The organism is Lentzea waywayandensis (assembly GCF_900115955.1).
Classification (GTDB): Bacteria; Actinomycetota; Actinomycetes; order Mycobacteriales; family Pseudonocardiaceae; genus Lentzea; species Lentzea waywayandensis.
This window is the reverse complement of the sequence record NZ_FOYL01000007.1, coordinates 115344-340495: the sequence shown is the minus strand read 5'-3', so window position 1 is coordinate 340495 and position 225152 is coordinate 115344. Positions and strand designations below refer to the sequence as shown.

Here is a 225152-nt window from a genome sequence, read left to right as displayed (position 1 = left end):
TCGAAGGCGTATCCGACCGCGTCGTCTCCCACCACCTCGCCCGCGTCCACAGCGGACAGTCCGCCGAGCACGGCGGCCAGCGTCGACTTGCCCGCGCCGGAACTGCCGACGATCGCGGCGAACGTGCCGGCCGGGATCATCAGGTTCACGTCGTGCAGCGCGTCGCCGACGCTGACGTGCCGGAGTTCGATGACTCCGTTGGACGGCTTCGGGGCTGGGCGTTTCGGTGCCGGGGTGTCGAGGACCTCGGCGATCCTGCCGGCGCTGGCGCGGGTCCGTTCCAGCACGGTCAGCTGGGTCATCTGGCCGACGATGCCCATGCCGAGCGCCGCGTACCCGAGGGCGGCGAGCACGTCACCGGTGCTCAGCCTGCCTTCCATCACACCGAAACCGGCGGCGGTGAGCACCGCGACCTCGACGGCGGGCAGCAACAACCCGGCCCGCCACATCATCTTCGCCTGGGTGCGCCACATGCCGGCGCCCGCCGCGGCGAGCCGGGGGAGCGGCTCCAGCACGCGGTTCGTCTCGCGATCGGCGATGCCGGCGGCGGCGATCGTGCGCAGGCCGGACACCGAGTCGAGCAGCCGCGCGGACACCTCGCCGGACACCTCCTGGTACGCCAGGACGTCGTCGGCGGTGAGGCGCATGTGCGTGCGGACGAGATAGCCCGCGAGAGGGGCGCTCACCAGGAACACGGCCGCGAGCCGCCAGTCCAGAAGGGCCAGTGCGATCACCGAGCCGACCGACGACACGGCGGTGACGGCGAGACTGATCACGGTCACCGCGACGCTGCCCGCGTTGCCGCAGTCGCCGGTGACGCGGCTGACGGCGTCCCCTGCGGCGAACGGTGACGGGTGACCGAGAGTGAGCAAACGCCGGGTCAGGCGGCGCCGGAGCCAGGCCGTGGCGCGGGCGGTGATGCTCGCGGCGAGGATGATGCCGATCGCGTCGCCGAGGATCTCGACACCCGCCAGCACCAGCAGGAACACGATCGTGGCCAGCACGAACGTGCCGCTCAGGGCCATGTCGACGGCCCCGGCGAGGGCGGCGGGAAGCAGAAGGCCGCCGGTCGTGGCGACGGCGGCGTTGAGAAGCAGCAACCACGGGCGGTAGTCGCGTTTGACGGTGGAGAACAACAGCTGGTCACCGGGTTTGGTCATCGGCTGTTCCTCCGAGGCTCATCTGGGCCCATCATGAAGCGAGGGGCCCGACAGCTGGCCGGCTGCCGAGCCCCTCTTCAGGCGGGTGAGCGGCATACTTCGCCTATGCCGCTCACCGGCCGATCACGTGCTGGTGAAGCCAGATCAGCACAGCAGCAGGGACGCGCTGCTGTGGCTGCACGGGAGCAGCAGGGAGGCGCTCGACGCGGTGGTCGAACCGCCGCCGCCACCACCGGAACCGCCGGCCATCATGTTGGCGGGGGCCTCGGGCGTCTCGAGGTCCTGCATGTCAAGGATGAAGCCCATGACGCTATCTCCTAGTTTCGAGGGATCGATCTCTTTACTGCTACCGGTCCGCGAGGACCGGCGTTCGTGAGCCCAGGAAGGGCAGTGGTGCACGGCCGTCCACTGTGGACGCCAGGGCGAGCAGAACGCCCGCGCCGCCGGTGTTGAGGTCCATGGAGAGCCGGCGCAGCTGCACACCGGGGAACGCGAGCCCGCCGCCGTAGCGCGTGGCGTGCCAGCCCAGGGCTTTGAGGTGCTGCCCGATGGCGCGCTCGAAGCGCTCGTTCGGCCGGTGACGCGTGGCGTGCGCCAGGGTGGCGAGCAGTCCGGCCCTGCCCAGCGTGAACGCGGGCTGGATGACGAACTCGCCGGTGCAGCCGGTGAGCAGTTCGGGCAGCTTCTCGACGCACGGCCGTTCCGGCGCCTGCTGGGCGAACTCGGTCAGCACGAGAGCGATGCCGGCGCCGCCGATGCCCACGTACGGAAGGCTTCGCAGCGTGCCGTCGCGCACCTGCAACGAACCGTCGAGCGCGATCATCGTCTCGGCCAGGTCGCGTTCCAGTGCCTGCTCGGACAGCTTGAGCCAGCGGCGTTCACCGGTGTGCTCGAACATCCGCAGGAAGAACAGCGCCGGTCCGGACCAGCCGTGCAGCAGGCCCGCCTTCGCCTTGTCCGCCGGGCCCGGCGCGTCCGCGAGCTGCTTCGCGAGCCGTTGCGCGAGGTGCTCGGCCTGGGCCGCGAAGCTGTCGTCCTCGCGGGAGTTCGCGAAGTGCAACAGGTTCAGGCCTATGCCGGACAGGCCCGCGCTCAGTCCGTGGTCCTGAGTGGACGGAACGAGCTCGGCGTAGCTCTCGACGATCTCGGTCGCGGCGTCGTGGTGGCCGAAGTTCTCCAGCACGTGCGCGATGCCGTGGGCACCGACGTAGAAACCGGGCTGCTTCGGCGGGTCTTTCCTGAGCGCGTCGAGCAACCACTCCTCGTGCTCGGGGAAGCGGCCCTCGCCGGACTCCGCGAGTGCGTGCAGCACTCCCGCCGCGCCGTACCCGAAGCCCGCGCCACCGGTCTCGAACTGCTCGATGTCGCCGGGGAACAGCCGGTCCTGGCGGTGGGGCGTGGCGCTGTGCAGGATCGCCGTGGCGATCTCCTTGCGCACCAACGCCCAGTCCGGCGTCTCCTCGTCGAACTCGGTGAACGCCGGGTCCGTCGGAGGGTCGACCCGCGGGGTCAGCACGTCGACGATCGGCGCGCAGTACTCGTCGGTGAGCCCGAAACGCTGCTGGATGACCCTGACGTGCTGCCTGATCTTGGCCGGCGCGAGTTCCAGCACCGTGTTGAGCGGCAGGAAGATCCAGAGCCGGAGAGCGGCGAGCGGGTGCGCGTCGATGTCGAACCCGTCGCGGTCCCGCGGCGCCTGGAACCCCGGCGCGCCGAGCGTGGGCTTGCGGACGGCGTCGATCGTCGAGCTCAGCTCGAAGTCGATGAGCGAGATCTCGTCCTCGTCGTCCACGAGGATGTTGAGCGTGTGCAGGTCACCGAACACGACGCCGCGCTCGTGGACCTCGGCCATCAGGCTCTCGACCCGGTCGACCATGGCGAGTGCGCGTGCCTTGTACTCGGTGATCGTCTCGTCGCTGACGTCCTTGTGCGTCAACGGGTAGTGCCTGCCGAGCCACTGCCCGAGCGAGCGGCCGGGCATGAACTCCATGGCGACGAAGAGGTGCTCCCACTCGGTGAAGCGGTCGTACACCTCCGGCACGCCCTTGATGCCCTGGAGCTTCGTCAGGATCTCGTACTCGCGGTCCAGCCGTGCCACCGCGTCCTCGCCCTCGCGGTCGAGCCCGGCGTGCGGCCGCGCTTCCTTGAGCACGACCTCCTTGCCGTCGGACTTCCGAGTCGCGAGGTAGACGCCGCCGCCGTTGGAGAAGTGCAGCGAGCTCTTGATCTGGTACTGGAACCGGGCCGGGTCACCGGCGTTGCGCTCGGCGAGGTGCGGCTTGAGGAACGCCGGCAGCTCGATCCACTCGGGCAGGCTGAAGACGGGCTTGCGCCTGTCCGGGATGAGCGTGCCGTCGGCCCCTTCGATCGCGAGCACCTGCTGCCCGTCGACCTCCAGCCACTGCTCGGCGAACCCGCCGTAGCGCACGTACAGCGGCCCCTTGCCGAACCGCAGGTCGCTCAGGATGTACGCGCCGTGCTCGCCTTCGAGCACGTGGGCGAGCCCGGTGAGGATCGCTTCGAGGTGCGCGGAGTCGAGCGGGTAGATCGTGACCAGCTTGCCGCTGCCCTCACGGGGCGCGTACTTCGAGTTTCGCGCCAGCACGATCGACATCGTCTGCAGGTACTTGAAACTGATGCGCCGCTCGACGCAATAGTCGTAAGTGGCCTTCAGTACCCGGCCGGCGTTGTCGAGTCCAGCGGAAACGTGGATTTTCCACCCTTGGTTGGGAAGCTGTACCCCCATCGGGTGGTGGTGTCGCCACACGTTGCGCTCAACCGTCGCCCAGTCGGGTGGGAGCGCGGGGAGTTCGGTGGAAAAGTCGTCCTTGGGAGTGCTTTCGGTGCTGCTCTGCAGATCGTAGAACTGCCGATCGGCGAAGCAGTACGCCTCGTATCTGAGGTCCACCGAATTCCCCTCCCTGACTCGTTTTCGTTTCTTTGATGCCGCATATTTCCGCACAATCTCGAGGCTATGGGGAATCCGCCGTTAGGGTCATATGGGTACCCCGTTCGTGTCCGAAAGAACATCGGTTACCGGTGCGTATGTGACGTCGAGTCATGAGGTTTGGGTCCGTCTCACCCGGTTGAGATGTTTGCTGCCGGACGGTTTGTCCGGCGTATCCCGCGTTTTCGCTAAACGGCACCGAGGCGTTCCTGATCATGGGTGCCTCTGAGCTGCGGTATTCCAGTTCGATCCCGACGTATAGTTAGGTGTGTGCAAACGTCGTGTACGCGCTGTGTCGGTTGCTCTTTACGAGTGAAGCAAAAATTGGCTGCCATTGCGTGTTTGATACGGCCGAACGGCGGTATGGCGTAGCCCGTAGGAACCCATTCGTAGGATGAGATTGGGCACCGACTTTTTATGTATCAAACATTGTCTTGCTACATGCAACTGGGCAAATCCCTATGTGATGTAATCGTTCGAGTGAAATCCGTGTTTTGTTGTAACGAGACACGTTTTGTGAGCGGCCCTCTGCTCCCCGGCGTGCCGTGCGGCTAGGCTGCGCGTGTGGGGAGCGTGGCAAGCCGCTGGCTGGTGCCGGCCGTGGTGGTGATCACCGGTGCCGCGGTGGCGGCAGGAATGGTGGGCCGGACCGTGTACTCGCGTCCGGCCGAGGCCAAGGGGGCGCCCGTGGTCGCGTCCTCGTCCGTCGCGGGGCCGGTGCCCGGGTCCGCGGAGGTCCGGCTCAGCCCGGACTCGTTCACGCATCCGGATCGGACGGCTGTGCAGCGGGTGTTGCAGGCCTACTTCGACGCGATCAACTCGCGGGACTTCGATGCCTGGCGCGGGGTGGTGTCGGCTCGGCGGGTTTCGTCCACGCCTGAGGCTTCCTGGGTCGCGGCTTACGAGACCACTGAGGACGGCGGGATGGTGGTGCAGCGGATCGAGTCCGATGTGGTTGCTCGGCGGCTGCGGGCGTTGATCTCGTTCGTGTCCACTCAGGATGTTGCCAAGGCTCCGCCTGCGTTGCCTGAAGGGTGTATTCGGTGGCGGGTGGTTTATGTGTTGGTCTGGGAGGGTGGGGTTTTGAAGGTGGATGAGGCCGCGGAGAACCGGAACCCTCAGATGGAGAAGTGCTGAGGCGCCTCGCCTTCGGCGTTGGCGCGTCGGTTGCGTAGGTCGTCCCCCTGTTTCGTTGGCGGGCGGCGGTTTGTCGTTCGTAGGTGGGTGCGTTGAGTGCGGGTGTGGCTGCTGCTTCCTGGGGACTCCGCCCCCAGACCCCCACAATCTGATCAAAGACCGGCCCACGCCACGCGCAGGTTGATGGCACGCCTGTTGCGTTGGGCGGAGGCGCGTTGCGTAGCTGGGGTGCGTTGGTGGGGTGGTCCCGTCACGAGTCGCACCCGAGCGGGCCACATCTGAGGAGGAGGGGCAAGTCGACGAAAAGCGTGTCGACTTGCCCCTCCTCCTCAGATGCAGCAAGTGCTGAGGTGCGACTCGTGACGGGACCACCCCACCCTGACCGCGCGGTAAGGACGGCTCGCCTTCGGCATCGCGTGCGATCTGCGATCGGGTGGGCGTGCGGGCTGCCAGCTCGGTCCCACCCTCGCCTCGCCCGCTCCGCGCCTCGCATCACTCCCCGCTCTGCTCCCCCTGCTCCCGCGTTGCCCCACGCTCGCTCCGGCTCTCGCTCTCGTCCTCGCGGGACTGTCAGACCCGCTCGCTACGTTGGGTCGCGGGGACGCTGAATCCAAGGGGACCCCTGCGCGAGCGTGCCGAATCCCTGGCCGGGAAAGCGCAACGCCCCGGGCCGCTGGGCGGACCGGGGCGTGCGGTGGAACGGTGGTGCTTAGGCCGGGGTGAAGGCCAGGGCCACGTTGTGGCCGCCGAACCCGAACGAGTCGTTCACCGCGGCGTCCAGCTTGATCTTGCGGGGTTCGCCCGCCACCACGTCCAGCGTGACGGCCGGGTCGAGGTTCTCCAGGTTGAGCGTCTGGGGAACGATGCCGTCGCGGATCGAGAGGACGGTGATGATGGCCTCGACCGCGCCTGCTGCTCCCAGCAGGTGGCCCAGGGAGCCCTTCGGGGCGGTCAGGACCGGGTGGTCGCCGATCGCCTTGCGGATCGCCACGGTCTCCGCGACGTCGCCCACCGGGGTGGACGTGGCGTGGCAGTTCACGTGGCCGACGTCGGACGGGTCGATGCCGCCGGAGCGCAGGGCTGCGGCGATGGCGCGCGACTGGCCGACGCCCTCGGGGTCCGGGGCGGTGATGTGGTAGCCGTCGGCCGACGTGCCGATACCGGCGAGACGGCCGTAGATCTTGGCTCCGCGGGCCTCTGCGAACTCGCGGCGTTCCAGGACCATGACGCCCGCGCCCTCGCCGAGGACGAAGCCGTCGCGGGCCGTGTCGAACGGTCGCGAGGCCTTCTCCGGCTCGTCGTTGCGGGTGCTCATGGTGCGGGCCTGCGAGAAGCCCGCGACCGGGATCGCCGTGATGCACGCTTCCGCGCCGCCTGCCACGACCACGTCGGCTTCGCCGGACATGATCATGCGGTAGGCCCACGCGATGGCCTCCGCGCCTGACGCGCAGGCGGAGACCGGGGCGTGCACGCCCGCCTGTGCCTTCAGTTCCAGGCCCACGTGCGCGGCCGGTCCGTTCGGCATGAGCATGGGGACGGTCAGCGGCGACACCTTGCGCAGGCCGTGCTGCTCCAGGAGGTCGTCCTGGGTCAGCAGGGTGATCGCGCCGCCGATGCCCGTGCCGATGATCACGGCGAGGCGCTGTTTGTCGACGGTGTCGTCGTTGTGTCCCGCGTCGGACCACGCCTGGCGGGACGCCACGATGGCGACCTGCTCGGAGCGGTCCAGGCGTCGAGCTTCCACTCGGGGGAGCACCTCGGTCGGGTCCACCACGAGCTCGGACGCGATCTTGACAGGCAGGTCGTACTTCGCGACCCACTCGTGGGTCATGGGGCCGACCCCGCTCTTGCCTGCCAGAAGCGCGTCCCAGGTGGACGTGACATCACCACCGAGCGGGGTGGTGGCACCCAGCCCGGTGATGACGACCTCGATGCCCGAACTCACTTGTTGCTGGTGATGTAGTTCACCGCGTCACCAACGGTCTTGAGGTTGGCCAGCTCGTCGTCCGGGATCTTCACGCCGAACTTGTCCTCAGCCTGGACGGCGATCTCGACCATCGACAGCGAGTCGATGTCGAGGTCGTCCACGAAGGACTTCTCAGCGGTGACGTCGTCGGCGGCAACGCCGGCGACCTCTTCGACGATCTCGGCAAGACCGGACAGGACGTTGTCGCTCACTGAAGTTCCCTTTCGATTGAAACGATGGAAAAACTCGGGGTGGTGCTCACGGGCACCGGATCACCTGGCCCGCGTAGGACAGGCCAGCGCCGAACCCGACCATCAGCACCACGTCTCCGGAGGAGATCTCGCCCGCCGACCTCATGTGGTCCAGCGCCATGGGGATCGAGGCCGAGGAGGTGTTGCCGGATTCGACGATGTCTCGAGCGACCTTCAGGTCCTCGCGCGCACCATTGTTGCGCAGGCGCTTGGCGATGGCCTCGATGATCCTGAGGTTGGCCTGGTGCGGGGCGAACACGTCCACTTCGGACAGTTCGACACCCGCGAGTTCGGCGGCACGGAGCGCTACCGGTGCGATCTGGGTCGTCGCCCACCGGAAGACCGTCTGGCCTTCCTGGTGGATGAACGAGTCGCGGTCGTCGATCCTGATGACCTCGGACATCGAGCCGTCCGAGCCCCAGGCGACGGGGCCGATGTGGTTCTCGTCGCTGGCACCGACGACGACGGCACCCGCGCCGTCCGCGAAGATGATCGCGGTCGAGCGGTCGTCGGGGTGGGTCCAGTCGGTGAGCTTCTCCGCGCCGATGACGAGGAAGTTCTTCACCGCGCCGCCGCGAACGATGTCCGCGGCGGTCGCGACGGCGTAGCAGAAGCCCGCGCACGCGGCGTTCAGGTCGAACGCGGCCGCGGCCTTGATGCCCAGCCGGGTGGCGACCTGCGCGGCGGCGTTCGGGATGGTCGACGGCATGGTGCACGTCGCCACGATCACGCCACCGATGTCGGCCGCGGTGAGGCCCGCGTCCGCGATCGCCTTGGTGCCCGCCGCGACGGACATGTCCACGACGCCCTCGTCCTTGGCCGCCACGTGCCGGTTGACGATGCCGACGCGCTCGCGGACCCACTCGTCCGAGGTGTCCATGCGCTGGGCGAGGTCGTGGTTGCTCACCACCGTCTCGGGCTGGTAGCTGCCGAGACCGATGATGCGGCTACCCGCAGCCGCGTGCGGGGCCTGGAAGGTCGTCACTTATCGGCTCCAACGGTGTCGAAGAGCTCCGCGACCTTCTCGAACTGGTCTGGGGTCTTCAGGGCGAGGGTGGCGGTGCCCTTCATCGCACGCTTGGCGAGACCCGTGAGCGCGCCGGCGGGCGGCAGCTCGATCGAGCCGGCGATGCCCTTCTCGACGAGGGTGGCCTGGCAGACGTCCCAGCGGACCGGGCTCGTGACCTGGGAGACCAGGCGGCGCAGGACCTCGGTGCCCTCGGTGACGACCTGACCGTCCTTGTTGGACAGCAGCGGCAGCAACGGGTCGTGCGTGGTGACTTCGGCGGCACGCGCGCGCACGGCGTCTTCGGCCGGCGCCATGTACTTGGTGTGGAACGCGCCCGCGACGGCCAGCTTGCGGACCTTCGCCGTGCCCGGAGGGTTCTCCGCGAGCTCGTCGAGTGCGGCACGCGGACCGGCGGCGACGATCTGGCCGGCGCCGTTGCGGTTGGCGGGCACGAGACCGAGCTCCTCGAGGCGCGCGAGCACCTCCGGCTCGTCGCCACCGAGCACCGCGGCCATGCCGGTCGGCTCCTGGGCGCAGGCCTCGGCCATCGCGGCACCGCGCACGGCGGCCAGCGCGACGGCGTCGTCGGCGCTGATGACGCCCGCGACCGACGCGGCGGCGAGCTCGCCGACCGAGTGGCCGCCGACGATCACGGCGGAGGGCAGTTCGACGCGGCGGCGCAGCTCACCGAACGCGAGCAGCGCGAGAGCCACGACGAGCGGCTGGGTGATCGCGGTGTCGACGATCTCGTCAGCCTCCGCGGTGGTGCCGAGACGCACGAGGTCGAGGCCCGTGATCTCCGACCACGCCCGGACCTGCTTCTCGGCCCCCTCCAGTTCGAGCCAGGGGGTGAGCATGCCGGGCGTCTGGGACCCTTGTCCGGGCGCGAGGAGTGCGATCACGTCGATTACTAAAGCTGGTGAACCCACCGGTACCCCATGCTGTAAAGAACGAAGTACTGCGATCGTATTTGTAGAGACCCTACAAAAGTGTCTGCCAGGTGAACGCTCCGCGACGTAAGCCCAGCTCAGCGCGGTGGGGGGTCGTTTGGCCCTCACCCTAACGGATGTGTGCGAAGTCCGTCACAGCCCGTTCGGCTACCACAGGCCCCGGGCGCGAGCAAGGCGTCCTACAGACAAAGCGACGCGAAGCACAAGCGCGTCTCGAGCGTCATGTGCATTTCTTCCCGTCATTTCCTGAACGCGCCGAAGGCGATATCTGACCGTGTTCGGGTGCACGAACAGTCTTTTCGCGCACGTCTCCAGCACGCCCCCGACCTCCAGGAAGGCGTCCACGGTCTCCAGCAGCGCCCCGCCGGCGTCCTCCAGCGGCCGCGCGACCCTGTCGACGAGCTGCCACTCGGCCTCCGGATCACCGGCCAGCGCCCGTTCCGGCAGCAGGTCCAGCGACCGAACGGGCCGGGGCGCGGCGGGCCAGCCGACGACCGCGCGCAGGCCGCTCAGCGCGTCGCTGGCGCTGCGATGAGCCTCAGAAAGGTTGGTCACGGTGGGTCCGGCGACCACGGGGCCCTCGCCGAAGCCCTCGGAGATGCGGCCCAGCACGTCGTCGCCTGTCTCGGTCGGGCCACCGAGCACGACGACGAGCCGGGAGCCCTGCACGGACAGCAGCACCGGCCTGCCCGCGCGGGCGGCCTTGCTGCGCACCGAGTAGATGATCGTCGGAGGGTCCTCGCCGCCGGGGTTGCCGACCAGCACCGTCGCCTCGATCGCCGGGTCCCAGCCGAGCGCGGCGGCGCGGGACAGCAGCGACTCCTCGGGGTCGCCACGCACGATGCCGTCCACGACCAGCGCTTCCAGCCGTGCGTCCCAGGCGCCGCGCGCCTCGGCGGCGGTCGCGTACGAGGTGGCGGCCGAGAAGGCGATCTCCCGCCCGTACCGCAGCACGCCTTCCATCAGCAGCGCGCGCTCCGCCTCGTCCGCCGCCATCTGCGGCATCTGCTCCTCGAACAGTTCCAGCGCTATCCGGACCAGTTCCACGGTCTGGCGCAGGCTGACCCAGCGGGAGATGTCCTTGGGGGCGCTGCGGAACGCGTCCGCGGTGAGCCGGATCGCCTGCTGCCGGTCGTGCAGCCACTCGACGAACCCGGCCACGCCGTTCTGGATCAGCAGCAGCACGCTCGCGCGCTGGTCCGCGGGCATTCGCGCGAACCACGACAGCCGCCGTTCCATCTCGGCCACGCTGGCGGTGGCGAGCGAACCCGACGCGCGTTCGATCTTGCGCATCGTGCGGGCGGAGAGCGTGGGCGGGTGCTCCTCCTTCGCCTTGCTGCTGGTCATACCCGCAGCTTAGGGCTCAGGAGGGGACATCACCGGGATGGGTGACACAACCCATGTGGCTGTTTGCGCGGCCATACCGTCGGGCGGCAGAGATCTTTCAGTGCGGCGCGGAGGTTCGTCTTGCGTAGGTTCCCGGCCCTTGCCCTGAGCGTGGTGGCGTTGCTGACGACGGGCGTGACCGCCGCGGCCGATCCTCCCGACCCTCTCGCCGAGTTCCACGCCCAACCGGTGAAGTGGGCGCCGTGCAGCGGAAAGCTCGCTGAACTGGAATGCGCCACGCTCGTCGCGCCGCTCGACTACGCCAAACCCGGCGGCGACAGGATCAACCTGACGATCAGCCGCAAGAAGGCGGTGGCGGCCGACCGCAGGCGCGGCGTGCTGTTCACCAATCCGGGTGGACCTGGCGGTTCCGGCCTCGGCCTGCCGTTGTTCCTGGCGAAGTCCGAACTCTCGCAGGTCTACGACGTGATCGGCATCGACCCGCGCGGCGTCGGTGGTTCGACGGCGCTGAACTGCCGCACCGCGCCCGCGATCGCCGAGCCGGAGTCCCGGCCCGCGGACGGCGAGTTCGGCAAGTGGGCCGCCGAGGCGCGCGAGGCCGAGGAGGCCTGCCAGAAGTCGGGCGGCGGGATCCGGCAGTTCATCAGCACCGCGAACACCGCGCGGGACATGGACGTCGTGCGCGCCGTGCTGGGCGAGCAGAAGATCAACTACTTGGGTTACTCCTACGGCACGTACCTGGGCGCGGTGTACGGGACGTTGTTCCCGAACCGGCTCGACCGCAGCGTGCTCGACTCGGCCGTGCACCCGGAGTGGATCTGGCACGAGCAGTTCCGCCAGCAGGCCGTGGCGTACCGGATGGACGTCGAGGCGTGGGCGGCGTGGGTGGGGGAGCGCAACGAGAAGTTCGGGCTGGGCAAGTCACGCGACGAGGTGCTGGCCGAGGTCGAGAAGGTCGCCGCGAAGCTGCACGCGACGCCGATCGGTGAGCACAACCGCTCTTCCTTCGACGGCGCAACGGGTGTCGGTGCCCGCTACCGTCCACTGTGGTCGGACCTGGCGGCGATCGTGACCAAGCTCCGGTCGGGGGAGAAGCCGGACAACGCCGAGGGCGCCAAGGCCGGTCAGGTGCTCGCCAAGACCGGGCTGGAGGAGCTGCGGTCGGGCGTGTTCGACACGGTCACCTGCGAGTCGGACTGGCCGACCGACCTGCACGTCTACTACGAGGACATGCGCATGTTCCGCGAGCGCTACCCGTACGGCTTCGGCATCGTCAGGGCCGCGCCGATGACCTGCACGTTCCGCTCGTTCACGCCGCCGGAGCCGGCGGTCAGGATCGGCCGCAACGGCTACCCGATCGGCGTCGTCGTGCAGTCCGAGGGCGACACGCAGACCCAGTACGCGAGCGGCCCGGCGATGGCCCAGCGGCTCGGGCACAACCTGATCACCGTCACCGACGAGGGCAAGCACGGCCTCTACAACGGGGGCAACAAGTGCGTCGACGACAAGGTCAACCGGTACCTGATCGACGGGGCGCTGCCGGGCAGCAGTTCCGAGTGCACCGGTGACCCGCGGCCGGACGTGCCGAAGGACGGTCAGGGCGGCGCGGCGCCGGCGTTGTCACCCGAGGGGATCCAGGCCTACCTCGACGGCCGAGGGCTCTCCGCACGACCGTAGAAATGTGGAAGCGCCCGCCACGGAGCGTGGCGGGCGCTTCCCTCTCCCCGGTCCCCACCGGTGGTTCCACTCTGGACTGTATTGCGACAAAAATCCACGTCAGCCACCCTTTCGTGTAGCGGTGTCGAAGTTGTGGAGCGGTGTGATCCACGAAACGATCACCTCGTCTGATCTTCACTCACCGCAACTTTGTTCTAGGAGGGCCCGTGGGCTCGCAAATCACCGAGGGCCTGGGCCAGGCGTGGGCGATGATCGCCACGTTCGTGCCGAAGCTGCTCGGCTTCCTGCTCGTTCTGGTCATCGGCTGGTTCATCGCGAAGGCGCTCGCCAAGGGCGTCCAGTTCCTGCTCAAGCGCGTCGGCTTCGAGAAGCTCGTCGAGAAGTCGGGCCTCACCGGCGCCATGCGGCAGTCGTCGATGGACGCGTCCGGCCTGATCGCCAAGATCGTGTACTACTTCGTGCTGCTCATCGCGCTCCAGCTGGCGTTCGGCGTCTTCGGCGCCTCGAACCCGGTCAGCACGCTGCTCAACGAGGTCATCGCGTACCTGCCGCGCATCGTCGTGGCGCTGGTGCTCGTGATCGTCGCATCGGCCATCGGCACGGCGCTCAAGGGTCTCGTCTCCGGTGCGCTGGGCCAGCGCACGTACACGAAGCTCATGGGCAACATCACCTACGGCTTCGTGATGGCGCTCGGCATCATCGCGGCGCTCAACCAGCTGGGCATCGCGATCTCGGTGACCATGCCGGTCCTGATCGCCGTGCTCGCCACCGTCGCCGGCGTGATCGTCATCGGTGTGGGTGGCGGCCTGGTCCGCCCGATGCAGCAGCGCTGGGAGGGCTGGCTGACCCGCGTGCAGGACGAGGCGCAGGCCCAGTCGCCGATGCCGCGTGCGTCGCAGGAGATGCCGGCGAACGTCGGCGGCCGCATGGGTGACATGCAGACGCCTCCGTCGGGCACTCCGATGTCTGAGAGGTAGTTCTCACCTCCTGGAAGGGGCCCTGCGCAAACATCTTGCGTAGGGCCCCTTTCTGGTGTTCTGACAGTTCTCCAGTTTCGGTCCAGTGCCCGGCCGCAGCCTCGTATCCACCCGAACTGTTCCGTCGCGGTGGAGGACCTATGAAAGCCCTTGTGCTGTCCGCGGGCGTACGCCCGGCCGGATACTCGCTGCCACGGCAGATCGTCCCCATCGCGAACAAGCCGGTGCTCGAGTACGTCGTGGAGAACCTGCGGGACGTCGGGATCACCGACATCGGCATCGTCGTGGGTGACGGCGCGCAGGAGATCTCCGAGCTGTTCGGTGATGGCGCGTACCTGGGTGTCTCGATCACCTACATCCAGCAGGACGTGGCGCTGGGTCTCGCACACTGCGTGCGGATCGCCCGGCCGTTCCTCGGTGACGACGACTTCGTGATGTACGTGGGCGACAACGTGCTCGTCGAGGGCATCGGCCAGATCGCCGACGAGTTCGCCCGCCTGCGGCCGTCCGCGCAGGTGCTCGTGGACAAGGTGGAGGACCCGCGCCTGTACGGCGTCGCGGAGGTGGACGAGAACTCGCGCGTGACGCGGCTGATCGAGCACCCCCAGGAGCCGCGCAGCGACCTCGCGATGATCGGCGTCTACTTCTTCACCCCCGCGATCCACGCCGCCGTCGACGCGATCGAGCCGTCGTGGCGCGGCCAGTTCGAGATCACCGACGCGCTGCAGTGGCTGGTGACGCACGAACGTGACGTGCGGGCGCGGATGTACTCGGGGTTCTGGAAGGACACCGGCAAGGTCGAGGACGTGCTGGAGTGCAACCGCGAGCTGCTGATGGGCCTGCGGACCGACATCCAAGGCATCGTCGACGACGAGTCCCGGCTGATCGGTGACGTCGTGGTCGAGGAGGGTGCGCGCGTGGTGCGGTCGTGCATCGTCGGGCCCGTGATCATCGGCGCCGGGACGCTGGTCGAGGAGTCGATCATCGGGCCGTACACGTCGATCGGCGCGGACTGCCGGATCGTCGAGTCCGGGGTGGCCGACTCGATCGTGCTGAACGAGGCGTCCGTGCACAACGTCTCGGGCATCGAGACGTCACTGATCGGCCGCCGGGCCCGCGTCGGTTCGGCGCGCCAGCACCGGCTGGTCGTCGGTGACGGCGCGCACGTCGAGGTCGCCGCCTAGTTGTTCTTGATCCAGTCCTGAAGGCGGTCGCACTCCTCGGCGACCGCCTTCTGCCTGTTGCGGTCCAGCTCGTCGATGTAGTCGACGGTGATGGTCCTGTCCTTGGAGACGGCCCAGGTGGCGGCGACGTAGCCGTCGACGAGGACGGTGGGCTTGCCGCCGATGACGACGCCGAGCCGGTCGTCGGCGATGACCCTCCTGCGGTCGGCGTGCGCGAGCAGGATGTTGTCGAACTCGGGCAGAAGCCGGACGGGGACCGGGGTCTCCGGGTCGGGGCGTGGGGCGTCGGGGAGGTCGAAGAGCTCCTTGCCCGACTCGCTCCGGAACGTCACGAGCCGCGGGCGCAGTGCCGCGAACGTCTCGGCGAGCCTGGTGAGACCGGACCACTGCTGGGCGTCCATGACGGTGGCCGGGCCGAAGGCCCTGAGGTAGCGCAGGACGAGCTCTTCCTTGTCCATGGCGCTCTGAGGCCGGCCCAGCCAGTTCTCGACGGTCGTGCAGACGGCCCTGCCGCTGCTGTGCCACAGGCCGCGCGGCGGGAGTTGGACGAGGGCGAGCTTGTTGCGCAGCGCGTTGCCGAGAACGGTGTGTTCGCGGTCGGGCCAGCGTTGCTTGAGCTGCTTGCCGGCGTCGGCGGTGCCCTGCGGAGTCTCGTCGAGGATCTTGCGGCCCGCTTCGGCGATCTCGTCGAAGTCGAGGCCCTTCAGACGGCCGGCGAACGGGCCGCTCTGCAGTTCGCGGTCGAGCCGGAGCTGGGTGTGGGGCCGCAGACCGAGCGCGTCCCGTGCGCTGACGAGGTGGATCGTGCCGCGCATCAGGAGCATGCGGACGGCTTCGCGGTGGGTCAGGAGGTCTTCGAGCTCGCTCGGCTGGAAGTCGTTCAGTCGCGTCCAGAGGCCGACGTAGGGCGACTTCGGTTCCTGCGCCTGGATGCCGAAGAGGTGCTCGATGGTGGCGAGCGCGCTCTGGTCGGCGCGCTCGCGCAGCATCTGGCGTTCGATCAGTGCCCGGTTGAGCTGGTGCTGGCTGAGCGTCGTCCCCATCGGGACAGACTAGAACCTGATGAACGCGAAACCGGTGCCGTTCGGACGTTCGCCGTCGTGGACGACGAGCAGGTTGAGCTTGCCCAGGACGATGTCGGCGCCGTCGGAGTGCTCGACGTCCTGGATCTTGAAGTCCTTGAGCGGCTTCATGTCCGCCTTGCGGTAGGCCACGAACCGCGAGTCGCCCTGGCTGGACGCGAGCAGCACGTCGTTCGCGATCGTGAGGCCCTCGGCGTCGGCCTCGAGCCACTTGCCGCCGAAGCCGGGGTTCGGGCCGTCGGCCTCGCACTCCTCGGTCTCCGGGTTGTACCTCTGCGGCGCGCCCCACGTGCGGACCTTGTCGACGAGCTGCGGCTTGCCGAACCCGTTGGAACGCAACGGGATGCGCCAGATGCCGACGTCCTCCTGCGCGGCGTACAGGGTGTTCGTGCGTTCGTCGATCACCATGCCCTCGATCTGCGGGCCCTCGCCGGGCTCGCCGCACACGGTCCACTTCTTGCCGTCGGGCAGGGTGAAGGTGCTCGGAAGGTCCAGAGTGGACACCTTCCTGGTGTCGTACCTGGATCCCTTCACGACCTGGAGGAGCGCGATGCTGGTCTCGCTGCGCCGGCTGGTGACGACGACGTCCTTGCCGTTGACGTGACCGGCGGCCAGACCGTAGACGGTGTGCTGCTCGTCGACCTCCTGCTCGGTCTTGCTGAACACCGGCCTGGTGGCGGGGTTCGTGACGTCCTTCGCGCCGCGTTCGTCCACTTGGAACACCCGGATGCGGTCGCGGCCGCGGTCGCTGACGAACGCCAGGTCGCCCAGGACGTCGACGTTGTTGAAGCGGCCGGGCTTCGCGTCCGGCGTGGGCGGCAGCGGCGCCGGGTAGACGCCGATCGTGCGGCCGTTCAGGTCGAACGCCGCCAAGCCGCCTTCCTTGAGTGTGCCCAGGACCACACTGCGTTCGGTGTTGCGCGGGTTCACCCAGATGGCGGGGTCGTCCGCGTCGGCAGGCTCCTCGAACGTCTGCGTGATGACCGTCGGTGTGATGACGGGCGTCGCAGGGGCGGTGAGGAACAAAGGGACGAGCGCCAGTGCTAAGGAAGATGACATGGTGGGACCGTAGGAAACACCGGTGTACTGCGACTGAACCGCGGGGGAACAAGCCGTGTGGTACGACGTGGGATTGACGCTCTTCGGCCAGAAGATCGCTTACACGGAGCTGGTCGGGCAGGTGCTGGCGCTCGCGGTGGTGTTCCTCGCGCAGCGCCGTTCACTGTTGACCTGGCCCGTGCAGCTGGTCTCGGTCGCATTGCTGTTCACCGTCTACATGTCGGCGCACCTGGGCGGCCTGGCGACCCGGCAGGTCGCCGTCGGCGCGATCGCCGTCTACGGCTGGTACGCGTGGGTGCGTCGCCGTGACCCGGTCTTCGGTGTGGTGGTGCGCAAGGGTTCCTGGCGTGAACGGGCCGCCGTGGCCGCCGCGTTCGTCATCGGCACGGTCGCGTTCGCGCTGGTGCTGGACGCCTTGGACGCCTCGTGGGCACCCTGGCCGGACGCCGCGATCTTCATCGGCACGATCCTGGCCTTCGCGTTGCAGGGCCTGGGGCTGGTGGAGTTCTGGCTGGTGTGGCTGGTGGTCGACGCCGTCGGCGTGCCGTTGCAGATCCAGTCGGGCCTGTACTTCAGCGCGTTCGTCTACGTGATCTTCGCGGGCCTGGTGATCCACGGTTTCATCGACTGGAACCGCACCGCCCGCCGGTTGACACAGGCGGCAAAGTCTCCTCTATGAGGGGACTGTTGATCGCTGTACTGACCGCTGTCTCGTCGCTGGTAGCCGTTCCGGCCGTCGCCGCACCTGAGCCGCGCACCGGATTCGAGCTCACCGGCAAGTGGACCACCGAGGCCGAGGAACAGGCCTACCTGCGCGCCACCGGCCTCCCCGTCTCGGAGATCGGCGTCACCGCCCAGGGCCGCCCCGTCCAGCTCGTGCGCGTCGGCTCCCGCTCCGCGCGCACGGTGGTTCTCTTCATCTGCTCCCAGCACGGCGACGAACCCGCCGGCCGCGAGGCGTGCCTGATCCGCATGCGCTCGCTGCCGCGCTCGTCCGACGTGACCTACCTGTTCGTCCCGAACGCCAACCCGGACGGCCGCGTGGCCAACACTCGCGGCAACTCCTTCGGCGTCGACATCAACCGCGACCACCTGCTGCTGCGCTCCGCCGAGGCCCGCGCCATGGCCGCCGTGATCCGCGACTGGCAGCCCGACGTCATCCACGACCTGCACGAGTTCGGCCCCTCCGAGCCCTACTACGTGAAGGACGTCCTCTGGCTGTGGCCGCGCAATCTCAACGTCGCTCCTGGGGTGCATGACCTGTCCGAGTCGCTGTCCCGCTCGTATGTCCGGCCCTCGGTGGAAGCGGCCGGTCGCACGTCCGGCGTCTACGGCATCTACGTCGACCCGGTGACCGGCGAGCCCGTGCGCCAGGTGGCGGGCGACGGCCAGGAACGCATACTGCGCAACACCGGCGGCCTCAAGCACGGCATGGGCCTGCTGGTCGAGACCAACGTCGACAACACCCCGGCCTACCGCGTCCAGTCCCACCTTCTCGCGGTGGACGGCACCCAGTCGTTCGTCCGCGCGAACCGGTCCGGCATCGAGACGGCCAACGCGGCGTCGCGCGCGGTCCGCACCGGCCCGATCTACTTCGGCGGCGCCGACAACCAGGCCCCGGATCCCTCGGACGTGGTGACCACCCCGCCGTGCGGGTACGTGCTGACCGGTGCCCAGTACCGCGACGTGCAGGACGAACTGGCCCTGCACGGCATCAAGTCCCAGTACCTGCGAGGCGGCGACCGGATCGTGCCGCTGAAGCAGGAGGCCCGCGCCCTGGTCCCGCTGGTGCTGGACGCCCGAGCCGACGGCCCGCTCCTCAGTGCACAGCCCGTCGCCCAGTGCTAGGCCAACTGATATATCGGTTATGCAAAAGACGTTTGCGGACGTCCGCAAACGTCTTTTGCATAACCGATATATCAGCCGGCCCGACATATCGGTCGCGGGCGATCTTGGCGACGTGGTCCGATGGGCGTTGTGCGTGTCGAGCAGTACGCCTACTTCGCCCTCGAGAGCGACACCGTGTCCGCCGCTGAGATCGCCCGGCGCCTAGGGCTGGAGCCGGACGAGGTGCTTGTTCGAGGGAGCAAGCGGCCGGAGTACGACATTCCGCGGGCGCACGCCTGGAAGATCGTCGACCGCGGTGCAAAGCGGCTCGACGAGCAGATCGAGCACGTCGTCGACCGGCTGCGTCCCGTCCACGACGAACTCGTCGCACTCACGGCGATATCCGATATATCAGCCAGCCTGGTCGTCGTGCGCTACTGCCGTGACGGCGACAGCGCCGTCGGGACCGGCCTCGGCTGGTGGATCTCCACCGAGTCCCTCGCCTTCCTCGCGTCGGTGCGTGCCTCTCTCGACGTTGACGAGTACGACTACGTCGAGCCTGCCGACGAGCCGTTGCGTCAGGTCACCACGGCCCTGCTCACGAGCATGGAGCAGAACCTCGCCGAGCACGCGTGCCACCTCCACAGGAGTCTCGCGGGCGCGACCGTGGCCGAGACGGACGATCTGCTGATCGCGGACAGCGGCCTGGACGACGACACGTTCAACATCGTCGCGGCGGCCCGGTTCACCCCGGACGATGTGACCGCCCGTGTCGTCGAGACCGTGAGCGCGGTGCGGGCGACGGGGCGTCCGCACTCGTGGTGGGTCGGCCCGGCGTCGACCCCGTCAGACCTCGGTGCGGTGCTGGTCCAGGTTGGTGTGCGGGCGGCGGAGACCGAGGCCGCGATGTGGATCGACCTCGCTGACGCCGCGCTGCCCGAGCCATCCGCCGAGGGGCTGGAGATCCGCCAGGTGAGCACCGAGGCGGAGCTCGCCGGCTACGCCACGATCCTCGCCGCGAACTGGGACCCTCCCGCCGCGACGGTCCGCCGCTTCTACGCCGAGGCCGCGTCGCACGCATTGGCCGGTCAGGCGCGCTACCTCGTCGGGTACGTGGACGGCAGGGCGGTGTGCACGGCGGAGGTGTTCCCGCACGCGGGCGTCGCCGGGATCTACAACATCGCGACGCTCGCCGGAGAACGCCGACGCGGCTACGGCGGCGCGATCACGTTGGCCGCGTTGCGCACCGCACGCGCCGAGGGGTGCCGCATTGCCGTCCTACAGGCCTCTGAGGACGGTGAGGCCGTCTACCGGCGTCTCGGGTTCACCATCGCCGGTCAGTTCACCGAGTACGCCCTCAGGGCGTGAAAAGGGCCGCTCCGCGCGTGCGGAGCGGCCCTTCGGTTCAGCGAGTGACTACGCGAGGCCCGCGTCGCCCGTGGAAGGCCCAGCGGCCTGCACGTCGTTGATGCGGTACTTGCGGGCCGCCTCGACGACCTTGGCCTGCTCGACCTCGCCGCGCCTGGCCAGTGCGGCCAGCGTGGCGACGACGACGGACTCCGCGTCCACCAGGAAGTGGCGGCGGGCGGCCGGGCGGGTGTCGGAGAAGCCGAAGCCGTCCGTGCCCAGGGTCGTCATGTCGGTCGGGACGTACGGGCGGATCAGGTCCGGGATCGCCGACGCCCAGTCGGACACGGCGATCACCGGGCCCTGCACGTCCTTGAGCACCTGCGTCACGTACGGCACGCGCGGCTCGGCGTCCACGTGCAGCAGGTTGTGGCGGTCCGTCTCGACGGCGTCGCGGCGCAGCTCCGAGTACGACGTGGCGGACCACACGTCCGCGGACACGCCCCACTCCTCGGCGAGCAGCTTCTGCGCCTTGAGAGCCCACGGGAGGCCCACGCCCGACCCGAGGATCTGGGCACGCGGGCCACCGGTCTGCGGGCCGTCCTGGTACTTGTAGAGGCCCCGCAGGAGGCCTTCCACGTCCAGGCCCTCCGGCTCGGCCGGCTGCACGTACGGCTCGTTGTAGACCGTCATGTAGTAGAAGATGTTCTCGGCGTTCTCGCCGTACATCCTCCGCAGACCGTCCTTGACGATGTGCGCCACCTCGAAGGACCACGCCGGGTCGTACGACACCACGGCCGGGTTCGTGTGCGCGAGCAGCAGCGAGTGGCCGTCGGCGTGCTGCAGGCCCTCACCTGTCAGCGTGGTGCGGCCCGCGGTGGCACCCAGCACGAAGCCGCGCGCCATCTGGTCCGCCGCCGCCCACAGGCCGTCGCCCGTGCGCTGGAAACCGAACATCGAGTAGAAGATGTAGATCGGGATCATCGGCTCGCCCTGCGTGGCGTAGGACGTGCCGACCGCCGTGAACGACGCCGTGGAACCCGCCTCGTTGATGCCCTCGTGCAGGATCTGGCCCTGCTCGGACTCCTTGTAGGCGAGCATCAGGCCGGCGTCCACCGAGGTGTACGCCTGGCCGTTCGGGTTGTAGATCTTCTGCGTCGGGAACATGGAGTCCATGCCGAACGTTCGTGCCTCGTCCGGGATGATCGGCACGATGCGCGGGCCGATCTCAGGGTCCTTCGCGAGGTCGCGGACGAGCCGGACGAACGCCATCGTCGTGGCGACCTCCTGCTTGCCCGAGCCGCGCTTGATGCCCTCGTAGACCTTGTCGCCCGGCAGCACCAGCGCCTTGGACTTCGTGCGGCGCTCCGGCAGGAAACCGCCCAGCTGACGGCGGCGCTCCAGCATGTACTGGATCTCGGGGTTGTCCTGCCCGGGGTGGTAGTACGGCGGCAGGTACGGGTCCTTCTCGAGCACCTCGTCGGAGATCGGGATGCGCAGGCTGTCCCGGAAGCCCTTGAGGTCGTCCAGGGTCATCTTCTTCATCTGGTGCGTCGCGTTGCGCGCCGCGAAGTGCTTGCCGAGCGAGTAGCCCTTGATGGTCTTCGCGAGGATGACGGTCGGCTGGCCGACGGTCTCGGTCGCCGCCTTGTATGCCGCGTAGACCTTGCGGTAGTCGTGACCGCCGCGCTTGAGGTTCCACACCTCGTCGTCGGTCATCGGGTCGACGAGCGCCTTCGTCCGCGGGTCGCGGCCGAAGAAGTGCTCCTTGATGTACGCGCCGTCGTTCGCCTTGTACGTCTGGTAATCGCCGTCGGGCGTGTTGTTCATCAGGTTGACGAGAGCACCGTCACGGTCCGCGTGCAGCAGCGCGTCCCACTCGCGGCCCCAGACGACCTTGATGACGTTCCAGCCGGCGCCGCGGAAGAACGACTCCAACTCCTGGATGATCTTGCCGTTGCCGCGCACCGGGCCGTCGAGGCGCTGCAGGTTGCAGTTGACCACGAACGTCAGGTTGTCCAGCTGCTCGTTCGCGGCGAGCTGGAGCAGGCCGCGCGACTCGGGCTCGTCCATCTCGCCGTCGCCGAGGAACGCCCACACGTGCTGGTCGGACGTGTCCTTGAACCCGCGGTCGCGCAGGTAGCGGTTGAACCGCGCCTGGTAGATCGCGTTCATCGGGCCGATGCCCATGGAGACCGTGGGGAACTCCCAGAAGTCCGGCATGAGGCGCGGGTGCGGGTACGACGGCAGACCGCCGCCCGGTCCGGCGTGCGAGTACTCCTGGCGGAAGCCGTCGAGCTGGTGCTCGCTCAGCCGGCCCTCGAGGAAGGCGCGAGCGTACACGCCGGGGGAGGCGTGGCCCTGGATGAAGATCTGGTCGCCGCCGCCGGGGTGGTTCTTGCCGCGGAAGAAGTGGTTGAAGCCGACCTCGTAGAGCGACGCGCTGGAGGCGTAGGTCGAAATGTGTCCACCGACACCCACGCCGGGCCGCTGCGCGCGGTGCACCGTCATCGCGGCGTTCCAGCGGATCCACGCACGGTAACGACGCTCCACCTCCTCGTCACCGGGGAACCACGGCTCCCGCTCGGTGGGGATGGTGTTGACGTAGTCCGTGCTGGTCAGCGAGGGGATGCCGACCTGGTTCTGGCCCGCGCGCTCCAGCAGGCGAAGCATCAGGTAGCGAGCCCGCTGTTGCCCGCCGCCCTTGAGCACCTCGTCGAACGACTCCAGCCACTCGGACGTCTCTTCGGGGTCGATGTCCGGCAGGTGGGCTGCGAGACCGTCGCGAATGACACGTACCCGCTCGGGGCCTGTGTTCTGCGGGCTCAAGGTGTCTCCTCGGCTTCGTTGGCGGTACACGCGATGGCCCGGAAACCGTGCCACGCGCTCCTATCGTTGTCCTTGCGTGGCGACTTCGTCATCGCTACCGGTCGGTAGTTCTGGATCGTGTCGCTCACGCGCGCGCGATAAGAGGTATGTAGAGCGTGCCTCATGCCAGTCTAGGGAACTCCACAGGGGTACCTGTTACGGCGTGTCACGTGGTCAACAGTTGCGCCGGAGGTAGCTGACAGTGTTCGCTAGCCCGAGTAACGGACTCTGGCGGCAGTCTTAGGGCTGTCGCTCTTGCGTAGTTGGAGGAGTGAAAACCGTGGTCGCCGCGGAAGACGCCGGCAAGATCGGCGTCGCCGAGAAGCTCGGGATCGAATCGGGCATGGTCGTCCAGGAACTCGGCTGGGACGAGGACGTCGACGACGCCTTGCGTGCCTCAGTCGAGGAGCGGATCGGGGGAGATCTCCTCGACGAGGAGGCCGACGAGACCGTGAGCGTCGTGCTGCTCTGGTGGCGGGAGGACGACGGCGACCTGGTTGACGCCCTTCTCGAGGCCACCGGCGTGCTCGCCGAGGACGGCGTGATCTGGGTTCTCACCCCGAAGACCGGCCGCCCCGGCCACGTGGAGCCGAGCGACGTCGCCGAAGCGGTCCCCACCGCTGGCCTGTCCCAGACCTCCAACATCAGCGTCGCCGACGACTGGGCGGGCATCCGCCTGGTGTGGCCGAAGTCGGCCAAGGCCAAGCGCTGACCCTCATCGGGCTGACATAGGGTTGAACCACGGGTGCGCTACCGGCCCGTGGTCAGTTCTGGTTGGACCGGAGGGGTCTGTTTTCATGGCGGTCGAGGTCGGTTCGGAAGCCCCGGACTTCACGCTCAACGACTACAACAAGCAGCGTGTGACGTTGTCGTCGTTCCGTGGCGAGAAGAACGTGCTCCTGGTCTTCTACCCGTTCGCGTTCAGCGGCACCTGCCAGGGCGAGCTCTGTCAGCTGCGCGACGAACTGGCGACCTACGAGGACGAGAACGTCCAGGTGCTGGGCGTGTCCGTGGACTCCCCGTTCGCACTGAAGGCGTGGGCGAACCAGGAGGGCTACCAGTTCCCGCTGCTGTCCGACTTCTGGCCGCACGGAGCCGTCGCGCAGTCCTACGGCGTGTTCAACGAGGCAGTCGGCATGGCGCTGCGGGGCACGTTCCTGATCGACACCGCCGGCGTCGTCCGCTTCGCCGAGGTGAACGCGCCGGGTGAGGCCCGCGATCAGGACGCCTGGAAGAAGGCCGTAGCCTCCCTCAAGGCATGATGTAGCTGTACCCCAGCGCTTCGCGGCGCCGGGCCGGGGCGTGTAGCTCAGCGGAAGAGCACTCGGTTTACACCCGAGCGGTCGCAGGTTCGATCCCTGTCGCGCCCACCAGCCAGCACGGCGCCACTGAGGGCGTCAGAGGCGCCGTTGACATCAGTCAGGGTGATGCGGGCTGCCATCCGCCCTTCGGTCTCGTCCAGCACGTGACATGGCAACGTCGGACTCGGTCAACTGTCCAGGACGTGCGCGAGGAGCATGGTGGCTGGGCCGAAGCCGGCTCGTTGGTAGAAGGGCACCGAGCGTTCGCTGGGCGACAGGACGATCCGGGCGCAGCGCCGGTCGCGGGCGTGCGCGATGCCTGCGTTGAGCAGGGTGGTTCCGATGCCGCGGTTGCGGTGAGCGGCGAGCACGAACGCGTTGCCCAGGTATGCCCATCGGCTGGATGGCCGTCCTGGTTTGGGCATTCGTTCGAACAGGGCGAGGTTCATCATGCCGACGGCTTTGCCGGCGAGCTCGGCCACGAACGTCGCCCGGCGCGGCGCTTCCATGGCGTACCACTGAGCGAAGTCTTCCTCGAAGAGATCGTCCTCGAGCGGATGTCCTGCCTGTTCTTCTGACCACGCTCGCCGCAAGGTCGCCAGCGCCGCGGTGTCGCGTTCGTCGGTCTGCCGTATCGCCACCGTGTGCGGAGATGTCATGGTCCGATGCTCCCGGGGTGTTCTTCGCTGTCTTGTTGCTGATCTCTGTCGCGCCACCGCAAGCATCTCTTCTCAGGTGGAATCCCGTAACGCCGGAACGATCTCGGTCGAAGCAGCAAGGGCGTAGAACCCCGCTGCGGTGCAGGAGGTCGTTTCGTGCACAAGAGACGTGAGCAGGAGCCACCTTCCAGAACCACCAACACCGTCGAGGGCGACGCCGGGGAGGTCTTCCAGCTCGGCAGCAGCCACGGCAACATCGGGTTCTTCCGCGGCAACAACTTCATGTTCAACCTCGGGCCGCGGTGGGCGGTCGTGATCATCGTCTGCCTGCTCGTGGTGGCGGCCGCCGTGGCCGTGGTGTTCGTCCGCAGCTCGCCTTCCAAGCCGTCCGAACCGCTGGCTGTCGCCGTCAAGTCCGTCACGGACGCGTGTCAGATGTCCTGGGTGTCACCGAAGTCGCCGACGGAGCTCGCGCCGGTCTCGGATCCGTCGATCCGGCCGAACCAGTACGCCACGTGGGAGCACAGCAGGGATGGCGCGCAGGCGAGCAAGGCGACGTTCACCGTCACCGCGCAGGGGCACGAGGCGACCAGCAACGTCGTGATCACCGGTATCCGGGTCAAGGTGCTGGAGAGGAAGCCGCCGCTGAAGGGAACGTTGCTCAGCGGTCAGTGCGGCGAGCCCGTGAACGCGCATTACGTGGAAGTCGATCTGGACAGCGAGCAGCCGGTCAGCTTTCCGGACGACCTCGCCCCGGACACCGCGGCCGAGCTGACCGCCCAGGGACTGCGGGCCGATCCGATCCGGCTCCCCTACAGCGTTTCCTCGACCCAGCCGGAGGTCTTCACCGTCGTCGCCGGCACGGCTTCGTGCGACTGCACTTGGGTGATCGAGCTCGACTGGTCGGCCGGCGGCAAGAGCGGAGTGCAGACCGTCGGCAACAACGGGAAACCGTTCCGCACGACCAGTAGCACCAACGCGGCTGTGTGCTACATGGCTGAGCCCTTCTATTGCACGTGACCTCTGGAACGAACCTGTGCGGTGACGTACCTTGTTCGAGTTTGTCGGGACGTTTGGGCCTGCCACCTCCGAAGGACGACGACTGCCTGTGAAGCGCAAGGGCAAGGCCGCGAAACCCGTCAGCACCACCGTCTCGCAGGAGCAGGTCAAGCTGCTCGCCCTGGTGGAGCAGGGAGGCGTGCATCGCGGAGCCACGCGCTGGTACCTGGAGCACCGGCCCGCCAAGCAGTGGGACTCGGACGACCTCGAGGTTCTGCGGCTGCGGGACTGGATCACGTGGGTCACGCCTGAACGCGCCATGGACCACGGGATGGCGGCGCCGGTCGACATCACGGCTCAGGGGCGGGCCGCGCTCCGACATCACCTGCCGGAGTGGGTGCTGGGGCGCAAGGCCATCGCCTCGGAGCCGCCGAGGTTGCCCTCTGTGGAGACGATCAGCGCGTTGGACTCGTTCCAATAGACGGCGATCACGGTAGAACGGTCTTAGTCGAATCCAAACGGAGGCGAAGACCGGCCATGTCGAACTTGTTGACCGGCGGCGATTTGCGCGCACGTGACCACCACCGGATCGAGGACGACGCAAGGGAAGAGGGGCCCCTGCATGCCGTGACGTTGCCCAACGGCGTCGAGATGCAGGTGGTCACGGTCGGGTTGGAGCTCGCTCGTCAGCTGCTGACCGACCAGCGGCTCTCCAAGGACAGCGCGGCTCTGCAACGTGAGATCAAGCGTCAGCTCGCCGAACGGGGAAGCACGCAGACGGACCTCGCCGGGCTCTTCGGGCCGAGCATGCTCAACAGCGACAACCCGCAGCACGCCCGGCTCAGGGCGCTCGCGGTGAAGGCGTTCAACGGCAAGGCGGTGCAGCGGCTCGCTCCGCGCATCGAGGAGATCAGCGCGGAACTGATCGCCCGGCTCCCCGAGAACGAAGAGATCGACCTCGTCGCCGAACTGGCCGTGCCGATGCCGATGCACGTCATCGGCGAGGTCCTCGGGCTGCCGGCACAAGATCGCGCGCACGTCCGCAAGTTGATCGAGACGATGATGTCGATGGAACCCGAGGTGTCGCAGCCGGCGAGCGACGAGCTGGGCGGCTACTTCCACGCGCTGCTCACGAGCAACGCCCTGGACCCCCGATCGCTGTTCGGCACGTTGGCCACGGCCGCCGGCGACGATGGCGACCACCTGAGCCACGACGAACTGATGGCGATGGCGTTCCTCCTCGTCGTTGCGGGACACGAGACGTCAGCGAGCCTCATCGCGAACGTCGTGCACGACGCGTTGGACAACGATCTGTGGCACAAGGCCGCCGAAGATCCCGACCTGGTGCCGCGCCTCGTCGAGGAGACGCTGCGCCACAACTCGCCGGTCCGCAGCGCCACGCACCGCATCACCACCGAGCCGGTCGAGATCGGCGGCACGACCGTTCCGGAGAACACGCTGCTGCTGATCAACCTCGGCGCCGCCGGACGATGCCCGCGGGCACACGAGAAAGCCGACGAGTACCGCCTCGACCGCGAGACGACCGGCCATGTGACGTTCGGGCACGGCCCGCACTTCTGCCTGGGATCGGCGCTCGCCCGCCTGGAGACCGAAACCGTGCTGCGGCACCTCACGAGCCGGTTCCCACGCACCACCTACTCGGGCGACGAGCAGCCCGCGGTGACGCACAACGACATCATGGCCAGCCTTAAATCGCTTCCGGTCGTGCTGCGGCGCTGACACGCTGGCCTGCATGGAGATCATCCAAGGGGGACCGGAACACGTCGACACCGCCGCGTTGATCTGGGCGCACGCCGTCGCCAGGAGGGATGGCTACGACGAGGTTCCGTCGCTCGAAGCGGCGCGCCCCGGCGTGGAGAGCGCTCTCGTGAACGAGCCTTCGTTGCTGCTGATCGCGCAGGAAGGCGGTGAGGCCGTGGGTTTCATCGCCGGAGGTCCACAAGAGACGGACACCGCCTACATCAACTACGTGGGCGTGCATCCGGACGCGTGGGGCAAAGGTGTCGGTGAGGCGTTGTTGCGCGCCTTGCCCGACGTGTTGATCAAGAACGGATACGAGAAGGCCGAGTTGCTGGTCTACGTCGACAACGTCCGGGGCGTGCGGCTCTACGAACGCCTCGGATGGATCAAGGTCGGCGCCCCCGCGCCGCATCCGCGCAACGGCCGTGTGGAGCAGCGCTACTCGTTCTCGCCCGCATCGTGGGATGCGGGGGCGTGAGAGCGTTTAGCTGGGGATTAGGGGATCAACCCCAATGCGTCTGACCAGGGCTATCCCCAAGTCCATTTGAGACGTAACTTTTGCTCATGTCAGTGCGCACGTTCGCCGTCGTGGTCGGTCTCGCGTTCTTGCTCGGTGGGGGTGCGATCCTGTTCGTGATGCTGGCCGTCGAGGCACCGAGCGGGTCGCTGATCCCGTGCGGCAACAGCCTGGGGCTCGGCTTCGACGAGCCCGCGGCCTCCGCGGTCAGTCCGGCCTATGTGGACATCTGTGCCGATTTGAGGCATCGCCGCCTGCTCTGGGGACTGCCGGTGATCGCGGTGGGCGTACTTCTGCTGATCGGCTCTTTGGTCGGTTCCCGACGGCCTACTCGCCGGTAAGGTCGCGGCATGACGTGGATGGTCTACGGCGCCAACGGCTACACCGGACGCCTCATCGCCGAGCTCGCGGTCCAGCGCGGGGAACGGCCGATCCTCGCCGGGCGCTCGCTCGAGAAGGTCGAGCCGATCGCCGCCGCGCTCGGGCTGGAGCATCGGGCGTTCGACCTGAGCCAGGCGCGGGCGCATCTCGAGGACGTCGACGCCGTCGTGCACTGCGCGGGACCGTTCGCGCACACGTCCACCGCGATGGTGGACGCCTGCCTGAAGACTCGCACGCACTACCTCGACATCACGGGCGAGATCGACGTCTTCGAGTCCATCGGCCTGAGGGACATCGACGCGCGCAAGGCCGGCATCGTGCTGTTGCCCGGCGCCGGGTTCGACGTCGTCCCCACGGACTGCCTCGCCGCGATCCTGAAGAACGCCCTGCCGTCCGCGACGCACCTCGACCTCGCGTTCGTCGTCGGGGGAGGAGCCAGCGCGGGTACGACCAAGACGTCCGTCGAGGCCGCGGCCGTGGGTGGGCGGATCCGCGTGAACGGTGACCTGAGGAGCGTCCGCATCGGGCATCGGCGGCGCACCGCCTACTTCCGGTCCGGGCCGCGCGAGGTCGGCAGCATCCCGTGGGGCGATGTGAGCACCGCTTACCGCTCGACGGGGATTCCGAACATCACGACGTTCACCACCGTGCCGGGCATGCTCGGGCAACTGCAGCAGGTGTTCGCGCCCGTGTTGCAGACGCCGTTCGTGCAGAGCGTCGCGAAGACCGTCGCCGGCAAGGTGAAGGGCCCCGACGAGCGCAAGCGCGCCAACACGAGGGCCGAGGTGTTCGGCGAGGCGTGGGACGCGCAGACGAAGGTCGAATGCGCGATCACCACCCCGAACGCCTACAGCCTCACCGCGGACTCCGTGCTCCGCGCCATCGGCAAGATCAACGGCGTGGCACCCGGCTCGCACACGCCGTCCAGCGCGTTCGGCGCCGACTTCGTGCGCGAGCTCGACGGCGTCGTCGTGGGCGAGGTCCGTCTCACGTGAGTGAGAGCCTCTAACTACTTCTTGAGGTGCTCTACTTCTTGAGGTGCTTGGCAACGCTGTCGACAACCCCGCCGACAGCGTCCTTCACCTTCTCCACGCCTTCCTTCACGGCCGCCTTCGCCTGATCGGCGCGGCCCTCGTTGGCGAGCTGCTCGTCGCCGGTGACCTCACCCGCGGTCTCCTTGGCCTTGCCGCCGAGCTCTTCCGCCTTGTTGCCGATCTTGTCCGACAGCGACATCGCGTCCTCCTGAGCTGGTTGGTCTGACGCCTGTTCAATGCCCGTCCCCGCAGCTTCGTCACGCCACGGTCGGGTGAAAACCGGGTGAGAGCGATCACGGGTGGGAAATCAGGGAACCGCGTGACGTTCCGCGTTCGAACGTGTCCATCGGGCGACGAAGCAAATTGGGCGGGGGGTGTGCGCATGAGCGTGGCCGAAGCAGCCGCACTCGACGACGCCACGCTGGTGGCAAGGTCCCGCGACGGCGACATGAGGGCTTATGAGCAGCTCGTGCGCCGTTACCAGGGGCCGATGTACCGGCTGGCGTTGCGCATCGTGGGCAGCACCGGCGACGCCGAGGACGCGGTGCAGGACGTGTTCCTCACGGCGTGGCGGCGTCTCGGACAGCTCAACGACGACAGGGCGTTCATCGGCTGGCTCTACCGCACCACCACCAACCAGTGCCTGAACGTGCTGCGCAAGCGCAAACCGCACGCCGACACCGAGCTCGACGAGCACGAGTCGCCGGCGCCGCGCACCCGGCCCGACCGCGCGGTGGAGGTGAACGCGCAGCTCGACGCGCTGCAAGCCGCACTGCGCGGTCTCACCCCCGAACAGCGGGCGTGCTGGGTGCTGCGTGAGGTCCACGGCCGGTCCTACGACGAGATCGCCGAGGCGATCGGCACGACCCAGCAGTCGGTGCGCGGCAGGCTCGCGCGGGCACGGGCACAACTCGCGGAGGTGATGGCGCCGTGGCGGTGACGTCCGACTACGTCCTGCCGTGCGGGCGGGACGTAGAAGAAGTCTGGGAGGCGATCGACCTCTCTGGCGAACACATGCGCTCATGTCCGCACTGCGGGGCAGTGCGGGAGAGCCTTCTGGTTCTGCGCGAGGCGACCGCGGAGATGGTCCGCGAGGAGGTCGAGCCGCCGTTCGACCTGGTCAGCCGCGTGATGTCCGCGGTGCGCGCCGACGTGCGGCGATCCGATGTCGTGCCGTTGCCCGGCGACGGACTGGCCCGGATCAGCACGCGCGCGGTCGCGGCGGTACTGCGCTACGCGGCGGACGGCGTGGACGGCGTGCGGGCGCGTGGATGCCGTGTCGTCGAAGCACCGGAGTCGACCGGCATGGACCCGGTGATCGAGGTCGAACTGAGCATCGCGATCACCGCCGGCCAGGTCACGCACCAGGCGTACGACGAGGTGCGGCGCCGGGTGCTGGCCGCGGCCTCCGCACGGATCGGTGTGCGGCTCGCCCGCCTGGACCTCGTCGTGTCCGACGTTCTCGAAGGATGAGCGAGTGATCGAAACAGTCGTGTCCGCTCCGGCGGTGGCGGCGGTCGCGGTGCACGCGGCCGAGCGGGTCGCCGGCGTGCGCGTGCAGCCGGGTGTGGCCGGCCTGGTGAGTTCGGTGGTGCGCGCGGCGAGGCAGCAGATCAAGGGGTTGCAGCCCGCGCCGGTGGAAGGCGTGCGGGTGCGGTGGTCGGAAACGGCCGCGGTGCTGGAGGTGGACGTGGTGATCTCGGGCCAGGACCAGGCCGCGGCCGTGGCTCAGGCCGTGCAACGGTCGGTGCGCGCGCTCGTGCCGGAACTGACCGGCGTCGAGGTGGAGTCCGTTCTCGTGACGATCGTGGACGTCGCATGGTGATCGTGACGGAGTTGTTGAAGGCACTGGAGAAGGTCGACGGGCTTCGTCCGTCGGTGCCCGATCCTGCTCGCTCGTGGATCTCCTGGGACGTGGACGCGCTGGCCGTCGACGTCGAGGACGGACTGGTGTGCGTCCGGGTCGTCGCCACCCGGCTGCCGCTGCCGCTCGCGGAGGCCGGTGCGGTATTGAAGTCGGTTCTCCTTGGTACGCAATGGGAAGAAGCCGTCCTGCGAATCGTGGTGACCGATGTGGACAAACGTGCCCTCGATCACCTGAACGGGTCGTGACGTTTCGGCGGTTGTCGTTGTCGATCTGATGTGGACGCTTCGAAGGAAGGGATTGCGATGAGCACGCAGACTGTGGAGAAGAACGGTGTCGCGGCCGGGAAGCTGGTGACCGACAAGGGATCCACCACCATCGCGGACGTCGTCGTGCAGAAGGTCGCGGGCCTCGCGGCGCGGGAGATCCGGGGTGTGCACGCGCTGGGCGGCGGCGCGACGCGGGCACTGAGCGCGTTGCGCGACCGCATCCCCGGCGCCACCGCGAGCGCGGGTCAGGGCGTGTCGGTCGAGGTCGGCGAGAAGCAGGCCGCGGTCGACCTGGAGCTCGTCGTCGAGTACGGCGTGCCGATCGCGGACCTCGCGAAGTCGGTGCGCACCAACGTGATCACGGCGATCGAGCAGATCACCGGCCTCGAGGTCGTCGAGGTCAACATCAACGTCAACGACGTGCACATCCCGAGTGAGACCGAGGGCGACGAGCCCGAGACCACGCGCGTGCAGTGAGAGGAACCGACATGAGCACCACCGCACTGGGCCTGCTGACCGGGCTCGCGCTCGGCCTGGCCGCCGCGTTCGGGGGCTTCAGCGCGTTCCTGCTCGTGCTCGTCTTCGGCGCGCTCGGCCTGGTCGCGGGCCGGGTCGCCGAGGGCAAGCTCGACCTCGCGCAGCTGCTGGGCAGGGATCGGGACTGACGATGACCACACCGCTCGTCGCCGTCCAACCTGGTCCGGCCCCACCTGGTCTGACACGGCCTGACGTGACACAGCCGGGTCTGACCACCGTCGCGGACCGCGCGGTGGGCCGCATCGCCGGGCGCGCCGCCATGGAGGTCCCGGACGTGCTCGACTGCGCGGTCACCGCACGGGTGACCGGGGGAGTGACCACGCTCGACGCGCGCCTCGACCTCCGTTACCCCGCACCCGTCGCGTCGACCGCCGCTCGTGTGCGCGCCCACCTGGTCGCCAGGGTCGCCGCGCTCACCGGCCTGCGGGTGTCGGTGGTGAACGTGTCGGTCGGCGTGCTGCGCGCGGACACGGCCCCGGTGAGGAGGGTCCTGTGACCCGCCGTTCTCGCCGGGCCCTGCCCGCGACGCTCACGGCGCTCGTCCTGCTGGCGGCGTCGGTCCTGGTGGCGGTGTGCGCGATCCAGCTGGCCGTGGGCGAGGTGCCGCTGCTGCCGTACGACTCCCTGGCCGGCCTGCTGCACGACACGACGTGGTCGGCTCGGGAGACGGCCGTGGCGGGCGGGGTCGTCACGGCCATCGGACTGGTGCTGTTCCTCGCCGCGGTGGTGCCCGGCCGGGCGCGGACGGCGGCACTGGACCAGCACACCGCGGTGTCGGTGCGCGGCCTGCGCAACGCCCTGCGGTCCGCCGCTGTCGTCGACGGCGTCGAATCCGCCGCCGTGAAGGTGCGCCGCCGCCGGGTCCGCGCCGTGGTGCGGACCCGGCGCGCCGTGGTCGACGGCCTCGGTGACGCTGTCCGCGCGGCCGTGGAACACCGCGTCGGCGAGTTCGCCCTCGCCCGGCCGCCGCAGGTCGTGGTGCGGGTCAAGGCACTCAGGAGCACACCGTGAACCGATTCCTCCTCGGCCTGCTGGGCCTGGTCCTGATGCTCGCCGGCGCCTTCGCGGTCGCCGTCCACTACGGCTTCGTGCCCCAGGCGGACCGCTCCGACGCACTGCTACCCGGCACGGCGCTGCCGCAGACGTGGGTGCTGTGGGTGATCGCGGCCGCTGCGGTGGTGATCGCACTGCTGTGCCTGCGCTGGCTCACCGCCCAGATCCCGCGCCGCAAGGTGGCGTCCTGGCGCTGGGCCGACGAGGCCGGCACCACCCGCATCACCACGGCGACGGCCACCGCGCCGTTCGCCGAGGAGGTCACCGCCTACCCCGGTGTGCGCAAGGTCGAGGCCTCGCTGACCGGTCCGCACACCGCCCCGAGCCTGGCCCTCGTCGTCCGCGCCCACGGCGACGCCGATCTGCGGGGGATCCGCCGCCGCATCGACGACGAGGGCCTGCCACGCCTCCGGGAAGCGCTCGGCACACCCGGCCTCCACGCCACCGTCGAGTTCCGGATGTCGCCCTCGAAAGCCGACGCCCGAGTGCGCTGATATATCGGTTATGCAAAAGACGTTTGCGGACGTCCGCAAACGTCTTTTGCATCCGGATGCAAAACAGCTGGTCACCCTGGGTGGGTGACCAGCTGATATATCGGTTGGCTCGCCGTTCACTCCGCTCAGCGCGGGGCGAGCAGGCTCGTGATCTCCTGGGACGCGGACACCGTCAGCAGGTGCTGGAGGCTCTCCGGGAGGTCCTCGCCGCGCTTCTGCTTCGCCTGCGCGTAGAGACGGCCGGCGCGGTAGGAGGAGCGGACCAGCGGGCCCGCCATCACGCCGAGGAAGCCGATCTCCTCGGCCGTCTCCTTGTGCTGGACGAACTCCTCGGGCTTCACCCAGCGCTCGACCGGGTGGTGCCGCGGCGACGGGCGCAGGTACTGGGTGATGGTGATGATGTCGCAGCCCGCGTCGTAGAGGTCGGCGAGCGCCTCCGTGACCTCCTCGGGGGTCTCGCCCATGCCGAGGATCAGGTTCGACTTGGTGACCAGGCCGAACTCGCGGGCCTTGGTGATCACCTCGAGCGAACGCTCGTAGCGGAACGCCGGGCGGATGCGCTTGAAGATCCGCGGGACGGTCTCCAGGTTGTGCGCGAGCACCTCGGGACGGGACTCGAAGACCTCGGCCAGCTGCTCCGGGACCGCGTTGAAGTCCGGGATCAGCAGCTCGACGCCCGTGCCGGGGTTCATCTCGTGGATCTGGCGGACGGTCTCCGCGTACAGCCACGCGCCGCCGTCCTCCAGGTCGTCACGGGCGACGCCGGTGACGGTGGAGTAGCGCAGGCCCATCGCCTGGACCGACTCGGCGACCCGGCGCGGTTCGTCGCGGTCGAGGTCGGCGGGCTTGCCCGTGTCGATCTGGCAGAAGTCGCAGCGCCTGGTGCACTGCTCGCCGCCGATCAGGAACGTGGCCTCGCGGTCTTCCCAGCACTCGTAGATGTTGGGACAGCCGGCCTCTTCGCAGACCGTGTGCAGGCCTTCGCGTTTGACCAGACTCTTGAGCTCCCGGTATTCGGGACCCATCTTCGCCCTGGTCTTGATCCACGAGGGCTTCTTCTCGATCGGCGTCTCGCTGTTGCGGACCTCGAGCCGCAGCAGCTTCCGACCCTCAGGTACCACAGTCACGTCCTCACCCTACGCTGCGCGCTCAAGTGTCCGGGGTCACGCACTCCCAGGTCAGGCTAAGTGCCAGAACCCGGCTCCCGGTGGAGCGCTCTTTGTTCACGATCTGTTGTTGACGCAGGTCGCGTCGAACATGAACAACACGCCCGGGCTGAAGATGTTCCCGGCCCGGAGGTGACGACCGGGCCTCGTCGGCGCCTTCGCCTGGCGAGGGCGCCGACACCCCTACGGAAGATCTGGAGCGATTCCGGTCAGCTTGATCGTGAGCTCCCAAAGGCGGTTCGCGGCCAGGTCGTCACGCGCGGCGGCGGTCATCCCCGCGGTGGACGGGTGGCCGCGCAGGCCGTTGAAGCCTCCGGGGCCGTAGTACGCACCGCCGTGTGCCTCGGGTGACGTCGCCGCGTAGAGCTGCGGCAATGCGCCCATCTCGACAGACTGCGAGAACAGGCCGAAGAGCTTGCCGCCCGCCCGCAGGACGACGGACCTGTGCGCGTCGGCCATGTTGTTGGCCAGGTCGGTCGCCGTCATGCCGGGGTGGGCCGCGATGGACGTCACGTCCGGTGAACGGCGCTCCAGCTCGCGCGCGAACAGGAGGTTCGCCAGTTTGGACTGGCTGTAGGCGCTGCGAGCGCTGTATGAGCGGCGTTCCCAGTTCGGGTCGTCGAAGTTCATGCGGCCGTACTGGTGCATCAGCGACGACACGGTCACGACGCGCGCATCTGGGCTTCGTCGGAGTACCGGAAGCAGCAGGAACGTCAGGGCGGCGTGGCCCAGGTGGTTGGTGCCGAACTGGCGCTCGAAGCCGTCCGTGGTCTGGCCGAGCGGAACGGCCATGATGCCCGCGTTGTTGATGAGGACGTCGAGCTTCCCGACCTTCTCCGCGGCCGCGCGCACGGAGGCCAGGTCGGCGAGGTCGAGTTCGAGGACCTCGGCCGAACCGTTGACGGTGCGTCGCGCGGTCTCTCCGCGCTGGACCGAGCGACAGCCCATGATCACGTGGGCTCCCCTGGCCGCGAGCACCTGGGCGGTGCGCAGGCCGAGACCGGAGTTCGCGCCGGTCACCAGGACTGTGCGGCCGGTCTGGTCGGGGATGTCGGCTTCGGTCCAACGACTCATGGAGTCATTCCTACCGTCCGGTAACTGTCGAGCGATAGGTGTGTGTCGAGCACCGCTCGCAGGACCGGCTCGTCGGCGGCGAGTTCGGCGGTGACGCGCTCCTCGTCGACGCGGCCGTCCAGCCCGGCGTTCTCCATGCGGGCGGTCAGCTTGTTCTGCCAGCGGTGGTCGAGCGCCAGCAGCAGTTCGTGCAGTGAGCCGAAGACGTCCGGATCCACGATCAGCGGCGCGGACGGGTCGCGGCGGGCGTCGCGCAGGACGGCGTCGAGCGCGTCGCGGCGACGGTAGTGGTCTGCCCAGCCCATGTCTCGTACCCCCGGTTTCTCGCATACCCTCGGTATGACACGAACATACCACCGGTACGTACCGTCGGTATGTGAGATACGTTTCGGTCGTGCGAACTCGACGCTCCGAGTACTCGGAGTCGACCAGGCAGGCGTTGGTGGACAGCGCCGTCGACCTCTTCACCAAACGCGGCTACGCCGGCACCTCGCTCGACGAGGTCGTCAAACGTGCCCGCGTGACGAAAGGCGCGCTCTACCACCACTTCAGCGGCAAGCAGGCGTTGTTCGAGGCAGCCTTCACCCAGGTCGAGACCCGCTCGATCGCCTCGCTGACCGCGGTGATCACGGCGGACGGCGACGCCTGGGAGACCGCGGTGGCCGGTCTGCGCGCGTACGTCCGCAAGTGCCTGGAACCGGAGTATCAGCGGATCATCGTCCACGAGGCGCCGGTGGTGATGGGCTGGGAACGCTGGCGCGAGGCGGAGGAGCAGTTCAGCTTCGGTCTGCTCCGCACGGCGGTGCAGCTGCTCGTGGACGCCGGTGAGATCGAGGAAGCGCCGGTGGAGATCATGGCCCGGCTGTTGTTCGGCGCACTGTCCGCGTGCGCGAGCGCCATCGCGAGCTCGTCCGATCCCAAGCGCACCGGGCGTGAGGTCGAAAGCGCGATCCTTCGTGTTTTGGAAGGTTTGCGCAAGAAGTAGTCGAGTTCGGCCCTAGCGGCCGGGCGGAACGTCGATCACCACGCGGACAACAGAGGTGGTCGGCATCATGATCGAACCTGTCAACACGCGCCTGGGACTCGACGGCAAGATCGCAGTTGTCACGTCGGGAACGCACGGGCTCGGTCTCGCCATCGCGAGCAAGCTCTGCGACAACGGCGCCCACGTCATCCTGACGACATCGGACGAGGACAACGTCGACCTGGAGCGCGCGAAGACCGTGCTCGCGGGCAAGCCCGGCTCGGTGACGGTCACCAAGCTGAACATCCACGACGAGCACTCGGTCCGCTTCCTGCTCGACCAGGTCAAGCAGGAACGTGGGCAGCTCGACTTCTTCGTGCACCACGCCGTGTCGCCGGACCTCACGCCGTTGCTGAACATCGTGGAGCCGCTCGCCAAGGCTCTCGTCGACGGCGGCCGCGTGGTCATCGCCGGTTACACGGTGACGCCGGTGCACGGCGTGATTCGGACGCTGGCGCTGGAGATGGCTTGGTACAAGGTCGCGGTGAATGCCGTCGTCACCACCGTTGTGGACAACGGCCCCATGAACATCGATCCGGACCTGGTGGACCGGCTCGCGATCAAGAGCCCGTCCGGTCGCGTCACCCTGCCGCAGGACATCGCGAACGCCGTTTCGTTGCTCTGCACCGACGAGGCCGCGTGGATTCAGGGTCAGGTGATCACCGTCGACGGCGGCCTGGAACTGCTGGAGCGATGGGGTGAGACGCGCTGAGTCATCCCCGGGATGATCGCTTCAGAGCCTGCTTCAGGGGCCGAATCGCTTGTACCGCTTTGTGCTCGGGCACTGCTCGAGTCGTCCCGGTACCCGATTCGGTCCTTGAGCTATCTGTGAGCGAGCGGTGACCCCAGGTCATCCGCCGATTAACCTCATTAATTGCTTCTAGCGCATTTGGAGTAACGCTCGGCGCACCCGGACTCAATGCTTGTCCTGCATGGTCACCGAGTGTAAGACTCGAAATGGTGACCTGGGGGCAAGCAAGGGGGTCGGATGATCAGAGTGCTACTAGCCGAGGACGTGCAAATGGTCCGCGGTGCTTTGGTCGCCTTGTTGAATCTTGAACCGGATATTGAGGTCGTCGCCTCTGTCGCAACGGGTGACGAAATCATCGCAGCGGTCGAGAAGAACAAACCGGACGTAGCGGTGCTCGACATCGACCTGCCGGGCATGGACGGCCTTTCCGCCGCCACCGTGATCCACGACACCGCACCGGAGACGCGCACACTCATTCTCACGAGCCTGGGCCGGCCGGGCACTCTGCGGCGGGCGCTCAACGCGCGAGTGAATGGCTTCATCCTCAAGGATGCTCCGGTTGGAGAACTCGCGGACGCCATTCGCGGAGTCTCAATCGGCCGGCGCGTGATCGACTCGCAGCTCGCTCTTTCCGCGTGGGACACCGACGAGTGCCCTCTGACACCACGCGAACTGGAAGTGCTGCGGCTCGCCTCCGACGGGGCGGACGCCATGGAAATCGCCACGACTCTGTTCCTGTCGGTCGGCACGGTCCGTAACTACCTGACGGCGGCGACGGCCAAGCTCGACGCCCGCAACCGGGTCGACGCCGTCCGCATCGCCCGCAAGTCCGGCTGGTTCTGAGCCGGTCCTGGACTGGCGCCGGGCCGGTCTCAGGCCGGCCGCTCCTGATCTTCGCCGCGCCTTCGCCGGGGCCATTGCAACGAGTCTTTTGCGGACGAAGTCCAAAGACTCGTTGCTAAGGGCCAGGTCAGGGGTGTGTGTGAAGATCGTTTTTGGGGCGAACGGCGGCGGGGTGCGCCGATATATTGGTTTGTCCGGCTGCTTCGGGCCTGGGCTAGGGCTCCGGGGTGGCCGGGATGGTGGCGTGGACGTGGAACGAGCCGTCGCCGATGTGGCGGGCGCTGAAGGTGCCGCCGACGGCCTTGATGCGTTCGGCCTGGTTGCGGACGCCGTTGCAGTCGGCGGAGGCCGCGCGGTCGGCGGCGCCGTCGTTGATGACGTCGAGCAGGATCGTGGCGCCGCGCTGGTGCACGCCGATGGTGCAGGTGCTGGCGTCGCTGTGGCGCAGGACGTTCGTGACGGCCTCGCACAGGACGGCGGCCAGGACGGTCTCGACCGGCTCGGGGAGCGGGTCGTGGGCCAGTTCGACGCTGACGTCGATGTTCGAGGCCGCCAGCATCGCCTTGGCCGAGTCGGACGTGTCCGCCAGCGAGAGCGGGCGGTAGGCGCGAGCCAGAGAGCGCACGTCGGCCAGGGCGTGGTGGGTGATGTCCAATATGTCGGTGATGTGCTCCTGCATGAACTCCCAGCCGTGGTCCGGGCGGTCGGCGACGATCCGGTGAGCCAGTTCGCTCTTCAGCTTGATGGCGCTGAGGCTGTAGCCGAGCAGGTCGTGCAGGTCGCGGGCCACGCGGACGCGTTCGGCGGTGACCGCCGCGGTGGTGGTGACCACGGGATCTACCGCTGGGTCTACGGCGAGGGCGGGCGCCGGCTGGCGTTCGGGAGTGACGGGAGCGGGCCAGTCGCGGTGGGTCGCGAAGCCTGTGGCCAGGCCCGCGAGCAGCAGTGCGGTGGCGGTGGTGGCCATCATCGCCTCGCCGTGGGCGGCCTGGGCGAGGCCTGTCGCGACCACCGTCGCCACGAAGATCGACCAGCCGAACGCCGGGCGCAGGATCAGGAGGGCGTTGCCGGCGACGAGGCCCGCGACGCCCGTCCAGGAATAGCCGAACAGGACGTACGGCAGGACCAGGAGTGCGGCCTGGGCGGTCAGTGCGAGGCGTCGCTGGACTGCGCTCAGTCGCCGGAAATACGACACTTGCAGCAGGACAAGTACCGCTAAATCAATGACCGACACCGCCAATTCGGTGACTTCGCCGGTGAGAAGTAGCGCGCGCGTCAGGTCGGTCAGGCACACCGCGGCGAACACCGCGACGATGATCGCGCGGTATCTCGGTATCGCAGGCGAAGCATTCACGTGCCCCCCAAGAGCAAACCGCTCCAGAGCAAAGTCTGAGTGTCCACGCCGGTCATCGCCTCACACGGCGCGCGCCCAGGCCGAATACTAGACATGTGGGGGCAGTTCGAGTCGGCAACTGAATCGGTTCAGAATGCGAAGTCGCATTGACTCGCCACTCAATGTCACGCCAATGGACGAGTATTTTTCGCAACTGTCACCGCTCGTGGTCGGACGATTACGAGGCGGGACGGTTTGGGTTCGTTTGAGTATATGAATATCTCACGCCGGGCGCAGTAGTTCGCCATCCGAGAGTCATGGCCGGATACGTGGCGTCCGATAGCCCGCCTCAGGTGAACTTGATGGCACGACCAAGTCGTCCGCCGCTGAGCAGGGGAGGCTCCAATGGAGATCAAGGTTCTTGGACCGCTGGAGGCACGGGAGAACGGCGTCTCGATCGCGCCGAGCGCGGTGAAGCCCAGGCAGGTGCTCTCGCTGCTCGGACTCCAGGCAGGACACGTCGTCACGGTTCCCACGCTGATCGAAGAGCTTTGGGGAATGACACCGCCACGCAGCGCACTCACCACTTTGCAGACGTACGTGCTGCAGGTGCGGCGGCGCATCGAGGCGGCCATGCCGGGGGAGGGTCCCGGTGTCGCGAAGAACGTTCTGGTGACCCGCTACGGCGGCTACATGCTGGACGTTCCGCCGGAGAGCGTCGACGTCCGCAGCTACGAGCGGCTCGCGAGCGCGGGTCAGCGGGCGTTCGAGATCGGCGACCTGGAGTCCGCGAGCAGGCTGCTGCGCAGTGCTGCCGAGGTGTGGCGCGGACCGGTGCTCGTGGACGTGCAGATCGGCGTCCGGCTCGGCATGGAGGTCACCCGGTTGCAGGAGAGCCGCCTCGGCGTGCTGGAGACCCGCATCGAGGCCGACCTCCAGCTGGGCAAGCACCAGTCGCTGCTGTCCGAGCTGTCGGTTCTCACCGCGCAGCACCCGATGCACGAGAACCTGTGCGCGCAGTACATGCTCGCGCTCTACCGGGCCGGACGGCAGTGGAAGTCGCTGGAGGCGTACCAGTCGCTGCGCGACACGTTGATCGAAGAGCTGGGGCTTGAGCCGTCCGAAAGGCTGCGTCAGTTGCAGCGGGCGATCCTGAGCTCCGAGCCGTCGCTCGACAAGCCGTTGTCGCCTCGCCAGCTGGAGCGCCAGCTCGCGGGCTGAGATCCGTTCGGGAGCAACCGTGGATACCACCGGTGCAGGTGCGTTGATCAAGGCGCTCGAGGACGTCGGCTGCGAGGTGATCTTCGGGATGCCGGGCGGGGCGATCCTGCCCGCGTACGACCCGCTGTTCGACTCGAAGATCCGGCACGTGCTGGTGCGCCACGAACAGGGCGCCGGCCACGCCGCTCAGGGATACGCGCAGGCGACCGGACGAGTGGGCGTCTGCATGGCGACCTCGGGGCCGGGGGCCACGAACCTGGTGACGCCGCTCGCGGACGCCTACATGGACTCCGTGCCGATCGTGGCGATCACCGGCCAGGTAGCGAGGTCGGTGATCGGGACGGACGCCTTTCAGGAGGCGGACATCCGCAGCATCACGCTGCCGATCACCAAGCACAGCTTCCAGGTGCACGACCCGGCCGACATTCCGCGGGTGATCGCCGAGGCGTTCCTGCTCGCGTCAACGGGGCGACCGGGCCCGGTGCTGGTGGACCTGCCCAAGGACGTGCTGGCCACCGCCACGACCTACACACCGCCGAAGCTCGCCACGCCGTCACGCCCGGTGCTCTCCCCGGTGCAGATCCGCAACGCCGCCCAGCTGATCGGTTCGTCGAAACGACCCGTGTTCTACATCGGCGGCGGCGTGATCCGCAGCGGTGCGGCGCAGGAGCTCCACAAACTCGCGGAGAAGACCGGGATTCCGGTCGTCACCACGCTCATGGCCCGCGGCGCGTTCCCCGACTCGCACCCGCTGCACCTGGGGATGCCGGGCATGCACGGCACGGTGCCGGCCGTCGCCGCGCTGCAACGGGCCGACCTGCTGATCGCGCTCGGAACCCGGTTCGACGACAGGGTCACCGGACTGCTGCCGGAGTTCGCCCCGCACGCCGCGGTGATCCACGCCGACATCGACCCCGCCGAGATCTCCAAGAACCGCAAGGCGGACGTCGGCATCGTCGGCGACTGCCGCGACGTCATGGCAGCGCTCTCAGCGGTGATCACCAGGAAGACCGATCTCACGGACTGGTGGAACTACCTCGGCGGGCTGCGCGCCACCTACCCGCTCGGCTACGACTGGCCGGCCGACGGCATGCTCGCGCCGCAGTACGTGATCGAACGGCTCAGCAGGCTCGCCGGCCCGGAGGCCATCTACACCGCGGGCGTCGGCCAGCACCAGATGTGGGCGGCGCAGTACGTGAAGTACGAACGCCCCGGCTCGTTCATCAACTCCGGTGGCGCGGGCACGATGGGCTTCGCGGTGCCGGCGGCGATGGGCGCGCAGGCGGGCGCACCGGACCGCACGGTGTGGGCCATCGACGGCGACGGCTGCTTCCAGATGACCAACCAGGAACTCGCGACCTGTGCCGCCGAAGGCATCCCGATCAAGGTCGCGATCATCAACAACGGCAACCTCGGCATGGTCCGCCAGTGGCAGACCCTGTTCTACGAGGGCCGTTACTCCAACACCAGGCTCGGCACGCACCAGCGCCACCCCGACTTCGTCAAGCTGGCCGACGCGCTCGGCTGCGTCGGCCTGCGGTGCGACAGCCAGTCCGAAGTGGACGGAACCATCCTGGAGGCGATGGCGGTCCACGACCGGCCCGTCGTCGTCGACTTCGTGGTGGGACAGGACGCCCAGGTCTGGCCGATGGTCGCCGCGGGCACCGGCAACGACGAGGTCATGGCCGCGCGGGGCATCCGGCCCCTGTTCGACGAGGAAGAGTGATGACCAGACATTCGCTTTCCCTGTTGCTGCGCAACGAACCCGGTGCGCTGGCACGGATCGTGGTGCTGTTCTCCAGCCGTGGCGTGGACGTCGAGTCGCTCAGCCTCGCGCCGGCCGAGCGGGGCGATCTGTCCCGCCTCGACGTCGTCGTCGAGCTGCAGCCGGGTCGCACGATCGTCCAGCTGATCAAGCAGCTCGGCCGGGTCGTCGACGTCAAGAGCGTCGTCGACCGCACGCACGACGAAGCGATCGAGCTCGGCGCGTAGACAGCACGAAGAAACGGCCGCCCCGGAGGCTTGGGGCGGCCGTTTCTCTTTGTGCCTGAGAATTCCGGGTCTCAGGCAGCCTTCGGGACGTGCTTCTCGATGACGCGGGCGTACGTCTCCAGCGTCTCGCCCGGCGACGGGCCGTCGAGCGCCTTGTGGATGCCCTCGGCGATCTCACCGTGGCGGTGCAGGTCGGCGTGGGTCAGCGTGACCTTGGTCGTCGTCGGGCCGACGACCTCGAAGTCGACCTTGATGAACGAGGCCTTCTCGTCGTCGAAGATCGGCTGCCAGTAGGGACCCACGCGCCACGTCATGACGAGACGCTTCGGCGGGTCCCACTCGGTGATGGTGCCCCAGGCGATCTCCTCGCCGTCCGCGCCGCGCTCGAAGTAGCGCCCGCCGACGAACGGTTCGATCGTGATGGCCTGCCGGTCCTTGACGAACACGTGCGACTCCGGCCACCACTCGATCGGCTTCGACGCGAAGATCGCGAACGCCTGCTCGATCGTCGCCTCGACCGTCACCGACTTGGCGACATCGGGAGTTGAGGCCATGTGGCCCTCCTCGCGAGTTCTAGTAAGGGAGATGTCGCCTTCGACCCTGCCCGGTTTGTCTCAACCCCACCTGGAACCGGGGTCGAACCAGGACGGCTCGACCGGATGTCCAGCGGCCGCACCCATATTCGCGGTAGCGAAACCGGCAGACCGAGGAGTTGTCGTGTCCCCTGTCAATGTTGCGGTCCACATCGAGGTTCAGACGTTCTACGCCCAGCAGATGCGGCTGCTCGACGCGTTGGACGTGGAGGGCTACGCCCAGACGTTCACCGAGGACGGGGTCACCGACCACGCCCACCGGAGCGAGAAGGTCGAGGGCCGGGCGGCCCTGATCGCCGGCGCCAGCGCCGCGTTGCCCCGCTACAAGGGCGTCGCCGTGCGGCACTGGAACGACCACTACCTGATCGAAGAGGTCGACGAGAACACGCTGAACGTCAGCTACGCGTCGCTCGTCACCCGCACGACCGCCGAGGGCGTGGTCAGCTTCGAGCCGACGTTCTCCATCGAGGACGTGCTCGTGCGCATCGACGGCAAGCTCTACACCAAGTCCCGCACCATTCACCGCGACCTGCCCGTTCAGGCTGCGTGAAGTTCCCCAGGAGGTGACGAGGTGACTGCTCAGAACACCGGGCTCGTCGCGCTCGCGGAAAAGGTCAAGCTGATCGCCGCGGAGTACGCGGCCGACGCCGACGCCACCCGCAAGCTGGCTCCCGAGGTCGTGGAGGCACTGCGCGAAGCCGGGTTCGCGCGGCACTTCGTCGCAGCCGAACGCGGTGGCTCGCAAGGCACTTTCGAAGAACTGACCCAGGCCGTCCTCACGGTGGGACAGGGCTGCTCGGCCGCGGCGTGGTGCGCGTCGCTGTCCGCGTACTCGTCCCGGTTCGCGGGGCTGTTGCCGCAGCAGGGTCATGACGAGATCTGGGCGTCCGGCCCGGACACGTTCGTGGTGACCGGTCAGCCGCCCATGGGCAAGGGCACCGTCGTCGACGGCGGCCACCGGCTCAGCGGCCGGTGGACCTACGTCAGCGGCGTGGACTTCGCCGACTGGGCGTTGCTGTGCGGCATGGTCGGCGAGGAAGGTCGCTTCTTCGCGCTGCCGCGCAAGGACTTCACCGTTCTCGAGACGTGGGACAGCGTCGGCATGAAGGCCACCAGCAGCCATTCGGTCGTGGTGGACGACGTGTTCGTGCCGGCCCACCTGTCGCTCAACCGGGCTGATCTCCTCACCGGCACCAGCTGGTCGCCGGTGCCGAGCCACAACGTCCCGTTCCAGGCGGTCGGCGGCCTCACGTTCGCCGCTCCGGCCGTCGGTGCGGCGATGGGAGCGCTCGACGCGTGCGTTTCGGTGCTGTCGGGGAAGAAGCAGGCCGTGACGTCCGCGGTCGACCTGGTCCGCGCGTCGGGTCAGGTCGAGTCGGCGAGACTGCTCGTGGAGCAGAACGCCAGGGTGCTCGACGACCGCGAGTTCACCCCGGCCGCGATGGCGCGCAACGAGCGCAACGTCGCCTACGCGGCCGAGGTCCTGGTCGACGCGGTCGGTGGCCTGGTGCGGGCCGCCGGCACCAGCGGACTCGCGGAAGGTGGTGCGCTGCAACGGTTCTGGCGTGACGTGGTGAGCTGCTCCAGCCACGTCGCCCTGCGGTACGAGACCGCGTCCGTGCGCACCTATCCGGCGTCGCTTTACGGCTGACCCCGGGTTCGATCGGCCCTGGTGCCCACCTCCCCGGCACCAGGGCCTTCGGCGTGCGCGCGAAACGCTCTGCCGCGACCTGACCGGGACTCAAGCGGAGGGGATCACCCTGAAGGTCATCGACCGGCAGTCGTTTTTCAGGCAGGAGGTGGGACCTCGATCAACTCGACCGGCCTTCAGCCATCGACGAGTAGTCCTGACCCATCGCCTGTCGTGCGCAGCGAAACAAGTCACTTGAGGAGAAATCGTGACCTCCACCAATACCAATCCCGACCTGGAGTCGCCACCGGCGACTGCCGCTGCGCAGGCGGCTGAGGTCGTTGACGCGCCTTCGGCGGCGGACCCGCGCCGCTGGATCGCGTTCATCATCATGACCGTCGCGACGTTCATGGACATGCTGGACGGCAGCATCGTCAACGTCGCGCTTCCCGCGATCCAGCACGGCATGGGCGCGAGCTTCGTGCAGCTGCAGTGGATCACCGCCGGTTACGTGTTCGCGTTCGCGCTCACACTGATCACCGGTGGCCGTCTCGGCGACATCTACGGCCGTCGCAAGATGTTCCAGCTCGGCGTGCTCGGCTTCGTCGTCACGTCGTTCCTGTGCGGCATCTCGGTCAACCCCGAGATGCTCGTGATCTCCCGTCTGGCCCAGGGTCTCGCGGCCGGCCTGATGGTCCCGCAGGTCATGTCGATCATCCACGTCACCTTCCCCGACAAGGAGAAGGGCGCGGTCTTCGCCATCCAGGGCACCATCGGCGGCCTCGCCGCCACGATCGCGCCGCTCGTCGGTGGCGTGCTCGTCGCCGCGAACATCTTCAACTGGGAATGGCGCTCGATCTTCCTGGTCAACGTTCCGATCGGCATCATCGGCTACGTCCTGGGCTGGAAGTACATCAACGAGTCGAAGGCGCCGAGCCGGATCAGGCTCGACCTGATCGGTGTCGTCATCGCGACCGTCAGCCTCACCGCTCTGCTGTTCCCGCTGACCTTCGGCCGTGAGATGGACTGGCCGGCGTGGGGCTTCGTGCTGATGGCCGCCTCTGTTGTCGGCTTCATCGGCTTCGTCGCCTACGAGCGCGCCAAGCAGCGCAAGGACGGCATGCCGCTGGTTCCGCTGAGCCTGTTCAAGTCCCGCAGCTTCTCCGCGGCCCTCGCGCTGATGCTGGGCATGTTCTCGTTCACCGGTATGTTCATGCTGGCCCTGTACCTGTTCCTGCAGGAGGGTCTGGGCTTCTCGCCGCTGCGGACCGGCGTTACGCTGCTGGCGTTCTGCATCGGTGCCTTCATCACCGCGTCGGCCTCGGTCATCGCGCTGGTGCCGAAGTTCGGCCGCGCCGTCCTGCAGGTCGGTGCCGTCGTGATCGCCGTCGGTGTCGCGGTGCTGCTGTTCTCCATCAGCCCCGACATCACCAGCTGGGGCCTCGTGCCCGGACTGCTGCTGATCGGCCTCGGTTTCGGTATGACCGCGACCCCGATCGCGCTGTTCGCCCTGCAGGAGGTGCCGCACGAGGACGCGGGTGCGGCATCCGGCCTGATCAACACCAAGCAGCAGCTCGGTTTCGCGGTCGGCATCTCGGTCGTGACGCTGGCGTTCTTCGCGCCGCTGGCCTCCCACGGCGCTGCCAACGCGGAGTCGCTGGCCCCGCAGGTCCGCCAGGAGCTCGTGACCGCCGGTGTCGCCGACGCCAAGGCAACGGAACTCGCGGGTGCTTTCCAGACCTGTGCCGCCACCACGTTCTCCGGTACGCCGGATGCTTCGGCGTGTGCCGCGGTTCAGGCCGACCCGCAGGCCAAGGCCGTCGCCGACAAGTTCACGCACCAGGCCGCGGGCCAGTCCTTCACGGACGCGTTCCGCACCACCCTGTACGTGGGCTTCGGCTTCGCCGCCCTGGCGTTGCTGCTCGCCTCGTTCCTGCCTCGCTGGCTGAAGCAGGAGGAGTGGGGCGCGCCGGCCGAGGAAGGTGCCGAAGAGGGCGCTGAGGACACCGCCAAGGCGTAGTTCTCTCCCGATGGAATCCTGAGGCCCCAGGCGATCCGCCTGGGGCCTCAGGCCGTTTCAGGGCCCGAAACCCCAGAAGGCCCCTCACCGGCGGTGAGGGGCCTTCTGGCGCAGGAGCTTCAGATGCGCTTGGCGTCACCCTCGACGTCGACCGGTCCCTGCCACGGGGTGCCGTCGTTGAGGTTGATGTAGGTGTGCGCCTTGGTGGTGAACTTCTTCTTGTTCGCGCTGATCTTGCCCAGGTGGCTCGCGTTGATCGAACCGACCGGGTTGCCGTTCTCGTCGCGGTGGGCGTGGTGCGTGATCCAGAAGCTGAACTGGCCGTCCTTCTGCGCGGTCCAGACCCCGCGGCCCTCCAGCTGGTCCGGGTAGCCCGGCTTGGTCTCGCAGTGCAGCTGGTAGTCGGCGGTGAAGTCGCAGAACAGCGGCGTGAGCAGCGGCGGTTCCTCGATGTGGATGGTCACGGTGAGGTCCCAGCGGCCGACGAGAGCGTTCTCGTAGTTGGGCTTCGCGTTGGCACCAGCGGCGGCGACGACGGGGACTGCCAGCACACAGGCGGCCACGGCGGCCAGAGCCTTCTTGCGGACGTTCATGGGGGATGCGCCTCCGGTGAGGTGGGGCAGCGGACGCGCTGAGTGTTGTTCGGGCAGCTCAAACACCCCTGTAGCGCCAGTTGTGACCCGAGGGGACTTCGAGGCGGGTTGCGGAGGATGGGCGAAATGAGAGGAGCTGGGGCATGTCCACAACGGTGACCGACGCGTTCCGCTGCCGGGCGGCCAGAACGCCTGACGCGGTGGCGCTGTCCGCGGAACAGGGTTCCCTGAGCTATGCCGAGCTGGACCGGTGGTCGGACGCGCTGGCCGGCGAGCTCGCCGAGGCCGGCGTGCTGCCCGGCGACCGGGTGGCGGTGTGCCTGGAACGGTCGCCGCAGCTCGTCGTGGCGCTGCTGGGCGTGCTCAAGGCCGGCGCGGCGTACGTGCCGATCGACCCGGAGGACCCCGGGTCGCGGGTCTCGATGATGCTCGCGGACGCCGACGTGTCCCTGGTCATCGGCCAGTTCTTCGCCGGCTTCACCACTCTGAAGGTGTCGCCGCCCGCCGGACGGTCCACAGTGGAGCTTCCGGCGGTCGCTCCGGAGGACCTCGCCTACCTGATGTACACCTCGGGGTCCACGGGCAAGCCGAAGTCGGTGATGATCGAGCACCGCAACATCACGAACCTCGTCACCGGGCCGAACTACGTCGACGTCACCCCCGGCGACCGGATCCTTCAGCTCGCGCCGGTCGCGTTCGACGCCGCCACGTTCGAGATCTGGGGAGCGCTGCTCAACGGCGCCCGCGTGGTCCTCGCCCCGCCCGGTGTGGTGCAGGCCGAGGAGCTCGGCGACCTGTTGCGCTCCAACGAGATCAGCGTGCTGTGGCTGACCGCGGCGTTGTTCCACCGGCAGATCGACGTCGACGTGGCCGCGTTCAAGGGCCTGCACACCGTCATGACCGGCGGGGACGTCGTGTCGGTGCCGCACGTGCGGCAGTTGCGCGAAGCCGTGCCGGAGCTGCAGATCGTCAACGGCTACGGGCCGACGGAGACGACGACGTTCGCGACCTGCCACCGCATCGGCGCGGACGAGGACCTGGGCGGGGCGGTGCCGATCGGCACGCAGCTGCAGAACGTCGAGGTCGTCGTCGTGGACGCGGAAGGAAAGCCGGTCGAGCCCGGCACGCCAGGTGAGCTGTGGATCGGCGGCGCGCAGGTGGCGCGCGGCTACTGGAAGCGGCCCGACCTCACGGACGAGAAGTTCGTGCGCGGCGGCTGGAACGGTGAGCGCTACTACCGCACCGGCGACCAGGGACGCAAGCGCGCGGACGGCGTGGTCGAGTTCCTCGGCCGGATCGACGACCAGTTCAAGCTGCGCGGGTTCCGCATCGAGCCGGGCGAGGTCGAGAACGCGCTGACCGAGCACCCGCAGGTGCGCACCGCGGCGGTCAGCCTCCGCACGCATCCCAGCGGTGACCGCAGGCTGATCGCGTGGGTCGTGAAGTCCGGCGAGGACCTCGACAAGCGGGTGTTGAAGGCCCACATGCGCGCGAACATGCCCGAACACATGGTGCCGGCCGGGTTCGTCGTCGTGGACGAGCTGCCGATCACGAACAACGGCAAGACCGACCGCAAGGCGCTGCCGGAACCGGACTGGACCTCGAAGTCGCTCTACGTCTGAGACACGCTGAAGGGGCGGGCTCGCAAGGAGAGCCCGCCCCTTTCGCACGCTTCTCTAGACCCAGGAGGGAACTTCGAGGATCTCCAGCACGGCCGCGGTCCAGACGTAGCCCGCGCCGGAGGACTGCAGGACGATCAGGTCACCCGGCTTCGGGTCGCGCTCGGCCAGCACGTGGTCGAGTCCCAGAGCGATGTCCGCGGTGCCGACCATGCTGTACTGCTTGGCCCAGTCGTACGTGGTGGAGCTCCGGTCGACACCCAGCAGTCCGCAGATGCCGTGGGTGACGATGGTCTCCGCGAGCTGCTGGTGCAGGAAGAAACGAGCGTCGGCGAGCTCGATCTCCGCTTCGTACAACGCCATCTTGAGCGAGTGCCGCACTCCGCCGCCGATGCGCGCGATCATGTCGTCGAGGTCGACGTCGGCGTTCTGGAGGAAGTCCTCCACGCCGCTGTTGAGCTGAAGGGTCTGGCCGTCCGCGAACGGCCCCGTGGTCCATTCCGCGTAGCCGCGCGACATCTGCTCCAGCGTCGAGTCGGCGTGCGAGTGGATCGAGCGGATTCGGGCGAAGCCGGAACGGTTCGACAGGACGAGCGCCCCCGCGCCGTCGCCGTTGACGTTCTGCTCCTCCGAGGCCCACCGGTCGAAGTAGGGCAGGTGGAAGGCGTCGCCCGCGGTCACGAGCGCGGCCGGCAGATCCTTGTGCGAGGAGAGGTAGGAGGCCGCCAGGTCCACCGCGGCCATGAGGCCGTTGCAGCCCTGCTTGACCTCGAACGCCGGCCCGGTGCCGCCGACCGTGTTGGCCTGCACGTAGCTCGCGGGCGTCCACAGGTCGAGTCCCTGGTGGGACAGGGAGGCGTGCACGGTCAGGCCGAAGTCCAGCGGACTGAGCCCCGAACGTTCCACGGCCTCGACGCCGGCCCTGGCGGCCATCACCGGACCGGTCTCACCAGGGGCCGCGACGCGCAGCTCCCGGTAGCCGTTCATGGCCTTCTTCTCTTCTGTGTACCGGCCGGCCGCGATGGCGTCGTCCACCGTCTCGACCTGCTCGGGCAGATATGTGCCCACACCGGCGATGTACAGGTCATTCCATCGCATCTCGAACTCCTAGGCTGCCTGGTCCAGCTGCTTGGCGACGGCGCGCGCCGTCGGGTCCTCGTAGAAGCTGCGCAACGGGACGCGGACGCCGTATCGCTCGTGGACCTGCTTGACCAGCTTCGATGCCAGCAGCGAATGTCCTCCCAGGTCGAAGAAGTGGTCCTCCGGTTCGATCCCCGGTACCCCGAGCACCTCCCCGAACAGCTCGCAGAGCTCTGTCTCCCGTTCGGCCACGGCGTCCTCCCTGTCAGCTCATGAGTAACGAAAACTTTGCGTTACCCGAGTCGAGATGAGCTTGTGCCGCAGCGGAAAACCGCGCGTTCGAGCCGTTCTGAAGTGTGCGTCGAGGGCTGTCGCCGACGGTTGCGCGCGTCCGTCGCACGCAACCGGGATTGGGAGCCACACAGATGCAGACGTTCACTCCGAAACGTTCGGCCTTCTTCGCCCGCACAGGAGCGATCACAGCCGTGGTCCTGCTCGCGTTAACGGGTATGGCGACCGCGGCGAACGCGACCTGCACACCGGTGGGCAACTGGACGGGGTACGTGACCCGGACGGACGGTGACCACCCGACCAAGCTCCAGTTCAAGGCCAACGGCAAGGTGTTCGTCACCAACGAGCAGAACACGACCACCCAGGGCACCTGGTGGTCGACCGGTGTCAACAAGTTCCACTACAAGTTCCGCGGTGAGAAGGTCTACGACGAGAACGGCGCCTACTTCGCCTACGTCGACTTCGACCAGGACGCCGTCCAAAGTGGACCGGACAACTTCACCAGCTCCGGCCCGTCCACGTTCTTCCTCGCGGACGGCATGAACCTGGGCACCTCGAACATCACGTTCACGATGACTCGCGTGTAGTACCCGCGCACGGACGGAGCCGGGACGGGTCCGCCGCCCTCATCCCGACTCCGGCCCGTGGGCAGTCACACCAGGAACGAGGCGTGCTCTTCGACCCACTGGCGGAACGTGCGGGCCGGCTTGCCGGTGATCCGCTCGGCCGTGGCGCTGGTGTCCGCGACGACGCCGACCGCGGCCTCCCACTGGTTGAGCAGTGAGGTCAGGACGGGCGGCGGCACGAAGTTGCTCATCTGCGCCTCTCCCTCCTCGCGGGTCAGGCCGTTGATCACGAGCTTGCGGCCGAGCACGGCACCGACGATCTCCAGTTCCTGGCGGAACGTCAGCGACTCCGGGCCGGTGAGGTCGACGATCTCGTCCTGGAGCTTCTTCTCGGTGAGCGCGATGACCGCCACGTCAGCGATGTCGTCCTCGTGCACCGGGGCCACCTGCGCCTCGGGGAAGACCTGGTCGATCGTGTCGCCCGCCTGAAGCGAGTAGCTCCAGCCGAACGCGTTGCTCATGAAAGCGCCGGGCCGCAGGATGGTGTAGCTCAGGCCGGAGGTGATCACGGCCTCCTCGACGAGCAAGTGGTGGTGTGCCAACGGGTCCTGGTCGGCGCCCGGCAGGCCCACGGTGTTCGACGACAGCAGCACGATCTGCTCGACGCCGGCCTTCTCGGCCTCGTCGAGGAACTTCACGATGCCGTCCGGCTCGGCGTAGAGCAGCACCTTGGAGACACCGGCGAGGGCCGCGACGAACGTCTCCGGGTCGTTGAGGTCGAGCGCGACTGTCTCCACGCCCTCGGGCACGTCGAGTTCCGCGGGATTTCGGCCGGACGCGCGGAGGCTGTGACCCGCCGCGTAGAGCCGCTGGAGCACGCGACGGCCGACGTTGCCGCGCGCCCCGGTGACGAGGATGGTCATGTGGATCTCCCGAATTGGGGGTTCGCCTGGATGGCTGATCACGCTCAGCGTCCACGCGGTCACTCGAACGGCACTAGACCGTGCTTCAGGTCAGGGCTCCTAACCTGCGAAAACATTCCCCAGAGCCGCTAGGAGCGCACGGTGGTTTCCTTTCCCGTTCCCGGATCCAGTTACCGCGGTCCGGCGCCGGAGTTCGCCGGGTTCCGCGCGTCGAGTCCTGTCGTGCGCCTGCCCGCGAACGGCGGCGGTCATTGCTGGATCGCGACCACGCAGGACTCGGTCCGCGTGGTGCTCGACGACGTCCGTTTCTCCCGTGCGGCGTCCTACGAACCGACGGCGCCGACCTTTCCCGGACTGTTCCAGGCACCGCCCGGAATGATCATCTCGCTCGACCCGCCCGCCCACACCCGGCTGCGCGACCTCGTGTCGCAGGCGTTCTCGGTCGACCGGATCGAATCCATGCGACCGAGAATCCAGCAGCTCGTGACAGAGTTGCTGGACCAGGCGGACTCCGAAGCCCTGGAGGGACCGGTCGACCTGCTCGGCAGGTTCACGTTCCCCCTGGCCATCATCGCGATCAGCGACCTGTTGGGTGTGCCCGCCGGCGACCGCGACACGTTCGCACGACTGATCCGGGAGTTCGCCGCCGTCGACGCGCCGGAGCTGGCGGCCGCGGCGGGCGAGCAGCTCGGCGAGTTCATGGCCGCGCTGGTGTTCGGGAAGATGGCCGCGCCCGGTGACGACGTGCTGTCGGCGCTGACCGAGGCGCGGATCGGCGACGACAAGCTGGAGGTCGGCGAACTCATCGGCCTCGGATACACGTTGCTCGGCGCCGGTGGCGACTCCACGGCCTGTCACCTGGCCAGTTCGGTCCTGACGTTGCTGGGACATCACCGCGACGTGTGGGTGCGGCTGGGGGAGCGGCCGGAGGAGGTGCCGGCGGCGGTCGAGGAACTGCTGCGCTGGATCACGTTGTCCACCAACGACACGACCGGTCTGCCGCGGATCGCCACCGAGGACGTGCTGTTGTTCGGCGTGACGATCCCCAAGGGTGACGCGGTGTTCGTGTCGACCAACTCGGCGAACCGCGACGAGACGCTGTTCATCGATCCCGACGCGCTCGACTTCGCGCGGACCGACAACGCGCATCTCGCGTTCGGGTACGGGATTCACCGCTGTCTCGGCGCCCCGCTCGCGCGCATCGAGCTGACCACCGCGTTCGAGGAACTGACCCGGCGCTTCCCGGCCGCGCGGCTCGCCGTCGCGGAGGAGGAGCTGGAGTGGCAGAAGGCCGACATGAACCACCGGCTCGTCGCGCTGCCGGTCGACCTGCACGGCAAGGGTTTCTGAACGCGAAAAGGCCCGCTCGGAGCTCCGAGCGGGCCTTTTGCCGTGCGGACTACTTCTTGCGGGGCACGGCGAGCGCGGCCAGCGCGCCACAGAAGGTGAAGACGCCGGCCCCGAACAACGCCAGCCCGAATCCGGAACCGAGCGAGTGCCGCAACGGTTCCCCCTGGGCCAGCAGGGAGTCCGCGCGGGCCGACGACATCGTCGCGAGGACGACCAGGCCGATCGCGCTGCCCATCTGGCGGATCGTGTTGAGCAGACCGGACGCGAGACCCGCCTGTTCGCGCGGCACACCGGACGTCGCGGCGTTGGTGGTGGCGTTGAGAACAGCGCCCATTCCCAGTCCCAGCAACGTGGTCGGGATGAGGATCGTGCCCAGGAACGTCGACGTCTCGTCCGCTGTGGACACCCAGAGCAGGCCGACGGTCGCGGTGAGCAGCCCGGCGATCAGCACCGGTCGCGGACCGATCTTCGGCACGATCCGCGCCACGCCGAAGCCGCCCAGCGCGATGCCGATCGACAGCGGCAGGTAGCCAAGGCCGGTCTGGAGCGCGCTGAAGCCCATCACCTGCTGGAGCACCAGGGTGAGGAAGTAGAAGGTGCTGAACAGGGCGGCGATCGCGAAGAACGCCACGATGTTCGTCGCGGTCACCGCGCGGTTGCGGAAGATGCCGAGCGGCATCAACGGGTGCGCGGACACCGTCTGCTGGCGCAGGAAGAACGCGAACAGGATCACCGCCAGCGAGAGCGATCCGGCGACCTGCCAGGAACCCCAGCCGAGCTCGTGCGACTGCGCGATGCCGTAGACCAGCGCCATCAGGCCGATCGTCACGGTGAACGCGCCGGGGACGTCGAGGGCCTTGCGGCCGCCGTTGCTCGGCGTCTCGGGCACGGCGCCGCGGATCATGGCGACCAACGCGATGCCGAGCGGCACGTTGATCAGCAGCACCCAGCGCCAGCCGAGCGACTCGGTGACGATGCCGCCGAGCAGCACGCCGACCGCCCCGCCCGTGCCGGACACCGCGCTCCACCAGCCGAAAGCCTTGGCGCGGGCGGTGGGATCGCGGAACGTGGTGCCGAGGACGGTGAGCGACGCCGGTGCCATCACGGCCGCGCCCAGGCCCTGGAAGCCGCGGGCCGCGATCAGGGTGCCGGGCGAGGTCGCCATGCCACCGACCGCGCTCGCGACCGTGAACAGGGCCGCGCCGAAGAGGAACACCCGGCGCTGCCCGAACAGGTCGGCGAGCCGGCCGCCCAGCAGCAGGAAGCCGCACACCGCGATCGTGTACGCGCTGTTGACCCACTGGAGGTCGTGCCGCTCGAACCTCAGGTCCTCGAAGATCGACGGCAGGGCGACGTTCATGACCGACGCGTCCAGCACGTTCATGAACTGCGCCAGGCAGCACACGGCCAGCACCAGGCCGAGTTTGGTGCCCGGCTTGTCGAGAGTGGCCGTCATGAGCGCACCAGGCGGAAGAACGTCCGCAGCTCCTCGACGAGCACGACCGGGTTCTCCAGCGCGGGGAAGTGGCCACCGGACGGCATTTCCCGCCAGTAGCGCAGGTCGGTGAACCGGTGCTCGGCCCACGCCTTGGGCATCCGCGCGTCGGCCGGGAACACCGAGAACCCGGTCGGCACACCGACCTGAGTGAGCGGGGACTTGTTGTAGCTCTCCCAGTACAACCGGCCCGACGACGCGGCCGTGGCGGTGAACCAGCACACCGAGACCATGTCGAGGATCCGGTCGCGCGAGATGATCTTCTCCGCGTCACCGTCGTGGTCACTCCACGACCAGTACTTCTCGCCCGCCCAGCCCAGCTGGCCGATGGGGGAGTCGGTGAGGCCGTAGGCGAGCGACTGCGGCTTGGTGTTCATGACCGCCGCGTACGCGGACTCCTTGGCGGCGAACTCCTTGAGCGCGCCGAGACCCTTGTAGTCCTCTTGGGTCAGCTGGACTTCGGCCTCGGGTGCGGAGGCGAACGGCATGACGAGGTGGATGGCCTCGACGTGGTCCGGCGCGATGTGGCCGAGGATGCCCGTGATGAACGAGCCCCAGTCGTTGCCGTGCGCGTAGAACCTGTCGTAGCCGATGCGGCCCATCAGCGTGACGAACGACGCGGCGATGCGTTCCAGCGTCCAGCCGGTTCCGGTCGGCTTGTCGCTGAAACCGTAGCCGGGCAACGAGGGCGCGACGACGTGGAAGGCGTCGGCCGGGTCCGGCGGGTTGGTCAGCGGCTCGATGACGTCGAGGAACTCCGCGACCGAACCCGGCCAGCCGTGCGTGAGCAGCAACGGCTTCGCCTGCGGGTGCGGGGAGCGCGCGTGCAGGAAGTGGATCCCGACGCCGTCGATCTCCGTCTTGAACTGGGGGATGGCGTTCAGCTTCGCCTCGGTGGCACGCCAGTCGTAGACGTTGGCCCAGTACTCGGCCAGGTCCTTGGCATAGGCCAGCGGCATGCCCTGCGACCAGTCGTCCACGGTCTCCGCGTCCGGCCACCTGGTCGCTGCCAGCCGCCGTGTGAGGTCCGCCAGTTCGGAGTCGGGAACCTCGACCCGGAACGGCACGAGTGCAGTGTCCATGGCGCGAAGGTAGGTACGGGGGCTCAAATCCCGGTCGACATTCAGGTTTCGAGCCGACTTCGAGGTGGGAGTAGCACTCTTCGGCGCGAGGCCAGGCCGAAGTAACCCCCCCGGAGGTGTTCCCGTGCTGCCCCTTGAACTGGACGAGGAGTTCCCGTTCAGCGGTTCCTCCTACCGCGGCCCGGACCCCAAGTACGACAAGCTGCGCGCCGAGTGCCCGGTGGCCAAGGTGCCGACCAACTCCGGCACGCCGACCTGGGTGATCACCAAGTACGAGGACGTCCGCGCCGGGCTCGCCGACTCCAGGCTGAGCCGCGCGTTGACGTGCGTCGAAGGTGCTCCCCAGGTCGGCGGCGCCATGACCACCACGCCCGAGATGATCATCTCGCTGGACGGCTCGGAGCACTCCCGGCTGCGCAAGCTGGTGATGGGCGCGTTCACCGTCCGCAAGGTCGAGGCGATGCGCGCGGGCGTGCAGAAGGTGGCCGACGAGCTGCTGGACGCGATCGAGCTCAAGGGCGCGCCGGTCAACCTCGTTGAGGCGCTGTGCGTTCCGCTGCCGCTGACGATCATCGGCGACCTGCTCGGCGTGCCGACCGAGGACCTGAAGATCTTCGAGACCGACGCGCGGGCGTTCGCGACGTTCGACGAGAACGACCCCGAGGCGCCGATGCGGGCGTTCGGCAGGCTCGCCGGGTACGTCATGGGCCTGATCGCGCAGAAGCGCGAGAAGCCCGGCCAGGACATGCTGTCCGACCTGATCTCCGCGCGGGACAACGGCGACAAGCTGAGCGAGCAGGAGCTGGTGACGTTCGCGTTCACCCTCATCGGCGCCGGCTTCGACACCGCCGCGAACCAGATCTCCAACTCCGTGCTGGCGTTGCTGCACGACCACCCGGACACGTGGCAGCGGCTCGTCGCCGACCCGTCGCTGATTCCGGCCGCGGTCGAGGAGTTGCTCAGGCACGTCAACCTCTTCGCCACCGACACCACGGGTTTCCACCGCATCGCGGCGGAGGACCTGGAGCTCGGCGGGCAGAAGATCGCCAAGGGCGACGCGGTGTTCTTCGTGCTGTCGTCGGCCAACCGCGACGAGGACGTCTTCGAGAACCCGCGGCAGCTGGACATCGACCGGGCCTCGAACCCGCACATCGCGTTCGGGCACGGCGTGCACTACTGCCTCGGCAAGCAGCTGGGGCGCATGGAGATGGCGATCGCCATCGAAGGTCTGACCCGCCGGTTCCCGGACCTTCGGCTCGCGGTGCCCTACGAGGACCTGTTGTGGCACCAGGGCGAAATCAATCACTCACTGGTCAGTCTCCCCGTCACCTGGGGATAGATAGAAGGAGAGCCATGAGCATCCCCGAGAAGCAGTGGGAGGTCAGGCTCGCCAAGCACGTCGAGGACGACCTGACCCTCGAGCACTTCGACGTCGTCGAGGTGGCCGTCCCCGAGCCCGGTGACGGTGAGGTGTTGGTGCGCGTCGACTACGTGTCGGTGGCCGCCGCCTTCAAGGAGTTCATGAGGTCCGACTGCCAGATTCCCGGCGTGCCGCCGTGGAAGGTCGGCGACCCCGCGGGTGGCGGTGGTGTCGGCACCGTCGTGAAGTCGAACAGCCCCGACCTGGAGGTCGGCGATCTCGTGCAGTCGTTCGGCCCGTGGCAGGAGTACTGGGTCGGTCCGGCGCAGCAGTTCATCAAGCAGAACCCGCACTACGTGCCGTCACCGGTCTACTTCCTGTCGCAGGGACCGACGGCCTACTACGGCATGGCGACCATCGCGCAGGCCGGTGAGGGCGACGTCGTGTTCGTCACCGGTGCCGCCGGTGGTGTCGGGTCGCTGGCCGGGCAGATCGCGAAGGCCCGTGGCGCCAAGGTGATCGGTTCGGCCGGCAGCCAGGAGAAGGTCGACTGGCTGGTGAACGAGCTCGGCTTCGACGCCGCGTTCAACTACAAGGACGGCCCGGTGAGCGACCGGCTGCGCGAGCTGGCTCCGGACGGCATCAGCGTGTTCTTCGACAACGTCGGTGGCGAACAGTTCGAGGCCGCGCTCCAGGCGGCCCGTCCGCACGCCCGGTTCGCGTTGTGCGGCGCGCTGGCCAACCAGGTCGACGGCAAGGCCGAGCACCCGCGCATCGACCTGATGACGGCGATCACCAAGCACCTGGAGATCCGCCCGTTCGCCTGCTACCACCTGCCGGAGCAGATCCAGGACTGGGTCGTCCACTTCGGACAGTGGTTGCAGGAGGGGAAGTTCGTCTTCCCGCACACCATCGTGGAGGGCGGGGTCAAGACCGCGCCGCAGGCGTTGCTGTCGTTGTTGGCCGGCAAGTACACCGGCAACGTGACGGTCAAGATCTCCTGACGCGCGCTTGTGGAGAAGGGGGCGCCTTGACTGGCGCCCCCTTCGAGGTGCTAACCCAGTCTTTGCGCCGTGATCTGGATCGCGGCTTCCCTTGCTGTGGTGCCGTTCGCGAGGCGCACCACCGCGTTGCCGTTGCTGACGAACTCGTCGCCGCGCAGCACGGCGTCCTGGGCGATCTCGATCGTGCCTGGTGCCTCGGTCAGTTCCTCGTTGATCCGGTAGCTGAACGTGTCGGGCCCCGTCTGGGTCCACGTTCCGGATCCCGTGCCGCCCACGACCAGCATCGCTGTGCCGTCGCGCGCGAACTCGAACTCGCTCTCCGTGTGGCCACCGGGTCTGCCGACTCGGGCGCGCCACCTGCCCACCGCAAGAGTTCCCATGCTCCCCAGGGTTTCCGTCCCAGCTAGACCTGGACTCAAGGTTCACCGAGCAGGGTTGTCGCTGACTGCCCTACCGAGTGGAAAGAAGCTGGAGGCGTCATGTCGGACGCACCATTTGCCGGACAGCAGGTCGTCGTGACGGGTGGGGGAACCGGCATCGGCCGCGCGGCGGCGCTGGCGTTCGCCGACCTCGGCGCCGCGAACGTGATCATCACCGGCCGCCGGGAGAACCGGCTCACCGAGGTCGTCGCCCTGCACCCCGCGATCACCGCGGTCGTCGCGGACGTGACGACGGACGAAGGCGCGCAGAAGGTCGCCGACGCCGTGAAACTGGGCGGCGGCAAGGTGGACGTGCTCGTGCACAACGCCGGCATCTTCCGCTTCACGCCGGTCGCCGGGTTCGACCTCGCCACCGCGCGCGACGTGCTGGAGACCAACCTGGTCGGCCCGCTGGTGCTGACCGCCAAGCTGCTGCCGCAGCTGACTTCGCCCGGCGGCAGCATCGTGTTCGTCTCCAGCAACGCCGGGCACATCGCGGTGCCGGGCGGTGGCGTGTACGGCGCCAGCAAGGCGGCCGTGGACAGCCTGGTTCGCAGCTGGGCCCTCGAACTGGCCCCGCAGGGCATCCGCGTCAACGCGGTCGCGCCCGCCGCGGTGCGCACGGAGGTCTACTCGGCCAACGGTTTGAGCCCCGAGGAGGTCGAGGGCTACTTCGGCTTCCAGGCCTCGCAGACGCCCCTGGGGCGCACCGGCGAGGTCGACGACGTCGTTCCGTGGATCACCCGCTTCGCCGAGCCCGCGAGCTCGTGGGTCACCGGTCAAGTCATCACGCTCGATGGCGGCGCTGATCTGGCGTGAGCCAACTTTTCGACTAGGAGGAAGACGCAGATGACCAGCAGCGCCACCGAGCCAGGTGTGGACACGTTCCCGTACAAGCGCACATGCCCGTTCACCCCGCCCGCGCAGTACACCGAGATGGCCGAGGAAGACGTCGTCGAGGTGACGCTGACCGGTTCCGGGCTGCGGATCTGGACGATCAGCGGCTACCACACCATCAAGCAGCTCCTGACGGACCCGCGGATCAGCGCGTCGCGCAAGCACGACAACTTCCCGTTCTACTTCATCGCGCCGCCGGAGTTCCGCACCGAGACGTCGTTCATCGGCTACGACAACCCGGAGCACACCAAGACCCGGCGCAAGGCGGCCGTGACGTTCACCAACCGCCAGGTGAAGCGGCTGCGCCCGCGCATCCAGGAGATCGTCGACGAGTACATCGACAAGATCCTGACGATGACGCCGCCGATCGACTTCCACCGCGAGTTCTCCCTCGCCGTGCCGATGACGGTCATCTGCGAGCTGCTCGGCATCCCGCAGGACGAGCACGACTTCTTCATCGAGCACGGCACCTGTCTGCTGGGTGGCCACTCGACGCCCGAGCAGCGTCAGGCCGCGATCGTCGAGGTCAACGCCTACGTCGACAAGCTGATCACGTTGAAGGAGAAGGAGCCCGGCGAGGACCTCCTCAGCCGCGCGATGGCGGAGTACGCCGCGTCCGGCGAGGAGTACACGCGCCGCGACCTGTTCAACATGATCCGCCTGCTGATGAACGGCGGCCACGAGACCACCGCCTCGATGCTGTCGCTCGGCACCGCCGCGCTGCTGGAGAACCCGGACCAGCTCAAGCTGCTGCTCGACGACCCGGAGGGCATGATCGAGCCGGCCGTCGAGGAGCTCGTGCGCCTCGCGACCATCGGTGACACCGCCATCCCGCGAGTCGCGCTGGAGGACATCGAGATCGGCGGCAAGACCATCAAGGCCGGCGACGGCATCCTGTGCCTGGGCCTCAACGGCAACCGCGACCCGGAGATCTTCCCGGAGCCGGAGAAGCTGATCCTGGAGCGCGGCACCCGCAAGCACCTCGGGTTCGGGCACGGCCTGCACCACTGCATCGGTGCCGACCTGGCGCGCCTGGAGATGCAGCTGGTGTGGTCGACGCTGTTCCAGCGGATCCCGTCGCTGCGGCTCGCCAAGCCGTTCCTGGAGATCCCGCGCAAGGAAGGCGCCGTGATCTACGGCCTCTGGGAGTTGCCGGTCACCTGGGACATCCCCGCGGAGGACTGAGACGCGACAGGGGCCCCGCACTTCGGTGCGGGGCCCCTTTGTGTTGGTGCGTCAGTCTTTCGGGATGTCCGGGCGCTTGACGTGACCGGGGACGGTGACGAGGGCTCCTGCCGGCAGCACGCCGTCGACGAGGTAGTCGTCGACCAGGGCGTCGAGAACCTCGTTGCCCGCCAACGCGTACACCTCGTGGTCGCCGGAGTCCTCGATGAGGACCAGCGGGTGGTCCAGCAGCTCGGCCAGCACGACGCCGCCCTCGACGCGGTCCATCGGGTCGCCGTCCGCCTGCACCACGAGACCCTTGGGGTACCCCGGCTGCGCCAGCTTCGTCGGCGGCTCCAGGCTTTCGAACGTCCGGAACGCGCCGACCCACGGCTGGGCGCGCAGAACGCCGTAGCCGTACGGGTGCTGGGCGCGGTGCTTGCGGACGTCGTCGTAGTAGACCTCCAGGTCCTGCGGCCAGTAGGTCTCCAGCGTGATGGCCTCCAGCACGCCGACCCGCAGGTCGCCCTCGGAGTCCTGCGGCCGCCACGTGGCCTGTCCGACGATCAGCGCCCGCGCCTTCTCGTAGTTGGCGTCCTGCAACGTGGTGCGCAGGTCGCCGATGAGGTAGCCCAGCGAGTCCCACTGCGCCCGGTCCGTGGACCGCGTGCCCACCGCGCCGTCGAACAGCGTGCGGAGCTGGATCTGGTCGCCCTCCTCGAGCTTCTCGACGACGGCCTCGATCTCCGCGATGACCTGCTCGGAGCTCGTGCCGAGGTGGAAGTGCCCGTCGCGCTCCGCGGTCCAGTCCGCCCACAGCGCGACGTTGCGGTAGACCGCCTCCGCCTGCGTGACGAACTGCTCGCGCCAGGTCCACTGTGGATTGATGCACGAGTCGAGGACCGTGCGGTCGAGGTTCTCCGGGAACATCGTGCCGTAGACGGCGCCGACGTACGTGCCGTACGCGTACCCGACGAACGAGATCTTCTCCTCGCCCAGCACGACCCGGATCAGGTCCATGTCACGGGCGGTGTTGCGGGTCGTGATGTGCGGGCGCAGGTCGCCGCCGCCCTTCTCACATCCCAGCTCGCGCAGCCGCATGTCCTCGGCCAGCTGCTCGAACAACGAGTCCGGCGGCCGGGAGTCGAAGGGCGCCTTGGGAATCGTCACCTCGCTGTAGAGCTTGGTGGACTCGCCGTACCCGCGCGGGTCGAACCCGATGAGGTCGTAGGCGGTCCGCACCCGCTTGCCGAGCCGCTTGATCAGCCCGAGGCCGTCGCCGCCGTCGCCACCGGGCCCGCCGTTGACGGCCAGCAGGACACCGCGGCGCTGCGCCGGGTTCGTGGCCTTGAGACGGGCGAGGGCGATGGTGAGCTTGGGACCGTCCGGGTCGGAATAGTCGCGTGGCACGACGACCGTCGCGCGTTCAAGGCCGTCCTCGAACGGCGGTGACCAGTTCACCTGCTGGTCGTAGAACTCCTTGAGGGGCACGGTGGAACCTCCGCGTGTGGGTGTACGCCGACACCGCAGAGTCGCAACACCTGCTCGAACGGCTCTGGAACACGGGCCTCAGCGCCCGGTCGTTCCGTCGATCAGTTCGCGGAGGACGTCCGCGTGACCCGCGTGCCGGCCGGTCTCCTCGATCATGTGGACGAGCTTCCAGCGCACACTCGCGACGACGCTGTCGTCGAGCACCTCGTTCACTCTCTCGACCGTCTCCCGGTAGCGGGCCACGACGTCCGCGACGCTGTCCCGCGGCGAGGCCTGGAACGTGGCCTTCCAGTCCCGGACGCGTTCGCCGAGGAACGTCGCCCGTTCCACGAACGTGAGGTGGGTGAGCAGCCCCAGCAGGTTCGTGCCCGACGGCACCGCGGCCGTGCGGACCTGCGGCTCCGGTGCGCCCTCCACCTTCGCGGACACGCAGGAGCGCAGGTAGTCGAGGAACCCGCGCAGCACCTCGGCCTCGCTGCCACCCGTCCTGGGCGGTGGCTGGTCACGGCGGCGCGTTCTCGACGGCATGGCCACATCTTCGGCCGCTCCAGTGCGCGAGAGCACGCGAACTTGCCGTTCCGGCAAGCCCATGAACGCTCAAGGTGGCCTCCACCACGTGCAAAGCGCTGCTGGGCAAGGTGAACCACGTCCGGCGAGCCGCAGATCCGTGGGAGAACTGCCATGCCAAAGATCACTTACGTTTCGCACGACGGCATCGAGACCGTTGTCGACGTTGCCCAGAACGACTCCGTGATGCGCGGCGCGGTTCTCAACGGCATCAAGGGAATCGTCGCCCAGTGCGGTGGTGGGGCCTCGTGCGGTACGTGCCACGTGTACGTCGACCCGGAGAACACCAAGCCGCTGTCGCAGATGCACCAGGTGGAGGACGAGCTTCTCTACTTCACCGCCTGCGAGCGCAAGGAGAACAGCCGGCTGAGCTGCCAGATCCCCGTGACCGAGGAGCAGGACGGGCTCGTCGTGCACATGCCCGAGAAGCAACTCTGAGGGAGAGAAGCATGAGCAAGCGACGGGTCGCCCTGGTCACGGGCGCCACCAGCGGAATCGGTCTCGAGGTCGCCCGCAGTCTCGGCAGGGAGGGGCACGCGGTCTTCGTCGTGGCCCGCAACGCCGAGAACGTCCAGACCACGGTGAAGCAGCTGCGTGAAGAAGGCATCGAGGCCGACGGCGCCGCCTCCGACGTGACGTCCACAGAGGACATCCGCACCGCGGTGCAGAAGGCCGTCGAGGTCTTCGGTCCCATCGAGATCCTCGTGAACAACGCGGGTCGTGGTGGTGGCGGCATCACCGCCGAGCTGGACGAGGACCTCTGGCTGGACGTCATCGACACCAACCTCAACGGTGTCTTCCGGTTCACCAAAGAGGTTTTGAGCACCGGCAAGATGGTCGAGCAGTCCTGGGGCCGGATCATCAACATCGCCTCCACCGGCGGCAAGCAGGGCGTCGTGTTCGCCGCGCCCTACTCGGCGTCCAAGCACGGCGTCGTCGGGTTCAGCAAGGCCGTCGGCATCGAGCTCGCGAAGTCCGGCATCACCGTCAACGCGGTGTGCCCCGGCTACGTCGAGACGCCCATGGCCGGCCGCGTCCGCCAGGGCTACGCGAACCACTGGGGTGTCTCCGAGGAAGAGGTCCTCGAGAAGTTCAACGCCAAGATCCCGCTGGGTCGGTACAGCACGCCGGAAGAGGTCGCCGGTCTCGTGACGTACCTGACCACGGACACCGCGTCCTCGATCACCGCGCAGGCGCTCAACGTCTGCGGCGGGCTGGGCAACTACTGACATGCGCGGAGAGTCGGTAGTCGTCGTCGGGGCCGGGCAGGCGGGCTGCCAGGTCGCGGTGTCCCTGCGCGAGCAGGGACACCGCGGCCCCATCACGCTCATCGGTGACGAGCAGGCCGCGCCGTACCAGCGGCCTCCGCTCACGAAGGCCTACCTGGCGGGGGAGACCGACCTCGCCGGGCTGGTCCTGAGGCAGGACTCGTACTACGACGACCACGGCATCAAGCTCGTCCGCAACGAGCGGGTGATCGGGGTCGACCGTCAGGCACGGGTCGCGGTGCTGGGCTGTGCCCGCACCATCAGCTACGACCACCTGGTGTTCGCGACGGGCGCGCGGCCCCGGCCGTTGCCCATCCCCGGCGCCGAGCACGTGCTGAACCTGCGCACGGTCGCCGACGCGGACGCGATCAGGCAGCGGCTCGAAGGCCAGATCGGGCTCGACGTCGTCGTCATCGGCGGAGGGTTCATCGGCCTCGAGTTCGCCGCCGTGGTCAGGAAACTGCGCCACGAGGTGACCGTCGTCGAGGCGCAGGGGCAGGTGATGCAACGGGCGGTGTCCGCGGAGACGGCCCAGCACCTCGTCAACCGCCACCGCAGCGAAGGCGTCCAGATCCTCACCGGCACGGGCGTCGGCGCCGTCAGGGAAGGCCTGGTGGAGCTCACGGACGGCACGGTGCTCGTCGCCGACCTCGTGGTCGCGGGCATCGGCGTCATCCCGAACACCGAGGTCGCCCAGCGCGCCGGGCTCGCGGTCGACAACGGCATCCTCGTCGACTCCCACCTGCGCACCGTCGACCCGCGCATCCACGCGCTCGGCGACTGCGCGCGGTTCGCGAGCACGCACGCCGGCGGCCTGATCCGCCTGGAATCGGTGCAGAACGCCACCGACCAGGGCACCACGGTCGCGGCGGCCATCATGGGCAGCGCGGAGCCCTACACCGCCCTGCCGTGGTTCTGGAGCGACCAGTACGACGTGAAGCTGCAGACCGCGGGCCTCACCAACGGCCACGACCGCACGGTCACCGTCGGCGACCCGGCCGAGGGCAGGTTCTCGGTGTTCTGCTTCAAGAATGACAGGTTGATTGGAATCGAGGCCTACAACCGGCCGATCGACTTCCTGATGGGACGCCGGATCCTGGAGGGCGGCAACTCGCTCACCCCGGAGATCGTCGCCCGGCCGGGCTTCGACCTGCGCGCCAGCCAGCAGAAGGCGGCCTAGTTGGGAACGCCGTCCGCGCTACAACCAGCCGGCTTCCTCGGCGATGCGGATGGCGTCCACCCGGTTGCGGCCGTTCAGCTTGGTCATGATCGTCGTCATGTAGTTGCGGACCGTGCCGACCGAAAGAGACAGCGCGACAGCGATGTCAGGCGCGTCGGCACCGTTCGCCGCCAGCCGGAGAACCTCCAGCTCGCGGTCGGTCAGCGGGCACTCGCCGCGGTCCCACGCGGCCAGGGCCAGCTGGCTGTCCACGACGCGTTCCCCGGCGGCGACGCGGCGGATCGCGTCGGCGAGCTCCGTCGGCGGCGCGTCCTTGAGCAGAAAACCGTCCACGCGGGCCGCCAACGCCCTGCGCAACGTCCCCGGACGGCCCAGCGACGTCAGCATCAACGTCCTGATCTGCGGCAACGTCTCGCGGATCTTCGTCGCGGCGCTCAGCCCGTCGAGGATCGGCAGGTCGATGTCGATCACACAGACGTCGGGACCGTGCTGGCGCGCGGCCGGCACGATCTTGTCGCCGGAGCTCACCTCGGCCACGACCTCGATGTCCGGTTCGAGGTTGAGCAGCGCGATGAGAGCACCGCGCACCATGTGCATGTCCTCCGCGAGCAAGACCCTGATCATCGCGCCCCTCCGCGCGACACCATATCTCCCAACGTTCATGTCGCGCTCCACGCCACATCAAGGCGGCCCGGCAAGGGTGAACCGAGCTGCCTCGCGAAGGGATGCGTCATGGAACGCAGCGTCAACGTGACAGTCGTGTACTACTCCTCGACGGGAACGATTCACCGGATCGCCACGGAGATCTCCGAGACGGCCGAGAAGCACGGCGCCGAGGTGCGGCTGGTACGGGCTGCGGAGCTGGCGCCCGAGGCGGCGTGGCGGTCCAGGCCCGCCTGGGCGGCGCATCTGGAGGAGACCGCGGACGTCCCCGTCGCGTCGGTCGACGACGTGCTGTGGGCCGACGCCGTCGTCTTCGGCACGCCGACCCGCTTCGGCAACGTGTCCGCGCAGCTCAAGCAGTTCATCGACACGCTGGGGCCCGCCTGGTTCAGCGGCCTGCTGGCCGACAAGGTGTACAGCGCGTTCACCTCCGGCGGCAGCCTGCACGGAGGCATGGAGACCACGCTCGTGTCGATCTACAACATGGTCTGCCACTTCGGCGGGATCATCGTGCCGCCGGGAGGAGATCTGAATCCCTACGGCACCTCACACGTCCTGGGCGCGGACAACCTGCCGGTCAACGAGATCGCGTTGCAGGCGGCCCAGATTCAGGCGGAACGCGTCGTGCGCGTCGCACGCGCGCTGAAGGAGGTCTGACCGCGGTGCGAGTGAAGGATGTTTTCGTCAATGGCAGCGGCGTGCGCCTGCCCTCGACGCTGAACGTCGCGGACGCGATCGCGTCGGGGGAGTGCGAGCCGAAGCTCGTCTCGCGGACGGACGTCGAGTCCGTGTCCGTGTCCCCGCACGAGTCGGCGGCCGAGATGGCGGTCGAGGCGGCACGGGTCGCGTTGGCACGGGCGGGATCGCAGCCCGACGACGTCGACCTGATCCTGCACGCCACCACCTACCACCAGGGCCAGGACCTGTGGCCGGTCGGTTCCTACATCCAGCGCGAGACGGTCAGGAACTCCTGCCTGGCGCTGGAGATCCGGCAGATGTCCAACGGCGGTCTGGCCGCCATGGACCTCGCGGTGTCCTACCTGATCGCCCGTCCCGGCAGGGATGCCCTTCTGACGTCCTCAGATCGCTTCTGCCTGCCTGGAATCGACCGCTGGAAGACCGACCCCGGAACGCCCTACGGCGACGGTGCGTCGGCTCTCGTGCTGTCCACTCGGGGCGGCTACGCGAAGCTACTTTCGTTGGCCATCAATGCTGATTCCGACCTCGAACCGTTGCACCGCGGCGACGTGCCGTTCGGCCTCGCGCCGTTCTCGCACCGCATCCCGGTGGACTTCGAGGAGGCCAAGCACACGTTCAGCCGCGAGTTCGGGCTCTCCTACGGCATCAACAAGGCCAACGCGGGCCAGGCGCTCGCCGTCGAGCAGGCGCTGTCCGACGCCGACATGAAGATCGGTGACGCGGACTGGATCATCCTGCCGCACTTCGGCCGCCGCCGGCTGGACGTGAACTACCTGCGTCCGTACGACATCGACCCGGCGCGCACCACGTGGGAGTGGAGCCGCACGGTCGGGCACCTCGGCGCCGGCGACCAGTTCGCGAGCTTCGACCACCTGGTGCACACCGGCAAGGCGACCTCGGGCCAGCGGATCGTGATGTTCGGCGTGGGCGCGGGCTACAGCTGGGGTTGCGCGGTCATCGAGATGCTGTGAGCTCACCTAAAGGGCCGCGCGAGAGGGAATCTCTCACGCGGCCCCTTTTCGCTGCTTTCAGTTCAACGGCAACGGGATCTCGGCGCGCAGCCGGTAGGTGTGCTCAGGCGTGAGACCGGCGTGCAGATCGCCGCCGAGCGCGCGGACGCGGGTGGTCAGGTTGCCGATCCCGCTGCCGTCACGCGACCTCCGCTCGACGGTGGGGATCCCGTCGTTCACGATGTCCATCGTGACCAGGTGCCGTGAGCTGGCGAGCACGATCTCGCAGTGCTCGGCCTTGCTGTGCCGCAGGAGGTTCGTGACGCCCTCGCGCAACACGGTCGCGAGCGTCACCGTCACCTCCTTGGGCAGCTGGTCGCACGCGTCGATCCGCACCGTGACCTCGATGTCCGCCGCGGACAGCAACGCCTGCGCGGACTGGGTCTCCTCGTCGAACGACAGCTCGCGGTAGCTCAGGGCAACCGACCGGACGTCCGCCAGGGCCTGCCGGGAGATCTCCAGCACCTCGGTGAGCTCCTGCCGGGCCCGGTCGGGGTCGATCACCGCCAGCCGGTGCGTGAGCTCGCTCTTCAACGTGATCGCGGAGAGGCTGTAACCGAGCAGGTCGTGCAGGTCGCGGGCGAATCGCAGTCTCTCCTGGGCCACCGCCGCCGTCGCGAGCTCCTCCCGTGCCTCGTGCAACTCGGTCACCATCGACCGGAGCCGGGTCAACGCGTACAGCACGAGTCCGTGGTTCGTCACGGCGATGAGGCCGTAGACGACCCAGGAGCCGGTGAAGCCGGTCGCGGTCCAGACGAAGTACTGCCCTGTGCCGATCGCGAGGAACGCCATCCAGCCGAACGGGCGGGGTAGCAGCAGTGCCGCGGACCCGGCCAGGAAGCCGGGCACGGCGATGAGCGGGTTCTCGTAGATCCACACCGGCACGTACACGCAGCCGGCCATCACGGCGAGCACCGCGAGGGTGTTCGCCATGTTCAGGCGGACGTGCGGGCGGCCGACCAGGCCCAGCACCAGTCCCAGCTCGACCACGGTCGCGAGCGCGGCGACCGCCATCCCCGACAGCCCGATGCGGGGGTAGTCGAACGCCACCTGCGACAGCGACATGAGCCCGTAGCCGACCACCAGCACCGTGAACAGCATCTTGGCGAATCGCGTCGCCATCGGCTGGCCGGCGGGCTGCGGTCCGGCCGCCGGTTCTTCGGCCACCGGTTCGACCGGAACCTCGGCGTGCAGGCGGTAGGTGCCCTCCGCCGAGGTCTGGGCGAGCAGCGAGCCGCCGATGGCCGTGGCGCGCGTGGCGAGGTTGGTGAGGCCACTGCCCCGCTCGGCGTCGACCTCGGCGGGGGCGCCGTCGTTGACGATGTCGATCGACGCCGAGCAGCCGGCGCCCGAGATGGTGATGGTGCAGCGGGTGGCCTCGCTGTGCCGCAGGAGGTTCGTGACGCCCTCGCGCAGCACGGTCGCGAGGACGGTCCTCGACCGCGGCGAGAGTTCCTGGTGGTCCGTCTCGATGGTCACCGCGACGCCGGCCGCCGTCAGCACGGATCGCGCCGACTCGATCTCGTCGGTCAGCGACAGTTCGCGGTAGCTCGACGCCACCGCGCGAACGTCGGCCAGGGCCTCGCGCGCGATTCCGAGGATCTCGGCCAGCTCCCGCAACGCGCGCTCGGTGTGCGCACCGAGCAGCTTGCGTGCCAGCTCCACCTTCAGCGTGATGGCCGACAGGCTGAAGCCGAGCAGGTCGTGCAGGTCACGAGCGAACCGCAGTCTCTCCTGCGACACCGCCAGCGAGGCCAGTTCGGAGCGGACGGTCTCCAGCTGCTTCACCTGCGACGGCAGCCGGGACAGGCCGTACACGACCAGTCCCGAGACCAGCGACGCGATCACGTAGTAGACCTGGGTGGAGAGGTCCTGGACGCTCCACGCCTGAATCAGGCCGTTGCTCAGCGCCACCGCGCCGTACACGAGCCAGCGGATCCGGCCCGGCAGCACGAGCAGCACGCTGCCGGCGAGGAAGCCGTGCATCCCGGTCCACTCGACCGGGAAGAACAGCAACGGGCCGTACACCAGCGCCGCCATCGCGCCCAGCGCCAGGTACGCCCTGCCGGAACGCAGGTCCGCGCCAGGCCTGCTGAAGACCCGCAGCTGCAGGTACCCGATCGCGAGCAGGCAGGCGAGGGAGCCCACGATCCTGGCGGGCGTCGCGCTGACCTTCACCACGTCGAGGAAGCTGTCGAGCAGGTAGTTGGCGAACACCACGCTGATGACGAAGTACGCCAGACGACGGGACACCGACGAGCGTTCCTGTCGTTGCGTCACAGCGGCTCCCACGCGAGGTTCGGGACGCGGCCATGATACGGGCGCTTCCTGGGAAATCTCGCGTTTTGCGATCCTCGATCGGAGCAACATGACGACGGCTCAACACCTCTGCACAGCGACTAGATCGGCTCCCGCCAGGTAGGCCACCACGTCGGCGACCAGCGTCTTCTCCACCTGCAACGCCTCGGCGAGCTGGTCGATCGTGCTCTCGTTGTGCAGCAAGGACTTCGCGATCTCAGTGGCGGGCGCGCTGTGCAGGATCACCTGATAGGCGCGACCGGGGCAGGTCAGGGCCTGGTCGCCGTTCAGCCGCTCGATCCCGGTGCCGCGCCGCATGGTGACGACCTCGTCGTCACCGATGTGCGGCAACGCGAACACCGCGTCACGGGCGACCGCCACCAGCGACAGGATCGGGCCGGCGCCGTCGTTGAGCCCCAGCGACGGCACGAGGCACCCGCCCAGCTGGTCGAGCGTGTTCTTGAGCTTGCGCCAGATCAGGCACGGCCCGGACCCCGTCTTCCACCGCACGAAGTTCTCGTGCAGTGCCGAGATGTTCTCCAGCGCCACGGGGCCGAGGCTCATCCGGTGCAAGGCCTCCCGCACGAGCGGGCTGGTGTCGGCGATCTCGATCGCACCCCATCTGCCGTGCACCGTGAGGTGCTCGGAGCCCTCGTCCACGAAGGCGTCCTCCAGCAACGACCACAGCGGCCTGCCTGCCGGAACGTGCGACTGCGTGCGCAACACGGCGCCTCCGCTCTGGGCGATGGTCATCCCGTTCATCACATGAACAACGGGATCGGGTTGAGCTCTTCGTACCGGCGAGGTTCTGCCAGCCGACCCAGTTGTACAGGTACGTCGTAGAGCCGCCCTTGAGCGAATCTCGACCAGAAGTGGCGCAGTCCCGGTACCACCACCCGGACGACCGGGAGACCGACGTCGGGCCGTGTCTGGTCGAGCACCAGCAACTCCATTCCCTTGGCTTCCAGGGTGCCTTGGATCGCGCGGATGTCGTCGGCGAGATCAGGCCGATGTGTGTAACCGTGGTGGAACGGGTCGCGGAGCGGCTCGTCCGGGTCCGGCGCCAGCCAGGTCTGCTCGGCCAGCCGGGCGGTCTCGAACCAGCGCCGCATGTCGATGTCGAACAGGGACATGTCCATCGGCTCGCAGACCATCGGCATGCACTGGTTCAGCTCGGTGAGCGCCCGGCGGGCGGCGACCCGGGGGTCCAGGTGCGCGCCGCAGCCGAACATGATGTCCTCGCGCGGCCCGCCGGTGCGGCGGGACACCGCGACCATCGCGGGCACGCCCAGGTCCGAGGTGACGTCGAGCAGCCACACCTCGCGGCCGAGACTCGCGTGCACCGCGCGGAGCTCGTCGATCCACGGGTCGTGGAAGGCGTCCAGGTCCATGCCCGGCGCTGGAGTGCGGTTGTACCACCAGATGGCGACCGCGTCGCGTTCGACGAGTTCCAGAAGCCCTTGCAACACCGCGTCCTCCACGCTGCTGCCGGCGGCGCAGCCGTTGGAGTTGGAGGTGACACTCGGCGGACAGGGGGCGCCGAAGTAGAGCATGCCGGTGGGCAGGAACCTGTGCCGCCGCTCGGTCAGCGACCAGAGCGGGGTCCAGTCCATCACCTCGTCGTCGTCGAACGGCATGGTGATCTGCTGGAAGGCCGAGTGGTCCGCGTTCCACCCGTCGCGGTTCTCGAACTGACGCGGGTGGTAGAGCTGCACGGAGTCCGGGTGGATCGCGAGGTCGCCGAGCGAGGTGTAGCTGCCGCTCACGCGTGCCTCCTCGCCGACGAACGCGCCGCTGCGTCGTTCCACGGCCTCGCACAACGCGCCGACCTCGGCGTCGAGCGGCGTCACGCCCTTGCCTCCGCTGTCCGCGCGCAACGCGGAGCGCAGACCTTCGAGCCCTTCGCCCGCGGCCGCGATGTTGGCCCCGGACTGGAAGGAGTTGAAGAACGCCGGACCGCGATCGTTGCGGTGGATCTCCCGGACGATCCCGGTGACCGGGCCGATGAGGTGCCGGTAGGTGTCGAGCACCTCCTGCGGCGACGACGACCGGTGGCCGCCGCCGTCGCAGGAGGTCTTCACGCGACTGGTGAGTTCGACCGGCTCGAACGTCCTGCGCGCGACAACTTCGGGGTCTCCGCAGCCCGAGCACTGCGGACGGTGCCGCACCTCGTGCTGCGTGACCTTCATCGTCAGGCTGTCGTAGTTCCAGATCGACCGCTGTGTCTCGTGACGGATGCCCGCGAGCCACTTGGCCGTCTCGACCGACGCGATCTCCAGCGCCGTCGCCCGCAGCGACGGCAGTCCGATGGCGGGACGCGGGGCCGGGCCCCGTTGCCCGCAGCGTGCCCGGACGTGCGCCTCCGCCTTGCGGTTGGCGGACAGGCGGGTGGCGAGGCAACGCCAGCAGGGGCCGTCGCCGGGGGTGAAGAAGGGGCCCACGCTCACCTGCGCGCCGACCGGCTTGACCAGCAGCCAGGGCGTGCCGGCCGCGCGGTGCGCGGCGTCGATGTCGCGGAGCTCGGAAGCCAGGTAGTCCGCACACAGCACGACCGTGAGGTCACCACTCCCCGAGGCGACCGTCAGTCCGTTGTGGCGCAAGGCTTCCACCAGCCCGTCGCGGTCGACGTCGCCGACCGCGACGACGGAGACGAGCGACGTCGTTGTCGCCGCCACCGCGTCCGCGGGGTCGAGACCCGCCGCGTCCCAGAACGCGAGCGAGGCCTCTGTCGTGGCCGAACCGTCCTCCGCGCACCGCCTGCCGATCAGGCCCGCCGCGGCGAGCCTCGTGAGCATGCGTTCCACCAGATCGGCGGACAGACCGGCGGGAAGGTCCCGCAGCACGGCGGTGATGTCCCTGGTGCCGTCGAGCAACGGTGCCAGCGCCTCCACGTGGGTGCCCTGGATCGCGGTGACCCCGGACTCCCCGATGAGGTAGACGGCCTCACCGTGCACGATCTGTGGTCGGAGATGGCGTTTGAACCCAATTCTCTGTTCGCCGGGTTCGGCCAGTTCGGGTCTCATGCCGCGAGAACCTCGTCGTAGCTCGTGTAGCGGCTGCCGATGATGCAGCTGCCGCCGCTGCAGCTCGCCCACGTGAAGACGTAGTAGTCCATCGAGGCCTCACGGTCGAACTGGTAGATCTTCATGTCGTCGGAGTCGTCCTTGGCGGTGGTGACGGAAGACAAGTGCTCCACGGTGACGGTGGGGTACATGTTCATCTCCGATGTTTGCGTGTGATTTGTTGTGGGTAATGATGCGGACCAGCGCTAATGGATCGGTAGTTACCGGCTAATGCGCCGCCGTATGAAGTTTTCATACCCGGCGCGGGCAGAACTCACCTGACATCGATGGCCTGTGCACTAACGCCCCGCCGTTGGGCCGAGCAGACTAATCCCGTGCTTGGAACCGAAGGAGGGGTCGCGATGCAGATCAAGGTCCTGGGGCCCGTTGAGGCCAAGGTGAACGGTCGCTCGGTGACGCCGACCGCGGCCAAGCCACGGCAGATCCTGGCGCTGCTCGCGTTGCACTCCGGGCAGGTCGTGTCCGTTCCCACGCTGATCGAGGAGCTGTGGGGCGACCGTCCGCCGCGCAGCGCCCGCACCACCCTGCAGACCTACATCCTGCAGCTGCGCAAGCTCATCGGCGACGCGCTGTCGGCGTCCGGTGAGGGCGCGGCGAAGGAAGTGCTGGTCACGCGCTACGGCGGCTACCTGCTCGACGTGCCGCCGGAGGCCGTCGACGTGCACGAGTTCGAACGTCTCTCCCGCGCGGGCCAGCAGGCCTACGACGTCGAGGACTACGCCTCGGCCTCCCGGTTGCTGCGCCAGGCGCTTGAGATGTGGCGTGGCGCCGCCGTCGTCGACGTGCGGCCGGGCATGCCGCTCGGCATCGAGATCGTGCGCCTGGAGGAGGCCCGGCTGGGCGTGCTCGAAGCGCGCATCGACGCCGAGCTGCGGATGGGCAAGCACAAGGCGCTGCTGTCCGAGCTGTCCGTGCTGACCGTGCAGAACCCGATGAACGAGAACCTGTGCGCGCAGTACATGATCTCGCTGTTCCGCGCCGGCCGGCAGTGGCAGGCGCTCGACGCGTTCAAGGGCCTGCGCAACACCCTGATCGAGGAGCTCGGCGTCGAGCCGTCGTCGCGCCTGCAGACGCTGCAGCACGCGATCCTGACGTCCGACCCGCGCCTCGACAGCGCCGAAACCCGTCAGTTGCAACGCCTTCTGGCCTAGATCAAAGCTCCAGCGGCCCGCGCCACACTGTGGCGCGGGCCGTTTTTGCTTGTCGTGCAACGGTTTCTTCGAGAATCTCTCCAGTGGCTTACAGGCGTGCGGTGACAACCTCAGTCGTGGGCGCGCGGAAATCGCCCGCTGGAGGAAAGGAAGCTAGCCGTGAGCGCACTGACCATCGAGGGACTCAAAGAGATCCTCAACGAGGCCGCGGGCGACGACGACTCGTTCAAGCCGGGCCAGGACATTCTCGACATCCCGTTCCTCGAGCTGGGCTTCGACTCCCTCGCCCTGCTGGAGACGGTCGCGCTGATCAAGCGCAAGCACGGTGCCGCCATCGCCGACGACGAGCTGGCGTACATCGAGACGCCGCGTCAGCTGCTGGACAAGGTCAACGGACAGATCGCGGCCTGACGCCGGCGACTCGGGATACGGAGACGGACATGACGCACACCACCACGCACACGGTCATGATCGGGGCTCCCGCCAAGGTGGTGTACGACCTGGTCGCGGACGTGACGACCTGGCCGTACATCTTCGGACCCACGGTCCAGGCCGAGGTGTTCGAACGGGATGGCTCGACGGAACGGTTGCGGTTGCACGCGTTCGCCAACGGTGACGTGCGCACGTGGACGTCCCGGCGCGAGCTCGACCCGGCGAACCTGCACATCAAGTTCGAGCAGGAACGCTCGGCGGCACCGGTGAAGACGATGGGTGGGGAGTGGCGGATCGTCCCGATCGCCGACTCGGCGACCCGGGTCGATCTGCTCCACCACTTCACCGCGGCGCAGCCCGAGGCGGTCGACCTCATCCTGAACGCCGTCAACAACAACAGCGACGCCGAGCTCGCCGCCCTCAAGCGGGCGGCCGAGTACGGCGACGACTACGACAAGCTGGTGCTGTCGTTCTCCGACAGCATCACGATCCACGCGAGCCGCAAGGACGTCTACGAGTTCCTGTACCGGTCGGACCTGTGGCCGGAGCGTCTGCCGCACGTGGCGAAACTGGACCTGAAGGAAGCCGTCACCGGCGTGCAGTCCATGGAGATGGACACGCGCAGCCCGGACGGGTCGATCCACACCACGCACTCGGTGCGGGTCTGCACCCCGTACGACGGCATCGTCTACAAGCAGACGCACACACCGCCGATCATGGCGGCGCACGTCGGCCGGTGGACGTTCAGGGACATCGGCGACGGCATCGAGGCCGGCATCGAGGCGACGTCGCACCACACCGTCGTCATCCGGCCCGAGGTCATCCCCGAGGTCCTGGGGGCCGACGGCACGATCGAGCGCGCTCGCGAGCTCATCCGCCACGCGCTGGGCACCAACAGCCTCACGACGCTCCGGCACGCCAAGGAATTCGCCGAGAACGGGTGAGGTGACGCGATGGGGTTGGGTGGCGCGGAACTACTGACCGCCGCGGCACGCGCTGCAAGCCGCAACGGACTTTACGTGGTCTCCATGTACCTGGAGAAGGCCGCGGTCGAGCATCAGCGCAAGGGTTGTCCCTCTTCGGACGTGGCGCCCTGTGCGTATGAGATCGAGGCCTCCCGAGTACTGCTGTCGGGGTTCTGATGAAGCTCTACGACATCTCGCTGCGTCGCACCAGCCTGTCCATTTCGGACAGACTGGTCGCGGCGCGGCGCCTCGACGCGCTTGGAGTCACGTTCGTCGACGGAGGCAGGCCCGCCCGGTCGTTCTACCACCGGGCGGCGATCGAGCTCCGGTTGCGGGCCGCCACCCTCATCGCCTCGGGCGGTGCGGAGGATCTCGCCGCACTCATCGCCGCGGAAACCCCCGCGGTGGCAATAGTTGTCCAAGGGCACGGCTTTTCGGTGGTCCGAGAGGCCGTGCGTCAACTCGTGCGCGCCGAACGACGAGTGATCGTCGAGGCGCGGGACTTCTTCGACGGCTGGCTGATCGACCCCGAACACGCTTTGGAGGTCGTGCTGACCGCCGCGGAGGCTGGGGCGGAAACCGTGTTGCTGCACGACACAGCGGGCAAGCTGTGGCCGGACCAGATCGGCGAGATCGTCGAGGCGGTCGCGGAAACCGGTGTGCCCCTTGGTTTCGGTAGTCCCGAAGACGGCGGCTCGGCGGCGAAACAGCTGTTCGCGGCCGACGCGGGGGCGGGACTCGTACAGGGGTCCTACGCCGTCGTTCGAGGTGGCCTCGATCGGGTCGATTCACCATCGGTTCATTCGGCAGAAACAGGTATCGCTCCCGTGCCCTGTCCGAGATTGGAGCAGACCGTGTCCGCACAGAAGGCGATTGGAGGTGTCCGATGAGTCGTCGCGCCGTCATCACCGGGGTGGGCGTGGTCGCACCTGGTGGCATCGGAACGAAGGCGTATTGGAAACTGCTGTCCGAAGGGCGTACGGCGACTCGCAACATCACGCACTTCGACGCGTCTCCGTACCGCTCCCGCATGGCGGGAGAAGCAGATTTCGATCCAGTGCGCGAAGGCTTGACGCCGCAGGAGATCCGCCGGCTCGACCGTGCCGCGCAGTTCGCGGTCGTCGCGGGCCGTGAGGCGATGTCCGACTCCGGCATCGAGTTCGACCAGCTCGACCCCGGCCGCATCGGTGTCTCGCTCGGCACCGCGGTCGGCTGTACGACCTCGCTGGAGCGCGAGTTCATCGTCGGCTCCGACCGGGGCAAGTACTGGGAGGTCGACCAGTCCTACGCCGTCCCGCACCTCTACGACTACTTCACGCCGTCCTCGATGGCGACGGAGCTGGCGTGGACAGTGGGCGCCGAGGGTCCGGTCTCCGTGGTCTCCACGGGCTGCACCTCGGGTCTCGACTCGGTCGGTTACGCGGCCGAGCTGATCATGGAGGGCTCCGCGGACGTCGTCGTCACCGGCGGCACCGAGGCTCCGCTCTCCCCGATCACCGTGGTCTGCTTCGACGTGATCCGTGCGTCGAGCACCCGCAACGACGACCCCACAACGGCGTGCCGGCCGTTCGACAAGACCCGCGACGGCCTGGTGCTGGGCGAGGGTTGCGCGATCATCGTGCTCGAGGAGCTGGAGCACGCCCGCGCTCGCGGTGCGCACATCTACGGTGAGGTCGCCGGCTTCGCCTCGCGGTGCAACGCCTACCACATGACAGGCCTGCACCCCGAGGGCATCGAGATGTCCGACGCCATCAACATCGCGCTGAAGCAGGCACGTGCGGACGCCACGGACGTCGGTTACATCAACGCGCACGGGTCGGGCACCAAGCAGAACGACCTGCACGAGACGGCGGCTTTCAAGCGTTCGTTGGGTGCGCACGCGTACAAGACCCCGGTCTCCGGCTTCAAGTCGATGATCGGGCACTCGCTGGGCGCGATCGGTTCGCTCGAGATCGTCGGCTCGCTGCTGGCGTTCGAGCAGGACCTGATCCCGCCGACGGCGAACCTCCACGAGCAGGACCCCGAGTGCGACCTCGACTACACGCCACTGGTGGCGCGCGAGAAGAAGGTCGACACCCTCCTGACCGTGGGCAGTGGTTTCGGTGGATTCCAGAGCGCCATGGTGCTCAAGAAGGTGGAAGGGGCAGGCCGGTGACTCGGGCGGTGGTGACGGGAATCGGCATTGCGTCGCCGAACGGTTTGGGGCCGACCGCGTACTGGCGGGCGACCCTGCACGGGGAGGCGGCGATCAAGCCGATCACCCGGTTCGACAGCGCGAACTACTGGGCGAAGATCGCCGGTGAGGTGCCTGGCTTCGAGGCAGGGCGGCACCTGCAGGGTCGCCTGCTGCCGCAGACGGACCACATGACGCGGCTGACACTGGTCGGCACGGACTGGGCGTTGCGTGGTGCGGGTGTGCAGCCGAACGACATCCCCGACACCGACATCGCGGTCATCACCGCGGCGACGGCCGGCGGATACGAGTTCGGTCAGCGCGAACTGCAGAAGCTGTGGCACCAGGGTCCGGAGTACGTCTCGGCGTACCAGTCGTTCGCGTGGTTCTACGCGGTCAACACGGGCCAGATCTCCATCCGCCACGGCACGCGCGGTCCCGGCGCGGTGGTGGTGTCCGAGCAGGCCGGTGGCATCGACTCCATCGGTCACGCCCGGCGCCAGCTGCGCAAGGGCGTCCAGCTCGCCCTCACCGGCGGCATGGACTCGTCCTTGTGCCCGTGGGCGTGGGTTGCCCACCAGGCGTCGGGTTGCCTGTCCCGCAACAACAACCCGAAGCGCGCCTACCTGCCGTTCGACCGCGACGCCTCCGGGTACGTCGCGGGCGAGGGTGGCGCGATCATGGTGGTCGAGACGCCGGAGTCGGCGGCCGGTCGTCCGGGTACGCGCATCTACGGCGAGATCGTCGGGTACGCCTCGACGTTCGACTCGAAGATGCCGTCGCGGGAGCCGGGTCTGAAGCGGGCGGCCGAGCTGGCGCTGCGCGACGCCGGCATGGACGCCTCGGAGATCGACGTGGTGTTCGCCGACGCGGCGGGCATTCCCGAGCTCGACAAGGCCGAGGCCGAGGCGATCAAGGGCATCTTCGGGCCGTTCGGCGTGCCGGTGACGGCGCCGAAGACCATGACCGGCCGGCTGTTCGCCGGTGGTGGCTCCCTCGACGTGGCGTCGGCGATCCTCTCCATCTACTGGAGCGCGATCCCGCCGACCATCAACGTCGAGAACCTGGTGCCGGAGTACGAGATCGACCTCGTCATGAACGAGGCGCGGCACGGCAAGATCAAGGCCGCTCTGGTGCTCGGTCGTGGCAAGGGCGGCTTCAACTCCGCCATGGTGGTTCGCGAGTACAGGTAGATGTCAGGTGCCTCAAGGCCGTGAAGGTGTCCCCTTCACGGCCTTGAGCCGTTTCTGGAGGCGTGTTGTGGACGTAGCACTGATGTTTCCGGGCCAGGGATCGCAGTACCCGCGGATGGCGGCGTCCCTGTACGGCACGGATGCCGTGTTCACCTCGGTGATCGACGAGGTGTTCGAGCTGTTCGGCGAGGTCGGCTCCCTTGCCTGCGAGGACTGGCTTTCCGGGGCGGACGTCGATCACGTGTCGCGGGCGCAGCCGTTGCTGTTCGCCGTCGACTACGCGCTGGGGCGCACCGTTCTGTCGTGGAGCGTCAAGCCCGTCGCGTTGATCGGGCACTCCGCGGGCGAGGTCGTCGCGGCGACGCTGGCCGGCGTGTTCACGTTGGAAGAAGCCGTGTCCCTGGTGCGGGACCGGGTGCTGTCCGCCGTGCCGATCCCTTCCGGCGGCATGCTGGCCGTCGCCGCGTCGGAAGCCGACCTGCTGCCGTACCTGGAGGGCGACGTGGCGATCGCGGCGGTGAACTCGGCCCGGCAGACGATGCTGGCCGGGTCAGACGAGCCGCTGGCCCGTGTGCGGGCGCGACTGGAGGCGGACGAGTACATCGTCGTGACCGTGCCGGCGTCGACGCCGTTCCACAGCCCGGCGATGCAGCCCGCCGTGGACGAGGCCCTGGCTTCGTGGAGTGCTTCGCCTCGTGCGCCGCAGATGCCGCTGTACTCCGGGTACACGGGCAAGCTGATGACTCCTGAAGACGCGTTGTCCGCGCGGTTCTGGACCCGTCAGCTGACCGACGCCGTCTACTTCGGACCGGCGCTGAACGAGCTGGTGGCGATGTACGACGTGCTGCTGGTGGAAGCCGGTCCCGGCCAGACCCTGACGTCGTTCGCACGCCGGACGAAGGCCGTGCGTTCCGGTGCCTCGCAGGTGTTGCCGTTGCTGGACGCGGCGGACACCGTGGACACGGCCCGCGCTCGTCTGGTGTGACCGCGATATAAAAGGGCCGCCCTCTCCTGGAGGGCGGCCCTTTGACGGCTGCTGCTAGTCGATGCCGCGGACGATGTGGTCTTCGTTCTCCGGTGGCCATTCACTGTTATCCATACCTACGAAGGTAGGTACCGTGATTCAGCTCTCACTTGAGAGCCGGTCGTTTGGTTCAGTCGTCGAGCAGTGCGACGGCCCTCGTCCAGCCCGCGCCGGCACCCTTGATCTTGACGGGGAACGCGACGACGGTGAACCCGAAGTCCGGCAACGCTTCCAGGTTCGCGAGACGCTCGATCTGGCAGTACTCGCGGTCACGGCCGGCGAAGTGCGCGGGCCACAGCACGCTCTCGTCCTTGGTCGTCAGGTAGCGCTTGACGATGTCCGGGAACGGCGCGTCGAGGCTGAACGCGTCGGTGGCGATCACCTTGACTCCCAGGTCCAGCAGGAAGTTCGTGGCGGGGCCGTCGAGTCCGGTGTAGTCGGTGAAGTAGGTCTGGGTGCCCGCGTGCTCGGCGGCGCCGGTGTCGAGGATGACGATGTCCATCGGCTTCGGCGTGTAGCCGATGCGGGCGAACTCCTTCTCCAGCACCTCGACGCCGATGACGCCGGTGCCGTGGCCGCGGACGTCGAGCTTCACGCCGGGGTTGTGGAACCACTCCAGCGGCATCTCGTCGATGTGGCGCGGGATTCCGTTGCCGTACGTGGTCTTCGAGCCGTAGTGGCTCGGCGCGTCCACGTGCGTGCCGGTGTGGGAGGTCAGGCTGATCCGGTCCAGTGTGAGGAACTCGGAGTCCCGCAGCACGGAGACGTCGAACTCGATGCCGAGCCGCGCCTTGAGCTGCTCGGCCATGTGTTCGGCACCCTGGGCGGCCGTGAGCACCTCGTGCGTCACCGGGTCCGCTTCGTACGCGGATGCGTCAATGTGGGAAGACAGATCGATGATGCGCATGCGGTCGAGCTTGGCGGGCGTTCCTTGAGCACGTCTCAAGACGCGGTGGGCATGGTTTTGCCTAGCCTGACACCGTTTCTGGAGGAGCCACCTCATGATCACCTTCCTCAACCGCTTCACGCTCACCGGTGACCCGGAGGAGTTCGAGAAGGCCTTCGACGAGACGGCCGCCTTCCTGCGCGAGCAGCCGGGCCTCATCCGGTACACGCTGTCGCGCCAGCTGGACGACCCGGCGTCCTACATCAACATCGCGTTGTGGGAGAGCGCCGACGCCCTGCGCGCGGCCCTGGCCCACCCGGACTTCGGCAACCACGCCAAGGCGATGCGCGGCCTGGCCGAGTCCTCGGGCGCGATCTTCAACCCGCGCCTGTCCTTTGAAGCCCCTGTAGAAGCCTGATGGGTCCGCTCGACGGGCTGAAGGTCGTCGAGTTCGGCGGCATCGGTCCCGGCCCGCACGGCGCGATGCTGCTGGCGGACCTCGGCGCGGACGTCGTGCGCGTCGAGCGTCCGTCCGGCGGCCTGTCCGTGGTGCCGGACGCCTCCCGCGACTTCCTGTTGCGCGGCAGGCGTTCGGTGTCCGCGGACCTCAAGTCCGCTGAAGGCCGCGCCTCCGTGCTGTCGCTGATCTCGGCGGCCGACGTGGTGATCGAGGGCTTCCGTCCCGGCGTGCTGGAGCGGCTCGGTCTCGGGCCTTCCGACTGCCTGGCGGTCAACCCCGGCCTGATCTACGCGCGGATGACCGGGTGGGGTCAGGACGGTCCGCTGGCCCAGCGCGCCGGCCACGACATCAACTACCTGTCGGTCACCGGGCTGCTGCACGCGATCGGCAAGCCACCGCTGAACCTGGTCGGTGACTTCGGCGGCGGCTCGCTGTACCTGGTGCTCGGCGTGCTGGCGGCGTTGTGGGAACGGCAGCGCACCGGCCTCGGCCAGGTCGTCGACGCGGCGATCGTCGACGGGGTGGCGTCGCTGGCGCAGATGATCTGGTCGATGAAGGCGCAGTCGGTGTGGGAGGACTCGCCGGACTCGAACCTGCTCGACGGCGGGTGCCCGTTCTACTCGATCTACGACTGCGCGGACGGCCGTTCCGTCGCGGTGGGGTCGTTGGAGCCGCAGTTCTACGCGCTGCTGCTGGCCGGTCTGGGACTTGATGCCGCCGACCTGCCCGAGCAGATGGACCGGGACTCCTGGCCGTTGCTGCGCAAGACGTTCGCCGAGACGTTCCTGACCAGGACCCGCGACGAGTGGTCGGAGGTGTTCGCGTCTTCCGACGCCTGCGTGACGCCGGTGCTCACCCTGGAGGAGGCGGCCTCGTATCCGCACCTGAAGGCACGCGGAGTGTTCACCGCCGACGGGGCGGCCGTACCCGCACCACGTTTTTCCTCGGACTAGATTCGCGTTCGTGGAACTCCGAATCTTCACCGAACCCCAGCAGGGCGCGAGCTACGACGACCTGCTCCGGGTGGCCAGGACGGCTGAGGACGCCGGCTACGGCGCCTTCTTCCGCTCCGACCACTACCTCAAGATGGGCTCGGCCGACGGCCTTCCCGGCCCGACCGACCCGTGGATCACCTTCGCCGGCTTGGCCCGCGACACGTCGACGATCCGCCTGGGCACGCTGATGACCGCCGCGACGTTCCGCCACCCGGGACCGCTCGCCATCAGCGTCGCCCAGGTCGACCAGATGTCCGGCGGCCGCGTGGAGTTCGGCATCGGCGCGGGCTGGTACGAGGCCGAGCACACCGCGTACGGGCTTCCGTTCCCGTCGCTCGGGGAGCGCTTCGAGCGCTACGAGGAGCAGGTCGCGATCATCACCGGCCTGTGGGAGACCCCGCTCGGCGGCACCTTCTCGTTCGAGGGCAAGCACTACACGCTGACCGACTCACCCGCGCTGCCGAAGCCCGCGCAGGAACGTATCCCGTTGCTGATCGGCGGCATGGGTGCCAAGCGCACGCCTGCCTTGGCCGCGTCCTACGCCACCGAGTTCAACCTGCCGTTCGTCGGCATCGACGCCGCAGTCGAGCAGTTCGCCCGCGTCGACACCGCCTGCGAGGAGACCGGCCGCGACCCGAAGGAGATCATCCGCTCGGTCGCCCTCGTCGCGTGCGTCGGCCGGACCGACGCCGACGTCGCCCGCCGGGCCGCCGCGATCGGCCGTGAGGTCGGCGAGCTCAAGGAGAACGGCCTGGCCGGCACCCCGGCCGAGGTCGTCGACCGCATCGGCGCGTGGCGGGACGCGACCGGTGTGCAGCGCGTCTACCTGCAGACGCTGGACCTCGCCGACCTCGACCACATCACCGAGATCGCGTCGGACGTCGCGCCCCAGCTCTGATATGTCACAGCTCTGATATGTCACAGCTCTGATATATCGGGTACTGGATATCGGATATCAGGCGAGCGCTTTGCGCACTGCCGACGGCATGGGCATGACGTGGTTCGCGAACCGCCGCCGATATCCGATATATCGCAGCTGCAACGCGGGTTCGTCGAGGTAGCGCTTCTCCAGCCCGTCCTGCCCGAGCACCAGCTTGAGCCCACGTCCGAGCATCGAAGGCGAGTCGAGGGCGAATCGGTCGCGCAACACATCGGCGGCTGCGTGGTCACCGAACTCCAGCGCCGCCCGCCGGACGGACTCGACCGGAACCATCAGGTACTGCTCGTCGGCGCGCACGCCGTCGCGACAGGAGATGTTCAACGCGCTGAGCGCCTTCTGGTGCGCCCCACCATCAAGCCCGAGGTAGTACTGCTCCCAGTCGCCGAGCTGGATCTCACCACTCCACGTCCGAACGGGCCCAGCGATCTCCACTGCCGCCGCCACCGGCCCGTTCGAACTGATTCCACCTGCCAGCGCCGTCAATCCGGCAGCCGTGAACAACTGGCGTCGGGACAACCTCACGACGCACCCTCCTCCGAAAGCCCGCGACTCCCCGCCGCGGGGCTACGGAATGCTAGCGAAGGTGATACCCGGAGCGACGGGGCCAGTGCGGGTCAAAGTGCGGTCCGTCAGGGGGAGCGTTCCGTCGAGCGCCGCCAGCACAGCGTCACGGGCGAGCGGCAGCACCTCGGCGACGGTGACGTCGCGGCCCAGTTCGTGCGAGAGAGAAGCGACGCCCGCGTCCTTGATGCCGCACGGGATGATGTCGCCGAACGCGTCGAGGCTCGCGTTGCAGTTGATCTCGAAGCCGTGCATGGTCACCCCGCGCTGCACGCGGATGCCGATGGCGGCGACCTTGCGCTCCGGACCCCGGTCGTCGGCGGGCAGCCACACGCCGCTGCGGCCCTCGATCCGGCCGGTGTGCACGCCGAGCTGATCGCACACGTCGATCAGGCCCTGCTCGATGCGCCGCACGTACTCCACGACGTCCATCGGCTCGATCAGCTTGAGGATCGGGTAGCCGACCAGCTGGCCGGGCCCGTGCCAGGTGATCTTGCCGCCGCGGTCGACGTCGATGACCGGGGTGCTGCCGCCGCGCGGGCGTTCCTCGTCGAGGGTGCGCCGGCCGCAGGTGTAGACGGGCGGGTGTTCGAGCAGCAGAAGGGTGTCCGGGCCGGTGCCGCCCGCGCGTGCCTCCGCGATCTCCTTCTGAAGGTCCCACGCCGCCATGTAGTCGATGAGCCCCAGCTCACGGATGACGACGGGGTCTGACGAGGTGCGGCACGAGTTCACGACCCGACGTTACCAACCCCAGAGCGAGTGCTGCCACGAGTCCAACGCCCGTCACACCCAGCACGGCGCCGATGACGTCGGTGACCCAGTGCATCTCCAGCACGACCCTGGCGAAGCCGCCCACCAGCACCGCGAGCACCGCCCACAGCGTCACCTTCCACGTGGTCCCGCGCAGCAGCACGACCAGCGTGAACGCCGTGGACGCGATCGCCACCGTGTGCCCGCTCGGATAGCTGGGCAGGTGGTACTCGATGGGCCGGACGCGGTCGAACAGGAACCTCGTCAGCAGGGTCGCGCAGCACAGCGCGTGCAGTGCCAACGCCTTCCACAGCCGCGGATCGCGCCGCCGCCAGGCGAGCACGAACAACACAGCCGCGAACGCCCATCCGATCGTCGGCCCGAGCACCAGACCCACCAGGAACGCCGTGTCCTGCAACCACTCCGGTCGCGGAAGCCCGTTGTGCACCCACACGTCGAGCCCGGTCATCTCGGGGAGTCCCAGGAGGATCCACGAGATCAGCAGAAGGGCCGCGACGACTCGGGTCACGCGACCGCCGCGTTCAGCGCTGCCGGCAGTGCCGGGTGAAGGAAGTGGAAGCCGCGGCTCTCCAGCACCTTCGGCGTCAGGCCCGGACCGCTGAGCAGCAGTTCCTCGGCCATCTCGGCGCCGAGCAACGTCTTGAGCGCGAACGCCGGAACGGTCCACGGCGTCGGCCGGTGCAGCGCGGTGCCGACCGCCTTGGTGAACTCGGCGTTCGTGACCGGCGTCGGACCGGCGACGTTGACCGGCCCGCGGATGTCGTCGTGCTCGACGACGAACCGGTAGGCCGACACGACGTCGTCCAGCGACACCCACGGGAAGAACTGCTCCCCGGACCCGAGCCTGCCGCCCAGGAAGAACTGGAAGACCGGCCTCAACCGCCCGAACACGCCGCCGGACGGAGAGATGACGACAGCGGTGCGCATTAGTACGACACGCACACCGCCTTCCTGCGCCACGGACGTCGCCGCTTCCCAGTCCTGGGTCAGCCGCGACATGTAGGTGTGGCCGCCCGGCGCGTCCTCGTCCGCGAGGCGCGACCCGGTGTCGCCGTAGAAGTGGGCGCCCGACGAGCTCACCAGCGTGGGCACGCCGTGCTCGACGACCGCCGCCGACAGCACCTCGGCCGGAACGACCCGGCTGTCGTGCAGGACCTGCTTGCGCGCGTCGTCCCAGCGCTTGTCGCCGATGCCCGCGCCGCACAGGTTGATGACGGCGTCGACGCCGTCGAACGTCCCGTCGTCGATGCGCCCGGCGTACGGGTCCCACCCGCGTTCGTCGGGCGCGGCGGCTTTGCGGCGCACCAGCCGCAGCACCTCGTGGCCGGCGGCGCGCATGGACGCCACCAGGCTCGTGCCGATCAATCCCGACGATCCCGCGATGACAACGCGCATACCTAGATCGTTCCCCACTGACGCGTCACGTGCACAGCCGTACTTCGCATACCGGACCCAGGATGTGCCGAAGGCCACCCCGGCAAACCGGAGTGGCCTTCAGGTCACACTATTCAGTCGATATCCAATACATCGGATATCAGCTCTGGTCAGAGACCGAGGTCGGCCTCGAACGCGCCTTCCTCGAGACGGTTCTTGACCGTCGTGAGGAAGCGGCCCGCGTCGGCACCGTCGACCAGGCGGTGGTCGTAGGTGAGCGCGAGGTACATCATCGAGCGGATCGCGATGGTGTCGCCGCCGTCCTCGTCGGTGATGACGACCGCGCGCTTCTTCACCACGCCGACGCCCAGGATGCCGACCTGCGGCTGCTGGATGATCGGGGTGTCGAAGAGCGCGCCGTTGCTGCCGAGGTTGGTCAGCGAGAACGTGCCGCCGGCGAGCTCGTCGGGCGTGAGCTTGTTCGAGCGGGCGCGCGACGCCAGGTCACCGATCTTGTGGGCGATGCCCGACAGGTTCAGGTCACCGGCGTTGTGGATCACGGCGTTGAGCAGGCCGCGCTCCGTGTCGATCGCCAGACCGAGGTGCTCGGCACCGTGGTAGGTGACCTCCTTGCGCTCCTCGTCGATCGACGCGTTGAGCACCGGGTGGGCCTTGAGGGCCTCGATGGCGGCCTTGGCGAAGAACGGCAGGAACGTGAGCTTCGCACCCTCACGAGCCTCGAACGCCTTCTTGGCCTGGTTGCGCAGCCGGGCGATCTTGGTCACGTCGACCTCGAACACCTGGGTGAGCTGGGCCGACATCTGCAGCGACTCACGCGTGCGCTGCGCGACGATCTGACGCAGCCGCGGGAGCTTCTGCACGGTGCCGCGCTTGCCCGAGTTGTCGACCGCGGCCGGGGCGGCGGTGCGAGTGGCCGGGGCGGCGGCCGGAGCAGCGGCGGCGGGAGCCGGAGCCGGGGCCTTCTTGGCCTCGACGGCGGCGAGCACGTCCTGCTTGCGGATGCGGCCACCGACGCCGGTGCCCTTGAGGGAGCCCAGGTCGATGCCGTTCTCCGACGCGAGCTTGCGCACGAGCGGAGTGACGTAAGGCGTGTCGTTCGCGTCGTCGCCAGAGGGCGCGGCGGCGGGAGCGGCCTGCGGAGCCGGAGCAGCCGGAGCCGGGGCAGGCGCCGGAGCGGCCTGCGGGGCCGGAGCCGGAGCGGCGGCGGGCGCGGGGGCTGGCGCAGCCGGGGCGGGAGCGGCGGCCGGAGCCGGGCTGCCCGAACCGATGACGGCGAGCTTGCCGCCGACCTCGACGGTCTCGTCCTCACCAGCGCTGATCTCGAGCAGCGTGCCCGCGACCGGCGACGGGATCTCGGTGTCGACCTTGTCGGTCGAGACCTCGAGCAGCGGCTCGTCGACCTCGACGCTGTCGCCGACCTGCTTCAGCCAGCGGGTGACGGTGCCCTCGGTGACGGACTCGCCGAGCGCGGGCATCGTGACGTCGGTGCCCTCGGCCGGACCGCCGGACTGTGCCGGTGCGGGGGCGGCCGGGGCCTCTTCCTGTGCCGGGGCGGGAGCGGCAGGAGCCTCTTCCTGCGCGGGGGCCGGAGCCTCCTGCGCAGGCGCGGCGGGGGCGGGCGCGGCGGCGGGGGCGGCGTCGCCGTCACCGATGACCGCGAGCTCGCCACCGACCTCGACGGTGTCGTCCTCCTGCGCGACGATCTTCTGCAGGACGCCGGCCGCCGGGGACGGGATCTCGGTGTCGACCTTGTCGGTGGACACCTCGAGCAACGGCTCGTCCACCTCCACCCGGTCGCCTTCCTGCTTCAACCACCGGGTGACCGTGCCCTCGGTGACGCTCTCACCGAGTGCGGGCATCTGGACGGAGAAGGCCATTGTTCGCTGACTCCTCGTGCTCTCGTGTGGCTGACTTTGTGTGGGGAACGGTCAGCCGTGCACGTGCAGCGGCTTGCCGGCCAGGGCGAGGAACGCCTCGCCGAGGGCTTCAGTCTGGGTCGGGTGGGCGTGGATCAGGGGAGCCACGTCCTCCGGGTAAGCCTCCCAGCTGTAGATCAGCTGTGCTTCACCGATGAGCTCGCCGACGCGTTCGCCGACCATGGTGACGCCGACGACCGGGCCGTCGGGAGCCTTGACGAGCTTCACGCCACCAGCGGTCTTGAGGATCTGGCTCTTGCCGTTGCCCGCGAGGTCGTAGATGAAGACCTCGGCCGAGCCGTACTTCTCCTTGGCCGCGGCCTCGGTGAGGCCGACGGAGGCGACCTCGGGCTTGCAGTAGGTGACGCGCGGGATGCCCGCCTCGTCGATCACCTTCGGGTTCTGGCCGGCGATCTCCTCGGCCACGAAGATGCCCTGCTGGAAACCGCGGTGCGCGAGCTGAAGGCCGGGAACGATGTCGCCGACGGCGTAGACGTTCGGCAGGTTCGTGCGCAGGCGCTCGTCGGTGATGACGAAGCCGCGGTCGATCGTGATCCCGGCCTCCTCGTAGCCGTGACCCGCGCTGTTCGGGCCGCGGCCGACCGCGACGAGCAGCAGGTCGGCGTCGAGGACGTCGCCGTTCTCCAGCGTGATCGACACACCCGAGTCGGACTGGGTGGCGCCGGTGAACTTCACACCGGTCTTGAACTTGATGCCGCGCTTGCGGAACGCGCGTTCCAGCTGCTTGGACGCGTACTCGTCCTCGGCCGGGACCAGGCGGGGCAGGGCCTCGACGATGGTCACGTCGGCGCCGAACGAACGCCACACGCTCGCGAACTCCACGCCGATGACGCCGCCACCCAGGACGACGACCTTCTCCGGGATGAAGTCCAGGTTGAGCGCCTGGTCGCTGGTGATGACCCGGCCGCCGATCTCCAGACCGGGCAGGCTGCGGGCGTACGAACCGGTCGCGAGGACCACGTTCTTGCCGACGTAGCGCCGGCCGTTCACCTCGACGGTGTTCGGGCCGACGAACGTGCCCGCGCCCTCGACGAGGGTGACCTTGTTGGCCTTCGCGAGACCCTGCAGGCCCTTGTAGAGCCGCGAGATCACGCCGTCCTTGTACGAGTTGACGCCGTTGATGTCGATGCCCTCGAGCGAGCTCTTCACACCGAACTGGTCGCCTTCGCGGGCGTTGTCCGCGACCTCGGCCGCGTGCAGCAGCGCCTTGGTCGGGATGCAACCGCGATGCAGGCAGGTGCCACCCAGCTTGTCCTTCTCGACCAGGACGACGGACAGGCCGAGCTCGGCCGCGCGGAACGCGCAGGCGTAGCCACCTGAACCACCGCCGAGGATGACGAGATCGGCGTTGGTGGCCGACTCCAGTTCCGGCGAAGTCACTTCGGATCTCCTCGGGATTACTTACTACGCGCGGGTGCGCGCGAGGTACGCGGCCATCTTGTCACTAGTTGCCGGAGCGCGGTGATCCGGCATAGGACACCACGCCCGGCTCTGATCATTCACCTACTCATAACACCCTTACCTGGCACCATGGTGGAGGGAAGCGCAGGAGGTGCTCGAATGGGGCTGTTCGATCGTTTTCGCAGGAAGCCGCGCGCAGGTGTGCTGCGGACCGCTTCCAACCAGGACACGAGCCACCTCGAGCAGTGGACGAAGAGCCGCCACGGCGTCGAGGCCTATGTGGAGCCGAGGACCACGGTGACCGAGACCACTGTGGTCCTGGTCGCTCACGACGGCGAGTGGACCCGCCGCCGAGTCGCGTCGCCGGACGCCGCGCGGTCGTTCGCACGCAAACTCGGCATGCCGATCTACGACGCGGGCATCGTGGGTTACCCGAAGCGCATGCGCGACTACACCGCGCGAAAAAAGGCTTCCGGCGAACTCTAAATCCTCACGGTCGGCTCGTGCCGAACCGGAAAATTGACGCTCGCCGCGATGAAGCACATCGAATGCGCTTTCTCGTGCAACGCCTGAGCCGTCTCCTTGGTGGCGGGATCGGCGACGGTCACGACGGGGTTGAGCACCACCTCGGTGAACCGCCCCGACCCGTCCGAGTGTTCGGCCATGACGCCCGTGGCGTGGTCGCGGTAGCCGGTCACCACGACACCGTTGGTCGACGCGAGGTGCAGGTACCAGAGCATGTGGCACTGCGAGAGCGACGCGACGAGCAACTCCTCGGGGTTGTAGCGACCGCGATCACCCCGGAACGACGGATCGGACGACCCGAGGATCGTCTCCTTGCCCTCGACCCGGACCTCGTGCGCGCGCTCGTAGGACTTGTACCCGGAGGTCCCGCTCCCGGTGTTCCCGGTCCAGACGACGTCGGCCTCGTACTGATGCGTCCCCATGTGGAAATACTCCTCTCGCCGGGGCCTGGAGCACAGCCCTGAGCGACCGGCATCTCTCTCGGACTGCCTGCTCCACGGCGAGCACGAGCCTCGCCGACGGCCGGCACCGTGATCACCTCCGCGAACACGAGAAAATGCCCGCAAGTCCTCTGCGGGGCATCTTTCCGTGAAATGGCAAGCCGTGACCGCGAAAGTCCGCGCCGCACATTTCAGCCCGCCCGCCGAAGCCCTTGCCCGACCCCCCTTGCAACGGGACGTTTGCGGACGAAGTCAAAAGACCTGTTGCAAAGGTGCTGGTCAGCAACGCTGAAGCAGCCGATATATCAGTTGCAACGCAACGGGCGGAGCCCCCGAAGGAGCTCCGCCCGTTGTGCGGAAAGAATGGCTCAGCCGTTAGCGGCGATGTCCGCCAGAACAGCCGCGATGGTCCGCACCGGAACGCCGGTGCCGCCCTTCGAGGTGTATCCGTAAGGGCCACCCGTGTGGAATGCCGGACCGGCGATGTCGATGTGCGCCCACTGCACGCCCTCGGCCACGAACTCGCGCAGGAACAGCCCGGCGGCGAGCATGCCGCCCCAGCGGTGCCCGGTGACGTTCGCGAGGTCCGCCAGGCGCGAGTCGAGGTCCGCGCGCAGCTCCTCGGGCAGCGGCATCGCCCACGCCGACTCGCCGACGGCGGTGCCGATGGCGGCGACGCGGTCGCGGAACTCGTCGGAGCCCATGACGCCCGAGGTGCGCTTGCCGAGGGCGACGACCTGCGCGCCGGTCAGCGTCGCGGTCTCGATCAGGTAGTCGGGGTTGTCCTCGCACGCGCGCACGATGGCGTCGGACAGGATCAGGCGGCCCTCGGCGTCGGTGTTGAGCACCTCGACGGTCTTGCCGCCGTACATGGTCAGCACGTCGCCGGGGCGGTAGGCGTCACCGGACGGCATGTTCTCCGCCATCGGGATCGACGCGATGATCTCCAGCGGGTACTTGAGCTTCGCGGCGAGCACCATCGTGGCGACGATCGCGGCGGCACCCGACATGTCCGAGGTCATCTCGTCCATGCCCGCGGCCGGCTTGATGGAGATGCCGCCGGTGTCGAACGTGATGCCCTTGCCGACGAGCGCGACCTTCTTGACGGCCTTCGTGCCCTTGTACGAGATGCGCACGAGGCGCGGCTGGCGCGTCGAACCGACACCGACACCCAGGATGCCGCCGAAGCCCTGCTTCTTCAGCGCCTTCTCGTCGAGGATCTCGACGTCGAGACCGGCCGCGGTGGCGAGCTTCTCCGCGCGGGCGGCGAACGAAGCGGGGTAGAGGTCGTTCGGCGGCGTGTTGATGAAGTCACGCGCGATGGCGACGGACTCGGCGATCGCGACGGCGGCCTTCAGCGCGGCCTTGTTCTCCTTGGAACCGGCGGCGTGCAGGTCGACCTTCGCGACCGGGCCCTCGCCCTTGTCGGACTTGTACTCGGTGAACGAGTAGGCGCCGAGCAGCGTGCCCTCGGCCGCCGCACCGACGTGCAGCGCGGCGAGCGTGTTGATCGCGCGCTTCTTGCCGCCCAGCGCACGGGCGGCGACACCGGACGCACGGCGCACCTGCTCTTCACCGGCGGTCTTGCCGAGGCCTACGGCCAGCACGAGCGGAGCGGCGATCTTGCCGAACGTCGGCACCTTCACCAGCTCGTCGGCCTTGCCGGACGCGCGCAGGGTGCCGAGCACGTCGAGCAGCGCGCCGTCGAACGCGGCGGCGACAGCTTCGGCACCGGGGGCGAGCTCCAGACCGTCCGCACCCTGCAGGGTGCCCACGACGACTGCGTCCGCGGCGGTGGTGCTCAGATCACCCTCGGTGAGGGCCAGCTTCGGGGCTGTCACGTGCTGCTCCAGGGTTGTTGCGTGCGGGGCTCGGAATCGTGACTCATGCTAAAGGTCGGACTGTCCCACTAATGCCCAGCCCCGCCCCGATCGCCGCAATCCGTGACGTTGACAGTTGCGCACAGTGGCGATTCGCCCGTTTCACGCATCAGTCGACCGGGTGGTTACGGCCGGATGCCGCATCTGAGAATGTGTACCGGTGACCCACACGCCTCGCGAGATCGTCACGGCGGTCGCGCTCGGTCTTCCCGCGGTGCTCGGAGCGGGGGTCTTCGCCGGATTCGCCCCAGCCGCAGGCCTTGCGGGCTGGTGGGTGCTCCCGGCGCTGGCCATCTCCGCGCTAGCCGCTCTCTGCTCGGCCTTCTCGACCGCGGACCAGTCGCGCGCCTACCCGGACGTCGGCGGCGGTTACGGATACGTGCGCGCGCAGCTCGGCGTGTGGCCCGCACGGATGACGGCGAGCGCACACCTTCTGGGCCGGTGCGCCATGGCGGCCGCGGTGGCGTCGATGTTCGGCGCGTACGTGGTGCCGGACCAGCCGATGATCGGCGCACTCGCACTGGTCGTCGCGACGGCGCTGCTCGGCGCGGCCGGCTTCCGCTTCACCGCGGGCGTCAGCGTGCTGGTGTCCGTGGTCGTCCTCGGCGTGCTCGCGTTGGTCGTCGCGGCGAGCTTCTCGATCGCGCCCGTGCCGTCGGCGGGGGAGGCGGGCACCGTCAACGAACTCGTCGGCGTCGCCGGCCTGATGTTCATGGCGTTCGCCGGTTTCGAACGCATCACCGCTCCGAATCGAGGGGAGAAGCACCACGCGCCGTCCGTGCTGAAGATCGCGATTCCGGTCCTCATCGGACTGTCGTTCGTGGTCTGTCTCGCGGTGGGCGCCGGTGTGCTTCGGCAGCTCGGTAGCGCGCGTCTCGCATTGTCACCGGCCCCGTTGCGCGACGCCCTCGTCGCAGCGGACTCGGCCGCGCTGGTGCCGCTCGTGCAGATCGCCGCGGCGGTGGCCGGGGTGGCCGCGCTGCACTTCGTTCTCGCGTCCGCCCACCGCACCCTGACCGGACTGACCGAGGACGGCGACCTGCCGACCCGCCTCAAGCCCGGCGCGCTGACGCTCGTCGTGGTCGTCGCTTCCGCACTCGCCGTCGTGCTGATGCCGTTGAGGACGGCGCTGGGCGTGGCGGCCTGCGGGACGTTGTTCTACTACGCCTTCACGAACGCGTCGGCTCGAGTCCTGCTGCAGAACGACCGCACGTGGCCCATGCGCACGGCTTGTCTCGGACTCGGGCTCTCGGTGCTGCTCGCCATGAGCATGCCGGTGCCCGCGATGCTCATCTCGATCGCGGGACTCGGCATCGGTACCGGGCTCATCGGCCTCACAGCGTTGCTGAGAGGAAAACGAGCAGCGTCACGCCAACACACACCGCAAGCCCGATGATGCGGCCGTTGGTGGACTCCTTCTCCTTGATGAGCGCCCAGTAGACGGCCAGGAAGACGGCGGCGGCGATCACGGCACCCACCACACCACCGACGCCGCCGAGCACCCATCCGTCGAGGAACGTCATGCCGGTGCCCAGAACGAGCAGCGCGGCCTGCAGCACGGTGCGGACGTCCGCACCCTTCGAAGATCTTTCCGCCTCGGTCATGGCCGGGGACTCTATCGAGGTTGACTTAGTAGGACGTCCGAGTTTTGGGAAGACGATTTTCCGTATCCCCACCTGCGGGTTACCGTGCTCTCATGACGAGCGAGTTGCCTTTCACCCGGACTCCCCACCCGCACCCGGCGACCCCGGAGCGCGTAGCGGAGGTACTTGCCAAGCCGGGCTTCGGGCAGCACTTCACCGATCACATGGTGACGATCCGCTGGAACCGCGAGCAGGGCTGGCACGACGCTGAAGTCGGCCCGTACTCCACTCTCGCACTGGACCCCGCGGCAATGGTGCTGCACTACGGCCAGGCGATCTTCGAAGGGCTCAAGGCCTACCGGCAGCCCGACGGTTCGATCGCGTCCTTCCGCCCTGAGGCCAACGCCGAGCGCTTCCGCGCCTCGGCCCGCCGCATGGCGATGCCCGAACTTCCCGACGAGCTCTTCCTGGAGTCCGTGCGGCAGATCCTCGCGGTCGACGACCGCTGGGTGCCCTCGGCCGAGGAGGAGTCCCTCTACCTGCGGCCGTTCATGATCTCCACGGAGAAGGGCCTCGGCGTGCGACCCGCGTCCGAGTACCTCTACGTGCTGATCGCCTCCCCCGCCGGCTCCTACTTCGCGAGCGGCGTCCGCCCGGTGAGCGTGTGGCTCTCGACCGAGTACGTCCGCGCGGCCCCCGGTGGCACCGGCGCGGCCAAGTTCGCCGGCAACTACGCCGCGTCCCTCGTGGCGCAGGCGCAGGCCGCCGAGAAGGGCTGCGACCAGGTCGTCTGGCTCGACGCGGTGGAACGCCGCTGGGTCGAGGAGATGGGCGGCATGAACCTGTTCTTCGTCTTCGGGGACAAGGTGATCACGCCCGAGCTGACCGGCACGCTGCTGCCCGGCATCACCCGGAGCTCGCTGCTGGAACTGGCCTCCGAGCTCGGCTTGACCGTCGAGGAGCGCCGCATCTCGACCGAGGAGTGGGAGAAGGCCAACGCCTCCGGTGAGCTCACCGAGGTCTTCGCCTGTGGCACGGCCGCGGTCATCACGCCGGTCGGCCACGTCAAGCACGCCGGTGGCGAGTTCGACATCGCCGACGGCGGCACCGGCTCGGTGACGAAGCAACTGCGCGAGCGCCTGACCGGCCTCCAGCACGGCCACGTCGCCGACACCCACGGCTGGATGACGGTGCTGCACTCCTAGGGCTCTGGGGTCAGGCGATCACCAGCACGGCCAGAAGCGCGATTTCGGCGGCAGCACCGAGCACATCACCGGTGATGCCGCCGAAACGCTTTCTGGTGTGCTGCACCAGTACCCACACGAGCGCGAACGCGACGACGACGGCGACGACCGCGCGCCACCCGAGCGGAATCGCCGCAGCAGCGAGCACCACCCACGTGCCGATGACCATCAACGGATGCTGAGTGCCCGCAACGAGCGCACCGAGCCCCTCAGGCCGTGCGGCAGGCACACCGCGCATGCAACAGATGCCGAACGCCGCCCGGCTCGTCGCGAACGCCAGCAGGACGACGCCCCACTGAGCGTGGGGGAGTGCGGCGGCCTGCGCGCCCAGCACCACGATCAGCGACACCACGCCGAACGGTCCGGCGCCGCCGTCCTTCATGACCTTGAGCGCACGCTCCGGCGGCCCGTAGCAACCGAGCCCGTCGGCGACGTCGGCAAGCCCGTCGAGGTGCATACCGCGTGTCGACAGTGCGACGACGCCGACGACCAGGAACCCGGCCACGAGCGCCGATATATTGGATATCGCAAGCAGCTTGAGGACGCCGACGACGAAGGCGCCGAGCACGACGCCGACGAGCGGTGTCCACGCGATGGCCCGCCCCGCCGCTTTGCGGTCGACGTCGTCGACACGCAGCGGCAGGACGGTCAGCCAGGACAGTGCCAGTTTCAAGGGCGAAGCTTCATTCCTTGTTGGTGACGCCGGCGCTCTCGAACGTCGCCATCTCCGCGAGCACCTTCACCGCCGAGATCAGCAACGGCAGCGCCGCCACGGCACCGGAGCCTTCACCGAGCCGCATTCCGAACTCCAGCAGCGGCTTCAGGTTGAGGTGCCCGAGCGCGATCGCGTGCGCGGGCTCGGCCGACTCGTGCCCGGCCACCCACCACTCACGCGCCCCAGGCGCCAGCTCCTCGGCCACGACAGCCGCCGCACCCACGACGACGCCGTCGAGCACGACCGGCGTCTTCCGCACAGCGGCCTGCGCCAGGAACCCCGCCATCGCGGCGATGTCGGCGCCACCGGCCGTCGCGAGCAACGCGATCGGGTCGCTGATCACGAGGCGGGCCCGGCGCAGCGCGTCCCGGATCGCCGCCGTCTTGCGCATCCACGCCTGGTCGTCGATGCCGGTGCCGCGTCCGACGACCGCGACGGGTTCCGACCCGGTCAGCGACGCGATCAGCACGGCGGCGGGCGTCGTGTTGCCGATGCCCATGTCACCGGCGACGAGCACGTCGGCGCCCGCGTCGACCTCCTCGTCGGCCAGCGCACGGCCGGCCGCGATCGCGAGCTCGCACTGCTCACGGGTGAGCGCGTCCTCGCGGTCGATCGACCCGGACGAGCGCCGCACCTTGTGCTGGCTGACCGCGGCCGGGGTGTCCGCGTCGACGGCCATGTCGACCACGCGCACCGTGGCACCCGCGACCTGCGCGAGCACGTTCACGGCGGCGCCGCCGGTCAGGAAGTTCGCGACCATCTGGCCGGTCACCTCGCTCGGGAACGCCGACACGCCCTGAGCGGTGATGCCGTGGTCGCCCGCGAACACGACGACACGCGGCCGCACGAACGGCTTGGGCGGTACGACGCCCTGACAGGCGGCGATCCAGTTGCCCAGCTCCTCGAGCCTTCCGAGCGAGCCGACCGGCTTGGTCAGCACCGCGTGCCGGGCCTCGGCCTCGCGCAGAACGGTCTCGTCCGGCGGTTCGACCGGCGGGAACTCGGTGCTCACCTGGTCACTCCTCATCGCAGTTTCAACGGGATGCCGGCGACGAGCAAGGTGACCTCGTCGCACACCTCGGCGACGCGCGCGTTGAGCGCACCGAGGTGATCTCGGAAGAGCCTGCCAGAGCGCGTCGACGGAATGACGCCGAGGCCGACCTCCGCCGTCACGAGCACCAGTCGCGCCCGGCAGGTCGCGACCGAGCGCACGATCGCGTCGATGTCGCCCGCGATCGCCTCGGCGCCGTCGCCCTCCCACGCGTCGGCGTCGTCGAGCACGCCGACCAGCCACGTCGACAGGTCGTCCACCAGGATCGGCGGGTCCTCGTACTGCGTCGCGGTGAGCAACGCCGGCAGGTCGGCCGGAGCCGACGCCTCGACCGTGTGCCAAGTGGACGGACGCCGCGCGACGTGCAGCGCGATGCGTGCGTCCCAGTCGGGGTCGTCCGGGTATCTGCGCGCGGTTGCGACGTAGGTCACGGCCGCCTCGGTGAGCAGACCTTCCGCGTGCGCCGACTTGCCTGACCGCGCTCCGCCGAGCACGAGCGTCCGAGATGACAAGAGTTAGCCTTCGTCCGTGGATTACCGCTGGCGCTACCAGGATGCACAGGGACGCGACGTCGCGGGCCCGGATGTGACGTTCGCCGAGCAGGCCGAGGCCGAGGACTGGTTCAGCGCGCAGTGGCGTGACCTGCTCGACGCCGGGGTCGAACAGGTCACGCTGCTGCGCTCGGAATCCGAGGTGTACGGCCCGATGAGCCTGCACTCGGCCGGCTAGATCAGCCCTGGGCGGTGAGGCGCGGGTCGTCGGTGACGACGCCCTCGAGGACCTTGTCGATCTGCGTGAGCACGTCGTCGTCGAGCTCGATGTCGATGGCCTTGACGTTCTCGAAGACCTGCTCCGGACGCGACGCGCCGATGATCGCGGACGCGACGTTCGGGTTCTTCAGCACCCACGCGACGGCGAGCTGCGCCAGCGTGATGCCCGCTTCCTCGGCGATCGGCTTGAGCTGCTGAACGGCGTTGAGCACGTCGTCCCGCATCCAGCGCGCGATCATCTGCGAGCCGCGCGCGTCGGCCAGGCGGGACCCCTCCGGCACCTCGGCGCCCGGCAGGTACTTGCCGGTCAGGATGCCCTGCGCGACGGGGGAGAAGACGATCTGGCTCAGGCCCTCGCGCTCGCACGCCGGGATGACCTGCGGCTCGATCACGCGCCACAACATCGAGTACTGCGGCTGGTGCGACACGAACGGGACGTTGAGCTCACGGGCCAGCGCGGCACCGCGGGTGATCTGCTCGGCGGTCCACTCGGAGACACCGACGTAGAGGACCTTGCCCTGACGGACGAGGTCGGCGAACGCCAGCATCGTCTCCTCGAGCGGGACGCTGTAGTCGAACCGGTGGGCCTGGTACAGGTCGACGTAGTCGGTCTGCAGGCGCTTGAGCGACGCGTTGGCCGACTCCATGATGTGCTTGCGGCCGAGCCCGCGGTCGTTGGGGCCGCCGGGGCCGGTCGGCCAGTAGACCTTGGTGAGGATCTCGAGCGACTCGCGCCGCTGACCCTGCAGCGCCCGGCCGAGCACCGACTCCGCGGCGGTGTTGGCGTAGACGTCGGCGGTGTCGAAGGTCGTGATCCCCGACTCCAGCGCCGCCTTCACACAGGCGTGGGCCTGGTCCTCTTCGACCTGGGAACCGTGCGTGAGCCAGTTGCCGTACGAGATCTCACTGATGGACAGGCCGCTGCGGCCGAGTCGACGGAACTTCATACATCGGAGCTTAAACCGAAATCGTTCGTGCTGCTAATGAACTTCGGGCGCGTGCCACACCATGGAATACCGCCAGAACAAGTGCCGGCGGACCCGCGCGCCGGGCACGATCTCCGCCGCGGCCGCGCGGATCTCCGGCAACGTCGGCGCCGTCATCACCATCGGCATCTCGGTGTCGTGGGGCTTGCCGCCGGTACCGTTGATCGCTTTGACCAGACCGACAACGGCGTTCGCCGGCAACGTCACGAACTCCATCGCGTGGTCTGATCGCGTCGAGGTCAGGTAGAGCCCGATGACGACGAGCGTTCCGCCGGGCTTGGTCAGCGCGGCGAGCCGGGAGAGACCTTCGCGCAACGGCAGGTGGTGCAGGCTCGCCTCGGCGGTGACGACGTCGTAGCGGCCCAGATCGTGGGTGAGGACGTCGCCGTGGATCCAGTTGACCCGATCGCTGCCGGCCCTCGCACGTTCGATCATGCGCGCGCTCGCGTCGATCGCGGTGACGTCGTCTGCTCGCAGCGACCGCGCCAGGTCGCCCAGACCGCAGCCGACGTCCAGCGCTGATCCGGCCCGAGACGGCAACTGCCGGAGCAGCCAGCGGCGGTACCACTCGTTGTGGTTCCACCGCAGCTTCTCCGGCAGCTGAAGCTTGCGCGGTTCTCGGCGCACTACTTGATGGCGTCGCCCGGCTTCACCCGCGGCTTGGGCACGCGGAGCTTGCGGATCTGGCTCGCGCGGATGAACGAGTACCAGCCGATCGACAGGCCCTTGATCGGCTCGGCCGGGAACTTCACCCGCACCTTGCGCGTGACGAGGCGGCCGAGCACGAGGCCCTCGATGACCATCGCGATCAGCATGAACGTCGTCGCCAGCGTCGCGTACCGCTGCACGGCCAGCGACGGCGTCAGCAGCGCCACGAACACCAGCACCGCGAGCGGCATGAACAGGCCCATGAGGTTGCGCCGCGAGTCGACGAGGTCGCGGATGTACGCCTTCACCGGACCGCGGTCACGCGGCAGCAGGTACTTGTCCTCGCCCGCCATCATGCGCTGACGACGCTCGGTGGCCGCGGCACGGCGCTCTTCCTTGCTCACCTTGTTGCCACGCATGCGCTTGAACGCCTCGCGCTGCGTGCGCGGCGGCGGCGGAACCGGCCCGGAACGCCTGCCCTGCGCCTCACGCCGCTTGGGCGTGGGCCTGCCCTTGCCCGCGGAGCGGGTGGCGTCGGCGGCCTCGTCGGCCGACTCGGCGGCCGGGGCATCGGTGTCAGCGGCGTTGCGGCGCAGGAACCTCACAACGACAGGGTAGGACAGTGGTTCTTCTGTACCTTTCGCGAGGTGCGCGTACTCATCGCTCCGGACTGCTTCGGCGGCACCCTGACCGCTCGCGAGGCCGCTGACGCCATCGCCACCGGCTGGCACGACGCCAAGCCCGACGACGTCGTCACCCAACGTCCCCTGGCCGACGGAGGACCCGGCTTCGTGGACGTCCTGCAGGTCGCCACGAACGGCGAAATCCGATATATCAGCGTCACCGGCCCGCTCGGAGTTCCTGTCGAGGCACGCTGGCTCAGCGTGCACGCAGACGGTCGACGCGTTGCCTACATCGAGTCCGCCGAGGCGTGCGGCCTCCACCTCATCCCCGCGGACCTCCGCCCGCAGTCCTGCGAGACGGCAACGACGCGAGGCGTCGGCGAACTCATCGCGGCAGCGGCGAATGACAACGATGTCATCACGGTCGGCCTCGGCGGCTCCGGCACGACCGACGGCGGCGCCGGCATGCTCGCCGCTGTGTCGGACGCGGGCGTCGACCTCACTGATATATCGCTGGTGGCCGCCTCCGACGTCGAGAACCCGCTCCTCGGCCCGCACGGCGCCGCGCGCACGTTCGGCCCGCAGAAGGGTGCGTCCCCGGAAGCCGTGGAACGTCTCGAAGCGAAGCTCGCCGCCATGGACGTCCTCAAACCAGTAGCCGACATGTCGGGCGCCGGAGCGGCGGGCGGCCTGGGCGCCGCGCTCCTCTCGCTGGGCGCGACGGTGACGTCCGGCGCGGGCCTCGTCCGCGAACTCGCCGGCCTCGACGCCGCCCTCGACGACGCCGACGTCGTCATCACCGGCGAAGGCAGCTTCGACTGGCAGTCACTGCGCGGCAAGCTCATCACCGCCGTCGCCTCGGGCGCCGCCGAACGCGGCATCCCGTGCCTCGCCGTCGCGGGCCAGGTCAGCGTCGGCCGCCGCGAGATGGGCGCAGCCGGCGTCCAGGCCGCCTACTCGGTGTCCGACCACGTCGGCTCTGTGCAAAAGTCGATTGCGGACGCCCGCAAAAGTCTCATTGCAACGGCCCGGCACGTGGCCACGCAGTGGTCGCGATAAGAGTCGAGGTAGAACCGTGCGTGCGGCCGGCTGATATATCGGCTGCCTTGAGCGTGGTCTACGTGACAGTCGACACTTGAGGCGATGCGGCCCGCCGTTGTGGGACCATGGGAAGCGGAACAAGGCGGGGAACGCCCGTGTTGTTGATGGGTGAACCGCCCGCAAAGGACCTCTTAGGAGAGCCATGACGACCGCTCAGGATGCCGCTTCGACCACTGAGGCGCCCAGCCACGGCGTGACGCTGACCGATGCGGCCGCCGTCAAGGCCAAGGCGCTGCTCGACCAGGAGGGCCGCGATGACATGCACCTGCGCATCGCCGTCCAGCCCGGTGGTTGCGCCGGCCTTCGTTACCAGCTGTTCTTCGACGAGCGTGCGCTCGACGGTGACGCGATGGTCGACTTCAACGGCATGAAGGTCGCCGTCGACCGCATGAGCGCCCCGTACGTCGAAGGCGCTGTCATCGACTTCGTGGACACGATCGAGAAGCAGGGCTTCACGATCGACAACCCGAACGCCGGCGGGTCCTGCGCCTGCGGCGACTCGTTCCACTAAGGCGAACACGCGGAGAGGCCGCGTTCCCGCATCGACGGGAACGCGGCCTCTCCGCGTGTGGACCAGGAAATCTGCCAGGTATCACCCGGACAGACTGGGAAGCCGGCAGGTAGACCCGGAAGTCAGACCCTGAAAGTCAGACCCGGAAAGCTAGACGCCGTATTCGGCGAGGCCTTCGACCTGGTGGGCGCACCGCTCGTCGACCTGCCAGGGCGCGGCGTCGCGCGGGGCGGGAAGGGGGTGCTCGGGGTGGGTCAGAGCGAAGGGGAGCTGCGCGCAGTCCTCGATCAGTTCACTCATCGTGGTCGCCTCTGGGATCGTCACCTTCCGACCGTATGACGGCGGTCTGACCTGCGGTAGACCTACCAAACAGTAGTCTTCACAGCGGTACTCGTCCGGGTGAGTTGTCACGTAGCGCAACAAGAAAAGAGGAGCCGACGTGCCCCTAGCCGTGTGCGGCAGCATCGCGACCGACCATCTGATGCACTTTCCGGGTCGTTTCGCGGACCAGCTGGTCGCGGAGCGTCTCGACCGAGTGTCGCTGAGCTTCCTGGTCGACGACCTCGTAGTCCGGCGCGGTGGCATCGGCGCGAACATCGCGTTCGGTCTCGGTGTGCTCGGGGTGCGGCCGGTGCTCGTGGGCGCTGTCGGCAAGGACTTCGACGACTACCGCTCGTGGCTCGAGCGGCACGGCGTCGACACGTCCGGCGTGTACGTGTCCGAGGTCGCGCACACCGCACGGTTCGTCTGCACGACGGACGACGACATGTGCCAGATCGCCTCCTTCTACGCCGGTGCGATGGCCGAGTCGCGCAACATCGAGCTCGCGCCGATCGCGAACCGCGTCGATAACCTCGAGCTCGTCATCATCAGCCCGGACGACCCCGCGGCCATGCTCCGGCACGCCGACGAGTGCCGTCAGCGCGGCTACCGGTTCGCCGTCGACCCGTCGCAGCAGCTCGCCCGCATGGACGGCGACCAGGCGCGTGCGTTCATCGAGGGCGCCGAGTACCTGTTCAGCAACGACTACGAGTGGGAACTGCTGCTCCAGAAGACCGGCTGGACCGAGGCGGACGTCCTCGCCCGCGTAGGCAAGCGCGTCACCACGCTCGGCGCCAAGGGCGTCGAGATCGTCGACCGCGACGGATTCTCGCTGCACGTCCCCGCCGTCCCCGAGGTCGCGAAGACCGACCCGACCGGCGTCGGCGACGGCTTCCGCGCGGGCTTCCTCGCCGGCATCACCGCGGGCCTGAGCATTGAACGCGCTGCTCAGCTCGGCTCGTTCATCGCCGTCGAGGTGCTCGAGACCGTGGGCACGCAGGAGTGGGTGATCGAGCGCGAGTCGGCGCTCGCTCGCATTCGTGGCGCGTTTGGTGCGGAAGCCGCTGAGGAGATCGCTCCCGTCCTGCCATGATCGGACAATGGGGACGTACCTGTTCGGCGGCACCGGTGAGTCGCTCGATCCGAAGTTCGACGCGCTGAGCTCTCTGCTCGACGCGGGCACGTTCGCCCGCGTCGAGCAGTTGGGTGTCGCGGACGGCTGGCGCTGCCTCGAAGTCGGAGGTGGTGGCGGGTCGGTGGCGAACTGGCTCGCCGACGTCGTCGCTCCGGCCGGGCACGTGACGGTCACCGACATCGACGTCACCCGGCTCGAGGAACGCGACAACGTCACCGTTCTGGAGCACGACGTAGTATCCAATATATTGCCCGGCAACGCGTTCGACCTGGTCCACGCCCGCCTGGTGCTCTTCTACCTCCCCGCCCGCGAGGTCGTGTTGCGCAAGCTGCGCGACTCGTTGCGTCCCGGCGGATGGCTCGTGCTCGAGGAGTTCGACTGCCTCCCGCTCGAAGTCCTCTCCACCGGACCGTCCTCCGGCCCCGAGGACGCGAAGCTGATCATGCGGGTGAAGAACGCCCTGCTGACGTCGCTCGACCACGCGGGCGCCGAACTGGCGTGGGGCGCGCGCATCGAGAGGGCGCTGCTCGACGCCGGGCTGAACGACGTCAGCGGCTCCCGTGAGGTGCGGGAGTGGCAGGGCGGTTCGGCGGGCTGCCGTCTGCTCGCCGCGACCGCGCGGCTGATACGCGCGAAGCTCCCGCTCACCGACGAGGAGTTCGCCCGCTACCTGGAACTGATGGCGTCCCCGGACACCGTCGTCAGCTCGTACGCGATCTGCAGCGCTCAGGGACGCCGTTAGAACGAGAAGGGCCCCTCCGCAGAGGGGCCCGAACCGCTAGAGCTTGACCGGGTAGTGCGGCTCCGGCACCACCGGCTGGATGCGGCCCTCGACGAAGATGCCGTGCCAGATCATGAACACCAGCAGCGCCCAGATGCGGCGGCTGTGGTCGAGCACGCCGGAGCGGTGCTCCTCGATCAGCCGCAGCACCGCGGACTTGTCGATGTACTGGTCGGTCTGCGACGCGCGCACGATGTCGACGGCCCAGTCGTGCATCTCGTCCTTGAGCCAGTGCCGGATCGGCACCGGGAAGCCGAGCTTGCGGCGGTTCAGCACGTGCGCCGGCACGATGTCGCGGATCGCCTTGCGCAGCGCGAACTTCGTCGTGTCCTTCGTGATCTTCAACTCACTCGGGATCTGCGACGCGATCTTGAAGACCTCGGGGTCGAGGAACGGGACGCGCAGCTCCAGCGAGTTCGCCATGGTCATCTTGTCGGCCTTGACCAGGATGTCCCCGCGCAGCCACGTGAACAGGTCGACGTGCTGCATGCGCGTGACCGGGTCCCAGTTGCGCGACTCGCGGTACGGCTGGGCCGTCGCGTCCATGTGGGACACCGCCGGGTCGTACGTGCGCAACACCTGACGCAGGTGGTCGTCGAGGAAGATGCGCGCGTTGCCGTAGTAGCGCTCCTCCAGCGTCAAAGCCCCACGACGCAGCAGGTCCTTGCCGCGCACGCCGTGCGGGATCTTCGTGGAGACCTTGCCCATGGCCTTGCGCAGCGCGCCCGGCACCTTCTCGAACCCCGCCAGCGACAACGGTTCGCGGTAGATCGTGTACCCGCCGAAGAGTTCGTCCGCGCCCTCACCGGACAGGACGACCTTCACGTGCTGACGCGCCTCACGCGCGATGAACCACAACGGCACCAGCGCCGGGTCGGCCACCGGGTCGTCGAGGTACCAGGTGATCAGCGGCAGGGAGTCCATCATCTCCTGCGCGCTGACCGTGCGGACGACGTGCTTCACGCCGATCAGCGCCGCGGACTCCGCCGCCACGTCGACCTCGGAGAACCCCTGGCGCTCGAACCCCGTGGTGAACGTGATCAGGTCCGGGTTGTGCTCCTTGGCCAGCGCCGCGACCACCGTCGAGTCGATGCCGCCGGACAGGAACGAACCGACCGTCACGTCCGCGCGCATGTGCTTGGCGACCGAGTCACGCAGCGCCGCCGTGATCTCGTCGTAGAGCGCCTCCGCCTCGCCCTCGCTGCGGACGGTGCGGACCTTGAAGTTCGCCGGGAAGTACCGCTCGAACTTCGGCGACTCGCCCGGGACCAGCGTGAACGAGTGACCGGACTCGACGCGGAAGATCTGGTCGTGCAGCGAGGCGGGCTCCGGCACGTACTGAAGCGTGAGGTAGTGCTGCAGCCCCTTGACGTTCATCTTCGGGGCGATGCCGATCGTGGAGGCGAGCTCCAGCAGGAGCTTCTTCTCGCTGGAGAACGCGACCCCGCTCTGACCCTGCGCCCAGTACAGCGGCTTGATGCCGAACGGGTCGCGGCCGCCGAACACGATGTCGCGCTCGGAGTCCCAGATCATGAACGCGAACATGCCGCGCAGCCTCGTGATCGCCGCGGGACCGAAGTAGTGGTAGGCGGCGACGATGGTCTCCGTGTCGCCGTCGGTGTGGAAGACCGCGCCGTGCTTCTCGGTGAGCTCGGCGCGCAGCTCCAGGTAGTTGTAGATCTCGCCGTTGAAGTTGATCGTGTACCGGCTCGGCGACTCCGCCGGACCCCAGGTCAACGGCTGGTGGGAGTGCTCGATGTCGATGATGGCGAGCCGGTTGAAGCCGAACACGACCTCGTCGACCCGCCTGGTGCCGCTCTCGTCCGGCCCGCGGTGCCGCATGCACCGCAGCGCCGCCTCCATGGCCGGGCGCGCGTTCTCGGCCTCGTTCTCGCTAGGGCATACAAGTCCTGCCAGGCCGCACAAGGCTCTCGCACCTCTCAAGAAACACGAAGGGGAAGACCACGGGGAAGTCCTCAGTATGCCGAAGGGCCTCTGTGTGACCGAAACTGCACCGCAGCGGCGGTGCCCCCAAGGGGTGAGCGCCGTTGCGCTGGGCTACGCTCCCGCTTGATCCGTTGGCATGGAACGAGGAGGCGGGCGAGCAGTGGGCCTGAAGGAGGGCACCAGGGCATCCCGGCTGGTGAAGACCGCTGGGCTGGTAGGCCTGGTCGGCATCGGGGCCACCGGTTGCTCCACGGACGAGGTGCTGCGCTTCGGATGGCCGCAGGCCGTCACGCCGCAGGCCGAGAAGATGCGCGAGCTCTGGACCTGGTCCGTGGTCGCCGCGCTCGTCGTCGGCGTCATCGTGTGGGGCCTGATCCTGTGGTCGGTGGTGTTCCACCGCAAGAAGTCGGAGGAGCTGCCGCGTCAGACGGCGTACAACCTCCCGCTGGAGATCGTGCTCATCGTCGTGCCGACGGTGATCGTGGCGGTGTTGTTCTACTTCACCGCCGTCACGCAGAACTACGTCACGGACAAGTCGGGCAAGCCCGACGTCAACGTCGACGTGATCGCGTTCCAGTGGAACTGGGAGTTCCAGTACCCGGACCACAAGACCGAGGAGGGCAAGGCCGTCAGCACGGTCGGCACCTCGGGCGAGGTCCCGATCATGGTGCTGCCGGCCGGCAAGCGCATCCAGTTCACGCTGCGCTCGACGGACGTCATCCACTCGTTCTTCGTGCCGGAGTTCCACTTCAAGCGGGACGTCTTCCCGATGCCGGAGAAGAACAACCAGGACAACGTCTTCCAGATCGACCAGATCGATCGTCCTGGAGCGTTCGTCGGCCGTTGTGCCGAGCTCTGCGGCTCGTACCACGCGGTGATGAACTTCGAGGTCCGCGCCCTTGAGGAAGCCGACTTCGAGAAGTACATCGAGCTGCGCAAGCAGGTCAACGAGAAGACGGGCAAGCCGTACACCACGGCCGAGGCCCTCTCTCAGGTGAACTGTGACAAGTGGTGTTCACCGCTGGCCACGACGACCACCCCGTTCAACACCGACCGGACGGCGCGCGAAGCCTCCGGTGCGGGCCAGAAGTAGGGAACGCCTCGCGATGAAGATCGAAGCTCGCGTATTCGACCTGGTGATGGCCTTCTCGTTCCTGATGGCCGTCGTCTACGGCTACTGGACGCACCTGGCGACCGGCCACGTCGAACCCACCGGCACGGTGGCGCTCGCGCTGACCGGTGGCCTGGCCCTCATCACCGGCACCTACTTCCGGTTCGTCGCCCGCCGCATCGAGGTGCGGCCGGAGGACAATCCCGATGCCGAGGTGTCCGACGGCGCCGGCGAGCTGGGCTTCTTCAGCCCTGGCTCGTACTGGCCGGTCGGTCTCGCCGCCGCGGCGGCGACCACCGGTGTCGCGGTGGCGTTCTGGCACGTGTGGCTGCTCGTGATCGCCATCGTCCTGGTGCTGATCATGGTCGGCGGTCTGGTGTTCGAGTACCACACCGGACCCAACCACGACTGATATCCGGTACATCGGATATCGCTTCGACTGAGGCCCCCTCCACAGTGGAGGGGGCCTCAGTCGCGTGTGGACTGATATCCCGTATGTGATACATCGCATATCGCAGCGAAAGGGCCCTCCCCGGCAACAGCGGGGAGGGCCCTTTCGCAGGCCTGGAACGGGTTGCGGCGGCTACGCGGCGGCCGTCACCTTCTCGGGGGTCTTCTGGTACGCGTCGACGTACTCCTGGCCGCTCAGGTCCAGGATGCGGTAGATGATCTCGTCGGTGACGCTGCGCAGCACCGGCAGCGACTCCTCCATGCCCTCGTAGCGGCTGAAGTCGAGCGGCTCGCCGAAGCGGACCGTCACCGGGACGATCTTCGGGAACCTGCTGCCGACCGGCTGCACCCTGTCCGTGCCGATGATCCCGACCGGGATGACCGGGGCCCCGGACTCCAGCGCCATGCGGGCGACACCGGTGCGGCCGCGGTGGAGCATGCCGTCGAGCGAGCGCGTGCCCTCCGGGTAGATGGCGAAGGCGTCACCCCGCGCGAGGATGTCGGCGGCCGTGTCGAGAGCGGCGCGGGCATCACGGCCCTTGCCGCGGTGCACCGGCACGTGGCCGAGCGAGGAGAAGAACCAGCGCGACAGCGAGCCCTTCAGGCCGGTGCCCGTGAAGTACTCCGCCTTCGCGAGGAACGACACCCGGCGCGGAACGACCATCGGGATCACGACGCTGTCGATGAAGCTGAGGTGGTTGGCCGCCAGGATGACGGGGCCGTCGGTGGGGATGTTCTCCAGACCGTCCACCACCGGGCGGTAGACCAGACGGGCGGTGCGCGCGACGACGTGCTTCATCACCGGGTAGAGGAAGGCCATGACTCCAGCATTCCAGGTGGCGATTGCGACGGCGTTACCACGTGGCGCGCATCTCTGGCCCATCACTCGCTCGGACTACGCCCATGCGGCGGCCGTGCGAGCAGGGTCACGCGTCGACGACGACGCGTGACCGAAACCCGCTCAGTCAGTCGTTCAGTTACTTCTTCGGGGACGCCTTCAGAGCCTGCGAGAGCTCCACCCAGCGGCCCAGCAGCGTCGCCGCCCTGCCTGAGTCGATCGCGTCGGCCGCGCGGCCCAGCGAGGCCGACAGGTCGGCGTGCAGGTCGTCGGAGAACCCGCCGTGCGCCGCGATGGCCCCCGCCGCGTTCACGAGCACCGCGTCCCGCACCGAACCCGTCTTGCCGGCCACGAGGTCGCGGACCACCTGGGCGTTGACCGACGAGTCGCCGCCCTTCAGGTCCTCCTCGCGCGCGGGCTTCACACCGAGCACGGACGGGTCGATGGTCTCCGTGCGCACCACGCCGTCCTGCGCGAGCCACGCGGACGTCGTCGTGGTCGTGGTGATCTCGTCGAGGCCGTCGTCGCCCCGCACCACCAGGGCGGTGTTGCGGCGCCGCGCGAACACACCGGCGATCAGCGGCGCCGCCGAGGCCCGCGCACAGCCGATCAGGCCGACCGTGGGCTGCGCCGGGTTCGTCAGGGGGCCGAGCAGGTTGAACGACGTGGGAATGCCGATCTCCCGCCGCACCGGGCCGGCGTGCCGGAACCCGGGGTGGAACACCGGCGCGAAGCAGAAGCCGATGCCGAGCTCGCGCACGGTCTCCCGCACGCCGTCGGCGGGCAGGTCGATCGCGACGCCCAGCGCCTCCAGGACGTCCGCCGTGCCGCACTGCGACGACGCCGCGCGGTTGCCGTGCTTGACCACGGGCACGCCCGCGGCGGCCGTGATGATCGCGGCCATCGTCGAAATGTTCACCGAACCGGAATGATCGCCGCCGGTGCCCACGATGTCGGTCGCCCGCACGTCCACCGTGAACCGGTTCGCGTGGTTGAGCATCATCGTCGCGAGGCCGTCGACCTCCTCCGGCGTCTCGCCCTTGGCGCGCAACGCGACGACGAACGCCGCGATCTGCGCCGCGGTCGCCTCGCCGGACATCACCTGGTCCATTCCCCAGGCGGTGTCGTCCGCGGTCAGGTCGACGCCGTCGAGCAGGCGGTTGAGCAGTGAGGGCCAGGTGCGCTGGCTCATGACGGGATCAGCCCTTGACGACGGGCAAAGCCAAGCCCCGCAGCACCTCGGCCACGGTCTCGGCGGCGGCCAGCGGGTCGAGCGGGTGCACCAGCACCGCGTCCGCCTGCGACCAGGTGGCGAGCCACCTGTCGTCCTTGCGGCGCACCGCGACGACGATCGGCGGGCAGTTCGTGATCTCGTCCTTGAGCTGGCGGGACAGGCCCATGCCACCGGTCGGCTGCGCCTCGCCGTCGAGGATCAGCAGGTCGACGGTGCCGTTGTCCACCTCGTAGAGGACGTCCGCGATGGTGCCGACCTCGACGTACTCGACGCGCGCGAGGTCCGGCGCGGGACGGCGGCCGACCGCAGTGATGATCGTCTCACGCACCTCGGGCCGGTGGCTGAACACCAGGATCTTCGTGGTCTGCGTGCTCATCTCTGGATCCTCCGCTGCGACTGCCGACTGCGGTCCTGAAGAAAGTGACCAAGGTCGCCGTGATGCTATCGGGCCGGTTCGTGTGGTTTCTGCAGGGCGTCCCACCCCAGGGCGTCGCCACCGAGCCGTTGCGCCAGCGAGGCCATCCGCGACCGCTCCTGAGCGCAGTGCAGGGCGTCCAGCTTCTGCACGCGACTGATATGCGATATATCACCGGCGACTAGCACCCAGCCGTCGGGCGTGAGCAGCTCTCGCGCGCGTTCGACCTGGTCAGCGGGGATGCGCAGGTGGTGCCGGAACACGGCCAGGTCGTCGGCTCGCCACTTCGGTGAACGGGCCAGAGCGGCCGAATCGGCCTCCGCGATGTCGAACGCCTCGACCACGACGACGAGCGCCGGATCGTCGATCGACAGCGTCGGCACCTCGTCTTGGCGCAGCATGTCCCGCAATCGGCCCAGCAAACCCATTCGTTGATCTCCTCGCGATCACCCGCTGTGTGACCCAGCCGACCCATGATCCGCGCAGGACCCGATGGGCGGACGGAAATTCCGCAGGCAATAATGCTGCGCGTGACCACGGCAGCGCCTTCAATCGGCCAGCGCGTGCACTCGCTGAACCGCCCGAACATGGTCAGCGTCGGCACGATCGTCTGGCTGTCCAGCGAGCTCATGTTCTTCGCTGGCCTCTTCGCCATGTTCTTCACGGTGAAGGCCCAGAACGACACTGGGCATTGGCCCCCAGCGCCCACCCACCTGAACGTTCCCTACGCGGCGGTCTTCACGATCATCCTGGTCGCGTCGTCCTTCACGTGTCAGTGGGGCGTGTTCGCCGCTGAGCGGGGCGACGTGTTCGGTCTGCGTCGTTGGTACATCGTGACGTTGATCATGGGAGCGATCTTCGTCGGAGGCCAGGCGGGTGAGTACTTCACCCTCGTCGAGGAGGGCACGACGATCCCGTCGTCGGCCTACGGCACGGTCTTCTACCTCACGACCGGCTTCCACGGCTTGCACGTCATCGGCGGTCTGATCGCGTTCGTCTACCTGTTGATCCGGACGAAGCTCAGCAAGTTCACGCCGGCGCAGGCCACCTCCGCCATCGTCGTGTCGTACTACTGGCACTTCGTCGACGTCGTGTGGATCGGGCTCTTCGCCATCATCTACATCGTGCCCTGACCTGCTCCCCAGCCACGAGCTCCCGAACTGACAGCAAGGGTTGCCGCACACCATGACCACCACTACGAAACGCCCGCGCGGCGCCCGCACGAAGCTGCGCCGCCGGGTCGCCGGTCTGCTCGCGCTGGGCTTCGCCCTGCTCAGCGCAGGCATGCTGTTCGCCGCGTTCGCGCCCCAGGCGCAGACCGCCCAGGCGCAGCAGGAGGACGCTCTGGTCCGCCAGGGCGAGCAGATCTACCTGAACACCTGCGCGGGCTGCCACGGCAAGTCCCTCGAAGGCGTCAAGGACCGCGGGCCGAGCCTGATCGGCGTCGGTGACGCCGCGGTGTACTTCCAGACTTCCTCCGGCCGCATGCCCATGGCGCGGCAGGAGGCGCAGGCCATCCGCAAGCCCGCGAAGCTCACGCCCGAGCAGATCAACGCGCTGATGGCCTACATCACCGCCAACGGTGGCGAGGGCCCGAAGAAGCCCTCCGAGTCCGGCGAGGCCCTGCGCGGCGACAACCCGGCGCGTGGTGGCGAGCTCTTCCGCCTCAACTGCGCCAGCTGCCACAACTTCACGGGTCGCGGCGGCGCGCTGTCGTCCGGCAAGTTCGCGCCGGAACTCGACGGCGTGACCGAGGAGCAGATCTACACGGCGATGCTGACCGGCCCGCAGAACATGCCGAAGTTCGGCGAGCGCCAGCTGACGCCGGAAGAGAAGAAAGACATCATCGCGTACGTCAAGTCGGTCACCGACGGAAACAACAACTCCGGCGGTAACCCCCTGGGCGGGTTCGGACCCGTCTCCGAGGGATTGATCGCGTTCATCGTGGGCATCGCCGCGCTCATCGGCGTGACCCTCTGGATCGGAGCCAAGGCATGAGCGGCGACAAGCCGACCGAGCTGCCCAGCGAGGCAGAGCTCGCGGAGATGAGCCGGGACGACCTCGTCAGGCTCGGCACGAAGATGGACGGTGTCGAGCTCGTCCACTACGAGGAGAGGTTCCCGGTACCCGGGACGCGTGCCGAGCGTCGCGCCGAGCGCGTCGTCGCGCTCTGGTTCGTGATCTCCGCGCTGTCCGGACTGGCCTTCCTCGGCGTGTTCCTGTTCTGGCCGTGGCAGTACGAGGCCCCGCACACCGACGGCCACCTGCTGCACATGCTCTACAACCCGCTGATCGGCCTGTTCCTGGGCCTGTCGGTGGTCGCGCTGGGCGTTGCCGCGCTGCTCTACACCAAGAAGTTCATCCCGGAAGAGCTCGCGGTGCAGCAGCGCCACGACGGCCCGTCGGCCGAGGTCGACCGCGCCACCCTGGTCGCGGAGCTCGCCGACGCGGGTGAGCGCAGCGGCATCGCGCGCCGCAGCCTGATCAAGCGCACCGCGGGCCTCGGCGCCGGCGTGCTGGGTCTGGGCGTCGCGGCCGTCCCGCTGGGCGCGCTCATCAAGAACCCGCACGCGGACAGCGAGACCAAGAACTCGCTGTGGCACACCGGCTGGAAGGCCGAAAAGGGCGAGAAGGTCTACCTGCGCCGCCACACCGGCAACTTCCACGAGGTCTCCCTGGTGCGTCCCGAGGACGTCGAGCCGGGCGGCTTCGAGACGGTGTTCCCGTTCCGGGAGTCCGAGCGCGAGGACGAGCACGCCCTGGTCGCGGCCCTCAAGCGGGCCGACGCGCCGGTCATGCTCATCCGCATGCGCCCGAACCAGGCGGTCACCAAGCGCTCTGGTCAGGAAGACTTCAACTACGGCGACCTCTACGCGTACTCCAAGATCTGCACGCACCTTGGATGCCCGACGTCGCTGTTCGAGCAGCAGACCGGTCTGCTGCTCTGCCCGTGCCACCAGTCGCAGTTCGACGTGTTCGAGTACGCCAAGCCGCGGTTCGGTCCGGCAACCCGTCCTCTTCCCCAGCTTCCGATCACGGTGGACGAAGACGGATACTTGGTTGCCCGCAGCGACTTCATCGAGGCTGTGGGTCCGGCGTTCTGGGAGCGGAAGTCATGAGTGCCATCACCACGCCGACGAAGCCGGCCAACGCGGCCGCGCGCGTCGCAGGGGCGGCGGCCAACGCTGCCGACGAGCGGTACCACGCGGCCTCTGGCCTGCGCAAACAGCTGAACAAGGTCTTCCCGACGCACTGGTCGTTCCTGCTCGGTGAGATCGCCCTCTACAGCTTCATCGTGCTGCTGCTGTCGGGCACGTACCTCGCGCTGTTCTTCGACCCGTCGATGACCGAGGTCACCTACAACGGCTCGTTCGAGAACCTGCGCGGCATCGAGATGTCGCGGGCGTTCGCGTCCACGCTCGACATCTCGTTCGAGACGCGCGGTGGCCTGTTCGTCCGCCAGGTGCACCACTGGGCGGCGCTGCTGTTCATGGCCGCGATCGTCGTGCACATGTTCCGGATCTTCTTCACCGGCGCGTTCCGCAAGCCGCGTGAGATCAACTGGGTCATCGGCATCGTGCTGTTCATGCTCGGCGCGATCGAGGGCTTCCTCGGCTACTCGCTGCCGGACGACCTGCTCTCGGGCACCGGCCTCCGCGTCATGGCGGCCCTGCTGATCTCGTTCCCGGTGGTCGGTACCTGGATCAACTGGCTGATGTTCGGCGGGGAGTTCCCCGGCACGGACATCATCCCGATGCTCTACACCGCGCACATCCTGATCATCCCGGCGATCATCCTGGGTCTGATCGCGGCGCACCTCGCGCTGGTCTGGTATCAGAAGCACACGCAGTTCCCGGGCGTGGGCCGCAAGGAGACCAACGTCGTCGGTGTCCGCATCATGCCGGTGTTCGCCGCGAAGGGCGGTGGCTTCTTCGCCATCGTCGTCGGTGTCATCGCGATCATGGGTGGCGTCTTCCAGATCAACCCGATCTGGAACTTCGGCCCGTACAACCCCGCGCAGATCTCCGCCGGCTCGCAGCCGGACTGGTACATGGGCTGGACCGACGGCCTGGTCCGCATCTGGCCCGCGTGGGAGTTCTACCTGGGCAACTACACGATCCCCGGTGCGTTCCTGCCGTTCATCCTCGGCCTGCCGCTGCTGACCGGCATCGCGGCGGTCTACCCGTGGATCGAAAAGAAGATGACCAAGGACTACGCGCACCACAACCTGCTGCAGCGCCCGCGTGACGTTCCGGTCCGCACCGCGCTGGGCTGGATGGCGATCACGTACTTCATGGTCCTGCTGCTCATGGGCGGCAACGACATCTTCGCGTACAAGTTCGACATCTCGTTGAACCTGACGACGTGGATGGGCCGCATCGGCATGCTGATCCTGCCTCCGATCGCGTACTTCGTCGCGTACCGGATCTGCATCGGCCTGCAGCGCGGCGACCGCGAGGTGCTCGAGCACGGCGTCGAGACCGGCATCATCAAGCGCCTGCCGCACGGCGAGTTCATCGAGATCCACCAGCCGCTGGGCCCGGTGGACGACCACGGCCACCCGATCCCGCTCGCCTACCAGGGCGCGTCGGTGCCGAAGAAGATGAACAAGCTCGGCTCGGCCGGTCACCCGGTCGCCGGCAGCACGTGGTCGCCGGACCCGGTCGAGGAGACCGTGGCCCTGGAGAACGCGAAGCACACGAACCTGCTGGACTCCGGTTCCGCAGAGAAGTCCGAGGAGAAGTCCGGCGAGCTCGCGGGCAAGCCCGCGGACCCGAAGGCCTGATCTCCAGGTTTGAAGCACCGAAAAGCCCCCGTGATTCCTCACGGGGGCTTTTCGCTGTCCTGGTGATCCGGGCTACTGGGCGTCGTCCAAGCCGATGGCGAACGCGGCCTCGTCGTCGCGCTTCGAGTAGCTGCGGAACGCGATGTGCGTGTCGGTGTTCAGCACACCGGCGACCTTGCTGATCTTGCCGGGGACCAGCGCGGCGAGGTCCTCGTGCTTGCTGACCCGTACCAGCGCGATCAGGTCCACGTCACCGGCACAGGAGTACACCTCGGTGACTCCGTCGATGTCGGCGATCTCCTGCGCGGCCTCGGGAATGCGTTCGGCGGCGGCCTGGATCAGCACGATGGCGGTGACCACGGCGTCCTCCTCGGGTCTGGGCTCCGGTGTCTCAAGCACCCGTAGTCTGCCCTACCGCCTGATCACCGGCGTGAGGACGTCGCCGGTCGTGGCACGCGAGCCGGACACACCCCGCGCGTGTCGCTTTGTCGACATCCCAACTGATATATCGGTTGCCGCCACCGCCGTTGACCTGCCCTTATCCATCCTTATGCAAAAGACGTTTGCGGACGTCCGCAAACGTCTTTTGCATAAGCCCTTGCAACGAGGGTGCTCGGGATCAGTTCCAGTGGTCGTGGATGGGGCGGGCGCTCGCGGCTTGTTCGGCCCACGGCACCCACGCCGCGGCGGCGCCGGCCGGGGAGGACCACGGTTCGTCGGCGTAGACGAGGCGGGTGCCTGGCTGGTCGAGCCAGCGCAGGACGACGCCGGCTTCTTCCGGTGGCGCGCCGCGCAGTGGGCCGGGTGTCGGGACGACCGTTTCGGCGGAGGCGACGAGTGCGTCGACCACCGGCATCGGGCGGGTGCCGCGGCGGGCGACCCCGGCGGAGGCCAGGCGGCCGTAGCGCACCACCGAGAACTCCCAGCCGCCTTCGCGGTCTGGACGAGCGGCCACCAGTTGGGGCAGGGAGGCGAGGGCCGCCAGGCGCTGGGCGCGGTCGAGGGAGCGGACCAGGCCCGCCAGGCGGTCGCGGCGGCGGGCGGCCTCCTCGAAGCGTTCGGCTGAGGCCAGGCCGCCCAGCTGGTCGATGAGCGTGCGCAACGGGTCCGTGCTGCGGCCGACGACCAGATCCTGCACGGCCACGACGGCGGGGGAGTACTCGTCGACGGACTGTCGGCCCGCGCAGGGCGCCTTGCAGCGGTCGAGCTCGGCCAGCGCGCAGGGCGAGGCGCGCTGGTTCGCCGCGGGGATCTTGATGGTGCAGGAGCGCAGTGGAACGGCGTCGAGCAGCGCGTCCGCGACCGATTCGGCCGCCTTTCGCGTGCGGAACGGGCCCAGGGCTCCGTCTCGTGGAATCTTGACGAGCGAGATCCGCGGGAACGGCTCGTCGGTCAGGGTCAGCCACCAGGCGTGGTGGGGGTTCTTCGAGCGTCGGTTGTACGCGGGACGGTGAGCGCGTAAGAGGCGGAGCTCGCGGACCTCGGCCTCCAGCGGGTGGGCGCATTCCACGGCGTCGACACGCACCGCGAGAGCGACCATCTCGCGCAGCCTGCGCCGGCCTTCGCTGGCCGTGAAGTACTGGCGGACCCTGCGGCGCAGGTCTGACGCCGTGCCGACGTAGAGCACCTCCTCCTTCGGGCCGCGGAAGAGGTACACACCCGGCGTGGACGGCAGGTGGGCGGCCAGGGAACGTTTGCGGCGTTGTTCCGGCGTCACCTCCGGCAGGTACGCCAGCAGTTCCTCCAGGGAGTGCACGCCGACGTTGCCGACGCGCTCCAGCAGCGCGTGCAGCACCTCGACGGTCGTGCGGGCGTCGGCCAGCGCCCGGTGCGTCGGCTTGGTCTCCGTGTGGAACAGGTCCGAGAGCGCCGACAGCCGGCACGACGGCGCCTCGTCGCGGCTGAGCACCCTGCGTGCGAGCTTGACCGTGCACACGACCGACGGCTTCGGCCAGCGGTAGCCGTGCCGTTCGCAGGCGGCCTTCATGAACCCGACGTCGAAGCCCGAGTTGTGCGCGACCAGCACCGCTCCGGCCGCGAACTCGAGGAACGCGGGCAGCACCGTCTTCATGGTCGGCGCGCCCGTCACCATCAGCTGCGTGATCCCGGTCAGCTGCGCGACCATCGGCGGGATGCCGCGTTCGGGGTCGACGAGGGTGGCGAACTCGCCGAGGATCTGGCCGCCGCGCACCTTCACCGCGCCGATCTCGGTGACGGCGTCCTCCTCGGCGCTGCCGCCCGTCGTCTCCAGGTCGAAGACGACGAACGTGGTGTCGCGCAGAGGCGTCCCGAGCTCGTCGAAGGACAGTTGTCCGGTCACGTGGCCGACGTTAGCGACGGGGTCTGACAATTTTCTGCGGGGAGCTGTCGCGACGCCTTGACCTGCGGTTGCTCCGTTGGAGTGATCTTCGGGTGATCTTTTCCAGATCGTTGTTCCGAAGGGCGGACACGTCCGTGCGCTGCTCAAGCGCGAGGGCTCTAGCCTGTTGGGGTGCCCGACCCGATGCCCGCGCCTGAGTTCGACCAGCCTGCCGATGAGGCAGGTGAGTCCGCAGAGGAATCCGCAGAGGAATCTACTGTGGACTGGTCGGCCCTGCCGGAGCCGTTGCGGGTGAGGCTCGCGGAGCTGGGCGCCGACGCGTTGGGCGAGATGGCGAAGGTCGACGTGCCCCAGCACCTGCGACCGGTGGCGAAGTTCGCCCCGACCAAACGCGCTCGTCTGGGCGGCGCACAGGTCGTGGCCGGCTTGCGGGACTCGGCGAACTTCCGCACCGCCGTGGTCGAGTGGCTGCGCAAGAACAGGCCGTCGACGCTGGAGGTGACCTCACCGGATCCGGTGACGGCGGCCGCGGCGGCGGTGCTGACCGGTGACGACGTCGCACTGCATTACGTGGAGCTCGTCACGCGGCGGGTCGGCGACGCGACGCTGCGGGCCGAACGGGACGCGGCCGTCGTGCGCGCGGAACGGATGGAAAGCGAGCTGGAACGGCTGCGGGCCGAGCGCACCCAGTTCGACGGCGCCACCGAACGCGTTCGCGCGGACGCCGAGATCGAGCTGGAACGCCTGCGCAAGCGGTTGCGCGAGCAGGGCGTGAAGCTCCGTGAGGCCAAGGACGCGGCCGCGGCGGCGTCCGCCGAGGTCGGCAAGATCCAGGAACGCACCGCGGACGAGGTCAAGCGCTTGTCCGCCGAACGCGACCGGGAACGGGAACGCGCCGAGACCGAGCGCGGCAAGGCACAGCGGGCGATCGCCGACGCCGAGGTGGCGCGGCAGTCCGCGCGGGAGGCCCGGCAGGCGGACGAGGTACGCCTCGCGTTGCTCGTGGACACCCTCGACGGCGCCGTCACGGGCCTGCGTCGTGAGCTGGCTCTGGGGGAGGGCACCGGGCCGCGTCCCGCCGACCTCGTGCGTGGCGCCAGTGCGTCACAGGGGGCTGTCGGACGGGTGGAGGACCCCGCGGCTCTGGACCGGCTGCTGGCATTGCCCGCCGTGCACCTGGTGGTGGACGGCTACAACGTCACGAAGACCGGGTATCCGGAGCTGTCGTTGTCGGATCAACGCGATCGGCTCGTGCACCAGCTCGCGGTGCTGGCCGCGCGCACGGGTGCTGAGGTGACGTTGGTGTTCGACGGCGCGGGGGTGGTAGCGGTGCCCGCCGCGGCTCCTCGTGGCGTGCGCGTGCTCTTCAGCGATCCCGGTGTTCTGGCCGACGACGTGATCCGTGCGCTGGTCACCGCGGAGCCCGAGGGACGGCCTGTGGTGGTGGTGACGTCGGATCGCGCGGTCGCGGATTCGGTGCGTCGCCGCGGTGCGCACCCGGTGCCGTCCGCTGTGTTGCTGGCCCGTCTCGGGCGCGTTTGATCACCCGGTAGCCTGACGCCGTCGATCTTGACGGGCTTGTTCTGGCGAGGGGGATCGGCGACCTCATGTCGCGCAACTTCACCCGTGGTTTTGTAGTTCTCCTGCTGTTGCTCTCGGCGACTCCGGCCGCGTCTTTAGCCGCGCAGCCGGCTGATCCCGCGCGCGCGTACGCGGATCTGACGGCGCAGGCGACGAAGCTCAACGAGGAAGTCCTGCGCGCGCAGGAGGATCTCGTCCAGCGCAGGGGCGAACTCGATCGCGCGACCGCGACAGTGGCGGCGGCGCAGCAGATCGAGCGGCAGGCCAAGCGCGACGAGGACGACTTCCAGGGGCAGGTCGACCTCATCGCCCAGGCGTCGTTCGAGGGTGCGCGCTTCAACCAGCTGTCGGCACTGCTCGTGGCGGACTCGCAGCAGGACTTCCTGAACCGCCTCGAGATGATGCGGGTGCTGGCCTCCGACAAGGCGGAGTCGCTCGCGCGGCTGTCCGGCGCGGTGGAGAAGGCCCGGCAGGCGCACCAGGTGGCCGAGAACGCGCGCGCTCGGGCCGCGGAGACCACCGCGGCGGCCGAGAAGCTGAAGAGCGACCTCGACGGGCGCAACCAGGCGTTGCAGACGCAGATCAACGAGGTGCGGACGGCGCTGACACGGCTGCCCGCCCCCGTCGTGAACCAGCTGCGTGATCCGGGCGACCGCTCGCAGGTCAGCGTGCCCTCCGGAGTGGCGGGCCTCGCGCTGAACTTCGCGCTCGGGCAGCGCGGGGACGACTACCAGTACGGTGGGACCGGGCCGGACCGGTGGGACTGCGCCGGGCTGACGATGAAGGCCTACGCGGCGGCCGGGTTCACGATCCCGCGCACGTCCGGCGGCCAGGCCGGGGTCGGACGCGCCGTGTCACGTGGCGAGGTCCGTGCGGGCGATCTGATCATCTACTACTCGAGCCGGTCGCACGTCGCCATGGCCGTCGACAACGGGCGGGCCGTGCACGCCTCGACGGAAGGGCAGCCGGTGAAGATCGCGCCGATCGACGCCATCGGGCCCATCGCGGTGATTCGGCGCATCGAGGGCTAGCGTTGCGCCGGTGAAGCACCTCCGGACGTTGCTGGCGGTCACCGTCGCCATGACGTTCCTGCTGGGCGTCAGCGTTGCACTACGCCCCGTTGAGTTGCAGCCGACCGCAACAACCCATTGCAATGAGACGGTGCTGACGGCTGCGTCAGGCACCGTGACCAGCAGTTCTTGTGACGGTGCGCTGGCGTCGCGGGTGTCGGGGTCGTTGGACTCCTCGGTGCGCGAGGTCGCCGATATATTGGATATCAGCTGGGGTCGGCGGGTCGACGTCGTCGTTCCGGCCACGGACAGCGAGCTGGTGTCGCTCGTCGGGCCGGCCTTCGCGGACATGGCCGGGATCGCCATTCGGGACAGCGACGGTTCCGGGCAACGCGTCGTCATCAACCGGGTGCGGGCATCGGCGTTGTCGGACGTGGAGTTGCGCGTGCTGCTGCGGCACGAGATCACGCATGTCGCGACGCGTGACCTGACCTCGGACTCCGCCCCGCTGTGGCTGGTGGAGGGGTTCGCGGACTGGGTGGCGTTCCACGGCACGGGGCTGTCGCTCCGTCAGGCCGCGCCGCTGCTCACGCCGGACGTCTCGGCGTTGCCGGTCGACTTCGGCGGCTCCGGGCGTGATCTGGCGTACCAGCAGGCGTACTCGATCATGGTTTATCTGGAGTCGCGGCTGGGGGAGCGAGGCGTCGTGGACTTCTTCCTGCGGCACGCGTCGTTGTCTTCTGTGGACTCGGGCGTCGTCGACGTGGCGGGTTGGCGTGAGTTCCTGAAAACGAGCATCGGATAGCGTTGAGTTCGTGCGCCGAACCTTGCTGGTGACCAACGACTTCCCGCCCCGCCCCGGCGGCATCCAGTCCTACCTGCACGCTTTGGCGACACGGCTGCCCGCGGACTCGCTCGTCGTCTACGCGCCGAAGTGGAAGGGCGCGGAGGAGTTCGACGCCGAGCAGCCCTTCCCGGTGGTGCGGCATCCGACGTCGTTGATGCTGCCGACGCCGGACGTCCTCGCCCGTGCCCGCGACATCGCCCGCGCCGAGTCGTGCGAGGCGGCGTGGTTCGGGGCGGCGGCACCGCTGGCGTTGCTGGCGCCGTCGCTCGGGCTCAGCCGCGCGGTGGCGTGCACGCACGGGCACGAGGTCGGCTGGTCGATGCTGCCGGTGGCGCGGCAGGCGTTGCGGGCCATCGGGTCCGGAGTGGACGTCGTGACCTACGTCAGCCGCTACACCCGCTCGCGGTTCGCGGCGGCGTTCGGGCCGATGGCGGCGCTCGAACACCTTCCATCCGGCGTGGACACCGAGCTCTATCGCCCGGATCCCGCCGCGCGCGCCGAGATCCGCCGCCGGTACGGGCTGGGCGACCGGCCGGTGATCGTGTGCGTGTCGCGCCTCGTGCCGCGCAAGGGGCAGGACGTCCTGATCCGCGCGTTGCCGCTGATCCAGCGGTCGGTGCCGGACGCCGCTCTGCTGATCGTCGGCGGCGGGCCGTACCGGGGGACGCTCGAGAAGCTGGCCGCCGGTTCGCGGGACATCGTGCTGACCGGCTCGGTGCCGTGGGAGGAACTGCCCGCGCACTACAACGCCGGCGACGTCTTCGCGATGCCGTGCCGCACGCGCGGCCGCGGCCTCGACGTCGAAGGGCTCGGCATCGTGTATCTGGAGGCCTCGGCGACCGGGCTACCAGTGGTGGCCGGACGGTCCGGCGGTGCGCCGGAGACCGTGCGCGACGGCATCACCGGCAACGTCGTCGACGGCCGCGACGTCGAGAACGTCGCCGAGCGGGTCGCCTCGCTGCTCGCCGATCCCGAGACGGCGGCCAAGATGGGGCGCACGGGCCGGGAGTGGGTCAGCGACCACTGGCGCTGGGACCAGCTCGCACACCGCCTCGAAACCCTCATCGGCTGACCGATATCCAATACCCGATATATCGGGTATTGGATGGCCCGAAATATCGCACTGGGGAGCCGGGTCGGCGGGTCGGGCTGCCGGGGTGGCCAGTATTCGATATATCAGTGCGGCTGCGGTGGTGTGCTGGTGGCGTGGCCGCAGTATGGCTGGGGTATGGCTGCGGTGTGGTCGTGGTCGACGCATCGCATGCGGGGCGTCGACAGCCTGTATGCAGGGTGTATCGCGTTTGGGTCAGCCTGGCAGGCCAGCCTGACGGGCCATCTCGGCGGACCAGCTGGATGCGCGATGTATTGGATATCGCGGAACTCTGGGCCAGAGAAGACAACGTTGTCATCCGTGGCCGCGATTTGCGGTATATGGCATATCGCGTGGTGCGATGTATTGGATATCGGTGAGGGTCAGGCGAGTTCGCGAGCCCGGTTCTCCAGGGCGCGCAGTCCGAGTTCGGCGCCGCGTCGCGCGGCCTGCTCGGCGGCGGACCGGGAGTCGGCGTCGCGGTCGAGGTCCCGCAACACCACGGCGAGGTCGATCAGCGCGCGGACCTCGCCGGACGCGTAGCCGATCCGCCGGGCCGTCGCTAGGGCCTGTTCGTACAGGTCGGCGGCGGTGTCGAGGTCGGACAGGGCGCGGCGGATCTCGCCGAGCGTGATCCGGGTCGTGGTCGCCACCTGCTGGTCCCCGCCGTCGGCGACCAGGGACAGGGCGCGCGAGGCCAGGGACAGGGCCGCCTCGGTGTTGCCGGAGGAGAGTTCCAGGGCGGCGAGGTTCTCCAGGGTCTCGGCCTCGCCGGCGGGGACGTTGCCGATCTCCAGAGCGCGGTCGAGGTGGGTGCGGGCCTCGTCCAGGCGGCCCTGCAGGCGCAGGGCCATGCCGAGGTAGGTGTGGCTGTCGGCGTTCGGGGCGAGGGCCAGGGCCTGCGAGAAGTGCTCGACGGCGCCGTCGATCTCGCCGAGTTCCACGGCGAGCTGGCCGAGGTTGTACAGGCCGGTGCTGACGCTGTCCGCCGGGGCCGAGCGCAGCATCTCCAGGCAGCGGAGCAGGGCGTCCTTCGCGGCGGCCAGGTCTCCAGAGCGGCGGTGTACGAGGCTGAGGTTGTTCAGCACGCTCGCCTCGGCGTCCTTGTCGCCCAGCGCCCGGTACAGCTCGATGGCGTGGTCGTGGTGCTCGACGGAGCGTGCGTACTCGCCCAGCCGCAGGTAGAGGGTGCCGAGGTTCGCGTGCATCGCCGCCTCGGCCGGGCGGTGCCCGGACTTCTGCGCGGCCAGCAGGCCGTGGTGCGCCGTCGCGAGCCATTCGCCGACGTGCTGGCCGATCCAGAGGTAGCCGCGCAGCGCGTCGGCCAGCTGCCAGGCCATCTCCGCGGGGCCGTGGTCGGCCGCGTGCCGGATGGCGGCGATCAGGTTCGGGCGTTCCGCGTCGAGCCACGCCAGCGCCTCGGCGGACGTCGAGATCCGCGGCGCCGGTCCCGAGGCCGACGACGGCAGCCGCACGATTCCGGGGTAGAGCAGTTCGGCGCAGCGTTCGACGCCGCGCAGGTAGTGGTTGAGCAACGCCGCCCACGACGCCTGCTGCTCGGACGGGCTGTCCGACTCCTCGCGCAACGTGGCGGCGTAGCGGACCAGTTCGTCGTGGAACCGATAGCGACCCGGTACGGCCTGCACGACCAGACGCGCGATCGCCAGCACCGTCAGCAGGCCCTCGGCGTCCACGTCGGCCAGCGCGGAGGCGGCCTCCGCCGTGAAGTCCGGTCCCGGCACCAGTGACAGCAGCCGGAACAACCGCTGCGGCGCGGGAGGCAGCGCGGCGTAGGCGAGCTCGATCGGCGAACCGGAGATCGACACGTCGTCCCGCCCGGCCAGGTACGCCGCCGCCACCCGCAACGCCAGCGGCAGGTGCCCGCACCGCGACGCCAGCTCCGCGTGGTCACCGGGCCCGAGCAGCTTCGTCAGCAACGACGCGGACTCCTGAGCCTCGAACACCTCCACCGGCACGGTCCGCGCGCCGTGCATCGCGATCAGCCCGCGCAGGTCGTCCCGCGACGTCACGATCACCCGGCACGACGCCGTCCCCGGCAGCAGCGGCCGCACCTGGTCGGGCGCGGAGGCGTTGTCCAGCAGCAGCAACATCCGGCGCCCCGACAGCAACGACCGCAGCATCGTGCTCTGCTCGTCCGCGTCCGGCGGGATCTCGTCCGGCGGCACGCCCAGCGCCCGCAGGAACCGCGACAGCACGTCCAGCCCGTCCGCGGGCGCCCCCAGTGCGTACCCGCGCAGGTCGACGTAGAGCTGCCCGTCCGGGAACCGGTCCCGCAGCAGGTGCGCCACGCGCACCGCCAGCGTCGTCTTGCCCACTCCCGGCGGCCCCGCCAGCGTCACGATCGGCACCGACCCGCCCGCGATCAGCCCGGAGATCCGCTCCACGTGCCAGGATCGCCCGGTGAAGTCCGCGATGTCGTCCGGCAGCCGCAGGGGCGACGCCGGCGCGCGTTCCGGCTCCCGCGTCACCACCGGCGCCGCCAGTTCCCTGGCCCCCACCAGGATCGCCTGGTGCAACGCCCTGAGCTCGGCGGACGGATCGATGCCCAGCTGGTCGTCCAAAGTCCGGTCGAGCTGCCGGAACGCTTCCAGCGCCTCCGCCTGCCTGCTGCAGCGGTACAGCGCGAGCATCAGCTGTGCCCAGAACCGCTCCCGCAACGGGTGGTCCCGCGTCAGCGCGAACAGCTCCGGCACCACGTCCGCGTGGTTGCCCAGCGCGAGCTCCACGTCGATCCGCTGCTCGTGCACCGTCATCAGCAGCTCGGTCAGCCGCGGCGCGTGCTCCGAGTACAACGTCTCCGAAGGCACGTCCGACAGCACCGGCCCGCGCCACAGCTCCAATGCCTCAGCAAACGCTTTCCGCGCCGTGACCAGGTCCTCTGACGACGACGCCGCACGTCCGCGAGCCGCCGCGTCGGCGAACCGATGCGCGTCCACGGCCAGCGGGTCCACTCGCATCCGATAGCCGTCGGCGGCCGTCTGGATCAACGACGGATCACCCAACGCCGCCCGCAGCCGCATCACGTACGTCTGCAACGTCCCACGCGTGCGTGCGGGCGGTGTGTCCCCCCACACGTGCTCGACGAGTTCCGTCACGGGAACCACGCGGTTCGGCCGCAGCAGCAACGCCGCCAGCAACGCCCTGTGCTTGCCCGCGCGCAACACGACGGCGGAACCGGCCAGGCGCACCTCCATCGGGCCGAGCAGCCGGAACTGCGGACCCGAAGCCATCGCCTACCCCTCGTGCGTGCCAGATGATCCCCGTCTGACTCACAGCCTATTAGCGCACTGTCGCCAAGTGACATCGGCGCGTCAGCGATACGTCAGCGCCATACGGCAATCTTCTTCATGTCCCGGTCGGGGGGCCGGGGCAACACACTTCTCGGGTTCCGCGGAAAGTTCGCGGATCACGATCGCTGGGGGTCGAAAGGCCCAGGAGCACTCTCTCAGCTCCTGGGCCTTTCGCGCATTTGACCTGCGGTTACTTCGCGTAGATGGCGTCGATGTCGGACGCGTAGGTCGTCGCCACGACAGAGCGCTTCAGCTTCAGCGACGGCGTCATCTCGCCGCCAGCCTCGGTGAAGTCCACCGGCAGCACCCGGAACTTGCGGATCGCCTCGGCCTTGGACACCGACTTGTTCGCGTCGTCCACCACGGCCTGGATCTCGGCCAGCAGGTCCGCGTCCTCGATCAGGTCGGGAACCTCGGCCGACGCGGGCTTGCCGTGCGACTCCTTCCACGACGGGAAGAACTCCGGGTCGATCGTGATCAGCGCGCCGATGAACGGCTGCTTGTCGCCGACGACCATGCACTGCGAGATCAGCGGGTGCGCCCGGATCCGGTCCTCGAGCTGCGCGGGGGAGACGTTCTTGCCACCGGCGGTGACGATGATCTCCTTCTTGCGGCCCGTGATCTTCAGGAACCCGTCGTTGTCGAGCTCGCCGATGTCACCGGTGTGGAACCAGCCGTCCTCCAAGGCCTCCTTGGTGGCGGCCTCGTTGTTCCAGTAGCCGGTGAACACGATGTCGCCCTTGATGAGGATCTCGCCGTCCTCGGCGATCTTCACCGACGTGCCGGGCACCGGCAGGCCGACGGTGCCGACCTTCTCCTGGCCGCGGAACGTCACGCACGCCGCCGCCGACGTCTCGGTCAGGCCGTAGCCCTCGTAGACCGGGATGCCCGCGCCGCGGAAGAAGTGCGACAGCCGGTCACCCAGCGGCGCGCCACCGGAGACCGCCGCGATCGCGCGACCACCGAGGGCGGCACGCAGCTTCGTGAACACCAGCTTGTCGAACACCGCGTGCTTGATCCGCAGGCCCAGGCCGGGACCGCCGTTGTCGAGCGCCGAGCTGTACGCGACCGACGTCGCCTCGGCGGCGTCGAAGATCTTGCCCTTGCCGCCGGCGTGCGCCTTCTGCTTCGCGCCGTTGTAGACCTTCTCGAACACGCGCGGCACCGCGACGACGAACGTCGGGCGGAACTGGCCGAGGTCCTCGACGAGGTTCTTCACGTCCGCCGTGTGGCCCACGGTCGCCCGCGAGTACACGCACGCCAGCGCCAGAGCACGGGCCAGGATGTGCGCGAGCGGCAGGAACAGCAGCAGTGAGTTGCCGGCCGTGAGGATCTCCGGGAACCGCGACAGCGCCGACCGCACCTCGGACAGCAGGTTGCGGTGCGTCAGCGTGCAGCCCTTGGGGCGGCCGGTGGTGCCGGACGTGTAGACGAGCGTCGCCGTCTGGTCCGCCTGCACCTGCCCGCGACGCTCGTGCACCTGCTCGTCGGTGATCTCGGCACCCAGCGCGGTCAGTTCGTCGACCGCGGCCGCCGCACCGTCGATCTGCCACACGTGGCGCAGCTCGGGCAGCGTGCCGACGACGTCGTCGACCATCGCGCGGTGTGAGGACGCCTCGACGAACACCGCCGTCGCGCCGGAGTCGGACAGGATCCACTCGATCTGGTCCGCCGACGACGTCTCGTAGATCGGCACCACGACGCCGCCCGCCGCCCAGATGGCGAAGTCGAGCAACGACCACTCGTAGCGCGTCTTGGAGACCAAGCCGACCCGGTCGCCCAGTTCGAGGCCGGCCGCGATCATGCCCTTGGCGACTGCCATCACCTGCGCGGCGAAGTCACGCGCGGTGATGTCGATCCAGGTGCCGTCGACCTGCCTGCGGAAGCTGACGGCGTTGCCGAAGCGCTCCGCGTTGGCCCACACCATGTCGGTGAGGTTTTCCTCCGGAGCCACAGCGGCGGTGGCGGGGACGCTGAACTCGCGCACGTCAACCTCCGTACGGTGAAATGTTACTGGTGGGGAAACTTAGCGTGTGATTCCGGCGATACAAAGGTTGGTACGCCCTTCCGTTACCTTTTGTCCTCATGGCCAGCGTGGACGTCGTCGACGAGACTTTCCTCGCGGTACCACCCAGCGTGGTCGCCGCCGCCTTCTCCCCGCCCTCGTCGTGGCGGGCTTTCTGGCCTGATCTCGAACTGGACGTCTACGCCGACAGGGGCGAAGAGGGGTTGCGCTGGACCGTCGGCGGAGCGCTCGTCGGCACGATGGAGATCTGGCTCGAACCTATGCTCGACGGCACTGTTCTGCACTACTTCCTCCGCGCTGATTCTCCGGCCGGGTCGCTCACGCCGCGCAACGCCCGCCGCGAAGTGCAACGCCGTCAGCTCGACGCGAAGTCCGTCGCGCTGGGGCTCAAGCTGACTCTGGAGGACGGTCGCCCGGCCGGCTGCCCGCCGGCAGGGTGATCTTGCTTGACATGCGTCTCACAGAACACCCCCATGCGGCGTCAACTAAGTTGGAACCGTGCGGGTTCACGTGGTCTCGGATGTGCACGGCAACGCTGAGGCGCTGGCGCGCGCCGGCGACGGGGCGGACGCTCTCGTCGTGCTCGGCGACCTGATCGACTTCGTCGACTACTACGACCATTCCAAGGGGATCCTCGGCCGCGTCTTCGGCGCGGAGAAGGTCGGGATCTTCGCCGAACTGAGACGCGGCACCCGGCGCGCGGACACGGCGAGCTACATCCGATCGCTGTGGGACGGCCTCGCCGACGCCCGTTCCGTCGTGGAAGAAGCGGTGCTGGAGCAGTACCACGCGTTGTTCAGCGCCATGTCCGCGCCGACGTACGCGACACCGGGCAATGTGGACAGTCCGCACCTGTGGCCGCAGTTCGCCCGTGACGGCGTGCACGTGCTCGACGGCGAGGCCGCGGAGATCGGAGGGCTGAGGTTCGGCTTCGCGGGCGGCGGGCTGATGGTGCCCGGCCTGGTCCGCAACCCCAACGCGCCGTGGTTCCCGTACCTGCGCACGGAGGAGGACATGGCGTCCGCGCTGGAGCGGATGGGCCAGGTCGACGTGCTGTGCACGCACATACCGCCGCTCGTGCCGGAACTGACCTACGACGTCGTCGCGCGCCGTCCCGAATGGGGATCACGGGGCGCGCTGGACAAGATCGTGCGTGAGCGTCCGCGCTGGTCGGTGTTCGGGCACGTGCACCAGCCGTTGGCCAGGCGCGTGCGCGTCGGCTACACCGAGTGCGTCAACGTCGGGCACTTCCAGCGCAGCGGCAAGCCTCACGTCCTCAACTGGTAAAGACGCGAGTAACCTCCTCACACATGGCCGACGAGTCCACTCAGTCCATCGTCATCGACGCTCCGCCTGAGAAGATCATGGCGATCATCGCGGACTTCCCGTCGTACCCGGACTGGGCGAACGGGATGAAGGAAGTCGAGGTCCTCGACTCCCGCGACGACGGCCGTGCCGAGCAGGTGCGGTTCGCGATCGACCAGGGTCCTGTGAAGGACGAGTACACCCTGAAGTACGACTGGGCCGCCGATGGTCTGTCGGTGAAGTGGCAGCTCGTCAAGGGCACCATGCAGAAGGCGCAGCAGGGCAGCTACGTGCTGGCGCCGTCCGGTACCGGGACCAAGGTCACCTACACGCTGTCGGTGCAGCTGGTGATCCCGATGATCGGGCTGTTCCGCCGCAAGGCCGAGAAGCTGATCCTCGACACCGCGCTCAAGGAACTCAAGAAGCGCGCGGAGAAGGCGGCTTGAGCCGGGTCCTGCTCTTCACCGGCAAGGGCGGGGTCGGCAAGACGACGCTGTCGGCCGCGACGGCCGCCTCGCTGGCCGCGCACGGCCGCAAGGCGCTCGTGGTCTCCACCGATCCCGCGCACTCGCTGGGGGACGCACTCGACGTGCGTCTCGGTGCCGAACCGTCCGAAGTAGACGGTTCGGGCGGCTTGTTCGCGTGTCAGATCGATCCTCGTGGTCTCGTCGACGAGGCCTGGGGCGATCTGCGCGGTCACCTGCGAACCGTTCTGGCGGGCGCCGGTGTCGACGAGCTCGACGCCGAGGAACTGACCGTGCTTCCCGGTGTCGAGGAACTCCTCGCGCTGGCGGAGGTGCGGCGGCTCGCGTCGTCCGGGCCGTGGGAGGTCGTGGTCGTCGACTGCGGGCCGACCGCGGAGACGTTGCGACTGCTGTCGCTGCCCGAGGCGTTCGCCGGCTATCTCGAACGGCTCTTCCCCACGCACCGGCGCGTGGTGCGCGGGCTTCTCGCGGGCGTCGCCGGAACCGGCACCGTCGAGAAGTGGGACGCGACGGCCGACGCGCTGAGCCGGCTCGCCGAGCGGCTGGACGCGTTGCGCTCGATGCTCACGGACTCGTCGTCGTGCTCGGTGCGGCTGGTGCTGACGCCGGAACGCGTCGTCGCCGCCGAGACCCGGCGCACGCTGACCGCGTTGGCGTTGCAGGGAATCCGGGTCGACAGCGTGATCGCGAACCGGCTGGTGCCCTCGCCGGGTGCCGCGCGCGGTGCCGCCGCTTCCTGGCTGCGCACGCGTCGCCACGAGCAGGACGCGGTGCTGGCCGAGCTGACCGGGATCGGTGAGATCCGCACGGTCGACCACCGCGCGTCGGAGCCCGTGGGCGTGCCGGCGTTGCTGGAGGTCGCCGAGCAGCTCTACGGCGACTCGGACCCGTTGCCGGGGGCCGCTGTGTCGGAGACGTTGCTGGAGGTGTCGGGCAGCGGCCGTGGACTCGACGCCCGATACTCCCTGCGGATCGCGTTGCCGCTGGCCGACGACACGGAGCTGGACCTCGCGCGCGTGAGCGACGACCTGGCGCTGACCGTCGATGGCCGGCGTCGGCTCGTGGCACTGCCGTCGTTGCTGAGGCGCTGCATCGTCACCGGTGCGGAGATGGACTCGGGTGGCGTGACGGTGGGGTTCCGCCCGGACCCTTCCCTCTGGCGCTGATCAGGAGCTTGTAGATGACCCAGGACAACACCGGCAAGCTCGCCGAGGAGCTGCGGCTGCTCATCGACACGGCCGCTGAACGCATGCAGCCGTGGCTTCAGCGCGTCTCCGAGGCCGGCGACGGCGCGCACACGCCCGAGACGTGCGGCTGGTGCCCGTTGTGCAACGGCGTCGCACTGTTGCGCGGCGACCGTTCCGAACTGGCCGCGAAGGCCGCCGAACACGCGGCGGGCCTGGTGGCGGTGCTGCGTGCCGCCCTGCGCGAGCCCGGTGCCCCGCCTTCGCCGCCTGCGGGTGACTCCGACGAGCCCGTGCCGGACGCGGGACAGCGCGTGCAGCACATCAAGGTCGTCAGGAAGACCGACTAGTGCTCACGGTCGGAGTGGACATCGGTGGCACCAGCGTGCGCGCTGGCGTCGTGGACCCGCGCGGTTCGGTGCTGGACACCTCGCGCGCCCCCACCCCGGCAGGCGAGCGCGCTCTAGAAGACGCGATCGTCGCCGCCGTGGAGGAGGTGGCGGACCGTCACGCCGTGAGCGCCGTCGGACTGGCCGTGGCGGGCTTCATCGCCTCAGACCGTCGCACGGTCCGTTTCGCGCCCCACCTGGCGTGGCGGCAGGCCGACGTGGCCGACCGCATGAGCGACCGCCTGGGCATGCCGGTGGTCCTGGAACACGACGCGAACGCCGCCGCCCTAGCCGAACACCGCTTCGGCGCCGCCCGAGGCGCCAAGACCGCCGTCCTCGTCGCCATCGGCACGGGCATCGGCGCCGCGCTGCTGCTCGACGGCGAGGTCTTCCGCGGCGCGTACGGCGTCGCCCCCGAACTGGGCCACCTGCGCGTCGTCCCGGACGGCCGCCCCTGCCCGTGTGGCAAGAACGGCTGCTGGGAGCGCTACTGCAGCGGCACGGCCCTGAGCGCCACGGCGGTCGAACTGCTCGCCAAACACCCCGGCGTCTCCACCGTCCTGGCCCGCGAGGCCGCCGGCGACTCCCGCGCGGTGACCGGCCGCCGAGTGGCAGGCGCGGCTCGCGACGGCGACCCGCTGGCCAAGCGCGCGATGGCCGACCTGGCCCGCTGGCTCGGCGAGGGCCTGGCGCTCGTCGCCGACGTCTACGACCCCGAGGTGATCGTCATCGGGGGAGGGGTGTCGACGTCGGCGCCGCTGTTCCTCGACGACGCCCGCGAGCGCTACTCCGCCGTGGTGACGGGAGCGGGCCACCGGCCGCTGGCCCGGATCCGCACCGCCCAGCTCGGTGACGACGCCGGCATCGTGGGCGCGGCGACCCTGGCCCGCGAGATGGCCGCCCAGATGCCCCCCCAGACGGCCTCACGGGCGTCGAAGAACCACTCGCGCCGCTCCTGACCCGCTGCGCATTCCGCACCGATATATCAGTTCCCGCGACGCTGCTGACTTGCTGCTTAGCAATGACTCTTTAGACTTCGTCCGCAAAAGACTCATTGCTAAGGCTCGGGTCATGCGCTCAGGAGCCGGCCGAGCCGCTTCGCAGCGAAGTCGATGAAGGGAACGGCGTCCACGAGTTCACAGCCGGCAGCTCCGATGACCTGACGACGGGTCTGTCCTTGAGTGGCCCAGTCGGCACCCACCCGCGGGAAGTGGGTGTTGTCGTCGTTGCCGACGTCGGGCGCTTCGACCCAGACCCGCTCCCCCTCGACGAGGTAGGGAAACCTGCGCAGCTTCGTCCGATGGACGGGCAACAGCGATTCCGCGTGGTGCAGGAACGAGTTGCGGTTGTGCCCGACACCGAGCAGCAGGATCTGCGCCCGTAGTTCGTAGAGCCTGCTGAACGGCGAGTCCGCCCCCAGCGCGTAGGCGAACGGCTGGTGCTCGGTGACGTACTCGGCGGCCGCGCCGAGCGCTGCGACCGAAACCTGCGGATGCCGGCTGCGCCGTCGGCCCGGTTCTGCCAGCACAGCGCTGCGAACGGCGCCCATGTCGGTGGGGAACGCGTCGTGGAACAGCGGCACACGCGCCCTCGCCGCCTCGATCTCGGGGACGCCGGCGGTGCGGCAGTCCGGATGCGGGTCGGTGATCACGTCACCGGTGAACGCGGGGACGACGACCGTGCCCGTCTTGCCCACGCACTTCCGCAGAGCGCGCAGCACCGTCTCGGCGCCTCCGTCCACCTCGCCGAACGCCGAGAGGGACGAGTGCGCGACGATCGTCGCGCCCCTGGCCACGCCCAGTGCCTGGAAACCTCGGTGCAGAAGATCGAAATCAACCCGTGTCACGGGATCGGCGTCCCGTCTGTTCAGCCCCACGAGGTCAACCGCACCAGACGTTCGCGCGGCTGTGCAACAGGTCTTTTGCGGACGAAGTCAAAAGACCTGTTGCAAAGGTGCTGTTCAGGGAGGCTGATATATCGATTGGGGAGTGTCGCGGCAGGCGTGTCGGGGTTGTTCACCCGCCGCGAACATCCAGCTCGAACGACCGGCCGGAGGGCCGGACCCAGATCTAGCGGCCGAGCAGGCGCAGGATGCGCGGGCGGCGGCGCTTGGCGCGCTCCGCGTCCTTCTTGCTCAGGGTCGCCATGGCGCGGGCCATCATCAGGTGCTGCATCTGGTCCATGTCCGACACGGTAAGCACGACCGAATCGTTATCTGAAGGTTTGAGTGGCTGTTATCACGCCGTTACCAAGCAAGACGTGACGTGTCACACCTGGGCGCCGTCGTCCCAGCCCGAGTCGGGCGGTGGGGTGTTGCGCATGCGCAGGATCAGCCAGCCGACACCCGCGCACAACGCGACCAGGGACAGCGGGGTGCCGATGCGCGCCTGGAGGCCGAAGATGCCGGGCGCGACCAGCAGGAGGATGCCCAGCACGAACAGGCCGAGAGCCGCGAGCGTGGAGGCGCGCAGCACCGGGAACGGCGGCGGCTCCGGCGGAACGTAGTGGTCCTCGTCGGCCGGATCCCGGCCTTCGGGCTCGTCAGCGGGCTCCGGTGCCGGTTCGTCGGCCACGATGGTGCGTGGTTCTTGTGGGCCCGCCTCGTCGAGGTCGAGCCAGTCCTTGCCGACCCCGTCCCGTTCGAGACCCGCGACGATCTCGGCAAAGAGCTCGTCGACGTTCTCCGGTCCGTCGGTCGAGTCGCGCCGGGCGTTCATCCAGAGCCTCTCCCACGTGCCGCCACCCTCTGACCCCACATCGTTGCACGGGCGGGATGTGTTGCGGGTTACGGCAGTCGGCCCAGTCCCACTCTCCGTCGCACTCCCGGGCACGCTTCCAGACGGGCACTTCGGCACGGCCGTGACGCACTACCTTGGGACTCGTTGTGTGAGGTGCGGTCGGCTCCGTAGGCTGATTGTCGGGATCAAGGTTTCGCGGGGTCTTAAGGGAGGCGCTTCCCAAGGTGCTGTACTGGTTGATGAAGCACGTCCTCCTGGGACCGATTCTGCGGCTGTTCTTCCAGCCGAAGATCATCGAGGGCGCCGAGAACATCCCGAAGGACGGCGGCGCCATTCTGGCGAGCAACCACCTCGCCGTCTCCGACTCGTTCTTCCTGCCGCTGATGCTGTCGCGGCGCATGACCTTCCCGGCGAAGATCGAGTACTTCACCGGCACCGGGATCAAGGGCAAGCTGCAGAAGTGGTTCTTCTCCGGCGTCGGCCAGGTGCCGATCGACCGGTCCAGCGCGTCCGCCGCGCAGGGAGCGCTCGACACCGGCGTGCGGATCGTGCGCGAGGGCAAGCTGCTCGGCATCTACCCCGAGGGCACGCGTTCGCCGGACGCCCGCCTCTACAAGGGCAAGGTCGGCGTCGCGTGGATCGCGCTGGAGTCCGGCGCGCCGGTCATTCCCGTCGCGATGTTCGGCACCGACAAGGCGAACCCCATCGGCTCCAGGATGTGGAAGCCGTACCCGATTCGCATCAAGATCGGTAAGCCGCTCGACTTCTCCCGCTACGAGGGGCTGTCCGGCGACAGGTTCGTGCTGCGGTCGATCACCGACGAGATCATGTACGCGTTGATGGAGCTCTCCGGTCAGGAGTACGTCGACGTCTACGCGGCGAAGGCCAAGGAGCAGACCGCCGACGTGCCGGAACAGGGCAAGAAGGGCGACCGGGTGCCCGAGAAGAAGGCGAGCTGAGCGCACCCCTAGGGTGTCGCGGTGCGGTTTTTCTACGACTGTGAGTTCATCGAGGACGGGCTGACGATCGACCTCGTGTCGATCGGTGTGGTCGACGAGGAAGGCCGCGAGTTCTACGCCGTGTCCACCGAGTTCGATCCCGATCGCGCGGGGCCGTGGGTGCGGCAGAACGTTCTCAACCAGCTGCCCTCGCCCGCGGACAAGGCGTGGCGCGGCCGCGAGCGCATCCGCGAGGACCTGCTCGACTTCCTCAACGCCCGCAACGCGGCGCGCGACGAGGTCGAGTTGTGGGCGTGGTTCGCCGCCTACGACCACGTGGCGCTGGCGCAGCTGTGGGGTGCGATGCCGGCGTTGCCGCGAGCGTTGCCCCGCTTCACGCGTGACCTGCGGCAACGCTGGGACGACGTCGGCCGCCCCAAGCTGCCGGCTCCTCCGGCGGACGCGCACGACGCCCTCGCCGACGCGCGGCACAACCTCGCGCGGTGGAAGGTGATCGAGGAGCAGCGGCGGAAAATCGGGTTTCCCGTCCGGTAAGTGAGACCCGCGTTGCTGCACCGATACAGCTCGTGACAGTCTGCGTGACACAGAACACGAGAGATGGGGAAGCAGATGCGCATCGGTGTGCTCACTGGCGGTGGTGACTGCCCCGGTCTGAACGCCGTGATCCGGGCCGTGGTCCGCAAGGGCATCAAGGCACACGGCTGGGAGATCGTCGGGTTCCGCAACGGGTGGCAGGGCCCGATCGAGAACCTCACCAAGTCGATCGACCTCACGGACGTCGAGGAGATCCTCACCCGCGGTGGCACGATCCTGGGCTCGTCGCGCACGAACCCCTACAAGGTCGAGGGCGGTGTCGACCGCATCCGCGAGACCATCGCGGCGAACCAGATCGACGCCATCATCGCGATCGGCGGCGAGGACACCCTCGGTGTCGCCAAGCGCCTGACCGACGACGGCATCGGCGTCGTCGGTGTGCCGAAGACGATCGACAACGACCTCGGCGCCACGGACTACACGTTCGGCTTCGACACGGCCGTGCACATCGCGACCGAGGCCATCGACCGCCTGCGCACCACGGCCGAGTCGCACCACCGCGCGCTCGTCGTCGAGGTCATGGGCCGCCACGCCGGCTGGATCGCGCTGCACTCCGGTCTCGCCGGTGGCGCCAACGTCATCCTCGTCCCGGAGCGCCCGTTCAACGTCGACAAGGTCGTAGAGCACGTCGAGCGCCGCTTCGAGAGCGAGTTCGCGCCGATCATCGTCGTCGCCGAGGGCGCGATCCCCGAGGGTGGCGCCGAGGTGCTGCACTCCGGTGAGCGCGACGCCTTCGGTCACGTCCGCCTCGGCGGCGTCGGCCAGTGGCTCGCGGAGGAGATCGCGGACCGCACCGGCAAGGAGTCCCGCGCGGCCGTCCTCGGCCACATCCAGCGCGGTGGCACGCCGACCGCCTACGACCGCGTCCTCGCGACCCGCTTCGGCCTGCACGCCGTCGACGCCGTCGCCGCTGGTGACTTCGGCACGATGGTCGCACTGCGCGGCACCGAGATCGTCCGCGTGAAGCTGTCGGAGGCGACGGCCGAGCTCAAGACGGTTCCGACCGAGCGTTACGAAGAGGCCGAGGTCTTCTTCGGGGCCTGATATATCGCATATTGGCTGACCGGATGCCGGGTGTCGACGAACAGTCGACGCCCGGCATCCGGCTTGTATACCGGGAGTGTCCCGCTCGCTGGGACTTCTGCTGTGATCGCGCGCTCGCTCGCTGCGATGGTGAATTCATCATCCGTTGAGCAGTCAAGGGAGACCTGATGAGCGACGCGCGAGTCGTCCTGCCCGAGCCGGACGCCGACGAGACAGGGCCCTACACCCACCTGGGATTCGCCACGGCCAAGCCGGGCCACGAGGACCAGGTGGAGGCACTGATCCTCGGCCTCGTGGAACCGTTGCGCGCCGAGGCGGGCGCTATCGAGTTCCACGTTCACCGGGACCGCGCGGACCGGTCGCAGTTCGTGATCTACGAGATGTTCCGGTCGAAGCAGGACCTGGAGAAGCACCTCGCCGAGCCCTACGTCCACGAGTTCCGGCGCGCGATCCAGCCGCTCGTGGAAGGACCCCTGGTCCAGCAGTTCCTGCGCATGTCCAGCGCCCTGCCGGAGGTGGGGTAGCCGTGGGCCTGCTGATCATCGCCATCGTCACGCTGCTCTTCCTCCTCACCCGCCGTCTGTGGGGCAGGTTCACCGGCAATCCGCTGCCGCAGATCACCGCACGTCCTGGCAGCGGCTTCCTGACCCGTCTGGGCAAGTCCCGGACCCGCCCGGTCAACCCGCCGCCGAAACCCAGGAGCACCACACCCCGGTCGTCCCACCACGACTGCGACGTGCTCGTCGTCGGCGCCGGTCCGAGCGGCCTGATGACGGCGGCACTACTAGTTCGCCAGGGCGTCAGGGTGTGCGTGGTCGACGCCAACGCCGGTCCCGCCACCGAGTCGAGGGCGTTCGCCGTCCAGGCCCGCACCATCGAGTTGTTCCGAAGCATCGGACTCGCCGAAGAACTGCTCGAACGCGGCGTCGTCACCACCGGCATCCGCTTCCACATCAGGGGCAGGCACGCCGGCGGCCTGGACTTCGACCGCGCGAAGGCGGCGACCACGCCGTACCAGTTCATCCTGATGGCGCCGCAGTCCGAAGTGGAGGAAGTGCTGCTCAAGGATCTCACGCGGCACGGCGTCACGATTCGGCGCGGTATGAGGCTCACCGAGCTGGAGCAGACCGAAGACGCCGTCACGGCGACGCTCGGAGAACGGACCATCACCGCCCAGTACGTCGTCGGCGCGGACGGCGCCCACAGCACCGTCCGGCAGCAGCTCGGACTCAGGTTCGACGGCGACAAGTACGGCCAGCGCTACCTTCTGGCCGACTGCAAGGTCGAGTGGCCGCTCGACCACGCGCACTTCCGGGTGTTCATGAACCGCGACCGCATCGGCCTGTTCCTGCCCCTGAAAGGCGCCGAGACGTCCCGCGTGATGGTCACCGACTTCGGCGATCCCGGAGCGGACTTCGACCTGGGGATCCTGCAGGACGAGCTGCGCAGGGCGATGAACCTGCCGGTCACCCTCAGCGCCCCGATCTGGACCAGCCGCTACCAGGTCCACCTGCGCGGCGTCGACGACTACCGCCGCGGCAGGGGGTTCCTGGTCGGCGACGCCGCCCACATCCACTCCCCGGCGGGCGGCCAGGGCATGAACACCGGGCTGCACGACGCCGCCAACCTCGCCTGGAAGCTCGCGGCGGCGACCAACGACGACGTGGACCTGCTCGACACCTACTCCGCCGAACGTCATCCGGCCGGCGTGAGGCTGCTGAAGTTCACCGACCGCCTCTACCGGGTCGCGGCGGGCCTGCGCGGCTGGCAGGCGTGGCTGCGCGACACGGCGGGGCCGTTCCTGATCGGACGGATGTCGGCGGCGCCCATCCCGCACCGCAAGTCGTTCCACCGCCTCTCGCAACTGAGTCTCGGCTACCGGCCCAGCGAGATCAACGTCAACGAGCTGCTCTACTCGCTCAAGGGTCCACTGGCGGGCCAGCGCGTTCCCGACGCCCGGATCAACGACCGCGAGCAGATGTTCGACCTCCTGCAGGGCTATCAGCTGCACGTGATCGCGTTGTCCCGCAAGCACCTCACCGCCACCGAGATCACCGAGCACACGACCGCGTTGAACGAGCTCGGCGCCACGAGCCACCTCGTCGCGCGCGTCGAAGCCAGGCCGGACGACAGGGTGCACCGCGCCGACTCGGCGCAGGTGTTCGAGCATTACGGCCTCACCGAGCCGACCTCGCAGGCCCTCTACGTGATCCGCCCGGACGGCCACGTCGCGTGGCGCTGCGACGAGCTCGACTTCGAGGCCTGCCAACGGTTCCTCGCGACGGTGCACCGCCCGGCCACACAGCAGATCCAAGCCGCGTAACGAGAAGAGGGGCCCGGCGAACCGGGCCCCTTCTTCACGCCATCGCCGGCGATATGTCCATGTGCACGCGATAGTCGACGATCTCCTCGCCGGACATCCAGATCACCGTCACACAAGGCAACGCGAGCGGTTTCCCATCCGGCGCCTCGGTCTCGATGGTGAACCGGCAGAACAGCTGGTCGCCGACCTCGGCGACCTGGTCGACCACGTGCCGCACCCACGGCAACGCTCCGGCGGCACCCGCGGTCGCCGCCACGACGGCCTCACGACCGATCAACGGCTCGTTGTTGCCGAACGTGTAAGTGGCATCGGCAGCGAACCAAGCGCCGAACGCTTCGGCATCACCGGAATCGACGGCGGCGCACATCTGCCGCACCATTTCGGCGCGACCAGTGCTCATGGCTTCTTCTGCAGCGAAAGCCCGTGCCGCACCATGATCTCCGCGACCAGCTTCATGTCACGCGGTCCCGGTGGCAGCTCCGACAGCGCCTGGTAGTAGTTCTCCAGCCCCGGCGGCGACACGACGGCCACCACACGCGTCTCCTCGTCGAACGGGTTGTGGAACATGTGCGGCACCCCGCGCGGCATCAGCAGCGAATCCCCTGGCCCCAGCACGTGTTCCTCGCCGTCCAGCTCGACGACGACCCGTCCCTGCACGCACGTGAACAGCTCGTCCTCGCGGCTGTGGATGTGCGTGGGCGGCCCGCCGAGGTTCGGCGGCACGACGTACTCGAACAGCGAGTAGGCGCCCTTGGTGTCCGCGCCGGTCAGCCGCGTGTAGATGCCCAGGCCGATCGCGCCGACGTTCGTGCCCTCACCGCTGCGGTAGACGTGATGCTTCACGGGGGTTTCCATGTTCTCCAACCTCATTTCGACTGATCCGGGCGAGCAACTGGGGCGTGACCTTGCGGTACGCGGAGGGCGCGACCGGGTTGAGCCAGTGCGACGCGCGGGTCATCCGGCCGATCTGCAGACCGAGGTCCGCGAGCACCTCGTCGGCGTTCTTCAGCGAGAACGGGATGATCTTCGTGCCGCGGCAGTGGTGCGTGTTCGTCGCCTCGTCCATGAACGCGAGCTGTGCCGTCACCTCCGCCCGGCGCGCGGCGGCGTCCGGCAGCGGAAGCGCTCCCGCGAGATCGGCCGCGATCCACAACGCCGCCATCTCCGCGTTGAGCGGGCTGAAGAACGACGAGTTGTAGCCGTTGAAGTAGAGCCCGGGCACGCCGATCGGCTGGATCTGCCGGTACAGCGCGAAGTTGCCGCGCTCGTCGAACAACCGCTCCTGCACGGCGTCCGGCAGGAACGGCACGCCCTGCGTGAACCCGGTGGCGCAGACGATCAGATCGGCCGGCAGCACCGCGCCGTCGGAGAGTTCCGCGCCACCCGCCTTGAGCCGCGCGATCGTCCTGTCGCGGTGCACGCGGATCGCGCCCGACTCGACGCCCTCGAAGAACCCTTCGGTGGCCAGGCCGATCGCGCCCTTGACGATGTCCTCCATCTGCCCGGACGGCACGAGGTCGTGCTTCGCGAGCCCGAACTGCCTGACCGACACCGATCCGAGCGAGTTGAGCATCGAGCGCCGCATCCTGTTCGCGGGGCCGTGCAGGAACTTCTCGAACCCGCGCAGCCAGCGGTAGCGGAACAGGGCCTCGCCCATGCGGGTCAGCAGCAGCATCTTGAAGTTGACGACGCCGCCGATCTTGCGCGGGACCTTCCACAGCAGCTGCCGCGCGATGATGTCGGTGCTCGCGGCGACACCGCTGATCGGCACCGTTACGTCGCACGCGGACTTGCCGTACCCGACGACGAGCGCGTGCCTGTCCCGCGCCTCCTCGACGTCGAGGAACTCGGTGCCCGCGAGCACTCGCCCGCCGGCCGCCTCGAACTCCTCACGGCCGGGAAACGCCGGCACGGACGGTTCGCAGAACACGCCGTTGGCCACGATCACGCTGTCGTACCGATACGTCGTGCCGGTGTGCGTGGTCAGGTCCCACGCGTTGCCGACGGGCACGACGGACGTCACCGTCGTCTCCAGGCGCAGGCACGCGTCGACACCGAAGTGCCAGGTGTAGGCCTCCAGGTACGCCTGCACCTGCTCGCCGGTCGGCCACTCCGGCAGGTCCTTCGGCATCGGGAAGTCCGAGAACGAGTACTGGGCCTTCGGGCTCTGCGTGGTGAGGCCGGGGTAGCGCCTGGTGCGGCTCCACACGCCGCCGACGTCCGGCGTCCGGTCGAACACCTCGACCTCGTGCCCTGCCTGCAGCAGCACCTTGGCGGTGGTGAGGCCGGCGACTCCGGCACCGATGATCGCGACTCGCATCCTGGTCCTCCTGAGTGAGGATGTGACGGACCACACTGTGGAGCGCTTCGCTGTCCACGGCCAACCAGAAGTCCCGGCTAGTGGGACTCCCAGCGACGGGTCGAGTAGGCGCGGGTCGCCGCCGCGGCCGCCATCCGCACGGCCGCCCCGATCCGGTCCGGCCGCACCGCCGCGCTGGGGCCGGTCACCGACAACGCCGCGGCGACCTCGCCGCCCGCGTTGAAGATCGGGGCCGCGATGCAGCTGATGCCGACGTTGCCCTCCTCCCGGTCGTAGGCCCAACCCTGGTCCGGGATCGCGGCGAGCTCGCGGCGCAACGCCGTCGGGCTCGTGATCGTGCGCGGGGTGCGGCGTTCCAGTCCGGCGGCGATCACCGCGTCCACAGTGGACGCGGCGGAGAAGGCGAGCATCGCGCGGCCCAGACCCGAGCAGTGCGCCGGGATCATGCCGCCGACCTGGTCGAGCATCGGCATCGGCCGGTGCCCGGTGATCTTCTCCACGACCAGCACCCGCGTGCCGTCGAGCACGCCGAGCTGGACCGTGACGCGGGCGGCCGCGTAGAGGTCCTGGAGGAACGGCAGCACGGCCTCGCGCAGCTCGTGCCGCACGGGCACCAGGCTGGAGAGCTTGAACAGGCCGGTGCTGATCCGGTAGCGGTCGCCCGGCTTGTCGAGCCAGCCCAGCTCGATCATGCGACCCGCCGTGCGGTGCACCGTCGAGCGCGGAAGCCCGGATCTGCGCACGAGTTCGGCGAGGCCCAGCTCGCGATGGGTGACGTCGAAGGCGTCCAGGATCGCCGCCGCGCGTTCGAGTGAACCGCTCGGCTCGCCTGACTGCGAGTCCCGGTCACTGGGACTCATCCTTGGTCGACCATTCGCACACGGCGACTGTAGGAGCTCATGGACGCAAACACCACGCGGGTCGCACTCGTCGGGGGCGGCGCCGGCGGAATCGGTGCGGCGACGGCCGCGGCGCTCGTCGAGAGCGGGCACCGCGTCGTGCTGGCCGGACGCACCGAAGCCACCCTCAAGGAGACGGCCGCGCCCCTCGGCGCCGACTACCTCGTCTGCGACCTCGCCGATCCCGGTGAGGCCACCGCTGTCGCCGGCGACGTCGCCGACCGGTTCGGCTCGCTCGACGTGCTGGTCGTGAACGCGGGCGGACCGTCGCCGGGCGGGGTCTTCGAGGTGCCGGACGCGCAGTGGCACCGCGACCTCGACCTGTTGCTGCTCGGGCCGCTGGCGTTGCTGCGCGAGGCGTTGCCGCTGATGGCACGGCGCGGGTTCGGCCGGGCAGTGGTGATCACGTCGACCGCCGTGCGGCAGCCGCAACCCGGCCTCGCGTCGTCGACGGTGCTGCGCGCGGCCGTGACGTCGGCGATGAAGCTCGCGTCGCGGCAGTTCGCGGCGAACGGCGTCACGGTCAACTGCGTCGCTCCCGGCGCGACCCTGACGCCTCGACGGCTGGAGGTGTTGCGGCGCAGGGCCGAGGCCGCGGGCGTGGACCTCGACACCGCGGCCGCGCACGACCTCGCGGACATCCCGGCCCTGCGTGCGGCGGATCCGAGCGAGATCGCCGCCGCTGTGGCGTTTCTGGCTTCACCGCAGGCCTCGTACGTCAACGGCACCGTGCTGACCGTCGACGGCGGCCGCACCGAAACCTCAGTCTGAAAGGGACGATCGCGTTGGCCACCTCAGGACCCGACTTCGCCATGACCGACTTCCTCGGGGCGCTCACGCACGCGGTGCGGCCCGACGGCGGGCGACCGCTGGTCGTGCACGACGACGAGCTGGAGACGATCCCGCCGGGCGCGGTGCCGAACCCGACGACGCTGCGGATCGCGGGCAAACTGCCGACGTCGACGTTCGAGCTGTTCCGCCAGGTGATCCCAGGCGGCGAGAGCTCGGACATGCAGCGGCACTACCACGAGACCGTGCACTTCGTGATCTCCGGCGACGGCCACAGCGAGATCCAGGACGCCGAACCGGACAAGTTCGGGACGGTGTCGTGGACTTCCGGCTCGTTCGTCTACACGCCGCCGTGGACCTGGCACCGTCACTACAACGACTCCACCGAGCACCCCGTCGAGTTCCTCACCATCGAGAACTCCCGGCTGCTCGCGCTGTTCGGGCTCGCCCGCAGGCAGAGCGCCGGCCTCGCGACGTTCGACGAGGCTCGTGCCCGTTTCGATACTTCTGGGGAGGACCAGTGATTCCCGAGCACGTCAGCATCTGGGGCGAACTGTCGCATGTGGACCACGCCGTGCGGCACGTCGACGTCCCGGTGCGCGGCCACACCGTGCGGACCAGGATCCTGCAGGCAGGCTCCGGACCGGAACTCGTGCTGCTGCACGGCACCGGCGGCCACCTGGAGGCCTACTCCCGTGACATCGCGGGACTGGCGGAGGACTTCCACGTCACCGCCTACGACATGGTCGGCCACGGCTGGTCCGACCTGCCGGACCTGCCGTACACGATCGACGTGCTGTCCGAGCACCTCGTGGGGCTGCTGGACGCGCTGGGCGTCGAGAAGACGCACCTGTCCGGTGAGTCCCTGGGCGGCTGGGTGGTCGCGTGGGTCGCCGCGCACTTCCCGGACCGCGTCGACCGGCTCGTGCTGAACACGCCCGGCAACATCGCGAACAAACCCGAGGTCATGCAACGCATGCGGGACAGCACGATGGCCGCCGTGCTCGATCCCAGCGAGGAGACCGTGCGCAGGCGGGTGGAGTTCCTGTTCCACCACAAGGAGATGGTCACCGACGAGCTGGTGAACCTGCGTCGTCAGGTGTACTCGCGGCCGGGGTTCGTGCAGGCGATCACGAACACGCTGGTGTTGCAGGATCCATTGGTGCGCAAGGACTTCGCGTGGGACCCGGCGTGGGTGGGCAAGGTCGCGGCACCGACGCTGCTGCTGTGGACGAGCCACGACCCGACGGGCGGGCTGGACGAGGCCGACATGTTGCTGGAGTGGTTGCCCGACGCGCGGTTGCACGTCATCGACGACGCCGGGCACTGGCCGCAGTGGGAGAAGGTCTCCGAGTTCCTCGACACGCACCGCACCTGGTTGCTGCACGGAAAGGACCCGTCCTGATGGCAGAGATCATCGGATTCGCGGGGATGTCGCACAGCCCGTTCGCGACGCTGCTGCCACCGGACGGCTCCGACGGGCCGGGGTCGGTGTTCCTGCGCGACGCGGACCGCGTGCGGCTGGCGGTGGAGAAGCTGGCGCCGGACGCGATCGTCGTGATCGGGCCGGACCACTTCCACGCCAACTTCTACGACGTGATGCCGCCGTTCGTGCTCGGGGTCGAGGAAGCCGTGGGGTTCGGTGACTTCGGCAGCAGCTCGGGGCCGTTACCGGTGGCCCAGACGCTGGCCTGGTCGGCGCACAGCGGTCTGGCGGACGCGGGCTTCGACGTGTCGCTGTCGTACTCGCTGACCGTCGACCACGGCATCGTGCAGAGCTACGAGATGATCACCGGCGGTACGACGCTTCCGTTGGTGCCGTTGGTGGTCAACACGGCCGCGCCGCCGTTGCCGTCGCTGGACAGGTGCGTGGAGCTGGGGCGTGCTTTGGGAGCCGCGCTGCGGTCGTCGGTGTTTCCCGGACGGGTGCTGGTCGTCGCCAGTGGTGGCTTGTCGCACTGGTTGCCGTCCAACGACCCGCGCGATCCGTCCGTGGTGGGGGAGCGGCGTGAGTCGTTGATCCGGGGACGGGCGTACGCGAAGGAGTTCGCCGCGGCGCGCGAGCCTCGGGTGAAGGCCATGGGCGGCAACCCCGAGGCGAAGGTGAACGCGGTGTGGGACGGGTGGTTCCTCGACCGGCTGTCGGCGGGGTCTGCCGGTGAGATCGCCTCCCTCGGGCACGAGGCGCTGGAGGACCACGCCGGCAGCGGTGGGCACGAGATCCGCTGCTGGCTCATCGGACAGGTCGCTGTCGGCCTGCCGCTGGTGTGGACGAGCTACGAGCCGGTGCCCGAGTGGATCACCGGCATGGGTATCGGAACTACGTTTGCCGTGTGAGGTCCAGGGCGATGTCGGTCAGCATGTCCTCCTGACCGCCCACCAAGCGCCGGCGTCCGGCTTCCAGCAGGAGGGTCCGTACGTCGGCGCCGGTGCGTTGGGCGGCCGTGTCGGCGTGGCGCAGGAACGAGCCGTAGACGCCCGCGTAGCCGAGGGTGAGGCTCTCGCGGTCGACGCGGACCGGGCGGTCCATGAGCGGCCGGACCAGGTCGTCGGCGGCGTCCTGGAGCGCGAACAGGTCGGCGTTGTGCTGCCATTCCTGGAGGTTCGCGACGGCCACGAACGGTTCGATGGGGCAGTTCCCCGCTCCGGCGCCGAGTCCGGCCAGGGAGGCGTCGACTCGGGTAGCGCCTTCTTCGACGGCGGTGATGGAGTTCGCCACCGCTAGTGAGAGGTTCTCGTGCGCGTGGATGCCGATCTCGGTGTCGGCGTCGAGCACGTCCTTGTAGGCACGGATCCTGGTGCGGACGTCGTGGGGGAGCAGACGGCCGCCGGAATCCGTTACGTAGACGCAGTTCGCGCCGTAGGACTCCATCAGCTTCGCCTGCCGAGCGAGCTCCTGCGGTTCGGCGAGGTGGCTCATCATCAGGAACCCGGACACGTCCATGCCGAGATCGCGCGCGCCGGCGATGTGCTGGGCGGAGATGTCGGCCTCGGTGCAGTGCGTGGCGATGCGCACGGACCGCACGCCAAGGCTGTGGGCGCGCTTGAGGTCGTGGAGCGTGCCGATGCCCGGCAGCAGCAGCGTCGTGAGTTTGGCCTGGGTCAACGCTTCCGCGGCCGCCTCGATCCACTCCCAGTCGGTGTGGCTGCCGGGGCCGTAGACGAGCGATCCGCCGCTGAGGCCGTCGCCGTGCGAGACCTCGACGGCATCGACTCCGGCCTGGTCCAGCGCCCTGGCGATCTCGGTGACCTTCTGGGGATCGATGCGATGCCGCAGGGCGTGCATGCCGTCCCGGAGCGTCACGTCCTGGAGGTAGATCTTCATGCGCGCACGACCGCCTTCGCCATGGTCTCCGCGACTCGCAGCGCCGCGCTGGTCATGATGTCCAGGTTGCCCGCGTAGGCAGGCAGGTAGTCGGCCGCGCCCTCGACCTCCAGCAGCACGGTGACCTGGTGCGTCACCGGTTCCTCGGTGAGCGTGTGCGGCTGGTCGACCGGGTCGATCTGAACCGGCTGTTTGAGGCGGTAGCCGGGGACGTAGGCGGCCACCTGGGTGATCATGTACTCGACGGAGGCGCGGATCCGGTGCTGTGTCTGGGGATCCGGTGCGTTGACGAGTGCGAGAACGGTGTCCCGCATGGTGATCGGCGGGTCGGCCGGGTTGAGCACGATGACGGCCTTGCCCCTGTGCGCGCCGCCCACGTCCGCGATGGCCTGCGCGGTCGTCTCGGTGAACTCGTCGATGTTCGCGCGCGTGCCCGGTCCCGCGCTTCGGGACGAGATCGAGGCGACGATCTCCGCGTACGGCACGGGAGTGACCGTGTTGATCGCGGCGACGATCGGGATCGTGGCCTGACCGCCGCAGGTGACCATGTTGACGTTCGGCGCGCTCAGGTGTTCGTCGAGGTTGACCGTCGGCACCACCATCGGCCCGATCGCCGCCGGGGTGAGGTCGATGACCCGTTTGCCGTGCGCGGCGAGGATTTCGGCGTGTTTCGCGTGGGCGCCCGCGGAGGTGGCGTCGAACACGATCTCGATCTCTTCGAACCCCGGCATCGCGACCAGGCCCTGGATGCCGTCCGAAGTGGTCGGAACGCCGAGCTTGCGGGCCTTGGCGAGGCCGTCCGACTCGGGGTCGATGCCGACGAGCGCCGCCACCTGCAGGGTGGTGGACCGCTTGAGCACCTTGATGACGAGGTCGGTGCCGATGTTGCCCGACCCGATGATCGCGACCTTCGTGCGCATCACGCCTCCTGCTTCGCGAAAGTGGCCCGCACGGTGCCGAGCCCGGTGATCGTGGCCTCGACCTGGTCGCCCGCCTGGACTCCGACCATCGGGCCGAGCGCGCCGCTGAGCACGACGTCGCCCGCCTTCAACGGAGCGCCGAGGTCCGCGGCGGTCGTGGCGAGCCAGGCCAGCGCGGTCAGCGGGTCGCCCAGGCACGCGGCACCGGACCCCGCCGAACGTTCCTCGCCGTTGACGCTGAGCACCATCGACACGTTCTTCGGCACGACCTCACCCAGATCCGCCTGCTCGGTGCCGAGGACGAACAGCCCCGACGAGGCGTTGTCCGCGACGGTGTCGGCGAAGGTGATGTCCCAGCCGCTGATCCGGCTGTCCACGATCTCCAGCGATGCCTTGACGTGCCCGACGGCGTTCGCGACGGTCTGCTCGTCGAACGGCCCCTCGGCGAGGTCCGCCTTCAGCACGAACGCCAGTTCCGCCTCGATCTTCGGCTGCAACAGACCGGACACCGGCAGTTCGTCGCCGTCCTTGTACGCCATGTCGTCGAGCAGCACCCCGAAGTCCGGCTGGTCCACCCCGAGCTGCTGCTGGACCGCCGGAGAGGTCAGGCCGATCTTGCGGCCGACGACTGTGGCGCCGTCCGCGATCCGCGCGGCGATGTTGTGCTGCTGCACCGCGTAGGCCTCGGCGTCGCCGATGAGGTCCCGCACGGGCGCACACGGAACCTTCTCGCGCGCCGCCGTGGCCAGGCGCTCCGCTGCAATGAGGACTTCGTTCATGCCGCTCATCGTGGCGGTGTTCTCGGTCCTGTGGGGACTTCGGAGTTCCGCTGACCGGAACTCGGTGGCACGATCAGGTGATGACCGAGGTACCGAACACCCTGCTGGGCAAGGTGATGTCGGTGCTGAACGCCTTCGGTGCCGACGACGACGAGCTCGGCTTCGCGGAACTGGGCAGACGCACCGGCCTGTCGAAGGCGACGCTGCACCGCCTGCTGGGCGACCTGGCCGAGGTCCGCCTGCTCGACCGGGGCACGCGCGGCTACCGCCTGGGCGGTCACCTGTTCCAGCTGGGCATCCGCGCGTCGGTCGAACGCCGCCTGGTCGAGGTGTCCACGCCCTACCTGGAAGACCTCTACGAACGCACCCACGAAACCGTCCACCTCGGACTCCTCGAAGGCCACGAGGTCGTCTACGCCGCCAAGATCGGCGGCCACCGCCAGGCGTCCTCACCGTCGCGTCTGGGCGGTCGCATGCCGCTGCACGCGACGGCGATCGGCAAGGCCCTGCTCGCCCACTCCCAGCCGTCCTTGCGCACCGAAGTCCTGTCCGCCCCCTTGGCTCGCCGGACTCCGCGCACAGTCGTCACGCCCGGCATGCTCCGGCGTCAGCTGGCCACGATCCGGCAGACGGGGGTGGCCTACGAGTTCGAGGAGTCCAGGGTCGGCCTCGCCTGTGTGGCGTCGCCGGTGCTCGGTCACGACGGTGCCGTTGTGGCCGCGGTCAGTGTCGCCGGGCCGACCACGCGGTTCGACCCTCGCGTGCACGCGGCTTCGGTGCACGCGGCGGCGACGGGCATCGCCCTGACGCTGATCCGGCGCGCGACGTTGTCGTCAGGCACCTGAAATCCAATATATCGGTGCCCGTTTTGTCCGCCCTTATGCAAAAGACGTTTGCGGACGTCCGCAAACGTCTTTTGCAATGGGTGGGTAAGTGCAGGTCAGAAGGCCTTTGCGTCGAGGTAGGCGCCGAACGAGCCGAGCCAGTGGTCGGCCATGTAGCCGTGCCCGCCGAACACGTACGTCCACCCGGCCTCACGATGCGCGGCGGAAGCCGTCCGGGCCAGCGAGGTGTAGCGGTGGCCGTCCGGGAGCGCCCCAGCGATCGCCTCCCAGTTCCAGGCGCGCGACAACGCGAGCCCGGCCAGGTGCGAGCCGTAGGGGTCGCTGGGGTCGTCGACCGGATACGGCTCGCGCAGCACCCGCCACCGTTCCGACTCGAGGTCCGGCAGGTAGGCGTCGAACCAGTCGGCGAACTCGGCGGTGCTCAGGGCGCGGCGCATCAGGTCGGCCGTTGTCAGCGCGGGGGAGAGGAAGTCGGCGGCGTCCGGTTCGAAGCCGCCGTATCCGGCCTCGTCCCGGTGCCATCGCAGCGCCGCGTCGACGCACGCGGAGGCCAGTTCGGAGTCGCCGTTCACCTGGGCGGTGTCGTACACGAGTCCGGTCGCGAACGCGGTGTTGCTGTGCGTGCCGGTGCGGATCGGCAGGCGCGCCGCCGAGATCCATTCCAGCCAGCGGTCGCGCAGCACGTCCGCGATCGGCGCGACCGACCACGGCAGGCCCGAGGTGCGCAGCTCGGCGTCGAGCAGCAGCAGCCACGCCCACCCGTACGGCCGCTCCCAGTGCCGTCCGGCCCGGGAGGCGAAGAAGGAGGCCTCGACGGCGCAGTTCTCGGGCGTGATCAGCTTGTCCAGGGCGTTGCGGGCCGTGTCCGCTCCCGCGAGAGAGGGCCGCAGCCGCAGCAAGCGCACGGCCAACCACGTCTGGTGCACGCACGAGTGCCAGTCGAACGACCCGGCGAACACCGGGTGCAGCACCCGCTGGGGCACCAGGCCGTGGTCTCCGTCGATCACGTGCGTCCAGTGCACCGGGTGGTCGCGTTGGATGTTGTCGATCGCGATGCCCAGCAGCCGGGTCGCGGTGCTGTCATCCAATCGGGTGGCGTCCATGGCCCACATCATGCAGTGCGACATCTCAATAGGGCAGAGGCAGATAGTTGACAAGTAACAGACCTCACGCCGCCGGCGGAGGATCGGCACACGGGCGGGTGACCTGGAAAACACGTGCTGAACAGCTGACAGGCCCGGCAGGGTCTCTCAGTGTGGGACAACTAGGATGAGCAGCGTGAACTGGACCGTGGACGTGCCCATCGACACGCTTCCCGAGCTTCCGCCGCTGCCTCCCGAGATGCGCAAGCGCCTGGACGACGCACTGTCGCGCCCGGCCGCCCAGCAGCCCGACTGGCCCGACGCCGAACAGGTGCGTCGCGTGCGGACCGTGCTCGAGAGCGTGCCGCCGATCACCGTGCCCGCCGAGATCGACCGGCTGCACACGCAACTGGCGCAGGTCGCGAACGGTGAGGCATTTCTTCTGCAGGGCGGTGACTGCGCGGAGACGTTCGCTGACAACACCGAGCCGCACATCCGCGCGAACATCCGGACCCTGCTGCAGATGGCCGTGGTGCTGACCTACGGCGCGAGCCTTCCGGTGGTGAAGGTCGGCCGCATCGCCGGCCAGTACGCCAAGCCGCGTTCGTCGGGCATCGACGCTCTCGGCCTGCCGTCCTACCGCGGCGACATCATCAACTCCCTGGTAGCGACGCCCGAAGCCCGCGTCGCCGACCCCGGCCGCATGATCCGCGCCTACGCGAACGCCGGCGCGGCCATGAACCTGCTGCGGGCGCTCACCGGCGCGGGTCTCGCTGACCTGCACCGCGTGCACGACTGGAACCGCGACTTCGTGCGCACCTCGCCCGCGGGCGAGCGCTACGAGGCCCTGGCCGGCGAGATCGACCGCGGCCTCAAGTTCATGTCGGCGTGCGGCGTGAACGACCAGTCGCTGCACGGCACCGAGATCTTCGCCTCGCACGAGGCGCTGCTCCTCGACTACGAGCGCGCGCTGCTGCGCCTCGACACGACGCGCGACGAGCCCCGCCTGTACGACCTGTCGTCGCACTTCGTGTGGATCGGTGAGCGCACCCGTCAGCTCGACGGCGCGCACATCGCGTTCGCGGAGATGCTGTCGAACCCGATCGGTCTCAAGATCGGTCCGACGACGACGCCCGAGATGGCCGTCGAGTACGTCGAGCGCCTCGACCCCCGCAACGAGCCGGGCCGCCTGACGCTCATCTCGCGCATGGGCAACCAGAAGGTGCGCGACGTGCTCCCCGCCATCGTGGAGAAGGTCGAGGCCAGCGGCCACAAGGTCATCTGGCAGTGCGACCCGATGCACGGCAACACGCACGAGTCGTCGACCGGCTACAAGACCCGGCACTTCGACCGCATCGTCGACGAGGTCCAGGGCTTCTTCGAGGTGCACCGCCGCCTCGGCACGCACCCCGGTGGCATCCACATCGAGCTCACGGGTGAGGACGTCACCGAGTGCCTCGGCGGCGCCCAGGAGATCTCCGACGACGACCTCGCCGGCCGCTACGAGACGGCGTGCGACCCGCGCCTGAACACGCAGCAGTCGCTCGAGCTCGCGTTCCTCGTCGCCGAGATGCTCCGGTCGTAACACCTTCCGGACGAGTTTCCTGAAGACGAGCTGAAGAACGAAGGGCCCCGCGTCGAGAACGCGGGGCCCTTCGCCTTTGCCGTGATCAGAGGCCGACGATCGTGATCTCGGTTCCTCGCTTCACCCGCGTGCGCGGCGGGATCGACTGGTTCACCACGGTCGCGTTGTTGCTCTTGTTGAACTCGACCTTCACCCGCAGACCGGCCTGTTCGAGCTGCTCCTTGGCCTCCCGCACCTTCTGCCGGGTGACGTCGGGAACCTCGATCTCCTGGTTGTTCTGGTAGAAGAGCGTGACGCGCTTGTTCTGCGTCGGGTCCAGCACGGTGCCCGCCGGCGGATCCGTCCGCACCACGCGCGACCCGTTGTTCTCCGGCGCGTCCTCGCCACCCGCGTCGACCGCTTCCAGACCGGCGCGCTGGAGTTCGGCGACCGCCTCGTCCTTCGTCTTGCCCGTCACGTTCGGCACGGGCAGGCGCGGCGGCGGTCCCTTGCTCAGGATCAGCGTCACCGGGGCGTCGAGAGCGAGCGCCGTGCCGGGGCGTGGATCGACGCCCACGACCTTGCCGATCGGCACGGTGTCGTGGAACGCGTCCTTCGTGGCGTCCTTGACCGCCTTCAGGCCCGCGGCCTCGATGTCCTTGGTGGCGGCGGCCTCGTCGACGCCGGTGTTGATGAACGGCACCACGGGCCTGCCGCGCGACACGACGAGCTTCACCTGCTGGTTCTTGCGCAGCTCCGCGCCAGGACCAGGGTCGGAGCTGATGACCGTGCCGTTGGGCACGTCGTTGGACGGCACCTTCTCGACCAGCCCGGTGAGGTCGGCCTTCGAGAGCAGCACCATCGCGTTCTGCTCGGACTGCCCGGCCACCGACGGCATCTCCGTGTAGCGGCCCGCGCCGACGTACCAGGAGAACAGGCCGACGATGATCGCCACCACGACGACCACGGAACCCCAGATCGTGAAGAGCTTCTTGCGCCGCTTGCGCTCCTCCTCGACCGGGTCGACCTTCGGCTTCTTCTTCTGCGGGGGACGACGGCGTGGCGGCTCCGGCCGCTGCATCGTGCGCGTGCCGGAGATACCGGGAGGAGGCGGCGGCGGCCCGGTGCTCACCGTCGTCATCGCCGCCGAGTTCAGGGACGGCTTCGGCACCACCGGCCTGGTCAGCTCGGCAGCGGAGGGAGGAGTGGCGCCGACCGCGACCGGAACCGGTCGCATGATGACCGTCCTGTCGTTCTCGGGCGCCGAACCGGGTACGGGCACCGGCTGCGGCGTGAGGCCCAGGTCCGTGCCCACGCGCTCCAGTTCGGCCAGGAACGCGTCGGCGTTCGCGGGCCGCAGCACCGGGTCGCGCCGCGTCGCCTTGCGCACCAGCGTGTCGAGCGCCAGCGGGATCTCCGGAACCGACGGGACGTCCGAGTTCACGTGCTGATAGGCCACCGAGATGGCCGTCTCGCCGCGATAGGGCGCCTGACCCGCCAGCATCTCGTAGAGCACGATCCCGGCCGCGTAGACGTCACTACGCGCGTCCGCAGCGCCCGATTCCACCTGTTCGGGTGAAAGATAGGCGACGGTGCCCAGGATCTCGCTGTCGCTCGTGACGCCGTTCTCGGCGATCGCACGGGCCAGCCCGAAGTCCGCCACCTTCACCTGGCCACCGGGTCCGATCAGCACGTTCTCCGGCTTCACGTCCCGGTGCACGAGCCCCGCGCGGTGAGCCGCGCCCAACGCGGACAGCACCGGGCCGAGGATGCTCAGCGCCACGGCGGGAGCGAGCTTGCCGCGCTGATTGAGCAGGTCACGGAGGTTTCCGCCGTCGATCAGCTCCATCACCAGGTACACCTGGTCACCGTCGACGCCCTGGTCGTGCACGGACACCACTGCCGGGTGGTGCAACTGGGCCGCCGCGCGTGCCTCGCGCTCGAAGCGCGCGACAAACGCCGGGTCCGCCGTCAGGTGCGGATCCATCACCTTGATGGCCACATCGCGATCGAGGCGAGTGTCGCGACCTCGATAGACGGTGGACATGCCACCGCGCGCGAGCACGGAGTCCACCCGGTAGCGCTGCTCCAGCAGTCCACCCATCACGTTCGAAACCGACCTCTCCACAGTGCGAGATGGTAAAGCTCAGGATGACCCGGTTGGCGGAAGGGCGTTCCCAGTTCGGTTATGGCATCGTGACCCCCGTGAGTGCGATTCCTGCCGCTGCGGATGTATTGGCTGCCGACCTGGAGGTTCTTCCTCTCCCCGAGGTGGCCGACCGAATGGGACTTCCGGTCACCCGGGTCCACCAAATGTTGCGCGACGGGCAACTGCTCGCCGAGCGGCGGGCCGGCGTTCTCGTCGTCCCCGAGGCGTTTCTCGCTGCCGGAGGGGTGGTGAAGGGTCTGCCCGGCACCATCACGGTGCTGCGCGACCAGAACTACTCCACGGACGAGATCCTGCGCTGGCTCTTCACGGAGGACGAAAGCCTCCCTGGCACTCCGATCGAAGCATTGCGCGGAGACCGTGGGCGTGAGGTAAAGCGCCGCGCGCAGGCCATGGGCTTCTAAGTCACCGATCACAGCTGTTCCGGACGTCTCCGCAGGTGAGAGACGTCCGGAACCGCTGCGCGAGGCTAAAAGAGCGGGGCTCACCCCGGAATCCCGTGAGTCGTCACACGGGCGAGGAGGGCTCGGCCGACGCCGGGCGCCGCCACGGCGAGCCGCCGTGAGTTCGGCACGGCCACACGTCGCCACAACACCTCGCAGCCAACGAGCCCGAGGATGTCGCGGTACAGGGTGTATGCGGTCTGCATACAGGGCCGGGACGTCGCGGACAGCATCCCGATGCCGGGCTCCGCGGACTGATATATCGCATACGAGTGCGCGACGAGGTCGTCGAGCGCCCGTTGCACCCGGTCGTTTGCGCGACGATGACGACGACACCATTGCAAAAGGTCGCGGTCGACGCCGTGCGCGCCGAGGACGTCCTGCGGCAGGTACACGCGGCCGCGGTCGAGGTCCTCGCCGACGTCGCGCAGGAAGTTCGTGAGCTGGAACGCCGCCCCGAGCCGGGCCGCGTACGGTTCGGCCTCCTCGCGGGGCACGACGGTGCCGAGCACCGGCAGCATCTGCAGCCCGATGACCTCCGCCGAGCCGTGCACGTAGACGCCGAGCGCGTCGAGGTCCGCGTACTCCGTCACGTCGAGGTCCATCCGCATCGACGCGAGGAAGTCCGTGAACAGCGACCTGTCGATGTCGTAGCGATGCATCGTGTCGGCCAGCGCGTGCAGGATCGGGTTCGACGGCGCCTTCTCCAGCAGCCGCTCCACCCGGTCCAGCTCACCCGCGCGGTCGGTCACCCCGGCCGCGTCGACGATCTCGTCGGCCCACCGGGCGAACGCGTACAGGGCATGCACCGCGGGCCGCTGGTCAGGCCGCAGCAACGTCGTGGCCAGGAAGAACGTCTTGCCGTACCGCGCGTTCACGCGACGGCAGGCGGCATAGGCGGAGCCCAGGTCCACGGTCCCGGGGCTCATTCGTAACGAGAGGACAGGCCGAACGGGTCCGGCTTCACCAAAGAACGCGCGGCGAGCGCCGACACCACCAGCGCGAAGGCCAGGTAGCCCCACGAGTACAGCGCCGTGTCGCCGTTCGGGAACGTCACCAGCAGCAGGAACAGCGACGCGGTCGTCACCGTGACCAGCGCGCCCGTGCTCCACGCGAACCCGGCGGCCAGCGCCAGCGCCCAGGTGAAGTACCAGGGCAGCGTCGCGGGGGACAGCAGCGCCACGGCCAGCAACGTCAGCGCGCCACGCCGGACGGCGTCGCGCACCTCACCGTCGCGGGACGCCCACCACTGCGTGTACGCGATCCAGATCAGCACCACGGAGCCCAGCGCCCGCGCCACGCCGATGAAGATGCCGCCGTCGACGTAGACGAACCAGTTCACGACCATGCGCACGAAGTCACCGACCGCGCTCGGCAGCGACAACCAGTTGATGATCATCGACGAGCTGCGCAGGGCCGGGATCCAGCCGAGGCTCACCCCGGCGATCAGCGTGCACACGAGGAACGTCCCGAGGAACGTGGCCAGGCCCGGCAGCAGCGCCTTGCGGAACTGGGCGCGCTTGTCGCCCTCCAGGCGCGCCGCCCAGATCCAGACGAGGAACGGCACGATCACGACCGCCGTCGCCTTCACCGAGAACGCGAGGGAGAGCAGTACGAAGCCGAGCACGTGCCTGCGGTCGAGCACCAGCAGCACACCGGCCGCCATCAGCCCGATCATCAGCAGGTCGTTGTGCGCGCCACCGATCAGGTGGACCAGCACCAGCGGGTTCGCCGCGACCAGCCACAAGGCGATCGCCGACTTGCCGCCCAGGTGCCTGCTCAGGCCCGGCAGCGCCCAGCACAGCAGCACCAGCCCGCCCGCGAGGGAGAGGCGCATGGCGACGACGCCGAGGATGACGCTCGCGTCCGTGATCCACACGATCGCCTTGGCGACCAGGATGAACAACGGCCCGTACGGCGCGGGCGTGTGCTGCCACACCCAGCTGACGTTCTCGCTCAGCGTGCTCTGCAGGACGGCCGGCCCGACCGTGTACGGGTCGTAACCGCTCAGCGCGAGCTGGCCCTGGGCCAGGTAGCTGTAGATGTCCTTGCTGAACAGCGGCGGCGCGAACAGCAGCGGCAACGTCCAGACCGTCACCGCGACCAGCACCGCGAAGTCGCCGATCTCGCCCCACCGCACGAGACGGCCGAGCCGGATCCACGCCCAGATGACGAGGCCGAGCCCGAGGTACAGGACCATGCTCGCGAGGTCGCGGCCGTGGCCGTAGCGCAGCCAGCTCAGCCCGACCTGGGCGAGCAGTGGGTCGCGCTCGAGGATCGCGCCGGCACCCATGCCCCCGAGCGCGATCAGAGCCACGCCCAGCAGGCCGAGCATGGTCGTGCGGATGGGGATGGCGTAGGTGTTCGTGCGCACGACTGGATCAAGCTCCTGTAGAGGTGCCTCGGAGCTCGTGCGGGGGAGGGACGGAGTTGCTGCCATCGCCCGAACATCGTTGCACAAGGCGCTGAAGCGTCGGCAAGCAACGGGCCACACTGGTCACGTGGACTTAATCAAGCCGTCCGCCCGGGAAATGTGATCAACTTCAGAACGCGCGCTTGGTGGAGCTGATCGCGAGGCCGGCGAGCTTGGCGGCGGCCGGTTCGGCCACGGGAGCGGCGTCGAGGGCGGCCAGCGCGCTCTTCGTCAGCTCCTCGATGCGTTCCTCGACGGCGTCGACGGCGCCGACCTTCACGAGCGTGCGCCGGACCTCTTCGACGGTGTCGAGGTCGAGATCGGGCTTGCCCAGGGCGATATCCAATATATCGGCGCCGAACTGCATGCCGAGCGCGACGAGCAGCGTGCGCTTGCCCTCGGCGAGGTCGTCGCCCGCGGGCTTGCCGGTGACCTCGGGGTCGCCGAACACGCCGAGCAGGTCGTCGCGCAGCTGGAACGCGACGCCGATGTCGGCACCGAACGCGCGCAGGCCGTCGATCAGCTCGGGCGAGCCGCCCGCCATCGCCGCACCCATGTGCAGCGGCCGTTCGACGGTGTAGGCGGCGGTCTTGAGCCGGTCGATGCGCAGCGCGGCGTCCGCGGACGAGTCGCCCCGCGCCTGCGTCAGCACGTCGAGGTACTGGCCCGCGAGCATCTCGGTGCGCATGTCCCGCCACGGTTCGCTCATCCGGCGCAGCACCTCCGACGGCAGCCCGGCGGCGAAGAGCATGTCGTCCGCCCACGCCAGCGCGACGTCACCGATCAGCACCGCCGCCGACATGCCGAAGCGCTCCGACGAACCGAGCCAGCCCTGCTCGCGGTGCCGCGCGCCGAACGCGATGTGCACGGTCGGCTTGCCCCGGCGCACCGACGAGGCGTCCATCAGGTCGTCGTGGATCAGCGCGCACGCCTGGATCAGCTCCAGCGAGCTGACCGCCGTGAGCACCTCGTCCGCGAGCTCACCGTCGGGGTCGCCGCCGGCCGCTCGCCAGCCCCACCACGCGTAGGTCGGGCGGATGCGCTTGCCGCCGCCCAGCACGAAATCGGAGAGCGCGTCCACCGCGCTCGCGAAGCTCGGGTCCATCGCCTCCCCGGACGCGCGCCGGGAGGCCAGATAGGTGGTCAGTGCTGCTTCGACGTGCTGGGGCAACGCGACGTCGATGGGGTGGTGGGACACACGTCCATGGTCCGCTGTGTCCGGGACCACCCGCATGCCGGGGCCCGCGTACCACATGGTGAGCTGGAGTCTCACCTAGCGGAAGACCCACTAGGGTTGGTCCTATGACGTCGGTGGTGGAGCGGCTCCGGGGAGAGTCACCCAAGTTCTCGGTGGAGTTCCTGCCGCCTCGGGACGCGGAGGACGAGAAGATCCTCTGGAAGGCCGTCCGCGAGCTGGAAGGCCTCGACCCGGCGTTCGTGTCGATCACCTACGGCGCCGGCGGGTCGCGCCGGGACCGCACGATCCGCGCCACCGGCCGCATCGCGCAGGAGACGACACTGCTTCCCGTCGCGCACCTCACCGCCGTCGAGCACTCGGTGGCCGAGCTGCGCAACGTGATCGGCTGGTACGCGGCCATCGGCGTGCGCAACATCCTCGCGCTGCGCGGCGACCCTCCCGGCGACCCGATGGGCGAGTGGGTCGCGCACCCGGAGGGCCTGAACTACGCCGACGAGCTGGTGCGTCTGGTCCGCGAGCTCGGCGACTTCTGCGTGGGCGTGGCGGCGTTCCCGTACGGGCACCCGCGCTCCGGCGACCTCGACACCGACCTGAAGTTCCTGCTGCGCAAGCTCGACGCGGGCGCGGACTACGCGGTGGCCCAGCTGTTCCACGCGCCGGAGCCGTTCCTGCGGATGCGGGACCGGGTGGCGGACGCGGGCTGTTCCGCGGCGATCCTGCCTGGAATCATGCCGATGCTCTCGCCGCGCGGCCTGGCCAAGATCGTGGAGCTGTCCGGCGCCGACCTGCCGCTCGACGTCTCGCGCCGGTTGGAGCCGTACGCGGACGACGTCGCGGGGTTCCGGGCGACCGGCATCGACATCGCGACCGAGATGTGTCAGCGGCTGCTCGACGAGGGCGTTCCCGCGCTGCACTTCTACACGATGAACAGGTCCAAGGCGACGAAGGAAGTGCTGGGGCGCCTGGGCCTGGTGACGCGCGCTTAGAGCGTGACGTTGCGCTTGTGCGCGATGAGGGCGAGCACGACGACGATCAGCGCGGCACCGCCGGTGAGCCCGGCGACCAGCAGCGCCCAGCCGAAGAACGAGCTGGAGTTCTCGCCCGCGTACTGCACGGTGGCCTGCAGCATCGACGCCTGACCGGGTTTCGGAGACCACGCGATCGTGTTGTTCTCCTCCTCGCGGCCGTTGGTGTTCACGATCTTGCCGGGGAAGCTGACCTTCACCTGGATGTCCGCGCGTTCCACCGGAACCTGGGTCAGGTCGACCGACCCCGACAGCGTGACAAGATCACCCGACCGGCGGAAGCTGAGGCTGTAGCGGCTGTTCGACGAGCTGGTGGACGTCGACAGCGTCCGCATCTCGTCGAACGACAGGCCGTTGAAGAACAGCTGCGTGCCCGCGTACGACTCCACCCGGTACGGCTTGGTGGTGACGCGGCTCGCGAGCTCCGGCGGCACCTTGAGCTGTGGTCCGGGGTCGTTGTCCTGGGTCGGTGGCGTGGCCGCGACGATCTCGCCGGAGATGCGGTCGTCGTCCGACACGGCCATGGCGGCGTACACGCGAACGCAGCCGCTCAACGAAAACAGGGTGAGCAGCAAGAAGACCGGCAGCAGAAGTGCCCGGGAACGACGCACGCGGACATCCTGCCAGCACGGCCCAAACGACGCAGGTCCCCTCCGAAGGTCGTGAGCTTGACTAACTACCTTTTGGTGTGGAGGGGCGCGAGGTAGCGTCTCGAAACATGGCATCCGTGCACGAAATCAGCAACAAATTCGTCAGCGACTACGTGGCGCTGGACCCCATCACCGCCACCAGTCTGGGCTTCGCGGGAGCCGATGACCAGCTGACGGACCTCTCTCCGGAAGGGCACGCGGCGCGCGACGAACTCGCCGTCCGCGCTCTCGCCGCCATCACCGCCGCACAGCCCGCGGATGCCTCGGAGGAGGCGGCACGCGCCGTCTTCCTGGAACGGACGGGCCTGGAGCACGAGCTGTACGAGGCCGGTGAGACCGAGTCCTCGCTGAACGTCATCGCGAGCCCGATCCAGTCGGTGCGCGACATCTTCGACCAGATGCCGACCGACACGCCGGAACAGTGGGCCACGATCGGCCGTCGTCTCTCCGCCGTGCCCGCCGCTCTCGACGGCCTGCGCGCCTCTCTCTCACACGCCGCTTCCCGCGGACACGTCTCCGCGATCCGTCAGGTCACTCAGGTCGCCAAGCAGTGCGACACCTTCGCGACGACCTTCTTCGGTCCGTTCGCCGCGTCCGCAGACGTGGACGGCTCGGTGCGTTCCTCTCTCGACGCCGGCGCCACCGCCGCTGCCGCCGCCTACGCGGACTTCGCTTCGTTCCTGCGCACGACGCTGGCCCCGCAAGCACCGCAGAAGGACGCGGTCGGCGAGGAGCGCTACCGCCTCGGCTCGCGCTACTTCACCGGGTCGCGGCTCGACCTGGCCGAGGCCTACGCGTGGGGCTGGGAGGAGTTCCTCGGCATCGAGGCCGAGATGAAGAAGGTGGCCGCGCGGCTCAAGCCGGGCGCTTCGCTGGCGGAGACCGCGGCGTTCCTCGACGAGCACCCGCGCTACCAGGTGCACGGCCAGGACGGCCTGCAGACGTGGATGCAGGAACTGTCCGACAAGGCCCTGCTCGACCTGCGCGACGTGCACTTCGACCTGCCGGACGCGCTGATGAGCCTCGAGTGCAAGATCGCCCCGCCCGGCGGTGCCGTCGGCGCCTACTACACGCCGCCGACCGCGGACTTCTCCCGGCCCGGCCGCATGTGGTGGTCGATCGCCGAGGGCAAGTCGGTGTTCCCGACGTGGCGCGAGACCTCGACGGTCTACCACGAGGGCGTGCCGGGCCATCACCTCCAGTGCGCGACGGCCGTGTACCAGTCGGAGACGCTGAACGACTTCCAGCGCCTGATGTGCTGGGTCTCGGGCCACGGAGAGGGCTGGGCGCTCTACGCGGAACGCCTCATGCGCGAACTCGGCTACCTCGACGACGACGGCGACCTGCTCGGCATGCTCGACGCGCACCTGTTCCGCGCGGCCCGCGTGATCATCGACATCGGCATGCACCTGGAGCTGGAGATCCCGGCCGGCACCGGCTTCCACCCCGGCGAGCGCTGGACGCCCGAGCTCGGCCTGGAGTTCATGATGACCAGGACGCTCTCGGAACCCGCCCACATCCGCGACGAGATCGACCGCTACCTCGGCTGGCCGGGCCAGGCACCGGCGTACAAGATCGGCGAGCGCCTGTGGCTCGCCGCCCGCGAGGACGCACGCACCCGCAAGGGCGCCGACTTCGACCTCAAGCGCTTCCACAAGGAGGCCCTGGAGATGGGCGCGATGGGCCTCGACACCCTTCGTGAACGGTTGGCCGCCCTCTGATCCACGCCCGCCGCGCAACCTTCTGAACTGCGCCGATCCACCCTTATGCAAAAGACGTTTGCGGACGTCCGCAAACGTCTTTTGCACAAGCCGGTGTGGCGAGGGGGCTGATATATCGGATATCAGTGGGTGCCGGTGCGGCGCGGGCGGAACATCGAGACGTCGAAGCCGGTGTCCGTGAGGCTGTTGTCGAACGGTTCGGCGTCCTTGATCCGCTGAGCGCCTCGCGGGCCTTCTTTCGACCCGTTACGCCGGATCGGCCCACCGGACGCGCACGCGGTTCGTGATCGGCTCCGCGTCATCGGTCCGCACGAACTCGAGCCACGGACCCGGCTCGGGCCGGACCGAGGCGAAGCCGTCCCCGCTGCGCACCACCGGATGCCCGGTCGCCTGGGCCGACGCCAGCGGATCACGCGAGTCGACGACGACGGCGGCGATCACGCCGGGATATTCGTGGCGGGGTTCGAGGACGCAGAACTCGTTGCCCTGCGGATCGCGCAGCACCACCCACGGCACGTCGGTCTGACCGACGTCGGCGAGTTCGGCGCCGAGCTTCAACGCGCGCGCCACGATGTCCGCCTGGTGTTCGGGCGACGACGAGGCCAGGTCGATGTGCACCCGGTTCTTCTCGATCTTCGGCGCGTCACTCCACACGAACGTCAGCTCGAGCTCGTCACCGGCGAACTCGGACCAGAACGCGGCCAGGGCCGGGGGATCCGCTGCCTCGAACGTGATTTCCACGCGTACGAGGGTACTGTCTCGCGCGTGGCGAAGCTGGTGCTCGGACCGCTCCTGAGGCATGTCGACGAATCGTCCGCGACGGTGTGGGTCGAGACCGACGCCTCGTGCGAGGTCGTGATCGCCGGGCACATCGCGCGCACGTTCCAGGCCGGCCGGCAGCACTTCGCGCTCGTCAGACTCGAGAACCTCGGCCCGCGCACGGAATACGACGTCAGGCTCGACGGCGAGACGGTCTGGCCGGAACCCGGCAGCGGGTTCCCGACGCCGGTCATCCGCACCGGTGAGGTCCGCCGGATCGCCTTCGGGTCGTGCCGTGCCGCGCCGACCCAGCCGGTCGGGCCCGACGCCCTCGACGCGTTCGCGCAACGGCTCATGGAGACGTCCGAGGACGAGTGGCCGCAGGCGCTTGTCCTGCTGGGAGACCAGGTCTACGCCGACGAACCCACCGAGGCCACCAAGCAGTGGCTGCGTGATCGCAGGCAGGGCACGGAGGAGCCCGACGGCGAGGTCGTGCACTTCGGCGAGTATGCCCGCCTCTACCACGAGACCTGGGGCGACCCCGAGATCCGCTGGCTGCTGTCGGTCGTGCCGACGGCGATGATCTTCGACGACCACGACGTGCGCGACGACTGGAACACGTCCGCGGTGTGGCGCGCGGAGATGGCGGACAAGCCGTGGTGGCGCGACAGGATCCGCGGCGCCCTCTCCTCGTACTGGGTCTATCAGCACTTGGGCAACCTCGGCCCGAACGAGCTCGCGCGGGATCCCTTGTACGCCAAGGTGAAGGCCCAGGACACGGACGTGCTGCCGTTGCTGGAGGAGTTCGCCGAGGAGGCGGACAGGGAGGTGGAGGGCCGCAAGTCGACGTGGTGGAGCTTCCGCCGCGACTTCGGCCGCGTCCGGCTGCTCATGGTCGACACGCGCTCGGGCCGCATCCTCGACGAGGGCAAGCGGCAGATGGTCAGCGACGCCGAGTTTGAGTGGATCGAGCGGAACACCGACGGCGACGACATCGACCACCTGCTGATCGGCTCGTCGCTGCCGTGGCTGATGCCGCACGCGCTCAGTCACTTCCAGTCCCTCAACGAGATCGGCGCGCGCAAACCGGGCTGGCAGGGCAAGGCCGCCGAAGGGATCAGGCAGGCGGTCGACCTGGAGCACTGGCCGGCGTTCCGGGAGTCGTTCGACCGGCTCTCGCGGATGATCGAGAAGGCCGCGGGCAACGGCGCCGCGACGGTGTGCGTGCTGTCCGGCGACGTCCACCACAGCTACGTCGCCGAGGCCGAGTTCGCCAGGCCCACCAAGGCAGTGGTCGCGCAGCTCGTGTGCTCGCCCATCCACAACGAGGCGCCGAAGTTCCTGCGACCGGGGTTCCGGCTGTCGTGGTCCCGCGCGGCCTCGTGGGTGTTCCGCCGCCTCGCGACACTGGCCGGCGTGCCGGAGGACCTGGTGCACTGGCGCAAGACCAGCGGCCCGCACTTCGGGAACTCCGTGGCGCTGCTGGACTTCGACGGCCGCCGCGCCCGCTACCGGCTGTTGTCGGCAACGGGCGAGGAGACCGCGTCCGTCCTACTTGGTCGCGAGCCGCAGTAGCGCCCACAGCTGCGCGATGGCGTCGTGGTCGCCGATCGCCTCGACCATCCGGTCGGGCAACCGTCCCCACAGCCAGCGGTACATCGTCATCGGACTCGCCGACACCTGCGCGTCGGCGACGTGGGTGTCCTCCGGGTCGACCACGCGCCACGCCGACGCGCCGTGCGGACCGCAGCGCGTGAGCCACAGGTGGTCCTCGACCTGGATGGTCACGAGGCTCTCCCGCGACCCCCGCACCCCGAGCACGTCCAGCTTGTGCCCCAGCCACAACGTGAGCACCTCGTCGACGCCGTCGATCGCGACCTCGTCGGCGACGGCACCGGGTTCCACGCCGGAGGCGCCCTGGACGTCCATGCGGTGCACCGTCGTCTCGTGCGCGAGCCGTCGCCGCCAGAACCCGTAGTTCTGCCGGTCAGGCCACCACGTCGCGCACGGCTCGTCCTCGTCGTGCGCTTCAAGCTCCGCGATCACGGCCTCCGCGCCCGACCGCATGAAGTCGAGCGTGTCCTCGCCCGCCGCCGGGTAGTCCTGCCACTCGCCGGCCCTGGGCTCACGGCCGAGCCTGATCCACGCCAGCACGCCGCGATAACCGCCGCCGACGTGCCGCACGGTCTCCCCGAGGTTCAGTCCGGGACAGGCCGGCACGCCCTTGTGCGGTGGCTGGCCGATCGCGGACATGGCGAGCAGTTCCGCCTCACGACGCAAGATGTCGAGAGAGTTCACCGCGTCGCCTCGCTCATCACGCGGTCGACGAGCAGCACGAACTGATGGGTCTGGCGCACCAGGTCGTCGGCCGTGCGCGCGTCGACGTGCCGGGTGATCCCCGCGAGCACGGCCGCCCGTGTGGACGACCACGACGCGAAGAAAGCTGCCCACTCACTCATCTCCGGCGCGAGCGCGCCGAGCAGCACCCACGCGCTGGTCGGCCTCGATCGCCCGCGATGGGGTCGTCCACGTAAGGCGAGCACCGCGGCGGCTGCGCGCAGTGCGGCGAGGTAAGCGGTCGCGAACCGCTCAGGGGGTTCGGGCGTGCGCTCCGACTCGGCGAGCGAGTCGTGGGCCTGCCGCAGCAGGGCGAGCGCGGACGCGGGTGGCAACGGGATGGGGAAGGCTGCCGGATTCGAAAGATCGGCTGTCATCTCGGCCTCCTAGTGGCGTCGGTGAACGACGTCACCGCCGAGGGGAAGCCGGCGGCTCTCGGAGGTGGGGTGCTTCCCCCACCCCACCTCCGAGGCATGGTTCGACTCGAACACATGTTCGAGTCCTCATCAGCGTAGCTCCCGGCCGATGGATTCCTCAACCCGCCCCACCACGTGGGCGCGAGTCGTGGTCTGATGGAGACGTGAGTGCGCTCGAACACCCCGGAATCCGCAAGGTCGCGGAAGCCCTGCCGCCCGCCACCGCCGAACGCATCGTCGTGCTGCCGGACGCCGTGCGGACCGCGGCGGCCGCCGCGGAAGCGGTGGGCGTGCAGGTCGGCGCGATCGCGAACAGCCTGCTGTTCGCCGCGGTGCGCGACGGGGTCGCGGCCCCGCTGCTGGTCCTGACCTCGGGTGCGCACCGCGCGGACACGTCGATGGTGGCCGAACTGGTGGGCGCGGACGCGGTGAAGCGCGCCGACCCCGAGTTCGTCCGCGAGCACACGGGCCAGGTGATCGGCGGGGTGTCGCCGGTCGGGCACCCGGCGCCGATCGAGACCATCGTGGACAGGGCGTTGTCCGGCCACGAGGAGATCTGGGCGGCCGCGGGTCATCCGCACGCCGTCTACCCCACGACCTTCGCGGATCTGGTGGCGCTGACGGGCGGACGCGTGGCGGTGGTGACGGCATGACGGCCTCGCCGCGCCTGGAGCGCATCGTCGAGATGACCGCCTCGGAGCTGAACGTGCGGCTGGGCGAAGCGCTCGCGCTGTACGTGACGGCGATGAACTACCCGCCGGGCACCGTCGAGCAGCGCGCCCCGATGTGGCTCGCGCACATGATGCGCGAGGACTGGCGCTGCGTCGTCGCGCTGGGAGAGCAGGACGAGCTCGTCGGCATCGGCTACGGCTACCGCGGCGCGGCCGGCCAGTGGTGGCACGAGCAGGTGCGGCGCGGGCTGATGCAGGTCTCGCCGCCCACCGTCGTCGAGGACTGGCTCACCGACTACTTCGAGCTGACCGAACTGCACGTGCTGCCGCGCGCCCAGGGCCGTGGCCTCGGCGAGGACCTGTTGCATCGCCTGATGGAGGGCGTGTCGTCCTCCCGCGTGCTGCTGTCCACGCCCGAAGGCCCGAGCAAGGCGTGGAAGCTCTACCGCCGCGTCGGCTTCGTGGACGTGTTGCGGCACTACCAGTTCACGGGCGACCCACGGCCGTTCGCGGTCCTCGGCCGCGCCCTGCCTGTCAGCTAACTCGCCTGGAACCATCCAAGCCCCCGAGTCGCACTGCGGCTCGGGGGCTTGTTGTTGCGATCACCCGGCCCGCGTCCTACGCTCACTGATATGCAATATATTGGATATGGGTCACTGAAGGAACGGGCGGCGGCCGAGATCCGGTCGGCGATCGTGCGCGGCGACCTGGAGCCGGGCACGCCCATCAAGGACGTCGAACTGGCGGAGAAGCTCGGCCTGTCCCGCACCCCGGTGCGCGAGGCGCTCGCCACGCTGACCGACGAGGGCCTGGTCGAGACCAAGCCGCACGCGTACACCCGTGTCACCGCGCTGGAAGCGGAACCCGTGCGGGACGCTCTCGTCGTCGTCCAGTCCATGCACGCCCTCGCCATCGGCATCGCGGTGCCGAAGATGCCGGCTGAGGACATCGCCGCCATGCGGGCCGCGAACAAGGCCTTCAAGAAGGCGCTCGACGCGAACGACGCCGTCGCCGCGCTGGCCGCCGACGACGACTTCCACGCGGTGGCCGTGCACCGCTGCGACAACTTCGCGATCGCCGCGACCATCGACCGCTTCACCCCGCTGGTGCGCCGGGCCGAGCACAGCCGGTTCTCCTCACCGGACGCCCGCCACTCCGTCACGCAGCACCAGCAGATCATCGAGGCGTGCGAGAAGGGCGACACCGCGCTGGCCGCCACCCTGGTCGACGAGAACTGGAGCACCCTGGAGGACGAACTGTGAACAGATTCCCGCTCCTCTTCGGTCCCTCGCCCGTGCACCGCCTGGACCGTCTCACCGCCCACCTCGGTGGCGCCGCGGTCTGGGCCAAGCGCGAGGACTGCAACTCCGGCCTCGCCTACGGCGGCAACAAGACCCGCAAGCTCGAGTACCTCGTCGCCGACGCCCTGGCCACCGGCTGCGACACCCTCGTGTCGATCGGCGGCATCCAGTCCAACCACACCCGCCAGGTCGCGGCCGCCGCGGCGCGGGCCGGTCTGAAAGCCGTGCTGGTGCAGGAGAGCTGGGTCGACTGGGCCGACGTCGGCAGCGACCGGGTGGGCAACATCCTGCTCAGCCGCATGATGGGAGCCGACGTCCGGCTGGTGAGCGCCGAGTTCGGCATCGGCGTCAAACCCGCCTGGGAACAGGCGATCGAAGAGGTCCGCGCGAACGGCGGCAAGCCCTACCCGATCCCCGCCGGCGCCTCCGACCACCCGCTGGGCGGCATGGGCTTCGCGAACTGGGCCGACGAGGTCCGACAGCAGGAGGCCCAGCTCGGCGTCTTCTTCGACACCGTCGTCGTCTGCTCGGTCACCGGTAGCACCCAGGCGGGCATGGTCGCCGGTTTCGCGAACGACACCGGCCGCCGCGTGCTGGGCATCGACGCCTCCGCCAAGCCGGCCGAGACTCTCGCCCAGATCACCCGCATCGCGCACAACACCGCCAAGCTGTGCGAGGTCACGGTGTCCGAAGAGGACATCCTCCTCGACGACCGCTTCCACGCCGGCATCTACGGCATCGCCGACGAGTCCACCGTGGACGCCATGCGCCTGGGTGCGAGCCTCGAAGGCATGATCACCGACCCGGTCTACGAGGGAAAGTCCCTGGCGGGGCTCATCCACCTCGTGTCGTCGGGCGAGATCGGCCGCGACAGCACGGTCCTCTACGCCCACCTCGGCGGACAGCCGGCTCTCAACGCCTACAGCTCCCTGTTCCCCGCGTAAATCACGCGCGCAGGCGCAGACCCTTCGGTGTGGCGCGGAAACCGGCTTCCTGAAGCACCGTCGCCAGGTGCGAGGTGAGCGCGACCTCGCCGTCGGCTCGCTGGACCGCCAGCTGGCCCAGCCAGCCGTCGCGGACCGCCCGGCTCAGGGCGTTCGCGGCGGTGCGCAGGGTCGGCTCGTCGTCGGTGAACGACAGCAGTGACTTACCTCCTCTCTCCACGTAGAGCGCCGGGGCGCCGTCGACCAGCACCGCCAGCGCGCCGGCTTTGCGAGCAGGCCGGTGTTTGCCCTCGCCCAACGGATCCGGCCACGCCAGCGCGGCACCGTAGGGCTGGGCGGGATCGGCCGCGGCGAGCACCACCGCGGCCTGGTCGGCCTGGGACGGCTGACCAGGAGGACGGGACAACGCTCGCAGGCGATCCACCGCGCCCCGTGCCGCGAACTGGGCAGCACCCAGCCCCTCGACGACGTAACCGCGGATGACCTGCCCCGACTCCTCCATGGCCCGCAACACCTTGTAGACGCCGCTGAACCCGCCCGTCACGCGCTCGGTGTCCAGAGCGCCCCTGGTCAGCACGCCGTGGCGTTCCAGGAAGGCCTCGGCGCGGGCGTGCGCCCGGCGGGTCGGGTCCTCCACCGGCACGACAGCCAGGGACCAGCGACCGGCGGCGGTCGGCGGCCCCGTGCGTGAAGGCATGTCGGGACGTGCGGCGCGCAGCCGTGCGTAACGGCCGCGCGGAGCACTGCGGCGAGGCTTGTGCGCCGCCCCGCCACCGGACACCAGCGCGCGCAGCGGCGCCAGCGTGTCGTTGGTGATCAGCCCCGCCCACACCAGATCCCACAGCGTGCCGACGACTTCCGCGTCCGTGCACGCCGTGGACAGCGAGACCCGGTCGACCACCTGACGGAAGAACAACGCCCCGCCGGACAACGCCTCCAGGACCGCCGTGTGCAGCGGCGACTCCGGAATGGACTCCGGCACCAGGTCGGGCAGCAGCAGATCGGCCACGTCGGTCGGGGCGAGCGCGATCCAGCCGTCGCCTCCGGCCAGCGCGCCGCATCCGGTCCACGTCACCTCGCCGGACGCCGTCAGCTCGTCCAGCAACGCCGGGTAATAGCCGGGCAACCGGGAGGGGAACAGCAGCGACTCCAGGGCACTCGCGGGAAGCGGCGCCCCGGCGAGCTGTTCCACCACCGAGAACACGTCGTCGACCGTCGGCGCGGCACGCAACCGGCGGCCCAGGCCGTGCCACTGCGGCAGGAAACGGCCGAGCGCCGCCGGTTCGACCGGCTCCACCTCGGACCGCAGCCGCGCCAGCGAGGCCCGGCGCAGGCGGCGCAGCACGTCCGCGTCGCAGTACTCGGTGTGCGTGCCGCCGGGACGGAGCTCCCCGCGCACCAACCGGCCCGTGGCCGCCATCCGCTCCAGCACCCCCGTCACCACGGCCACGCCCAGACCGAAGCGGGCAGCGGGTTCGGAGGCGGGGAACGGCCCGTGCGTGCGGGCGTAACGGCTCAGCAGGTCGCCCAGCGGATCCGCCACCGGCTCGGTGAACGCCTCCGGCACGCCGACCGGAAGAGCCACACCGAGCGCGTCCCGGACCCGGCCCGCGTCCTCGATCGCGATCGTGCGTTCCTCACCGGCGATCCGGACGCGGATCGCCCGGCGCGCGGCCACCAGTTCGTCCAGCCACTCGCGGGGCACGCCACGTTCGAGCGCCTCCGCGTCGGAGAGATCTCCCAGGAACCGCAACAGGTCCGCGGTGTCCTCGGCATGACGCGGGCGGCGATCTTCGGACAGGCGCCGCAGGCTGCGTTCGACCTCGGCCACGACCTCCGGGTCGAGCAGCTCGCGGATCGCCTCCGAGCCGAGCAGCTCCGCGAGCAGCGTCGAGTCGAGCGACAGCGCCGCCGCGCGCCGTTCCGCCAGCGGCGCGTCCAGCTCGTAGAGGAACATGCCGACGTAACCGAAGAGCAGGCTGCGGGCGAACGGCGACGGCGACTGCGTCTCCACCTCGACCACGCGCACCTTGCGCGCACGGACGTCCGACATCAGCTCCCGCAGGCCCGGCACGTCGTAGACGTCCTGCAGGCACTCGCGCATCGCCTCCAGGACCACCGGGAAGCTCTCGTACTTCGCGGCGACCGACAGCAGCTGCGCCGACCGTTGCCGCTGCTGCCACAACGGCGTGCGGCGGCGCGGATCACGGCGCGGCAGTAGCAGAGACCGGGCGGCGCACTCGCGGAACCGGGCCGCGAACAACGCCGAGCCGCCCACCTCCGCGACCACGATCTGCTCGACCTCGTCGGGATCGAGCAGCACGTCCTCCGCGCCCGCCGTCACCTCCACGCCGTCGTAGTCCAGGGCGTCGGGCAGCCGCAGCACGATGCCGTCGTCGGAGTGCGCGGCCTGCACCTCGACTCCGCGCTTCTCCCGCAGGCGTGCCGCGATCGCCAGCGCCCACGGCGCGTTGACCTGGGCACCGAACGGGGAGTGCACGACGAGCCGCCAGTCGCCCAGCTCGTCGCGGAACCGTTCCACCAGGACGATCCTGTCGTTCGGGACGTGCCGCGTGGCCTCCCGCTGCTCGCCCAGGTACGCGAGCAGGTTGTCCGTCGCCCACTCGTCCAGACCGGCGGAGGTGGCCCGTTCACGCGCCGCCGAATCCTCCATCGTGGACACTTCGCGCAGGAACTTGCCCATCGCACGGCCGAGTTCCAGCGGACGGCCCGGAGCGTCGCCCTTCCAGAACGGCATGCGCGCGGGCTGACCCGGCGCGGGCACCACGATCACCCGGTCGTGCGTGATGTCCTGGACCCGCCACGACGACGTGCCCAGCAGGAACGTGTCGCCGACCCGCGACTCGTAGACCATCTCCTCGTCGAGCTCACCGACGCGGGAGCCGGGACCGTTCTCCGAGGCCGGGGTCATGACCGCGAACAGCCCCCGGTCGGGGATCGTGCCGCCGGACGTGACCGCCAGCCGTTGCGAACCGGGCCGGCCGCGCAGTTCGGAGTTCACCCGGTCCCAGGTGATCCGGGGCCGCAGCTCGCCGAACTCCTCGGACGGGTACCGGCCCGACAGCATGTCGAGCACCGCGTTCAGCGCCGAGTCCGGCAGCCCGGCGAACGGCGCCGCCCGCCGCACCAGCGCCGTCAGCTCCTCGACCGTCCACGTCTCCATCGCCACCATCGCGACGATGTGCTGCGCCAGCACGTCGAGCGGGTTGCGCGGGAACCTCACGGCCTCGATCGCGCCGTCCCGCATCCGTTCCGCCACCACCGCGCACGACACCAGGTCGCCGCGGAACTTCGGGAACATCACGCCCCGCGACACCGCACCGACCTGGTGCCCGGCCCGGCCGACGCGCTGAAGCCCGGACGCGACCGACGGCGGCGCCTCCACCTGCACCACCAGGTCGACCGCGCCCATGTCGATGCCGAGCTCCAGCGACGACGTCGCCACCACGCACGGCAGCCGGCCCGACTTCAGGTCCTCTTCCACGGCCGTGCGCTGTTCTCGCGACATCGAGCCGTGGTGCGCGCGGGCGACGGACGCGGTCTTCTGCACCGTGAGCCCTGACTGGCCGATCGCCTCGGCGGGGAACGACTCCAGCTCCACCGCCTCTTCGGCGAGCTCGTTCAACCGCGCCGTCAGCCGTTCCGCGAGGCGCCGCGAGTTCGCGAAGACGATCGTCGACCGGTGCGCTCGCACGAGCTCCAGCACCCGTGCCTCGACCGACGGCCAGATGGAGGTGCGTTGCTCGGCTCCGGCGGCCGAACCCGACACCTCACCCGTCGGCTGGCCGAGCAGCGCCATGTCCTCGACCGGCACCTCCACCTCGACCTGGATGACCTTCGGGGTCTTCGGCTGCACCACCGACACCGGCCGGCCGCCGGACAGGAACGTGCTGATCTCCTCGACCGGCCGCACCGTCGCCGACAACCCGATCCGCTGCGCCGGCCTGTCGAGCAGCGCGTCCAGCCGTTCCAGCGACAACGCCAGGTGCGCGCCGCGTTTGCCGCCCGCCACCGCGTGCACCTCGTCGACGATCACCGTCTCCACGCCGCGCAACGACTCGCGCGCCGACGACGTGAGCAGCAGGAACAACGACTCCGGTGTCGTCACCAGCACGTCGGGGGGAGTGCGCCCGAACGCCCGCCGTTCCTCCGGGGACGTGTCGCCCGTCCTCATGCCCACGGTGATCGACGGTTCCGGCACCCCCAGCCGGTGAGCGGCCTGCCGGATACCGGTCAGAGGGGCGCGCAGGTTTCGTTCGACGTCCACCGCCAGCGCTTTCAACGGGGACACGTACAGCACCCGGCAGCGCCGTTTCGGCTCCGCCGGTGTCGGGGAGGCGGCCAGCCGGTCCAGCGCCCACAGGAAGGCGGCCAGCGTCTTGCCCGAGCCGGTCGGGGCGATGACCAGCGCGTGTTCGCCCGCCGCCGCGGCCGCCCACGCACCTGTCTGCGCCTGGGTGGGCGCGGCGAAGGCCCCGGCGAACCACTGCCTGGTCGCCGGTGAGAATGCCTCCATCACGTCCATGGCGACCATCATGACGCCGGGGTCTGACAATTTCCGATCGCGCAGGTCCGAGCACCCGGCGAAGCCCGCTGTGGCACGATCACCGCAGTACGTCTGCGAGGGGAGCACGGTGCGCGTCCTGTCCGTCGACCTGGGCACCGCCAACACGGTTGCGGTGCTGTCCGACCACGGCGTGGTGGATGTGGACGGTGGGCCGACGATGCCCTCGTCCGTCTACCTCGACGAGGACGGCTCCCTGCGCGTCGGCAGGGAAGCGGAGCGGCGTTCGCGCCAGGACCCGTCGCGCTACGAGGCGAACCCCAAGCGCCACATAGACAAGGCGACGCTCAAGCTCGGCGAGCAGAACCTGCCGGTCAACGACGCGCTCGCGGCCATCTACGCCCGGGTGCTGGAGGCCGTCACGGCGCTGCTCAAAGGCGAGCACCTCGACGAGATCCGCCTGACGCACCCGGCGGAGTGGGGTCCGAGCAGGCGCAACAAGCTGTTGTCCGCGGCCAGGCTCGCGGGCATGACCGGCGAGCTCGTGCCGGTTCCCGAGGCCACCGCGGTCGCCTCGCTCAGTGGCGGCCGCCCGCTCGCCGTCTACGACTTCGGCGCCGACACGTTCGACGTCTCCGTGCTCGACGCCCAGCACCGCATCCTCGCCGACGGCAGCCTGAGCGACGTCGGTGGTCTCGACGTCGACCAGGCGCTGCTGGAGCACATCGGCCGCACGGTCTCCCACAAGGACCCGGCCGGGTGGCAGCGGCTGATGCGCCCGGTCACGGTGGACGACCACCGCGCCCGCCTCGGCCTGCGTGAGGAACTGCGCCTCGCGAAGGAGGACCTCTCCGAGCTGCCTCAGGTCGAGGTGCTGATGCCGGAGCCGTTCGAGAAGGTCGTCATCACGCGCGCCGAGCTGGAGGCGCTGGTCCGGTCGAGCCTGATCCGCACCACCGAGCTGCTCATCTCCACCGTGCACCGGGCCGGCGTCACGCCCGAGCACGTCTACCTCGTCGGCGGGTCCTGCCGGATGCCGCTGGTCGCGCAGATCATCGCGGAGAAGGTCGGCATCGTCCCGACCAACCCCGACCACCCGGAGACGATCGTCGCGACCGGCGCGCAGGTCGTGGACCGGGCGGCGATCACGCTCAAGCCCGAGGACGACAAGCCCCGCTACGTCGAACCGCCCACGGTCGTGACCGCACCGGTCAGCCCCGCCGTGACCGGGCCGCACCCGGTGAACCCGAACGTCAGCGGCCCGAACCCGGTGGTCAGCGGCTCCTACCCGAGCGGTTCGTACCCGAGCGGCGCGTACTCGGCGAGCGGCGCCTACCCGGTCACCGGCCCGTACCCGGTGAACCCGAACATCAGCGGCAGCTACCCGGCGAACTTCCCGCAGCAGGCGCCGAAGAAGGACAACAGGAAGGTCCTCATCGGCGCCGGCGCGGCGGTCCTTGTGGTGGCGGGCATCATCGGCGCGGTCTTCGCGCTGTCCGGCCCGAGCCTGCCCAGCGCCGACGAGTGCAAGGACGACACCGCGCAGGACGGGCAGGGCTTCACGAAGTGCCTGCGCCAGCTCGCGGGCACCGTGCCGGACGGCGGCGGCTGCGAGAAGGCCGACTCCGCGCAGATCACCGGCATGGAGGAGATCAAGGGCACGGTCGTGAGCTGCACGATCCGCGACGGCTACGCGGTGCAGTACATCCTCACCGACAGCGTCACCGGCGCCGAGAACAACGCGGCCTCCATCGCGAAGTCGTTCCAGACCGACCGCGTCGAGGCCGACTGGACCGGCAACGGCCTGGAGGGCGACTACCGCGCGGCCACGTCGAGCGGCACCGGCGTGCTGGTGTTCACCGCCAAGGGCCGTCCCATGTTCGGCATCCTCACCAAGACCGCCGAGGAGAACGCGGACGAGCTCAAGGCCGACGAAATGGCCGATTTCTTCGAGAAGTCCGTGCAGCCGGGGGAGTAACCGCCCCTGATGGACCTGTCGGCGAGAGGCCGCGCCGTGCCACGATCGTGATCATGGTGACCGTCGCGCCGCAGGTCGAACGCGTGCAGCGCAAGGTCGTCCGCGTGCTGACCGGCACCCAGATCCTGGGGTCGGCGGCGGTGACGATCGGCCTCGCGTTCAGCACGCTGATCGCCGCGTCGCTGTCCGGGTCCGAGGCCGTCGGAGGGCTCGCGCAGACCGCGGCCGTCGCCGGTGCCGCGCTGCTCGCTCTGCCCGGAGCCCGGCTCGCGCAACGCAGCGGGCGTCGTCCCGCGCTCGTCCTCGGCTACGGCATGGGCGGGCTCGGCGCGTTGATCGCCGCTGTCGCCGTGGGCCTCGGTTTGTGGCAGGTGTTGCTGGTGGGCCTCCTCCTGTTCGGAGGGGCGTCCAGCGCGAACTACGCGGCTCGTTATGCCGCAACGGATCTGGCGCATCCGCAACGCCGTGCGCGCGAACTCTCCCGCGTGGTGTGGGCGGCCATGATCGGCGCGATCATCGGCCCGAACCTCGCCGACCCGGCCGGACGCGCGGCCGCCTCCCTGGGCCTGCCCGCCGGCGTGGGGCCGTTCCTGCTGGCGGCCGTCGTGCTCGGCGCCGCGGTGCTGGTGATCCAGTTCGGGCTGCGACCGGACCCGCTGGTCGTCGTGAAGAGCACCCGGCCGGTCGAATCCCCGGACTGCTGTGCCGGTGGCGCCAGCGGCGAGAGTCCCCGCGGCCTCAAGGTCTGGGCGACGCTCGGCCCGATGGCACGACTTGCACTCGTTGGTGTGACGTTGTGCCACACCGCGATGGTCGGGCTGATGTCGATGACACCGGTGCACATGAACCACGCCGGGTCGTCGTTGCGCGTGGTCGGCGTCGTGATCAGCCTGCACGTCGCCGCGATGTACGCCGCCAGCCCGTTGTTCGGGTGGATGGCGGACCGGCTGGGCCGCGTGCCGGTGCTCGCGATCGGCGCGTCGCTGGTGGTGGCGGCGTCCGGGGTCGCGGGAATGGCGCCCTCGCACGACGCCCCGCAGCTCGCCGCGGGACTGGCGCTGCTCGGGTTCGGCTGGTCGGCCGGGATGGTGGCGGGATCCGCGTTGCTGACCGAGTCCGTGCGGGTCGAGGACAGGCCCGCCGCGCAGGGACTGTCCGATCTGGTGATGAACGTCGGCGCCGCCGTCGGGGGAGCGGTGTCCGGCGTCGTCGTGACGGCGTGGTCGTACGCGGCGCTCGGGCTCATCGTCGGGTTCGTCGCGCTGCCGCTGCTCGTCGTGTGCCTCTTCGCATCACTGCGCAGGCCCGTTCGTTAGGGTCTTCCGGTGCGCATCACCATGTTCCGCAAACTCATGGCGGGGGAGTTCGGCCAGGTCAGGGCCGAGATGATCGCCCGTGACCACGTGCTGTCGTCGCTCGGGGGCCGTACCGCCGACGAGGCGCTGGAGGCCGGAACCGGGGGCAAGGAAGTCTGGATCGCGGTCTGCGAAGCGTTCGATGTTCCGGAAAATCGCCGCTGAGCGAGGAGCCGGGAGTGTCGCGTGTGCTCGAACACGTGTTCGGCTACAGTGGCCCCGACCCCCGGCTTCGCAGAATTGTCAGACCCCGCCAGTAGCGTCAGGTCCAACATGACGAAGCAACGGCAGACGACAAAAGGTGGACCCAAGATGGCACCCGCAGCACCCGACCGGGACAAAGCGCTCGAGCTGGCCCTGGCGCAGATCGACAAGCAGTTCGGCAAGGGCTCCGTGATGCGCCTCGGTGAAGAGGGCCGCGCCCCGATCGCCGTGATCCCGACCGGCGCGATCGCCCTGGACGTGGCGCTCGGCATCGGTGGCCTGCCGCGTGGCCGGGTCGTCGAGATCTACGGTCCGGAGTCGTCGGGTAAGACGACCGTGGCGCTGCACGCCGTGGCGAACGCGCAGAAGGCCGGCGGCATCGCGGCGTTCATCGACGCGGAGCACGCCCTGGACCCCGAGTACGCGAAGAAGCTGGGCGTCGACACCGACGCGCTCCTGGTGTCGCAGCCCGACACCGGTGAGCAGGCGCTCGAGATCGCGGACATGCTGGTCCGCTCCGGCGCACTCGACATCCTGGTCATCGACTCGGTCGCCGCCCTCGTGCCGCGCGCCGAGATCGAGGGCGAGATGGGCGACAACCACGTCGGTCTGCAGGCCCGCCTGATGAGCCAGGCGCTGCGCAAGATCACGGGTGCGCTCAGCAACTCCAACACGACCGCGATCTTCATCAACCAGCTGCGCGAGAAGATCGGCGTGATGTTCGGCTCCCCGGAGACCACGACCGGTGGTAAGGCGCTGAAGTTCTACGCCTCCGTGCGTCTGGACGTGCGCCGCATCGAGACCCTGAAGGACGGCGGCGAGCCCGTCGGCAACCGCACCAGGGTCAAGGTCGTGAAGAACAAGGTCGCGCCGCCGTTCAAGCAGGCCGAGTTCGACATCCTCTACGGCAAGGGCATCAGCCGCGAGGGCTCGCTCATCGACATGGGTGTCGACCAGGGCATCCTGCGCAAGTCCGGCGCCTGGTACACCTACGAGGGCGACCAGCTGGGTCAGGGCAAGGAGAACGCCCGCAAGTTCCTGCTGGACAACCCGGACATCGCCAACGAGGTCGAGAAGCGCATCAAGGACAAGCTCGGCATCGGCGCCACCCTCGACGCCGACGAGACGGTTCCCGTCGCTCCGGTCGAGTTCTGAGGTCGTGAGGGTTGGACGAGGCTGAGGAGCAGCGCAAGGCGCGGGACATCTGCTACGCGCTGCTCACCGCTCGGGCCCGCTCCCGGCAGGAGCTGTACGACGCCCTGCTGCGCAAGGAGATCAGCCCCGGTGTCGCCGAGGTCGTCCTCGGCAAGTTCGACCGCGCCGGCCTGATCGACGACGCGCAGTTCGCCGAGATGTGGGTGCGGTCCCGGCACACGTACAACGGTCTGGGCCGCCGTGCCCTGGCCATGGAACTGCGTCGCAAGGGCGTGGCGGACGAGGTGGTGGCCGAGGCCGTCGCCGCGGTCGACAGCGAGGCCGAGGAAGAGCGTGCCCGCGAACTGGTCCGCAAACGCCTGCGCACCATGTCCGGCGTGGACGAGACAGCGAAGATCCGCCGGCTCGTGGGTGCGTTGGCGCGCAAGGGTTATGCGGAAGGCCTCGCCTATCGCGTGGTGCGCGACGAGTTGCGCTCCGCGGGTGCCGAGGCCTCGGCACTGGACGAGCCCTGGTCTTAGGCCAGGGCGGGTCCGCCCACGTGTTCTGCTGGCGTGCCGTAACCGATCACGCCGCTGCGGTGGTTGGCGCCGAGTAGCCTGAAAAGCGTGAGCACTACTCCCGACGCGCCGTCCGCCGTGACCCCCACGGTCTCCGACCTGCTCTGCTTCGACCTCTACACGACGTCGCGAGCGGTCACCGGCTTCTACCGCCCGATCCTCGACAAGGCGGGCATCACCTACCCGCAGTTCCTGGTGATGCTGCTGCTGTGGGAGCGGGACTCGAGGCCGATCCGGGAGCTCGTGCACGAACTCGACCTGGAGTACAGCACGCTCTCGCCGTTGATCAAGCGGCTGGAGAAGAGCGGCCTGCTGGTGCGCGTCACGCACCCCGACGACGAGCGCTCGGTGCTCGTCCAGCTCACGGACAAGGGCCGTGACCTGCGGTGGATCGGCGCCGAGATGTTCAACCAGCTCGGCAAGGCGCTCGGCATGACCCTCGAGGAGATCACCGTTCTCCGCAAGGCGCTGAACCGGGTCAAGCACGGCGCCGAGCGCTAGTGAGCTGAAACACATCGCGTGCGAGGTAACTCGTCGGGTAACTTACATCGTGCACGACCTAATCGAGCACGATGCACCACCGCCACGGTGCCCGACGAGAGAGTGAGAGACCAATGCGAGTTCGTAAGGTGTTCGCGGTTCTGGGGACGCTGCTGGCGCTGGCTGCCGTTGTTCCGTCCGGTGCCGGTGCCTCGGAGGAGACCGAGAAGCAGGGCACCAAGAAGCCGACCGTCGTGCTGGTGCACGGTGCGTTCGCCGACGCGTCCAGCTGGAACGGTGTCGTGGAACGCCTGCAGCGCAAGGGATTCCCGGTCGTCGCGGTCGCGAACCCGCTCAGGTCCGTCACCGGCGACGCGAACTACCTGCGCAAGGTGCTCGCCTCGATCGAGGGGCCGATCATCCTCGCCGGACACTCCTACGGCGGCATGGTCCAGTCGCAGGCGGCACTCGGCAACCCGAACGTGAAGTCACTCGTCTACGTCGCGGCGTTCGCGCCGGAGAAGGGCGAGAGCGCCCTCGAACTGTCGAACAAGTTCCCGGGCAGCACCCTCGGCGACACGCTGTCGGTCATCGACATCGGTGACGGCAGCAAGGACCTGACGATCCAGCAGGACAAGTACTGGCAGCAGTTCGCGGCCGACGTGTCCCGCAAGGACGCGACACTGGCGGCGGCGACGCAGCGGCCGATCAACGACACCGCGCTGACCGAGAAGGCCGGCGAGCCCGCGTGGCACACCATCCCGTCGTACTTCGTGGTGGCGGGCAAGGACAAGAACATCCCGATCGCCGCGCAGAAGTGGATGGCCGAGCGCGCCCACGCCCGTGCGGTCGTCGAGGTCCGGGGCGCCTCGCACTCGGTGGCGGTGTCGCAGCCGGACACCGTGGCCGACCTGATCGCGCGCGCCGCGCGGTAGTTCGACAGACGAATCGATAGACGGGGAATCCGGGACGCGGGCAGGGGCGTCCCGGATTCTCCGCGTTCTCAGGGCTTCGCGAGCGTGCAGCCGGGCAGCGCGAGGTTCAGCGTCGTGCCGGAGCTGAAGCAGGAGACGAAGCCGAAGGTCTGCTGGCCGTAGTTGGTGCCCTTGCGGACGGTGATCTTGCCGCCGGCGTCGACCTCGCACGGGTTGTTCATCGTGCAGCGGCCGCCGCTCTCGTTGCCGGTGTTGTTGACGCCGACGACCTTGCCGCTCGCGTCGTCGATGATCGGCGAGCCTGACGTGCCGCCGATGGTGTCGCACGAGGGCGTGTAGCGCAGCGAGTCGCGCCAGGTCCAGCTCGCTTCCTTGACCTGGTGGACGAAGCCGTCGATCTGGCAGGAGTAGATCCGCTTCCAGTACCCGGAGACGATCCGGATCTCCGTCTTGGCGACGGGGCGCGAGGCCGACAGTTCGAGCGCGCGGCTGCCGTGCTGCCGCTGGATCTGCTGGTACGTCGCGTCGAGCTGGTAGAGCGCGGCATCGGTGCCGGTCATCGTCGCGTAGACGATCCTGGAGCTCTTCAGCTTCCCGATCTCCGCGCCGGAGCCGCCCAGCAGCGTGAAGGTGCGGTCCACCGGCTTGTCGACGAACACCTGGCCTGGCTTCATCAGTTCGACGCAGTGCCCGTTCGTGAGGACGAGCGCCTTGTCCGCGGGAGCCGAGGAAGGCAGGCGAACGAGCGAGCCGGAGCAGTTGCTCAGTTTCACCGTGCCGGCGAGGTCGACAGTGGCCTGTGCCGGCGCCGTCGTCACGCCGAGGGCCGCGATCACGGCGAGCAGGGTTCCGGCGAGTCGTCGTGCCATGTACGGATCGTAGTCGCTTCGCTACCTTCGGCAGTCGGCTGACTGGCCGATCGTAACTCGATCGAGTGACGCTGCTGGGTGGGGCTAACGGGTAAAGCAGACCAATCGACGTCGTGGTCACACATCGCAACCGCCAGGAGCCGTGATGACCTACCCCACGCCCATCTACACCCCGCCTCCGGCCGCACCGCAGAGACCCACAAGATTCGGTGCGCTCGCCTGGACCGCGGTGATCCTCGGGATCGTCGGTGTCGTCGGCTCGTGGGTCATCTTCCTCAACAACCTCACCGCGATCGCCGCGTTCGTCGGGATCGTGCTCGGCGTCATCGCGTTGTTCGGCACCCGCAAGGTTCTCGCGGCGGTCGGTGTCGTCCTTTGTGTCCTGGCGATCGTGCTGACCGTGGTGGCGCAGCAGGCCGCGGTCAAGGAGCTCGACAAGATCCTCGGCGGCGACGTCAACCAGGGTCAGGTCGGCGCCCCCGGTGAGACCGCCAGGCAGGACGCGATCGCCGAGAATCCCACCTGGGGCAAGCGGTACTCGTGGGCGAACGGCCTTTCCGTCGACGTCGCCGCACCGGTCGCGTGCACGCCCGGCCAGTACGCGGCGCCGCCGAACATCGCCCGCGCGGTGAAGTTCGAGATCACCATCACCAACGGGACGAGCGCCGCGTTCGAGACCGCGCTGATGTCGGTCGGCACCGACGCGCAGTTCAACGGGCAGAAGGCCGACATGGTGTTCGACAGCAGCGGCGGCTGCGACAGCACGTTCGACTCGGCGACCGTGCTGCCGGGCAAGACCTACACCTTCCACGTCGCGTACGCGGTGGGCGCGCAGCCCGGCGAGATGCAGCTCGTGTTCGAGCCGACCTTCAACTCCGACAAGGCGGCGTTCGTCGGCCAGGCGTAAACCGTTCGCTCGCGGGCGCACGAACGGGATACAAATCGGGGCATGTTGCGCAAGTACCCGCGAACGCCCCACCTGGAGGGCTCGCGCCTGCAACCGGGCGACGAGGACCTCGACCAGGTGCCGTTCCGCGCGATCGCGGGACGGCACCTGGTCGTCGAGGAGAAGCTCGACGGTGCCAACGCGGGCATCAGCTTCGACTCCGGCGGTGTGCTGAAACTCCAGTCACGCGGCCATTTCCTGGTGGGCGGGCCGCGGGAACGGCAGTTCGCGCTGCTGAAGGCCTGGGCCGCGACGCACCAGGGCGTGCTGTGGGAGAGGCTCGGCACGCGGTACGTGCTCTACGGGGAATGGTTGTACGCCAAGCACACCGTGTTCTACGACGCGCTGCCGCACCACTTCTGCGAGTTCGACCTGCTCGACCGCGAGACCGGCGAGTTCCTGTCCACGCCGGAACGTCGCCGGGTGCTCGCCGGCACACCGGTGGTGTCCGTGCCGGTGCTGCACGAAGGGCCGTTGCGCAAGCTCAAAGACCTGACCGCGCTGATCGGCCCGTCCCTGTGCCGCACTCCGGGGTGGCGTGACGCGCTGGTCGAGGCGGCACGGGCGGCGGGGCAGGACCCGGAAGTCGTTGTCGCGGAGACGGATTCGGACGACGACATGGAAGGCCTCTACATCAAGGTGGAGGAGGACGGACGCACGGTCGAGCGCTACAAGTGGGTGCGGCCGACGTTCGCCACCGCCGTGCTGGACTCGGGCAGCCACTGGCAGGACCGCCCGATCCTGCCGAACCAGGTGGTGACCCGTGTTTGAGCAACTCTGCCCCGCCGGTCCGCAGTGGACTCTCGACTGGGACGCCGTGCGCTCGGCGTTCCCCTGGGTGCGCGCGATGGAAGGCGTACAGCAGGACCCCGTGCACCACGCGGAAGGCGACGTCGCCACGCACACCCGGATGGCCTGCGAGGCCCTGGTGTCGCTGCCCGAATGGCGCGCGCGTCCCGAAGCGGACCGCGTGCGGTTGTTCGCGACGGTGCTGCTGCACGATGCCGCGAAGCCGTTCCGCACGCAGATCGCGGACGGCCGCGTCACCGCGCACGGACACTCGCGCGCCGGCGATCTGCTGGCGCGCAAGCTGCTGTGGGAGATGGGACGCCCGATCGCCTGGCGCGAGCACGTCGCCGCGCTGGTGCGGCACCACCAGGTGCCGTTCTGGGCATTGGAACGCCCCGACCTCGACCGCATCGCGTTCCGGGTGAGCCTGCTCGCGCGCAACGACGACCTGGCGACGCTCGCCCGCGCCGACATCCTCGGCCGGATCTGCGGCGACGCCGACTCGGTGCTGGAGAACATCGCGCTGTTCGAGGAGTACTGCCGCGAACGCGACTGCCTCGACCGGCCGCGCGCCTTCCCGTCCGACCACGCCCGCTTCCAGTACTTCCGCACGCCCGGCCGCGACCCGGACTACGCCGCCTACGACGACACGCGCGTCGAGGTGACCGTGCTGTCCGGCCTGCCTGGCGTCGGCAAGGACCACTGGATCGCCCAGCACCGGCCGGGCTGGCACGTGGTGAGCCTCGACGCGGTGCGCTCCCGGCTCGGCATCGCGCCCGACGGCGACCAGCGCGCGGTGGCCGCCGCCGCGTTCGAGGAAGCCAGGACGCTGCTGCGAGCGGGGGAGCGGTTCGTCTGGAACGCGACCAACATCTCCCAGCAACTGCGCGAGCGTTGCATCGGACTCGCCGCGGACTACCACGCCCGGATCACCCTGATCGGGCTCGAGGCGCCGAAGAACGTGATCCACGCTCGCAACCGCGCTCGCCCGGAACCGGTACCGGCCGCGGTGATCGACCGGCTCGCCGGCAAGTGGGAGGCGGTCGATCCCACCGAGGCGCACGCCGTCGAACGGGTGGACACGGCACGAACCCCGACGCGTACGTAGGCCCTCCGAACCGCTCTGCAAGATCCATATATCGGTTCGGCGGGGTCCGGCGCCGCTCGGCCTGTTCGCGCCTTCGCCCTGATCCTGTCGACCCGCTACTCCTGCTGACCTGCCGCTTAGCAATGAGTCTTTTGCCGACGTCCGCAAAAGACTCATTGCCAAGGGCGTGGTGAGGTGTGCCCGGCGGGCTGGCGGAAGGCCTGCCGGGCACTGATACATCGGGTGGCGAGGGCGACAGCCGATATATCGGTGGGCGAGCGGTCAGCGGCGGTGTTCGCCGTGGTGGCCCACTGCTCGGACGAGCCAGAGGGTGCCCGCGCCGGCGACGACGAGGACGACGATGCCGGTGAGGAAGCCGACGCTCGTGGACGAGTCGTCGGGCTGGGGCGGCGGGCTGCTGTTGGACTTCGGCTGCGCGATGGCCGGGGCGTTGGTCATCTGCAGCGAGTTCGCCTTCACCAGGCCGGTGCTCTCCAGCAGGAGCATGTGCTTGAGCAGGAGGGTCAGGGCCGTCTGCGCGGCGATGCGCGCGGGGACGTTCTTGGTCGTCGCGCGGGCGTGGGCGACCTGGGTGATGAGCGAGCCGTCGGCGGCGCGGGACAGGTTCGTGTACATCCGGTCGAGCTCGTCGCCGGAACTGGACGAGATGGCGTTCGCCCACGACTTCTGTTCCGTCGTCGGTTCGACCGGGAGGTCCACGCCGACCTGCCGCGCGGCCTCGGTGACCGCCTGGGCCAGCTGGGTGTGCTCGGCGGCGAGCTGGCCGGCGACCTTGCGGACCTTCGCGTCGCGGGCACGGTCCGAGCTCTCGCGGCTGGACGGTTTCTGCCAAAGCGAATGCTGGGTGAGCATCACGAGCAATTCCCGGTCCGACGGTTCTACGTTCTGGCCGATGACGCGGACCGCGTTCACCTGAGCCTTGGCCGTCACCAATTCGAGCGCCGACGGGTCGACCCTGCCGGTGTTCTCCAGAACCGTCATTGTACGAATCAGCATTTGCACGGTCTGGTGGGCGAGCGTGCGAATTGTGGTGTTCTGCGTTGTCGCCCGCGTTTGCACGGCCATGACGAGAAGGCCGCCCTGGGTCTGCCGGACGATCGTCGCGTAGGCGCGGTCGTGGGTGTCCCCGGTGCGTTGCGCCATCTCGTCGATGATGGCCTGGTGCTCACTGCTGACGTCGTTCGGCAGGACCACGCCGAGTCCTTCGGCGGATTTGAGAAGATCGATGTCGAGTCGCGAATGCCCTTCGAAGATGTCCCGTCCGGCGTTGCTTATCCCTGTGTTCGTCGTGCGTGCCGGAGCTTCTTTGCTCACCGGTATCAACCAAGAGTTTGCTTGGCGCAGAGATACCATGAATGAGCGGTCCGACGGCTGTACTTCTGTCGATTGCGCACTTGCGGGGACGGCTCCGATGAAAGCCCCCAGAAATACGACGGACAGGATGGTAAACAGCGCTGCGTGCTCTCCCAGCGTGCCCAACCGGTGACGCATAGTGCCCGTTCCCTCCCGCGATCGAGCTGCCTTCGAAGGTGATACGCGCAGGTGGGGTCCAAGTTCACGAGACATGCACAGACGCTGATGTGACGTGCATCACACGACCAATTGCGAACCATTCGGACTGAATTTACGTACCCGAGAGGATTTCGCGTTCGAGATGTACTATCTGGTGGATTCCGTGCTCGGCCACCGAGTCGCTAGGTCTGCCGCCCGAAGCGAACCCGTCGCCGATATCTGGGGAGGTCGTCAGCTTCATGGGTGATCAGGGCAAGGTCGCACAAGCCCACCAGGACGAAGAATTGCTCACGCTGCTCTACGGGCAGTTTCAGCGGATGCTGTTCTCGCAGGTCCTGTGCCTGACCAACTACGACCGCCAGTGGACGGAAGATGTCGTTCAGGAGACGTTGATCAGGGCTTGGCAGAACTCCGCACATCTCGTTCGTGAACCGGGGATGTTGCGCGGTTGGCTTTGTACTGTGGCTCGTCGCATTGTGATCGACGGATGGCGAAGCCGACAGGCGCGCCCGCAGGAAGTGGAATTGTTGCGTCCGGACATCGCCGAATCTCCGGACGACACGGAACAGACACTTTCAGTGATGGTCATTACCGATGTGGTACGCCAATTGAGTGAAGAACATCGTTCAGCCATCTACGAAACGTATGTCATGGGGCGAACGGTGAAGGAGGCCGCGATCGTTCTCGGAGTCCCGGAAGGAACCGTCAAGTCCCGGCTGTACAAGGCGATGCACACGATCCGCCGGGCACTGCAGGACAGGAGCTAGTGATGGTGACCCGTCAACCACATCACGAGCACGTGGGAGCAGGGGCAGGACAAGGTCAAGAGCAAGATCAAGACGACGAAAACCGCACGGTCGTGGGCCAGGAAGGCCTGGCGGGACCGTGCGGTGATGTCGCGGCGTATGCGCTGGGTGTGCTCGACCCGGCCGAGCACGTGATGTTCTCCCGGCACCTAGCCGGGTGCGAAGACTGCAAGCGCGACGTGGCCGACTTCGGCATGTTCGCGCCGGTGTTGCGGCCGGTGCTGCGGGAGAACCCACCCGGCGTGCGCCAGCCGTGCCCCATCGCTCGCGACATCCTGCTGATGGCGGCGGGCGTCGTGGTGGCCATCGCCGCGGTGCTGTCGGTCGTGGGCTCGCTGTCCTCGCAGGCCGAGAACCCGGTCGAGGTCAGCAGTCTCATCCGCGCGCAGTCCGCTCACGCCGAGCCGTTTGGGCTGCTCGGTCGCGTGTAACTCTCGCTGCGACACGGTGTGGGCACCAGCGAGCAGGCAGGCGAGGCGGAGCCATCCGCGCATCAGCCTGGCCAAGATCATCGCTCGCTCCCACTCACAACTGCGAACAGCTCACAGTTCCGTTCACCGTTACCTGTGGGTAAGTTTGCCCGACGACGAAGCGCAGGTCTCTACGGTCGCCACCGAAGGAACACCGAAACCTTCGACCTGCGGTCCTCTCGGTACCGAAGGCAGGGGTAGACAGAGGTGACATCTCCACTACTCGGCCGGGACGCGGAACTCGCGACTCTCGGACGCTTGCTGGACGACGCTGTCCAGGGGACGGGCTCGTGCGTGGTCGTCACCGGCGGGTTCGGCATCGGCAAGACGGCGGTGCTCGACGCGCTCGCCGCCGAGGCCCGCGAACGCGGGTTCACCGTTCGGCTGGCCAAGAGCGCCCGGCTGGAGAGCCACCTTCCCGGCGCGGTGGTGCGTCAGCTCGCACCGTGCCTCGCCAACGAGCACGACCTGGAAGAGCTGTACGCGCGTGCCGCGAACTCCGCGCGCAAGGCGCCGATCCTCATGGTCATCGACGACGTGCACGTCGCCGACACCTTCTCCAAGCGAGCACTCGCCTACCTGCGCCCGCGGCTACAGCACATGCCGGTCGTCATCGCGCTGGGCGCGTCCCAGGGCTACCTCAACATCGACGAGGTCACGCTGCCCGAGATCGCCGGCGCCCATCCGCACCGGATCGACCTCGACGGCCTCGACGTCGCGGCCATCGAAAGCCTCACCGAAGCCCTCCCCGGCCGCGACCCGCGGCGCTGCCACGAGCTCACCGGCGGCAACCCCTACCTGCTACAAGCGTTGCTACGTGAGGAAGGCGAAGGTTCGGCGGCGGTCGGCGAGATGATCGGCATGCGGCTGCGCGAGTACACCGGAGCCGCCGAGGTCGCCCGATCCGCAGCCGTCCTGGACGGCGACGCGGGCCTCGAACTGCTGTCCGCGCTCACCGGCTTCGACGCGTTGCCCGCCGTCGACATGCTCGTCCGGCTCGGCGTGCTCGCCGACACCGACCCGCTGACGTTCCGGCATCCGTTCGTGCGCAACAGCATCCTCGCCGACATGCCGATCGCGGTCCGCTCCGCCGCGCACGCCCGCGCGGCCTGGCTGCTGTTCGAGTCGGACGCCCCGGACGGGCGCGTCGCCGAGCACGTGCTGAAGGCCAGATCGGTCCGCTTACCGTGGTCCGTCGACCTGCTGCGCGAGGTCGGCGGCGTCGAGCACCTGGAGCGAGCGCTCGAGGAACACTTGTCCGACGAGGACCGCCTGGCGATCGAGGTCGAGCTCGGTCACACGGAACACCTGCAGGACAACGCACTGGGCCGCGACCGTGTCCGCGACGCGATGATGCGGTGCGAGGACCCGAACCTCTCCGCGAACGTCGCGCTGGCGTTGATCCAGCGCATGTGCACTGGCTCGGACGCGCACTTCGCCGTCTCTCTCGCGATCATGGTCGTCGCCCGGCTGCTGCCGGAGGACCGCGACATGGTCTGGAACCTCGTGTGCACCACCTATCTCCTGGCCGCCAACCGTGACGCGCGCATGGCCAACTGCGCGGGCAAGTACTTCGAGGACCTCGTCGGCGACGTCCCGCAGGACCCGAACCTCAAACGCGCCAGGTCGGCACTGCTCGCGGTCGGCAACGCCCGCGGCGGCGACTCGTACACCGAGGCCGTCGAGTACGCGCTCGAAGCCCTCGAAGGTGAGTGGATCGACGTCCTCGGCGCGTCCTACATCTTCACGTTCCTGGTGCCGGTGCTCGGCGACAAACCCGAGCACATCAACAAGTTCTGGCTCTCGCACAGCACCGCGCCGGTCTCGCACGACCCGCACCTGCGCCGCGGGATGCTCAGCATGATCGCCCGCGCCTCCGCCTTCCACAACAGCGGAGACCTGGCGCGCGCGTACACGTTCCTGACGCCACCGGTCTCCACCGGCAACATGGACTGCCCGGCCGTCGTGCTCGCGACCGCGAAACTGGCCGAGGTCTGCATCGAGATGGGGCAGTTCGACGAGGCCGCCCCGCTCGTCGCGGAAGACGGCAACCTGTTGCAGCACATCAACATCGTCTATGCCCGCGGCCGGCTCAAGCTCGCGTCGTGTCACGCGGAGGGCGGGCTGGAGGACCTGCTGGAAGCGGGCCGGCGGCTCGCCGCGCGCGAGATGCCCAATCCCGCGCTGATCGCGTGGCGGCACCACGCCGTGCGCGCGTACCTGGCGCTGGGCAACCGCGACGACGCCGCCCGGCTCGCGCACGAGGAACTCGACCTGGCCAAGCGCTGGGGTTCCCCGAGGGTGATCGGGACGGCGTTGATGAGCGTCGGCATCAGCACCGACGACGTCGACGTCCTCGCCGAGGCCGAACAGCTTCTCGCCTCGTCACCGCATCGTCTGCTGCATGCCCAGTCGTTGTACTGGCTGGGCCACCACCTGCGCCGCAAGGGACGCGCCGAGTCGGCCGCGGCACACCTGCGGCAGTCGTTCGAACTGGCCCGTCACCTGAGCGCGCACCCGCTGGCCAAGCTCGCGGGCGACGAGGTCCGCGGCGGGGACGATCAGGTGCAGGGACTGACCAAGCAGGAGAACAGGGTCGCGCGGATGGCGGCGCAGGGCCTGACGAACCGGCAGATCGCCGAAGCCCTGCACCTCACCCGCCGCACCGTCGAACTGCACCTGTCGAGCGCCTACCGCAAGCTCGGCATCACGGGACGAGCTGAGCTCGTCGCCGCCTTGTGGTCCTGACCGCGATCAGCAGGCCCGCCAGCAACGCCATCACGATCACGGTGACGACCGACGACAGCACCAGGAACTCGTCGAGCCGGCCGCCGGTGAGGTAGGCGCCGAGCGCGACCGCGACGACCGCACACACGGCACGGTCCATGATGGACTCCATGGACAAAAGCGTCGCACGGTAACGGGAGTCTGGGATCGCGTCGTTGAGCAGCTTCTTCTGGATGGGGAAGCTCATGCCCGCCGTCACGGAGAACAGGCACAGCAACACGATCGTCACGACACCGCCGGACGGCACGATGAAGCCGATCGCCAGCGCCATCACGACCGTCAGCAGGAACACCGATCTGGCCGGCCCGATCCTGCGCGACAGCCAGTGCGGGCGGGCGGCCGCGATCGCCTCGAAGATCGTCATCGCGGCGAGCACCGAGCCGTACCAGCCGACCGGGACGTCCTTCGACTCCAGCACCGGCTGGAACAGGTTCACCTGGAGGATCCGCACCAGCGTGAACATCGCGATGCCCTGGATCATCAGCAACAGCAGCCAGCGCGACGTCCTGAGCGAACCGAACGCGCCACCGACGCCCGCGAGCAGCTTCGACGTCTTGCCCTCCGGGCGTTGCCAGCCCGGAATCGGCGGAAGCCGGAGCGCCAGCACGACGGCGATCGCGGCGTTGATCGCCGTGAGCCAGTACGGCGACGGCATGTTCCACTGCATCAACAGGCCGATCACCGGCCAGTACACGATCTTGCCGACCAGGCTGTACGACCGTCCGACCCCCTCGACCTTCAGGTAGAGGTGCCCGGCGTCGTGCGCGTGGAGGTACTCGTACAGGTACGCGCTCTGGGCGCCGGAGATCAACGACCTCGCCAGCGCGATCAGCAGGAAGTGCACCAGGAAGCCGGTGTAGTTCCCCGCGAGCACCGGAACCAGGTTCGCGACGACCAGCACGCTCGCGCCGAGCCACAGCGACGTGCGGTAGTCGAAGCGGTCCGCGACCAGACCGGTCGGGATCTCCAGCAGGCAGAACGCGACGTAGTAGATCGACTGGATGCCGAAGATCTCGGCGTCGCTCAGGCCGAGCTGCTTCTGGTACTCGTAGAAGATCGGGATCCACAGCAGCAGCCCGAAGAAGAACTGGAAGCCGTACGTCAGGCGGACGGCACGCGCCACTTCCGGAGTCGCCGGTACGCGAAGACCCAGCATCAGATCGAGTACGGCCGCAGCTGCAGCACGTACAGGACGTCGTCGGTGGCGAGCCACTCGATGTCGACCGGCGAGTCGAACGTGTAGTCCGGCGAGAAGTGCGACTGGAGCAACCGTCCGACGATCGCGAGCCGCTGCAACTGCGCGTGCGCCTTGACGCCCAGGTCCTCTTTCGCGTCGCCGAGGGAGACCGTGCGGCCACCACCCTCCACAGTGGAGTAGAGGTACTGCATCGGCTGCTTCGAGCCTTCGACGACGTCGGTGACGTTCGGCGAGACGTTGACGTAGACGTTGCGGAAGTCGTTGCGGTTCATCGGGTTCGTGGTGACCATGACCCCGCCGAAGTCGGCCCGGACCTGCTCCTGGATCACGACGCCCATGAAGCAGTCGTCCAGCGAGATGCCCGCCTGTTGCCTCAGCCTGACGCTGCGCGCGGACACCAGGGACGCCCACACCTCCTTGACCGACTCCACGATCTTCTCGGCGCTGGTCACGTGGTTGTACGACTCGTAGATGCCCGCGGCGGAGAACCCGGCGAGGTCCTCGGCGTTCGACGAGCTGCGCACCACGAAGGTCCGCACGCCCGCGAGGTTCTCGACCAGCGCGGTGTCCAGTTCGGACAGCAGGTAGTCCGGCACTCGGGTCTTGCGGATCAGCTGCTGCAACTCGACGCACAACGGCTCGATCTCGCGGGCGTTGAGCTCCAGCGCCATCTTCAGCTTGCCGATGGCCTGCTGGATCTTCGGCGACGACTCCAGGAAGCCCTGGTGCATCGAGAACGGCAGGGCGACGCCGCGCGGCACCCGCACCCGTTCCGCGAGCAGCTGCTGGGCGGCGGCGAGCAGGTCGTCATCGTGTTCGCGGCCGAGGAGCTTCGCCAGGTAGGGCATGAGGTTGTCGCGCGGCGGGCGCGGCACCGAGAAGAACCCGAGCAGGCGGCGCGGCGACTCGGAGGCGAGCACGTGGTGCAGCTCGCCGAGGTTCGCGGCCTTCGTGCCGTAGCGGTGGCTGTCGTTGTAGCGGATCCGGCCGAGGTCGAGGATCGGGTTGTAGGTGTGCTCGGGCTCGTCGAGCGTGACGCGCTGCGCGTACCAGGCCGGCCGCCGGCCGACGTCCTGCGGCTCGTCGATCAGCCGCAGCCCGACCTCGGCGCCGCGCGGTGACACCTCGTACTCGACCCACTGGCCGTCGAGGTTCTCCCGGTCGATCAGGTCGAACGCGCCGATCTGGATGGCGTTCGGGATGGACCAGCCGGTCGCGAGGACGTTCGTGTGCGACAGAGGAGTGGTGTGCCCGGCGTTGATGATGCCGGCGAGCCGCGGAATGTCGTCGGGAACGCGGTGCATCACCACGATGTCGAACCACTCCAGCGTGTTCTCGCGGTACTCCTGCTCGCTGCGGAATGCGCGCAACCGGCCCTTCGTGATGCCGGGGTTCAACGCGACGAACTCGGCCGTCGAGAACAATTCGTGCGCCAGGATCCGTGGAAGCCTTTCCACGGGCAACTCCGCCACCTCCTGTTCCTGGAGATGGTTCGCCGGCTTGAAGAACAACGGCACGGCGGCGTCGACGTTCTTGCGCACCTCGGCGTAGAAGAACTCGATCATGTCCGCCGACATGGTGTCGACCTCGACCGTCTCCAGCGAGAACATCCGCCTGTCCTCGCGCTTGTGCAACGACAGGATGCCGAGGAAGAACCGCCGGTCAGAGGCGTGGTAGAAGCCCTGGTTGAACTCGTCGATCCGCGCGCGCATCTCGCTCTCGGCGATGCCCAGGATCTCGGCGCCGATGTAGATGGCGTGGAACTCGTGACGCGCGTTGTTCAGGAAGTGGATCGTCCCGTTGTGCCGGTCGACCACCACCTTGACGAATGAATAACCACCCAGACTGCCGGACAGCTGGTTGAATGCCGACATAGTCAGCTGTTCTCCGACCAACCCCGCCACGTCGGCTTCCTGGACAGCCACACCCGCTCCTCTCGTGCGCCATTGCAACGAGCAAGTGTGACACCCAGGAGTTTGGGGTTATTCCGGTGGAAATCTCAATTGGCGGCGGTTCGGTTCACGTTCCCTCAAACCCCCGTTAATTGGAGACCGGCGTCACCTCCCGTTGGGTGAAGAATCCAACGTGGTGGGACGCCGGTCTCGTGATGTGAGCCGAACTTCCGGTCCGTGATCTGGGTTACCCCAGCTGGACGGACTCCCTGGCGAGGGTCTCGACGCGCTCCCAGTCGCCCTGCGCGAGAGCGTCCTTCGGGGCCAGCCACGAGCCACCGACGCAGCCGACGTTGGCCAGCGCGAGGTAGTTCGGCGCGCTCTGCGGCGTGATGCCGCCCGTCGGGCAGAACCGCACGTGCGGGACCGGGCCGCCGATCGACTTCAGGTAGTCGACGCCACCGGCGGCCTCGGCCGGGAAGAACTTCAGCGCGGTCAGCCCGCGCTCGGCCAGCCGCAGCACCTCGGACACCGTCGCCGCGCCCGGCAGGTACGGCAGCCCGGTCGCGTCGGCGGCGTCGAGCACCCGGTCGGTCGTGCCGGGGGTGACGAGGAACGCCGCCCCGGCCTTCGCCGCCTGCTCCGCGTGCTCCGGCGCCGTGACGGTGCCCGCGCCGATCACGATCCCCGGCACCTCACGCGCGACGTTCTCGATCGCGGCGAGCGCGGCAGGGGTGCGCAGCGTGAGCTCGATGACGCGAACGCCACCGCGCAGCAGCGCCTGGGCGAGCGGCACCGCGTGGTCGGCGTCGTCGACCACGACGACGGGGATGACGGGCGACAGCGCGAGCAGGTCCGCCCCGGTGGTCACCCGAAGATTGTCACCGTTGGTCACGAGTGCACTCCTTGCCAGATCTCTTGGCCAGATCTCTTGATCGAAAACCGGTATATCGCAGGCCGGCCTGGCGCCTGCCCCGCCTGTCCTGTCCAGCTCGCCCGGATGCAAAAAACGTTTGCGGACGAAGTCAAAAGACTCATTGCAAAGGTGGGCGGGCAGGGGCGGCGAGACGGGTCGGTCGGCTGCTGTTGGTCGGGCTGGACCGCCCCTTTGCAATGGGTCTTTTGCGGACGAAGTCCAAAGACTCGTTGCTAAGAGGCAGGTCAGCCGTGGTGCTGGCACCAATATATTGCGTGGTGCGGGTGTCGGGGACGGCGGACAGCGGGCTAGTGGTGGGTGACCGGGGCGAAGTGGTCGGCGGTGATCGGGCCGAACACCGTCGCGCCGCGGTCGGCGGGTCCGACGCTACGGCGCAGGGCGGCGAACAGCTCGCGGCCCGTGCCCATCCACTCGCGGCTCGTCGGCGGGAAGTCCACCAGGGGGCGCGTGGCCAGTTCCTCCGCGGACACCTGGATCTCCAGGGTTCCGGCGGTGGCGTCCAGGCGCACGACGTCGCCGTCGCGCACCCGGCCGAGCGGGCCGCCGACAGCGGCTTCCGGGGTGAGCTGGATGGCGGCCGGGATCTTGCCCGAGGCGCCGGACATGCGGCCGTCGGTCACGAGGGCGACCTTGTAGCCGCGGTCCATCAGCACGCCGAGCGGTGGCGTCAGCTTGTGGAGCTCGGGCATGCCGTTGGCCTGGGGGCCCTGCTGGCGGACGACGACGACCACGTCGCGGTCGAGCTCGCCCGCCTTGAAGGCCTCCTGGAACGCCTCCTGGGTGGTGAAGACGCGGGCTGGGGCCTCGACGACGTGGTTCTCCGTCGCCACGGCCGAGACCTTGATGACCGCGCGGCCGAGGTTGCCGGCGAGCATGCGCAGGCCGCCGTCGGAGGCGAACGGCTCCGTGACCGGGCGCAGGACCTCGAGGTCCAGGGAGCGGCCGGGGCCGTCGACCCAGACCAGTTCGCCGTCGGCCAGCATCGGCTCCTGGCGGTAGCGGTTCAGGCCGTGGCCGGCGACGGTGTTGACGTCGGCGTGCAGCAGGCCGGCGTCGAGCAGGGTGCCGACGACGAACTGGACGCCGCCCGCGGCCTGGAAGTGGTTGATGTCGGCGCTGCCGTTCGGGTAGACCCGCGCGATCAGCGGCACGATCGCCGACAGGTCGTTGAGGTCGTCCCAGCTCAGGTCGATGCCCGCGGCGGCGGCGATGGCGACCAGGTGCATCGTGTGGTTCGTGGAACCGCCGGTCGCCAACAACGCCACAACGCCGTTGACCACGGCCTTCTCGTCGACGATGTGCGCGATCGGGGTGTAGCCCTCGCCCTTGGCCATCTCGACGGCGCGGCGGCCGGCGTGCTCGGTCAGGGCGCGGCGCAGCGTGGTGCCCGGCGGCACGAACGAGGCGCCCGGCAGGTGCAGGCCCATGACCTCGACGACCATCTGGTTCGAGTTCGCGGTGCCGTAGAACGTGCAGGTGCCGGGGGAGTGGTACGAGGCGGCCTCGGCCTCCAGCAGGTCGTCGCGGGAGGCCTTGCCCTCCGCGTACAGCTGCCGGACGCGGGCCTTCTCCTTGTTCGACAGGCCGGACGACATCGGGCCCGCGGGCACCAGGATCGCCGGGAGGTGCCCGAACGACAGCGCGCCGATGAGCAGGCCGGGCACGATCTTGTCGCAGACGCCCAGCAGCACCGCGGCGTCGAACATCTCGTGCGACAGGGCCACGCCGGTCGACATCGCGATGACGTCGCGGCTGAACAGCGACAGCTCCATGCCGTCACGGCCCTGGGTGATGCCGTCGCACATCGCGGGCACGCCGCCCGCGAACTGGGACACGCCGCCCACGGCGCGGACGGCGTCCTTGATCCAGGACGGGTACTCCTGGAACGGCTGGTGGGCCGACAGCATGTCGTTGTAGGAGGACACGATCGCGACGTTGGACTTGCGCAGCGCGCGCAGCGCCGCCTTGTCGCCGCCGGTGATTCCGGCGAAGCCGTGCGCCAGGTTGCTGCACGCGAAGCCGGACCGGGACGTTCCGTCCTGCGCGGCGGCGGCCACGCGTTCGAGGTAGACGCGACGCGAATCGGCGCTTCGGGCGGCGATCCGGCGTGTCACCTCTGTCAGAACAGGATGCAGTTCGGTCATGGGGGTCTCCGGGTCATCACGGGCCGTGGTGGGGCCCTTACGAGACGACAACGGTGGCGTCCCACAGACGGGCGTGACGCCACACACAGTAAGTCATGGCTGGTCGCGGACACAAAAACGATTCAGTAGATGGGAGGCGACCAGTTTTGAATCTTGGCGTGTGGTGCTTGTCACATGGCTTGAGATTGGGCAGAGTGCGGGGCACGACCTTGGAACGGAGGTGTCCCATGAACTCCACGGAGATCGTCGAGCTGCGCCGGGTCATCGGTCAGATGCGGCATGCCGTCAGCAACCTGCGCGCCAGGTATGGCGACGTGGCAGCCGTGCAACGCCTGGCCAACGACGTGGAACGCATGGACATCGACGCCACCGAACTCGTCGACCTGAGCACCCCGAGGCAGCGCGAAGCGCCTCAAGTGGAACGCGAGGTCGTGGTCGTGCCAGACACGCCCTACGACGAGTCGCTCTGGAAGGACGCAGACGACGAAGGACTCGGTGGCTACCGCAACCGGACCTGAGCCGAGCTGAACACACGGCCCCCGCCTGACGCGGGGGCCGTAGTCGTTCCTCCACAACGACGTGGACCCCCAGAAAGGTGAGTAATGGCGAGGGCAGAGATCGCCGCCAGGACTCTGCGCACGGACCGATGGTGGTTGCCGCCGCTGACGACATTCGTCGGCTTGCTGCTCATCTCGATCTACGCGGCGTTCCGCACGTTCCAGGGGGACTACTACTGGGTCGACCAGTACCACTACCTCACACCGATGTACTCGCCGTGCCTCACGGAGGAGTGCGTCCCGGCGGCCTCGCACTTCGGCCAGTGGTTTCCGGCGCTGCCCGGCTTCCTGACCCCGCCGCTGCTCATCATCCCGTTCCTGCTGGGATTCCGGATCACCTGCTACTACTACCGCAAGGCCTACTACCGCGCGGCCTGGGCGTCACCGCCCGCGTGCGCCGTGGCCGAGCCGCACAGCAAGTACACCGGCGAGACCAGGTTCCCGCTCATCGCGCAGAACCTGCACCGCTACTTCTTCTACGCGGCCTCGCTCCTGCTGCTGGTCAACATCTACGACGCGGTCTCCGCGTTCAGCACCGGCGTGGGCCTCGGCAACCTGGTCCTGCTGGTCAACGTCGCCCTGCTGGGCGCGTACACGCTGTCGTGCCACTCGTGCCGCCACATCGCGGGCGGGCGGCTCAAGCACTTCTCCAAGCACCCGGTCCGGTACTGGACGTGGACGCAGATCTCGAAGCTGAACAACCGGCACATGCAACTCGCGTGGGCCTCGCTGATCTTCGTCTGCCTCACGGACCTGTACGTCGCGCTGGTCGCCTCGGGAACGATCTCCGACCTCCGCTTCATCAACTAAGGAGTGGTTTTGCCCGAGCTGGAAAGGCATTCGTTCGACGTTCTCGTGATCGGCGCGGGTGGTGCCGGTCTGCGTGCCGCGATCGAGGCCCGTGAGCACGGCCTGCGCACCGCCGTTCTCTGCAAGTCGTTGTTCGGCAAGGCCCACACCGTCATGGCCGAGGGCGGGATCGCCGCCGCCATGGGCAACGCGAACGAGAGCGACAACTGGCAGGTCCACTTCCGCGACACCATGCGCGGCGGCAAGTTCCTCAACAACTGGCGCATGGCCGAACTGCACGCCCAGGAGGCACCGCAACGGGTCTGGGAACTCGAGACCTACGGCGCGCTGTTCGACCGCACCAAGGACGGCCGCATCTCGCAGCGCAACTTCGGCGGCCACGAGTACCCGCGTCTCGCGCACGTCGGCGACCGCACCGGCCTCGAACTGATCCGCACGTTGCAGCAGAAGATCGTGTCGTTGCAGCAGGAGGACTTCAAGGAGTTCGGCGACTACGAGGCACGCCTGCGGGTGTTCCAGGAGTTCACCGTCACCGATCTGGCCAAGGACGGCGACAAGGTGGCCGGCGCGTTCGGCTACTGGCGCGAGTCCGGCCGGTTCGTGCTGTTCGAGGCGCCGGCGGTGATCCTCGCGACCGGCGGCATCGGCAAGTCGTTCAAGGTCACCTCGAACTCCTGGGAGTACACCGGCGACGGTCACGCGCTCGCGATGCGTGCGGGGGCCTCGCTGATCAACATGGAGTTCATCCAGTTCCACCCCACCGGGATGGTCTGGCCGCCGTCCGTCAAGGGCATCCTCGTCACCGAGTCCGTGCGCGGTGACGGCGGCGTGCTGCGCAACTCCGACGGCAAGCGGTTCATGTTCGACTACATCCCCGAGGTGTTCAAGGACAAGTACGCCGACAACGAGGAAGAAGCCGACCGCTGGTACACCGACCAGGCGAACAACCGGCGTCCACCGGAACTGCTGCCGCGTGACGAGGTCGCCCGCGCGATCAACTCCGAGGTCAAGGCCGGGCGCGGGTCACCGCACGGCGGCGTCTTCCTCGACGTGTCGACACGTCTGCCCGCCGAGGAGATCCGGCGCAGGCTGCCGTCCATGCACCACCAGTTCAAGGAACTGGCCGATGTGGACATCACCGCGCAGCCGATGGAGGTCGGCCCGACCTGTCACTACGTGATGGGAGGCGTCGAGGTCGACCCGGACACCGGATCCTCCTCCGTGCCAGGGCTTTTCGCCGCCGGCGAGGTGTCCGGTGGCATGCACGGCTCGAACCGGCTGGGCGGCAACTCGTTGTCGGACCTGCTCGTGTTCGGGCGCAGGGCGGGAGCCGGTGCCTCGGAGTACGTGCGGGCGATGGCCGAACGTCCTGTGGTGCCGGAGGAACTCGTCACCGAGGCACGGGCGACGGCGCTCAAACCCTTCCAGCAGGAAGGCGGCGAGAACCCGTACACGCTGCACATGGAGCTTCAGCAGTCCATGAACGACCTCGTGGGCATCATCCGCAAGGCCGGTGAGATGGAAGAGGCGTTGCAGCGGCTGGAGAAGCTCAAGGAACGCGCGCAGGCGCTGACCGTCGAGGGACACCAGCAGTTCAACCCCGGCTGGCACCTCGCCCTCGACCTGCGCAACATGCTGCTGGTGTCGGAGTGCGTGGCGAAGGCGGCGTTGCTGCGCACCGAGTCCCGCGGCGGCCACACCCGCGACGACCATCCCGTGATGGACGCCGAGTGGCGCCGCAAACTGCTGGTGTGCAAGGTGTCCGGCGACGGGGCCGAGGTGACGGAGAAGCCGCAGATCCCGATCCGGAACGACCTGCTGGACCTGTTCGACCGCGCCGAGCTGGAGAAGTACCTCACCGCCGAGGAGTTGTCATGAGCTACCAGGGGAAGTTCCGGGTGTGGCGCGGTGACGACTCCGGCGGTGGGCTGGAGGACTTCACCGTCGAGGTCAACGAGGGCGAGGTCGTCCTCGACATCATCCACCGGCTGCAGGCCACGCAGGCCCCGGACCTCGCGGTGCGGTGGAACTGCAAGGCCGGCAAGTGCGGCTCGTGCTCGGCGGAGATCAACGGACGCCCGCGCCTGCTGTGCATGACCCGGATGTCGATCTTCGAGGAGGCGGAGACGATCACGGTCACGCCGATGCGGACGTTCCCGATCATCCGCGACCTCGTGACCGATGTGTCCTTCAACTACACCAAGGCGCGCGAGGTTCCGTCGTTCGCGCCGCCGAAGGACCTGGCACCGGGCGAGTACCGGATGCAGCAGGTCGACGTCGAGCGCTCGCAGGAGTTCCGCAAGTGCATCGAGTGCTTCCTGTGCCAGAACACCTGCCACGTGGTGCGTGACCACGAGGAGAACAAGGAGGCGTTCTCGGGGCCCAGGTTCCTCATGCGGGTCGCGGAGCTCGAGATGCACCCGCTCGACACCGCGGACCGCGTCGACCAGGCGCAGGACGACCACGGGCTCGGCCTCTGCAACATCACCAAGTGCTGCACCGAGGTGTGCCCCGAGCACATCCACATCACCGACAACGCGCTCATCCCCATGAAGGAGCGCGTCGCCGACCGCAAGTACGACCCGATCGTCTGGCTCGGCAACAAGCTGTTCAAGCGGTCTTAGCGACGGTCTGCGGGATGACCAGCCCGGACTCGTAGGCCATCACGACGGCCTGAGCCCGGCTGGTCAGCCGCAGCTTCGTCATCACGCGGTTGAGGTGCGTCTTCACCGTGCCCTCCGTGACCGTCAGCCTGGTCGCGATGGCCGTGTTCGTCAGCCCGGTGCCGACGAGCCGGAGCACCTCGCGTTCGCGGTCGGTCAGCTCGTCCAGCCCGACCGAGCTCCACGGCGAGACGGCCGTGTCGCCCCTCAGATAGGCCGCCACGAGCCTGCGCATCACCGTGGGGCCGAACTGCATCTCCCCGGACGCGACAGCGCTGATCGCGGCGATCAGCCTGGCCGGCTCGGACTCCTTCAGCACGAACCCGGCCGCGCCCAGCCGCAACGCCTCGTGGACGTACTCGTCCAGGTCGAAGGTCGTCAGCACCAGCACGCGCGCGGACGTCGCGACGCGGGTGAGCGCCGCCAGCCCCGGCAGGCGGATGTCCAGCAGGATCACGTCCGGTCTCGACGCCTCGGCCAGAGCGCAGGCGGTAGCGCCGTCCCCGGCTTCGCCGACAACGGTCAGATCAGGTGCGGCGTTCAGCAAAGCGACCAGGCCGGCACGGAACAACGGCTGGTCGTCGACAACGAGTACGCGCGTCACAATGCCCTCATTCTTGTGACGTCACCGCGGTAGATCCCCCACCAGGAGCGTACCGCGAAAGTTGACGGGAGATCCACTCTTCGTGAGACGACCCGGTTCCGCCCGCGTCGCTACGTTCGGCGCCATGCGAACCGCATCGGCCGACCTGCTCGCCGTCCGGACGATCACCGTGGACGGCTCGGACGTCTACCTCCGGGTCACGAACAGTCCCGTCGACCTGGAGATCCGGTGGTCCCGCGACGGCGACCACCGGGTGGCGGGCAGCCCCGTGCTGTTCCCGGCCGGGGATCGCTCGCGCCGGCTGCTCGGCACGAACTTCCGCGCCGGCACCACGTTCTGCCTCGACGTGGTGGGGCAGGCGGGCCAGGACTGGTGCGGTGTCGTCGACTGGAACGTCTGACCTTCCGAAGGGGACTTGCGATGAAACGCGCTCTCGCCGGCCTGCTCGCCGTGGGCTTCGCGATGCTGTCGGCGACGCCCGCCCAGGCGGCCTCGACGACGATCACGGTGCCGTTCAAGGAGAACCAGATCACGTGGTTCACCACCGCCCGCACGATCACCGTCGCCGGGTCGAACATCGACGCCCAGGTCGCGCTGGGCGGTGTCATGCAGCTCGCCTGGTACAAGTGCGGCGACCGCAACACCCGCGGCGCGTTCGTGCGGATGGAGGAGACCCGCAAGCACGTCGGCACGAACTTCAAGGCGGGCACCAAGTTCTGCCTCGCCTCCAACAGCCCGTACACCTCGGGCACCGTCGGAGGAACGCTGTGGTGGAGCGGCAACTGACCGGACTGCTCGTGCTCGCCCTGCTGGCCGGATGCGCGTCACCACCGGCGCCGCCCCAGCTCGTCGACCAGCAGCGGTACACCCAGGACATGCGGGCTGGCTCCGCGAAGTTCAGCTGGCCGGACGGCCGGAACCCCGACCTGGGCGTGCTCGCCGAGAAGTCGGGACCGGGCCCGGACAAGGCACCGGCCGGCAGCGAGCGGATCGTCCTGGAGATCACCAACTCGTGCGCCTGGTACCTCGGCTGGGAGGACGCGCGCAAGCGCGGTGACCAGACCGCGCAGACGGCCGCGTTGAAGGTGATGGACGAGGTTCTGCCGACGTTCTCGCCGGAGGATCCGGACGGGCAGCGCTACGCCCGTGAGACGGCCGCGAAGGCCAAGGCCGGGGACGGCTCACTGGCGGCGGACTACGTGGCGAACAACTGCGAGTCCGTGCTGTGGAAATAGCGAACGGGGCGCGTCCGATGTGGACGCGCCCCGTTCCGCTCGTGCTCCGTCAGCCGGCGGCCGAGGCGTCCATCAGGACGGGCTTCTGCGCGTCGGGGTTGTCGGTCTTGATGACCTTCTTGTTGCGACGGTTGCGCTTCTCGAGGTAGGTCGCGAGCCACGTCAGCAACAGGCACAGTCCGATGTAGACCAGGGCGACCACGATCATCACCGGGATCATCGGGCGGCCGAAGTTGACCGCGTCACCACCGATGCGCGTACCCCACCGCAGCAGCTCCTCGAAGGTGATGAGGAAGCCGAGCGCGGTGTCCTTCAGCAGCACGACGAGCTGGCTGATGATGGTCGGCAGCATCGCCCGCAACGCCTGCGGCAGCAGCACGAACGTCATCACCTGCGTCTTGCGCATGCCCAGCGCGTACGCGGCCTCGCTCTGGCCCTTCGGCAGCGAGTTGATGCCCGCGCGGAAGATCTCCGCGAGCACCGAGCCGTTGTACAGCATCAGGCTGACCACGACCGCCGTGAACGCGCTCAGCTTCACCCCGGCCACGGGAAGGCCGTAGTAGAAGAAGAACATCATGATCACGAGCGGGATCGCGCGGAAGACCTCGACGATCACCGCCGCGGGAACCCGCACCCACGCGTGGTCGGACAGCCGCGCCGCCGCGAAGATCGCGCCGAACAGCAGTGCCAGCACCGCGCCGACGGCGAACGCGGACAGCGTGTTGCCGATCGCCTCGACCAGCGAGAGCTGGATCTGCTTGTAGTTGATCCAGTCGAGCCTGCGGGCGGTGAACTGGTCGGTGACGACGAACCGCATCACCACGTACACCAGCGCCGCGGCCACGGCCGCGATGCCGACGACGGCCATGATCTTGTGACGGACGCGGGCCTTCGGACCCGGGACGTCGAACAGCACCATGCTCATCGGGCCACGCTCCACCGCTTCTCGAAGACCTGCTGGACGTACGTCAGCGGCATCACCAGGATGACGAACCCGAGCGCCACCCACAGGAGTCCGATGAGGACGTTGTCACCCTGGTCCGCCAGCGTCTCGCGGATGTTGCCCGCCTGGAAGACGGCGAAGCCGGACGCGACCGTCGTGTTCTTCAGCAACGCGATCATCGTGCTCGTCATCGGCGGCACGACCGAGCGCAACGCCTGCGGCAGCACCACGTTGCCGAGCATCTGCGTGAACGTGAGACCCAGCGCGCGGGAGGCCTCGGCCTGCCCGACCGGCACCGTGTTGATGCCCGAGCGCACGACCTCGCAGACGAACGCCGCCGTGTAGAGCGTCAGCGCCACCACCGCCGCGGTGTACTCGTCGATCTTCAGGATCTCCAGCAGCGGGTACGCGAACACGAAGAACACGAAGACCAGCGTCAACGGCGTGTTGCGCACGACCGTCACGTACGTCGTGCCGACGCCGCGGAACACCGGCACCGGGCTGACCCTCAGCGCCGCGAGGAGCGTGCCCAGCACCAGAGACAGCACCGCGGAGACCGCGAAGAGTTGAAGAGTCTGGCCAAAAGCGCGCAGGAACAGATCTAGGTTGTTGGTGAGGACGCTCATCGGTTTCCTTGCCGTCCGTCCGCCTTCAAAGGAACGGCCGGTGGACCCACGTGGGATCCACCGGCCACGTGAGGAACCGTCAGTACCGGTCGATCTTCGGCTTCTCGGCGGTCGAGCCGGACTTGCCCAGCGTGCCGTCGTAGATCTTCTGCCACGTGCCGTCGTCCAGCGAGGCCTGCAGGACGTCGTTCACCTTGTCGCGCAGGGCCTTGTCGTCCTTGGGCAGGCCGATGCCGTACGGCTCGCTGGAGAACGTCTTGCCGACGACCTTCAGCTTGCCGTCCTCGGCGGCCGCGTAGCCCTTGAGGATCGCGTCGTCCGTGGTGACCGCGTCGACCTCACCGTTGAGGAGCTTGGTGACGCACTGCGAGTAGCCCTGGAACTCGAGGACGTTGCCTTCCTCGGTCAGCTTCTCGTCCTTGATGCGCTTGGCCGGCGTGGAGCCGGTCACCGAGCACACCTTCTTGCCCTTGAGGGTGTCCTTGCCGGTGATGTCGGTGTTGTCCTTCTTCACCAGCAGGTCCTGGCCGGCGACGAAGTACGGGCCCGCGAACGAGACCTTCTCCTTGCGGCCGGCGTTGATCGTGTAGGTGCCGACGTAGTAGTCGACGTCACCGTTGATCAGCGCCTGCTCGCGCGCGGCCGACTGGATCGTCTTGAACTGGATCTTCTCGGGGTCGAAGCCCAGCTTCGCGGAGATCAGGCGCGCGATGTCGATGTCGAAGCCGCTGTACTTGTTCGTCGTCGGGTCCTTGTAGCCCAGACCCGGCTGGTCCTCCTTGACGCCGACGATCAGCGAGCCGCGCGTCTTGATCTTCTCGAACGTGGGCGAGCCGTCGACCTTGACGTCCTTGGCGACCTCGAAGAGGCCGGCGGGAGCCGCCGTGTCGGTCGGGCTGCCCTCCTTGCCACACGCGGTCAGGGCGAGTGCGCCCGCCAGCAGCACTGCCGCAAGGGTGCGAACCCTCATCGTCCTTCTCCTGCCATTCGTTCGAAAGTGGGCTGACTACTAGTGAGTCAGGATCTTGCCAAGGAAGTCCTTCGCGCGGTTGGACTTCGGCGCCGAGAAGAACGCTTCCGGGGTGGAATCCTCGACGACCTCGCCGTCGGACATGAAGATCACCCGGTCCGCGGCCTTGCGGGCGAAGCCCATCTCGTGCGTGACGACCAGCATCGTCATCCCGTCCTTGGCCAGGCCCGTCATGACGTCCAGGACCTCCTGGACCATCTCCGGGTCGAGCGCGGACGTGGGCTCGTCGAACAGCATCACCTTGGGCTTCATGGCGAGCGCGCGGGCGATCGCCGCACGCTGCTGCTGCCCACCGGAGAGCTGAGCGGGGAACTTGTCGGCCTGGTTCGCGATCCCGACCCGCTCCAGCAGTTCCATCGCGGTCTTGCGCGCGTCGGCGGCAGGGGTCTTGCGGACCTTCACCGGTGCGAGCATCACGTTCTCGACGATGGTTTTGTGCGCGAAAAGGTTGAAGGACTGGAACACCATGCCGACATCGGCACGAAGTCGGGCCAGTTCTTTTCCTTCGGCGGGAAGCGGTTGCCCGTCCACCTCGATGACGCCGGAATCGATCGGCTCGAGGCGGTTGATGGTCCGGCACAGGGTCGACTTACCGGAACCCGACGGCCCCAGCACGACCACGACCTGCCCCTTCGGCACTTCCAGCTGCACGTTCTTGAGCACGTGCAACGGGCCGAAGAACTTGTCCACACCCGCCACGCGAATCATCGGCGGTGCAGAGGCGGCAGTCATCCAGTCCTCCATTTGGGGTCGTCGGCGTTGGCGGAAACCTAGGTGTCCGCCACCACACCAGTCCAGGACATTGAGCAAGACTTAGGGTCTCAACTCTGTCACAGGCAGACATCGGTTGCCCGGGAGGTAGCGAAAGTGCGCGTGCTGCTCGTCGAGGACGACGACAGGGTCGCCGAGGCCTTGGTCCCAGCCCTGACCAGACGGGGTTTCCACGTGGACCGGCAGGCCACGGGCCGAGGTACGCTCGACCGCCTCGGCGGCGTCGACGTGGTGCTGCTCGACCTCGGCCTGCCCGACATGGACGGCGTGACGCTGTGCCGTGCCATCAGGGCCGCGTCGGACGTCGCGATCATCGTGGTGTCCGCGCGAGGGGAGATCGACGACCGGATCCTCGGCCTGCACGCCGGGGCCGACGATTACCTGGTCAAGCCGTACGACGTGGGCGAACTCGTTGCGCGCGTGCACGCCGTCCGGCGCCGTCGCGGCGCTGATCCGGTCGGGGTGGGCGCGGTGTCCACGGAGGTGTTCGAGACCGGCGACGTGCGGGTCGACCTGGGGCGTCACGAGGTCACGGTCGCGGGGGAGTCGGTCGCTTTGTCGCGCAAGGAGTTCCAGGTGCTCGCGCTGGTGATGGCGGCGGGTGGCGCGGTGTGCACGCGGGAGCGGATCCTCGCCGAGGTGTGGGGCCGAACCTGGTCCGGCGCGAACAGGACGCTGGACGTGCACGTCGCCACGCTGCGGACGAAGCTCGGCCGGCCCTCGTTGCTGGAGACCGTGCGCGGCGTCGGATATCGGCTGGGGCAGGTGTGATCTCGATTGGGTGATCTTTCGTCGTCGGCGTGTCGCGATCGGGTGGGGTGACGGGCTGTGAGGTCCCGACTGCTGGGCGTGGTGCTCGCCCTGATCGTGCTGGTGCTGGTGGGCCTGGGCCTGCCGCTGGGCCGCGGTGTGGCGGCCGCGGAGCAGCAGGAGATGTTCCTCGACCGGCTCACCGACACCAGCCGGTTCGCGTCGCTGGCGCAGCGGCCGTTGATCGACGACAGCCCGCACCTGCTGCGGCCGGAGCTGGAGCGCTACGACGAGCTGTACGACATCGGCGTGGCCGTGGTGGCCCGCGACGCGCCGACCGTGCCGCTGGTGGCCTCGCGCAACGACCTCGCGCTCGGTGACCCGGCCGTGCAGGACCTGATCAGCAAGGCGCTGGCCGGGCGCCTGCCGGTCGCGCCGCCGTTGTTCGCGCCGTGGAGCGACGCGAAGGTCGTGCTCGCCGAACCGGTGCTGGTCGACGGCGAGGTGCGCGGCGCGGTGATCACGTTCTCGCCGACGGCCAAGACCCGCTTCGAGGTGCTCGCGTGGTGGGCGCTGCTGCTCGCGGGGAGCCTGCTGGTGCTGGCGCTCGCGGTGCTGCTGGCGCTGCCGGTGGTGCGCTGGACGTTGCGCCCGGTGCAGGCGCTGGACGAGGCGACCGGGAAGCTGCTCGCCGCGGTGGTGTCGGGCCGGCCGGTGCCGCCGGTGGGAGCGGAGTCCGGGCCGCCGGAACTGCGGCAGTTGTCGCGGTCGTTCGACCAGATGGCCGCGAACGTGAGCGATGTGCTTGCCGCGCAACGGGCCTTCGTCGCGGACGCGTCACATCAGCTTCGCAACCCGTTGACAGCACTGAAACTTCGGCTGTCCAACCTGGAGGGACACGTCGACTCCGAGGCGGAGGTGCACCAGGTCGAGGCGCTGAGCGAGACCGACCGGCTCAACCGCATCCTCGACGAGCTGCTCGCCATGGCGCGCGCCGAGTCCAGTTCCGTGGACCCGGTACCGGTCGACGTCGACAAGTCCGTGGCGGCGCGCCTGTCCGCGTGGTCGGCGGCCGCGGCGGCGAAGGAGGTCCACCTCGTGCTCGACGGGGAACGCGTCGGCATGGCCCTCGTTCCGCCGCGCGGGGTCGAGACGATCCTGGACGCGCTGCTCGACAACGCGTTGAAGTTCACCGCCGAGGGCACGCTGATCGTGGTCGACGCGCGCAAGTCCAACGGCGTCATCCGGCTGTCCGTCGCCGACCACGGGCCCGGGCTTCAGCCCGACGAGCTCGACCGGGCCACCGACCGGTTCTGGCGCAGCCCGGCCCACCAGAACGTGCCCGGCTCCGGGCTGGGGCTCTCGATCGTGCGGCTGGTGGTCGAACGCGTCGACGGCACCGTTGCGCTGGAGTCGCCGGAGGACGGCGGGCTCAAGGTCGTGATCGAACTGCCGGCCGTCTAGGACTCTCCGGCTAGACCTTGGTCTCGCGGTAGTAGCGCATGGCGCCGGGATGCAGCGGCACCGGTGATGTCTCGATCGCGGACCGCTGCTCTATCGTGCGCGCCGCCGAGTGGGCCTTCACGAGATCGGGCTGGCCCTCGAACAGCTGCCGCACCAGCGCTTCGGCCACGTCGTCGGGCATCGACTCGTTGACGAGCAGGAAGTTGCGCACGACGAGCGTGATGACCGGACCGGACTGCAGGTTGTAGGTGGAGGCGGGCAGGGTCGCCGATCCGTAGACGGGGTACTGCTGGCGGAACTTCAGCAGCTCGTCCTTGAGGTCGAGCATCCGCACGCCGAGGCCCTTGGTGAGGTCGGTGATCCGGCGCGTCGGCAGGCCGCCCGACCAGAAGAACGCGTCGAGCCTGCCCTCCTGCATGGCCCCGGCGGAGTCGTCGAGGCCGAGGTTCACGGCCTGCGGGGTGACGTTCTCGGACTGGAGCAGCTTGGTCGCGATGATCTCGACGCCGGACTCCTTCGCGCCGATCGACACGCGCAGTCCCGACAGGTCGCGCAGCTTCGTCACCGGCAGGTCGGCGCGGACGATGACCTGGAGGTAGTCGTCGTGCATGCGGGCCAGGGCGCGCAACCGGTCCGAGCCGGGCATGCCCTCGAGCGCGTCCGCCTGGGAGAAGCCGACCTGGGCCTGGTCGTTGATCAGCCGGGTGACGTTGTCCTTGGATCCGGCCGTCTGCACGACCTGGGGCCGGGCGATGCCGAGACGCCCGCTCCAGATGTCCGCGAGACCGTTGCCGAGCGAGTAGTAGACGCCGCCCTCGCTGCCCGTGGCCATCGTGATCTTGATGTCCGTCACCGTGCTGCTACAGCCCGTCAGGACCGTTGCGGCGGTCAACAGGCTCACGGCGGCATGCAGTCGTCCCAGCACCAGCGCATCGTGCCACGGGGGTGCCCGGCCCTTGCACCCGACGAAGGTCCTGCCTGGTCACGGTGCGAATGGGACGGCCTTTGTGCGGTCCGCGAAACTCGGGCGTTTGACCAGGGGTTATCGTGTTCGTGTGAGTACCGCGCAGGTGGGCAAGAGCTTCCAGATCCGCACGTTCGGGTGTCAGATGAACGTGCACGACTCCGAGCGGCTCGCCGGTCTGCTGGAGGACGCGGGCTACGCGCGTGCCGGCGAGGACGAGCAGGCCGACGTCGTCGTCTTCAACACCTGCGCGGTCCGCGAGAACGCCGACAACAAGCTGTACGGCACGCTCGGCCACCTCGCCCCGCAGAAGACGGCGAACCCCGGAATGCAGATCGCGGTCGGCGGCTGCCTCGCGCAGAAGGACCGCAGCGAGATCGTCCGGCGCGCCCCGTGGGTGGACGTCGTGTTCGGCACGCACAACATCGGGTCGTTGCCGGTGCTGCTCGAACGCGCCCGCCACAACTCCGAGGCACAGGTCGAGATCCTCGACTCGCTGGAGACGTTCCCGTCGTCGCTGCCGGCCGCGCGGGACTCGGCCTACTCGGGCTGGGTGTCGATCTCGGTGGGCTGCAACAACACCTGCACGTTCTGCATCGTGCCGTCGTTGCGCGGCAAGGAGAAGGACCGCCGTCCCGGCGACGTGCTGGCCGAGGTGCAGACGCTCGTGGACGAGGGCGTGCTGGAGGTGACGTTGCTGGGACAGAACGTCAACTCCTACGGCGTCGAGTTCGGCGACCGGCTCGCGTTCGGCAAGCTGCTGCGCGCCTGCGGTGAGATCGACGGACTGGAGCGCGTGCGCTTCACCTCGCCGCACCCCAAGGACTTCACCGACGACGTCATCGCCGCCATGGCCGAGACGCCCGCCGTGTGCCACAGCCTGCACATGCCGCTGCAGTCCGGTTCGGACCGCCTGCTCAAGGCGATGCGCCGCTCGTACCGCACCGAGAAGTACCTGGGGATCATCGACAAGGTCCGCGCCGCCATGCCGGACGCCGCGATCACCACCGACATCATCGTCGGCTTCCCCGGCGAGACCGAGGAGGACTTCCAGGGCACGCTCGACGTGGTGCGCCAGGCCCGGTTCTCGTCGGCGTTCACGTTCCAGTACTCGAAGCGCCCCGGCACCCCGGCTGCGGACCTGCCGGACCAGCTGCCCAAGGCCGTCGTGCAGGAGCGCTTCGACCGGCTCGTGGCGCTGCAGAACGAGATGACGCACTCGTTGAACATCGAGCAGGTCGGCCGCACGGTCGAGGTCCTCGTGGCCACGGGTGAGGGCAAGCGCGACGCCGAGACCCACCGCATGAGCGGCCGTGCGCGCGACGGACGCCTCGTGCACTTCGCGCCCGGTGCGATCGTTCCGCGTCCTGGTGACGTCGTGGAGACCGTCGTGACGTACGCGGCCCCGCACTACCTCGTCGCGGACGGCGAACCGCTGTCGTGGCGCCGCACCAAGGCCGGTGACCGTTCCGAGGCCGGCATCAAGCCCAAGACCGCCGGTATCGGCCTCGGTCTGCCGTCGTTCGGAGCGCCCGAGCCGTTGCCCGTTGTGTCAGGGTGCGCGGCCCAGTGAGTGATGAGGACTTCTTGCGCAAAGAGATCGACGCGGTGGAGCACGAGGCGGCCAAGCGCATCGACCCCGGAAGGGGCGCGCTGACGATCTCGATCGCGGTGCTCGCGATCCTGGTGTCGCTGATCCTGCCGTGGATCGGCGAGCACACCGGCCTTCAGGTCGTGCTGGGTGAGACGTCGCTGTTCCTCCCGAAGCTGTTCTCGTACCTCGCTCTCGGCGTCGGCGTGCTCGGCTCCGGCATCACGCTCGCGGTGCGGCGCTGGGGTCTCACCTGGGTGTGCTCGCTGGGGCTGTTCGCGGGGTCGATCATCGGCGTGCTGTCGATCTGGACGCAGCAGACCACCACGAGCAACAAGGCGATCGGGCCCGGCCCCGGCGTCGGGTTGATCATCGCCGTGATCGCCGTGATCGTGCTTCTGGTGAAGTGGGTGCAGATCGCGGCTTCGCGTCCGCCGCAGCTCTGACGTCACAGCTGTGAACGGGCGCATTGCCCGCCAGAAACGTCTGAGGGCCCCTCTCCCGTGCGGAGAGGGGCCCTCAGGTCTTGCTGACCTATCGGGTCGCCAGGGCCTGCTCAGCCGCGGCGAGCCACTCGCGCCACTGGGCGGCCTGCGCCTCGGCCTGCTCGGTGCGGCGCTTGTCGCCCGCGGCACGGGCCTTCGCGGCCTGCGCCTCGAACTGCTCCACGCGCTCGCGGAACTGGGCCACGCGGGCCTCGGCCTCGGGGTCGGACCGGCGCCACTGGGCGTCGACCGCGCCGCGGACCTTCTCCTCGATGGCGCGGAGCTTGCCCTCGAGCTCGCGGATGCGCTCGCGCGGCACCTTGCCGATCGCGTCCCAGCGCTCCTGGATCTTGTAGAGGGCGTTGCGCGCCGACTCGAGGTCGCCCGACGGGTCGATGCCCTCGGCCTCGGCGAGCAGCTCCTCCTTCAGCTTCGCGTTGGCCGAGAACTCGGCGTCCCGCTCGCTGAACGCCTCAGAGCGCTTCTGGAAGAACGCGTCCTGCGCGGCCCGGAACCGCTGCCACAGCGCGTCGTCGGCCTCCTTGGGCGCACGCCCGGCGGCCTTCCACTCGACCATCAGCTCCTTGTAGCGACCGGCCGTGGTGCCCCAGTCGTCGGAGTCGACGAGCTTCTCGGCCTCCTCGACCAGCGACTGCTTGGAGGTCTTCGCCACCGAACGCTGGCGGTCGAGGTCCGCGAAGTGCGAGCCGCGACGGCGGTTGAACGCGTCGCGCGCCTTCGAGAACCGGCGCCACAGCTGCTCGTCGGTCTTGCGGTCGACGCCGCGAATGGTCTTCCACTCGTCGAGGATCTGCCGCAGCCGGTCGCCCGCGACCTTCCACTGGGTCGACTCGTTCGCGATCGACTCGGCCTCGTCGACCAGCGCCTGCTTGCGCGCCACGGACTGGGCTCGGGCGGCCTCCTTGGCCTCCTTCGCCTTCTCCATGCCGGCTTCCGCCTGGACCAGCACGTGCTCGACGCGGGCGGCCAGCGCCTTGAGGTCGCCGACGACGGCGGCCTCGGCGAGCTGCTCCTTGACGTGCTTCGCGCTGGTCAGGGCGTGCTTGGGGTCGCCGGCGCCGGACTTGAGCCGTGACACGAGCAGCTCGACCTCGGTGCGCAGGTCGTCGAAGCGCCGCGCGAAGTGCGCGAGGCCCTCGACCGGCTCACCGGCCTGCCACGACCCGACAGCGCGTTCGCCGTCCTCGGTCTTCACGTACACGGTGCCGTCGGCGTCCACGCGCCCCCAGCGGTCAGGGTGGTCCGACGCCACGGGGACGGCCGGAGGCGTCGCCTGCGGTGCGGTCTCCTTCGGCGTTTCCTCGACCCCACCCTCGGCTGCGTCCGCGACTGGGGCGGTCACGGCCACGGCCTCCGGTGTGCTGTCCTGCTCCGACATCGCCGGTTCCTCCCATCTGACGCCCGTGCCTGCCACGGGCGCCCCGCCGTTGGCGGGGCCGATGCAATACGGGCGCTGGAGGGTCTCCCGTCCCCAGTTCCCCGCGCGCATTCAAACAGGTCAGAGCTCGACTCGGTACTGGGAGTCCACGATAGGTAGCCTCGTCGGTCGTGATCACCCGTGCCGCGGTGGTGCCGCACCCACCTCTTCTGGTCCCAGAACTGGTCGTGGGAGCCGCCGCAGAAACCGAGCCCGTGCGGGCCGCAACCCTTGCCGCAGCAGGAAAACTGCCCGGTCCGTGGGTCGCGGTTGCCGTGGACGACAGCGGGCCCTCGACGTACTTGCCGCCGTTGTCGGGAACTTTTCTCGGTTATGGGGTCGATGTACCTGTGTCACTCGGCGGTGACCTGCCGCCGGATGCCCGGATTCCGTTGCCAGTGCTAATCACCGCGTGGCTGCGGGAACACTGCGGAGTCGAGGTGTCACGCGTCGAACTCGTGCCGCCTGACCTGCCTGCTTCCGACTGTGTCTCGTTTGGACAACAACTCGCCGCGTCGTCGGAATCTGAGGACGTTGGACTCTTGTTCCTCGGCGACGGCTCCACCCGGCACGGTCCGCGCTCGCCGGGTTCCGACGACGAGCGTTCGGGACCTTTTGATTCTTTGGTCCACACTCTGCTGGCCACCGCCGACGTGGAGGGCCTGCTCGGTCTCGACGCCGGCCTCGCCCACGAGCTGGGTGCGCAGGGCCGTGCGGCGTGGCAGGTCCTCGCGGGCGTGCCCGGACCGTGGCGCAGCCTGGGCGCCGAGTTCTTCGCACCTTTCGGCGTGGGCTACCACGTCGCAGTCTGGGAGCGCCCGTGATCACCCCAATCGCTGTTGTCGGCCCCACCGCGACCGGCAAGTCCGACCTCGCCGTCGCGCTCGCGGAGCGGTTCGGGGGAGAGGTCGTCAACGCCGACGCCATGCAGCTCTACCGCGGCATGGACATCGGCACCGCGAAGATGCCTCTCGCGGAACGCCGTGGCGTGCCGCACCACCTCTTCGACGTCCTGTCCGTCACCGAGACCGCGTCGGTGGCCGCCTACCAGCGCGAGACGCGGGCCGTCATCGAGGAACTGCTCGCCGCCGGGCGTCCGCCGATCCTCGTCGGCGGTTCGGGGCTCTACGTGCAGGCCGTGCTGGACGACCTGAAGTTCCCCGGCACCGACGACGCCGTGCGCCTGCGTTTCGAGGCGGAGCTGGCGTCGGCGGGCTCGGAGGCGTTGCACCGGCGCCTTCAGGAGCTCGACCCGGCCGCCGCGATCGCGATCCTGCCGTCCAACGGCCGCCGCATCGTGCGCGCGCTGGAGGTCATCGAGCTGACGGGACAACCGTTCTCGGCGAACCTCCCCAAACCCGGCCCCGCCCGCTACGGCACCGTCCAGATCGGCGTCGACCGCGAGGTGTCCGAACTGGACGGCCGCGTCGACCAGCGCGTGGACGCGATGTTCGCCTCCGGTCTGGAGGACGAGGTGCGCGCCCTGGTCCGGCTCGGCCTGCGCGACGGCAAGACCGCGTCGCGCGCACTGGGCTACCAGCAGGTGCTGTCCGCAATGGACGGAGCCTGCACGATCGACTTCGCCGCGGAGGAGACCAAGCGCGCCACCCGCCGGTTCGTGCGCCGGCAGCGGTCGTGGTTCCGGCGTGACCAGCGCATCACCTGGCTCGACGGTGCTCAGCCGGATCTTTTGGAGGCCGCCGGTAACCTTGTCCCGTGGAGTTCGTGAAGGGGCACGGCACGGAGAACGACTTCGTCGTCCTGCCCGACCTCGATGACGCGTTGGACCTGACCGTCGCCCGCGTGCAGGCGCTGTGCGACCGGCAGCGCGGCCTGGGCGCCGACGGCGTGCTGCGCGTCGTGCGCTCTGGTGGTTCCGAGGGCAAGTGGTTCATGGACTACCGCAACGCCGACGGCTCCATCGCCGAGATGTGCGGCAACGGCCTGCGCGTCTTCGCGCGCTACCTGGTCGACGCGGGCCACCAGCCGCAGGGCTCGTTCGTCGTGGGCACGCGCGCGGGAGACCGCACGGTCACCACGCACCCGGACGGCTCCGTCACGAACGACATGGGCCCCGCACGGGTGACCGGCACGTCCATCGCCGCGGTCGACGGCACCGGCATCGGCGGGTTCGCGGTGGACGTCGGCAACCCGCACCTCGCGTGCGTCACCGAGGTCCCGGTCGAGGACTTCGACCTCACCGTGCCGCCCGGCTTCGACCCGGTGATGTTCCCGCACGGCGTGAACGTCGAACTGATCAACGTCATCGGTGCCGACGCGCTGCGCATGCGCGTCTACGAGCGAGGCGTCGGCGAGACCCGCTCGTGCGGCACCGGCACCGTCGCGTCCGTCGCCTCCTGGCTCGCGGGCCAGGGCAGGACGACGGGCTCGGCGACCGTCGACGTCCTCGGCGGCCAGGTGTCCGTCACCATCGAGCCGACGACGTCGACCCTCACCGGACCTGCCGTGCTCGTCGCCCGCGGCGAGCTCGACAAGTCCTGGTGGGACGCCCTCGCTTAACCGATATATCGGATATCAGGCGAGCGGGTAGATCTCGATCTTCCCGAGCCGGTCGGGCCTGACGACGCTCGGGTTCGAGTCGGGCGCGGTCAGGCAGACGAGGTTGTCGCCGACGACCGCGACGGCGAAGCACGTCTGCGTCGTCTCCACCTTGTTGGTGATCTTGCCGCCCTCGGTCACCCGGAACGCCGCGGGCTGCAACGCGGCAGCCACCCAGACGCCGTCCCCGTCGCCCGCGATCCCGTCCGGCGCGATCCCGAACTCCTTCACGTCGGCCCACACCCTGCGGTCTTGCAACGATCCGTTTCGGTCGACCGAAAACGAAGTGAGCTTGAATGCAACGGTCTCGGCGACGACCAGGATGTTGCCGCTCTCGGACTCGCCCGTCGGGTCGGGCAGCAGCGCCATGCCGTTCGGGAACTTGAGGTCCTCGGCGGCGACGCTGACGGACCCGTCGGGCTGGACGAGCGCGAGCGCGGCGCCCGGCGGTTCGAAGTTGGGTTCGAGCAGTCGTGCGATGCCGACGTCGTCGATCAGGCCGTGCAGGTCGAAGCCGAAGTTGCCGACGTACGCGCGGCCCTCGGAGTCGACGAGCATGTCGTTGGCGTGGAAGGTCGCGATGTCCGATATATCGGCGTGCAGGACCAGGTCATCGCCTTCCAGGCGGCGCACGGTCCGGTCGAGCATCGACACGACGAGCATGCGTCCGTCGGGCAGCCAGCCGAGGCCGGAGGGCTGGCCGTCGAAGGCGACGACGACCTCGTCGTCGCCCGTCGTGAGGTCGAGGGCGTGCACTTCGCCCGCGTAGAAGTCGGAGTAGTAGAGGCGACCGTCAGGACCGCGTCGCGGTCCTTCGCCGAAGTGGAGACCGTCCCGCAGCACCGAGGTATCAGCCATGGGCCTCGACGCTAGACGTGGCCGGCAGGTCCCGCATAGAGCGCAACGGCGAGAGCAGCAGCCACACCATCCCGGCCACCGAGCCGACGAGCGACACCCACATCGTCGGCACGATCCCGATCCACGAGCCGAGCACTCCGCCCAGCAGCGCGCCCAGCGGCGTCGCGCCCCAGACCACCCAGCGGATCGAGGCGTTCATCCGGCCCAGCAGGTGGTCGGGGCAGATCGACTGGCGGTAGCTCACCTGGCCGACGTTGTAGACGACGATCCCGAACGAGGTCACCGCCAGACAGGCCATCGGGAGCACCAGACCCCAGCCGTCCGAGATGAACGGCAGTGTCAGGGTGAAGGGCCAGGTCAGGACCGGGATGAGCCAGATCATCCTGGCCTGCCCGACGAGCAGGCCGATCCGGTAGGCGAACGCCGCGCCGAGCACACCGCCGACACCGCCCGCGCTGAGCACCAGGCCCGCGGTTCCCTCGCTCAGGTTCACCGTCTGCAGCAGGAAGAGGATGAACACGGCGTTCTGGATGCCGTGGAAGAAGTTCGAGGTGCCCGTGCAGGCCACGATCATGCGCAGCGTGACGTTGCCGAAGACGAACCGCAGCCCCTCCATGATCTCGCGGCGCAGGTGCGGGTCGGGGTGACGTTCGGGCGCCGGCTCCACCGTCTTGATCCTGACCAGGAAGAACGCCGAGCTCAGGTAGCCCAGGCCGGTGGCGAGGACGCTGTTGGCCGCGCCCAGGAACTGGGCCGCGTAGCCACCGATGGCGGGTCCCGACACCTCCGCGACCGACAGGCTGGCCTGGAGTTTCGAGTTGCCCTCGACGAGCTGGCCGCGTCCGACGAGGGAGGGCAGGTACGACTGGTAGGCGACGTCGAAGAACACCGTGCAGACGCCCACCGCGAGGCTCACCACGATCAGCTGCGTCAGGCCGAGCAGGCCCAGCCACCACGCGATCGGCACGCTCAGCATCAGTGCGGCGCGGACGACGTCCATCGCGATCATCAGCGGTTTGCGGCGCATCCGGTCGACCCACACGCCCGCGGGAAGGCCGATCACGAGGAACGCCATGGTGCTCGCCGCGGCGAGCAGGCCCATCTCGAACGGTGTCGCGTCCAGCACGCCCGCCGCGAGCAGCGGGATGACCGTCATGCCGACGGTCGCGCCGAACTGGCTGATCGTGTCGCCGGTCCAGAGCCTGCGGAAGTCGGGGTGCCCCCAAAGCGCCATGCCGGGAAGTCTGCGCTGAGTGATTGGAAACTGTCAATCACTTAGACTGTGCTCGTGCCCCTCTCCCGGAAGCGACGTCCCGCGACGAGCGACGAAGCCGCGGCTCTGAGCTCTGACCTGCGGCTGCGGATGATCCGCATGACGTTCGACCGCCCGCTCACCAACAAGGAGCTGGCCCAGCGGCTGGGCAGGGACCCGGCCACGACGCTGCACCACGTGCGCAAGCTCGTCGCCGCCGGATTCCTGGAGGCGATGCCGCCCCGTGCGGGCAACCGGGGAGCGAAAGAGATCCCCTATCGGTCGACAGGGCTGTCCTGGGAGCTCGACAACAGCGAAAATGCAGTCGCCGTCGGCGAAGCGATGTTGCACGCTTTCCTCGGCGAGGTTGCCGACATCGGGCTCAGTGACGTGGATCAGAGCCGTCTGGTCGTCACCGTCGACCCCGAGGAACTAAAGCAGCGGCTCGCGTCGTTGATGGATGAGCTGGCCGCGCAACCGGTCAAGCCGGATGTTCCCCGTGTGGCGATCTACCTCGCGGTGTATCCGGGGGACTAACTGTCCGTGGGACGATGAAGGGCAAATGACGGAAAACATCCAGAGCACAGAGTTCGACCCGGAGTTCGACGCCACCTGGGAAGAGGACGACTTCTCCACAGGTGACTACGAACGCGTCGAGCGCGCCGCTTTGCGCCGTGTCGCGGGACTGTCCACCGAGCTCGAGGACATCACCGAGGTCGAGTACCGGCAGCTCCGCCTGGAGCGGGTCGTGCTCGTCGGGGTGTGGACCGAGGGCACGGCCGCGGACTCCGACGCCTCGATGGCCGAGCTCGCCCGCCTCGCCGAGACCGCCGGTTCCGAGGTGCTCGAAGGCGTCGTGCAGCGTCGTGACAAGCCGGACGCCGCGACGTACATCGGCTCCGGCAAGGTCTCCGAGCTGCGTGACGTCGTGCAGTCGACCGGCGCGGACACGGTGATCTGCGACGGCGAGCTCTCGCCTGGCCAGCTGCGTCAGCTGGAGGAGAAGCTCAAGGTCAAGGTCATCGACCGCACCGCGCTCATCCTGGACATCTTCGCGCAGCACGCGCGGTCCAAGGAGGGCAAGGCGCAGGTCGAGCTGGCCCAGCTGCAGTACCTGATGCCGCGCCTGCGCGGCTGGGGTGAGACGTTGTCGCGGCAGGCCGGTGGTCGTGCCGGTGGCGGCAACGGCGGTGTGGGTCTGCGCGGTCCCGGTGAGACCAAGATCGAGACCGACCGCCGCCGGATCCGCGCGCGCATCTCCAAGCTGCGTCGTGAGATCGCCGCGATCGGCGTCATCCGCGAGACCAAGCGGGGCCGCCGCACGGCGAACGAGATCCCGAGCATCGCCATCGCGGGCTACACGAACGCGGGCAAGTCGTCGCTGCTCAACGCGCTGACGGGCGCCGGTGTCCTGGTGGAGGACGCGCTGTTCGCCACCCTCGACCCGACGACGCGCCGCGCGCTGACGCCGGAAGGCCTGCCGTACACGCTGACGGACACGGTCGGCTTCGTCCGGCACCTGCCGCACCAGCTGGTCGAGGCGTTCCGCTCCACGCTCGAGGAGGTCGGCCAGTCCGATCTGCTCGTGCACGTGGTCGACGGCTCCGACGGCATGCCGGAGAAGCAGGTCAAGGCCGTGCGCGAGGTTCTCTCCGAGATCAACGACAAGACCGACACGCCGATGCCGCGTGAGCTGCTCGTCGTGAACAAGATCGACGCGGTCGGCGACCTGGGCATGGCCCGGTTGCGGCACCTGTTCCCGGACGCGTCGTTCGTGTCGGCGCACTCGGGCCTCGGCATCGAGGAACTGCGGGTCCGCATCGCCGAGCTGATGCCCCGTCCCGAGGTCGTGGTCGAGGCCCTCGTGCCGTACGCGCGCGGCGAGGTCGTCGCTCGCGTGCACCGCGACGGCGAGATCCTGTCTGAGAAGCACACGGAGTCGGGCACGCTGCTCAGCGCCCGCGTGCGCCCGGACCTCGCCAACGCGCTCGAGGAGTTCGCGACGAACGGGACGCCTGCTTGATCCCGCCTCCACCCGTGGACGTGTGCCCGGTAGCCATGCAGGAGCTTTCCGGGCTCACGTCCGACGGCAAGCAGTTCTTCGCCGTCAGCGACAGCGACAACGGCACGCTGCGCATCCAGGTCATGGGCCGTGACTGCGTGGTGACGCGCACGATCACCGCGCCCGTCGACCCCTACGACGTCGAAGACCTCGCGATGACGCCGGACGGCACCCTCTGGGCGTCCGACACCGGCGACAACAACAAGTCCCGCACCACGGTCGCCCTGCACAAGGTCTCGCCCTCGGGCGCCGTGGAGCGGTTCCGCGTCACCTATCCGGACGGCAAGCACGACGCCGAGGCGTTGCTCATCGACAAGTCCGGCACGCCGTACATCATCACCAAGGAACCCCTCGGTTCCGCGCTGGTATATCGCCCGACGGCCCCGCTCCGAACTGATATATCGGTGCCGTTGGAGCAGGTCGCGCGCGTGTCGCTGTCGACGACGGACACCCCGGGCGGCCCCCTGGAAGGCACCCTCGACTCGCGCCTCGTGACCGGAGCCGCCTCCACACCCGACGGCTCCGTCATCGCCCTGCGCACCTATACCGAGGCCTACCTCTACCCGGTCCCCGACGGCGATGTCATGAAGGCGCTGTCCGGCGACCCAGTCCGAGTCCCGCTGCCGAACGAGCCTCAGGGCGAGGCCATCGCCTTCGATCCGGACGGCACCCTGCTCTCGGCCTCCGAAGGCGCCGGCACCCCGATCCGCGCCGTGGCGGGCGCTGCGGCACTGGCCCAGCCACCCCCGCCGACGACCACGACGCCCCCGCCGGCCGCCGACCAGCCGCAGGCATCTCCCTCGGACTCGCCGGGCGGCTCCTGGCAGAACTGGCCCCTGGCGCTGACCCTGGGCGGCATCGTGCTGGTCGCCGCCCTGGTCATCGGCCTGCGCTTCCGCCGCCGGGCCTGATTTTCTGGGCCTGATTTTCGGGCCTGATTTTCGGGCCTGACTCAGTCCCAGGCGACGGGCATCCGCTCGAGCCCGCCGATCACCATGCTCGCCCGGTGCGGCAACTCGTCCTCGGACACGGCCAGACGCAGCTTCGGGAACCGAGTGAAGAGCCCGGGAAAGGCGATCTTCAACTCGATCCGCGCGAGGTGCTGGCCGATGCACTGGTGGATGCCGTGCCCGAACGCGAGATGCCCCGTCGTTCCCCGAGCGAGGTCGAGGACGTCCGGATCGGCGTAGCGGGCGGGATCGCGGTTCGCCGACCCCAACTCGACGAACACCGTGTCACCCGCGCGCACGACGACGCCGTCGATCTCGACGTCCTCCAACGCGGTGCGCGCCGTAGCGGGCGTCAAACTGATATATCGGAGCAGTTCCTCAACGGCGGCGCCGGGATCGGCGAGCATCGCCTCCACCCGCGCCCGCTCACGGAGCAGTTCCAGCGCACCGAGCGACAGCATGTTCGTCGTCGTGTCGAGCCCGCCCCCGAGCAACGCCATGCCCATCGCGGCCATCTCGTCATCGGTGAGCGGCGACTCGCCCGCCCCGGCCGACTCCGAGTGGACGAGGTCGCTCAGCACGTCGTCCGTCGGCTCCGCCCGCTTCGTCGCGACCATCTCCAGCATGAACCGCTGCAGCCGTTCGAACGCCGCGAGCATGGCCACGGCCTCGTCGGCTCCGGCACCACTGGCCCCGGTCAGCACCATCGCGTCCTGCTGAAACTCCGTGCGCCGCTCGTACGGAACACCCAGCAACTCGCAGATCATCAACCCCGGCACCGGCACCGCGAAGTGCTCGACCAGATCCGCCGGCGACCCCTGCGCCGCCAGCGCGTCCAGATGCTCGGCTGTGATCACTTCGAGCCGTTCGGCGAGCAACCGCATCCGCCGCACGGTGAACTGACCGGTCAACCGGCCGCGGTAGCGGGTGTGCTCCGGCGGGTCGTGATCGGTGAACGCACCGGGCGGCGACGGCGGCGCGTCACCGGGACTCCCCGGACCGAACGGGTTGTGCATCAAGTCCGGCCGGATGCTGAACCGGCTGTCCGCGAGCACCGCGCGCACAGTCGCGTGGTCGTGCGCTCGCCAGCCGACGTGCCCGTCCGGGTACGTCATCGGGCTCAGTGGCATTGCTCCCCCTTGCAACGAGGTCTTTCTCCTCCCTGCAAGCTAAAAACGTTTGCGGACGAAGTCAAAAGACTCATTGCAATGGCCTGAAGCGCAAGGCACCATGGTGTTGTGCCTGGTAAGCGCCTAGACGAAGAAGAACGGCAGCTCATCGCCCAGTTCCTCTGGGACGGGCTGGGGTACTCCGAGATCGGGAGGCGGTTGCAAAGGCCGGCCTCGACGATCCAGCGCGAGGTGACCCGCAACGGCGGCCACAACAGCTATCGGCCGGGTGCCGCGCACCGGGCTGCGAGCGAACGGGCGATGCGCCGGATGCCTGCCGTCGACGATCTCGACGTCGACGAGGAGGCCTACTCGTTCGACCGCAGCCCGGGGGAGGTGCAGGAGTTCCACCTGAGACTGGTCGGGGTGTTCCGGCAGACCGGGCTGTCGCTCACGGCGGCGCGGATCCTCGCGGAGATCTTCATGACCGACAAGGGCAGCCTGTCCGCGACGGAACTGGTGCTGCGGCTGTCGGTCAGCCCGGCGACCGTCTCGCGGTCGACGACCTACCTGCAGGAAATCGACCTGCTGCACAGCGAGCGCGACGGCAAGCGCGTGCGCTACTACCTGGGCGAGGACCTCTGGTACCGGGCGTGGCTGTCGAGCGCCCAGCGCAACTCGGTCTGGGCGCACACAGGACTGGAGGGTGCCGAGATCTTCGGTCTCGGCACCCCGGTGGGAGCCCGCCTCAAGGACATGGGCCAGTTCTTCGCGTTCGTCGTGGTGGACATGGAGTCCACCCGGCAGAAGTGGCTCGACTTCTTCGAGAAGAAGAAACGGGCCCGCGGAGAGGTTACGGAAGACGCCTGAGCACGGTCACGACCTTGCCGAGGATGGTGGCCTCGTCGCCGTTGATGGGCTGGTAGGCCGTGTTGTGCGGCATCAGCCACACGTGGCCGTCCCTGCGCTTGAACGTCTTCACGGTCGCCTCGCCGTCGATCATGGCGGCGACGATCTCGCCCTGATCGGCCGTGGGCTGCTTGCGGATCACGACCCAGTCGCCGTCGGTGATCGCGGCGTCGATCATCGAGTCACCGACGACGCGCAGCAGGAACAGCTCGCCCTCGCCGACGATCTCGCGCGGCAGCGGGAACACGTCCTCGATCGACTCCTCGGCCAGGATCGGACCACCGGCCGCGATCCGGCCGAGCATCGGCACGTAGGCGGGCGTCGGCTTGGACATCGGGTCGAGACCGGCGTCGATCTCGTTGGGCAACATCCCGACCGCGCGCGGGCGGTTCGGGTCGCGGCGCAGGAAACCTTTTCGTTCCAGCGCGCGCAACTGATAGGCGACCGACGAGGTCGACGTGAGACCTACGGCCTCACCGATCTCGCGCACGCTCGGCGGGTAGCCGAAACGGTCGACCCAATCGCGGATCACGTCGAGCACCTTGCGCTGACGCAGGGTCAGGCCGGCGTTTCCCGCGATCTCGGCCACCTGTGTGTCCACAAGAGCGGGATCCGGGTCGATCGTCTTGCCTGCCACGGTCGCTGTCCTCCTCGCCGCCCCCAGTTCGAATGGGAATCCGGCCTCCGTCGATCTTCGTGGTCGACGGTAGTCGTGTTTGCTGCACAGATCAAACACCTGTTCGAGGTATTTGGGCGCGTGTTGTGGCGTTCGGAGAGTCGGTCTGGTAGAAATTCGCACGGACGTTCGATCGAACCCCTGTTCGATCATGGTGGTTGACCTGCGATGGAGGTCGTGATGGCGGTTCTCGTCGAGAAGCGGATGCGGGTAGTCGAGGACGCGGACGTCGCAGCGGGACGTCCACTCCGTTCGGGTCCTCGCGTCATGCCGCGCAGGCCGGCGACCAAGCCGCGCCCGCTCGCGGTGCCTGCGTCGCGCGAGTCGAGCTCGTGCGAGGTCCGGCCGAAGCGCGAGTCGTTGTTCGAACTCGTCGCGGTCGGCGTGCTGAGTGCCCTGACGGTCGTCGCGCTCGGTGTGCTCTACCTACAGCAGGCGGGGGTCACCCCGTAGGCCTGCCCCTACATCTTGTGTTTCCGGCGCCCGGCGTGACGTGTTCTCTCCGTCATGTGCGGGCGTCGTTGCGTAATCACCGCTGATCGCTCGCGGTTCCTCCAACAGAGTGACACGCGACGCGCCGTGTCGAGTTGCGTTGCCGTCCGCTGCGATCTAGGTTCTACCCCTACATCTAGTGGTTCCACCGTTGTAAGTAGTCCACAGGTTGTGGGTAACCCGACCAGTGTGGCTGCTGCGGTGAGTGCTGCGCTGGGAAGGGGTGAGGTGGCGTGCGGTGTCCGTTCTGCCGTCATTCGGACTCGCGGGTGGTCGACTCCCGTGAGGTCGACGAGGGACAGGTGATCCGTCGTCGCCGCTCCTGCAACAGCTGCAGCCGCAGGTTCACCACGGTCGAAGAAGCGGTTCTCGCCGTGGTCAAGCGCTCCGGCGTGACGGAGCCCTTCAGCCGCGACAAGGTGGTCGTCGGTGTGCGCAGGGCGTGCCAGGGCCGCCCGGTCGACGAGGACGCGTTCCAGCAGCTCGCCCAGCGAGTGGAAGAGTCGATCCGGTCGACGGGATGTGCGGAAATCCCGAGTCACGAGGTGGGTCTGGCCATTCTCGGCCCCCTGCGCGAGCTCGACGAGGTCGCTTATCTGCGCTTCGCGAGCGTTTACAGGTCCTTCTCGTCCGTCGAGGACTTCGAGAAGGAAATTCTTGATCTTCGCACTGCCCGGGCCGAAGCTGCCCAAGAGCAGTGATCCGCGCGCACTAAAGCGCGCGACACCATCATCTTTTCTAAGCACCAGCACGAGGGAGATCCACCGTGACCGAGACCGTCGGCGGCTCAGCCAAGAAGACAGCCGCACGGGCGGCTGCCAAGCCTGCCGCGCTGAAGATCCAGCGCGTCTACACCACCGAAGGCCGCCACCCCTATGACGAGGTCACGTGGGAGCGCCGCGACGTCGTCATGACGAACTGGCGCGACGGCTCGGTGAACTTCGAGCAGCGCGGTGTCGAGTTCCCCGAGTTCTGGTCGGTGAACGCCACCAACATCGTCACCAGCAAGTACTTCCGCGGTGCCGTCGGCAGCGAGAAGCGCGAGCAGTCCCTGCGCCAGCTGATCGACCGCGTCGTGAAGACCTACGTGGGCGCGGGACGCGAGCACGGCTACTTCGTGGGTGAGCAGGACGCCGAGATCTTCGAGCACGAGCTCACCTACATGCTTCTGCACCAGGTGTTCAGCTTCAACTCGCCAGTGTGGTTCAACGTCGGCACCAGCTCGCCGCAGCAGGTCAGCGCGTGCTTCATCCTCGCGGTCGACGACACGATGGAGTCGATCCTCAACTGGTACCGCGAGGAGGGCCTGATCTTCAAGGGCGGCTCCGGTGCCGGCCTGAACCTCTCGCGCATCCGTTCCTCGAAGGAGCTGCTGTCCTCCGGCGGCACCGCGTCGGGCCCGGTGTCGTTCATGCGCGGCGCCGACGCGTCCGCGGGCACCATCAAGTCCGGTGGCGCCACCCGCCGCGCGGCCAAGATGGTCGTCCTCGACGTCGACCACCCGGACGTCGAGGAGTTCATCGAGACCAAGGCGAAGGAAGAGAACAAGATCCGCGCGCTGCGCGACGCCGGGTTCGACATGGACCTCGGCGGCGCGGACATCGTGTCGGTGCAGTACCAGAACGCGAACAACTCGATCCGCGTGTCGGACGAGTTCATGCACGCCTACGAGAGCGGCGGCGACTTCGGTCTGCGCGGCCGTCAGACCGGTGAGGTCATCGAGCGCGTCGACGCCAAGTCGCTGTTCGGCAAGCTCGCCCAGGCGGCGTGGGCCTGTGCCGACCCCGGCATCCAGTACGACGACACGATCAACGACTGGCACACCTGTCCCGAGTCGGGCCGCATCACCGCGTCCAACCCGTGCTCGGAGTACATGCACCTCGACAACTCGAGCTGCAACCTCGCGTCGCTGAACCTGATGAAGTTCCTGAGCGACGACGGCAAGTTCGACGCCGTCACGTTCGCGAAGGCCGTCGAGCTGATCATCACCGCGATGGACATCTCGATCTGCTTCGCGGACTTCCCGACCGAGCCGATCGCGGACACCACCCGCAAGTTCCGCCAGCTCGGCATCGGCTACGCCAACCTCGGCGCGCTGCTCATGGCCACCGGCCACGCGTACGACTCCGAGGGCGGCCGCGCGCTCGCCGCGACCATCACCTCGCTGATGACCGGTGTCTCGTACCGCCGTTCCGCAGAGCTCGCGGGCATGGTCGGCGCGTACGACGGCTACAAGCGCAACGCCACGGCGCACCAGCGCGTCATGCGCAAGCACGCCGCCGCCAACGACCTGATCCGCACCTACGGCGGAAACGACGCCGCCACGCACAAGGTCGCGACCGAGGCGTGGCAGCAGTCGCTGGAGATCGGTGCGAAGAACGGCTGGCGCAACGCCCAGGCGTCCGTGCTGGCCCCGACCGGCACCATCGGCCTGATGATGGACTGCGACACCACCGGTATCGAGCCGGACCTGGCCCTGGTCAAGTTCAAGAAGCTCGTCGGTGGCGGCTCGATGCAGATCGTCAACCAGACGGTGCCGCGCGCCCTGAAGTCGCTGGGCTACCTGGACGAGCAGATCGAGGCGATCGTCGAGTTCATCGGCGAGCACGGCCACGTCGTCGACGCGCCGGGCCTGCGCCGCGAGCACTACGAGGTCTTCGACTGCGCCATGGGCGAGCGTTCCATCGCGCCCATGGGCCACGTGCGGATGATGGCGGCCACGCAGCCGTTCCTGTCCGGCGCGATCTCCAAGACGGTCAACATGCCGGAGGCGGCGACCGTCGAGGACGTCGAGGAGATCTACTACCAGGGCTGGAAGCTCGGCCTGAAGGCCCTCGCGATCTACCGCGACAACTGCAAGGTCGGCCAGCCGCTGTCGGCGGGCAAGGGCGCGAACAAGGGCGCCGAGGCCAAGACCGAGACGGTCGTCGAGTACCGCCCGGTCCGCAAGCGCCTGCCGAAGAAGCGCCCGTCGCAGACCGTGTCGTTCACGGTCGGTGGCGCCGAGGGCTACCTGCACGCCGGTTCCTACCCGGACAACGGCCTGGGCGAGATCTTCGTCAAGCTGGGCAAGCAGGGCTCCACGCTGGCCGGCGTGATGGACGCGTTCTCGATGTCCATCTCGGTGGGTCTGCAGTACGGCATCCCGCTGGAGTTCTACGTCTCGAAGTTCCAGAACCTGCGCTTCGAGCCGGCGGGCATGACCGACGACCCGGACGTGCGCATCGCGACGTCGGTGCTGGACTACCTGTTCCGCCGCCTGGCGCTGGACTACCTGTCCTACGACAAGCGCGCGCAGCTCGGCATCTTCACCGCCGACGAGCGTTCGGCGCAGGTGGCGGGCGAGTACGGCGCGCCCGCGTCGTCCGATGTGGACCTCGAGGGTCTGCGCGGATCGGTGGAGGCCGCTCCGAAGCAGGTCGAGGCCACCGTCGAGACGCCGAAGCACGTGGGTAGCTCCACCGAGCTGCTGGAGCTGCACCTGGGCAAGGCCGCTGACGCGCCGCTGTGCATGACCTGTGGCACGAAGATGCGTCCGGCCGGCTCGTGCTACCTGTGCGAGGGCTGCGGCAGCACCTCCGGCTGCAGCTGATCGGTGATGCTGTAGCTGTTCTGTGGAGCTAGAACCTGTAACTGATGCGGCGGACCGTCACGGCAGCTTGATGCCGTGACGGTCCGCCAGCTTCTTCTCGATGTCCGCGATCACGCACGCGATCGTCGACGGGTTGAGCCGACCCTCCCCGAAGCGAACGACGGTCTTCGCGAACTCGTCCGCCGCCAGCGCCCGGCACTCGGCGTTCAGCGACCGGTGGTCGACCGCGGCCTCCTTGAAGCACTCCAGCGGCTTGCGGCCGAAGATGACCTCGAACTCCTCCCAGCCGCGCAACGTCCAGTAGGTGTCGGTGGACGACATGGACGTCGCGCGCAGCCACCGCCACAGGTACTGCGGATCCAGGTGGCTCGGCGACTCGCTGACGCATCGTCCGCACAACAACACCACGTTGTCCGTGGTGCGACTGCCACCCATTGACGCGGGCACGACAAGGTGTTGCTCCAGTGAGGACCTGTAACCGCAGCGCCAGCAGCGTTCGTGGGCCGTGCTCCAGTCGAGGCGGAGGTCGACCTCGTGCTCGACCCAGTACGCGACGATCTGCTGGTTGCTGATGCTCATGCGGTCCTCTCCCCAGTAGTTGACTCCCCTGTCGGTCATGAAGGCGATTCCGTTTCGCCCACCCGCAACTGATAGAACATCTCGCATTAAGGGGGAGAGATGCCTTCGTTCGACGACTTACGCCGTTACCTGCTCGGTCAGCTCAACGCCGCTGTCCGGCGTCCCGGCATGTACGGCGGTGAGGCGGTGATCCTCACCCTGCTCGACGCGCTGGCGTTCGCCGACGACCGGACGGACCGGTGGCAGATCGAGCTGGACGCGCTGGTGAAGCGCGGTGCGGCGAACGCGGCGATGGTCAGCGGCGCGGTGCACGAGGCGCTCGGGCATCGCAGTGAGGACGTCATGGCGTCGGTGTACGCGGATCTCGCGCACCGGCAGGGCTGGCTGTCGCTCGACGCCGACAGCCGGATCCCCGGTGTGCTGGGCGAACGGGACTGCCTGCTCGACGACGTGATCGCCGAGTACGGCGAGCCCCCGTTGTGGCTGGGCGGCACGAATCCCAAGTACTCGAAGACGCTCGGCTATCCGGACCGGTCGGGGTCGCTGGTGTTCTTCCACTTCATGCCGGAGATGCGGCTGATGGCGACCCGGCGCGGTGACGGCGGCTTCCGCGACAGCTTCGTCTTCACCCCTGCTGGGCTGTCGCGGTGACCGTTGCCATGACTGCGGTGGTGACTATTTCAGCGAACTCGGCGATGAGCGGCGTCTGCCGGTGCGCGGACCACGCCAGCGCGACCTCGTTCGGAGCGATGTCCTCGATCGGCACGTGCACGAGGTCCTCGCGCGAGTAGAACGTCGCCGTGGACAACGGCAGGATCGCGACACCGCCGTGCATCGCGACGTGCTCCAGCTTCTCCTCGACGGACCGGATTCCCGGCGTGTCGGTGTGCTGCACGCGCCGCTCGCCGGACAGGTCCGCTTCCAGCACGCTTTCCTTGCCCGCCAACCGATGCGTGGCCGGCAGCACGGCGACG

Annotated in this window: 230 protein-coding genes, 1 tRNA gene and 2 pseudogenes (2 of these 233 cut by a window edge); 136 read left to right on the top strand and 97 right to left on the bottom strand. The window is 68.8% G+C overall.

Annotation, left to right across the window (positions count from 1 at the left end; genetic code table 11):
• From BM417_RS27145 to lanKC, 3 genes are all read right to left on the bottom strand, one after another.
• On the bottom strand, nt 1-1160 hold the 5' portion of the coding sequence (locus BM417_RS27145) for an ABC transporter ATP-binding protein (RefSeq protein ID WP_093600246.1). 457 nt of this gene lie to the left of the window's left edge; the window shows 1160 of its 1617 coding nt (coding positions 1-1160); it begins with the start codon at nt 1158-1160; its stop codon lies off the left edge, out of view.
• A gap of 144 nt (nt 1161-1304) precedes the next feature.
• Nucleotides 1305-1466: a SapB/AmfS family lanthipeptide gene (locus tag BM417_RS27140; RefSeq protein ID WP_093600243.1), complete on the bottom strand. Its 162-nt coding sequence runs from the start codon at nt 1464-1466 to the stop codon at nt 1305-1307.
• Nucleotides 1467-1506: 40 nt separating this feature from the next.
• Entirely contained in the window at nt 1507-4068 is a 2562-nt protein-coding gene (lanKC, locus tag BM417_RS27135; protein ID WP_093600240.1) for a class III lanthionine synthetase LanKC, read from the bottom strand.
• Nucleotides 4069-4671: 603 nt separating this feature from the next.
• On the opposite strand from lanKC, the gene BM417_RS27130 reads away from it, so the two are divergent.
• Nucleotides 4672-5244, top strand: a complete 573-nt coding sequence (locus tag BM417_RS27130; RefSeq protein WP_143138814.1) for a hypothetical protein — start codon at nt 4672-4674, stop codon at nt 5242-5244.
• Nucleotides 5245-5953: 709 nt separating this feature from the next.
• On the opposite strand, the gene fabF is transcribed toward BM417_RS27130, so the two are convergent.
• Genes fabF through BM417_RS27110 form a run of 4 tightly spaced genes read right to left on the bottom strand, consistent with a single transcriptional unit; the run spans nt 5954 to nt 9372 of the window.
• Nucleotides 5954-7189, bottom strand: a complete 1236-nt coding sequence (fabF, locus tag BM417_RS27125) for a beta-ketoacyl-ACP synthase II (RefSeq protein ID WP_093600234.1) — start codon at nt 7187-7189, stop codon at nt 5954-5956.
• On the bottom strand, nt 7186-7422 hold the full coding sequence (locus tag BM417_RS27120) for an acyl carrier protein (protein ID WP_030465146.1): 237 nt from the start codon (nt 7420-7422) through the stop codon (nt 7186-7188). Before BM417_RS27120 ends, fabF begins: the two co-directional genes overlap by 4 nt.
• Before the next feature lie 46 nt (nt 7423-7468).
• Nucleotides 7469-8446 carry a beta-ketoacyl-ACP synthase III gene (locus BM417_RS27115; protein WP_093600231.1) on the bottom strand — a complete coding sequence of 326 codons (978 nt, stop codon included), beginning with the start codon at nt 8444-8446 and terminating at the stop codon, nt 7469-7471.
• Complete coding sequence (locus BM417_RS27110) at nt 8443-9372, bottom strand: ACP S-malonyltransferase (RefSeq protein ID WP_093600228.1); 930 nt, start codon at nt 9370-9372, stop codon at nt 8443-8445. Before BM417_RS27110 ends, BM417_RS27115 begins: the two co-directional genes overlap by 4 nt.
• Nucleotides 9373-9536: 164 nt before the next feature.
• Here BM417_RS27110 and BM417_RS50330 point away from each other — a divergent pair.
• Nucleotides 9537-9641 (top strand): annotated as a pseudogene (locus BM417_RS50330) (hypothetical protein); the annotation flags it as partial.
• Here BM417_RS50330 and BM417_RS50325 read toward each other — a convergent pair.
• Nucleotides 9616-10383: pseudogene (locus BM417_RS50325) on the bottom strand (PucR family transcriptional regulator); the annotation flags it as partial. The pseudogenes BM417_RS50330 and BM417_RS50325 overlap by 26 nt on opposite strands.
• A gap of 504 nt (nt 10384-10887) precedes the next feature.
• Here BM417_RS50325 and BM417_RS27100 point away from each other — a divergent pair.
• The 3 genes from BM417_RS27100 to BM417_RS27090 all read left to right on the top strand — a co-directional run bounded on the left by BM417_RS27100 (nt 10888) and on the right by BM417_RS27090 (nt 14605).
• A complete protein-coding gene (locus BM417_RS27100) occupies nt 10888-12444 on the top strand; it encodes an alpha/beta hydrolase (protein ID WP_245822189.1) in 1557 nt (518 codons plus the stop codon).
• Nucleotides 12445-12650: 206 nt separating this feature from the next.
• Nucleotides 12651-13421 carry a mechanosensitive ion channel family protein gene (locus BM417_RS27095; RefSeq protein ID WP_093600219.1) on the top strand — a complete coding sequence of 257 codons (771 nt, stop codon included), beginning with the start codon at nt 12651-12653 and terminating at the stop codon, nt 13419-13421.
• A gap of 140 nt (nt 13422-13561) precedes the next feature.
• The gene (locus tag BM417_RS27090; RefSeq protein ID WP_093600216.1) at nt 13562-14605 is read left to right on the top strand and encodes a glucose-1-phosphate thymidylyltransferase; all 1044 of its coding nucleotides are present in this window, start codon (nt 13562-13564) and stop codon (nt 14603-14605) included.
• On the opposite strand, the gene BM417_RS27085 is transcribed toward BM417_RS27090, so the two are convergent.
• Both BM417_RS27085 and BM417_RS27080 read right to left on the bottom strand, forming a co-directional pair.
• Nucleotides 14602-15648, bottom strand: a complete 1047-nt coding sequence (locus BM417_RS27085; protein ID WP_093600213.1) for a winged helix DNA-binding domain-containing protein — start codon at nt 15646-15648, stop codon at nt 14602-14604. The genes BM417_RS27090 and BM417_RS27085 overlap by 4 nt on opposite strands.
• Nucleotides 15649-15657: 9 nt before the next feature.
• Entirely contained in the window at nt 15658-16746 is a 1089-nt protein-coding gene (locus BM417_RS27080) for a phytase (protein WP_093600211.1), read from the bottom strand.
• Between the two features lie 55 nt (nt 16747-16801).
• Between BM417_RS27080 and pnuC the strand changes: the two genes are divergently transcribed.
• From pnuC to BM417_RS49325, 3 genes are all read left to right on the top strand, one after another.
• A complete protein-coding gene (gene pnuC / locus BM417_RS27075; RefSeq protein ID WP_093600208.1) occupies nt 16802-17425 on the top strand; it encodes a nicotinamide riboside transporter PnuC in 624 nt (207 codons plus the stop codon).
• Nucleotides 17422-18594, top strand: coding sequence for a M14 family zinc carboxypeptidase (locus tag BM417_RS27070; RefSeq protein WP_093600205.1), 1173 nt, complete (start codon nt 17422-17424; stop codon nt 18592-18594). The genes pnuC and BM417_RS27070 overlap by 4 nt, the downstream gene beginning before the upstream one ends.
• Nucleotides 18595-18714: 120 nt before the next feature.
• Nucleotides 18715-19941, top strand: coding sequence for a GNAT family N-acetyltransferase (locus tag BM417_RS49325; RefSeq protein ID WP_245822188.1), 1227 nt, complete (start codon nt 18715-18717; stop codon nt 19939-19941).
• A 48-nt stretch (nt 19942-19989) separates the two neighbouring features.
• On the opposite strand, the gene aceE is transcribed toward BM417_RS49325, so the two are convergent.
• Entirely contained in the window at nt 19990-22749 is a 2760-nt protein-coding gene (gene aceE, locus BM417_RS27055; protein WP_093600202.1) for a pyruvate dehydrogenase (acetyl-transferring), homodimeric type, read from the bottom strand.
• Nucleotides 22750-23068: 319 nt separating this feature from the next.
• On the opposite strand from aceE, the gene BM417_RS27050 reads away from it, so the two are divergent.
• From BM417_RS27050 to BM417_RS27040, 3 genes are all read left to right on the top strand, one after another.
• Entirely contained in the window at nt 23069-23500 is a 432-nt protein-coding gene (locus tag BM417_RS27050) for a DUF3052 domain-containing protein (RefSeq protein WP_093600199.1), read from the top strand.
• A gap of 85 nt (nt 23501-23585) precedes the next feature.
• Nucleotides 23586-24050 (top strand): peroxiredoxin, encoded by a 465-nt coding sequence (locus BM417_RS27045; protein WP_093600196.1) that lies wholly within the window; start codon nt 23586-23588, stop codon nt 24048-24050.
• A 36-nt stretch (nt 24051-24086) separates the two neighbouring features.
• Nucleotides 24087-24161, top strand: a tRNA-Val gene (locus BM417_RS27040).
• 116 nt (nt 24162-24277) lie between these two features.
• On the opposite strand, the gene BM417_RS27035 is transcribed toward BM417_RS27040, so the two are convergent.
• Nucleotides 24278-24748 (bottom strand): GNAT family N-acetyltransferase, encoded by a 471-nt coding sequence (locus BM417_RS27035; protein ID WP_093600193.1) that lies wholly within the window; start codon nt 24746-24748, stop codon nt 24278-24280.
• Between the two features lie 156 nt (nt 24749-24904).
• Here BM417_RS27035 and BM417_RS27030 point away from each other — a divergent pair, with 156 nt between their 5' ends.
• The 6 genes from BM417_RS27030 to BM417_RS27005 all read left to right on the top strand — a co-directional run bounded on the left by BM417_RS27030 (nt 24905) and on the right by BM417_RS27005 (nt 29401).
• Nucleotides 24905-25768, top strand: a complete 864-nt coding sequence (locus BM417_RS27030) for a hypothetical protein (RefSeq protein ID WP_093600190.1) — start codon at nt 24905-24907, stop codon at nt 25766-25768.
• 88 nt (nt 25769-25856) lie between these two features.
• On the top strand, nt 25857-26228 hold the full coding sequence (locus BM417_RS27025) for a hypothetical protein (RefSeq protein WP_093600187.1): 372 nt from the start codon (nt 25857-25859) through the stop codon (nt 26226-26228).
• A gap of 56 nt (nt 26229-26284) precedes the next feature.
• Complete coding sequence (locus BM417_RS27020; protein ID WP_093600184.1) at nt 26285-27487, top strand: cytochrome P450; 1203 nt, start codon at nt 26285-26287, stop codon at nt 27485-27487.
• 13 nt (nt 27488-27500) lie between these two features.
• The gene (locus BM417_RS27015) at nt 27501-27986 is read left to right on the top strand and encodes a GNAT family N-acetyltransferase (RefSeq protein ID WP_093600181.1); all 486 of its coding nucleotides are present in this window, start codon (nt 27501-27503) and stop codon (nt 27984-27986) included.
• An 86-nt stretch (nt 27987-28072) separates the two neighbouring features.
• Complete coding sequence (locus BM417_RS27010) at nt 28073-28366, top strand: hypothetical protein (RefSeq protein WP_093600715.1); 294 nt, start codon at nt 28073-28075, stop codon at nt 28364-28366.
• A 9-nt stretch (nt 28367-28375) separates the two neighbouring features.
• A complete protein-coding gene (locus BM417_RS27005; protein WP_093600178.1) occupies nt 28376-29401 on the top strand; it encodes a saccharopine dehydrogenase family protein in 1026 nt (341 codons plus the stop codon).
• 31 nt (nt 29402-29432) lie between these two features.
• On the opposite strand, the gene BM417_RS27000 is transcribed toward BM417_RS27005, so the two are convergent.
• A complete protein-coding gene (locus BM417_RS27000; protein WP_093600175.1) occupies nt 29433-29639 on the bottom strand; it encodes a CsbD family protein in 207 nt (68 codons plus the stop codon).
• 183 nt (nt 29640-29822) lie between these two features.
• Here BM417_RS27000 and BM417_RS26995 point away from each other — a divergent pair, with 183 nt between their 5' ends.
• The 9 genes from BM417_RS26995 (at nt 29823) to BM417_RS26955 (ending at nt 33657) form a co-directional block, all read left to right on the top strand.
• Nucleotides 29823-30380, top strand: a complete 558-nt coding sequence (locus BM417_RS26995; protein ID WP_093600172.1) for an RNA polymerase sigma factor — start codon at nt 29823-29825, stop codon at nt 30378-30380.
• Nucleotides 30371-30913, top strand: coding sequence for a hypothetical protein (locus BM417_RS26990; protein ID WP_093600169.1), 543 nt, complete (start codon nt 30371-30373; stop codon nt 30911-30913). The genes BM417_RS26995 and BM417_RS26990 overlap by 10 nt, the downstream gene beginning before the upstream one ends.
• Nucleotides 30914-30917: 4 nt before the next feature.
• Nucleotides 30918-31265, top strand: coding sequence for an Asp23/Gls24 family envelope stress response protein (locus BM417_RS26985; protein WP_177320618.1), 348 nt, complete (start codon nt 30918-30920; stop codon nt 31263-31265).
• Nucleotides 31259-31552, top strand: coding sequence for a hypothetical protein (locus BM417_RS26980; RefSeq protein ID WP_093600163.1), 294 nt, complete (start codon nt 31259-31261; stop codon nt 31550-31552). The genes BM417_RS26985 and BM417_RS26980 overlap by 7 nt, the downstream gene beginning before the upstream one ends.
• Before the next feature lie 57 nt (nt 31553-31609).
• Nucleotides 31610-32050, top strand: coding sequence for an Asp23/Gls24 family envelope stress response protein (locus tag BM417_RS26975; RefSeq protein WP_093600160.1), 441 nt, complete (start codon nt 31610-31612; stop codon nt 32048-32050).
• 11 nt (nt 32051-32061) lie between these two features.
• Nucleotides 32062-32238 (top strand): hypothetical protein, encoded by a 177-nt coding sequence (locus BM417_RS47965; RefSeq protein ID WP_093600157.1) that lies wholly within the window; start codon nt 32062-32064, stop codon nt 32236-32238.
• Between the two features lie 65 nt (nt 32239-32303).
• On the top strand, nt 32304-32606 hold the full coding sequence (locus tag BM417_RS26965; protein WP_245822186.1) for an Asp23/Gls24 family envelope stress response protein: 303 nt from the start codon (nt 32304-32306) through the stop codon (nt 32604-32606).
• Complete coding sequence (locus BM417_RS26960) at nt 32603-33121, top strand: DUF6286 domain-containing protein (protein WP_093600151.1); 519 nt, start codon at nt 32603-32605, stop codon at nt 33119-33121. Before BM417_RS26965 ends, BM417_RS26960 begins: the two co-directional genes overlap by 4 nt.
• Nucleotides 33118-33657, top strand: a complete 540-nt coding sequence (locus BM417_RS26955) for a hypothetical protein (protein WP_093600148.1) — start codon at nt 33118-33120, stop codon at nt 33655-33657. The genes BM417_RS26960 and BM417_RS26955 overlap by 4 nt, the downstream gene beginning before the upstream one ends.
• 125 nt (nt 33658-33782) lie before the next feature.
• Here the strand turns inward: BM417_RS26955 and lipA are convergent, their stop codons facing one another.
• From lipA to BM417_RS26940, 3 genes are all read right to left on the bottom strand, one after another.
• Nucleotides 33783-34784: a lipoyl synthase gene (lipA, locus tag BM417_RS26950; RefSeq protein ID WP_093600145.1), complete on the bottom strand. Its 1002-nt coding sequence runs from the start codon at nt 34782-34784 to the stop codon at nt 33783-33785.
• Nucleotides 34785-35006: 222 nt separating this feature from the next.
• Nucleotides 35007-35897: an oxidoreductase gene (locus BM417_RS26945; RefSeq protein ID WP_093600142.1), complete on the bottom strand. Its 891-nt coding sequence runs from the start codon at nt 35895-35897 to the stop codon at nt 35007-35009.
• Complete coding sequence (locus tag BM417_RS26940) at nt 35894-36202, bottom strand: hypothetical protein (protein ID WP_093600139.1); 309 nt, start codon at nt 36200-36202, stop codon at nt 35894-35896. Before BM417_RS26940 ends, BM417_RS26945 begins: the two co-directional genes overlap by 4 nt.
• Nucleotides 36203-36291: 89 nt before the next feature.
• On the opposite strand from BM417_RS26940, the gene BM417_RS26935 reads away from it, so the two are divergent.
• The 3 genes from BM417_RS26935 to BM417_RS26925 all read left to right on the top strand — a co-directional run bounded on the left by BM417_RS26935 (nt 36292) and on the right by BM417_RS26925 (nt 38515).
• Nucleotides 36292-36882: a TetR/AcrR family transcriptional regulator gene (locus BM417_RS26935; RefSeq protein WP_093600712.1), complete on the top strand. Its 591-nt coding sequence runs from the start codon at nt 36292-36294 to the stop codon at nt 36880-36882.
• 67 nt (nt 36883-36949) lie between these two features.
• Nucleotides 36950-37633 carry an SDR family NAD(P)-dependent oxidoreductase gene (locus BM417_RS26930; protein ID WP_143138813.1) on the top strand — a complete coding sequence of 228 codons (684 nt, stop codon included), beginning with the start codon at nt 36950-36952 and terminating at the stop codon, nt 37631-37633.
• Between the two features lie 276 nt (nt 37634-37909).
• The gene (locus tag BM417_RS26925; protein WP_093600134.1) at nt 37910-38515 is read left to right on the top strand and encodes a response regulator transcription factor; all 606 of its coding nucleotides are present in this window, start codon (nt 37910-37912) and stop codon (nt 38513-38515) included.
• A gap of 214 nt (nt 38516-38729) precedes the next feature.
• Here the strand turns inward: BM417_RS26925 and BM417_RS26920 are convergent, their stop codons facing one another.
• Nucleotides 38730-39869, bottom strand: coding sequence for a sensor histidine kinase (locus BM417_RS26920; protein ID WP_143138812.1), 1140 nt, complete (start codon nt 39867-39869; stop codon nt 38730-38732).
• 384 nt (nt 39870-40253) lie between these two features.
• Between BM417_RS26920 and BM417_RS26915 the strand changes: the two genes are divergently transcribed.
• The 3 genes from BM417_RS26915 to ilvN are packed head-to-tail and all read left to right on the top strand — an operon-like array spanning nt 40254 to nt 43061.
• Entirely contained in the window at nt 40254-41069 is an 816-nt protein-coding gene (locus BM417_RS26915) for an AfsR/SARP family transcriptional regulator (RefSeq protein ID WP_030474542.1), read from the top strand.
• Nucleotides 41070-41088: 19 nt separating this feature from the next.
• A complete protein-coding gene (locus tag BM417_RS26910; protein WP_245822185.1) occupies nt 41089-42795 on the top strand; it encodes an acetolactate synthase large subunit in 1707 nt (568 codons plus the stop codon).
• Complete coding sequence (gene ilvN / locus BM417_RS26905) at nt 42795-43061, top strand: acetolactate synthase small subunit (protein WP_093600125.1); 267 nt, start codon at nt 42795-42797, stop codon at nt 43059-43061. Before BM417_RS26910 ends, ilvN begins: the two co-directional genes overlap by 1 nt.
• Before the next feature lie 71 nt (nt 43062-43132).
• On the opposite strand, the gene BM417_RS26900 is transcribed toward ilvN, so the two are convergent.
• Entirely contained in the window at nt 43133-43615 is a 483-nt protein-coding gene (locus tag BM417_RS26900) for an SRPBCC domain-containing protein (RefSeq protein WP_093600122.1), read from the bottom strand.
• A 163-nt stretch (nt 43616-43778) separates the two neighbouring features.
• Here BM417_RS26900 and BM417_RS26895 point away from each other — a divergent pair, with 163 nt between their 5' ends.
• From BM417_RS26895 to BM417_RS26885, 3 genes are all read left to right on the top strand, one after another.
• Complete coding sequence (locus BM417_RS26895) at nt 43779-44204, top strand: nuclear transport factor 2 family protein (RefSeq protein ID WP_036013177.1); 426 nt, start codon at nt 43779-43781, stop codon at nt 44202-44204.
• A gap of 21 nt (nt 44205-44225) precedes the next feature.
• Nucleotides 44226-45305 (top strand): acyl-CoA dehydrogenase family protein, encoded by a 1080-nt coding sequence (locus BM417_RS26890; protein ID WP_093600116.1) that lies wholly within the window; start codon nt 44226-44228, stop codon nt 45303-45305.
• A gap of 247 nt (nt 45306-45552) precedes the next feature.
• The gene (locus tag BM417_RS26885) at nt 45553-47304 is read left to right on the top strand and encodes a DHA2 family efflux MFS transporter permease subunit (RefSeq protein ID WP_093600113.1); all 1752 of its coding nucleotides are present in this window, start codon (nt 45553-45555) and stop codon (nt 47302-47304) included.
• A gap of 119 nt (nt 47305-47423) precedes the next feature.
• Here BM417_RS26885 and BM417_RS26880 read toward each other — a convergent pair whose 3' ends face one another.
• Nucleotides 47424-47897 carry a hypothetical protein gene (locus BM417_RS26880; protein WP_093600110.1) on the bottom strand — a complete coding sequence of 158 codons (474 nt, stop codon included), beginning with the start codon at nt 47895-47897 and terminating at the stop codon, nt 47424-47426.
• A 143-nt stretch (nt 47898-48040) separates the two neighbouring features.
• Between BM417_RS26880 and BM417_RS26875 the strand changes: the two genes are divergently transcribed.
• A complete protein-coding gene (locus BM417_RS26875; RefSeq protein ID WP_093600107.1) occupies nt 48041-49519 on the top strand; it encodes an amino acid adenylation domain-containing protein in 1479 nt (492 codons plus the stop codon).
• A 54-nt stretch (nt 49520-49573) separates the two neighbouring features.
• On the opposite strand, the gene BM417_RS26870 is transcribed toward BM417_RS26875, so the two are convergent.
• The gene (locus BM417_RS26870; protein WP_093600104.1) at nt 49574-50614 is read right to left on the bottom strand and encodes a ketoacyl-ACP synthase III family protein; all 1041 of its coding nucleotides are present in this window, start codon (nt 50612-50614) and stop codon (nt 49574-49576) included.
• Nucleotides 50615-50623: 9 nt separating this feature from the next.
• On the bottom strand, nt 50624-50848 hold the full coding sequence (locus tag BM417_RS26865; protein WP_093600101.1) for an acyl carrier protein: 225 nt from the start codon (nt 50846-50848) through the stop codon (nt 50624-50626).
• A 173-nt stretch (nt 50849-51021) separates the two neighbouring features.
• On the opposite strand from BM417_RS26865, the gene BM417_RS26860 reads away from it, so the two are divergent.
• Nucleotides 51022-51474, top strand: coding sequence for a hypothetical protein (locus BM417_RS26860; RefSeq protein ID WP_143138811.1), 453 nt, complete (start codon nt 51022-51024; stop codon nt 51472-51474).
• Nucleotides 51475-51539: 65 nt separating this feature from the next.
• Here BM417_RS26860 and BM417_RS26855 read toward each other — a convergent pair whose 3' ends face one another.
• On the bottom strand, nt 51540-52376 hold the full coding sequence (locus BM417_RS26855; RefSeq protein ID WP_093600095.1) for an NAD(P)H-binding protein: 837 nt from the start codon (nt 52374-52376) through the stop codon (nt 51540-51542).
• Nucleotides 52377-52517: 141 nt separating this feature from the next.
• Between BM417_RS26855 and BM417_RS26850 the strand changes: the two genes are divergently transcribed.
• Nucleotides 52518-53726: a cytochrome P450 gene (locus tag BM417_RS26850; protein ID WP_093600092.1), complete on the top strand. Its 1209-nt coding sequence runs from the start codon at nt 52518-52520 to the stop codon at nt 53724-53726.
• A gap of 49 nt (nt 53727-53775) precedes the next feature.
• Here the strand turns inward: BM417_RS26850 and BM417_RS26845 are convergent, their stop codons facing one another.
• A complete protein-coding gene (locus BM417_RS26845) occupies nt 53776-55182 on the bottom strand; it encodes an MFS transporter (RefSeq protein ID WP_093600089.1) in 1407 nt (468 codons plus the stop codon).
• A complete protein-coding gene (locus BM417_RS26840; protein WP_093600086.1) occupies nt 55179-56303 on the bottom strand; it encodes an epoxide hydrolase family protein in 1125 nt (374 codons plus the stop codon). Before BM417_RS26840 ends, BM417_RS26845 begins: the two co-directional genes overlap by 4 nt.
• Before the next feature lie 124 nt (nt 56304-56427).
• Between BM417_RS26840 and BM417_RS26835 the strand changes: the two genes are divergently transcribed.
• Both BM417_RS26835 and BM417_RS26830 read left to right on the top strand, forming a co-directional pair.
• The gene (locus BM417_RS26835; RefSeq protein ID WP_093600083.1) at nt 56428-57642 is read left to right on the top strand and encodes a cytochrome P450; all 1215 of its coding nucleotides are present in this window, start codon (nt 56428-56430) and stop codon (nt 57640-57642) included.
• 14 nt (nt 57643-57656) lie between these two features.
• Nucleotides 57657-58667 carry an MDR family NADP-dependent oxidoreductase gene (locus BM417_RS26830; RefSeq protein WP_093600080.1) on the top strand — a complete coding sequence of 337 codons (1011 nt, stop codon included), beginning with the start codon at nt 57657-57659 and terminating at the stop codon, nt 58665-58667.
• Nucleotides 58668-58717: 50 nt separating this feature from the next.
• Here BM417_RS26830 and BM417_RS26825 read toward each other — a convergent pair whose 3' ends face one another.
• Entirely contained in the window at nt 58718-59047 is a 330-nt protein-coding gene (locus BM417_RS26825; protein ID WP_143138810.1) for a hypothetical protein, read from the bottom strand.
• Between the two features lie 99 nt (nt 59048-59146).
• Here BM417_RS26825 and BM417_RS26820 point away from each other — a divergent pair, with 99 nt between their 5' ends.
• Together BM417_RS26820 and BM417_RS26815 are read left to right on the top strand one after the other, a co-directional pair.
• The gene (locus BM417_RS26820) at nt 59147-59905 is read left to right on the top strand and encodes an SDR family NAD(P)-dependent oxidoreductase (protein WP_093600074.1); all 759 of its coding nucleotides are present in this window, start codon (nt 59147-59149) and stop codon (nt 59903-59905) included.
• Between the two features lie 30 nt (nt 59906-59935).
• Entirely contained in the window at nt 59936-61168 is a 1233-nt protein-coding gene (locus BM417_RS26815; RefSeq protein WP_030474562.1) for a cytochrome P450, read from the top strand.
• 51 nt (nt 61169-61219) lie between these two features.
• Here the strand turns inward: BM417_RS26815 and BM417_RS26810 are convergent, their stop codons facing one another.
• Together BM417_RS26810 and BM417_RS26805 are read right to left on the bottom strand one after the other, a co-directional pair.
• Complete coding sequence (locus BM417_RS26810; protein ID WP_177320617.1) at nt 61220-62638, bottom strand: alpha/beta fold hydrolase; 1419 nt, start codon at nt 62636-62638, stop codon at nt 61220-61222.
• 78 nt (nt 62639-62716) lie between these two features.
• The gene (locus tag BM417_RS26805) at nt 62717-63166 is read right to left on the bottom strand and encodes a DinB family protein (protein WP_093600068.1); all 450 of its coding nucleotides are present in this window, start codon (nt 63164-63166) and stop codon (nt 62717-62719) included.
• A gap of 153 nt (nt 63167-63319) precedes the next feature.
• Between BM417_RS26805 and BM417_RS26800 the strand changes: the two genes are divergently transcribed.
• Genes BM417_RS26800 through BM417_RS26790 form a run of 3 tightly spaced genes read left to right on the top strand, consistent with a single transcriptional unit; the run spans nt 63320 to nt 65653 of the window.
• Nucleotides 63320-63643, top strand: a complete 324-nt coding sequence (locus BM417_RS26800) for a 2Fe-2S iron-sulfur cluster-binding protein (protein ID WP_093600065.1) — start codon at nt 63320-63322, stop codon at nt 63641-63643.
• Between the two features lie 11 nt (nt 63644-63654).
• Nucleotides 63655-64434 (top strand): SDR family NAD(P)-dependent oxidoreductase, encoded by a 780-nt coding sequence (locus BM417_RS26795; protein WP_093600062.1) that lies wholly within the window; start codon nt 63655-63657, stop codon nt 64432-64434.
• 1 nt (nt 64435) lies between these two features.
• Entirely contained in the window at nt 64436-65653 is a 1218-nt protein-coding gene (locus BM417_RS26790; RefSeq protein WP_093600059.1) for an NAD(P)/FAD-dependent oxidoreductase, read from the top strand.
• Nucleotides 65654-65671: 18 nt separating this feature from the next.
• On the opposite strand, the gene BM417_RS26785 is transcribed toward BM417_RS26790, so the two are convergent.
• A complete protein-coding gene (locus BM417_RS26785) occupies nt 65672-66277 on the bottom strand; it encodes a response regulator transcription factor (protein WP_093600056.1) in 606 nt (201 codons plus the stop codon).
• A 108-nt stretch (nt 66278-66385) separates the two neighbouring features.
• Here BM417_RS26785 and BM417_RS26780 point away from each other — a divergent pair, with 108 nt between their 5' ends.
• Complete coding sequence (locus BM417_RS26780; RefSeq protein WP_093600053.1) at nt 66386-66973, top strand: flavodoxin family protein; 588 nt, start codon at nt 66386-66388, stop codon at nt 66971-66973.
• 5 nt (nt 66974-66978) lie between these two features.
• Complete coding sequence (locus BM417_RS26775; protein ID WP_093600050.1) at nt 66979-67986, top strand: ketoacyl-ACP synthase III family protein; 1008 nt, start codon at nt 66979-66981, stop codon at nt 67984-67986.
• A 57-nt stretch (nt 67987-68043) separates the two neighbouring features.
• Here the strand turns inward: BM417_RS26775 and BM417_RS26770 are convergent, their stop codons facing one another.
• The 4 genes from BM417_RS26770 to BM417_RS26755 form a co-directional block, all read right to left on the bottom strand.
• Entirely contained in the window at nt 68044-70305 is a 2262-nt protein-coding gene (locus BM417_RS26770) for a sensor histidine kinase (RefSeq protein ID WP_093600047.1), read from the bottom strand.
• Nucleotides 70306-70404: 99 nt separating this feature from the next.
• A complete protein-coding gene (locus BM417_RS26765) occupies nt 70405-71076 on the bottom strand; it encodes a hypothetical protein (RefSeq protein WP_143138808.1) in 672 nt (223 codons plus the stop codon).
• An 8-nt stretch (nt 71077-71084) separates the two neighbouring features.
• Complete coding sequence (locus tag BM417_RS26760) at nt 71085-73346, bottom strand: TOMM precursor leader peptide-binding protein (protein WP_093600041.1); 2262 nt, start codon at nt 73344-73346, stop codon at nt 71085-71087.
• Nucleotides 73343-73537 (bottom strand): hypothetical protein, encoded by a 195-nt coding sequence (locus BM417_RS26755; RefSeq protein WP_093600038.1) that lies wholly within the window; start codon nt 73535-73537, stop codon nt 73343-73345. The genes BM417_RS26760 and BM417_RS26755 overlap by 4 nt, the downstream gene beginning before the upstream one ends.
• A 210-nt stretch (nt 73538-73747) precedes the next feature.
• Between BM417_RS26755 and BM417_RS26750 the strand changes: the two genes are divergently transcribed.
• The 8 genes from BM417_RS26750 to BM417_RS26715 all read left to right on the top strand — a co-directional run bounded on the left by BM417_RS26750 (nt 73748) and on the right by BM417_RS26715 (nt 80305).
• On the top strand, nt 73748-74557 hold the full coding sequence (locus tag BM417_RS26750; protein ID WP_093600035.1) for an AfsR/SARP family transcriptional regulator: 810 nt from the start codon (nt 73748-73750) through the stop codon (nt 74555-74557).
• 159 nt (nt 74558-74716) lie between these two features.
• Entirely contained in the window at nt 74717-74968 is a 252-nt protein-coding gene (locus BM417_RS26745) for an acyl carrier protein (protein ID WP_093600032.1), read from the top strand.
• Between the two features lie 29 nt (nt 74969-74997).
• The gene (locus BM417_RS26740) at nt 74998-75933 is read left to right on the top strand and encodes an aromatase/cyclase (RefSeq protein WP_093600029.1); all 936 of its coding nucleotides are present in this window, start codon (nt 74998-75000) and stop codon (nt 75931-75933) included.
• A 9-nt stretch (nt 75934-75942) separates the two neighbouring features.
• The gene (locus tag BM417_RS26735) at nt 75943-76131 is read left to right on the top strand and encodes a hypothetical protein (protein WP_030474577.1); all 189 of its coding nucleotides are present in this window, start codon (nt 75943-75945) and stop codon (nt 76129-76131) included.
• Nucleotides 76131-76844 carry a beta/alpha barrel domain-containing protein gene (locus BM417_RS26730; protein ID WP_093600026.1) on the top strand — a complete coding sequence of 238 codons (714 nt, stop codon included), beginning with the start codon at nt 76131-76133 and terminating at the stop codon, nt 76842-76844. Before BM417_RS26735 ends, BM417_RS26730 begins: the two co-directional genes overlap by 1 nt.
• Nucleotides 76841-78109 (top strand): beta-ketoacyl-[acyl-carrier-protein] synthase family protein, encoded by a 1269-nt coding sequence (locus BM417_RS26725; protein WP_030474579.1) that lies wholly within the window; start codon nt 76841-76843, stop codon nt 78107-78109. The genes BM417_RS26730 and BM417_RS26725 overlap by 4 nt, the downstream gene beginning before the upstream one ends.
• Nucleotides 78106-79320 (top strand): ketosynthase chain-length factor, encoded by a 1215-nt coding sequence (locus BM417_RS26720; RefSeq protein WP_093600023.1) that lies wholly within the window; start codon nt 78106-78108, stop codon nt 79318-79320. Before BM417_RS26725 ends, BM417_RS26720 begins: the two co-directional genes overlap by 4 nt.
• 67 nt (nt 79321-79387) lie before the next feature.
• Nucleotides 79388-80305 (top strand): acyltransferase domain-containing protein, encoded by a 918-nt coding sequence (locus BM417_RS26715; protein WP_143138807.1) that lies wholly within the window; start codon nt 79388-79390, stop codon nt 80303-80305.
• A gap of 169 nt (nt 80306-80474) precedes the next feature.
• Here BM417_RS26715 and BM417_RS26710 read toward each other — a convergent pair whose 3' ends face one another.
• Nucleotides 80475-81251 carry a cyclase family protein gene (locus BM417_RS26710; RefSeq protein WP_090006291.1) on the bottom strand — a complete coding sequence of 259 codons (777 nt, stop codon included), beginning with the start codon at nt 81249-81251 and terminating at the stop codon, nt 80475-80477.
• Nucleotides 81252-81345: 94 nt separating this feature from the next.
• On the opposite strand from BM417_RS26710, the gene BM417_RS26705 reads away from it, so the two are divergent.
• The 3 genes from BM417_RS26705 to BM417_RS26695 are packed head-to-tail and all read left to right on the top strand — an operon-like array spanning nt 81346 to nt 83583.
• A complete protein-coding gene (locus tag BM417_RS26705) occupies nt 81346-81648 on the top strand; it encodes an antibiotic biosynthesis monooxygenase family protein (protein ID WP_093600017.1) in 303 nt (100 codons plus the stop codon).
• Nucleotides 81645-82643 carry a CaiB/BaiF CoA transferase family protein gene (locus BM417_RS26700; RefSeq protein ID WP_093600014.1) on the top strand — a complete coding sequence of 333 codons (999 nt, stop codon included), beginning with the start codon at nt 81645-81647 and terminating at the stop codon, nt 82641-82643. The genes BM417_RS26705 and BM417_RS26700 overlap by 4 nt, the downstream gene beginning before the upstream one ends.
• Nucleotides 82644-82653: 10 nt before the next feature.
• The gene (locus BM417_RS26695; protein WP_093600011.1) at nt 82654-83583 is read left to right on the top strand and encodes an LLM class F420-dependent oxidoreductase; all 930 of its coding nucleotides are present in this window, start codon (nt 82654-82656) and stop codon (nt 83581-83583) included.
• Between the two features lie 57 nt (nt 83584-83640).
• On the opposite strand, the gene BM417_RS26690 is transcribed toward BM417_RS26695, so the two are convergent.
• The 6 genes from BM417_RS26690 to lpdA form a co-directional block, all read right to left on the bottom strand.
• Nucleotides 83641-84147, bottom strand: coding sequence for a hypothetical protein (locus tag BM417_RS26690; RefSeq protein ID WP_143138806.1), 507 nt, complete (start codon nt 84145-84147; stop codon nt 83641-83643).
• A 42-nt stretch (nt 84148-84189) separates the two neighbouring features.
• Nucleotides 84190-84918, bottom strand: coding sequence for a lipoyl(octanoyl) transferase LipB (lipB, locus tag BM417_RS26685; RefSeq protein WP_093600005.1), 729 nt, complete (start codon nt 84916-84918; stop codon nt 84190-84192).
• Nucleotides 84875-85465, bottom strand: a complete 591-nt coding sequence (locus BM417_RS26680) for a phosphatase PAP2 family protein (RefSeq protein WP_093600002.1) — start codon at nt 85463-85465, stop codon at nt 84875-84877. The genes lipB and BM417_RS26680 overlap by 44 nt, the downstream gene beginning before the upstream one ends.
• On the bottom strand, nt 85462-86352 hold the full coding sequence (locus BM417_RS26675; RefSeq protein ID WP_093599999.1) for a TIGR01777 family oxidoreductase: 891 nt from the start codon (nt 86350-86352) through the stop codon (nt 85462-85464). Before BM417_RS26675 ends, BM417_RS26680 begins: the two co-directional genes overlap by 4 nt.
• Before the next feature lie 149 nt (nt 86353-86501).
• Nucleotides 86502-88229 (bottom strand): 2-oxoglutarate dehydrogenase, E2 component, dihydrolipoamide succinyltransferase, encoded by a 1728-nt coding sequence (sucB, locus tag BM417_RS26670; RefSeq protein ID WP_093599996.1) that lies wholly within the window; start codon nt 88227-88229, stop codon nt 86502-86504.
• A 51-nt stretch (nt 88230-88280) separates the two neighbouring features.
• Nucleotides 88281-89669: a dihydrolipoyl dehydrogenase gene (gene lpdA / locus BM417_RS26665; protein ID WP_245822184.1), complete on the bottom strand. Its 1389-nt coding sequence runs from the start codon at nt 89667-89669 to the stop codon at nt 88281-88283.
• 180 nt (nt 89670-89849) lie between these two features.
• Here lpdA and BM417_RS26660 point away from each other — a divergent pair, with 180 nt between their 5' ends.
• Complete coding sequence (locus BM417_RS26660; RefSeq protein ID WP_093599993.1) at nt 89850-90176, top strand: oxidoreductase; 327 nt, start codon at nt 89850-89852, stop codon at nt 90174-90176.
• On the opposite strand, the gene BM417_RS26655 is transcribed toward BM417_RS26660, so the two are convergent.
• Together BM417_RS26655 and BM417_RS26650 are read right to left on the bottom strand one after the other, a co-directional pair.
• Nucleotides 90173-90637 (bottom strand): OsmC family protein, encoded by a 465-nt coding sequence (locus BM417_RS26655; protein ID WP_093599990.1) that lies wholly within the window; start codon nt 90635-90637, stop codon nt 90173-90175. The two genes, BM417_RS26660 and BM417_RS26655, sit on opposite strands and share 4 nt — an antisense overlap.
• A 386-nt stretch (nt 90638-91023) precedes the next feature.
• Nucleotides 91024-92496, bottom strand: a complete 1473-nt coding sequence (locus BM417_RS26650) for a leucyl aminopeptidase (RefSeq protein WP_093599987.1) — start codon at nt 92494-92496, stop codon at nt 91024-91026.
• A gap of 199 nt (nt 92497-92695) precedes the next feature.
• On the opposite strand from BM417_RS26650, the gene BM417_RS26645 reads away from it, so the two are divergent.
• Nucleotides 92696-93931, top strand: a complete 1236-nt coding sequence (locus BM417_RS26645; protein WP_093599984.1) for an APC family permease — start codon at nt 92696-92698, stop codon at nt 93929-93931.
• Here the strand turns inward: BM417_RS26645 and BM417_RS26640 are convergent.
• Entirely contained in the window at nt 93870-94139 is a 270-nt protein-coding gene (locus BM417_RS26640) for a hypothetical protein (RefSeq protein WP_093599981.1), read from the bottom strand. The genes BM417_RS26645 and BM417_RS26640 overlap by 62 nt on opposite strands.
• A gap of 92 nt (nt 94140-94231) precedes the next feature.
• Between BM417_RS26640 and BM417_RS26635 the strand changes: the two genes are divergently transcribed.
• Nucleotides 94232-95323, top strand: coding sequence for a branched-chain amino acid aminotransferase (locus tag BM417_RS26635; protein WP_093599978.1), 1092 nt, complete (start codon nt 94232-94234; stop codon nt 95321-95323).
• 10 nt (nt 95324-95333) lie between these two features.
• On the opposite strand, the gene cobS is transcribed toward BM417_RS26635, so the two are convergent.
• The 3 genes from cobS to cobU are packed head-to-tail and all read right to left on the bottom strand — an operon-like array spanning nt 95334 to nt 97640.
• Nucleotides 95334-96035, bottom strand: a complete 702-nt coding sequence (cobS, locus tag BM417_RS26630) for an adenosylcobinamide-GDP ribazoletransferase (RefSeq protein ID WP_093599975.1) — start codon at nt 96033-96035, stop codon at nt 95334-95336.
• A gap of 10 nt (nt 96036-96045) precedes the next feature.
• Nucleotides 96046-97104 (bottom strand): nicotinate-nucleotide--dimethylbenzimidazole phosphoribosyltransferase, encoded by a 1059-nt coding sequence (gene cobT / locus BM417_RS26625; RefSeq protein ID WP_093599972.1) that lies wholly within the window; start codon nt 97102-97104, stop codon nt 96046-96048.
• Nucleotides 97101-97640: a bifunctional adenosylcobinamide kinase/adenosylcobinamide-phosphate guanylyltransferase gene (gene cobU / locus BM417_RS26620; protein WP_093599969.1), complete on the bottom strand. Its 540-nt coding sequence runs from the start codon at nt 97638-97640 to the stop codon at nt 97101-97103. Before cobU ends, cobT begins: the two co-directional genes overlap by 4 nt.
• Before the next feature lie 16 nt (nt 97641-97656).
• Here cobU and BM417_RS26615 point away from each other — a divergent pair, with 16 nt between their 5' ends.
• A complete protein-coding gene (locus tag BM417_RS26615; RefSeq protein ID WP_093599966.1) occupies nt 97657-97857 on the top strand; it encodes a hypothetical protein in 201 nt (66 codons plus the stop codon).
• Between the two features lies 1 nt (nt 97858).
• Here the strand turns inward: BM417_RS26615 and BM417_RS26610 are convergent, their stop codons facing one another.
• Genes BM417_RS26610 through BM417_RS26600 form a run of 3 tightly spaced genes read right to left on the bottom strand, consistent with a single transcriptional unit; the run spans nt 97859 to nt 100137 of the window.
• On the bottom strand, nt 97859-98845 hold the full coding sequence (locus tag BM417_RS26610) for an aldo/keto reductase family protein (protein WP_093599963.1): 987 nt from the start codon (nt 98843-98845) through the stop codon (nt 97859-97861).
• A 33-nt stretch (nt 98846-98878) separates the two neighbouring features.
• Nucleotides 98879-99511: a class I SAM-dependent methyltransferase gene (locus tag BM417_RS26605; RefSeq protein WP_177320616.1), complete on the bottom strand. Its 633-nt coding sequence runs from the start codon at nt 99509-99511 to the stop codon at nt 98879-98881.
• Complete coding sequence (locus BM417_RS26600; RefSeq protein WP_093599958.1) at nt 99511-100137, bottom strand: DUF3043 domain-containing protein; 627 nt, start codon at nt 100135-100137, stop codon at nt 99511-99513. Before BM417_RS26600 ends, BM417_RS26605 begins: the two co-directional genes overlap by 1 nt.
• Nucleotides 100138-100179: 42 nt before the next feature.
• Between BM417_RS26600 and BM417_RS26595 the strand changes: the two genes are divergently transcribed.
• Nucleotides 100180-101214: a glycerate kinase family protein gene (locus BM417_RS26595; protein WP_093599955.1), complete on the top strand. Its 1035-nt coding sequence runs from the start codon at nt 100180-100182 to the stop codon at nt 101212-101214.
• Nucleotides 101215-101398: 184 nt separating this feature from the next.
• Nucleotides 101399-101767 (top strand): HesB/IscA family protein, encoded by a 369-nt coding sequence (locus tag BM417_RS26590; protein WP_030474606.1) that lies wholly within the window; start codon nt 101399-101401, stop codon nt 101765-101767.
• Between the two features lie 150 nt (nt 101768-101917).
• On the opposite strand, the gene BM417_RS47960 is transcribed toward BM417_RS26590, so the two are convergent.
• Nucleotides 101918-102091, bottom strand: a complete 174-nt coding sequence (locus tag BM417_RS47960; protein ID WP_170176554.1) for a hypothetical protein — start codon at nt 102089-102091, stop codon at nt 101918-101920.
• A gap of 157 nt (nt 102092-102248) precedes the next feature.
• Between BM417_RS47960 and BM417_RS26585 the strand changes: the two genes are divergently transcribed.
• A complete protein-coding gene (locus tag BM417_RS26585) occupies nt 102249-103181 on the top strand; it encodes a carbohydrate kinase family protein (protein ID WP_093600706.1) in 933 nt (310 codons plus the stop codon).
• Nucleotides 103182-103188: 7 nt separating this feature from the next.
• Complete coding sequence (locus tag BM417_RS26580; RefSeq protein ID WP_093599952.1) at nt 103189-103965, top strand: class I SAM-dependent methyltransferase; 777 nt, start codon at nt 103189-103191, stop codon at nt 103963-103965.
• Between the two features lie 36 nt (nt 103966-104001).
• On the opposite strand, the gene asnB is transcribed toward BM417_RS26580, so the two are convergent.
• A complete protein-coding gene (asnB, locus tag BM417_RS26575; RefSeq protein ID WP_093599949.1) occupies nt 104002-105930 on the bottom strand; it encodes an asparagine synthase (glutamine-hydrolyzing) in 1929 nt (642 codons plus the stop codon).
• Nucleotides 105931-106111: 181 nt separating this feature from the next.
• Between asnB and ctaC the strand changes: the two genes are divergently transcribed.
• A complete protein-coding gene (gene ctaC, locus BM417_RS26570) occupies nt 106112-107044 on the top strand; it encodes an aa3-type cytochrome oxidase subunit II (RefSeq protein WP_245822183.1) in 933 nt (310 codons plus the stop codon).
• A gap of 13 nt (nt 107045-107057) precedes the next feature.
• Complete coding sequence (locus BM417_RS26565; RefSeq protein WP_093599944.1) at nt 107058-107474, top strand: cytochrome c oxidase subunit 4; 417 nt, start codon at nt 107058-107060, stop codon at nt 107472-107474.
• 171 nt (nt 107475-107645) lie between these two features.
• On the opposite strand, the gene BM417_RS26560 is transcribed toward BM417_RS26565, so the two are convergent.
• From BM417_RS26560 to BM417_RS26545, 4 genes are all read right to left on the bottom strand, one after another.
• The gene (locus tag BM417_RS26560; protein WP_093599941.1) at nt 107646-108332 is read right to left on the bottom strand and encodes a lysophospholipid acyltransferase family protein; all 687 of its coding nucleotides are present in this window, start codon (nt 108330-108332) and stop codon (nt 107646-107648) included.
• 157 nt (nt 108333-108489) lie between these two features.
• Nucleotides 108490-109542: an anthranilate phosphoribosyltransferase gene (gene trpD / locus BM417_RS26555; RefSeq protein WP_093599938.1), complete on the bottom strand. Its 1053-nt coding sequence runs from the start codon at nt 109540-109542 to the stop codon at nt 108490-108492.
• Nucleotides 109543-109549: 7 nt separating this feature from the next.
• Nucleotides 109550-109960, bottom strand: a complete 411-nt coding sequence (locus BM417_RS26550) for a hypothetical protein (RefSeq protein ID WP_093599935.1) — start codon at nt 109958-109960, stop codon at nt 109550-109552.
• A gap of 65 nt (nt 109961-110025) precedes the next feature.
• A complete protein-coding gene (locus BM417_RS26545) occupies nt 110026-110427 on the bottom strand; it encodes a hypothetical protein (protein ID WP_093599932.1) in 402 nt (133 codons plus the stop codon).
• Between the two features lie 93 nt (nt 110428-110520).
• Here BM417_RS26545 and ctaE point away from each other — a divergent pair, with 93 nt between their 5' ends.
• Genes ctaE through qcrB form a run of 4 tightly spaced genes read left to right on the top strand, consistent with a single transcriptional unit; the run spans nt 110521 to nt 114785 of the window.
• Entirely contained in the window at nt 110521-111132 is a 612-nt protein-coding gene (gene ctaE / locus BM417_RS26540; protein ID WP_093599929.1) for an aa3-type cytochrome oxidase subunit III, read from the top strand.
• Between the two features lie 52 nt (nt 111133-111184).
• Nucleotides 111185-111997 (top strand): cytochrome bc1 complex diheme cytochrome c subunit, encoded by an 813-nt coding sequence (gene qcrC, locus BM417_RS26535; RefSeq protein WP_093599926.1) that lies wholly within the window; start codon nt 111185-111187, stop codon nt 111995-111997.
• A complete protein-coding gene (gene qcrA, locus BM417_RS26530) occupies nt 111994-113118 on the top strand; it encodes a cytochrome bc1 complex Rieske iron-sulfur subunit (protein WP_093599923.1) in 1125 nt (374 codons plus the stop codon). The genes qcrC and qcrA overlap by 4 nt, the downstream gene beginning before the upstream one ends.
• Complete coding sequence (qcrB, locus tag BM417_RS26525; RefSeq protein ID WP_093599920.1) at nt 113115-114785, top strand: cytochrome bc1 complex cytochrome b subunit; 1671 nt, start codon at nt 113115-113117, stop codon at nt 114783-114785. Before qcrA ends, qcrB begins: the two co-directional genes overlap by 4 nt.
• A 72-nt stretch (nt 114786-114857) precedes the next feature.
• On the opposite strand, the gene BM417_RS26520 is transcribed toward qcrB, so the two are convergent.
• Both BM417_RS26520 and BM417_RS26515 read right to left on the bottom strand, forming a co-directional pair.
• Nucleotides 114858-115145 carry an Lrp/AsnC family transcriptional regulator gene (locus BM417_RS26520; protein WP_045309335.1) on the bottom strand — a complete coding sequence of 96 codons (288 nt, stop codon included), beginning with the start codon at nt 115143-115145 and terminating at the stop codon, nt 114858-114860.
• A 259-nt stretch (nt 115146-115404) separates the two neighbouring features.
• Nucleotides 115405-117105 carry a DEDD exonuclease domain-containing protein gene (locus tag BM417_RS26515; RefSeq protein ID WP_093599917.1) on the bottom strand — a complete coding sequence of 567 codons (1701 nt, stop codon included), beginning with the start codon at nt 117103-117105 and terminating at the stop codon, nt 115405-115407.
• A 183-nt stretch (nt 117106-117288) separates the two neighbouring features.
• On the opposite strand from BM417_RS26515, the gene BM417_RS26510 reads away from it, so the two are divergent.
• From BM417_RS26510 to BM417_RS26495, 4 genes are all read left to right on the top strand, one after another.
• The gene (locus BM417_RS26510) at nt 117289-118647 is read left to right on the top strand and encodes an NYN domain-containing protein (RefSeq protein ID WP_093600703.1); all 1359 of its coding nucleotides are present in this window, start codon (nt 117289-117291) and stop codon (nt 118645-118647) included.
• Nucleotides 118648-118712: 65 nt separating this feature from the next.
• Nucleotides 118713-119717 carry a C40 family peptidase gene (locus BM417_RS26505; RefSeq protein ID WP_093599914.1) on the top strand — a complete coding sequence of 335 codons (1005 nt, stop codon included), beginning with the start codon at nt 118713-118715 and terminating at the stop codon, nt 119715-119717.
• Between the two features lie 10 nt (nt 119718-119727).
• The gene (locus BM417_RS26500) at nt 119728-120501 is read left to right on the top strand and encodes a hypothetical protein (protein WP_093599913.1); all 774 of its coding nucleotides are present in this window, start codon (nt 119728-119730) and stop codon (nt 120499-120501) included.
• Nucleotides 120502-120511: 10 nt separating this feature from the next.
• Entirely contained in the window at nt 120512-121615 is a 1104-nt protein-coding gene (locus BM417_RS26495) for a glycosyltransferase family 4 protein (protein ID WP_093599911.1), read from the top strand.
• Nucleotides 121616-122016: 401 nt separating this feature from the next.
• On the opposite strand, the gene BM417_RS26490 is transcribed toward BM417_RS26495, so the two are convergent.
• Nucleotides 122017-124884: an AfsR/SARP family transcriptional regulator gene (locus BM417_RS26490; RefSeq protein WP_093599908.1), complete on the bottom strand. Its 2868-nt coding sequence runs from the start codon at nt 124882-124884 to the stop codon at nt 122017-122019.
• Between the two features lie 250 nt (nt 124885-125134).
• Nucleotides 125135-126931 (bottom strand): AMP-dependent synthetase/ligase, encoded by a 1797-nt coding sequence (locus BM417_RS26485; RefSeq protein WP_093599905.1) that lies wholly within the window; start codon nt 126929-126931, stop codon nt 125135-125137.
• A 98-nt stretch (nt 126932-127029) separates the two neighbouring features.
• Between BM417_RS26485 and BM417_RS26480 the strand changes: the two genes are divergently transcribed.
• Genes BM417_RS26480 through BM417_RS26455 form a run of 6 tightly spaced genes read left to right on the top strand, consistent with a single transcriptional unit; the run spans nt 127030 to nt 131292 of the window.
• Nucleotides 127030-127410 (top strand): polyketide cyclase / dehydrase and lipid transport, encoded by a 381-nt coding sequence (locus BM417_RS26480; protein ID WP_093599903.1) that lies wholly within the window; start codon nt 127030-127032, stop codon nt 127408-127410.
• 58 nt (nt 127411-127468) lie between these two features.
• A complete protein-coding gene (locus tag BM417_RS26475; RefSeq protein WP_177320615.1) occupies nt 127469-128257 on the top strand; it encodes a metallophosphoesterase family protein in 789 nt (262 codons plus the stop codon).
• Between the two features lie 23 nt (nt 128258-128280).
• Complete coding sequence (locus BM417_RS26470; RefSeq protein WP_093599897.1) at nt 128281-128721, top strand: SRPBCC family protein; 441 nt, start codon at nt 128281-128283, stop codon at nt 128719-128721.
• Nucleotides 128718-129926, top strand: a complete 1209-nt coding sequence (locus BM417_RS26465) for an ArsA family ATPase (protein ID WP_093599894.1) — start codon at nt 128718-128720, stop codon at nt 129924-129926. The genes BM417_RS26470 and BM417_RS26465 overlap by 4 nt, the downstream gene beginning before the upstream one ends.
• 14 nt (nt 129927-129940) lie before the next feature.
• Nucleotides 129941-130294, top strand: coding sequence for a hypothetical protein (locus BM417_RS26460; RefSeq protein WP_093599891.1), 354 nt, complete (start codon nt 129941-129943; stop codon nt 130292-130294).
• Between the two features lie 14 nt (nt 130295-130308).
• Nucleotides 130309-131292 (top strand): ROK family glucokinase, encoded by a 984-nt coding sequence (locus tag BM417_RS26455; protein ID WP_093600700.1) that lies wholly within the window; start codon nt 130309-130311, stop codon nt 131290-131292.
• Nucleotides 131293-131402: 110 nt separating this feature from the next.
• Here the strand turns inward: BM417_RS26455 and BM417_RS26450 are convergent, their stop codons facing one another.
• From BM417_RS26450 to BM417_RS26445, 3 genes are all read right to left on the bottom strand, one after another.
• Nucleotides 131403-132179 carry an aminoglycoside N(3)-acetyltransferase gene (locus BM417_RS26450; protein WP_218164567.1) on the bottom strand — a complete coding sequence of 259 codons (777 nt, stop codon included), beginning with the start codon at nt 132177-132179 and terminating at the stop codon, nt 131403-131405.
• A 223-nt stretch (nt 132180-132402) separates the two neighbouring features.
• Nucleotides 132403-132534, bottom strand: coding sequence for a hypothetical protein (locus BM417_RS49910; RefSeq protein WP_281251354.1), 132 nt, complete (start codon nt 132532-132534; stop codon nt 132403-132405).
• 66 nt (nt 132535-132600) lie between these two features.
• Nucleotides 132601-133050: a hypothetical protein gene (locus BM417_RS26445; protein ID WP_093599885.1), complete on the bottom strand. Its 450-nt coding sequence runs from the start codon at nt 133048-133050 to the stop codon at nt 132601-132603.
• Nucleotides 133051-133295: 245 nt separating this feature from the next.
• Between BM417_RS26445 and BM417_RS26440 the strand changes: the two genes are divergently transcribed.
• The 5 genes from BM417_RS26440 to BM417_RS26420 all read left to right on the top strand — a co-directional run bounded on the left by BM417_RS26440 (nt 133296) and on the right by BM417_RS26420 (nt 137991).
• Nucleotides 133296-134030: a lysophospholipid acyltransferase family protein gene (locus BM417_RS26440; protein WP_093599882.1), complete on the top strand. Its 735-nt coding sequence runs from the start codon at nt 133296-133298 to the stop codon at nt 134028-134030.
• A gap of 21 nt (nt 134031-134051) precedes the next feature.
• Nucleotides 134052-134564 carry a polyadenylate-specific 3'-exoribonuclease AS gene (locus BM417_RS26435; protein WP_093599879.1) on the top strand — a complete coding sequence of 171 codons (513 nt, stop codon included), beginning with the start codon at nt 134052-134054 and terminating at the stop codon, nt 134562-134564.
• A gap of 75 nt (nt 134565-134639) precedes the next feature.
• A complete protein-coding gene (locus tag BM417_RS26430; RefSeq protein WP_093600697.1) occupies nt 134640-135668 on the top strand; it encodes a 6-phosphofructokinase in 1029 nt (342 codons plus the stop codon).
• A gap of 167 nt (nt 135669-135835) precedes the next feature.
• Nucleotides 135836-136192: a putative quinol monooxygenase gene (locus tag BM417_RS26425; protein WP_093599876.1), complete on the top strand. Its 357-nt coding sequence runs from the start codon at nt 135836-135838 to the stop codon at nt 136190-136192.
• Between the two features lie 2 nt (nt 136193-136194).
• Nucleotides 136195-137991, top strand: coding sequence for an FAD-dependent monooxygenase (locus BM417_RS26420; protein ID WP_093599873.1), 1797 nt, complete (start codon nt 136195-136197; stop codon nt 137989-137991).
• Nucleotides 137992-138025: 34 nt separating this feature from the next.
• On the opposite strand, the gene BM417_RS26415 is transcribed toward BM417_RS26420, so the two are convergent.
• The 4 genes from BM417_RS26415 to BM417_RS26400 form a co-directional block, all read right to left on the bottom strand.
• Entirely contained in the window at nt 138026-138391 is a 366-nt protein-coding gene (locus BM417_RS26415; RefSeq protein ID WP_093599870.1) for a nuclear transport factor 2 family protein, read from the bottom strand.
• Entirely contained in the window at nt 138388-138846 is a 459-nt protein-coding gene (locus BM417_RS26410) for a cupin domain-containing protein (protein ID WP_093599867.1), read from the bottom strand. The genes BM417_RS26415 and BM417_RS26410 overlap by 4 nt, the downstream gene beginning before the upstream one ends.
• Nucleotides 138806-140311 (bottom strand): flavin-containing monooxygenase, encoded by a 1506-nt coding sequence (locus tag BM417_RS26405; RefSeq protein WP_093599864.1) that lies wholly within the window; start codon nt 140309-140311, stop codon nt 138806-138808. The genes BM417_RS26410 and BM417_RS26405 overlap by 41 nt, the downstream gene beginning before the upstream one ends.
• A 77-nt stretch (nt 140312-140388) precedes the next feature.
• Entirely contained in the window at nt 140389-141171 is a 783-nt protein-coding gene (locus tag BM417_RS26400; RefSeq protein WP_093599861.1) for an IclR family transcriptional regulator, read from the bottom strand.
• A 39-nt stretch (nt 141172-141210) separates the two neighbouring features.
• On the opposite strand from BM417_RS26400, the gene BM417_RS26395 reads away from it, so the two are divergent.
• From BM417_RS26395 to BM417_RS26380, 4 genes are read left to right on the top strand one after another with little or no spacing between them, the layout of a single operon-like run.
• Nucleotides 141211-141981, top strand: a complete 771-nt coding sequence (locus BM417_RS26395; RefSeq protein ID WP_093599859.1) for an SDR family oxidoreductase — start codon at nt 141211-141213, stop codon at nt 141979-141981.
• A 14-nt stretch (nt 141982-141995) separates the two neighbouring features.
• Complete coding sequence (locus BM417_RS26390) at nt 141996-142523, top strand: cupin domain-containing protein (RefSeq protein WP_093599856.1); 528 nt, start codon at nt 141996-141998, stop codon at nt 142521-142523.
• Nucleotides 142520-143404, top strand: coding sequence for an alpha/beta fold hydrolase (locus BM417_RS26385; protein WP_093599853.1), 885 nt, complete (start codon nt 142520-142522; stop codon nt 143402-143404). Before BM417_RS26390 ends, BM417_RS26385 begins: the two co-directional genes overlap by 4 nt.
• Nucleotides 143404-144336: a DODA-type extradiol aromatic ring-opening family dioxygenase gene (locus tag BM417_RS26380; protein WP_093599850.1), complete on the top strand. Its 933-nt coding sequence runs from the start codon at nt 143404-143406 to the stop codon at nt 144334-144336. Before BM417_RS26385 ends, BM417_RS26380 begins: the two co-directional genes overlap by 1 nt.
• Here BM417_RS26380 and dmpG read toward each other — a convergent pair.
• Genes dmpG through BM417_RS26365 form a run of 3 tightly spaced genes read right to left on the bottom strand, consistent with a single transcriptional unit; the run spans nt 144320 to nt 147023 of the window.
• On the bottom strand, nt 144320-145324 hold the full coding sequence (dmpG, locus tag BM417_RS26375; protein WP_093599847.1) for a 4-hydroxy-2-oxovalerate aldolase: 1005 nt from the start codon (nt 145322-145324) through the stop codon (nt 144320-144322). The two genes, BM417_RS26380 and dmpG, sit on opposite strands and share 17 nt — an antisense overlap.
• Nucleotides 145321-146244: an acetaldehyde dehydrogenase (acetylating) gene (locus BM417_RS26370; RefSeq protein ID WP_093600694.1), complete on the bottom strand. Its 924-nt coding sequence runs from the start codon at nt 146242-146244 to the stop codon at nt 145321-145323. Before BM417_RS26370 ends, dmpG begins: the two co-directional genes overlap by 4 nt.
• Nucleotides 146244-147023 (bottom strand): 2-keto-4-pentenoate hydratase, encoded by a 780-nt coding sequence (locus BM417_RS26365; RefSeq protein WP_093599844.1) that lies wholly within the window; start codon nt 147021-147023, stop codon nt 146244-146246. Before BM417_RS26365 ends, BM417_RS26370 begins: the two co-directional genes overlap by 1 nt.
• A gap of 80 nt (nt 147024-147103) precedes the next feature.
• On the opposite strand from BM417_RS26365, the gene BM417_RS26360 reads away from it, so the two are divergent.
• On the top strand, nt 147104-147868 hold the full coding sequence (locus BM417_RS26360) for an IclR family transcriptional regulator (protein ID WP_093599841.1): 765 nt from the start codon (nt 147104-147106) through the stop codon (nt 147866-147868).
• A gap of 95 nt (nt 147869-147963) precedes the next feature.
• Here the strand turns inward: BM417_RS26360 and BM417_RS26355 are convergent, their stop codons facing one another.
• A complete protein-coding gene (locus tag BM417_RS26355) occupies nt 147964-148971 on the bottom strand; it encodes a DUF2891 domain-containing protein (RefSeq protein WP_177320612.1) in 1008 nt (335 codons plus the stop codon).
• A 175-nt stretch (nt 148972-149146) separates the two neighbouring features.
• Between BM417_RS26355 and BM417_RS26350 the strand changes: the two genes are divergently transcribed.
• Nucleotides 149147-150535 (top strand): class II 3-deoxy-7-phosphoheptulonate synthase, encoded by a 1389-nt coding sequence (locus BM417_RS26350; RefSeq protein WP_093600691.1) that lies wholly within the window; start codon nt 149147-149149, stop codon nt 150533-150535.
• 85 nt (nt 150536-150620) lie between these two features.
• On the opposite strand, the gene pknB is transcribed toward BM417_RS26350, so the two are convergent.
• Nucleotides 150621-152642: a Stk1 family PASTA domain-containing Ser/Thr kinase gene (pknB, locus tag BM417_RS26345; RefSeq protein ID WP_093599835.1), complete on the bottom strand. Its 2022-nt coding sequence runs from the start codon at nt 152640-152642 to the stop codon at nt 150621-150623.
• 77 nt (nt 152643-152719) lie between these two features.
• On the opposite strand from pknB, the gene BM417_RS26340 reads away from it, so the two are divergent.
• Entirely contained in the window at nt 152720-153085 is a 366-nt protein-coding gene (locus BM417_RS26340; protein WP_030474641.1) for an Rv2175c family DNA-binding protein, read from the top strand.
• Between the two features lie 80 nt (nt 153086-153165).
• Here BM417_RS26340 and BM417_RS26335 read toward each other — a convergent pair whose 3' ends face one another.
• From BM417_RS26335 to BM417_RS26325, 3 genes are all read right to left on the bottom strand, one after another.
• Entirely contained in the window at nt 153166-154053 is an 888-nt protein-coding gene (locus tag BM417_RS26335) for a phytoene/squalene synthase family protein (RefSeq protein WP_093599832.1), read from the bottom strand.
• The gene (gene mptB, locus BM417_RS26330; protein WP_245822181.1) at nt 154050-155498 is read right to left on the bottom strand and encodes a polyprenol phosphomannose-dependent alpha 1,6 mannosyltransferase MptB; all 1449 of its coding nucleotides are present in this window, start codon (nt 155496-155498) and stop codon (nt 154050-154052) included. Before mptB ends, BM417_RS26335 begins: the two co-directional genes overlap by 4 nt.
• Nucleotides 155499-155667: 169 nt before the next feature.
• Complete coding sequence (locus BM417_RS26325) at nt 155668-156771, bottom strand: polyprenyl synthetase family protein (protein ID WP_093600685.1); 1104 nt, start codon at nt 156769-156771, stop codon at nt 155668-155670.
• Nucleotides 156772-156839: 68 nt separating this feature from the next.
• On the opposite strand from BM417_RS26325, the gene metF reads away from it, so the two are divergent.
• The gene (metF, locus tag BM417_RS26320; RefSeq protein ID WP_093599829.1) at nt 156840-157721 is read left to right on the top strand and encodes a methylenetetrahydrofolate reductase [NAD(P)H]; all 882 of its coding nucleotides are present in this window, start codon (nt 156840-156842) and stop codon (nt 157719-157721) included.
• Here the strand turns inward: metF and BM417_RS26315 are convergent.
• Nucleotides 157718-158371, bottom strand: coding sequence for a DUF3153 domain-containing protein (locus tag BM417_RS26315; RefSeq protein ID WP_093599826.1), 654 nt, complete (start codon nt 158369-158371; stop codon nt 157718-157720). The genes metF and BM417_RS26315 overlap by 4 nt on opposite strands.
• 107 nt (nt 158372-158478) lie before the next feature.
• Here BM417_RS26315 and BM417_RS26310 point away from each other — a divergent pair, with 107 nt between their 5' ends.
• Entirely contained in the window at nt 158479-160131 is a 1653-nt protein-coding gene (locus BM417_RS26310) for a DUF885 domain-containing protein (RefSeq protein ID WP_093599823.1), read from the top strand.
• A 246-nt stretch (nt 160132-160377) separates the two neighbouring features.
• Here BM417_RS26310 and BM417_RS26305 read toward each other — a convergent pair whose 3' ends face one another.
• Entirely contained in the window at nt 160378-160872 is a 495-nt protein-coding gene (locus tag BM417_RS26305; RefSeq protein WP_093599820.1) for a VOC family protein, read from the bottom strand.
• A 24-nt stretch (nt 160873-160896) separates the two neighbouring features.
• On the opposite strand from BM417_RS26305, the gene BM417_RS26300 reads away from it, so the two are divergent.
• Nucleotides 160897-162465, top strand: coding sequence for an alkaline phosphatase D family protein (locus BM417_RS26300; protein WP_093599817.1), 1569 nt, complete (start codon nt 160897-160899; stop codon nt 162463-162465).
• Here the strand turns inward: BM417_RS26300 and BM417_RS26295 are convergent.
• Nucleotides 162442-163188, bottom strand: a complete 747-nt coding sequence (locus BM417_RS26295) for a maleylpyruvate isomerase N-terminal domain-containing protein (RefSeq protein WP_245822179.1) — start codon at nt 163186-163188, stop codon at nt 162442-162444. The two genes, BM417_RS26300 and BM417_RS26295, sit on opposite strands and share 24 nt — an antisense overlap.
• The gene (locus BM417_RS26290) at nt 163185-163604 is read right to left on the bottom strand and encodes an SAV_6107 family HEPN domain-containing protein (protein ID WP_093599814.1); all 420 of its coding nucleotides are present in this window, start codon (nt 163602-163604) and stop codon (nt 163185-163187) included. Before BM417_RS26290 ends, BM417_RS26295 begins: the two co-directional genes overlap by 4 nt.
• Before the next feature lie 203 nt (nt 163605-163807).
• Here BM417_RS26290 and BM417_RS26285 point away from each other — a divergent pair, with 203 nt between their 5' ends.
• From BM417_RS26285 to BM417_RS26270, 4 genes are all read left to right on the top strand, one after another.
• Nucleotides 163808-164296 carry a YbaK/EbsC family protein gene (locus tag BM417_RS26285; RefSeq protein WP_093599811.1) on the top strand — a complete coding sequence of 163 codons (489 nt, stop codon included), beginning with the start codon at nt 163808-163810 and terminating at the stop codon, nt 164294-164296.
• Nucleotides 164293-164856 (top strand): GNAT family N-acetyltransferase, encoded by a 564-nt coding sequence (locus BM417_RS26280; protein ID WP_093599808.1) that lies wholly within the window; start codon nt 164293-164295, stop codon nt 164854-164856. The genes BM417_RS26285 and BM417_RS26280 overlap by 4 nt, the downstream gene beginning before the upstream one ends.
• A 90-nt stretch (nt 164857-164946) precedes the next feature.
• Nucleotides 164947-165576: a GntR family transcriptional regulator gene (locus tag BM417_RS26275; RefSeq protein WP_093599805.1), complete on the top strand. Its 630-nt coding sequence runs from the start codon at nt 164947-164949 to the stop codon at nt 165574-165576.
• A complete protein-coding gene (locus BM417_RS26270) occupies nt 165573-166559 on the top strand; it encodes a 1-aminocyclopropane-1-carboxylate deaminase (RefSeq protein WP_093599802.1) in 987 nt (328 codons plus the stop codon). Before BM417_RS26275 ends, BM417_RS26270 begins: the two co-directional genes overlap by 4 nt.
• Nucleotide 166560: 1 nt before the next feature.
• On the opposite strand, the gene BM417_RS26265 is transcribed toward BM417_RS26270, so the two are convergent.
• Nucleotides 166561-171117, bottom strand: a complete 4557-nt coding sequence (locus tag BM417_RS26265) for an ATP-dependent helicase (RefSeq protein WP_245822208.1) — start codon at nt 171115-171117, stop codon at nt 166561-166563.
• Nucleotides 171118-171214: 97 nt separating this feature from the next.
• On the opposite strand from BM417_RS26265, the gene BM417_RS26260 reads away from it, so the two are divergent.
• The 7 genes from BM417_RS26260 (at nt 171215) to BM417_RS26230 (ending at nt 177751) form a co-directional block, all read left to right on the top strand.
• A complete protein-coding gene (locus tag BM417_RS26260) occupies nt 171215-173062 on the top strand; it encodes an Hsp70 family protein (protein ID WP_093599799.1) in 1848 nt (615 codons plus the stop codon).
• Between the two features lie 53 nt (nt 173063-173115).
• Nucleotides 173116-174378, top strand: coding sequence for an MFS transporter (locus tag BM417_RS26255; RefSeq protein WP_093600676.1), 1263 nt, complete (start codon nt 173116-173118; stop codon nt 174376-174378).
• A 9-nt stretch (nt 174379-174387) separates the two neighbouring features.
• The gene (locus BM417_RS26250; RefSeq protein ID WP_177320610.1) at nt 174388-174582 is read left to right on the top strand and encodes a DUF3046 domain-containing protein; all 195 of its coding nucleotides are present in this window, start codon (nt 174388-174390) and stop codon (nt 174580-174582) included.
• A gap of 147 nt (nt 174583-174729) precedes the next feature.
• Nucleotides 174730-175776 carry a recombinase RecA gene (gene recA, locus BM417_RS26245; RefSeq protein WP_090073224.1) on the top strand — a complete coding sequence of 349 codons (1047 nt, stop codon included), beginning with the start codon at nt 174730-174732 and terminating at the stop codon, nt 175774-175776.
• An 11-nt stretch (nt 175777-175787) separates the two neighbouring features.
• Nucleotides 175788-176297: a regulatory protein RecX gene (locus BM417_RS26240; RefSeq protein ID WP_093599796.1), complete on the top strand. Its 510-nt coding sequence runs from the start codon at nt 175788-175790 to the stop codon at nt 176295-176297.
• 87 nt (nt 176298-176384) lie between these two features.
• A complete protein-coding gene (locus BM417_RS26235; RefSeq protein WP_177320609.1) occupies nt 176385-176837 on the top strand; it encodes a MarR family winged helix-turn-helix transcriptional regulator in 453 nt (150 codons plus the stop codon).
• A 113-nt stretch (nt 176838-176950) separates the two neighbouring features.
• On the top strand, nt 176951-177751 hold the full coding sequence (locus BM417_RS26230) for an alpha/beta fold hydrolase (RefSeq protein WP_093599791.1): 801 nt from the start codon (nt 176951-176953) through the stop codon (nt 177749-177751).
• A 68-nt stretch (nt 177752-177819) separates the two neighbouring features.
• Here BM417_RS26230 and BM417_RS26225 read toward each other — a convergent pair whose 3' ends face one another.
• The gene (locus BM417_RS26225; protein WP_093599788.1) at nt 177820-178620 is read right to left on the bottom strand and encodes a S1 family peptidase; all 801 of its coding nucleotides are present in this window, start codon (nt 178618-178620) and stop codon (nt 177820-177822) included.
• 145 nt (nt 178621-178765) lie between these two features.
• Between BM417_RS26225 and BM417_RS26220 the strand changes: the two genes are divergently transcribed.
• Genes BM417_RS26220 through BM417_RS26210 form a run of 3 tightly spaced genes read left to right on the top strand, consistent with a single transcriptional unit; the run spans nt 178766 to nt 181463 of the window.
• On the top strand, nt 178766-179527 hold the full coding sequence (locus BM417_RS26220; protein WP_093599786.1) for a hypothetical protein: 762 nt from the start codon (nt 178766-178768) through the stop codon (nt 179525-179527).
• A 42-nt stretch (nt 179528-179569) separates the two neighbouring features.
• Nucleotides 179570-180337 carry an RNA ligase family protein gene (locus BM417_RS26215; protein WP_093599783.1) on the top strand — a complete coding sequence of 256 codons (768 nt, stop codon included), beginning with the start codon at nt 179570-179572 and terminating at the stop codon, nt 180335-180337.
• Nucleotides 180330-181463, top strand: a complete 1134-nt coding sequence (locus tag BM417_RS26210; protein ID WP_218164566.1) for an AAA family ATPase — start codon at nt 180330-180332, stop codon at nt 181461-181463. The genes BM417_RS26215 and BM417_RS26210 overlap by 8 nt, the downstream gene beginning before the upstream one ends.
• A gap of 261 nt (nt 181464-181724) precedes the next feature.
• On the opposite strand, the gene BM417_RS26205 is transcribed toward BM417_RS26210, so the two are convergent.
• Entirely contained in the window at nt 181725-182942 is a 1218-nt protein-coding gene (locus tag BM417_RS26205) for a DUF4142 domain-containing protein (protein ID WP_177320608.1), read from the bottom strand.
• 272 nt (nt 182943-183214) lie between these two features.
• Here BM417_RS26205 and BM417_RS26200 point away from each other — a divergent pair, with 272 nt between their 5' ends.
• The 3 genes from BM417_RS26200 (at nt 183215) to BM417_RS26190 (ending at nt 186999) form a co-directional block, all read left to right on the top strand.
• Nucleotides 183215-183742, top strand: coding sequence for a sigma-70 family RNA polymerase sigma factor (locus tag BM417_RS26200; protein ID WP_093599776.1), 528 nt, complete (start codon nt 183215-183217; stop codon nt 183740-183742).
• A 92-nt stretch (nt 183743-183834) separates the two neighbouring features.
• Nucleotides 183835-184212, top strand: coding sequence for a zf-HC2 domain-containing protein (locus BM417_RS26195; RefSeq protein WP_245822178.1), 378 nt, complete (start codon nt 183835-183837; stop codon nt 184210-184212).
• A gap of 246 nt (nt 184213-184458) precedes the next feature.
• Nucleotides 184459-186999 carry a BREX system ATP-binding domain-containing protein gene (locus BM417_RS26190; RefSeq protein WP_093599770.1) on the top strand — a complete coding sequence of 847 codons (2541 nt, stop codon included), beginning with the start codon at nt 184459-184461 and terminating at the stop codon, nt 186997-186999.
• On the opposite strand, the gene BM417_RS26185 is transcribed toward BM417_RS26190, so the two are convergent.
• The 4 genes from BM417_RS26185 to edd form a co-directional block, all read right to left on the bottom strand.
• A complete protein-coding gene (locus BM417_RS26185) occupies nt 186959-188194 on the bottom strand; it encodes an MFS transporter (protein ID WP_093599767.1) in 1236 nt (411 codons plus the stop codon). The genes BM417_RS26190 and BM417_RS26185 overlap by 41 nt on opposite strands.
• The gene (locus BM417_RS26180; RefSeq protein WP_245822177.1) at nt 188194-190161 is read right to left on the bottom strand and encodes a PEP/pyruvate-binding domain-containing protein; all 1968 of its coding nucleotides are present in this window, start codon (nt 190159-190161) and stop codon (nt 188194-188196) included. The genes BM417_RS26185 and BM417_RS26180 overlap by 1 nt, the downstream gene beginning before the upstream one ends.
• Before the next feature lie 214 nt (nt 190162-190375).
• Nucleotides 190376-190999: a bifunctional 4-hydroxy-2-oxoglutarate aldolase/2-dehydro-3-deoxy-phosphogluconate aldolase gene (gene eda, locus BM417_RS26175; RefSeq protein WP_093599761.1), complete on the bottom strand. Its 624-nt coding sequence runs from the start codon at nt 190997-190999 to the stop codon at nt 190376-190378.
• A 353-nt stretch (nt 191000-191352) separates the two neighbouring features.
• A complete protein-coding gene (edd, locus tag BM417_RS26170; RefSeq protein WP_177320606.1) occupies nt 191353-193209 on the bottom strand; it encodes a phosphogluconate dehydratase in 1857 nt (618 codons plus the stop codon).
• Nucleotides 193210-193436: 227 nt separating this feature from the next.
• Between edd and BM417_RS26165 the strand changes: the two genes are divergently transcribed.
• The 4 genes from BM417_RS26165 to BM417_RS26150 all read left to right on the top strand — a co-directional run bounded on the left by BM417_RS26165 (nt 193437) and on the right by BM417_RS26150 (nt 197200).
• Nucleotides 193437-193727, top strand: a complete 291-nt coding sequence (locus BM417_RS26165; protein WP_093599759.1) for a hypothetical protein — start codon at nt 193437-193439, stop codon at nt 193725-193727.
• A gap of 84 nt (nt 193728-193811) precedes the next feature.
• Complete coding sequence (locus tag BM417_RS26160; RefSeq protein ID WP_093599756.1) at nt 193812-194576, top strand: hypothetical protein; 765 nt, start codon at nt 193812-193814, stop codon at nt 194574-194576.
• Between the two features lie 9 nt (nt 194577-194585).
• Nucleotides 194586-196454, top strand: coding sequence for a fumarate reductase/succinate dehydrogenase flavoprotein subunit (locus BM417_RS26155; RefSeq protein ID WP_093600664.1), 1869 nt, complete (start codon nt 194586-194588; stop codon nt 196452-196454).
• The gene (locus tag BM417_RS26150) at nt 196451-197200 is read left to right on the top strand and encodes a succinate dehydrogenase/fumarate reductase iron-sulfur subunit (protein ID WP_093599753.1); all 750 of its coding nucleotides are present in this window, start codon (nt 196451-196453) and stop codon (nt 197198-197200) included. Before BM417_RS26155 ends, BM417_RS26150 begins: the two co-directional genes overlap by 4 nt.
• Here BM417_RS26150 and BM417_RS26145 read toward each other — a convergent pair.
• Nucleotides 197187-197843: a response regulator gene (locus BM417_RS26145; RefSeq protein WP_093599750.1), complete on the bottom strand. Its 657-nt coding sequence runs from the start codon at nt 197841-197843 to the stop codon at nt 197187-197189. The genes BM417_RS26150 and BM417_RS26145 overlap by 14 nt on opposite strands.
• A gap of 124 nt (nt 197844-197967) precedes the next feature.
• Here BM417_RS26145 and BM417_RS26140 point away from each other — a divergent pair, with 124 nt between their 5' ends.
• The 3 genes from BM417_RS26140 to BM417_RS26130 are packed head-to-tail and all read left to right on the top strand — an operon-like array spanning nt 197968 to nt 199078.
• Nucleotides 197968-198243 carry a hypothetical protein gene (locus BM417_RS26140; RefSeq protein WP_093599747.1) on the top strand — a complete coding sequence of 92 codons (276 nt, stop codon included), beginning with the start codon at nt 197968-197970 and terminating at the stop codon, nt 198241-198243.
• A gap of 20 nt (nt 198244-198263) precedes the next feature.
• On the top strand, nt 198264-198629 hold the full coding sequence (locus BM417_RS26135; RefSeq protein WP_093599744.1) for a hypothetical protein: 366 nt from the start codon (nt 198264-198266) through the stop codon (nt 198627-198629).
• Complete coding sequence (locus BM417_RS26130) at nt 198614-199078, top strand: hypothetical protein (protein WP_143138804.1); 465 nt, start codon at nt 198614-198616, stop codon at nt 199076-199078. Before BM417_RS26135 ends, BM417_RS26130 begins: the two co-directional genes overlap by 16 nt.
• Nucleotides 199079-199127: 49 nt before the next feature.
• On the opposite strand, the gene BM417_RS26125 is transcribed toward BM417_RS26130, so the two are convergent.
• The 4 genes from BM417_RS26125 to BM417_RS26110 all read right to left on the bottom strand — a co-directional run bounded on the left by BM417_RS26125 (nt 199128) and on the right by BM417_RS26110 (nt 202385).
• Entirely contained in the window at nt 199128-200003 is an 876-nt protein-coding gene (locus BM417_RS26125) for an amino acid ABC transporter permease (RefSeq protein WP_093600661.1), read from the bottom strand.
• Entirely contained in the window at nt 200000-200647 is a 648-nt protein-coding gene (locus BM417_RS26120; protein ID WP_093599738.1) for an amino acid ABC transporter permease, read from the bottom strand. Before BM417_RS26120 ends, BM417_RS26125 begins: the two co-directional genes overlap by 4 nt.
• Nucleotides 200648-200726: 79 nt before the next feature.
• Nucleotides 200727-201617, bottom strand: coding sequence for a glutamate ABC transporter substrate-binding protein (locus tag BM417_RS26115; protein WP_093599736.1), 891 nt, complete (start codon nt 201615-201617; stop codon nt 200727-200729).
• A gap of 39 nt (nt 201618-201656) precedes the next feature.
• Nucleotides 201657-202385 (bottom strand): amino acid ABC transporter ATP-binding protein, encoded by a 729-nt coding sequence (locus tag BM417_RS26110; protein ID WP_177320629.1) that lies wholly within the window; start codon nt 202383-202385, stop codon nt 201657-201659.
• Nucleotides 202386-202544: 159 nt separating this feature from the next.
• Here BM417_RS26110 and BM417_RS26105 point away from each other — a divergent pair, with 159 nt between their 5' ends.
• Nucleotides 202545-203219, top strand: coding sequence for a response regulator transcription factor (locus tag BM417_RS26105; RefSeq protein ID WP_093599733.1), 675 nt, complete (start codon nt 202545-202547; stop codon nt 203217-203219).
• Nucleotides 203220-203276: 57 nt separating this feature from the next.
• Nucleotides 203277-204662: a sensor histidine kinase gene (locus BM417_RS26100; protein ID WP_093599730.1), complete on the top strand. Its 1386-nt coding sequence runs from the start codon at nt 203277-203279 to the stop codon at nt 204660-204662.
• Between the two features lie 10 nt (nt 204663-204672).
• Here BM417_RS26100 and BM417_RS26095 read toward each other — a convergent pair whose 3' ends face one another.
• Nucleotides 204673-205587, bottom strand: coding sequence for a TAXI family TRAP transporter solute-binding subunit (locus BM417_RS26095; RefSeq protein ID WP_245822176.1), 915 nt, complete (start codon nt 205585-205587; stop codon nt 204673-204675).
• A gap of 145 nt (nt 205588-205732) precedes the next feature.
• Between BM417_RS26095 and miaB the strand changes: the two genes are divergently transcribed.
• Both miaB and BM417_RS26085 read left to right on the top strand, forming a co-directional pair.
• Nucleotides 205733-207199, top strand: coding sequence for a tRNA (N6-isopentenyl adenosine(37)-C2)-methylthiotransferase MiaB (miaB, locus tag BM417_RS26090; RefSeq protein WP_093599727.1), 1467 nt, complete (start codon nt 205733-205735; stop codon nt 207197-207199).
• 14 nt (nt 207200-207213) lie between these two features.
• On the top strand, nt 207214-207663 hold the full coding sequence (locus BM417_RS26085) for an Rv2732c family membrane protein (RefSeq protein WP_245822175.1): 450 nt from the start codon (nt 207214-207216) through the stop codon (nt 207661-207663).
• A gap of 88 nt (nt 207664-207751) precedes the next feature.
• On the opposite strand, the gene BM417_RS26080 is transcribed toward BM417_RS26085, so the two are convergent.
• The gene (locus tag BM417_RS26080) at nt 207752-209101 is read right to left on the bottom strand and encodes a DUF349 domain-containing protein (protein WP_093599722.1); all 1350 of its coding nucleotides are present in this window, start codon (nt 209099-209101) and stop codon (nt 207752-207754) included.
• Between the two features lie 662 nt (nt 209102-209763).
• On the opposite strand from BM417_RS26080, the gene BM417_RS50140 reads away from it, so the two are divergent.
• From BM417_RS50140 to dapF, 3 genes are read left to right on the top strand one after another with little or no spacing between them, the layout of a single operon-like run.
• A complete protein-coding gene (locus tag BM417_RS50140; protein WP_322788989.1) occupies nt 209764-209964 on the top strand; it encodes a class III extradiol ring-cleavage dioxygenase family protein in 201 nt (66 codons plus the stop codon).
• Nucleotides 209961-210869 (top strand): tRNA (adenosine(37)-N6)-dimethylallyltransferase MiaA, encoded by a 909-nt coding sequence (gene miaA, locus BM417_RS26070; protein WP_177320605.1) that lies wholly within the window; start codon nt 209961-209963, stop codon nt 210867-210869. The genes BM417_RS50140 and miaA overlap by 4 nt, the downstream gene beginning before the upstream one ends.
• Nucleotides 210857-211660, top strand: a complete 804-nt coding sequence (gene dapF / locus BM417_RS26065; RefSeq protein ID WP_093599716.1) for a diaminopimelate epimerase — start codon at nt 210857-210859, stop codon at nt 211658-211660. Before miaA ends, dapF begins: the two co-directional genes overlap by 13 nt.
• Nucleotides 211661-211675: 15 nt before the next feature.
• Here the strand turns inward: dapF and BM417_RS26060 are convergent, their stop codons facing one another.
• A complete protein-coding gene (locus tag BM417_RS26060) occupies nt 211676-212557 on the bottom strand; it encodes an SMP-30/gluconolactonase/LRE family protein (RefSeq protein WP_093599713.1) in 882 nt (293 codons plus the stop codon).
• Nucleotides 212550-213791 carry an MFS transporter gene (locus BM417_RS26055; protein WP_093599710.1) on the bottom strand — a complete coding sequence of 414 codons (1242 nt, stop codon included), beginning with the start codon at nt 213789-213791 and terminating at the stop codon, nt 212550-212552. The genes BM417_RS26060 and BM417_RS26055 overlap by 8 nt, the downstream gene beginning before the upstream one ends.
• A 54-nt stretch (nt 213792-213845) precedes the next feature.
• Between BM417_RS26055 and BM417_RS26050 the strand changes: the two genes are divergently transcribed.
• From BM417_RS26050 to BM417_RS26040, 3 genes are read left to right on the top strand one after another with little or no spacing between them, the layout of a single operon-like run.
• Entirely contained in the window at nt 213846-214346 is a 501-nt protein-coding gene (locus BM417_RS26050) for an ArsR/SmtB family transcription factor (RefSeq protein ID WP_281251353.1), read from the top strand.
• 25 nt (nt 214347-214371) lie between these two features.
• Entirely contained in the window at nt 214372-215832 is a 1461-nt protein-coding gene (hflX, locus tag BM417_RS26045; RefSeq protein WP_093599707.1) for a GTPase HflX, read from the top strand.
• A 35-nt stretch (nt 215833-215867) separates the two neighbouring features.
• Nucleotides 215868-216782, top strand: a complete 915-nt coding sequence (locus BM417_RS26040; protein ID WP_093599704.1) for an SdiA-regulated/phytase-like domain-containing protein — start codon at nt 215868-215870, stop codon at nt 216780-216782.
• 41 nt (nt 216783-216823) lie between these two features.
• On the opposite strand, the gene BM417_RS26035 is transcribed toward BM417_RS26040, so the two are convergent.
• Complete coding sequence (locus BM417_RS26035) at nt 216824-217951, bottom strand: cytochrome P450 (protein WP_218164565.1); 1128 nt, start codon at nt 217949-217951, stop codon at nt 216824-216826.
• A 108-nt stretch (nt 217952-218059) separates the two neighbouring features.
• On the opposite strand from BM417_RS26035, the gene BM417_RS26030 reads away from it, so the two are divergent.
• Entirely contained in the window at nt 218060-218800 is a 741-nt protein-coding gene (locus BM417_RS26030; protein WP_093599698.1) for a helix-turn-helix domain-containing protein, read from the top strand.
• Here BM417_RS26030 and lexA read toward each other — a convergent pair.
• Nucleotides 218784-219461 carry a transcriptional repressor LexA gene (lexA, locus tag BM417_RS26025; RefSeq protein ID WP_396425377.1) on the bottom strand — a complete coding sequence of 226 codons (678 nt, stop codon included), beginning with the start codon at nt 219459-219461 and terminating at the stop codon, nt 218784-218786. The genes BM417_RS26030 and lexA overlap by 17 nt on opposite strands.
• 234 nt (nt 219462-219695) lie before the next feature.
• Between lexA and BM417_RS26020 the strand changes: the two genes are divergently transcribed.
• From BM417_RS26020 to BM417_RS26010, 3 genes are all read left to right on the top strand, one after another.
• Nucleotides 219696-219968, top strand: a complete 273-nt coding sequence (locus tag BM417_RS26020) for a hypothetical protein (protein ID WP_143138803.1) — start codon at nt 219696-219698, stop codon at nt 219966-219968.
• A gap of 272 nt (nt 219969-220240) precedes the next feature.
• A complete protein-coding gene (nrdR, locus tag BM417_RS26015) occupies nt 220241-220708 on the top strand; it encodes a transcriptional regulator NrdR (protein WP_053738461.1) in 468 nt (155 codons plus the stop codon).
• A 65-nt stretch (nt 220709-220773) separates the two neighbouring features.
• On the top strand, nt 220774-223599 hold the full coding sequence (locus tag BM417_RS26010; protein ID WP_093599689.1) for a vitamin B12-dependent ribonucleotide reductase: 2826 nt from the start codon (nt 220774-220776) through the stop codon (nt 223597-223599).
• A 57-nt stretch (nt 223600-223656) separates the two neighbouring features.
• On the opposite strand, the gene BM417_RS26005 is transcribed toward BM417_RS26010, so the two are convergent.
• Nucleotides 223657-224217, bottom strand: coding sequence for an HNH endonuclease (locus tag BM417_RS26005; protein ID WP_093599686.1), 561 nt, complete (start codon nt 224215-224217; stop codon nt 223657-223659).
• A gap of 60 nt (nt 224218-224277) precedes the next feature.
• Here BM417_RS26005 and BM417_RS26000 point away from each other — a divergent pair, with 60 nt between their 5' ends.
• Complete coding sequence (locus BM417_RS26000; RefSeq protein ID WP_093599683.1) at nt 224278-224829, top strand: hypothetical protein; 552 nt, start codon at nt 224278-224280, stop codon at nt 224827-224829.
• On the opposite strand, the gene BM417_RS25995 is transcribed toward BM417_RS26000, so the two are convergent.
• On the bottom strand, nt 224804-225152 hold the 3' portion of the coding sequence (locus tag BM417_RS25995) for a LysR family transcriptional regulator (RefSeq protein ID WP_093599680.1). The gene runs 476 nt beyond the window's last position; the window shows 349 of its 825 coding nt (coding positions 477-825); its start codon lies beyond the right edge, outside the window — the gene reads right to left on this strand; its stop codon occupies nt 224804-224806. The genes BM417_RS26000 and BM417_RS25995 overlap by 26 nt on opposite strands.

Bases quoted from the DNA above. Each gene is read 5' to 3' on its own strand.
- BM417_RS26760 (WP_093600041.1), bottom strand. From the start codon at position 73,346: ATGAGACCCGAACTGGCCGAACCCGGCGAACAGAGAATTGGGTTCAAA.
- BM417_RS26430 (WP_093600697.1), top strand. From the start codon at position 134,640: ATGCGCATCGGTGTGCTCACTGGCGGTGGTGACTGCCCCGGTCTGAAC.
- BM417_RS26800 (WP_093600065.1), top strand. From the start codon at position 63,320: ATGCCAAAGATCACTTACGTTTCGCACGACGGCATCGAGACCGTTGTC.
- BM417_RS26265 (WP_245822208.1), bottom strand. From the start codon at position 171,117: ATGATGGTCGCCATGGACGTGATGGAGGCATTCTCACCGGCGACCAGG.
- sucB (WP_093599996.1), bottom strand. From the start codon at position 88,229: ATGGCCTTCTCCGTCCAGATGCCCGCACTCGGTGAGAGCGTCACCGAG.
- BM417_RS26640 (WP_093599981.1), bottom strand. From the start codon at position 94,139: ATGACCGAGGCGGAAAGATCTTCGAAGGGTGCGGACGTCCGCACCGTG.
- BM417_RS26925 (WP_093600134.1), top strand. From the start codon at position 37,910: ATGATCAGAGTGCTACTAGCCGAGGACGTGCAAATGGTCCGCGGTGCT.
- BM417_RS26460 (WP_093599891.1), top strand. From the start codon at position 129,941: ATGACCCAGGACAACACCGGCAAGCTCGCCGAGGAGCTGCGGCTGCTC.
- cobT (WP_093599972.1), bottom strand. From the start codon at position 97,104: ATGAGGAGTGACCAGGTGAGCACCGAGTTCCCGCCGGTCGAACCGCCG.
- BM417_RS26365 (WP_093599844.1), bottom strand. From the start codon at position 147,023: ATGAACGAAGTCCTCATTGCAGCGGAGCGCCTGGCCACGGCGGCGCGC.
- BM417_RS26425 (WP_093599876.1), top strand. From the start codon at position 135,836: ATGAGCGACGCGCGAGTCGTCCTGCCCGAGCCGGACGCCGACGAGACA.
- BM417_RS26410 (WP_093599867.1), bottom strand. From the start codon at position 138,846: ATGGAAACCCCCGTGAAGCATCACGTCTACCGCAGCGGTGAGGGCACG.
- BM417_RS26940 (WP_093600139.1), bottom strand. From the start codon at position 36,202: ATGGGCTGGGCAGACCACTACCGTCGCCGCGACGCGCTCGACGCCGTC.
- BM417_RS26490 (WP_093599908.1), bottom strand. From the start codon at position 124,884: ATGGCTTCGGGTCCGCAGTTCCGGCTGCTCGGCCCGATGGAGGTGCGC.
- BM417_RS26335 (WP_093599832.1), bottom strand. From the start codon at position 154,053: ATGAGCCCCGGGACCGTGGACCTGGGCTCCGCCTATGCCGCCTGCCGT.
- BM417_RS26875 (WP_093600107.1), top strand. From the start codon at position 48,041: ATGTCCACAACGGTGACCGACGCGTTCCGCTGCCGGGCGGCCAGAACG.
- BM417_RS26755 (WP_093600038.1), bottom strand. From the start codon at position 73,537: ATGTACCCCACCGTCACCGTGGAGCACTTGTCTTCCGTCACCACCGCC.
- BM417_RS26395 (WP_093599859.1), top strand. From the start codon at position 141,211: ATGGACGCAAACACCACGCGGGTCGCACTCGTCGGGGGCGGCGCCGGC.
- BM417_RS26040 (WP_093599704.1), top strand. From the start codon at position 215,868: ATGCAGGAGCTTTCCGGGCTCACGTCCGACGGCAAGCAGTTCTTCGCC.
- BM417_RS26215 (WP_093599783.1), top strand. From the start codon at position 179,570: ATGTTGCGCAAGTACCCGCGAACGCCCCACCTGGAGGGCTCGCGCCTG.
- BM417_RS26255 (WP_093600676.1), top strand. From the start codon at position 173,116: ATGGTGACCGTCGCGCCGCAGGTCGAACGCGTGCAGCGCAAGGTCGTC.
- BM417_RS26150 (WP_093599753.1), top strand. From the start codon at position 196,451: ATGAGCTACCAGGGGAAGTTCCGGGTGTGGCGCGGTGACGACTCCGGC.
- BM417_RS26710 (WP_090006291.1), bottom strand. From the start codon at position 81,251: ATGCGCATCATCGATCTGTCTTCCCACATTGACGCATCCGCGTACGAA.
- BM417_RS26900 (WP_093600122.1), bottom strand. From the start codon at position 43,615: ATGGCCTCAACTCCCGATGTCGCCAAGTCGGTGACGGTCGAGGCGACG.
- BM417_RS26055 (WP_093599710.1), bottom strand. From the start codon at position 213,791: ATGGCGCTTTGGGGGCACCCCGACTTCCGCAGGCTCTGGACCGGCGAC.
- BM417_RS26845 (WP_093600089.1), bottom strand. From the start codon at position 55,182: ATGACGGCCACTCTCGACAAGCCGGGCACCAAACTCGGCCTGGTGCTG.
- BM417_RS26945 (WP_093600142.1), bottom strand. From the start codon at position 35,897: ATGAGTCGTTGGACCGAAGCCGACATCCCCGACCAGACCGGCCGCACA.
- BM417_RS26185 (WP_093599767.1), bottom strand. From the start codon at position 188,194: ATGCTGGGTCTTCGCGTACCGGCGACTCCGGAAGTGGCGCGTGCCGTC.
- BM417_RS26360 (WP_093599841.1), top strand. From the start codon at position 147,104: ATGACCGAGGTACCGAACACCCTGCTGGGCAAGGTGATGTCGGTGCTG.
- BM417_RS26275 (WP_093599805.1), top strand. From the start codon at position 164,947: ATGCAATATATTGGATATGGGTCACTGAAGGAACGGGCGGCGGCCGAG.
- BM417_RS26585 (WP_093600706.1), top strand. From the start codon at position 102,249: ATGCACTTTCCGGGTCGTTTCGCGGACCAGCTGGTCGCGGAGCGTCTC.
- BM417_RS26790 (WP_093600059.1), top strand. From the start codon at position 64,436: ATGCGCGGAGAGTCGGTAGTCGTCGTCGGGGCCGGGCAGGCGGGCTGC.
- BM417_RS27015 (WP_093600181.1), top strand. From the start codon at position 27,501: ATGGAGATCATCCAAGGGGGACCGGAACACGTCGACACCGCCGCGTTG.
- BM417_RS26000 (WP_093599683.1), top strand. From the start codon at position 224,278: ATGCCTTCGTTCGACGACTTACGCCGTTACCTGCTCGGTCAGCTCAAC.
- BM417_RS26560 (WP_093599941.1), bottom strand. From the start codon at position 108,332: ATGGCCTTCCTCTACCCGGTGATGAAGCACGTCGTCGCGCGCACCGCC.
- qcrC (WP_093599926.1), top strand. From the start codon at position 111,185: ATGACCACCACTACGAAACGCCCGCGCGGCGCCCGCACGAAGCTGCGC.
- BM417_RS26675 (WP_093599999.1), bottom strand. From the start codon at position 86,352: ATGCGCGTTGTCATCGCGGGATCGTCGGGATTGATCGGCACGAGCCTG.
- BM417_RS27010 (WP_093600715.1), top strand. From the start codon at position 28,073: ATGTCAGTGCGCACGTTCGCCGTCGTGGTCGGTCTCGCGTTCTTGCTC.
- BM417_RS26380 (WP_093599850.1), top strand. From the start codon at position 143,404: ATGGCAGAGATCATCGGATTCGCGGGGATGTCGCACAGCCCGTTCGCG.
- BM417_RS26220 (WP_093599786.1), top strand. From the start codon at position 178,766: ATGACCTACCCCACGCCCATCTACACCCCGCCTCCGGCCGCACCGCAG.
- ctaE (WP_093599929.1), top strand. From the start codon at position 110,521: ATGCTGCGCGTGACCACGGCAGCGCCTTCAATCGGCCAGCGCGTGCAC.
- BM417_RS26005 (WP_093599686.1), bottom strand. From the start codon at position 224,217: ATGACCGACAGGGGAGTCAACTACTGGGGAGAGGACCGCATGAGCATC.
- BM417_RS26820 (WP_093600074.1), top strand. From the start codon at position 59,147: ATGTCGGACGCACCATTTGCCGGACAGCAGGTCGTCGTGACGGGTGGG.
- BM417_RS26110 (WP_177320629.1), bottom strand. From the start codon at position 202,385: ATGATTCGCGTGGCGGGTGTGGACAAGTTCTTCGGCCCGTTGCACGTG.
- BM417_RS26080 (WP_093599722.1), bottom strand. From the start codon at position 209,101: ATGTCGGAGCAGGACAGCACACCGGAGGCCGTGGCCGTGACCGCCCCA.
- BM417_RS26795 (WP_093600062.1), top strand. From the start codon at position 63,655: ATGAGCAAGCGACGGGTCGCCCTGGTCACGGGCGCCACCAGCGGAATC.
- BM417_RS26930 (WP_143138813.1), top strand. From the start codon at position 36,950: ATGATCGAACCTGTCAACACGCGCCTGGGACTCGACGGCAAGATCGCA.
- BM417_RS27020 (WP_093600184.1), top strand. From the start codon at position 26,285: ATGTCGAACTTGTTGACCGGCGGCGATTTGCGCGCACGTGACCACCAC.
- BM417_RS26445 (WP_093599885.1), bottom strand. From the start codon at position 133,050: ATGAACGCCCGGCGCGACTCGACCGACGGACCGGAGAACGTCGACGAG.
- BM417_RS27070 (WP_093600205.1), top strand. From the start codon at position 17,422: ATGAGGGGACTGTTGATCGCTGTACTGACCGCTGTCTCGTCGCTGGTA.
- metF (WP_093599829.1), top strand. From the start codon at position 156,840: ATGACGTCGGTGGTGGAGCGGCTCCGGGGAGAGTCACCCAAGTTCTCG.
- BM417_RS26805 (WP_093600068.1), bottom strand. From the start codon at position 63,166: ATGCCGTCGAGAACGCGCCGCCGTGACCAGCCACCGCCCAGGACGGGT.
- BM417_RS26705 (WP_093600017.1), top strand. From the start codon at position 81,346: ATGATCACCTTCCTCAACCGCTTCACGCTCACCGGTGACCCGGAGGAG.
- BM417_RS26510 (WP_093600703.1), top strand. From the start codon at position 117,289: ATGCCCGCGCCTGAGTTCGACCAGCCTGCCGATGAGGCAGGTGAGTCC.
- BM417_RS26310 (WP_093599823.1), top strand. From the start codon at position 158,479: ATGGCATCCGTGCACGAAATCAGCAACAAATTCGTCAGCGACTACGTG.
- BM417_RS26590 (WP_030474606.1), top strand. From the start codon at position 101,399: ATGACGACCGCTCAGGATGCCGCTTCGACCACTGAGGCGCCCAGCCAC.
- BM417_RS47965 (WP_093600157.1), top strand. From the start codon at position 32,062: ATGAGCACCACCGCACTGGGCCTGCTGACCGGGCTCGCGCTCGGCCTG.
- BM417_RS26565 (WP_093599944.1), top strand. From the start codon at position 107,058: ATGAAGATCGAAGCTCGCGTATTCGACCTGGTGATGGCCTTCTCGTTC.
- BM417_RS26125 (WP_093600661.1), bottom strand. From the start codon at position 200,003: ATGAGCATGGTGCTGTTCGACGTCCCGGGTCCGAAGGCCCGCGTCCGT.
- BM417_RS26325 (WP_093600685.1), bottom strand. From the start codon at position 156,771: ATGCGGGTGGTCCCGGACACAGCGGACCATGGACGTGTGTCCCACCAC.
- BM417_RS26200 (WP_093599776.1), top strand. From the start codon at position 183,215: ATGGGTGATCAGGGCAAGGTCGCACAAGCCCACCAGGACGAAGAATTG.
- recA (WP_090073224.1), top strand. From the start codon at position 174,730: ATGGCACCCGCAGCACCCGACCGGGACAAAGCGCTCGAGCTGGCCCTG.
- BM417_RS26580 (WP_093599952.1), top strand. From the start codon at position 103,189: ATGGGGACGTACCTGTTCGGCGGCACCGGTGAGTCGCTCGATCCGAAG.
- BM417_RS26400 (WP_093599861.1), bottom strand. From the start codon at position 141,171: ATGAGTCCCAGTGACCGGGACTCGCAGTCAGGCGAGCCGAGCGGTTCA.
- hflX (WP_093599707.1), top strand. From the start codon at position 214,372: ATGACGGAAAACATCCAGAGCACAGAGTTCGACCCGGAGTTCGACGCC.
- BM417_RS26480 (WP_093599903.1), top strand. From the start codon at position 127,030: ATGGCCAGCGTGGACGTCGTCGACGAGACTTTCCTCGCGGTACCACCC.
- BM417_RS26035 (WP_218164565.1), bottom strand. From the start codon at position 217,951: ATGCCACTGAGCCCGATGACGTACCCGGACGGGCACGTCGGCTGGCGA.
- BM417_RS26995 (WP_093600172.1), top strand. From the start codon at position 29,823: ATGAGCGTGGCCGAAGCAGCCGCACTCGACGACGCCACGCTGGTGGCA.
- BM417_RS26550 (WP_093599935.1), bottom strand. From the start codon at position 109,960: ATGAGCACGCAGACCACGAAGATCCTGGTGTTCAGCCACCGGCCCGAG.
- BM417_RS26060 (WP_093599713.1), bottom strand. From the start codon at position 212,557: ATGGCTGATACCTCGGTGCTGCGGGACGGTCTCCACTTCGGCGAAGGA.
- BM417_RS26740 (WP_093600029.1), top strand. From the start codon at position 74,998: ATGACGCACACCACCACGCACACGGTCATGATCGGGGCTCCCGCCAAG.
- BM417_RS26415 (WP_093599870.1), bottom strand. From the start codon at position 138,391: ATGAGCACTGGTCGCGCCGAAATGGTGCGGCAGATGTGCGCCGCCGTC.
- BM417_RS27035 (WP_093600193.1), bottom strand. From the start codon at position 24,748: ATGACATCTCCGCACACGGTGGCGATACGGCAGACCGACGAACGCGAC.
- BM417_RS26880 (WP_093600110.1), bottom strand. From the start codon at position 47,897: ATGAACGTCCGCAAGAAGGCTCTGGCCGCCGTGGCCGCCTGTGTGCTG.
- BM417_RS26115 (WP_093599736.1), bottom strand. From the start codon at position 201,617: ATGAGGGTTCGCACCCTTGCGGCAGTGCTGCTGGCGGGCGCACTCGCC.
- BM417_RS26840 (WP_093600086.1), bottom strand. From the start codon at position 56,303: ATGGACACTGCACTCGTGCCGTTCCGGGTCGAGGTTCCCGACTCCGAA.
- BM417_RS49325 (WP_245822188.1), top strand. From the start codon at position 18,715: ATGGGCGTTGTGCGTGTCGAGCAGTACGCCTACTTCGCCCTCGAGAGC.
- BM417_RS27090 (WP_093600216.1), top strand. From the start codon at position 13,562: ATGAAAGCCCTTGTGCTGTCCGCGGGCGTACGCCCGGCCGGATACTCG.
- BM417_RS26280 (WP_093599808.1), top strand. From the start codon at position 164,293: ATGACGGCCTCGCCGCGCCTGGAGCGCATCGTCGAGATGACCGCCTCG.
- BM417_RS26785 (WP_093600056.1), bottom strand. From the start codon at position 66,277: ATGATCAGGGTCTTGCTCGCGGAGGACATGCACATGGTGCGCGGTGCT.
- BM417_RS26225 (WP_093599788.1), bottom strand. From the start codon at position 178,620: ATGGCACGACGACTCGCCGGAACCCTGCTCGCCGTGATCGCGGCCCTC.
- BM417_RS27140 (WP_093600243.1), bottom strand. From the start codon at position 1,466: ATGGGCTTCATCCTTGACATGCAGGACCTCGAGACGCCCGAGGCCCCC.
- BM417_RS26290 (WP_093599814.1), bottom strand. From the start codon at position 163,604: ATGACAGCCGATCTTTCGAATCCGGCAGCCTTCCCCATCCCGTTGCCA.
- BM417_RS27000 (WP_093600175.1), bottom strand. From the start codon at position 29,639: ATGTCGCTGTCGGACAAGATCGGCAACAAGGCGGAAGAGCTCGGCGGC.
- BM417_RS27045 (WP_093600196.1), top strand. From the start codon at position 23,586: ATGGCGGTCGAGGTCGGTTCGGAAGCCCCGGACTTCACGCTCAACGAC.
- BM417_RS26975 (WP_093600160.1), top strand. From the start codon at position 31,610: ATGAGCACGCAGACTGTGGAGAAGAACGGTGTCGCGGCCGGGAAGCTG.
- BM417_RS26020 (WP_143138803.1), top strand. From the start codon at position 219,696: ATGGCGGTTCTCGTCGAGAAGCGGATGCGGGTAGTCGAGGACGCGGAC.
- BM417_RS26355 (WP_177320612.1), bottom strand. From the start codon at position 148,971: ATGGACGCCACCCGATTGGATGACAGCACCGCGACCCGGCTGCTGGGC.
- BM417_RS26915 (WP_030474542.1), top strand. From the start codon at position 40,254: ATGGAGATCAAGGTTCTTGGACCGCTGGAGGCACGGGAGAACGGCGTC.
- dmpG (WP_093599847.1), bottom strand. From the start codon at position 145,324: ATGAAGATCTACCTCCAGGACGTGACGCTCCGGGACGGCATGCACGCC.
- BM417_RS27080 (WP_093600211.1), bottom strand. From the start codon at position 16,746: ATGTCATCTTCCTTAGCACTGGCGCTCGTCCCTTTGTTCCTCACCGCC.
- BM417_RS26860 (WP_143138811.1), top strand. From the start codon at position 51,022: ATGCAGACGTTCACTCCGAAACGTTCGGCCTTCTTCGCCCGCACAGGA.
- BM417_RS26470 (WP_093599897.1), top strand. From the start codon at position 128,281: ATGGCCGACGAGTCCACTCAGTCCATCGTCATCGACGCTCCGCCTGAG.
- edd (WP_177320606.1), bottom strand. From the start codon at position 193,209: ATGACCGAACTGCATCCTGTTCTGACAGAGGTGACACGCCGGATCGCC.
- BM417_RS26980 (WP_093600163.1), top strand. From the start codon at position 31,259: ATGGTGATCGTGACGGAGTTGTTGAAGGCACTGGAGAAGGTCGACGGG.
- BM417_RS26405 (WP_093599864.1), bottom strand. From the start codon at position 140,311: ATGCGAGTCGCGATCATCGGTGCCGGAGTCGCCGGCCTCACCACCGCC.
- BM417_RS26230 (WP_093599791.1), top strand. From the start codon at position 176,951: ATGCGAGTTCGTAAGGTGTTCGCGGTTCTGGGGACGCTGCTGGCGCTG.
- BM417_RS26140 (WP_093599747.1), top strand. From the start codon at position 197,968: ATGCGAACCGCATCGGCCGACCTGCTCGCCGTCCGGACGATCACCGTG.
- BM417_RS26780 (WP_093600053.1), top strand. From the start codon at position 66,386: ATGGAACGCAGCGTCAACGTGACAGTCGTGTACTACTCCTCGACGGGA.
- BM417_RS26870 (WP_093600104.1), bottom strand. From the start codon at position 50,614: ATGCGATGGAATGACCTGTACATCGCCGGTGTGGGCACATATCTGCCC.
- BM417_RS27085 (WP_093600213.1), bottom strand. From the start codon at position 15,648: ATGGGGACGACGCTCAGCCAGCACCAGCTCAACCGGGCACTGATCGAA.
- BM417_RS26165 (WP_093599759.1), top strand. From the start codon at position 193,437: ATGAACTCCACGGAGATCGTCGAGCTGCGCCGGGTCATCGGTCAGATG.
- BM417_RS26660 (WP_093599993.1), top strand. From the start codon at position 89,850: ATGGGGCTGTTCGATCGTTTTCGCAGGAAGCCGCGCGCAGGTGTGCTG.
- qcrB (WP_093599920.1), top strand. From the start codon at position 113,115: ATGAGTGCCATCACCACGCCGACGAAGCCGGCCAACGCGGCCGCGCGC.
- BM417_RS26725 (WP_030474579.1), top strand. From the start codon at position 76,841: ATGAGTCGTCGCGCCGTCATCACCGGGGTGGGCGTGGTCGCACCTGGT.
- BM417_RS26135 (WP_093599744.1), top strand. From the start codon at position 198,264: ATGAAACGCGCTCTCGCCGGCCTGCTCGCCGTGGGCTTCGCGATGCTG.
- BM417_RS26830 (WP_093600080.1), top strand. From the start codon at position 57,657: ATGAGCATCCCCGAGAAGCAGTGGGAGGTCAGGCTCGCCAAGCACGTC.
- BM417_RS26120 (WP_093599738.1), bottom strand. From the start codon at position 200,647: ATGAGCGTCCTCACCAACAACCTAGATCTGTTCCTGCGCGCTTTTGGC.
- BM417_RS26610 (WP_093599963.1), bottom strand. From the start codon at position 98,845: ATGAAGTTCCGTCGACTCGGCCGCAGCGGCCTGTCCATCAGTGAGATC.
- BM417_RS26370 (WP_093600694.1), bottom strand. From the start codon at position 146,244: ATGCGCACGAAGGTCGCGATCATCGGGTCGGGCAACATCGGCACCGAC.
- BM417_RS26160 (WP_093599756.1), top strand. From the start codon at position 193,812: ATGGCGAGGGCAGAGATCGCCGCCAGGACTCTGCGCACGGACCGATGG.
- BM417_RS26815 (WP_030474562.1), top strand. From the start codon at position 59,936: ATGACCAGCAGCGCCACCGAGCCAGGTGTGGACACGTTCCCGTACAAG.
- BM417_RS26855 (WP_093600095.1), bottom strand. From the start codon at position 52,376: ATGACCATCCTCGTCACCGGGGCGCGCGGCAACGTCGGCCGTCGCGTG.
- BM417_RS26545 (WP_093599932.1), bottom strand. From the start codon at position 110,427: ATGGGTTTGCTGGGCCGATTGCGGGACATGCTGCGCCAAGACGAGGTG.
- BM417_RS26825 (WP_143138810.1), bottom strand. From the start codon at position 59,047: ATGGGAACTCTTGCGGTGGGCAGGTGGCGCGCCCGAGTCGGCAGACCC.
- BM417_RS26505 (WP_093599914.1), top strand. From the start codon at position 118,713: ATGTCGCGCAACTTCACCCGTGGTTTTGTAGTTCTCCTGCTGTTGCTC.
- BM417_RS26735 (WP_030474577.1), top strand. From the start codon at position 75,943: ATGGGGTTGGGTGGCGCGGAACTACTGACCGCCGCGGCACGCGCTGCA.
- BM417_RS26655 (WP_093599990.1), bottom strand. From the start codon at position 90,637: ATGGGGACGCATCAGTACGAGGCCGACGTCGTCTGGACCGGGAACACC.
- qcrA (WP_093599923.1), top strand. From the start codon at position 111,994: ATGAGCGGCGACAAGCCGACCGAGCTGCCCAGCGAGGCAGAGCTCGCG.
- ilvN (WP_093600125.1), top strand. From the start codon at position 42,795: ATGACCAGACATTCGCTTTCCCTGTTGCTGCGCAACGAACCCGGTGCG.
- trpD (WP_093599938.1), bottom strand. From the start codon at position 109,542: ATGAGCCAGCGCACCTGGCCCTCACTGCTCAACCGCCTGCTCGACGGC.
- BM417_RS27005 (WP_093600178.1), top strand. From the start codon at position 28,376: ATGACGTGGATGGTCTACGGCGCCAACGGCTACACCGGACGCCTCATC.
- BM417_RS26730 (WP_093600026.1), top strand. From the start codon at position 76,131: ATGAAGCTCTACGACATCTCGCTGCGTCGCACCAGCCTGTCCATTTCG.
- BM417_RS26635 (WP_093599978.1), top strand. From the start codon at position 94,232: ATGACGAGCGAGTTGCCTTTCACCCGGACTCCCCACCCGCACCCGGCG.
- BM417_RS26765 (WP_143138808.1), bottom strand. From the start codon at position 71,076: ATGACCATCGCCCAGAGCGGAGGCGCCGTGTTGCGCACGCAGTCGCAC.
- BM417_RS26750 (WP_093600035.1), top strand. From the start codon at position 73,748: ATGCAGATCAAGGTCCTGGGGCCCGTTGAGGCCAAGGTGAACGGTCGC.